This window comes from Pararhizobium sp. A13 (assembly GCF_040126305.1).
GTDB lineage: Bacteria > Pseudomonadota > Alphaproteobacteria > Rhizobiales > Rhizobiaceae > Pararhizobium.
The window spans coordinates 576,716-806,655 of sequence record NZ_CP149511.1; the positions used below are offsets into that span (position 1 = coordinate 576,716).

The following is a 229,940-nucleotide window of genomic DNA, read 5'->3' on the forward strand; positions in this document are numbered from 1 at the left end:
CGTATATTTGTTGCCCTCCAGCAGGCACATCTGCGCGGTTTCGCGGGTTTCTTCCGCCAGCCGCGACAGCAAATCCTCGGATTCGCGCATTAGATCGAACTGATCGGCATAGGCCGTGCCGAGGAAATAGAGCTTGCGACCCAAAAACACGCGGCCGTCGCCACCCTGATAGTCCAGCATGCCGTGGCGCAAGAGAAGATTGATCAGCTCGTAGACGGACGAGCGCGGCGCGCCGATCTCGACGGCGATCTCGTTCGGCCGCATCGGTTGACGCTTTGTCCGCAGGAATTCGAGAATTTCGAAGGCACGATCGAGGCCCCGCGTGCGCCGCGATACGATGTCTTCTGCGCCATCGGCCATTCGATCTGTCCTCGTCAAAAAGTTAAGAGCGCGACCTTTGCAAGCCGCGCCGGGCATTTCAAGCCCTGTCCGTCCGATAGGCGATGCAATCGACTTCCACCTTGCAATCGACCATCATCCGCGACTGCACGCAGGCGCGGGCTGGCGGGTTGGCGCCGAAATACTCGGCATAGACGCCGTTAAAGCTCCAGAAATCGCGCGGATCATCAAGCCAGACGCCGACGCGGACCACGTCCTCGATACCGTATCCTGCCTCATGCAGGATGGCGATCAGGTTCTCGATGGCCCTGCGACTTTCGGCGAGGATGCCACCGCGGATGATCTCGCCGTTTTCCATTGGAACCTGGCCGGAAACATGGAGCCAGCCATTGGCTTCCACGGCACGGGCGAAGGGCAGGGGCTGTCCACCGGCACCGGTTTCGCCGGCACCATAACGCTTGATGGTCATGAGGTTTCTCTCTTTTGTCTTCTGTTTTTTGAATGGAACGGGATGCGGGCGGAAAACCGCTTCACACTTTTAACCATCCCGTTCAGTTGAAACTGGATGTCTTGAGGAACTCCGCGAGCCGCTCGGTCTTCGGCCTGACGAACATGTCCTTGGGATCGCCTTCCTCGCAGATCACGCCCTGGTTCATGAAGATGACCCGGGAGGAGACTTCATAGGCAAAGCGCATCTCGTGGGTGACGAGCAGCATGCTCATCCCGTCGGCCGCGAGCCCCTTGATCACCTGCAGCACCTCGCCGACCAGCTCTGGATCAAGCGCCGAGGTCACCTCGTCGAACAACATCAGGCGGGGGTTCATCGCAATCGCCCGGGCGATCGCCACGCGCTGCTGCTGGCCGCCGGAAAGCTGGCCGGGATAGTGATCGGCGCGGGAAGCAAGTCCGACGCGGTCGAGCCATTTTTCGGCGACCGCACGCGCCTCGTCGCGCGGCATCTTCTTCACCTTGACGAGACCGAGCATGACGTTCTGCGCCGCAGTCATATGCGGGAAGAGATTGAACTGCTGGAAGGCCATGCCGGTCAGCGCGCGCTGACGGGCGATGTCCTTCTCGCTCTTGCGCCTGCGGATAGAGCCGGTCTGCTCATAGCCGATGTCCTCGCCCTCGAGCAGGATACGCCCGCCCTGGAATTCCTCCAGCATGTTGATGCAGCGAAGCATCGTCGTCTTGCCGGAACCAGAGGAGCCGATGATCGAGATCACCTCGCCCTCATGCATCGTGCAGTCCACGCCCTTCAGCACCTCGACGGCGCCGTACTGCTTGCGCAGACCCTGTATTTCGAGAAGTACCTTGCTCATGATGATCGAGCCCTCAGGACGGAACGGCGGTCTTGCGTTCGACATATTTGCCGAACCGCTCGATGCCGTAATTGATGACGAAGTAGAGAAGCCCGGCGAAAAAATAGAACTGCAGGCTCAGGAAATTGCGTGAGATGATTTCCTGCGTGCGCAAGAGCAACTCGGCGACGCCTATGACCGAAAGCAGCGTCGAGGCCTTGACCATCTCGGCCGCCGTGTTCACCCAGGCGGGCAGGAACTGCCGTAGTGCCTGCGGCCAGAGCACGTAGGCGAATGTCTGGCGGAAGGTCAGCCCGATCGCCTTGGCGGCTTCGGTCTGCCCCTTGGGGATCGCCTGCAATCCGCCGCGCACGATCTCGCCGACATGCGACGAGCAGAAGATCGCCAGAGCCAGAACGCCGGCCTGGAACGGCCCAAGCTCGATACCGACCGTGGAGAGCACATAATAGCTGGCGAGAACCAGCACGAGCACCGGCGTGCCGCGGATGAAGTCGGTATAGGCGCGCATCACGAGCCGCAGCACCCGGTTGCCGTAAACGAGCGACAGTCCGACGAGAACCCCGAGCAGCGATCCGGCTATGATCGAGAGAAGCGAGATCGACACGGTGACGCCAAGCCCCTTCAGGATAACGAAGCGGGCGATCCAGAGCTGATCGAAGAAGGCGGAGAAATCCGTCATGGTCATCACCTCGGAACGACAAGCCGCCGCTCGACCAGACGCATCAGCGCGGCGAGCACGGAACAGGTGGAGACGTAGAGGCCCGAAGCGACGATCCACGTTTCGATGACCCGGAAGGTCTCGACATTGATCTTGCGCGCCTCGAATGTGAGTTCCGGTACCGCGATGGCTGCTGCCAGCGACGTATCCTTGAACAGCGAAATCACGGTCGAAGACAGCGACGGGAGCACGTTGCGCAGCATCAATGGCACGATGATCGAGACGCGGATCTGCATCGGCGTCAGCCCGATGGCGAGCCCGGCTTCCGTCAGTCCCCTCGGGATGGAGATGAGCCCGGCACGAAACACTTCCGCCAGATAGGCGCCGGAATAGATCGACAGGACCGCGATGAAACTCTCGATCTTGCCCAGCCGCACCCCCATCTGCGGCAGGGCGAAATAGGCAAAGAGAACCAGAACGAGGATCGGCAGGTTGCGGATGATCGTGACATAGGTCGCGGCCGGCCGCTGCACCCAGCCGTTCTTGGCAGTGAGTGCAAAGGCCACCAGAAGGCCGATGACGGCACCGATCAGGATGGAAATGAAAGCCAGGCCCAGGCTGAGCAGCAGACCCTCGAGAAGCTGGTCGAAGCTGCGCCAGACGGCGGCGAAATTGAGCGTATAACCCATGGCGGCATCCTGCCGTAGAGGGTGGAGGAAGGACGAAGGGCCAAAACCCTTCGTCCCAACGACTTGCCGTTCGGTCTTATTTGTACTCGACTGGGAAACCGATCTGCGGCGGCGTCAGGTCCTTGCCGAACCAGGTCTTGAACGACTTGGCATAGAAGTCGAACTCGACGCCGGTCATAGCCTCATGCAGCGCGGTGTTGACGAAGTTCAGCCAATCCTGGTCGCCGCGCTTGACGCCGCAGGCATAGGTCTGCGGGTTCCAGCCATAGCCGGCATCCTTGTAGCGGCCCTGGTTCTGGGTCATGTACCAGGCAAGCGACGACTGGTCGGTCGCCGCCGCATCGGCACGGCCGGATTCGAGCGCCTGATAGATCAGGTCGACGGATTCATACTGGTCGACAGTCGCCTCGGGCAGGGCGGCATGCACCATGTCCTCGGCATAGACGTTCTGCAGAACCGAAATGGTGACCGCCGAACCGGCCGCCTTCAGCGCCGCGTAGTCGGCATACTTGCCGTCAGCTTTCATCATCAGTCCGACGCCTTCCCGGTAATAGGGAATGGTAAAGGCGATCTGCTGGGCGCGTTCACCGGTGACCGTCATGAACTGGCAGGTGAGATCCACCTTGTCGGTGGTGATGTTGGGGATGCGCGCATCCGACGACTGGTTGACGTATTCGATCTTGTCGGGATCGCCGAACAGCGCCTTGGCGACGATGCGGCCCATGTCGACATCGAAACCCTGGAGTTTGTCCTCGGCGCTCTTGAAATGCCACGGCGCGTTGGTGCTGCCGGTGCCGAGCACGAGGTGGCCGCGGGCCAGAACCTCGTCGAGCTTGCTGGTCGCCTGCTGGGCGGCTGCGGGCATTGCGGAAAGGATGAAAGCGGTTGCCAGCGAAAGCGCGCTGGTGCGGAGCGAAATGATCATGATGTTCCCCTGATGAACGGTCATTTTTTGGTGTCCAGTATTATGGACAGGTGTCTGTTTTACTGGATTGACGTATTCAGCGCCAGGATGCATAAATTGTCAAGACTTGGCCGGATAGGAATCGGCGCACCAGGCGTGCAGCATTTTCTTCCGCCTGAAATTGCATCGGAAATTTTTCTTTCGGAGATCCCATGGACAAGGCCGCAGCGACGCTCCAGACCGTGAATACACCGGCCGTCCTGGTCGATCTCGATATCGCCCGGCGCAACATCGAGCGTTTTCAGGCCTATGCCGATGCGCACGGGCTGAAGGTCCGCCCGCATATCAAAACGCACAAACTGCCGGCGGTGGCGGAAATGCAGCTCAGGGCAGGGGCCGTGGGCATCACCTGCCAGAAGGTGTCCGAGGCCGAAGCGATGGTCGCCGGCAGCCTCGAGATCCGCGACGTGCTGATCACGTACAACATCCTCGGCCGGGAAAAGCTCGAGCATCTGGCGGCGCTCGCCCGCACGGTGACGCTCAGTGTCGTCGCCGACAACGAAACGGTGATCGAGGGCCTTTCGGCGGCGTTTGCCGCCGAATCCGCGCCGTTGTGCGTTCTGGTCGAATGCAATACCGGCGCCGACCGCTGTGGCGTACCGACGCCGGAAGCCGCCGCAACGCTTGCGCAACGCATCGCCAAGGCTCCGGGCCTCGTCTTCGGCGGCTTAATGACCTATCCGCCGGCAAATGGCGCGGCTGCGGTCGAATCCTTCATGACCCGCGCCAAGGCGTTCCTCGAGGCGGCCGGCATTGCAGTCCCCGTCATCACCTCCGGCGGCACTCCGTCGATGATGCATGCGGCCGAGGCACCGGTGACGACCGAATACCGCCCCGGCACCTATGTCTACAACGACCGCTCGCTGGTCTCGCGCGGCGTCTGTGGCTGGGATGACTGCGCCTTGACCGTACTCGCGACCGTCGTCTCGGTCCCCGCCGCCAACCGCGCCATCATCGATGCCGGTTCAAAGGCGCTGACCTCCGACCTGCTCGGCCTCTCAGGCTACGGCCACGTTCTTACCCGCGACGACATCGCCATCGACCAGCTCTCGGAAGAACACGGCCGCCTCATCAGCGAAGGCCCGATCAATCTGAGGGTCGGCGACAAGCTGCGCATCGTCCCGAACCACGCTTGCGTCGTCACCAACATGGTCGATGCGGTCCATATCGTGGAACAAGGAGAGATTTCCGGCCTTTGGCCGGTTGCGGCGCGCGGGCGGATTGTTTGAGGAAGACGGTAATAGCGCCCTTGGCGCATCCGCAATCTGTGCAAATTGCAGCCATCTTCGTCTCCGACTGAAAACAAAAGGAGGCCCGCTGGGGCCTCTTTTCAAATCAGACAGCTTCGTGAAAACGTAGATTTGCGCCAAGGCAGCAGACCTCAGTCCTCTTGCTCCGCCGCCGCCTTGCAGGTGGAACGGAGTATCGTGGCTAATCCGGCGAGCGACGCTGCGATGCAGATGTCGCGCGCGATCGCTCGCGTGAAAGCGGCCCGATCTGCATCGAGCCGCGCTGGCACATTGCTGTTGAGTTTACGATACCGCAGGCATCAGTAGGATTTTTGCAGGCGGTTCGTCGTCGCAGCCTTGTTACCGTCGGACTTACAAAGTTCGCGATAATCGGCCATCGCCGACAGCCCGGCATCGCGAAGCAATGCCACATCGTGCGGGCCGGCGATAACGCGATAGCCCCGATCGATCAGCTCACCGACGGAAGCGCCGGCGTTCGGCACGGTGCCCATAATCTTGCCGGAAGCAAGGATTGCATCTTCGGCCCGGCGCACGAGTTCGCGCACATCCGGATGGCTGGTCTGCTCCAGCCGGCCGATTGATCCCGCCAGATCGTTGACGCCGATGAAGATGATGTCCGCACCTGCGACGGCGGCAATCGCCGTGGCGTTCTCGACCGCCGTATAGGACTCGATCTGTACGGCGATGAGCATGTTCTCATTGGCCTTGTGGATGTAGTCCGGCTCCAGCCCGAAGGTGGAGGCGCGCACGACGCCGGCCGCATAGCCGCGAATACCGTCCGGCGGGTACCGGCAGGCTCTCACCGCCGCAAGTGCCGCTTCCGCCGTATCGACCGAGGGGATCATGACCGATTGCACGCCAGCATCGAGCACACGCTTCAGGAAGACATGATCGTTCCAGGGGATACGCACCAGCGCTGGCGAAGGCGTCGTCTCGACCGCTCGCAGCGTGTCGATGATCTCGCGGGTTTCGCCGACCCCATGCTCATGGTCGACGAGCAGGAAGTCGAAACCCACATGACCAAGGATTTCGGCATTGGTCGGCGAGCCGCCGCCGACCCAGCATCCGAAGGCGACATGACCGGCGGCAAGATGGGCTTTCAGGCGGTTGGTTGTGTACATGAGCAGGGAGCCTCGATTTTGATTGGGAGATGAGGGCATGGAGAGAAATCACCCTCCATGCCGATGTCTATAGGTCTCAGCCTCCGGCGCGGACGCGCTGGATTGTGTCTTTGAGCGCTTTCACCAGTTCCGGGTTTGCGGAAGCGGCAAACTTGTCGGCAACCGGTTTGGTATTCTCACGGAAGCGAGCGATTTCCTCGGGCGGCAGCCTGGTCACCGTCATGCCCGAAGCAGCAAGCGCCTCGACGGCTTTTGCATCCGCATCGCGGGAGAGCTGGCGCTGGAAGGTCGCCGCCTCGCTTGCTGCTGCCTGAAGCAGATCCTTCTCGTCCTGGTCCAATTGCTCCCATAGCGACTTGGAGAACAGCAGCACCATCGGATTGTAGGTGTGACGGGTCAGGGTGATGTATTTCTGGACCTCGTTGAGCTTCGCCGTCAGGATGCTCGGCGCCGGGTTTTCCTGACCATCGACTGTTCCGGTTTCGAGCGCGGTATAGACCTCCGGGAAGGGCATGGGCACGGCGTTGGCCCCGAGCGCCTGGAACATTTCCAGATAGATCGGCGATTGCACGACGCGGATTTTCAGGCCTTCAATGTCGTCGACTTTTTCGACCGGGCGGCGGCTGTTGGTCAGGTTACGGAAACCGAGTTCCCAATAGGCAAGAACGACAAGGTTCTTTTCCGCGAGCTCACCGGCAAAAGTCTTGCCGACCTCACCGTCCATCACCGCATCGGCTTCCTTGGTGTTTTCAAACAGGAACGGCAGATCGAGCAGAGCGAAATCGGGCGCGAGGCTCGCCATCAGGCCGGCATTCATGACCGACATCTGCAGCAGACCGCCCTGCAGCGAAGCGACCGACTGAAGGTCGCCGCCGAGCATGCCGGCCGGAAACACTTTGACGTCGATCTTGCCACCGCTCTTTTCCTTGACGATCTCGGCGAACTTGCGCTGGCCGATCACTAGCGGCGAGCCTTCCGCGCCGGCGCTGGCGAAACGGATGGTCTGTTCGTGGATTTCGGCGCTTGCCGCAAGCGGCGAGACCGAAGCCAGCATGAGGCCGGCCATGAGTGTCATGAGAGTTTTACGCATATCGCTTCCTCCTTGTTACGATGCGAAATTTCTGAAAATCAACGCCCCAGCCAGGCGGCGGGTACGGTGACGAGTTCGGGAAAGGCGATCATCAGCGCCAGCACGACGAGCTGCGCGACCATGAAGGGCGTGACACCCCTGATGACGGTTTCCATATTGATTCGTGAAACGCCGGCGACGACATTGAGCACAGTGCCGACGGGCGGCGTGATCAGGCCGATGGAATTGTTGATAATGAACAGCACGCCGAAATAGATCGGGTCGATTCCGGCTGCCTGAACCACCGGCACCAGCACTGGCGCAAGGATGAGGATGGTCGGCGCCATATCCATCGCCGTGCCGACGATGACGACGATGATCATGATCATCAACATCAGCAATTTCGGACTGTCCATGAAGGGTGAGAGCAGCTCGACCACCTGTCCGGGCAGGTCGGCGATGGTGATCAGCCAGGCCGAAACGAGGGCCGCGGCAACGAGGAAGATGACGACGCTGGTCACCTTGGCGGAAGAGACGAAGACCGCATAGATCTGGCCGAGGCGTAGTTCGCGGTAAACGCAGGTGGCGACGAACAACGAATAGACGGCGGCGACCACGGCGGCCTCGGTCGGTGTGAACAGGCCGAATTTTAGGCCGAAGATGATGATGATTGGCAGGCCGAGCGCCCACAGGCTTTCCCGAAATGCGATCAGCCGCTCCGTCGCGGTGGCGCGCGGTCTCAGTTCGATCTGTTCCTTGCGCACCATGATCCACCAGGCAACGGCAAGGCCGGCACCGATCATCAGGCCCGGCGCGATGCCCGCCATGAAAAGCTTGGAGATCGACAGATTGGCGGTGACGCCGAAGAGGATGAAAGCGATGGAGGGTGGGATAATCGGCCCGATGACCGACGCTGAGGCCACAAGGCCGGCCGAGCGCGCTTTGTCATGCCCGGCCTTGACCATCATCGGTACCAAGAGCGCCCCGAGTGCCGCCGCATCAGCAACCGCGGAACCCGACAGTGCCGAAAGAACACAGGCCGCGATGATCGCCACATAGCCGAGCCCACCACGCACATGTCCAACCAGCGTCAGGGCAAGCGCCACGATCCGTTTCGACAGGCCGCCGGTATTCATCACCTCGCCCGCCAGCATGAAGAAGGGAACCGCAAGCAGCGTGAAACTATCCGTGCCGCTCACCAGGTTCTGCGCCAGGATCTGCGGATCGAACATGGCGAGCTGCACCATCAGGGCCACCCCGCAAATGAGCAGCGCATAGGCGATGGGCATACCGATTGCCATGGCGGCGAGAAGCGAGGCGATGAAAACGAGAATCGTCATTGCGGACCAACCTTTGCCGACGATGCCCGGGATCACATCCGGTCAGATCGCGGCTGCAAGCTCTGAAGAGGCACCGGTGCGGTACCAGGAAAATCGGGACGTGCCGGCTCAGCGTGGCGGCATACCGCTGCCGGAGGGCGGCAACGCGCTGATATCAAAATCCTCTTCCGACTCTCTAACCCCGATCAGTTCCTCATCGCTCATCCGTCCACTAAGCGAACGGATGAGCGAAAGGCAGAACCAGCCGGCGGCAAGCACGGTGAAGATCAGCACCGGCACGAAGAACCAGGCCTGCGACACGCCCATGACCGGCGTCGTCATGCCCAGATTGATCCCTGCCTGACGCCAGGTGCCCGAGAAGATCAGCCACGTCGTGTAGAGCATCAGCAGGTTGGAAAGTGCAAAGCAGGCGATACGCCCCTTGCGCGAGAGCCGGCGCACCAGTGTGTCGACGCCGAGATGGGCCTGTTCGAAGAGCGTCACAGCCGCGCCGAGAAACACCATCCACACGAACAGAAGCCGCGACAGCTCATCCGACACCGAAATGCCGGTGTTGAGCGCGTAGCGTAGCACGACATTGCCGAACACCAACACGAGCATGACCGCCAGGCAGGCGGCGATGACGAATTGCATCGGGTTCAGCAGAAACTTGCGGATCGCTATCAAGAGTGCCTCCTCCAGGAACGGCCGCCACATGACTATGCGTATCGTTGCCGACCGCACAGCCGCCTCCCGGCAGCCTTGCTTGATGTAAGCGCATACATAGCAGTTTCACATGCATTGTCAATCAAATGTAAAGAGGCTGGAAAACAACTGGAAAAATGGTCTGTAAGCGTATACATATCTAATCGATTGAGGAACGAGGAGAACTCATGGCGCGTGGAGCAAAAGACGGTAACGGGCATTCGGGACCGCGAGCGCTGGATGTGGCGGCGCTGGCCGGCGTTTCTACGGCCACCGTCTCACGCGCCTTCAATGCTCCGGAAAAGGTCGTCCCCGAGATTCGCGAAAAGGTTCTCCAGGCAGCGGCCGAACTCGGCTGGATGCCGCATCCGGCCGGTGCCGCACTGGCGAGCCGGCGCACGTGGCTTGCCGGCGTGCTCATCCCGACGCTCGACAACGATGTCTTCGCCTCGCAGGTCGGCGCATTGCAGACGCGGCTCTCGGCCGATGGTGTCACCGTCCTGATCGGCTGCTCCAACTACGACGCCGACCAGGCCGCCAATCAGGTGCGCACCATGCTGGCGCGCGGCGTCGAGGCGCTCGCCATCGTCGGCGAATCTCATCGGCCCGGGATGTTCGAGACCATCACGGCGCGCGGCGTGCCGTACGTGGTGACCTATTCCCATCGCCCCGGCTCCCCACATCCCTGCGTCGGATTCGACAATGCCGCCGCTTTCCGCCGCATTGCTCGACACCTGCTCGATCTCGGGCATCGTGATTTCGCCCTGATCCATCAGCCGTCGATCGATAACGACCGTGTCGTCGCCCGCCTCAAGGGCTTGCGCGAGACGCTGGCCGAAGAAGGGCTGGCACTCAGGCCGCAGCATGTGCGCGAGGGGCCTTCGAGCATCGTTTTCGGCCGGCAGAGCCTGCGGGCAATCATGGAGGCGCCCGGGCCGCGCCCGACTGCGGTGATCTGCGGCAACGACGCACTGGCAATCGGCGCGCTGATCGAAGCCCGCGTCCTGGGGCTGCGTGTACCGGACGAGCTTTCGATAACGGGTTTCGACGACGCTGCGATGGCCGAGCAAACCGATCCACCCCTGACAACCATGCGCGTCGATAACGCCGAAATCGGCAAGCAAGCGGCAGACTATCTCCTGGCCTGCCTGAGCGGCAAGATTCCTGCCCGTCCGGCACCACTTGAGAGCCGCCTGATCCCGAGAGCCTCGACGGGCCCCGCGCCGCGACTGTAACTCGGGTCTGTGGCTCAGCGCCAAGGGTTGAGCCCGCTGCGACAACGATCTGGAACTGCATAAACTGAAAGCGAAATGGGGTCGCGATCGCCGCCGGCCGCCACTTTGACGTCGAATTTTGTTTGAATATCAACATATTGCCTCCAACAGCGAGGGGCAGCCTTCGGTTCCGGTTCACAATCCTGTTCAATCCGCGGACCCACGCCACTTCGCGTTTGACCGTCAACGCCTCTGCCTACTGGATTCGCATTTCAGCGGGGACTATCCAATTCGCGCAATGTTCTCACATCCAGTATTGCCGCCAATTGACAGGGGAAAGCCGATACCGAAGATGCCGCAGCTGCGAGCACTGTATGCTCGCCAATCGAAAGGAATTGAATATGGAACGGCGTGACTTCCTGAGGGGGCTGGCCTTGCTTGCCGCCTGTCCGCTCTGCGTCAAAACCACTTTTGCAGCGGAAGGCGTCCATTGGAGTTATGAAGGTGAATCGGGTCCTGAGCATTGGGGTTCGTTGAGCAAGGACAACAGCGCTTGTGCGGCCGGTTCGCAGCAATCGCCGCTCGACATCAGGGGTGCGGTCAAGGCTGATATTCCAGACCTTGCGACCGACTGGAAGAGCGGCGGCACGATCCTCAACAACGGGCATACGATCCAGGTGAAAGCGGCGCCCGGCGGCACGCTCCGTCGCGGCGAAAAGACCTATGAACTGGTGCAATACCATTTTCACGCGCCGAGCGAACACCTGATCGAGGGAAAGTCCTTCCCGATGGAGGTGCATTTCGTCCACAAGCACGTCGAAACGGGGGCGCTTGGCGTATTGGGCGTTTTCCTTGTTCCTGGAGCCCCCAATACGACCTTTGCCAGCCTAGCGGCCGCTTTTCCGCAAAAGGCCGGTGAGGAGGTCACATTTGACGGGGTAGATCCGACCGGGTTGCTGCCGCCCTCACTCGCATATTGGGCCTACGAGGGCTCGCTGACGACACCGCCCTGCAGCGAAATCGTTGACTGGATGGTGGCGATGAACCCAATCGAGGTGGACGCTGCCGATATCAAGAAGTTCACTGCACTGTACTCGATGAATGCGCGGCCGGCGCTTACTGCCAATCGCCGCTATATCCTGAGCTCCAGCTAAGTTCTCAAAGCAGGGCGCGGGCGGTTTTCCACCCGCGCCCTGCTTCCTTCTGCACGAAGATAGAGTTGACGGACACTCGGTCGCAGTCGTTACCCGCTGACGCTTGCAGTCTGCGAATGCATCCCGCCCGGCTGGGAAATTCCTGCCAAAGCTTCTCCGGCGGCCCCGTTGGCGCCCGAAGTTGCCAGATCTCCAAGCGACAGTATGCCAACGAGACGTTTGTCTCGGTTGATCACGGGAAGACGCCGGAGTTGCTGATCGCCAAGGTTTTCCAGCACGTCGTGGGTATCGTCGTCCTCATAGCAGTATTTTACTTCGCGGGACATGACGTCGGCGATCCTAGATTGCGGCCCCATGCCTTTGGCCACCGCGCGCACGGCAATATCACGATCGGTGATCATTCCCACCAGGCGGTCGTTGTCGCGGACGGGAACAACCCCCGCGTCGATTTCCGCCATGATTGACGCTGCTTCCTGGATCGTTTGGTCGGGGCTTGCAATGCGAACATCACGCGTCATAGCTTCACTAACTCTCATCGCTTCCTCCTGTTTTGGGTGCCCTATCTCCTGCAACACGCGGCCTTCGAAATTGTTCCCGTCTTTGAGCTTGCAGGAAATAAAACTCAGAGCGTGTCTGAGGACGAAATGAAAAACGAAAGACCTATTGACCCAACTCTAAAGGTTGACCCGTGACAACGATCTGAAAACGCTGCAAAAAATGAATAGGAGTGGGGGACGTTCGGCGCCCGGCGTTACCCCACCTCTGCATTAAATTGCGTCTGAGATCGTGCTCCACCGGCGAGAGGCCAGCCGTCGGTTCTGTGGCGCAATTTGCTGATCAAGCTGTCGCGGTCAAAGTTTGGCCGAATTCACCCTTACAGTCCGGGCTCCGCCTCAACGCTTTGTGACGCCAAAGAACGATTGATGCAGCAGGCGGCAAGAAGGCATTGGGGAGCTGGCACCGTCAAGGAGAGTGGCAGACGAAGGCTGATCGCCGAGGGGTGTTTATGTCGAATACACGCGACCGGCAGTTGGATGGGCTGCGAGCCATTGCCGTCACGATGGTGCTGTACGCACATTTTTTCGCCACGGACGGGTCCCAATGGGGTCACCTCGGCGTGCGTCTGTTCTTCGTGCTCAGCGGATTTCTGATAACACGGCTGCTTTTGGATGCGCGCGGCGCCGACCGGTACCAACCAACTACTGCATTGAAATCATTCTATATACGTCGCGCACTGCGCATATTTCCTCCCTATTTCGCCATGTTGGGCTTCATCTGGATTGTCAATCTCGAAGGCGCCCGAGGTAACCTGATGTGGCACGCGCTCTACCTGTCGAACTTCTGGTATGCCCTGCAGGATGAGTGGACGCCTTGGGTTCTGTGTCACACATGGAGTCTGAGCATCGAGGAACAGTTCTATATCGTCTGGCCGCTGGTGATCCTGCTGGCGCCCCGCCACATGATTGAGCGGATTTGCATCGCCGTCATTGCATGCTCGTTGGCATACCGCTTCTTCTGGCCCGTGACCGGGACGCCGTCTCTCATGCGTGATCTGCTGCCTTCAGCGTCGATGGACGCGCTGGCATCGGGGGCGCTGCTGGCCGCTTATCGAGCCAGAAGTCCGTCCTGGCCGCAATGGATGAGGCTGAGCTGGATGCCGTTTGCCGGTGCCTTTGTCATCCTGCTGTGGCTGAAATCGACACCGATGACGCCAACGCTTGAGTGGGCAACCTGGATCGGCATCGAGGTTCTGCCCCTCGTACCACTTACAATGCTTGTGGGATGTTGTTCGGCGGGCCTTGGAGGATATCTCGGCCGGCTGGCCGAGCTCCCGCCGCTGACTGCACTGGGGCGCATCAGCTATGGCGTCTACCTTTTCCACCCGATCGTGCTCTCCCTGGTGGTCAAAGCTCAACCCTGGATTCCCGTCAATGTTTCGCAGCAGGGTCCCGGACGGTTTGTGGTCGCGGGCGCAGCCACAGTGATGCTTGCCTCGATTTCCTGGTCGGTCTTCGAAAAGCGGCTCAATCTGCTCAAACGCCACTTCCCCTACGCCGCTCCTCGAGACCGCAGCCCTGCAGCATCATTCGCGCATGCGGGCAATCCGGTTGAGGTGGTTCACGGCAGAAGGGACCATCCGTCCGTGATTCATGCACGCGCCAATCGCGGCGACGTTTTTCAAACCTCCGATCTTCAATAAACACGCGAGCTGAACCATGCCCGTTCCACTGGTCTCCGTCCTGCTGCCTGTCTACAATGGCGAACCCTATCTGGCTGCAGCGCTTGAGAGCATCCTGCGCCAGGATCATGGGCGCCTGGAGGTCATCGCAATCGACGATGGCTCGACGGACCGCTCGCTGGAGATCCTGCAGCGGTATCGAAAGGCCGACGATCGTATTTCCATTGTCTCTCGGGAGAACCGCGGCCTCATTGCGACATTGAACGAGGGCTTGGCCATCGCGAAGGGCGACCTTATCGCCCGGATGGACGCCGACGACATTGCCTATCCGAGGCGTTTTTCCCGTCAGGTTTCATTGTTTATGCAGCAGCCTGAGCTTGCGATCAGCGGCACGGGCATCGATCGCCTTCTCGGCAATCGAATGGTGCGCGGTACGCCCAATCCGATCTATCAGTCGGGAAATTGGCACATATTGTCGATGTTCTTCACCATCTTCATGCACTCGACCGTGATGTATAACCGGCGGGTCATACCGGACGAGATGCTGGTCTATGACGCCAGCTATGTGCATGCGGAAGACTTCGATCTGTTCAGGCGGATTACCGGCCGCTTTCCCGCAGCGATGATCGATGAGAGCCTGGTTGCCTATCGTATCCACGACGACAGCGTCACCAACAAGCATAAGCGGTTGATGCGTCAAACGCATCTGAAGATTGTCGCGGAGAACCTCGAGCGCGAATCTCTTATCGACGATCCCGATGCCCTGCGCGACATTGGTGTCGCGGTAACGTCCGATACCACGCGACGGGCGGCCGAATTCATTCTCTCGCTCGAAGCGAAAATCTCCGCTCGCCCCGCGGCGGCGCGGTCCAGCTATGAGGACGGCGCCCTGTGTTTCTTTTATTTCCTTTACCAGCTCATCAACGATGCGGAGCAGCCACAGCTGACGCATGAGTTTCTGACTCGGACAGGAAAATGGGGGCTCATTCGACGCCGGGAGCGATACGGCCTGCGCGCCGGTACTTACGCGCCGTGGTGCAGTCGTCTCTCACTTGCGGCAACCAGGCGGCTCGATGCGCTGTCGCGGTACTTTGAGTCCGTGCCTGCCGCCACCGTGCTGCCGCAGCATGGGCTTGGTTAGCATGGCTCCGGAACGTCGCGAAATCGTGCAAGAGCGCGCCCGGGCCATTGCCGCCGCTCCGTCATCTGCTGAGCGACGCGAACCGCTGGCGAGCTTCATTGTCTGCACGCGAAACCGCTCCGCGGCTCTGGAGGCCTGCATCAGATCGATTGAAAGAGCCTGCCGGTCTCATGCCACGGTCACGAGCGAGCTCGTGGTGGTCGACAACGGTTCAACGGACGACACGGCCGAACGGTTGATCCGTATCGCCGCGACGTCAAATCTTGCGATTACGCTTGTAACGGAGCCGCGTCCGGGCCTGGCCGCCGCCCGCAATGCAGGAATGGAACGGTCGCGCGGCCGGATACTGATCTTCATCGATGACGATTGCGAAGTCGACTGTCATTACCTGCAAGATTTGGAGCGGCATTACGCGACTGGCGAGCGGTGTATCATCCGCGGCGGTCGCGTCGAACTCGGCAGCCCGCTCGATTTCCCCTTTACAATCAAGCGGTCGCAGGCGCGCGAGCGTTTTACCCCCGATGTTCATCCTGGCGGCTTCATATTGGGCTGCAACATGACGATGCATCGTGAGATTGCACTTCAGGTCGGCCATTTCGATGAGCGGCTTGGAGCTGGCAGCGCCCTGAAGTCGGCCGAGGACACGGACTACCTGGTACGGGCTTTTCAACTCGGCATCCCGATTGAATATGTTCCCGACATGACCGTCCTTCACTATCATGGTCGAAATACCCGCGAGGCGATCGAAAGACTTCACCGAGACTACAGCCTTGGGAATGGAGCGCTTTGCCTGAAACACATTCTCAAGGCTCCCTGGCTGCTTCGTCATTTTTGCTGGTCCATGAGGTCTGCGTGGCGGGAACTTTTTGGCGGCCCCCGATTCGATCCTGAGGTTTCTCTGTCCCACTGGCCAATCGTGCTCATGAATTTGCTCGGAGCGGCCAAGTTCGCGCGCCTTGCCATAACCAGGCGGGCGCAGCCCCCGGAAGTAACCCAGATCAAACAGGCGACTCGTTCGCTGAGGTGATATCAATCATGTTGAAATTCCTCCTGCCGGGCCTTGAAGTACTACGCAGCACGCTGGGTCGACAGTGGCGCCTGCTTGCGGCTGTCGTTGTTCTGGGGCTGGGCAGCGCCGTGCTTGAAGGCACAGGCATTGGTCTCATTATCCCGATGCTCAGCATCATTGCCGGTCAAAAGGATGACGCGGGCGTAGGCGGACTATCTGCCGTCTTCGAACAGGTGGGATCGGGCTTCGACGATGGCGAACGATTGATGGTGATCTCCGTTGCCGTCCTCGCATTGATCACCCTGAAGAACATTCTGGCATTTGCGAATACCGTCCTTACCAACTTCATCTACGGCAAAGCCAGCCATGCCATACGAAGCGCGCTCGCGGATCAGCTCTTGCGGGTTGGGTACCCATTTTTCCTGCAACAAAGCCCCGGGCGATTGCTGAACATTATTTCCAACGAGTCCTGGCGTGCGTCGGATGCGATGCAGACTGTCCTTGGCGCAATCGTGAACGCATCGGCCGCCGTCATTCTGCTCGTCTTCCTGCTGCTCCTGTCATGGCAGATGACGTTGTGCGTCGCGCTCGGCCTCGTGCTCGTCCAGCTTGCGCATGCGGTCCTGTCGGCCAGCCTCAAAAATCCGAGCCGTACTGTCACATCCCTCAACAGCGAACTTGCCGCCAGAATGCTCCACCTCGTTCACGCCGGACGGCTCATCCGCGTGTTCGGGCAGGAACCGCGAGAAAAGGCCGTCTTCGATACTGCATCGGACGCAGTTCGAAAGGCAGGCTTCGTCCTCCAAACCCGGCAGGGCGCTCTGCCGCCACTGACTGAAGTGCTGCACTCGGCTCTGTTTCTGGCAGCGGTCGTGAGCGCATGGGCATTGGGAGTGACGTTTCCCGTTATTGTGGCGTTCGTCGTCCTGCTCTACCGGTTGCAGCCGCATATCCGCGCCCTGCAGTTGGCGTGGAGCCAAATACAGGGCTGGAGTGGCTCTTTGGAAGAGGTGCGATGGCTGCTCGATTCGTCAGACAAGCCGCCACCGCCGGCCGGCGACGAACCGGCTCGGGGCTTGCGCCAGCAGATCAAATTTGACCGCGTGACATTCAAGTACCCCGGCTCAGACGCACGGCCTGGCGTGCTGCGCGCCGCAACATTTGAAATCCGGAGCGGCTGCTCGACCGCCATCATCGGTCGATCGGGCGCCGGAAAGACGACGATCGTCAATCTTCTGTGCCGGTTTGTTGAGCCCGATCAGGGCCATATTCTGATTGACGGGATGCCTCTGAACAGAATCGATCCGGCCGAATGGCGAAGCCAGATTGCCCTTGCCAGCCAGGATCTTGAACTGGTGGACGGCACTATTCTGGAAAATATCACCTATGGTCAGCGTGCTTCGACAGCCGATGCGGAGCATGCCGCCCGGCTTGCCGAGGCGCACGAATTTGTCGAGAAACTACCCCAAGGCTATGAAACGATCGTCGGCTATCGTGGCGCAAGTCTGTCGGCCGGGCAGCGCCAGCGGATAGCGCTGGCAAGAGCCTTGGTGCGGGATCCCGAGATCCTCATTCTCGACGAAGCCACAAACGCCATGGACGGCCTGTCGGAAGCAGCAATCGTCGAGACCTTGAGGTCGAGGGCCGGTCGCCGCACGACCATCGTGATCAGCCACCACCGCAGCACGATTTCGTTCTGCGACGACGTCGTCATCCTCGGCGAAGGCCGCGTGACGAACCAGGCTCCGTTTGCCGACGTCGCCTCCTTGAGCATGGACCAGCTCTACGAGCACGAAATGGACGAAACACGTCTTTCTTCGCGCTAGCGGTAGACGCTCTTTCTCGGGAACCCGTGGGCGCAACAGGCCCCCGGCGGCGTTGGCAATACCGCTACGCTCCGGTTACGGTCAGGACGACGATTTCCTCTTGGTGTCCCGCTGCTTCAAACTCGACGACATCGCCGGGGCCTGCCCCCTCCAGCGCTCGCGCAAGAGGCGATGTCCAGGCAATTGCGCCGGCCGCGGGATCGGCCTCATCCTCGCCGACGATGTGAAGCTGTTTGGCCTTGCCGCCGCGTTTGATGGTGACATGGGTTCCAAACGCGACCGCCGGCGGCGTCGCGATGGGTTCGACGATCTCCATGGTGGCATGACGTGCATGCCAGTATCGAAGGCCCCGCTTGAGAGCGGCGAGCGTATCGCTGTCTCCGCCTGCTTCAACCTGTTGGCTCAGCGTTGCGATCGCGTGTTCGATCTGACGCGCGCCGTTCGGCGTTACGAGATTGCGGGCCGCGCTGATTGGACGCTCGGGCAGGGGCGGGGGAGGGGCGTCGTCGATTTCTCGCGTAAATGCTGGGTTCATGATTTTCTCCTCCCATAGGAACGCATAATACGCTTTTGCGTTCGATTTTGGCGGCTTGAAAAAGGAACGGCCACGGAATTTCCCTGAGCCTGACAACCTCAGCCGTCGAGGGGTCGCCCTTCCGACTGCAATATCCTCTTTTTCAGCTTGGTGCGGCGATCCCGAATGATGTGATCGACCTTTCCGGCAAGCACGTGATCCGGTTCACTCTCCGCCGCTTCCTTCAAGAGCAGCGTCAAACGCTTCAGTTCCGTCTCGTCGAGATGTTCTATGCCCATGAAGCGATTTTCCGCATCGCTGGTAAGGATCAGCTCGTCGAGTTTCGCTTGAACCGCCCTGCTGTCCCGGTTCTGCGAGTTTTGCAATACGAAGACCATCAGAAAGGTGATGATCGTCGTTCCCGTGTTGACGACGAGTTGCCACGTCTCTGAAAAGTCGAAAAATGGACCGGTAGCGGCCCAGACGATGATACCGGTGACGGCAATGACGAACGTGGCCGGCTTGCCGGTCAATTCGGCGACGCTTCCGGAAAATCTGGAAAAGAAGCTGGGCTTCTCGGGCATGGTTTTCCTCCCTTGGGAATAGGCATGTCAGAAATTCCCGGTGGCGGCGGAAGTTCCGGTCGTCGCCGTCCAGTCATCAAATAGAATCTGCGGCGTGGCGTTTCTCCGATGATACGAGCAGGCGTGTTGGCAAACAGTGTTCATTGGGACACCATGAAAATTCAATGTACGCGCCACATGAGCGGCTGCGCTGCCTGCGGGCCCTCGACGTGGTAGGATACACGGCTGTCGCTTGATCGACGATCGAAAGGGTGGGCAGAGATATGGAGAGGCGGCTCACCGCGATACTTGATGCCGATGTGGTCGGCTATAGCCGCCTCATGGGAGAGGATGAGGGCGGCACGCTGGCCCGACTGAAGGCCTGCCGCCGCGAGTTGGTCGATCCCGCCATAGAAGAGTTCCACGGCCGGATCATCAAGCTCATGGGTGATGGTGCGCTGGTTGAGTTCGCGAGCGTTGTTGACGCAATCCAGTGTGCCGCCGTGATCCAGCGGAAAATGGCCAGCCGCGATCAGGGCGTATCCGAGACACAGCGGATTCAGTTTCGCATCGGCGTCAATCTCGGTGACATCATTGTCGAAGGCGATGACATTTACGGCGACGGCGTCAACATAGCCGCCCGCCTGCAGGGGCTGGCCCAGCCAGGCGGCATCTGCATATCCGGCACAGCGTTCGATCACGCGGTGCACAAGGCCGATGTCGGCTTCTCAGTTCTCGGTGAGCAGCATCTGAAGAACATTGCCGACCCGGTTCGCGTCTATCGCATTCTGCTCGACCCCTCGCAGGCAGGAAAGGTCGTTGCCGCAACGCGCCTTCCCGGCCGACGGGCTATGATCCTGGCAACGGTCGCAGCGCTGCTGATCACGGCCGCCGCAATTGTCTTCGCAACGCAAGGGCCGTTTGCGCCGCAACGGCTATCCGTCGCGGTGTTGCCGTTCGTCAATTTGAGTGGCGACCCCGGCCAGGACTATTTCACCGATGGCATTACCGATAACCTGATCACCGATCTCGCCAAGCTTTCGGACCTTGACGTCATCGCCCGCAATTCGGTGTTCGCCTACAAAGGCAAGGCCCGCGTTCCGGCCGACATCGGCCGCGATCTCGGTGTCCGCTTTGTCATCGAGGGCAGCGCGCAGCGGACCGGCGATCAAATCCGCGTCAATGCGCAGCTCATCGATGCCGCAAGCGGCGACCATCTGTGGGCGAACCGATTTGACCGCGCCGCGGGAGGTGTATTCACGTTACAGGACCAAATGAGCCGGCAGATCGCCGAAGCGCTCGGCCTGGAGCTCACTCAGTCCGACACTGAGCGGATTGCCCGTCCGCCGACTGCGAATCTCGAAGCATACGACTACTACCTGCGGGCCGAGCAGGCGGCGCGCACCGGCCGGCGGTCCCGGATGCTTGAGGCACTGGCGCTCTTTGATAAGGCCGAGGCGCTCGACCCCAGTTTTGCAGATGCCTTCGCAGCCGACGCTCGGGCCACGGCTTATGTCTGGCGAAGCGCCTACGACGACGTGCTACAAAGCGCATTGGCGCGAAAAAGGGCCTACGACAAGGCGAGCCGCGCCCTGGCGCTTGATCCCGACCTGTCATCGCCTTACGCCGTTCTCGCCGTCATGCAGGTCGTGGACCGCCGCTACGAGCAGGCGATCGCTACGGCGCAGCAGGCCGTGTCGCTTGGGTCCGCCGATGCCGAAGCGCAAATGGCCGTTGCCTACGTTCAATTGTTTTCCGGTAACCATGCCGAAGCCGCAGCGGCCGTCGAGACGGCGCTGAGATACGATCCGAACCTCTCCGCCGTCGATCGGCTCACGGCAGGTCTGGTCTTTTTTCTGCTGCGCGAAAACGCGAAGTCCATCGACAATTTCGAACGCGCTCGCGATGGTTCGCCGGGCAACGGCGATTTCGCTACGCCGCTTGCTCTGGCCTATGTCCGGGCCGGTCGTCTTGATGACGCCCGCGCGGTTGTCGCCGATGGTCTGCGCCTTTTCCCCCGAAGCGATTGCCTGGCGGGCTGGCGGCTCAGCCTTGGCCATTTCCGCAACGAGCGGGATCTCGCCTCCATCCTCGATGCCCTGCGCGAGGCCGGCCTGCCCGAATGGCCGTTCGGCTTCAAGGGAGACGAGCGTAATCGGCTGCACGGTGACGAGATCGCAAGCATCGTCGTTGGCAAACTCCTGCGGGGAAAGACCGAGCCCTCGGGAAGCCCGGCACTCATGCAGATCGAACCGGACGGCAAGGCGGCATTCCGCTCGATGACGCAGATGATGACCGAGAGGGTCTTCGTCGACAGGGACATGCTCTGCGAGCAAAGTGAAAATGCATTCGGTCAGGCCGATTGCGGTCCGGTCTATAGGCGAACGAAGCCGTCCGGCGAAACCGGCTACACCTACGCCAACTCCAGCAAGGTCTTTCACTTCTCGCCGGCGAAATAGACGCGATCCAGTCGAGGTTAGTGATACTGATCCAGTTCGAGAACGGCTGCGACCTTTGGCCAGTTGCCGTCGGCCTTCGGTACTTCCGCGGCCGCGTGGGTGGCGAACCACTCCGCAGCGTCCTTGGCGTAGATCAGGTAGAGCTTGCCGTCGATGATCTTGAAGGCTTCCGGATCGATATTGATCGTGACCGACCCGAACGCAACCTCGCCCGCACAGTAGCCGCCGTATTGAGGCGCATATTTGGTTGGCTCGCTGATGAACATTTCGCGGTGTTTCGCATTGGCGAAATGCCACGGCGTTCCCAGCCATTCGTAGGAGAATGTCTCGGAGCCCTTCACCGGCTTGCCTTCGGTGAAGTAGGCGACCGCGTCGTATCCCATGATCGCCACGCCGCCGAAGTAGCCCGTGTTCACCGAGTCGTCGGCGAAAGCCGATGGTCCGCCGGCGGCCGCTGCGCCGACCAGGACGAACAGCGCCACAGAACCTCGAATGCCTCGCGCGAAACCGCTTTTGGTCATTGCATCCATTTGTGCCTCCTGCTCAATCGTGGATTTCCATGCACTTCGCGTAATCTTGCTCGCCGAGGAAGCTGGCCGGAGGGCAGGTCGCGCCATGCCGCTTGAACAGCCGGACGATGTCCGTGTTGCCCTTCCAGAATGCGCGGGTGATCGGCGTGTAGCCGTGAACCTCTGCATGGCCGACATCGGCTCCCTCAGCGAGCAGAAACGTGGCGAGAGCGACGTGGTTTTCCTCCCCGGCAACCATCAGCGGCGTGACACCCGCTTTATTGGCTGCGTCGTCGAGCGTCGCCCCGCGGCCAATAAGCAGCTTGCTGATCGGCAAGCTGCCGGAATAGGCCGCGGCATGAAGCGGCGTAAAGCCGCCCGAGTTGCGCGCCATAACGTCGGCACCTTTGCCGATCAGCAATTCGGCTATGGCGACTTGGTTTGCGAGAGCGGCGTTTATGAGGGGCGTTGCTTGGTCGCGTGTCCGGCTGTCCACAGCTGCACCCGCGGCCAGAGCCTGCTCGACGGCGGCGGTTTCTCCAGCTGCGACGGCGTCGAACAAGGGATCACCCGCGGCCGCCATTGTCGCCGCGAAAATCAATGCTACCGATGCCAGCAACCCGCGCATGACCGGACCTTCGAGGTTGCTTAAAAATAACATGGGCCCCGGATTTTGGCTAGGCAGCGTCTCAGGGGATGCTGCACCGACGACAGGCTGCGGAGTGTCGCGCAAATTCAGGGGCGGCCTCATAAACGTGATCGACCCATCTATTGACTTGGACAGACTTTCGATTTACGACTGACGAAAATCAAAATTCGTCAGTCGTAAATCGAAAGTCTGTCCAGATGGATGATATTGCCGACACCCTCGAAGCCACGCGGCAGGAAAACATCACCCGAATCCTCGATTCGGCGGAGCGGCTTTTCCGGCACTATGGGTACTCCAAGACCACCGTCGCCGATGTCGCGCGTGATCTTGGCATGTCGCCGGCCAACATCTACCGTTTCTTTGCCTCGAAAACTGAAATTCACCAGGCGGTCTGCGGCCGCATGCTCGCGGGCAGTTACCAGCAGGCCCTTGAAATCTCCCGTCTGCCGATCAGTGCCGCCGACCGTTTGCGCCGGTACCTCTATACGCAGCATCAGCTTGTTCTGACGGCCATGCTCGACCAGGAGAAGGTGCATGAAATGGTCGTCGTTGCCATCGAGCGCGACTGGCATGTCATCGAGAAGCATATCGACCGGATACAGGAACTCGTCGAAGAGATTATCCGGCAGGGCATTCAGGCTGGCGAATTTGCCGAGCAGGACGCTGCTGCCGCGTCTCGCTGCTTCGGGGCGGCGACGGTCAACCTGTGCCACCCGCAGATGGCGGCGCAATGCCTCAGCAAGCAGAACCGGGCAACGCCGGAAGAGCTCGTCGAATTTGCCATCAAAGCCTTGAGATAAACGGAAGCCCTGGCGGCGCCGTTTGAAATTGTTTGTTTTTCAGGATTACGAAAATGTCGTCGATCAGTCATAGCTGTACCCGGATGTCGTCCTTCACTTTTCTGGCTGCCGCGCTCCTTGCACTCGCCGCCTGCTCGGAGGAGAAGGCCGAGACCAGGGAGATCCTCCGCCCGGTCAAGGTGGTTGAGATCGCGCAGGCGAACGACACCCGGACGCTCGACTACTCGGGGTCGGTGCGCGCCCGCGTCGAAATGAACCTCGGCTTCCGTATCAGTGGCAAGATCAGCGGGCGCCTCGTCGATATCGGCGAGAAGGTCAAGTCCGGCGATTTGCTCGCCCGCATCGACCCCGCCGACTACGAGCTTGCCGTGCAAAGCGCGCGGGCAAGCCTCGATGCGGCCGAACGGCAGGTCGAGACCGCGGAGCTGGCCCGCAACCGCGCCGAACAGCTCTTTGTCAAGAACGTCTCGCCGAAATCGCAACTCGAACAGGCTCAGCTTAGCTATGACCAGGCGGTCGCCACCCGCGACACAGCCCGCTCGGCACTCGACCAGGCGAAGAATCAGGTCAGCTACACCGATCTGAAATCCGACCAGAACGGCATCGTCACCGCCATCAATGCCGATGTCGGCCAGGTCGTGGGTTCGGGGACGCCGGTCGTGACGGTTGCGGTCGACGGTGAAAAGGAAGTTCTGGTGGCAGTGCCGGAATCGGACATCGCCCAGTTCAAGCCGGGAAAGATCGTGGCGGCCAAATTCTGGTCCGATGCCGCCTTGACACTGCGGGGCAGGGTTCGCGAAGTCGCAGGCAGCGCCGATCAGCAGTCGCGCACCTTTGCCGTCCGCATCAGCCTGCCGAACGACCCCAAGGTCCTGCTCGGCATGACCGCCAATATCGAGGCCTCCGCCGACAGCGCACGCCAGCTTGTCTCCATTCCGTTGAGCGCTCTGACAAAGAAGGATGATCAGCCGATCGTCTGGACGGTCGACCGCGCTGCTGCGACCGTGCATTCCCGCCCGGTCAAGATCGCCGATTTCGTCGGCGACGGCGTGCGCATCGCCGAAGGGTTGAAGCCCGGCGATGTCGTCGTTTCCGCAGGAACGCAGTTCATGACGGAGGGACTGAAGGTGAAACTGGATGGCGCAGCAGGGCAGCAATCGGCCTTGGCCGACACTGCCACTCTGACGCGCTGATCCTGGTTTGATCGAGAACGGAACGAAGCCGATGAACACCTCCACCGATCAAAAGCAGTCCTTCAATCTCTCCCGCTGGGCGATCGAGCATCCGAGCATCGCGCGCTTCCTGTTCGGCCTGATCCTCATCACCGGCGTTTTGGGCCTGATGCGCATGGGCCAGAAGGAAGATCCGGATTTCACCTTCCGCGTCATGGTTGTGCAGGCGATCTGGCCGGGCGCCTCAATTGAGGAGATGGAAGACCAGGTCGTCAACAAGATCGAGCGCAAGCTGCAGGAAACGCCACATCTCGATTTCGTCCGCTCATACACCCGCCCTGGCAGTGCCATCATCACGCTGCAGGTCGAGGGCGACACCAACGCCGCGCAGGTTGCAGACGCGTTCTACCAGGTTCGCAAGAAGGTCGGGGATATCGAAAACGAGCTGCCGCAGGGCCTGCTCGGTCCCTATTTCAACGATGAGTTTGGCGATACCTTCATCACGCTGCACTCACTGAGCGGTGACGGCTACAGCTACCCCGAGCTGAAGAAGTTCGCCATCCAGGCGCGTGACATGCTGCTAACGACGCCCGGCGTCGAAAAGGCCGTCATCATCGGCGATCAGCCGGAGAAGGTCTATATTGACATCTCCTCCAAGGTTCTCGCCACGCATGGCCTGACGCTGACTGATGTCCAGAATGCCATCAAGGGCCAGAACAATGTCGATCCAGCGGGCTCCGTCGATACCGGCAGCCGCTCCGTGCGCATCGCTGTCGATGGCGGCGTGACCAAGCCAGCGGATATCCGCGAGTTGCGACTGAGGGCCGGCGACCAGGTCACTCGTCTCGGCGATATCGCCGCCGTGTCGTCCGGGCTCGAAGATCCCTATCAGCGCAAATACCGCTTTAACGGCGAGGACAGCGTCCAGCTCGGCGTCGTCATGGCCAAGGGCTTCAAGGTGACAGACGTCGGTGCTGCCGTCGAGGAAACCTACAAGCGCTTCGGATCCGCGCTGCCCTATGGCGTCAAGGTCGACCAGATTGCCAACCAGCCGGAGGTCGTGACCGACGCGGTCAGCGAATTCATGCATGCTCTCGGCGAAGCGCTGGTGATCGTGCTCGTTGTCTCCTTCCTGTCGATCGGCTGGCGCTCCGGCCTGGTGATCGCCATTGCCATCCCGCTCGTGCTCGCCGCCACCTTTGCCATCATGTACGAACTCGGCATCGACCTTCAGCGCATTTCGCTCGGAGCCCTCATCATCGCGCTCGGCCTGCTTGTCGATGACGCGATGATCGTGGTCGAGATGATGGAACGCAAACTCGAGGAGGGGCTGCACAAGGTCGATGCAGCGAGTTTCGCCTATTCCTCGACCGCCTTTCCGATGCTGACCGGCACTTTGATCACCACGGCCGGCTTCATCCCCGTCGGTTTCGCGGCCTCGACCGCCGGCGAATATGTGCGCTCGTTGTTCTACGTCGTCGGGATTGCGCTGGTCGTATCGTGGTTCGTGGCGGTCTATTTCACGCCCTGGCTTGGCTATATGATCCTCAAGCAGCGCCATCATGCCGGGGAGCATCACGACGTTTTCGATACGCGCTTCTACCGCCGCCTGCGCGCCACTGTCGGGTGGGCCGTGCGCCACCGCGTCATCGTACTTTCGCTGACGCTGGTCACCTTCGCCACCAGCCTGTGGGCCTTCCAGTTCATTCCGAAAAACTTCTTCCCGCAGTCCTCAAGGCCTGAAATCCTCGTCGATCTCTGGTTGCCGGAAGGCACCAGCATCAGGGAAGTGGAGGCACAGGCCAAGGCGCTGGAAGCGAAGATGATGGACGACGAGGACAAGAAGTTCATCGCCACCTATATCGGCGAAGGCGCGCCGCGCTTCTTCCTGCCGCTCGACCAACAGCTGCGCAATCCGAACTTCGCCCAGCTTCTCGTCATGGCCAACGATGAACCGGCCCGCGAGCGGCTGATCGTCAAGTTGCGGGGCATCCTTGCGCAGGACTTCCCGTCGATCCGCAGCAAGGTCGATCGCCTGTTCCTCGGTCCCCCAACCGGCTGGCCTGTCCAGATGCGCGTCATGGGGCCGGATCGTGCCGAGGTCCGCAGGATCGCCGACGAAGTGAAGGCGAAGTTTTCCGAAAACCCGCAGCTCGGCGCCATCCACGACGACTGGCTGGAGCCAGTTCCTGCCATGAAGCTGGTGATCGACCAGGATCGTGCCCGCGTTCTGGGTGTGACGTCGCAGCGCATTCGCCAGATGCTGCAGGCATCGATGACCGGCGCGCCGATCGATGATTTCCGCGACGGCGAGGAAACCGTATCCATCGTCGCCCGAGAACCGGAAACAAGCCGTCACCTGCTGTCGGCGGTGGATTCGGTCTACATCCCGACGGATTTCGGCAGTTTCGTACCCCTGTCACAGGTCGCCAAGGTCGTCCCGGTTCTGGAACAGGGTATCGAATGGCGCCGCAACCGCCTGCCGACGATTACGGTGCGCGGCACCTTGCCGGACGGCGTGCAGCCGAACGACGTGGCGATGAAGATGTATGCCGACCTGAAGCCACTGCGCGACGGACTTGCGCCGGGCTATACGGTCGAGATCCAGGGCGGTGCCGAAGATTCCGCCAAAAGCCAGCAGTCGATCGCCGACAAGGCGCCGGTCATGCTTGCCGTCATCGTCGTGCTCTTGATGATCCAGCTGCAGCATTTCGGCAAGGCGATGCTGGTCTTGGCGACCGGCCCGCTGGGCATTATCGGTGCGGCCGCGGCCCTCCTGATCAGCGGCGCGCCTTTCGGCTTCGTCGCCATCCTCGGCGTCATCGCTCTGCTCGGCATCATCATGCGCAACTCGATCATCCTCGTCGATCAGATCGACCAGGATATTGCTGCCGGCATGGAACGATCGGAAGCGATCATCGGTTCGGCCGTGCGCCGTTTCCGGCCGATCGTGCTGACGGCAATGACGGCTGTGCTGGCGCTGATCCCAATCTCGCGCGGCGTTTTCTGGGGCCCACTCGCCTTCGCCATGATGGGCGGCATCCTCGTCGCCACCGTGCTGACGATCCTCGTGCTTCCAGCCGGCTATGCCCTATTCTTCGGGAAAGAGCCAAAGAAAAGTGTTGCCGAACCCGAGCAAGTGAACGAGGAACCGGAGCCGGAAGCGATGTATCCGGCATCCTTGGCCGCCGAGTAACGCGCTGTGACCTGCAGAGAACACCGCTGAAAGTCGCTATTCGCTTTTAGCGGTGTTCAATCGATTTATGGTCCGGCGAGCCATCCGCTACGCGCATAGCGCATGGCTGCTCTGCAAAATTCTGCCTACGATTTAAGCGAGAATCATGTATAGTCAAATTATCGAAGCGATGCACCTCCTCCCGCAAAGCTGCGATTGCGAGTGTCCTTACTCCTCCTCCCAGAGGGCACTTGCGGAATGGCGACACTCCTCCTCCCAGTCGCCGTTCGGTTCTATTTGAAAGCCTGCCGCACCTCCTCCCGCGGCAGGCTTTTTCGTTTGTGGTCTTGGAAGACAAAAGCCGCCTGCCCTTGACTTGCCATGGCTCACAAGAGCGTCGTCAGCCGGAATGCAGGGAAACCCGCGCTCGACGAGATCGCGCCGTCGGCGCAATCAAATGGATCGCTTGCGTCCTCGCAAGCAGGCCTCCTTTCTCCCGTTACCCCGGAATTGGCAGCAAGTGCCACAAAGCGGCAAGTTCTCGAAGATTGCTTTCAATTAGTCACCCAGAAGATTTCAAATGGTCACCACGTGACTTTCAATTGGTCATAGCCGTACTTTCAAACGGTCACCAAGGAGCGAAGCTGTGGCGATTTATTCAAGACTCGTTGAGCACCGCGTCAACGACGCTCTGTCAGACACTCGTGTCGTATTGATCGTTGGCCCCCGTCAATCCGGGAAGACAACGCTTGCCAAGAAGACGGCCAAGGCGGTCACTGCCACGGCCCGCAAAAGCGCCGTCTTGTTCTACAATACCCTGCGGCACGGTATGGAATACAGCGATCCGGGAGCCTCCCACTACGAGGAGAATTACCGTCGACGCGTCCTCACCAATCTCGAGCGAAGAGCAAAGTCGTTCGGGTATACCCTACAGCCCGCGCCAACATCCGGCTGAATGTTTCTTAGGAATTGCGGGAAAGTGTTGATCCCGACCAACGGCCTGGACGTTTCCTCCTTACGGGATCGGCTAATCTTATGACGCTGCCACGGGTGGCGGACTCGCTCGCAGGGCGCATGGAGATCCCGCGTTACTGTCCTCGAAAAATTTGAAAGTCTTTCGCTTTCGCCGTCGAAATGGACGGCTAGCGATCCGGCTTGCGAAAACGCACAATCATGACGCCGTAAATGAGGCCTCCGGCATCCCTTGGCGGGACGCGGGACCCTGATCGGGCAGGAGCCCCGACAAGTCGTGACGATTTGAAGATCGGTACAAATAGGTGGTCGCCGGAGGAGAAGGCGGTCCGCCAATGATATTTGCCGGGATTGGATTATTCCGGCTAAGGGAGGAAATATGTTTGAACGGCTCTTCAAGCTGAGTGAGCACAACACGACGGTCCGCACCGAGCTGGTCGCCGGCCTGACGACATTTCTCACAATGTCGTACATCATCTTCGTCAACCCGGACATCTTGTCGACCACCGGAATGGATCGCGACGCGATCTTCGTCGCGACCTGTATCGCCGCAGCGCTCGGCTCGGCGGTTATGGCGCTCGTCGCCAACTGGCCGATCGGCATGGCACCGGGCATGGGCCTTAACGCCTTCTTCGCCTTCACGGTGGTTGCCGCACTCGGCTTCACCTGGCAGCAGGCTCTGGGCGCGGTCTTCATCTCGGGCCTGATTTTCGTCTTCCTGACGGTCACTGGCATTCGCAGTTGGCTGATCGCCGGCATCCCGCATTCACTGCGCAGCGCAATCGCCACCGGTATCGGACTTTTCCTCGGCATCATAGCGCTGAAGAATGCTGGCATCGTCGTCGACAATCCGGCAACGCTGGTCGGTCTCGGCAGCCTCAAGGCAACCGGGCCGCTGCTGGCGATCTTCGGCTTCTTCGTCATCGCCGTGCTCGACGCGCTGCGTGTCCGCGGGGCCATCCTGATCGGCATTCTGGCCGTGACCGTGCTGTCATGGATTACCGGCGTCAGCGAGTTCCGCGGCATTGTCTCGATGCCGCCGAGCATCGCGCCGACCTTCCTGCAGCTCGACATCGTCGGTGCCCTGCATGGCGGCCTGTTCCATGTCATCCTCGTCTTTGTTCTGGTCGAAGTCTTCGACGCCACTGGAACGCTGATCGGTGTCGCCAAACGCGCCAATCTCATCCAGGAAGGCAAGCGGAGCCGCCTCGGCCGGGCGCTTCTTGCGGATAGTACCGCAATCGTCGCCGGTTCGCTGATCGGCACCAGCAGCACCACCGCCTATGTCGAAAGCGCCTCTGGCGTGCAGGCCGGCGGGCGCACGGGTCTGACTGCTCTCGTCATTGCCATCCTGTTCCTCGCCTCGCTGTTCATCTCGCCTCTCGCCGGCTCGGTCCCGACCTATGCGACGGCGCCGGCGCTGCTTTACGTGGCAGGCCTGATGATGCGCGAACTGACGGAAGTCGAATGGGAAGACCTGACGGAAGCCGCACCGGCCGCGCTGACGGCGCTTGCAATGCCCTTCACCTACTCGATCGCCAACGGCCTCGCCTTCGGCTTTATCAGCTACGTCGTCCTGAAGGTGTTCACTGGCAAATGGCGTGTGCTGCATCCGGCAACGATGATTGTCGCGGCACTCTTCATCATCCGCTTCGCCTTCTTCGCGGATTGATGGATAGGGCGGGGCAGCTCGCCGCGCCCGCCGATAGTTACCCCCGACCAGGACGTTGTCCGCCCCGAAGGGGGCGGACAACCGCAGGACCACGGCGTGGTCGCGATCGGCGAGCACGAATTCCCGATCGGCCGTGTCTACAAAGTAGAAGGTGATACCTGGCTCACGCTTAAGGGTGCCGCCGCCAACCCGCCGCGCGTGGGCGACCTCGCGGCGGTCTCCGTCAACGCTGAGCGGCGACGCGAGCTGTCGCGCAGCCACACCCTGTGCCACCTCATGATGGCGGCAGGCAAGGCGTGCCTTGAGGACTTCGACAGCAAGGGTGCGGCGATCGACGAGACAGGCAGGTAGGTCAGGATCAGCTTCCGCACCACTTCGGTCTTCGACGAGATTGCGATCAACATGATGGATGCTGTCGTCAGGCACCTCATCGCCAAGGACGCGCCCGTGACCTTCGCCACAGTCAAGTCCCTTGAAGACGGGGCAAGCCGCTATTCGCGCTGGCGTGTCGACTCATCGCTCGGTCTTACCGGCAAGATCCGCGTCGTCGATATCGCCGGTATCGATGCGAACCCGTGTTCAGGTTCGCATGTGAAAAGCACTGGCGAAGTTGGCCCGTACATCTTCTCGCAAGAGGAGACGCGGGAAGGCGATCTTCATCACTTCCATGCGGAACGCACGGCGACCTGGATGTACTGGTTTGGTGAAGAATTGCTGATCGGCTTCGACTGGCAGGCGCTTCACGCACGGACGGCCTATCTTCGTCACCAACGCAACCTCTGCCGCTAGCAAGCTGCCTCTTTCCGGTTCGCATGACGGCGCTTCCAAGGGGGCGCCGTCTTGCTTTTCGCCCAGCATGGACAGGTTTGCCGTCGAAAACCCCGTGTGGGTGCCCTGCCGTCTTTGGCGCGATCAAGTTCGGTTGGCGTCCCCTAGCAGGTGCGCGCTGTCGGCAAGCGGAAGCCCGCAGGCTGTCTTCCCCCGATGGGCTTCCATCCCTGACGCCGTTCTGCTGCTTGCGCCGCGCCTGCCACAAGGGAGGCTCGGCCGCGGTCAATTTCATTTCGAATCCAATCGCTCCGGTCGCGACCTTGTGGCGGCCGGACCTGGCGGTCGGCCAGGAATTGCTCCGGCAAGGCCCATTCGGTAACGTCTGGTGCCACTTTTGGGGGGCTGCGGCCGGACGGATGCCAATCAACCATCCGCATTCAGCGCTGAAGATGGCTTCTCCTCGGGCGTTCATCAAAGCATTTTTTCAGTGGCTGACGTGTCCGGCTAAATGGGAGAGTTTCAGCGGCCAACTATTTGGAAATCCCAGGATGCACCTGAATTCGCATAAGTTCGTATCCTTTCAAGACCAGGGAGCAAGAAGCTTTGGCTCGAGATCGATCTTGAGAGTTGGCCACAGCGTGCTCGCCACTGGAATGGGCAAGCGCCGTAGGGTTGCTGGTTGAGAAAGATCAGGCGGAAAAGGAGAATTATTGCGCATGTGAGATGCGTGATAATCAGAATGTTCTCGCCGTGCTGCAGACGAAATACGTCATATATAACGAGTTATCGCAAGATATCGTTCATATTTGGAATTTAGGTAGCGAGCGCTATCTCAGTCTGATCGTTTATGAAGGCGGGTTCATACTGGCGCGCCAAGGAGCCGGAGACGCCCACCTGTCGAAGCGCCTCACGCCATTCATCAAAAATACACCGCACCGCAGCACGGACCATCCTACGAGCGTCTGCTTCGGCGATCTCGAAAAACTCGCAGGCTTCCAGCGCCAGACGGATCGATCGGTCATGCACGCCACCTTCCAGTATCGCCGTTTCGAGATGCGGATTGCGGTCAGGCGCGGGGTTCACATCGAAAACCGGAGACAATCGCCAGCGGCCGGCTCCCACATAGAGGAAGCCGTGATTCTTCAGATGGTCATCCTTGTTCGACACAAGGATGGTGAAGATCAGGCGCAGAAAAAGTTCGCGGAAATCGGCCTGCGGATCAGCGGCATTTGCCCGCATGAAGTCGATGATCTCCGTATAGGAACCGATCTCTGTCCCGGTCTTGCCAAGGGCTGTGCGGGCCGAGATGTAGGGAATACGTGCGGTCCCGCGCCGGTCGAACCGCCGAATCAGAGCGACCGGGAATGGCGTGTCGGCGAGTTCCAGCCTGACTTCCGGCGTGCGGATGCCGCAGGCCCGGGCGAGGCGGAGCGTGGCGACCTCGATGCACTCGATCGGCTGCTGGTCATGAACCGAGGTGAACTTGGCGAGCCAGAGCGCGTCGCCATCGCGGACATTGGCCTTGGGACGCGCACCGCCCGAACCGCCCGCACCGGCGAGCGCCTGCATGTCCTCGGGGGATATCTCCTTGCCTTGCTCATAGGCCCGGGCGATGGCGGTGATCGCTTGCAGATCGACTAGGCGTGGCACAGCATCGGCCGCCCCACCCCGGATAATTTGCCCTGCATCGTCGAGAAACCGCAAGGCCCCCTGCCGGCAAGTGTCATCGGACAGGGTCAGATATTCGAATTCGGAAAGGCCGTTGCCATAGGCGCGCGCGAGAAGTCTGCGGCCCCAACTATCCGGCGTGGCGTCGGCGAAGACGCCCGCCAAGGCGTCGCGCATGTTTCCGGGCTGACCAGATGTGTGAAATGGCCCAGCTTCAAGGGGAAAGGTCGGCTGCACGGCAAAGGCGCGAGGATTCTCGATCCAGGCGGGATCATAGGCGAAGGTCGAGAACTGCCGCGGCCCGGCCTGCGTGAAACGAAGCTGGCCAACCTGTGTCAGGCTCTCGCCGAGAACGACATGGGCGTTGAATTCAGGCATCAGAATGACGCACCGTCCGGATCGACGACATCCGAATCATCCTGTGCCGTCTTACCCTTGGCCTTCTGCCTGCGCAGTGTGGTCGCAAAAGATCGTCCGCGACGCGGCTGGCGTTCGGCGGTCAGCGCTAGACCCAGATCATCCTTGCGGATGTCGATCAGGTCGGCCAGCCGGTCGACAAGACCAAGCACGACCAGGATATCCGCGAGCGTGCCGATCCCGACACCGGGATCTCCCTTTTCCAAGCGCGCGACGGTGCTCGGCGACGTGCCCGCGCGCACCGCCAGATCGGCCACGGCGATGCCGCGCCGCAAACGAGCGCCGCGGACGTCGTGTCCGAGCCTTTCGAGCGCAGACTTTGATTTCGGCGATCCCATAGCAATAGTCCAGATACGACAATTAAAAATCAATATCACATCATATATGACTGATTACTGAATTCGACAAGGGCCGCCTAGCAAAACTTCGGCCGGCTACCGACTCGTTGGGAAGCCACTGGCCGCCAAGGCAATTGACCCTCCCGGTACAACCGCTGATCATACACTGCAGCCCCTTCGCTTCTATCAGCGAACAGGGTTGGGCATGATCCGATTTTGGGCACGGTTTCTGGCTGGCAGCTTTCGGGTGCAAACACGCGAAAACCCGACGTCAATGACCAGGCACCGGCGCGATCGATATCTCTGCTAGATCGGATGACCGGCATCAATCGGGGCCAGCGGACCCAATCGCCCCGTTCAATTGGGATATGGGCACCTACTATTGGAACTGAGCGCAAAGCAGATCCGCCTATGTGCACGCTATTCTACACTACAGCCATCTCCCCCTCTGAAGCCGCTTTACTTCGCCTAGGGATTTGACGCAGATTCTATCTGTGAATTCCGAGCAGGAAACTAGAGGCCGCTGGGTGCTTCTGGTTCAACGCACTGAATATAATTCCGTACTGAGGCGCTGTCGCCGTCGGTCCGCCACAGAAGCCTCATTTCCATCTGAGGCATCGGGTCGCTCACCTCGATGTAGGCCACGCCGGGGAAATTCAAAGACTTCATCGGCGACGGGACGAACGCCACTCCAAGCCCAGAGGATACGTACGTCATGAGGCTCATGATGTGGCTTGTCCTGTAGACGTGTCGAGGCGACAGGTCCGGCAGGGATGTCATCACGCCCGCGATGTTCGAGCGACCATCTGGCTCTGCATAGACGGCAAGACTTTCACCGGACACCTCGGATACCGCAGCTGCCTCGCGACCCGCCAGCCGGTGGGTGTCCGCGACAGCCAGGAGCCATGGCCACGCTCCGACATTGCTGGACGTCACGCCGTTGGGCTCTATGCCCGTCGTCGCGGCATATCCGACGTCGATCTCGTTTCTGAGAAGGGCGTCGGATACCTCGCTGCTCGGCATCTCTTTCAGCGTCACGTTAACGCTCGGCCATTCGGACCGAAAACGCCTGATGGAGGTGGAGATCAATCCCGCGATGGCGGCGTTCGCTCCGTATCCCAGGCGCAGTGTTCCGGTCGCTCCGCGCGCGAAATCCCTGACGGTGTCGATCGCCGATCCGACCAGCGCCAGCGCGGCGTAGCTCTCGCGAAGAAATTCCCGTCCCGCCTCGGTCAACTCGACGCGTCGTTTCGACCGTTCAAGCAGTTCGACACCGAACATGCGCTCGAGGGACTTGATCTGCGCGGTCAGCGCAGGCTGCACGATGTTCAGGCGGGCGGCGGCGCGTCCGAAGTGGAGTTCCTCGGCGACCGCGACGAAGTACCTGAAGTGCCGGAGTTCGATACCCGACAGACGATGGTCTGGCCTTTCCAACAGTAATCACTCCTGATGATTAATGATGATCGAAAACCTATTGGAAATGATAGGTTGGAATGTGCTTTCTGTCACTATGAAAAGGATAGAAACATGCTCCAGCAGACTCCGCCCAAAGGTCCATCGCTTGTCGTCGCACAGCCCGCCGAGGCTGCCGCCGCGAAGCCTTCCCGCGACTACACGAAACTCCTCGTCCCGCTGATGGTTGTCGCGGCGGTCTGCGTTCTCGTCGGCGTGAGCTCCCAGCGCTGGGACAGGTGGATGGCGGGGGCGGACACCCAGACGACGGACAACGCCTATGTCCGCGCCGAACTCAGCCGCCTCAGTGCGCGGGTCCCGGGGAACGTCAGCATCATCCACGTCGGCGATTTCGACCGGGTCAAGGCGGGAGAAGTGTTGGTCGAGATCGACGCGTCGGACTACTTGGCCAAGCAAGCCCAGGCGAAAGCCGCGCTAGATTCCGCGCTCGCCCAGCTTAGCAACCTCGATAACCAGAAGACCCTTCAGAAGGCGGCCATACGTCAGGCGGAGGCCCAGTCGGCAGTCGCGAAAGCCAATGCGGCCTTGGCGAAGACGGAGGCGGATCGGCAGGTCGCGTTGACGGAAAAAGGCGTGGGTACCCAGCAGAAGAACGAGCAGGCCCAAGCTGCGGTGCAGTCCACGGCCGCGACCGCCTTGGCGGCGGAGGCCTCGGTCGCCTCGCAGGAGGCTCAGCTCGAATATGTTGAAGGACAGGCGGACCAACTGACCGCAAATGTGGAGGCGGCCAGAGCTAGCCTGAAGGCCGCCGATCTCGCCGTCTCATATACGAAGATAACCGCTCCTTTTGACGGTGTCGTCAGCGAGCGGCAGGTCCACGTCGGAGACTACGTGACGGTGGGCACGAATTCGATTTCCATTGTGCCTCTGCCTGATGTTTACATCATCGCCAACTTCAAGGAGACCCAGCTCGGCCGCATGCAGGAAGGGCAGATCGCCGACGTCACCGTAGACGCGATCCCGGGAGAGACGTTCAAGGGTCACGTGAGCCGACTCTCTCCGGCGTCGGGTTCGCAGTTCGCACTGCTTCCCGCCGACAATGCCACGGGCAACTTTACCAAGGTCGTCCAACGAGTGCCCGTCAGGATCGACGTCGACGCCTCTCCTGCGTTGGAACGCCTGCGCTCCGGAATGTCGGCGGTGGTCTCGGTAACGGTCGCCTCTGAAGGTCGATAAGGCAATGGCCGAATTCTTGCGATTGGCGCTCCCGTTCCGAAGCACCGGAAGGGAAACCCATCATCCAATACTCGCCGTCTGCGCCGTACTCCTCGGACCGTTCATGGTGGGCTTCCACAGCCGCCTGTTCGGGATCGGCCTGGTCGACCTCCGCGGCGCTTTCGGTCTGAGCGTAGACGAGGGGGCTTGGCTCAGCACGCTCGCGACCGCGCCCCAGATCGTGCTCGCCCCCGCCGTAGCATGGCTTGCTGCTGCCTTCGGCATCCGACGCGTCATGGTCGTGCCGGCTCTGATCTATGCCATCGTCTCGCTTTTGATCCCGTTTACTCGGGACTTCAGTGAACTCGCGATCCTCCATGTCCTCCACGGGACGCTCCTCGGCATCTTTGTCCCGGCGACCCTGATGATCATCTTCCGGAACCTGCCCGTGAAGTGGTGGACAACGGCAATCGCAATCTATGCTTTTCGCGGCGCGTTCACGGCGAACTCGGGAACGGCGCTCCTGGACTTCTACGTGCAGCATTTCGGTTGGCAATATCTCTATTGGCAGGACGTAGCCCTGGCACCGCTCTTGGCTTTCCTCGCATACAATGGCGCGCCGCGCGAGAACGTAAACTTGGACCTCGTGCGCCGTGCGGACTGGGGCGGCATGCTTTTTCTTGGCACGGGCATGGCCCTCCTCTTCGTCGCCATCGATCAGGGAAATCGCCTGGACTGGTTCGAGAGCGGGCTTATCGTCTCGGCGTTCGTCGGCGGGCTGGTGCTGGTCGTCGCCTTCCTGGTGAACGAGATGGTGGTCGCGCATCCGTGGGCCAGCTTCGGGGCCATCGGCGCGCGCAACGTCATCCTTCTTTTGTCGATAGCGCTGCTCTACCTGATGAGCAGCCTTTCGAACTCCACGTTGATCCCGAACTACCTGACGACGGTAGCCCAGCTCCGCCCAGAGCAGATCGGTGCCACCTTGCTGAATTGGGTTTGTGTTCCCTTGATCCTGATGACACCGATCGCGGTCTGGGCGATGCACCGGACCGACGGACGGTTCGTCTTGTTCACGGGTCTCTGCTGCTTTGCGGCCGCCGCTCTCATCGGCACTGGACTGTCGCCAGACTGGAACGGTGACAGTTTCCGCACGATGTGCGCCCTCCAGGGGGCGGGCCACATCCTGACCTTCCTGCCGATCATCATCCTGACCGTGGCGAACGGAGACCCGAAAAAGGCTATTGCGGTCGCGGCTTATATTCAGGTCATCCGGCTGCTCGGCACCCAGACGGCGCAGGCGTTGATAACCACCTATCTCCGCAAGGGCGAACAGTTCCACTCGTATTTGACCGGTCTCAACCTGGAGCGCGGCTCGGAGGCGTCTGTCTCAGCGCTTTCGGCGCTCGCCCACAAGATGGCGGGTGCGGGACAGGCGATGTCCCAGAGCCGAGCGACGGCCGTACTCGCGCAGCAGGTCCAGAAGCAGGCGAACGTCCTTTCGTTCATCGACGCCTTCTGGCTGACGTTCTTCTGCGCCGTGGGCGGTCTCGTTATCCTCGCTTTCGTGACCAAAGCTCCGAAGGGGCCTCTTTCAGCATAGACCTGCCGGACGACCGCAGCGCCGTGAAAACGCTGGTGACGGACGCCGGTGCGAAATTCATCGACGGCAAGTTTGTCGATTTCCCTGATCCATGGGGCAACCGCATAGAGGTCGTGGAGTACAGGGCCCTCCAGTTTTCAAAGACCGATGAAGTGCTGAAGTCGATGGGACTGGCGCTCGACAAAAGCCCCGAAGCCGTCGAGGAGCTGCGGAAAAAGGGAATGACAAAATAGGATTGAAGAGAAAACCCGCATCTGCGGCTCAGCCGGGTTGTCACTCACACGTGTCGTCTTTCTGAACCTCGACGCTGCAGACTAGCGTGTTCCATTCTTGGAACATGACGGTAGCATCTTTCGAGTCTTGAGGTCGGGCGTTTCAAAGATAGATTCAGAGGCGAAACAAAGGTGCTGAATTCATGACCGATCATTCGATTGCGACAATCCCATCCGATCAGCCGCTACCTGCCGACGATCTGAGCCGAACTCTTGCGGTTGCCATGCCGGACGATCCGGCGGTACCGCACATCTCGCAGGCGGGGAACGTCTACACGATCTTGATCTCGGGAGAGCAGACGGAGGGGCGCTATTGCCTCATAGACATGCTGGTGCCGGACGGCGGAGGCCCGCCGCCGCACCGACACCAGTTCGAAGAAATGTTCACACTGCTCGAGGGCGAGCTGGAGTTCTCGTTTCGCGGTGAGACGCAGACCATCCGTGCGCCCGCATCCGTGAACATCCCCGCCAACGCGCCGCACCAATTCGCCAATCGGTCGGGAAAGATGGCGCATATGCTGTGCATGTGCACGCCGGCCGGACAGGAAGAATTCTTCCTTTCGGTGGCCGATCGGATTCCCGATCGCCAGTCTCCAGCGCCGAAGCCCGACGCAGCGAAGCAGGCGAAGAAAGCAGAACTTATGAAAACTCTGGCTCCCAAGTACCGAACCGAGTTCCTCCAGCACACCTGATACAGGGTCGCCCGTATACTCGGGTCACCTCTCCACACCAGCATTGCAACCTTGGCGCGACCGCGCGGTCGTGGGGTTCACAGTGCGACCAGAATAGAAAGAGCGACAGCCATGACAAACGCGATGAGGAATATAGACGGATTTGGCTCGGTGGCGGGCGTACCCAAGCTCCCAAAGGGCTTTTCCGAGGTCTTCAGCAGCTATCGGGTAGAGGCGAACGGGATCGGCTTGCACGCGGTCATCGGCGGGGAGGGACCGCCACTTCTGCTGCTTGGCGGCTGGCCGCAGAACTGGTTTGCGTGGCGGTATCTGATGTTGCCACTCAGCCGCGATTTCACGGTGATCGCAGTCGATGCGCGCGGCGTCGGTCTGTCCGACAAACCGGCCGACGGCTACGACGCCGACACCCTTGCTGCCGACATGTTCGCGCTCATGGACTCGCTTGGTCATGCCAAGTTCTCGATGGTGGGTCACGATGTCGGCCTGTGGGTCGGCTATGCGATGGCAGCTGACCGCCCGGATCGTATCGAGCGCATCGCCCTTGGCGAAGCCATCGTTCCAGGTTTGTCGCCATCCCCTCCGTTGCTCAGCGACGACCGTTGGACGAGCGACTTCCTTTGGCACTTCAATTTCAATCGCGCGTTGGGCGTCAACGAACGCTTGGTCGAGGGGCGGGAAGACCTGTACTTCGGCTACCAGTTCGACACCAAGGCCGGATCGATCGCCAACTTCCCCGCCTATGGCAAGGAGTTCTACATCGAAACCATGCGTCGCGTTCCCGGCGCGTTGAAGGCCAGCTTCGACTACTACAGGGCAATCGATGATTCGATTCCGCAATATCGACGGCGCACGGAGAACAAGATCACGATCCCCATTCTGGCGTTCTCCGGTGCCTTGGCCTGCGGAGACATGGTCGCGAACGAATTGCGTTCGGTGGCGACCAACGTCGAGTCCGCAGTGATACCCGATTGCGGTCACTATCCCGCCGAAGAGCAGCCGACCGCACTACTCGAGGCGCTGCAGAGCTTTCTTCGTCCTTCGATGCGATGATGACTGCCGAACACTCATCGCGTTGTCGCGAAGCCCGATTTTAGCGGGCCTTGTGACATTTGCTTATGGTGCTGCTTTTTTTGCATTGAAGGGTGGTCAGTGCGCTGTTCCCCCGGCCAACATGGTCAGACCCGAAGGACGAAACACAAACAAAAAGCAACTGGTCGCGACGGACCGGCCTTGAATACAGGCCAGACGGTCGATCAGCAGATCAGGAACGGCTGTTCGTAGAAATGCTCTTCGAGATTGACGCCTTCGCCGCCGCGATCCACCACGGCGAATTCGGAGATGCCGTCCAGGGGTGTCAGAATGCCGTGCCAGACATTGCGGCCGATATTGACGCCCTGGCCGGGTGCAGTCTTGAAGGCGATCGGTTCGCCGGGACCATCAGCTGTTTCCTCTGCCACGACGACGAGGAACGGATGCTCGCTTAAGGGAATGAACGCCTGGGTGCCGAGCGGATGGCGCTCGACCATGGTCAGTTCCAGCGGCAGCGGATAAGGTTCGCCGCGCAACAGGCTGATCATCGGACGGGCCTTCTCGCCCGTCGTCTCGATCTTGGCGAGGTCGTGGTAGCGCACGCATTTGCCCGCATTGATCGGGAAGCTTGGCGCACCCTCGGTTTCGAGAACCTCGCCGAACGGCGCGAAGGCCTCGCGGGTGAGCGCTCTGATATCGATCGTTTTCATATGTCCTCCTCCTCAGAAATGTTGCCGGGATTTGCGGCCGGCCGCTCAGCCAGCCAGCATGTCGGTGAGGCGAAGCAGGGCAATCCGCTCCACCTGGCGGCAGGCCGTATCAAACTCGGTCTGCCGATCATTGACGATGCGCCGCTCGAAGGCGGTGAGAATATCGTCCTTCGTGAGACCTCTGACGGCGATGATAAAGGGAAAGCCGAAGGTCTTGACGTAGCGGCTGTTGAGGTCGGTGAAACGCACGCGTTCGGCATCCGTCAGCGCATCGAGCCCGGCGGACGCCTGCTCACTGGTCGAGCTTTCAGTCAGCCGTTTCGCCTGCGCAAGCTTGCCGGCGAGATCCGGGTGCGCATTGAGCACGCCAAGACGTTTCGCGTCGCTCGCTTCGCGAAAAACCGCCGCCAGCGCGGCGTGAAGCCCGATCGCCGTATCATTGGCAGGCCCGAGTTCTTCGGCGAAGGTGCGTCGGGCGATCCAGTCAGAATGCTCGAACACGCCGCCGAAGCGCGCGACGAATTCATCCTCCGTCAGGCGCGATGGACGGCTCTCGTTGGGTTGATAGGGATGCGCTTTTGCCCAATGGTCGGCAATATCGATGCGGCGGGCAAGCCAGATCTTGTCGTGGCTCTTCAGGTAGTCGATGAACCGGGTAAGCGCCGCAGCCCGCCCCGGCCGGCCGGCGAGGCGGCAGTGCAGGCCGATGTTCATCATCTTCGGGGCGCCGGCCGCCCCTTCGGCATAAAGAACATCGAACGTATCCTTCAGATAGCTGAAGAACTGGTCGCCGCTGTTGAACCCTTGCGCGGTGGCAAAACGCATGTCGTTGGTGTCGAGCGTATAGGGAATGACGAGCTGGTGCCTGCCGTCATGCTCGTGCCAGTAGGGCAGGTCGTCGGCATAGCTGTCGGAAACATAGGCAAATCCGCCTTCCTCGGTGACGAGATCGACGGTGTTAGCCGAGCAGCGGCCGGTGTACCAGCCAAGCGGCCGCTCACCGGTCACGATCGTGTGTATTCGGATCGCCTCGGCGATTTGCTGGCGCTCCTCGCTGGAATCCATGTCCTTGCACTCGACCCATTTCAACCCGTGCGAAGCAATCTCCCAGCCCGCTTCCTGCATTGCCGCGACCTGCGCCGGCGAGCGCTTCAGCGCGGTTGCAACGCCATAGACCGTTGCCGGGACCTGTCGCTCGGTCAGCAGCCGATGCAGCCGCCAAAAACCGGCGCGGGCGCCGTATTCATAGATCGATTCCATGTTCCAGTGGCGCTGTCCGGGCCAAGCCTGGGCGCCGACGATTTCCGACAGGAAGGCCTCGGATCCGGGGTCGCCATGCAGCACGCAGTTCTCGCCGCCCTCCTCGTAGTTGACGACGAATTGCACGGCAATGCGGGCGCCACCCGGCCAGACGGCGTCCTGCGGCGTCCCGCCATATCCATGCAAGTCACGGGGGTATCTCATGAAGCCATTCCTCCTCAGCTTTCGATTGGCCGATTTTTTTACCGGAAAACGCGCGCGCTATTTCCCTCGAAAAATTTGAAAGTCTCGAAGGATAAGCCCGCTACCGCAGCGAAGTGGGTTGAAGGATAGTGGCCGAACGAATGCAGTTTTCGGAGGTGAAACGCATGCAATCTCACACTGGTCGGCTGACGACCCATGTGCTCGACACGGCGCTCGGCAAACCGGCCGAAGGCCTGCGCATCGACCTTTTCCGCGTCGAGGGCGACAAGGCCGAGCAGATCGGCTCGATCCAGACCAATAGCGATGGTCGCTGCGACGCGCCGCTTCTCTCCGGCGAGCACATGAAGGTCGGAACCTACGAGCTGCGTTTCCATGCCGGCGACTATCTCGGATGCAAGGCCGGTGAGGTCTCCTTCCTCGACATCATCCCGATCCGCTTCGGCATCGCCGACGAGACGGCGCACTACCACGTGCCGCTGCTTCTTTCGCCGTACAGCTATTCGACCTATCGCGGGAGCTGAGTGATGACCGTCGACATCCGCAACACCATCCGTTTCCTGCTCAATCACCGCCTGGTCGAGCTTTCCTCGGTCTCGCCGGTCCAGACGCTGCTCGATTTCCTCAGGCTTGACCGCAATCTGCGCGGCACCAAGGAAGGCTGCGCCGAGGGCGACTGTGGCGCCTGCACGGTACTCGTCGGCCGGCTGCTCGACGGGCGGCTGAAATATGAGACCGTCAATGCCTGCATCCGCTTCGTCGGCTCGCTCGACGGCTGTCATGTCGTCACCGTGGATTCGCTCGCCAAGCCCGGCGGGCCGCTGCATCCGGTGCAGCAGGCAATGGTCGATACGCACGCGTCGCAATGCGGCTTCTGCACGCCAGGCTTCGTCATGTCACTTTATGGCCTCTGGATGGAAAATCCGAAGCCGTCTGTCGAGGAAATCGAGAAGGCGCTGCAGGGCAATCTCTGTCGCTGCACCGGCTATGCCGCGATCATCCGTGCCGCCGAAGCGGTCCAGGGAATCGGCGATCTGAACAAGGATCCGCTCGTGCTCGAACGGGAAAAGATCAGCCAGCAGTTGGTGGGCCTCAAAGACGGCAAGCGTGTTGTGATCGGCGAGGGCGCCGCGCACTTCGTGCTGCCCGCGTCGGTGGATGATCTCGCCGAGATCTACCAGGCTGAACCGGAAGCCCGCATCGTCGCCGGCTCGACCGATGTCGGGCTGTGGGTGACGAAATTCATGCGCGACATCTCGCCGGTGGTACACCTTTCCCACCTCGATGAACTTCGCCGAATCGCCGTCGACGAGAGCGGCATCACGCTGGGAGCGGGTGTCAGCTACAGCGAATCCTATCCGGTGCTCACCGAGCACTTCCCGCAACTCACCGAACTCTGGGATCGCATCGGCGGCCAGCAGGTGCGCAACATGGGCACCATCGGCGGCAATATCGCCAACGGCTCGCCGATCGGCGACACGCCGCCGGCACTGATCGCGCTTGCAGCTTCGGTGGTCCTGCGCAAGGGCACAGAGCAGCGCACTGTGCCGCTCGAGAGCTTCTTCATCGGATATGGCAAGCAAGACCGTTTGCCTGGCGAATTCGTCGAAGCCGTGCGCATCCCCTTCCTGAACGAGAATGCGCGTTACGCCGTCTACAAGATCACCAAGCGGCTGGACGAGGACATCTCCGCCGTCTGCGGCGCCTTCCGTCTGACCTTCGATGCCAACGGCAAGGTCGGCGATGCCGTGATCGCCTATGGCGGTATGGCCGGTACGCCGAAGCGGGCGGAGAAAGCCGAAGCGGCGCTGAAAGGCGCCCATTGGAACGAAGCCACGATCGAAGCCGCCATGGACGCGCTGGGGGCGGACTACACGCCGCTGACCGACTGGCGGGCCTCGGCGGACTACCGCCTGCTGGTCGCAAAGAACCTCTTGCGTCGCTTCTATCTGGAGACGCAGGGCGCCGAGCCCGTGCGGCTCGACCGCAAGATCAAGCTGGCCGTGTGAGGAGACGAGATCATGAACGTGATGCAGCCCATCGACCGCATCCGCGGCGGCGTGCATGAAAAGGAACGCCACGAATCCGGCCACAAGCATGTGACGGGAACGGCCGAATATATCGACGACATGCCGGAGCCCGCCGGCACCCTGCATGCCTATCTCGGCCTGTCTGAGCGCGCCCATGCTCAGATCCTGTCGATCAATTTCGACGCCGTGAAAACTGCTCCCGGCGTCATCGGTATCCTGGCGGCGGCGGATATTCCCGGCGAGAACGATGTCAGCCCGGCGCACAAGCACGACGATCCGGTCTTCGCCACCGAAAAGGTGGAATTCCACGGTCAGCCGATCTTCGCCGTCATTGCAGAAACACGCGATGCAGCCCGGCGGGCTGCGGCCAGGGTCAAGATCGAATACCGCGATCTGCCGCATGTCACCGACGTCATGGAAGCAGCGGCTGCCAATTATCCGCTGGTCATCGATCCCCTGAAGCTGGAGCGTGGCGATATCGCCGCCGGTTTTGCCAAGGCGAAGAATGTTGTCGAAGGTGAAATGCGTATCGGCGGCCAGGATCACTTCTATCTCGAAGGCCATATCTCCTTCGCCATCCCCGGAGAGGATGACGAGATCACCGTCTATTCCTCGACCCAGCATCCGAGCGAAACGCAGCATATGGTCGGCCAGGTGCTTGGCGTTCCCTCCAATGCCGTGACGATCAACGTGCGGCGCATGGGCGGCGCCTTCGGGGGCAAGGAAACGCAGGCAAACCTGTTTGCCTGCGTCGCCGCGTTGGCCGCGAAAAGATATCGCTGTGCGGTGAAAATCCGTCCGGACCGCGACGACGACATGACCGCGACGGGCAAACGGCACGATTTCCACGTCGGCTACAAGGTCGGCTTCGACGACGATGGCCGTATCGAGGCGGTGGACGCCGTATTCTCGGCACGCTGCGGTTTTTCGGCCGATCTCTCCGGCCCGGTCACCGACCGCGCGCTGTTCCACGCCGACAACTGCTATTTCTACCCGAACGTCCGGTTGCGGTCGCGGCCGCTGAAGACCAATACCGTTTCCAACACGGCCTTCCGCGGCTTCGGCGGTCCACAGGGCATGGTCGGCGGGGAGCGGATGATCGAGGATGTCGCCTATGCGCTCGGCAAGGACCCGCTCGAAATCCGCAAACTGAACTTCTATGGCGGCGACGGGCGCAACCTGACGCCCTATCACCAGACCGTCGAGGACAACATCATCGGTCGCATCATCGAGGAGTTGGAAACCTCCTGCGATTACGCCGCTCGCCGCGACGAGGTTCTTGCCTTCAACCGAGGTAGCACCGTCATCAAGCGCGGCATTGCGCTTACCCCGGTGAAATTCGGGATCTCCTTCACCAAGACGGAATACAACCAGGCCGGCGCGCTGGTCCATGTCTATTCGGATGGCTCAATCCATCTGAACCACGGCGGCACGGAAATGGGGCAGGGCCTCTACACCAAGGTGGCCCAGGTCGTTGCCGACGAGTTCCAGGTCGATCTCGACCGGATCAAGGTGACAGCAACAACGACGGGCAAGGTGCCGAACACCTCGGCCACCGCCGCCTCCTCCGGATCGGACTTGAACGGCATGGCCGCCGCCAACGCCGCGCAGCAGATCAAGGCGCGGCTTGTAAAGTTCGCTGCGGAACGTTGGGGCGTCAGCGAGAACGACGTTGCTTTCGAGCCGAACACCGTTCGCGTTGGTATCGAGCGCATTGCTTTTTCCGAGTTCATCAAGCTTGCCTATGGCTCGCGCATCCAGCTTTCGGCGGCCGGTTTCTACAAGACGCCAAAAATCCACTGGAACCGTTCGGAAGGCCGTGGCCGTCCCTTCTTCTACTATGCTTATGGCGCCTCCTGCTCGCAGGTCAGCGTCGATACGCTGACCGGCGAGTATCAGGTTGATCGCACCGATGTGCTGCATGATGTCGGCAAGTCGCTGAACCCAGCGCTGGATATCGGCCAGGTGGAGGGTGCTTTCGTGCAGGGCATGGGCTGGCTGACGACGGAAGAACTCTGGTGGGATGCCAAGGGGCGTCTGCGCACCCATGCGCCGTCGACCTACAAGATCCCGCTTGCCTCAGACCGGCCGCGCATCTTCAACGTCAAACTTGCCGAATGGTCGGTGAACCGCGAGGAAACGATCCGCCGCTCCAAGGCGGTCGGCGAACCACCCTTCATGCTGCCGATCTCGGTGCTCGAAGCGATCTCGATGGCGGCGGCGAGCGTTGCAGGGTATCGTATAGCGCCGCGCATCGATGCGCCGGCGACGCCGGAGCGTGTCCTGCTCGCCGTCGAACGCTTGCGGCGGGCCGCGAAGAACGGGTGATTGGCATGGCTGCCAGACGCGAAGACATCAGGGATTTTCTGTACCGCGAACCGGACTGCGTGCTCGTCGAGGTGACCGGAGCTGCCGGTTCGACGCCGCGCGACACCGATGCCTGGATGCTGGTGGCAGCTGACAGTCTCTTCGGGACGGTCGGGGGTGGTCAGCTTGAATATATGGCGATCGATCACGCCCGGCGGGCCTTGCGGCAGGGTGTTCCTGCCGAGGCTATGAACGTCCCGCTCGGCCCGGAAATCGGTCAGTGCTGCGGCGGCCGTGTGGGCTTGTCCTTCACGGCGCTGACCCCGGATGTCGCCGCCTTCCTGATTGCAAGGAGCGACCGCGAAATGGCAGAACGCCCGCATGTCTACGTCTTCGGTGCCGGCCATGTCGGTGACGCCTTGGCTATGGCTTTGTCCCTGGCGCCGGTGCGCACCGTGCTTGTGGATACCCGCGAGGAGGAGCTGTCGGCGTCGAATGTGGAGGGTATTGAAACCTGCCTGACAGCGATGCCGGAAGCGGTCGTGCGCGATGCCCCGCCCGGCAGTTCGTTTGTCATTCTCACCCACGACCATGCGCTGGATTTCCTGATTGCCGCCGAAGCATTGCGCCGCGACGATGCCGCTTACGTCGGCATGATCGGCTCGAAGACCAAACGCGCCACCTTCAAGAACTGGCTGTCGCGCGAAATCGGGCGGCCGGAACTTTTCGGCCGGCTGATCTGCCCGATCGGCGGCACGGCGGTCAAAGACAAGCGTCCCGCGGTCATCGCAGCCCTCGCGGCCGCCGAGATCATGACGGCGGCGCTGAATTATGACGTGCAGAGGCATTCTCCAACAAAAGCCGGGCTGGGCGAGAGTTCGAAGACCACATTGCCGCACTGAGGGCAATTCGCGATTACATCCAAGGATTGAGGCAGCTCAGGCGGAGCGGTTCAAAATGCGCCGTGTTGCAGGTAACGATTTCGAGTTGATGCACGATCGCTGTCGCTGCGATCATCGCATCCGCCGAGGGCCGTTTGTCGGCCGTCGGCAGCCTGCCCGTGACGGAGGCGATTTCGAGATCGAAGGGCAGGATGCGGCCTTCGAACCCTGCGAGAACGACATCCGTCAACCAGCGCGCCAGTTCATCGGCAAATTCGGGATCATGGCTTCGTTCGCGCATGATGCCGAATCCGATCTCCATGATCGTTACGGTCGAGAGGTAAGCGGTGTCGGCATCGAAACTGGCGAGGAAATTGCGGAACTCGGCGCTCTGAGTTTCAGGCCGGCGCGCGGCCGAAACGACGTTGGTATCGAGAAGAAAGGCCATCAGAACGCGAAGTCACGTCCCGATATATAGAGCCTTTCCGGCTAAAAATCGTTGCCTGAATCCGGTGAACGGTCGGCCAGCGCGTCCAGCAGGGTCTTCGGCTTCCTCTAGTTCGTGGTGAAATCCGCATAGGTGACGAGGACATAGCTCGCCTCGCCGTGCTCCGTGATCACGAGTGGCTGCTTGTCCGCTTCCTTTTTTGCCCGGTTCGGATTCTGGTTGAACGCGGCGCTGGTCATCGAAGACAATTTCATTGCCATTCCTCACAGCCTCTATTCCAGCATCTTGCCGATCAGCCGCTGACAGCGCTCGGCCATGAAATCAATCATCAGCCGGACCTTCGGATCCTGAAAGCGCTTGTGCGGATAGATTGCTGCGAGCTGAACGCTGGCCGGCGGTGTATCCTTCAGGATCTCGACCAGTGTGCCGTCGTTCAGATAGCTTTTTACCTCGAAGAGCGGCTTGTTGATGATGCCGCGGCCTTCCAGTGCCCATTGCGTCAGGACGTCGCCGTCGTCGGAATCATAGGGGCCGCCGATCTCGAACTTGCGGATACCGTCCGGCATCTGCAGGTTCCAGTAATACTCTTTGGAACCGGGATAGCGCAGCAGCAGGCAGTCGTGCTTGTCAGCGATCAGAGCATCCGGCGTTTCCGGCGTGCCGCGCTTTTCCAGATAGCCGGGCGCGGCGCAGACGACGCGCTGACAGTTCAAAATGCCGCGCATGCGCAGGTTCGAATCCTCGAGCACGCCGAGCTTGAAGGCGACGTCGACGCCCTCGCTCAAAATATCGACATTGTGGTCGGAGAGACGCAGGCGCACCTCGATATCCGGATATTTATCGTGGAACTCCGGAATGCCCGACGCGATCAGGCGCCGGCCAATGCCGAGCGGTGCGGTGATCCGGAGCGAGCCCTTCGGATTGTGCGAGAGGTCGGCGATCGCGCTTTCGGCCTCGTTCACCGCCTCGATGATTTTCACGGCGCCCTGGTAGAAGACGCGGCCGTGTTCGGTCGGCGAGAGCTTGCGTGTCGTGCGGTTGAACAGGCGCACACCGAGATGCCGTTCCAGTTCCTTGATACGGTTGCTGGCGACGGCAGGGGTCACCCGCTGGTCGCGGCCGGCGGAGGAAAGGGTGCCGAGTTCGACGACCCGGACGAAGACGCGCACATTATCGAGATAAGACATGACGCTTTTCTACCATATTGCCAACCGAACCACAGCGGGGGTGATCTTATAGATTTTTTTGAAAGTGTTGGGGATTAACCGGCATTTCGGCGAAGATCGCGCAATGGCAAAACTCTCCCAAACAGGGGGAGAACCCATATGTATGAATATGCCATTGCCTGGGACTGGCTGACCTTCGCCGTCCGTTGGCTTCACGTCATCACCGGCATCGCGTGGATCGGTTCGTCGTTCTACTTCGTCGCGCTGGACCTCGGTCTGCGCAAGCGCCCGGATCTTCCGGCCGGCGCCCATGGCGAGGAATGGCAGGTCCATGGCGGCGGGTTTTATCACATCCAGAAATATCTGGTGGCGCCAGCCAACATGCCGGAGCACCTGATCTGGTTCAAATGGGAAAGTTACGTCACCTGGCTGTCGGGCTTCGGCATGCTGTGTCTGGTCTACTATGCCGGTGCCGACCTCTATCTGATCGATCCGAACGTGCTCGACGTCTCCAAGCCGATTGCGATCGGCATCTCGCTTGCGTCGATCGCCTTCGGTTGGATCATCTACGACCTGATCTGCAAGTCGCCCTTCGGTAACGACAATACGCGGCTGATGGTGCTGCTCTACTTCATCCTTGTCGGGATGGCCTGGGGCTATACCCAGCTCTTCACCGGCCGCGCCGCCTTCCTGCATCTCGGTGCGTTTACCGCGACCATTATGTCGGCGAACGTGTTCTTCATCATCATTCCGAACCAGAAGATCGTGGTGGCGGAGCTGATTGCTGGCCGCATACCGGATGCGAAATACGGCAAGATCGCCAAGCAGCGCTCGACGCACAACAACTATCTGACGCTTCCGGTCCTGTTCCTGATGCTGTCGAACCATTATCCACTGGCGTTCGGCACCACGTACAACTGGATCATTGCCTCGCTCGTCTTCCTGATGGGCGTTACTATCCGACACTATTTCAACACGCGCCACGCCAATGCCGGCAACCCGACCTGGACCTGGCTGGCGACAGCGCTCCTCTTCATCGCGATCATGTGGCTGTCGACCGTTCCGAAGATCCTGAGCGGCGAGCCGGAAAAGGTCTCGGCGGCGCAGCAGCCGTTCATCACGGCGGAGGCGTTTCCGAAGGTGCGCGACACGATCCTCGGACGCTGTTCCATGTGCCATGCCAAGGAGCCCGGCTGGGAGGGCATGATCGTGCCGCCCAAAGGCGTGATGCTGGAGAACGACGCCCAGATCGCCGCCCATGCCCGTGAAATCTATCTGCAGGCGGGGCGCTCGCATGCGATGCCGCCGGCCAATGTCACCGCCATTTCCGACGACGAGCGCAAGCTGCTGGTCGCCTGGTACGAAGCGGTTGTAAACGGAGGAAAAACCCAATGACCGAACTCCTGATCCGCGGACGCGTCCTCACTTTCGTCAATGAGCCGCAGGGTATCGATGATGCCGCATCCTATCGCTACGTGGAGGACGGGGCGGTGCTGATGCGCAATGGCAAGGTGGCAATGGCGGGGGAACATGCCGAAGTGAGCCGCATGGCCGCGCCTAGCGTCACTGTCGCCGACCACCGGCCGCACCTTGTGCTTCCCGGGCTGATCGACACGCATCTGCATTTCCCACAGACGCAGGCGATCGCCTCCTATGGGGCGCAACTGCTGGAATGGCTGAACACCTACATCTTCGTCGAAGAGCAGAAATTCGCGCAAGCCGAACATGCCGCCTTCATCGCCGGGCGGTTCATGGACGAGCTTCTGTCGAACGGCACGACGACGGCCGCCGCCTATTGCTCGGTTCACCCGCAAAGCGTCGACGCCTATTTCACCGCGGCCGAACAGCGCGGCATGCTGATGATCGGCGGCAAGGTGATGATGGACCGCAATGCGCCCGACGCGCTTAAGGACACGCCGCAGCAGGGCTATGACGAGACGAAGCGGCTGATCGGCAAATGGCATGGACGGGGCAGGGCGCACTATGCGATCAGCCCGCGTTTCGCCATCACCTCGACGCCGGAACAGATGGAGATGAGCCGGGCGCTGGTGGCCGAACACCGCGATTGCTACGTGCAGACGCATCTGTCGGAAAACAGGGACGAGATCGCCTTTGCCACCTCGCTCTATCCGGATGCGAAGGACTATACCGACATCTATGCCCGCTACGATCTTTTGACAAACAGGACGCTGCTCGGTCATTGCATTTATCTCAGCGACCGGGAGATTTCGGTGCTGGCCGAGACCGGCGCGGTCGGCGTCTTCTGCCCGACCTCCAATCTCTTTCTCGGTTCCGGCCTGTTCGACCGCGACCGCTTCGACAGGCTCGGCGCACGTTGGTCGGTGGCGACCGATGTCGGGGCGGGCACCAGCTTCTCGATGCTGGAGACGATGGACGAGGCCTACAAGGTGCTGCATTTGCAGGGTCAGCGGCTGTCGCCGCTCAATTCCTTCTACCGCATGACGCTTGGCAACGCCCGAGCGCTGCGTCTTCAAGACCGGATCGGCTCGCTGCATGCCGGGGCCGATGCCGATATCGTCATCCTCGACTCGCGCGGCAAGTCGGCGATGGAGCTTCGGATGAGGACGGCGCAATCGCTGGTCGAGGAATTGTTCATCCTGCAGACCATGGGGGATGATCGCTGCGTGGCTGAGGTCTATGTGGCCGGCAAGGCGATGAAGGGGCGGAAGGTGGTTGCCGCCAGGCGGGAGCTGGAGACGGCGTGAGCTTTCACCCTCCCCTTGAGGGGAGGGTCGGAGCGAAGCTCCGGGGCGGGGTCGTGGAGCGATTTAAGCCTAGCTTCCCAAGCTGACCTTCGGGCATCCCCGTTGCCGCGCCGTGACGACGATCGACTGGTAGTTTTACCAGTTGCGCAAAGCTTGTTGCGTTCATACCGATAGGTTCTTGTCATCTTGTCGCCTCGCTTCGAGACACGGCCATTGTAGCTGACCTCGCCGGAATCGAGGACGGCCGGGATGGCGCGGCTTAGACGCTGGCTCACAACTTCCCGAACGCCACGCTTCTCCAACCCCAGCCGGCCCGATGAGCCGCGTCAATTAGGGGCGTCTTTATTTCGGCAGTATTGAAGCGATATTCGTAAACCTTGCCGTAGGACAAATCTTCCTTGAAGGCGAAGGCCATGCCGAAGCTTTTTTCCCACTTTCGACCGCGAAACGTATCAGCGCTCAACGCAAGCGTTGGCATGCCGGCGCGCCATTCGACAGACCATTCCTGATCGACGGCGCGGACTTCGCAATCGGCAGCATCGAATTTCATCAACACCTTGAACACCCTTTGCAGCCCGGCTTTGGCAAAAAGTTCGTACCAGCGGGCATCAACGATCTTCCATTCCGCGACGAGATCGACGCCTTCCGGCTTGCCGTCACGAATGATGAACGGCGCAGTCTTTCTATTGATGGCGAGAAGATTATTGCGAAGCGCTGCGGTCGATTGGCGGTCCACGCCCTTCGGCGCCGGTTTATATCCTATCAGCCAGTCGAACAATTTCACGGCAGGTTTCCTCAATCAGGGGCATTGTGGGCAATCTCTACCGTGAGACACATTAAAAATTGAGATCGTGTCCATCAGGTTCAACTGTTTGCCAGACTCGCTACGAGAACAGATGAGAACAAAGTGCACGGCTTTTGCACGGTTCAGCCGTGCAATTCATGGAATGTTCCGCGCATTCATGTCGTCTCAAGCGGGTTGGCTTCTTCTGGCAAGGCGCGTTAGGAGTGTCCCGCGGACCGAAGTATCATTGATTTTATTATGTTTTCCCGCATCGCATTTTTTGATTTGGTCAGGACGCCCCTTCAGGTATGTCAGCTCTCCACATCAAAAAACGGGCACGAAGAAGCCGCCAAAGCGGGCCTTTTCGTACAGCATTTTGGGACCAAATCTAGAGGAGCGCGAGCTACGCAAGCGGAGCCGGAGGACAGTATGTAGTCGTCATCCCGGAATTGGACATCGTGATTGTTCATAGGGCAGCCAAGGTCGATCAGGGAATCTCCCATGAACGGATGGGTATGATCCTCGACCACGTTCTGAGCGCGATAATCAGAGCGCCAGCCAAGATCGTTGATCGCGACATCAAGAGCGGAACTACGGCCTTGAGAGTCGCGGCCTTTCAACGGACTGCCCGTTTTGACCAGGCTTCAGAAACTCTCCGATCCATTCATGACGATCTCCTTTGGGCGGACCGGCATGATGTGGATGTCGCGATTTTTCCTGAATGCTATCTGTAGGGACATTCAGACCAGGAAGGCATTGTGCAAAGCCGAGCGCTGTCCATTGCTGACGGTAAACTGCCGTCGCTTGTCCGAGACCTTGCTCCCCGGGCTGTATGTGTCAACCAGAATGTTTGTGGCAAGTGCTACATACCGGAATGACCTTTGCGGGATTGAGGATGGCGTTCGGATCGAGGGCCGCTTTGATGCGGCGCATGACGTTGATTTCGGCTTCGCTGCGTGAATGATCAAGGAAATCGCGTTTCAAGGTGCCAATGCCGTGTTCGGCGGAGATCGAACCCTGGTATTTTCGAACGAGGGCATAGGCGAGCGCATCGATCTCGTGCAGATCATGTTCGCTCGGCGCGTCGATCCAGACGGCCACGTGCAGGTTGCTGTCGCCGACATGGCCGAAGAAGGAAACATGGGCGGCGGGAAAACGGGCGCGTAGAGTGGTCTCGCAGTCGGCGGCGAAGTCACCGAGTTGGCCGATCGGCGTGCTCACGTCGAGATTGACGAGGCCCGGCAGCAACTGGTCCATCAGATGGCCTTCGCGTACCGACCAGAAGGCACGCGCCTCCTTCTCCGACTGGGCAATCAGCGCGTCGGTAAGCAAGCCGTCCTCGAACGCCGTGCCGAGGAAGGCTTCGAAGCGTTCCCTGTCCTCGTCGCTGCCGGTGACGTCCTGCTCGATGATGACCGTGAAGTGAGGCGTTCTTTCGAAGAAAGCGAGCTTCAGGGCCTCGGCGTTGAAGCGGAAGTAACTTTCCCACATGGCTTCGAAAGCGGAAAGGCCGGGAAGATAGCGCTGGGCGGATTTGAGCAGGGAAACGACATCGCCATAGGTTTCGAGCGCGCAGAGCGCGGTCAGACGGGCGCTAGGAAGGGGGCGCAGGCGCAGGACGGCGCGTGTAATGATGCCGAGCGTACCCTCCGAGCCAATGAAGAGCTGGCGCAGGTCATAGCCTGTGTTGTTCTTGACCATCCGGTTGAGCGAGGAGAGCACGGTGCCATCGGCGAGGACGGCTTCGAGGCCCAGAACATTGTCGCGGGTGACGCCATGGCGGATGACACGGATGCCGCCAGCATTGGTGGCGAGGTTGCCGCCGATCTGACAGCTGCCGCGGGCACCGAGATCGATGGGCAGCAGGAAGCCTCTGTCTTCAGCGGCACGCTGGGCGACTTCCAGCGGCGTGCCGGCAAGCACCGTCATGGTCGCTGCGGCGGTGTCGATTTCCTCGATGCCCGACAGGCGTTCCAGCGACAGGGCGATGTCGCCGCTGCGTGCGTTGGCACCACCGGCAAGGCCGGTGAGGCCACCTTGCGGCACGACGGGCTGGCGGTGGCGGTCACAGATTTTCAGGGCCAGCGAGACCTCATCGACGCTCGAGGGCCGAAGGACGGCCAGCGGAAGGAACCTGCCGGTGGTGCTGGCATCGCTGCGGTAGCGTTCGCCGGTGCTTTCGCCGGTGAGTACGCTGTCTGCGCCGAGTGCTGCAATGAGATCTTCGATGACGGTCATGGTTTCGGTCTCGCTTCATGCACGAAACGCGGCATGCGACGCGTCACGGCAGCCTCCATGTCGGCAACGCAGGGAAAGCGCCTGTGCAGATTGGTCATGGCGGGGGTTGCTCCTCGATTCGCTCGGACTTTAGCGCCTATGGGCGTGGGTTCGAAAGCCCTCGCTCCGCCACTCTCTTCGCAAACGGCGGGGAATGAGAGCGGCCTCTCTTCCTTTCGCGGCGAGCGGAAATGGTCGCCGCAACGGGCGCTGGGGCGGATATTGACGGAATCGATAGCACAGGGCTTCTAGGCGGAAGAATCCCAGGGCGAGGTCGGACCGCCGAGAATTCCGGAGCATCGATGCTACAAGTTGAAATCGAGGAAGAGAGACCCCTCCGTGCGCGCGACGCGTTGACGGTCGCTCGAATCGTCAGGGTGAATCATGCCGGCGAATTTGGTGCGATCCGGATTTATTCAGCGCAGATGCTGGTATCCGGATGGCTCTGGCCGGATTGCATTCCGGCTCTCGCGGAAATGCTTGACGACGAACGGCGCCATTGTGTGTTGTTTCGCGACGCTATGCCGGACCGGAAGTCACGGCCATGCCGGGTCATGCAGTTCTGGAGCTGCGGCGGCTGGTTACTCGGGTTTCTGACGGCGCTGCTCGGCCGGCAGGCCATATGGGTGTGTACGGCTGCCGTGGAGGTTGCGGTACATCGGCATCTCGATGATCAGCTGTATTTCCTGAAGGACCGCGATCCTGCATTGAGTAGCATCATCCTTTCTATTCGAGATGAGGAGATTGCCCATTTGCGTCACGCCGAAGAGCGGCTGGTCGCCCCAAACATTGCTTTTCGCATATTAGGGCAAGCAATTTCGCTCGTGACGGACAGCTTGATCTGGCTGTCAACCTGGGGAGATTCGACGCGAATGGTGCGGGCTTTGAAGGCAGATGGAAGGTAACGCTGGGTCAGCTCTAGGCTGGGCAGAGCCCCGAGGGAGTAATCAGCCATACTTTTTGAAGACGAGCGGCCAGCGTACCTTAATTCGAACAGTCCTTACCTGGGTGCATGATGAGCGCGAGAGTGACGGCGAAGGGTCAGGTGACCATTCCCAAACCAGTACGGGACTTCCTCGGCATCGTGCCGGGCACTCGGGTCGAATTTCAGCGGACTGCGGATGGCAACGTGGACGCGGGCCGACGAAAAACGGCCGGCAAGCCGCTTCAGAAAGCTGTGCGGCCATGCCGGCAAGGGACTGAGCACCGACGCCATCATGGCGCTGACGCGCGGTGACGAGTGACGCTCGTCGACACGCCTGTCCTGGTAAATCGATTGGGTGGCGATGACCGGGCAGAGCTGCCCGGTCGCTGTCGATCAGATCATCCCGGCTTCCGGTGCTACGGGCTTCTCTTTCGGCTTGTAGCCGAAAGACCGCAGCGCGACGTAGAAGACCGGTGTCAGGAACAGGCCGAGGATGGTGACGCCAAGCATGCCGGAGAAGACCGCGGTGCCGAGCGACTGGCGCATTTCCGCACCCGGGCCGGTGGCGATCATCAGCGGCACGACGCCGAGAATGAAGGCAAAGGCGGTCATCAGGATCGGCCGTAGCCGCAGCCGGCTCGCCTCGATCGCGGCATTGACGGGGTTCATTCCGTCATCCTGCGCCTGGCGGGCGAATTCGACGATCAGGATCGCGTTCTTCGCCGCAAGGCCGATCAGAACGATTAGGCCGATCTGCGTCAGGATGTTGTTGTCCAGGCCCCTGAGATGCACGCCGACCAGGGCGGCGAGGACCGCCATCGGCACGACGAGGATGATCGCCAGCGGCAGGACCCAGCTTTCATACTGGGCCGACAACGCCAGGAAGACGAAGATGACCGACAGCGCGAAAATGAAGATCGCCGTGTTGCCGGTGTTGCGCTCCTGGAAGGCGAGATCCGTCCATTCGAAGCCCGTCCCCGGCGGCAGTATTTGTGCGGCCAGCGCCTCCATCTTGTCGAGCGCGGTACCCGTCGAGACGCCGGGCGCAGGATTGCCCTGGAGGGGTACGGACACATACATATTGTAGCGTTGGACAAGTGCCGGGCCCGTCGTATCCCGAATGTCGACAAGCGTTCCAAGCGGCACGAGGGCGCCCGTGGCCGAGCGGACCTTGAGGTTGAGGATGTCCTCACGCTCCAGCCGGTACTGCTGGTCAGCCTGCGCCCGCACCTGATAGACGCGGCCGAAGGCATTGAAGTCGTTGACGTAGGAGGTGCCGAGGTTGATCGACAGCGTCTCGAAGATGTTGGGGATGGGCACGTTCAGCGCCCGCGCCTTGTCGCGGTCGACGGCCAGGAAATATTGCGGGCTGGAGGCGGAGAAGGTGGTGAAGACGCCCGTTAGCCCTTCCGTCTGGTTGGCGGCGCCCATCATCTGATAGGCAAGCCCGAGCGCGCGGCGCATGTCGGAGCTTTCGCGATCGACGATCTGCATCTTGAAGCCGCCGGAATTGCCGATGCCGCGGATCGACGGTGGCGGCACGGCAATGATGAAGGCTTCCTGGATGGCCTGCATCGTGCCGTAGAGCTGGCCGATGATCTGATTGGCGCTCTGCCCATGCTTCAGGCGTTCCTCGAAGGATGCGAAGGGGGTGAAAATGACGCCGGAATTCGAGGCATTGGTAAAGGTTGCGCCGTTGAAACCGGCGAACGAAACCGCGTCCTTGATGCCCGGCACCTTGCGGATCATCTCGGTCGCCTTCTTTACCACTGCGTCCGTGCGGGCAAGCGAGGCGCCGTCGGGCAGTTGCACGACGACGATCGCATAGCCCTGGTCCATGGTCGGCACGAAGCCGCGCGGCACGATCTGCGCCATGTACCAGGTGCCCGCCAGCAATCCGAAAAAGACGATCAGGCTGGCGCCGAGTGCAATCTTCGTCGAGACGAGATGGCGGACGACCCAGGAGTATCCGCGGGTCATCCGGTCGAAACCATTATTGAAACCGTTGGCAAGGCCCCGGCCGATGCGCGTGAACGGGTTGCGCGTTTCGTGGTGTTCCCGATGCGGACGCAGGACAAGTGCCGCAAGTGCCGGCGAAAGGGTCAGCGAGTTGAGTGCCGAGATTGCCGTTGCCACCGAGATGGTGACGGCGAACTGCAGGTAGAACTGCCCGGAAATGCCGGGGATGAAGGCCGTCGGCACAAAGACCGCGATCAGCACAAGCGAAATGGCGATGACGGCTGTGCCGACCTCATCCATCGTCACATGGGCTGCCAGTTTGGGCGTCATGCCTTTGGCCAGATTGCGCTCGACGTTTTCGACGACGACGATCGCATCGTCGACGACGATGCCGATCGCCAGCACCAGGCCGAACAGCGTCAACATGTTGAGCGAGAACCCGAACGCAAGCAGCAGCGCGAAGGTGCCGATCAGCGAGACCGGGATGGCGATGATCGGGATTAGTGCCGTGCGCCAGGACTGCAGGAAGACCAGCACCACGATGGCAACGAGAATGGCGGCCTCGAGGATGGTCTTGTAGACCTCGTTGATCGACTCCGAGATGAATTCCGTCGGGTTGTAGACGATGGTGTATTCCAGGCCCGGCGGGAAATCCTTGGACAGTTTTTCCATCGTCGCCTTGATCTGATCGGCCGCGTCGAGCGCGTTGGTGCCGGGGCGCGAGAAGATGCCCATGGCAACGGCCGCCTTGCCGTTCAGGTAGCTGTTGGTGACGTAATCCTTCGCGCCGAGTTCGATCCGGGCAACGTCCTGCAGCTGCACGAGACGGCCGCTTTCCGTTGCCTTGACGATGACATAGCGGAACTGGCGGGCGTCGCTGAAGCGGCCCTCGGTCGTCACCGTATATTGGAAAGCATTGGTCCCGGCAGTCGGCGGTCCGCCGATCGAGCCGCCGGAGACTTGGACGTTCTGGTCGCGCAGCGCCTGTACGACGTCGCCGGAGGTCATGCCGTAGGAGGCGAGCTTTTCCGGATCGAGCCAGATGCGCAGCGCAAATTCGCGCTCGCCGAATAGGATCACATCGCCGACGCCGTCGAGACGCACCAACAGGTCGCGGGCGCGGGTGCGAGCATAGTTGGAGACATAGAGCTGGTCGTAGCGGTCGTTTGGCGATAGCAGGTGCACGACCATCATCAAGTCGGGCGAGCTTTTCGCTGTGGTGACGCCGATGCGGCGAACTTCTTCCGGCAGCCTTGGTTCAGCGATCGAGACGCGGTTTTGGACCAGAACCTGCGCCTTGTCGAGGTCCGTGCCGAGCTTGAAGGTGACCGTCAGCGCCATCGAGCCGTCGGCGGTCGAATAGGAGGACATGTAGAGCATGTCCTCGACGCCGTTGATTTCCTGCTCGAGTGGGGTCGAGACCGTGTTGGCGATCGTCTCGGCATCGGCACCCGGATAGGCCGTTCGGATGACGATGGTCGGCGGTGCGATTTCCGGGTATTGGGCGACCGGAAGTTGGAAATAGGCAATACCGCCGACGATCAGAAGGACGATCGACAGAACCGACGCGAAAATCGGCCTGTCCACGAAGAAATGGGCAAATCTCATTGGCCATTCTCCGCAGCGGCAGCTTCGGGCGGCAGTGTGATCATTTTCGGATCGACAACCACGCCGGGCCTGAGCCGCGTCAGTCCGTTGACGACGATGGTCTCGTCACCGGTCATGCCTTCGCGAATGACGCGGTAACCGTAGAGCCTCGGTCCAAGCCGCACAGGTTTCGTCGAAAAGCTGCCGTCCTCGGCAACGACATAGACGACGCGCTGGTCCTGGTCGGATCCGATGGCTTCGTCGGGAATGAGGATGCCTTTGTAGGTATTGGAAGCGCTGACCTCGACGCGGCCGAAAAGACCTGGCTGCAGGACGAAATTCGGATTGTCGAAGCGGGCACGCACCCGCATGGTGCCGGTTTCCTGGTCGACGCGGTTTTCGGCGAAATCGAGTTTGCCCTTGAAGGGTTTTTCCGTGGAATCGGCGATCGTCACATAGACGTCGAGCGATCCGCCGCCCTCCTGCAGGTTGCTGCCGTGCTCGCGCGCCTGGCGGGCATAGTTAAGCAAGCGGCGTTCGTCGACGTCGAAATAGAAGTCGATGGGATCGAGCGAGACGATCGTCGTCAGTGCGGTTTGGTCGGCCTGCACGAGATTGCCGACCGAAACCAGCCGGCGGTCGATACGACCGGCCAGCGGCGCAATGATCTTGGTATATTCGAGGTCGAGTTGAGCCCTGGCGAGGCTTGCTTCCGCGCCGCGCAGATTGGCCTGCGCCGACCGGAGCTCACGACGGCGGTCGTCAAGGGTGGAGACCGGAAGCGTTCCCTTTTGCACGAGCGATTCCGTGCGTGTGAATTCCGCTTCGGCGAAGACGAGCGTGGATTTCGCAACTTCAAGGGATGAGGTGGCGACGTCGAGCGCCGTCTGAAACGGCCGCTGGTCGATGACGAACAGCTGATCGCCCTTCTTCACCATGGCGCCGTCGGTGAAATCCACCTGATCGAGATAACCGCCGATCCGCGATCGCACCGTCACTTCATCGACGGCTTCGAAGCGGCCGATGAACTCATCGACGTCGACGACATCGCGAACAACCGGCTTGGCCACCGTCACAGCGGGCTTCTGTTGTTCCTGAGCCGAAGACGGGGTTGCGGACATAGCCGTGGAGAAAAGCAGTATCGCCGGAACCAGCCAGTTTCGTAGCATGTGTAAGCCCCCTGAAGCGTATAAAGCTGATCATTTCCGTGCGGGCGCACGGATCAGTTCGTGGAGAGCGCAGGTGGTCGAGCCTTGCCAGACGTCAATTGTTATAGGAAGTCGGGACACAGGGTTGGCCAAGCTGCGATAGTCTGAAAGCTGCAATTATTTCAAATTGTTACCCGTGTCGCCAGTTGGCCTAGCCAACCAGCGACGTCTTTTGTAAGGGCAGCTTACAGCATTCGGTTATCGTGTCACCCCGAAAAAATCAGGTTCGGACGCGCTTGTTTATATAAGCTAAGTTGCTTTTCGCCGGCGCAATTGCCGGCGGTAATCTTGGCTCAGGCGTTATCGACGGGCTTCAACAGGTCAGCCAAACCGATATTGCGGAACATTTCCGCGCGGACGCGGTCGGCGACAGCGTTGACGATCTCGGCGCCATCCTGCGACGGGTCGATGTGGACGCGGAAAGGCCGGGTGCCAAAGGGCCTGTTGACGATATCGACGACGGCGGCGGCAACGGAGGCTGGGTCGGCGTCGGCGGGCTCCAGTGCGGCGAGACCTCGCAGCGCCTTCTCCGGCACGCCCTTGTAGGGGCCGTCATTGTATTCGGCGGTGCGGGCATGATCGGACGGCGAGCCCGAATGGGCGAAATGGTTAGTGCCCCTGGTAAAGGCGCCGGGCACGACAATTGAGGTCTCGATGCCCCAGCGGGAGAGTTCGGCGGCATAGGAGACGGCGAGCGAGTCCATCGCAGCCTTGGCGGCGAAATAGGGCGACAGGTAGGGCGGGGTACCGCCACGGGTCGAGGACGAGGAGATCCAGAGGACCAGGCCCTTGCCTTGGCGGCGCATATGGGGGAGTGCCGCCCGGTTGACACGCTGTGTGGACAACACGTTGATGTCGTAAAGCTCGGCGAACTGCTCCGGTGTGAAGGCCTCGGCCGGGCCAAAAGACATGTGGCCGGCATTGTGCATGATGACATCGAGGCGGCCGGCTTCGGTGATGATCCTTGCGATCCCGGCTTCGACGGAGGCATCGTTGGCGACATCGAGCTCGACGGAGCGCAGGTCGACATTGTGCTCCTTGGCAAAAGCTACGGCGTCCGCAACCGCCTTGGCGTTGCGGCCTTCAGTGGCGCGCATGCCGGCATAGACGGTGTGGCCGGCGGTTGCCAGCGCACGGGCCGTCATGGCGCCGAAGCCGCTGGAAGCACCGGTGACGACGATGATGTGCTTGGTCATTGTCCTGTTCCTTCTGAACGATTGGGGGATGAGGCTGCTGACATTCATTGATCCGTGCCGCGGCGCAGGTTGTGCGCCGCTGTGGCGATTTTTCGGTTCAGATCATGCCGCCATTGGCGCGCAGGACCTGGCCGTTGATCCAGGAGCCGTCCGGTCCGGTCAGGAAGGCAACGGCGGCGGCGATGTCTTCCGGGGTGCCGAGGCGTTCCAGCGGGTTCATCTTCGACATGCGGGCGATCAGTTCGTCCGACTTGCCGTTGAGGAAGAGGTCGGTGGCCGTCGGGCCGGGGGCGACCGCGTTGACGGTGATCGAGCGGCCGCGCAGTTCTTTCGACAGGATGGCGGTCAGCGTTTCGACGGCGGCCTTGGTAGCGGCATAGACGCCGTAGTTTTCGAGCTTCAGGCCGACGACGCTGGTCGAGAAGTTGACGATCCGGCCACCGTCACGCAGGCGCTTTGCCGCTTCCCGCAATGTGTTGAAAGTGCCCTTCAGGTTGATGTTGATCTGGCGGGCGAACAGGGCATCCGAGCTTTCGGCGAGCGATGAGAGCGTCATGATGCCGGCATTGTTGACGAGGACATCGACACCGCCGAAGGCAGCTTCAGCCGCGTCGAACATGCGGCGGACAGCGTCAGTGTCGCTGACGTCGGCTTTGGCGGTGAGCGCGCGGCCGCCCCTGTCTTCGATCTTGCGGGCCAATGCCTCGGCCGGAGCGGCATCGCCGGAGTAGTTGATGACGACGGTAAAGCCGTCCTTGGCGAGGCGTTCCGCAATGGCTGCACCGATGCCGCGGGAGGCGCCGGTGACGATAGCGACTTTGTTGTTCTCTGACATTTCCGTCTTCCTTAAGTGTTCTGCGCCGCAGCGCGGTTTCGATGAGGAGAAGATGGTCCTTTCCTTGCGGCGGATAATCAGTCATTCTTCGGCATTACTATTCGGCAGCGGCGAACAATCATCATGGACAGATTTGAGGCAATGCGGGTGTTTACCCGCGTGGTGGAGCGGCGCAGCTTCACGCTTGCCGCCGAGGACACGGGGCTTCCGCGGTCGACTGTGACCGATGCGGTAAAACAGCTGGAGGCTCGGCTCGGGGTCAGGCTTCTGCAGCGCACGACGCGGCACGTCAGCCCGACGCTCGATGGTGAAGCCTATTACCGGCGGTGCCTGACGATCCTGTCCGATATCGAGGATGCGGAGGGCGCCTTTGCCGGCGCCAAACCGAAGGGGTTGTTGCGCGTCGATGTACATGGCAGGCTGGCACGGCACTTCGTCCTGCCGGGATTGCCGGAGTTCCTCAGGGAATATCCGGGCATCCAGCTCTATATGAGCGAGGGCGACCGGCTGGTCGATCTGATCCGCGAAGGGATTGACTGCGTGCTGCGTGTCGGCGACCTGCAGGACAGCGACATGATCGCGCGCCGCGTCGGGCTGCTGGAGGAAGTCACTTGCGCCTCGCCCGAATACATCGCCCGATTCGGCATGCCAAAGACCCTCGACGATCTCGGCGGGCACCAGATGATCGGCTTCTGGTCGACGGCAATCGGCGCATTATTGCCGCTCGAGTTCACGGTGGCGGGAACGATCCGCAATATCTCCCTGCCGGCGGTCGTTTCGGTCAATGGCGCCGATACCTTGGCGGCCTCGGCGCGGTTGGGGCTCGGCATCATGCAGGCGCCGCGCTATGCGCTGGAGGAAGACTTGAGGGACGGCAGGTTGGTCGAAATCCTGCCGGACAATCCGCCGACGCCGACGCCGGTATCGCTTCTCTATCCGCGCAGCCGCCAGCTCTCGCCACGCGTGCGCGTCTTCATCGACTGGCTTTCACGCGAATTTGCCGCGCGGCAGGTAGGCCGGTAAAAAGAAATCTTGCCTCGAGGCTTGCCTTTCGAGCTGGTGTTACCCACATCCGCGCCTCCAGCCGCATCGTCCAGCTTCATGGACGCACTCGCCGCACAGATTTCGAACCGCGCCGCTCGCTTAAATCCGTTTCGGGTTGCGGGGTGGTGCGTTAGATGTGCAAATGCCCGGGATTCAGGATTATCGACATGAACGCACATGATATCAGCGAAATCTCCGCCTGGTTGACAACCCAAGGCATCAAGGGCACCGACGAGATGGATATCGTCAACGGCTTCTGCCAGCGTGCCCGCGCCGCCGGCATGCGGCTCGATCGCGCGCTGGCGCTGATCGACACGCTGCACCCCGTCTATGAGGGGCGCGCCTTCCAGTGGGACAGCCAGGAGCCAGTGAAGACGGCATTCGAATATGGGCCGACCAATGAGGGCGTTTCGGCGGAAAACTGGGAGCGCTCGGCCTTTCACTATATGCGCGAAAACAACAAGAACGAGGTCCGCCGCCGCCTCGGCTTCGGCGATCCCCTCGATTTCTTCACGCTCGACACGCTCCTGGCTGCCGGCCACAAGGACTATATCGCGATGATCCACCGGTTCGCCAAGGACAGCCATATCGGCGACATGGACTGTTTCTACTCGCATTGGACGACGATGGATGACGGCGGTTTTCGTGACGAGGACTTAGCGGCACTGCGGCAATTGGTGCCGGTGCTCGCGCTGGCGATCAAATCTGGATCGCTGACCCGTATCTCGCGCACCATCGCCGAGGTCTATCTCGGCGAGGACGCAGCAAAGCAGGTGCTGGAAGGCCGCATCTCGCGCGGCAAGGCGGAGCGGATTTCGGCGGTGCTGTGGTTCTCCGACCTGCAAAACTACACCCGCATCTCCGACAACCTGCCGCCGGACGAGATCATTCCATTCCTTAACGATTATGCCGACGCCGTCATTTCCTCGATCCACGAGGCGGGCGGTAATGTCTTGAAGCTGATCGGCGACGGCACGCTGGCGATCTTCAAGGCGGGGGAGCGGGAGGACGCCTGCGCCCGGGCCTTGCTGGCCGAGCAACTTTTGCGGGAAAAACTGAGAGGCTTGAACGAGCGCCGACGTTCGGAAAACCGGCCCGTGACGGAGGTCTATCTCGGGCTTCACATCGGTGACGTCTTTTATGGAAACATCGGCTCCAGCGATCGCCTCGATTTCACCGTCATCGGCCCGGCCGTCAACGAAGTCAGCCGCATCGCTTCGATGTGCCGCTTCGTCGATCGCAGCGTCATCATGTCCTCGCAGTTCGTGGCCGCGGCCCCGCCGCCGCGCAATGCCGAGGTGGTCTCGATCGGCCGCTATGCGCTGCGCGGCGTCAAGCGGGCGCAGGAACTGTTCACACTGATGCCGCTGGAGAAGGTTGAGGAGTAACGGCCGATCCGGTCAGACTTTCCGACCCTCCTCGTTGAAGAAATGCAGGTTTTCCACGGGCAGCCGGACGGCGACCTCCCCGTGCATGCCGAGGAAGCGGCGGTCCAGCGTGAAGGCCTTGAAGGCGACGGGGCCGAGCTTCAGGTGGACGATGATGCCGAAGCCGGTGGGTTCGACGAGATCGACGGTCGCCTTCAGCACATCCGGGCCTTCGGCGCCGAGCACCACATGCTCAGGCCGGATGCCGAGCGTGGCGCGGTTGCCGTCGGCGAGATTGGCAGTGCCGCCGAGCGGCAGGACGACGCCGCCGGTGAGGGCGAACTTTGCCATGTCGCCCGCCTGCATGTAGCGACCTTCGAAGAAGTTCATGCCCGGCGAGCCGATGAAGCCGGCGACGAACAGGTTGGCGGGATTGTCGTAGAGTTCGAGCGGGCTGCCGACCTGCTGGATAATGCCGCCATGCATGGCAACGATCCGGTCGGCGAGCGTCATCGCCTCGATCTGATCGTGGGTGACGTAGATCGAGGTCGCGCCGAGGTCCTGGTGCAGTTTCTTGATTTCGGCGCGCATCTGTTCGCGCAGGCGGGCGTCGAGGTTGGAGAGCGGCTCGTCGAACAGGAAGGCCTTTGGCTGACGCACGATGGCGCGGCCCATGGCGACGCGCTGGCGCTGGCCGCCGGAGAGCGCCTTGGGACGGCGCTCCATCAAGGGATCGAGCCCGAGTTTGTTGGCCGCGCTCGCGACGACGGAGGCGATCTTGTCCTTGGCGGTCCTCCTCAAACGCAGGCTGTAGCTCATGTTCTTCGCCACACTCATATGCGGATAGAGCGCGTAGGACTGGAACACCATGGCGATGTCGCGGTCCTTCGGCGCGAGGTCGTTGACCCGCTTGCCGGCGATGCGGATCTCGCCGTCGGTAACGGCCTCAAGACCGGCGATCATGCGAAGCAGCGTGGACTTGCCGCAGCCCGAGGGGCCGACCAGCACGACGAATTCGCCGTCCTTGATTTCCAGATCGACGCCGTGCAGCACCGGATGGATGCCGTAGGATTTCTGTACGTGGGCGATATCGATGGATGCCATGGGATCAGCCTTTCACGGCGCCGGCCGTCAGGCCCTGCACGAGGTAGCGTTGGATCAACAGGAAGAACAGGCAGGCGGGGATGAGCGCCAGCACGCCCGCCGCCATCATCTGTCCGAAGTCGACCGAGAATTTCGACACGAAGGACAGGAGCCCGACCGGAAAGGTCGCCGCGTCGTTGCCGGAGATCAGCATCAGCGAAAACAGAAGCTCGCTCCAGGCGGCGGTGAAGACGAAGCCGAGTGTCGCGGCGATGCCGGGCAGCGTCAGCGGCAGGATGATCTGGCGAAAGGCGACAAACTGGGTTGCGCCGTCGATCATGGCGGCTTCCTCCAGGTCCTTCGGGATGCCGTCGAAGAAGGACTGCATCAGGAAGGTGGCGAAGGGCACGTTGAAAGCAGTGTAGACGATGACGAGGCCGGTCAAACTGTTGGTGAGGCCAAGCGGCGAGAGGATCTTGAAGATCGGCGCGACCAGCATGACCAGCGGGAACATCTGGGTGAGCAGCATCAGCGTCACGATCCAGTATTTGCCGCGGAAATTGAAGCGCGACATGGCATAGCCGGCGAGCGAGGCAAGCACCGTGACGATGATTGCGGTCGAGCCCGAGACGATCAGGCTGTTCTTGAAGAAGACCGGGAAATCGCTGTGCTTCAGCACGAACTCGAAATGCTCGAAGCTCGTGCGCGACGGCCACATCTTGATGCCTTCGGAATAGAGCAGCTTGTTCGGTGTCACCGACACCTTCAAGAGCCAGTAGAGCGGGAAGAGCGCAAAGGCGATGTAGGCGAAGATGGCCAGACGATGCGCGACGACGGAGAGGATGCGTTTGGCAGTCATGATCTCAATCCTTGCTCAGGAGCCATTGCCGCAGGACGACGATCAGCATCGAATAGGTGATCAGGAGCACGAGCAGCACCAGCGCGATGGCCGAGGCATAGCCGAAATCGAGCCGCTTGAAGGCTTGCGTGAAGATGTAGCTTGCGACGATCTGGCTGCGGTCGGCCGGTCCGCCATTGGTCATGACGATGATCAGGTCGGCGAAGTTGGAAATCCAGACGGTGCGCAGCAGAACGGTGATGGCGATGGTCGGGGCGAGGAAGGGCAGGGTGATGGAGATGAAACGCTGGAGGGGGCCGGCGCCGTCGATGCTGGCGGCCTCGTAGAGATCGCGTGGGATCGCTTGCAGGGCGGCGAGCAGGGTGATCGCGAAAAAGGGGATGCCCCACCAGACGTTGGCGATGATCGGTCCCCACATGGAAAGCTGCGGATCGGAGAGGATATTGGCCGGCTCGCTCATCAGGCCGAGGGCATAGAACCAGTGGGGTAGGGGGCCGACGACGGGATTGAACAGCCACGACCAGTTGAGGCCGGCGAGGAAGCTCGGAACGGCCCAGGGCAGGAAGACCAGCGCCTGCACGATGGCGCGACCATGGAAGGGCTTGTCCAGTAGCAAGGCGAGGATGAGGCCGAAGACAAACTGCAGGAGGACGGACCAGCCGGTCCACCACAGCGTGTTCCGCAGCGCGCGATAGAAATTCTGGTCCTGCGACAGGGTCTTGAAATGGTCGAGCCCGATAAAGCCGCCGGAGAAGGGGTTGAGCAGCTGGATGTCGCGGAAGGCATAGGAGATGCCGAGCACCAGCGGCACCAGCATGACGGTGACGATCAGGATCAGCGCCGGCGCGCTGTAGAGATAGGGCGCGGAAGCATCGGCCAGACGCTTTTTCAGCGGCCGCTGGTCCCTGCGTGAACCGCTGCTGAGGGCTGCGAGTGAATCCATCGTCAAATATTTCCGTTTCGCGGCGTGTCTTTCGGGCAAGCCGTGTTTCCAGTCAGGAATGAAGCCGCAGGCAGCGAACGGGAGGCTGCTGCCTGCAGCTCAGGGCTTATGACTATTTGCTCGCGAGGAACTTCTGCTGAGCCTTGGTCATATATTCAGCCCATTGCTTGGCCATCTCTTCGGGCGTGATATCGCCGAGCATGGCTTCCTGGCTGGTCTTGATCGCCATCGAATCCTTGAAGAAGGCGAATTCTTCCAGATAGGTCGGCATCACGGTCGGAATGGCGTCCTTGTCGGCCAGTTCCTCGAACCAGCCCTTGAACTGCTCGCTGGCATAGAAGGGGTCCTTCTCGGCCGCTTTCAGCGCGGGAAGGGCACCGATGCGCTTGTTCCACTCGATATTGCCTTCCGGGCCCTCGAGCGTTGCGATCAGCTTCCAAGCGAGGTCCTTGTTGGCGCTTGCCGACAGCATCGACCAGCCGGCATAGCCGATGGTCGGGAAGGTCTTGCCGGACGGGCCCTTCGGCATGGTGGTGACGCCGTAGTCTGCCGCCTCCATGCGTTCGCTGATGGCGATCAAGGCGTCCGGGTCCTGGTCGAGCATGGCGCAGGTTCCGGTGTAGAAGCCCGCGACGATCTCGTTAAAGCCCCAGTTGACGCTGTCCTTCGGCGCATAGCCGTTCTTGTAGAGATCGGTCAACCAAGTGAAACCCTTGACCCAGCCTTCTTCGCTGAACTTCGAGGTGCCGTCTTCGTTGAAGTAGGTATTGTCGCCAGCCATCGTCGCGCCGAACATCATCCAGCCGTTGAGGCCGCCCGGGCCGCCGCGCATGCAATAGGCATATTTGCCCGGCAGCTTCTTGATCTTTTCGGCGGCGGCAACGAAGTCGTCCATCGTCTTCGGTGGGCCTTCGACGCCGGCCTCGGCGAAGATCTTCTTGTTGTAGAACATGGCGCGCAGATAGAAGCCGTAGGGCAGCATATAGGCCGTGTCCTTAACGTCGCGGCCAAGTTCGAGCGCCCGGTCCGTCAGGCCAGAGGTGTGCTCCCATTCCTTGAGATAGGGCTCGAGGCTTTCGAGCATGCCGTTGTTGGCATAGAGCGACAGCCAGGTGTCGGGCATTTCCATCACGTCCGGAATTTCGCCGGCCGAGACCATGGTGGCGAACTTCTGGAAGGCTTCGCCCCAGGGGAGCGAGATGACCTCGACCGTGGTGCCAGGATTCGCCGCTTCGAACTTGGCGACGATCGATTTCAGCGTCTCGGTGCGCTCGGGGCTGGTGATGACTTCCACCAGCTTCAGCTTCGTATCGGCAAGGGCGGTGCCTGCCATCAGGGAGGCGAACAACGTCGCCGCAATCAGTTTCCTCATTTTCATATCCCCTTTTTTGTTTGGGTGGTTGCTTGCAGTCGTGTCAGCCTGATGAGGCGGCAGTGATCGCCGCCTCGAGATCGCTCCAGAGGGCCTCCGTTCCCTCCAGGCCGACATGGAGCCGTACCGACCGCGGACTGATGCCGAAGGCGACCGCGGAATTGGGTTGTGCTTTTTGCGCCAGAACGACGTCGCCCGGCACGATCAGGCTTTCGTGCCCGCCCCAGCTGACGCCCAGCTTGAACAGCTTGAGGTGATCGGAAAACGTGCGGACATCGATACCGTCGCGGAAAATGAACGAGAAAAGGCCGGATGTGCCGGTGAGACCGGGCGCCAGCTGGTTGGCAAGGCCGGGATAGCAGACGGTCTCGACCGCCTCGTGGGCCTGCAGGCGCCTGGCAATGGAGAGGGCGGACTGTTCATGCGCCTTCATGCGGATCGGCAGTGTGCGCATGCCGCGGATCAAAAGCCAGGCATCGAAGGGAGAGAGCTTGCCGCCGAGATAGGGATAAGCTTCCCCGCGGATGCGGCCGATCAGTTCCTTCGAGCCGGCGACGACGCCGGCAACGACATCGCTGTGGCCGCCGAGATATTTCGAGGCCGAATGGATGACCAGATCGACGCCGAGCGAGATCGGCTGCTGGAAGATCGGGCTTGCCCAGCTGTTGTCGATCGTGGTGATGACGCCGTGGCGTTTGGCAAGCGCTGCGAGTGCGGAGACGTCATGGGTTTCCATCACCCAGCTCGTTGGGCTCTCCAGATAGAGGAGTTTGGCGCCGGGCAGGGCCTTGGCGACCTCTTCCTCGTCGCGACCGTCGACATAGGTCACCTCGATGCGCATGCGCTTAAACAGGGTGCCGAACAGGCGAAAGGCATCCGGATAGAGGTGCCTGACGGCGACGATGCGGTCGCCAGGTTCGACGAAGGAAAGAACCGTGGAGGAAATGGCGGACATGCCGCTGGCAAAGCCGATCGCGTCCTGCGCACCTTCGAGCTTGGCCAGCATTTCCTCGAACATCCGCACGGTCGGATTGAGACCGCGTGTATAGATAGGACGGACCTTTTCACCGCGATAGGAGGCGACCATGTCGTCATAATCGGTGAAGGTGAAGAGCGAGGTCTGCACGATCGGCGGTACGACCGCGTCATAGGCATTGCTCTCGTCATGGGCGACGATGAGGGAGGCATCTTCGAACGGATCGAACCCGTTGCTCATTTGGACATTTCCTTGATGTCTTCCTCTACGATGGCGAGGATTTTCAGTGTTTCGGCGCGCGCGCCCTCAGGGTCCTGCGCGGCAATGGCGTTGAAGAGTGTGCGGTGGAACGGGAATGACCGGCGGGCGAAATCCGGCCGATCGAAAGGCTTTTCCCAAAAGCGTTCGAAGGCTTCGCGCATCTGTTCGAGGAGCTGCTTGAACAGCGGATTGTGGGTGGCGTCGTAGATGGCGAGGTGGAAGGCAAGGTCTTCCGGGCCGGATGTGCCCTTGGAAAGATGCACCCGCTCCATCTCGTTCAGCTTTTCCTCGATCATCGTCACGTCTTCGACTGTGCGCATGCGGGCGGCGACCATCCCGGCCTCGGCCTCGATGCCGCGGCGGACTTCCAGGGTCTTCAACAACACGTCGCGCAGATGCGTCGTCTCCAGCGAAAGCGGCATGTGGATGGTGGCGCCGGAGATCGGTTTCAGGAGATAGGTGCCACTGCCCTTGCGCGCCTCGACCACGCCGAGAGCCTGAAAATGGCGGATGACTTCGCGGATGGTCGAACGGCCGACGGCAAGCGCCGCCATCAGCTCGCGCTCGGCCGGGAGCCGGTCGCCGGGGACGAGATTGGAGCGCTGAATATAGTCGGCGAGAGCGGCCGTCACCTGCCGGGCCCGATCGACCGGGGGCAGGGGGGCAAGCGCCGCTCTGGCATCCTTGTGCTTCATCGTCTGCCTTTCGCCGAAACCAAAATTGGTCTGACATCTGAGCAATAATGCAAATCGGACGGGGTGCGTCAAGGGTGTAAAGATGATTCATGCGGGGGACGTTGCGCGCGAGGTCCGGCGTCCGGCAGGGCACCATTGGATTGCCGTTCAAACCGGGTCCGACGCAGGAATAACTGATCGCCATGGCGGGCCGGCTGCTTGCAAAAATGGCGATGTCCCGGCGGACGATGTATGCTGGATAGACGCAGTCCCCTCAAGGACGATCGTCATGTCTTCAAACGGACAGGTGCGAGATGTCATTCGCAAACCGCCAGGACGCAGGCCTTAGACTTGCTGCAGCACTCGCCGGCTATCGCGAGAAAAGCCCGGTCATCATCGCCTTGCCGCGCGGCGGCGTTATTGTCGCTGCCGAAGTTGCCCGTGCCCTCGATGCCCCCCTGGATCTTCTCTTCGTTCAGAAGATCGGTGTACCGTTCCAGCCCGAGTTGGCCATGGGGGCGATCGTCGACGGGCCACAGCCAACGATCGTTCGCAATGAAAGCGTGATCCGGCACGCCGGAATTCGCGAGAAGGAATTTTCCGCGGTCTGCGAGAGGGAGCAGAGGGAAATCGAGCGGCGGCGGCAGTGCTATCTCGGCGATCGCGACACCATTCCTCTCGGTGGGTGCGTGGTCATCGTCGTTGATGACGGAGTTGCAACCGGCTCAACCGTCAAGGCGGCGCTAAGGGCGATCCGAAGGCAGGGGCCGCGGGAACTGGTGTTGGCCGTTCCGGTTGGGCCGACGGAATCGCTCGAAGCGTTGCGCAGTGACGTCGACAACCTTATTTGCCTTGAAGTGCCGTTTCTATTTCTCTCCGTCGGGCATTTTTATCGTGAATTTCAGCAAGTGAGCGACGCGGAAGTCATTGCCGTGCTGGAGGAAGCGGCTCGGCGCGGGTCCACGTAGCGCAATCTGGTCCAAGAACACTGCCAACATTCACGGGGTGAATGCGGCAGTCAGATTGTCTCGGGCGTCACGCTTGCGAGCCCCCGCGGATAGGTCCGCTCGGAAAGCGGCACCGCCTCGATCGCAGCGAGCAGGCGATCGACCAGCAGCGTCTCGGCCCGATTGCCGCGTGCGAAACGTCGGGTGACGATATAGACGTCGGCGGCGGGCGGATTCTGATAAGGCGGCAATTGCCAGAGCTGGCGCGCTTCGATGTCGACCGCGACCACGTGAATCGGCAGCGGGCCGAAGCCAAAACCGACCTTGATCAGCCGTTTGACTTCTTCGAGATTGGTGAAGAGGCCGAGCACCGGGCCGTTGAAATTCTCCCGCTGCCTCAGCCGGGCGACCGGTGCCAGCGCGCCGTTTAGGTGATCTGTCTTGAACGAGACGTAGTCCAGACCGGCAAGTTCGGTGATATCGACGCCGCGCTTGCCGAACAGCGGATGGCCGGGCGCGCAGAAGAAGCCGAAATGCTCGCGGTAAAGCACCGCATAATCGAGCTCCGGGTGTTTTTCCTGCGCCAGGCAGATGCCGAGGCCCGCTTCGCTGGTAAGAACTGCGTCGATCACGGCCTGGCTGGCCAAGACCGTTGTCGAAAAGGTGACGCGCGGGAAGGCCTTGTGGAAATCCGCCAGGAAACGATCGAGAAACGGACACTCGATATGGCTGGCGAAGGCCATCTCGACATGGCCGCTGACCAGATCGGGATCGTCCTCGATTAGGTCGGGAAGGCCGGTGACGATACGGAACATGGTCCGGCATTCAGCGTAGAGTCGCTCGCCCGCTGGTGTCATACGGAAATGATTGGAGGAGCGATCGATCAGGCGGCAGGCCATGTGATCTTCGAGACGGCGAAGCGCGTTGCTAATGGTCGGCTGTTTCAACAGCAGCCTATTGCCTGCCGCCGTCAGGCTCTTCTCCTCGACGATCACCGTGAAGGTACGCAGCAGGTTCCAGTCGATCTCCCAGACGAAGCGGCGTCTCGGCCGGAGCATGGCTACCTCATTCATTTCGTGAATGTTACACCTTCGCCTAATGTATTTGTCCACTGAAGTCCATTGTGGTTTGATCGTCTCGATCGGCAGACCCAACGCGGCGTTGACGTGACGGACAGAGGCCAGCCGTTTCGTAACTTCGGAAAGGTTCGCCACAGCAACGGCATGCTCGTCAATTTCAACCGCGGCATGGGCGAGGTTTTCAGCGCCGGAACCCGCGAATGGATGGCAAGGCTGCTGCGCTCCGATCCGTCGAGCGCCTCATTGCCAACGCCCTCAACCATAACTCAAGCGACGGAACCAGAGCGAAGCAATCCATGAACATCCAAGCCAGCGAACGGTCCGCATCCCATCTTTTCTACATGACGCGGCTGCGTCGGCCGCTGGTCGAGCGGGCCGAGGGCATCTATTTCTGGACGAAGGACGGCCGCCGGTTCATCGATGGATCGAGCGGGCCGATGGTCAGCAATATCGGCCATGGCAACCGTCACGTCATCGAGGCGATGAAGCGGCAGATGGAAAAGACAACCTTCGCCTATCGCCTGCATTTCGAGAACGAGCCGGCGGAAGAACTGGCCCGGCGGCTGGCGGCAAAGATGCCGGGTGACCTCGACCGCATCTTCTTTGTTTCCGGCGGCTCGGAGGCGGTGGAATCGGCGATCAAGCTGGCGCGGCAATGGGCGGTCGCGACCGGCCAACCTAGCCGCTGGAAGGTGATCTGCCGCTTTCCCTCCTATCACGGAGGCACGATGGGCGCGCTCGGCGTGACGGGCGACCTGGCGCTGACGGAAACATTCGCACCGCAGATCCAGCCAATGCCGGCGATTACCGCGCCAACCGCCTATCGCGATCGTGACAATCTCACGATGGAACAGCGGGGCTTACGCTATGCCGACATGCTCGAGGAGAAAATCCTTGGCGAAGGCCCCGAAAGCGTCGTCGCCTTCATCATGGAGCCGATCGGTGGAGCGGCGACGGCGGCCCTTGTGCCGCCAGACAGCTATTTCCTGCGCATCCGCGAGATCTGCGACAAGTACGGCATCCTGCTCATCCATGACGAGGTAATGAGCGGGGCTGCCCGCACCGGGCGTTATCTCGGCGGCGATCACTGGAACTGCAAGCCGGATATCATCACGCTGTCGAAAGGCATCGGCTCTGGCTATGCCGCGCTTGGCGCGATGGCAGCCTCCGCCAAACTGGTGAAGCCGGTGCTCGACATGGGTGGCTTCCAACATGGCCATACTTATGCCGGCAACCCGCTCGCCTGTGCGGCCGGGCTTGCGGTGCTCGAGGAAATGGAAAAGCTCGGCTGCGAGGCAAACGCGACCGCGATGGGCGATCTCCTGAAGTCCGAGCTTGAAGGGCTTTCGAAGCGCTTTCCCTTTGTCGCCGGGGTGCGCGGCAAAGGACTGCTGATCGGCGCCGATTTGGTTGCCGATCCCCTGACATTCAAGCCCCTGCCTAAAGCAAAGGCAGCGAACCAGCGCCTGCTCGACATCGCCTATGACAAGGGCCTCATCCTCTATTCCCGGCGCATTCGCGGCGACGGCGCCGAACTCGACAACATCATCCTTGCGCCGCCACTGATCATTACGGCGAAACAGATCGGCGATATGGTGTCGATCCTCAGCGACAGCTTCGAGATTTTGGCGCGCGATCTCGAACTCCCGGTTAACGGCTGAGGACGCGGCATGGCAACGAAGAAAGTCATCATCACCTGCGCTGTGACCGGGTCGGTGCACACGCCATCGATGAGCCGATATCTGCCGGTGACGCCGGATGAGATCGCCGAACAGGCGATTGCCGCGGCGGAAGCGGGCGCCTCGATCCTGCATCTGCATGCGCGCAATCCCTCCGACGGACGGCCGACCGCAGATCCCACGGTTTTCATGCAATTCCTGCCGCTCATCAAGCAGACGACGGACGCCGTCATCAATATTTCGACCGGCGGTAGTTCGCTGATGTTGCTCGACGACCGGTTGGCGGCGGCGCTGAAGGCAGAGCCGGAAATGTGTTCGCTCAACATGGGATCGATGAATTTCGGCATCTTTCCGCTCGCCAAGCCCGGAATGGAATGGCAGCACGACTGGGAGCCGCACCTCCTGGAGGCGACGCGCGGCACAATCTTCAAGAACACCTTTGCCGATATCGAGGACATCCTCAAACGGCTGGGCGAGGGGTGTGGCACGCGATTCGAGTTCGAATGCTACGATGTCGGCCACCTCTATTCGCTGAAGCATTTTTACGATCGCGGACTGGTCAGGGGACCGCTGTTCATCCAGTTCGTCCTCGGCATTCTCGGCGGCATCGGCGCTGATCCGGACAATATCAGCCACATGAAGCGGATCGCCGACAAGCTGTTCGGCGACGACTACCGCTTCTCGGTGTTGGCCGCCGGGCGCCAGCAGATGCCGCTGATTACCATGGGCGCGGCGATGGGCGGCAATGTCCGGGTCGGGCTGGAAGACAACCTCTATCTGGGGCGCGGCGAACTTGCGAAATCCAATGCCGAGCAGGTGAGCCGCATCCGGACGATCCTCGAAGCCCTCTCGCTGGAGATCGCCACACCGGACGATGCACGGGCGATGCTTTCGCTCAAGGGCGGCGATCGGGTGGCGTTCTGATGGTGGAGCTTTCAACCCCGTTACCGAACGTCCGCCTGGCCGTGGCCGAGGACGCGAAGCTGATCCATACCGGTTTGCTGACAATCGCCAAGCATCTTGGTTCGGAAGAAAGGGTAACGTCGACGCCGGACGATATCCGCAGGCACGGATTTGGTGCGCAACCGGCCTTCACCGGACTGATTGCGGAAATCGACGGAGCCTTCGCGGGCATGTGCCTCTTCTTCCAGAGTTTTTCTACATGGCGCGGGCAGAAGGGTGCCTATATTCAGGATATCGTCGTCGAGGAGCAATTTCGCGGTGCAGGCATCGGGGTAGCGCTTCTACGCCATACGGCAGCGCATGTCCGCGCGAGCGGCGGCGCCTATCTGCGGCTGTCCGTCGACGCAAGAAACGTTTCGGCGCGGCATTTCTACGAGCGGATGGGGCTTGCCTGGTCAGAAGAAGAGCGCATTCATGCCGTCTATGGCGATGCCTTCGAAACGCTTGCCGGGCTGCATGAGAGCGGGGTTTGAGAGAAAAACATGAAGACCTTCTATGCGAACGAACAGAAGCAGCATGATCCGAAGATGTTCCTGTCCAGCGGCGCAGCGCAGCCCAATCCGGAAAAGCCGGAGCGCGTCGAGCGACTGCTTGCCGGCGCTAGGGCGGCCGGCTGCGAGATCGTCCGGCCCCGTGATCACGGCGTAAAGCCGATCGCCGCCATCCATACGCCCGAATATATCGAGTTCCTGCAAAACATCTTCCTGCGCTGGCAGCGGATCGAGGGCGCTTCGGAAGAGGTGATCCCGAACATCCATCCGCTGGCCCGCACCGACCGCTATCCCGCCTCCGCTGTCGGTCAGGCCGGCTATCATATGGCCGATACCGCCTGCCCGATTTCCGCCGATACCTGGGGCAGCGCTTGCTGGAGCGCTTGGAGTGCGGTCGAGGCGGCGGAAGTCGTGCTTGCCGGCGAGCGCTCGGCCTATGCGCTTTGCCGCCCACCGGGCCACCACGCCTTTGCCGATGTCGCCGGCGGCTTCTGTTTCCTCAACAATTCCGCGATCGCCGCACAGCACCTGTTAAGGTCGTCAAAACGCGTCGCCATTCTCGATGTCGACCTGCATCACGGCAACGGCACGCAGGGAATCTTTTACGCCCGCAACGACGTGCTGACGGTCTCACTGCATGCCGATCCCGTCCGCTTCTATCCCTTTTACTGGGGCAATGCCGACGAACGCGGCGAGGGCCCCGGTCTCGGTTATAATTTCAACCTGCCGCTGCCGCGTAAGACGTCCGATGTGGGATTTTTGGACGCGCTTGATGTCGCCAACCGCCGCATCGAAGCCTATGGACCGGACGCGTTGGTCGTGGCACTCGGCCTCGATGCCTTCGAAGGCGACCCTTTCGGCGGGCTGTCCGTTTCGACGCCAGGCTTTGCACGGATCGCCGAGGCGATCAGCGGGCTCGGCTTGCCGACGGTTATCGTTCAGGAAGGCGGTTATCTCTGCGACGCGTTGAGCGCCAATCTCACGTCGTTCCTGACGGGATTTGTCCATTGACACCGTGGCCTCACGCCGTTGATTTATGGCCACGTCAACCCTTATGGCCGCTTCGATCTCGATTCGAACAACCGCATCGCTTTCGAAAGGGCCGCCACGTAAGACGGGAGGGTGCGAAAGGTTGTTGCAATAATCTGTCGTCCAAGCCTAACTTTAATTGGGGGGCATGCATTGCTGGCGCTTTGCGACTTGGCAGAAGGAGCTGAAGACAGCCCCAATACGGCGGTACGAAATTCCGCAAAGCCGTCAGGCATTGCCAGACCACAGCGAAACCTGCATATTTCCATCATTCTTGGCCCAAGAGGAGATTGAAATGAAAACGATCATGTCCAGCCTCAAAACCATTCGTGTACAACAGGACATGACCGTTGATGCATTCCAATCATCTCAACAGGGAGAAGCGCGCGCAAAAACGCCGTAGAAGCTTTTTCCCCCGCCTCTTCTCTTCCCGCGGTGGCTCGGCGGAGCGTCAAAAAGCTCGCGTTCGTGCGCAGTGCTTTATCTCCTACTATAGGCCACATCTACCGCTTCTGTTTGCAGACTTGTTGTGCGCGGTCCTGGTAGCCGCCACGGCAGTGGCCATGCCGCTTATCGCCAACCACATCGTTAGCCGCCTGCCGGACCTGGCCGAAGCGCCAGATGCCCTTCATCAGATTCTGGCCTTGGGCGGCGTCATGCTCGGCGTTTTCCTTGTGCAGGCCTTCGCAACCTACTTCGTGGACTATCAGGGCCATGTAATGGGAGCCAAGATCGAGGCGCAGGTTCGCAAGGAATTGTTCGAGCACTGCCAAAAGCTGTCTTTCAGCTTCTATGACCGGCAGCGCACCGGGCAACTGATGAGCCGCATAAGCAATGACTCGCTCTGGCTGGGCGAGCTTTTCCACCACGGCCCCGAGGACATTGCCATCAGCATCCTTAAATTCGGGGGAGCAATGGCAGTACTCGCCCTGATTGATCCCGTTATTGCTTTGCTGATTGCGCTTCTGATCCCGTTCGCAGTTGCTTACGCGATGCATTTCAACGGCCATATGAATGTCGCCCTTCGCACAAGCAAGGAGAGGATCGGTGACATCAATGAACGGGTGGAGGACGCGCTAGGCGGTATCCGCGTAGTGCAATCCTTCGCCAATGAAGGCGACGAACTGCGCCGCTTCCAAGTGGAAAACCAGCGGTTTCTCGACAGCCGCAAAGCGGGCTACCGCAGCGAAGCGTTGCTCTGGGTCGGCATGGATGGATTCTCCCAGGTCGTCACCATTGTGGTGATCGTGTTCGGAGCCATCCGCATTCTCACCGCCGACCTTTCCGCTGCCGATATGCTGACACTGCTGCTTTGCGTCGGCGTGCTGGTCGATCCGGTGCGGCGGCTCGACAATTTCATCCGGCTTTGGCAGGAAGGCTACACGGGCTTCGTCCGAGCCATGGAATTGCTTGAAGAAGAGCCCGACATTGCGGACCGCCCCGCCGCCAAGCCACTTGGCCAGGTTATCGGCGCCATCGGCTTCAACTCTGTCAGCTTCGGCTACGAGGAAGAAGGCCCACTTGTGCTCCACGAGGTGTCATTCGCCGTCGAGCCGGGAGAGTTTGTGGCGTTGGTCGGGCCATCAGGGGTAGGCAAAAGCACGCTCTGCAGCCTCGTCCCGCGCTTCTACGACGTGCAGTCCGGCAGCGTGACCATTGACGGGCAGGATGTCCGCGATGTCAGCCTGGCCTCTTTGCGGCTCAATGTCGGTGTGGTCCAGCAGGATGTGTATCTGTTCAGTGGCACCGTGATCGACAATCTGCGCTACGGCCGCCCCGAGGCGACGGACGAGGACATCATCGCGGCGGCGAAGGCGGCCAATGCGCATGATTTCATCGTGGCACTGCCGCAAGGTTATAACACCGACATCGGGCAGCGCGGGGTGAAGCTCTCGGGCGGTCAGAAGCAGAGGCTGACCATCGCCCGTGCTTTCCTCAAGAACCCGCCGGTATTGATCTTTGACGAAGCCACCAGCGCACTCGACAATGAGAGCGAGCGGACGGTGCAGGAGGCGTTGCTGGGATTGGTCAGGGGCCGCACGACCATAGTCATCGCCCATCGCCTTTCCACCGTCCGGCATGCGGATAGAATTCTTGTACTTACGCGAGATGGCATTGTCGAGGAAGGCACACATCAGGCGCTGATCGCGGCCGGCGGCGTGTATGCTGGATTGCACGAAATGCATGCCAGTATTTAAAACGTCAATCCTTTCGGCGCGGGCTGACACCAGAAGATATCGTGTGTTCCGGCATGCAATTTTGGATGCCGAATGACAGATAATGTGAGCAATCGGCCGGTCTCGGGCTGCACAGGACCAATGTGCGATCGGCCCAGCCAGTCGTCAGTTAGATGAGGAGATCCCGGTCCGAGCACCGCGGTGGCGGTGCGTGCGGACGCTTGGCTTCCTGGCTGCGAGACTTTCGCTTGTCGCAGACGCCCTGATTTTTGATGCAGCGTCTATCGATACTCAGTTTGTAGACTCTCGCGGCCGCCCAGCTATTTCTCGCACAGCCGTCGATCGCCACGATAAGGTTGGTAGGTGCAGTCTGAGGCGCGGAAGGAACGATAACTGCGCGAGCATGCCCTGACATTGCAGGATGGAGCGGGTTTTTCGCTTGTCACCATCCCCGTGTCCGGATCGTTATGCGGACCAGGCTCGGCCCTTGCGGCCTCCATGAATTTCCGCCAGATGCGAGCCGGAAGCGCGCCACCCGTGATGCCTTTCATCGGTGTGTTATCGTCGTTGCCAACCCAGACGCCGGCGACCAAGGGTTCCGTAAAGCCGACGAACCAGGCGTCACGATTGTCCTGACTGGTGCCTGTCTTGCCGGCCGCAAACGTGCCGGGATCAGCCTGACGACCAGTCCCACGCTCGACAACCAGCTGTAGCAAGGTTAGGAGATCCGGCTGATACGGCGAGAGGTCAACCGACGTCGCTACCTGCGGCCCCACTCGGAAGCCTTTGGGCTGGTCCGAGGCTTGAAAATCTATAATCCCCCATGGCTCGACGGGCGCCTTTCCAAGGCGAACCGACGCGTAGGCGCCCGTCAAGTCGAGCAGACTAACCTCGGATGCACCAAGTGCCAACGCAGGCGTCGTCGTCAGGGCCGCGTTAATGCCCAGTTCCTTCGCTGCAGCGGCGACATTTTCCAATCCGACCTCCTGCGCCAGCGCAGCGGTGGCTGCATTCAGCGAGCGAGCAAAAGCCTCAGCCAGCGTAACCCAACCGCGATAGCTACCGCTGGAATTTTGAGGGGACCATCCGTCGATTTCGATCGGGGCATCGAGGACTTGATCCGACAGGCTCAGCCCTTTCTTCAACGCTGCGTAATATACGAACAACTTGAATGTGGAGCCCGGCTGACGCATCGCCGTGACGGCTCGGTTGAACTGACTGGTCTTATAGTCATATCCGCCTACCATTGCGACAACTGCACCATCGGGCGTGATGGCGACCAGCGCCGCCTGTGAAGCCCCGAGAGCCTTTCCCTCTTCATCAAGGGCCTGCTTGACGACTTCTTCGGCAATTCGCTGCAGGCGCGGCACCAAGGTCGTGCGCACTGTCGTCGACCCCGGAGAAGAGCCAGCAATCTCGCCCGCTTGTGCCGACACCCAATCGGCGAACCAACTGCCCGAGCGCGATGTTGGTGTCGTCGGGTGCAGTTCAGCGAATTCACCCTTGGCGACACCCGCTTCTTCCGGCGTAAGCTTGCCATTGGCGACCATGGCGTCGAGCACGGTTGACGTGCGTTGCCGAGCGCCCTCGAAATTGTCGATCGGGTTCAATTGGCTAGGGGCCTTCAGCAGGCCTGCCAGCATCGCCGATTCTGGGATGTCGAGCGCACCGACATCCTTATTGAAATAGATACGTGCCGCTGCCGGCATGCCCGTCGCGCCGGAACCAAGGTAGACCGCGTTGAGGTATCGCGTCAGGATCTCCTGCTTCCCGAGCTTCCATTCCAGCCAGAACGCGATCACCACCTCCTGGATCTTGCGCTTCAGCGTCCTGTCGCTTTCGAGATATTGCAGCTTGATCAATTGCTGCGTGATGGTGCTTCCACCCTGGACGACCGATCCTGCCTCGAAGTTCCGGAGCAGCGCGCGTGTAATCCCTTTCAGGTCGACGCCGTAGTGATTCACGAATCTGCGGTCCTCGATTGAAAGCACGGCGTCGGTGAGGTGCGGAGGGAACTGTTCGTACCCCGCATAGGGTTCTTGATACGGCCCTTGCCGGACAAGGGGGCCGCCGTCCGCAGTTTCCAGCACGATAATCGGCTTCAATGAGCCGTCGGCGATCTCCTGCCACGGCACATCCTTCAAGGCCCAAGTCAGAACACCGGCTACGACCAGGAAGCAGCAGAACGGGACCAGCGCGAACAGGACTTTCCACGATCGCAGTTTCAGTGGATTGACCTGCTTTCTGCCCACCATTTTTGTGCGAATGGTCGTCATGCCAGACAGTGCACTACGCGAAATCGAAGCAAAACTAGCGGGTATCCCCCGAAGCCTCTCGTTTAATATTTTGCCGCGAGCCTTTGCGTGTCTTTCCTGAACAATTCGGATGCCATTTCGGATCTGGAACACACCGCGTCGCAAGAACGCCCGGACATCATGACGGAGGGCGCACATCAGTTCCCGGATGGCTCGCCTTGTCCGTCCAAAAGCGGAGGCCGGGCTCTCGGTCACGTCAGCCGCCTGGTCTTGCGGTGATAATGATCCTTCACGAAGCCCGCTTGCTGCTTCCGTACCCTCGGGGCGTCCGTTGATCTGCGTCGTCGGACCGGATCCGGTAGTTTGTTTTGAGATTTTTGCGGAGCTTGCCATTCTTTACCGGCTGATTGTTCTGCTGAAGTCATTAACATGCAATGAGGCAGAGGAAAGGCGGTCGCGGAGGCGACGCTTCAGAAGTGTCAAAACCATAATGACACGTCCAAGACCGTGAGAAGCTGGATCATTCCACCAATGCGTTCTCCCTTACAACACGATATTAAAAATGATTTCGGATGTGTGCGTTGAAGAAACGTCCCTTCGAAAACGCGCGGCGAAAAGCGGCCGGCACATCCTGATAGTCGTGTCGGTTCTCGCTGGTTACAAGCCAGACGGACAAAGTCCGCGATTGGACGTAATCAACGCGGCGGATCAAACCGGATGGCACCGCTCCACTCCATTCTCTGCAATGCTGCCCGGTTCATCGATTGCAGAACGACACCACCTCATAGGACACGAACGCATTGCCGCTCGGGTTGTTCCCATGTGCAAGGGCGTTGGTGCATGGATCGGGATTTGAGAGGAGGGATCTTTGAAACGGCTGGCTATGGCGTGGCTGCCCTTTTCGCCAGCCTCGACGGGATCTGGCGCCATGCTTCTCCTCCAGCCACTGGTCCGCGCCGTAATCCTGAAGACCAGTGCTGTTACCAGAACATGCACCGGTCCGGTTGCCAGACCCTGGTGATCACGCCGGTTCGTTGGGCGATTGCCATGTCCGCGCCTGGCGGCTCAGGTGGTGTGATGGGGGACAGCAAGCGCTAAGCCCATCAATTGCAGCACCGATTCCAACGAGCCTTCTGCCTGGCGAAGCCGCAGGCCAAACACCAGGCCCAGCGTCAAGGTGGTCTCGATTGCCAGATCTGAATAACGGTGCTGGTCGCCGCGGGTCTTGCGTCTTGGAGCATACCATTGGGACAGGGCCTCCGGTGTCAGCCACAAGGTCAGGCTGTCACGCCGACGAAGTCCTGCTTCATACTCCGGCCAGTTCGTCACCCTGAACTTCGTCTTCTCAATATGATGACGACGGCTGGCATTGTGTTTGAAAGGCATGGCGGCACTACAACGCTTGCGGGAGCCTCCCGCTTAACTCAGACCGCTGAACGATCCATGCGCCAACGCCCTCGAAGATCGGTTGTGCAGCAGGGCACGCCCTCGATGGCATTGCAGCGTTGAGCGCTAGCACCATCTTGCGGTGGCGCTCCATTTCCTCCCGGCACTACCGGTTTCTGTCGATGCGCGCGCTTCCTGCGGCGAGGAAGGGCGCGAAGGCTTTGCGGACTTCCTCAAGAAAGATGCCGCTGAATTTGCCGCGCGGCTTTTGCCGGCTGTCGAAGTGATATGATCTTTCGAGGATATCGTAATTGCACTCGCTGACTGTGATCCAGCCGCGCTTGAAGGTCGAGAGTTTCGCCCTCTGCAATTCCAACGCTGGAATTTCGAGGGCGGTCTGTCCCTCATAGGGTGGCGTTGACGAGATCGGCAGCAACAGGACGTGGGTGTTATCCTTGTCGGCGCGCATGGCGAGGATCAGGCAGACCGGGCGATCCTTCTCGCCATCCTCGCGGCCCTGCTTGTCCTGCGAGCGCCACAGATAGGGATAGCCGACGATATCGCCCTTGCCGAAACGATCAGTCATCCTTCGAAGCCTGATGGTCGGCGGAATCCTGCTCTAGCTGCGCCAGGAACATGTCTGCCAGTTCGCGCGGCATTTCGCCTGCGCCATAGGCGCGGCGGGGGTCGTCGCTGGACATCATGCGCTCGTAGACATCGACGGGCACCACCACCACGGATGCGCGGCCATGCTTGGTGAGGGTGATAGGCTCACGCATGGCCTCGTCGTGATAGCGCCCGAAATGCCGTACAAACTCGACGGATGATATGGTTTTGTTGGTCATCTACCTTTACCTTTCTGGAAATTCTGTAATATACAGAAAATCGGAAAAAGGCCAGCTTTTCAGGTTTTACGCCCTTAGAATATCAGGCCGCTGCGCTCCCAAATATGGTCGGTTCGTTCTTCGTGAGCGTCCGATTGAACCGCCTTGTTGGAGCCGGTGAATTCGTGACTGACTGTCGTTGGCCTACTGGCGACAGCTAGACGCCTTTTGGGGCCATAGTTGCTGCTGGTGGCGTTTCTTTCTGGAGCCACCGAAGGCGACCTGTGGCGGCCATCCACCGGGGCAGCGATTTGCTAGCTGTCCGCAGTCAACGGAGCTTCTGCCTTGGATGGTGTTGGAGGCTGACGCTCTTTGCGCTTGCTTTTCACTCCTTCCGCAGTCTCCCAGTCTCCGGACCTCGTTACGTCCACAGCGTTCGGCTCCACATCGCCGAAGCGGCGCATGCGCTCGTTACTCGAAGATATCGTGTGTTCCGGCGTGCAATTTTGGATACCGATTGACAGATAATGTCAGCAATCGGCCGGTCTCGGGCTGCACAGGACCAATGTGCGATCGGCCCAGTCGTCAGTGAGCCGGACGACACACGATTGGGAGTCCCTCGAGATGCTTGTCGATTGTCTCGACGACTTTCCGATCCACCGGCAGGTGCGATTTTTCCTTTGCCCACAGTTCCATGAAGACGGAGACCGTCTCTTTCGCGGTATCGGTCACGAGTTTGCGGGGCAGGGTGGCCTTGGCGGCGAGGTGTTCCAGTTCATCAATCGTGTAGCCCGCGAAATCTTTTGTCCGGCTGAATGTCAGAGCGGATCTGTCATTCGGAATGTACGGGATTGTTGAGACAAAATCATAGGCTGGCGACAGCCGCGCATGCCGCCGATCGGGATAGATCAGCGACCAGTTCTTGAGGTGCATGTCTCCATTGCCAATCAGGACGTTGAATGTCAGCCGCCGGATGAATTCCGCAATGTCATCGTGATCCGATTCCGTGGCGATGACCGAAGCCAGATTCCGCAAGCTCGCCTTTTTGTATTTGTCTTCCGGATAAACGTCAAAGACCTGTGCGAAATCCTCGATATGTACGACACCTTCACCGTTTCTGTCGAAGCGTTCGATGACAAATGCGTTCTGGCCAAGCTGTTCGACACCGTCCGGAAGGTTGCCGATCGAATGGACATCGACCAGATCGATCGCGGGCACATTGATGCCGACCATCCTGGCAAGCGTCATCATCGAAAACTCGTTTTCCGGCACATTCGCAAATTCCCGCGAAGGAAGTTTCACGATCCAGTCGCCACCCACGCCGCCCGCCGGAATTGTCAGTCCGGCGCTGGCATCGTTGACCGCCGAGAATTTGAGCTGCACGCCCGCTAGAGAGAAGCGCAAGGCATCTTCCGCTGCCGTTTTCGCAATGTCCGGCTCTTCGTAGGCTTCATCCGGCCATGCTTCGCCATCCGCTGGAGTCACTGTGACCGCACCTGCCAAGTCTTGTCCCAGTACCCATAACAGGAAGAATTCACGATCAGCATGAATGCCTGCCTTCTCGGCAAGGTATTTACGCAAATGCCCTTCTGGCAGAAGGTTGGAGAAGAACGGCATCAGCCTTATCTTGTAGGGTCGGAAATCAGTCAGTAGCTCGCCAAACTGATCCCGGAAACGTAGACCAAGGGTTGGTCGTTCCCGATTTTCGAGATAGGCCTCACTGAATGTAAATAACGTTCTTTCTCCGCCAACGTAGGTGATGGTGCCAATTTCCTGATGGTAGAGGTGGACGGTGAGAACGGAAACGTTAGGCATCGTCATCCTCGTCTAAAGTATATGCAGGTCTTGGTGCATCGCGGCTTTCCGATTTTGGCAGCGCATGCACTATCTGATTGCGCAGCAACTGCATATTGCGCGCCGCTTCCGTCACCGCTTTCCAGTGTTCTTGAGAAGCCTTGGCTTGTTCGATTGTTGCTCGAATGTCGCGCAGGCTGTCGAGGTAGCGGGTATCTATTCTGAGAGATTGGATAGCGGCATACGTCTTTCGCAGTTCCTCCAGATGGGGAGCCTTGGGAGCCTCGACTTGCATCGAGCGAATAGCCTCTTGGAGACGTTGCAATTCTTTTCCGACCGCGGCTGATTGGAGCGGCGCTTGTTTGGTCGTCTGACGGGTAATTGACCGGATTGCGGGCATGGCCTTGCGTGGTGCAAGCGTTACTTCCATATCGAGCGCGTGCGCAATGGCTACGAGGCTGGATAGCCGAAGGTCGACGGTGTTTGCTTCGATTCTTGAGATCTGGGCCTGCGGCACTCCGGCGAGTTTACTAAGTTCGGTTTGGCTCATGCCTTTGGCAAGGCGCGTTTCGCGCAGGCTCTCTGTAATTTGCTGTGCCGCGTATTTCATGGCTATGTCGTTTTGTGCATGGGAGTAAATCTATTATATAGAATAGTGCATAGGTCAATTGTAATCAAGGGGCTATGCAGAGTGCCACATAATGAGGCATTCGATATGTATCTTGATGCATAATGCGATGCTTTGGCATCCACTGCAGAATAAAGAGTGCCGCTGCATCGAGCGGGGACCACCCCATCTCGGTCAATAGCTTGCGAGACGGATTCGAATTTCGGGCGATCAAGAATCGGCTGGCCGACAGGGCTTCGTGAAGCGCGATTTGCTCATCTGGAGAGTTCAGTGCCACGGATTGCCCGAAAACGTCGAGTGCCTCGATTATTTGATACTGCTCAGGTGTCTGTCGTCGGAGAAGTCGTAAAACAGTGGCCTTAATGCTCATGCGATATGCAGCTCCAACGACATTGTACTCCCTCGGTGTTTCAATCAGGGAGAGCGCAACGTCAGCGGCGCGATGTCAATATCGGATGCAACCATAATTCCCTGGGGCCGATATACCGATGCGATGCGTCGTCGTGGCGATCATCGAGGGGACAGCAGCATGAGGTGTGCTATGGATTTCGAACTTTGAGACGAGGATCGATATGAGCGACGACAACATTATCAAGTTTCAGCGGCCGAAGCCTAAAAAGGTGCCGAGGACCATCACGAGCGGAACCCGGAAGGCTCTAATTTGGCTGGCGGTCATCGGCGCTGTGGCGTTGGTATGGGCATACTTTCAGTATGTTTCGCCGCCGAGCTGACATGAGACTAGGCCTTGTGGTCCTGGGCCTCCTCCCTTCGGATCGAGATGTCACATCGAACAGTCGAACATCGTGTTGAACGCTTGAAAACTGCAATGGGTGCTCGTAGCCTCATGCATCTCGTAGCGCTTTCGATTGCGGCTGGCCTGAAAGGGCAGACCACCAAGGGCTGGAAGGCGACGAAAGACTGGAACTTGTGGGCCACGATATGGCCGACAAAAAGTCGAAAGAGTATTGATTTTTTAAAACAATTGCCTTACATAGAACTTGCAGGGAAATCTCTGCATGGTGACTTTTCCGGCCGCGTGCTTGGTAAGCGCCGCGGTTACCCGGGGTTAAAAGCTCCGGTTGCCGACCACACGATTTCCCCGAGTGTTATGAGGGCTGTCTGCAAAGACAGCCCTTTCGCTTTTATGAGCTTTTTATCCCGAAGCGCTCATGGATGAGGGCTGCGCTCATTTGCTCATCAAGGAGCCACTTTCGCGAGTACGCGACGAGGTCTGCCAATTGAAGCATGCGGGACGCAGCCGAATCAATCTTCGCCACACCGTTAACCCCTTTGAACCAACCGCTGTCGTTTTTTGCCTTACGCGGCATGGACTTCGTTTGCATTGGGTTCAAGTTGGTCACTAAAGCATTTATCGATGCGGCCAGTGTCGCGGGACATCATAATGGCATCCCCCAAATAGAAATCCCCTGTGCCTGTTGTGCCATACTCATCGATGAAGCAGAGGATTTTTTTGTTTAATGCACCCGCCATGGTGGTCGGCTAGCCTTTTACGTCAAGCATCCGTGCGAGGTTCTACCGTAAAGTGTTTCACCAATTCTAAAGAAAGTTCAATTTTTCCAATTGCTTCCCGCTGCGGTGATGGACATCTCGGCGGGTTAAAAACCGCCGTCGCGATGCTTTCGTGCGAACCACGACCTCAAAGAGCGTTGCCTGCGCGAAAAAGGCTGGTCTCCTAGAGGAATGTTTCGTTCAAAGGCGTCTCCCAATTCGGCATGGACATATATGATGTTCGGTTCGAGAATGAGGAGATGGAATTGCTCAGGTCGGCCGTCTAGGCATTATTTCGAGAGATGTCGAAATAGCTCTTGACGGCTTTCTTCACCGACGGTAGCATATTTCCATGATTATCGAAAAAGCAGCATCCCAGCTTGAAGCTCTCGGCAATGTCACCCGCCTCCGGATTTTCCGGGCGCTGGTCCGCGCTGGTGACGAAGGCTTGCCGGTCGGCCAGTTGCAGGAAAAGTTGGACATCCCGGGATCAACACTGTCGCACCACCTGAAGAAGCTCGTGGATACCGGGCTCGTTGTCCAGGAGCGGCAGGCGACAACACTTATCTGCACGACGAACTACCGCGATATGGATGCTCTGGTTGGTTACCTCGTGAACGAATGCTGCGCGGATGCAAAGTGCGGGACAAAGTCGAAAGAGGTCGCCGCCTGATCCCTTTTTTTTGACCTTATATTTCGAATATTCTGGAAATACAGAAGGAGACAAGCATGACTGCCATGAATGAACTCCCAGTTGCCGTAATAGGCGCGGGACCTGTCGGACTTGCCGCTGCCGCTCACCTTGTCGCCCGTAACATTCATCCACTCGTTTTCGAACGTGGCGATACGGTAGGCGCGGCGCTGCTCGATTGGGGACATGTCAGGGTCTTTTCGCCCTGGAAATACAATATCGATGACGCGGCACGCGTCCTTCTGGACCGGCACGCATGGGAAGCCCCTCATCCGGATGATCTGCCGAACGGCCGCGAGATCGTCGAAGAGTACCTTACCCCACTGGCATCCGTGCCGGAGATCGCGTCCGGCCTAAAATTGGGTGCACTAGTGACGGCGATCACCCGTCATGGGCTCGACAAGGTTTCATCTGGCAATCGTGACAATGCTCCGTTTGTTGTTCGATATACCGACGAGACCGGCGAGTATGACGTGCTCGTCAGAGCCGTGATCGACGCCTCGGGAACATGGACCCAACCCAATCCCATGGGAATCAACGGCATCAGCGTCCCGGGAGAAATCGCGTCGTTCAGCCGGATTTCCTATGGCATTCCTGATGTTCTCGGCACTCGCCGCAACGAGTTCCTTGGCAAACGCACGCTGGTGATCGGCAGCGGCCATTCGGCCATCAATGTCGCCATCGCGCTCATGGACCTGCAAGATATCGACCCGAAGACCCAAATCCTCTGGGCACTGCGGCACCACGGCGTCGAGCGCCTGCTCGGTGGCGGCCTGAACGATCAGTTACCGGAACGCGGAGCGCTGGGTCTCGCGGCGAAGAAGGCCATGGATGAGGGTCGCCTGCAGATGCTGACTTCGTTCTCTGCCGAAAAGGTCCGCGTGCAAGAGGGCAGGGTGCATCTGACGGCGAGGGTTGGGACACAGCAGTCAGAATTGGATATCGACCGGATCGTCGTCACCACCGGATTTCGTCCAGATTTCTCCTTCCTGAGCGAACTCAGGGTCGAGGTGGACCCAGCCGTTGAAGCTCCGCCAGCGTTGGCCCCACTCATTGACCCCAATTTCCATTCCTGCGGAACCGTGCCACCTCACGGCATCGAGGAATTGAAACATCCGGAGAAGGATTTCTACATCGTCGGTTCGAAGTCTTACGGCCGTGCGCCGACATTTCTGATGAAGACGGGTTACGAGCAGGTGCGTTCGGTCGTCGCCGAAATTGCAGGCGATCATGTCGCCGCCCGCATTGTCCAGTTGGTTCTCCCCGAAACCGGCGTCTGCAGCGTCGACCTCGGCAGCAAAAAGGCGGCTTCGTGCTGCGGTGGACCGGCTCCGGTTGAAGTTGATGCCTGTTGTGTTGTCGATGCCACAGCAAAGTCGGAAGGCAAATCTGGCTGCGGCTGCGGACCAAGGTCTGAAGATACCAAACGTCTGACTGAGAGCGCCTGAGCAATGGATGATCAAAAACTGCCAGTTTCAGCTCTATACGGACTCGGCTTTACCCAGATCATCGGGTACGGCACCCTCTATTATGCTTTCAGCATCCTGGTGCCGGACATTGCCCGGCAACTTGGATGGAGTGAACAATGGGTTTTCGGCGCGTTCTCGGGTTCGCTTCTGGCCGGAAGTTTGATTGCCCCGACAGCCGGGCATTGGGCGGACCGCATCGGTGCTGGACGGTTGATGGCGGTTGGATCGGTTGGTGCCGCAATCGCCCTTCTTCTCACGGCAGCCGCACCAGGACCGATCACCTTCTGTCTGGCTCTCGCCCTGACGCAGGTTGTCTCTGCAACCGTGCTTTACAGCACCGCCTTCGTGGCCATCGTTCAAATCGGCGGACGAAAAGCGCAGAAGTCGTGTGTTCATCTGACCCTGATCGCTGGCTTTGCCTCCACATTGTTCTGGTCGCTGACATCCTGGCTTCATGACTGGATGTCATGGCGGCAGGTCTATCTCCTATTTGCCCTGCTCAATATTGGCGTATGTTTCCCGATCCACCTTTGGCTTGCCAGGCTATCGTCCTCGAAGGGTGCAGGCGAACAGCCCACGCACTCCTTTGCATCCGCTGTGTCGCCGACTACCCCGCCGCAAAAGGGGCAATTGATATTCATCCTGATGCTGATCGGCTTCGCAATCGAAGGCTATGCCCTGTCGGCAGTCCTGGTTCATATGGTTCCTTTGACGCAGGCACTGGGCCTTGGCGCATTCGGAATCTACATTGCCTCGCTTTTTGGACCGTCACAGGTCGCAAGCCGTTTCGTCAACTTACTGTTCGGCGGCGGGCTGACCCAAACCTGGCTCGCGGTAATCGCGACGCTCTTTCTTCCCCTCGGCCTCGCGATCCTGCTCCCCACATCGCCTTGGATTGTCGGGGCGGTGGCCTTCGCCATCTGCGTGGGGCTCGGTTCAGGTCTAACGAGCATTGTCGGCGGGACACTGCCTTTGGAGCTGTTTGGCCGCGAAGGTTACGGCAAACGTCTCGGCTGGTGCACCTCGGCGAAACAATTCACGTCGGCAATTGCCCCGGTTTCCATGTCGGCATCGCTGTCCGCAGTAGGTGTCGTTCCCTCTTTGTGGATCGTCGCTTTGATCGGTATGGTTGGGGCAATTGCATTCCTGGCGATTCCATTGATCGTGAGGCAAGGGATGATTACGTCGCCACTGAACGCCTGAAATTCCCGGCCCACGGAGGTAGCGTGCGCTTGTTACCGGAAACGCCAAACGGCCTTCACGTCTTCGCTGATGGTTGTTATGAACCCAATTCCGGACAAGGAGGATGGGCATTCGTCGCCTACCGGGATGTCGTGGAAATTGCAGCCGACTTCGGTGGCGTCCAGGATTCAGCGAACAATTCAATGGAATTGATCGCCCTGCTTAAGGCAGCAATGTGGGTTAATACCAATGCTTTAGGTGAACCTGCGATCATCTGGTCCGATTCACTCTACGCAGTTAAAGGCTGCAGTAGCTGGCGACATATCTGGAAGAACAACGGCTGGAAGAAAATTGTCCCGAATGCGATTGCCCGAAGTCGAATTATAGCCAATCAGGAACTTTGGAAGGCAATCGATCTTCAGCTATCTCGCAACCCGTTGATATCCATTGCCTGGTGCAAAGGCCATTTCGGCATTGAGGGCAACGAACGCGCGGACGAACTTGCGGAAAACGGACGCCTTTCGCTCCAGGGTGGCGAACGTGCTTGATTTGCGAATGGCGGTTTCTGGGCCCTTAGCGGGCGCTACCCCTCCAGGCGTTGAGATGGCGGATTGGCTAATGCGGTGCGCCTGAAGTCGGTTTTCAGCATTGGGCCACGCTCAGTTCCGTTTTGGGCCACGACGGCCAGTTTGGGCCATCCTTGGTTCGTTTTTACAAACAAGAAGACCCGACGCAGAGTAGTTAAGTTCCATAACCCATCTTATCCAATTTGGATGTGTAGCGGCTATTTAGTAATGCGACAGTTGGGCCAGTTAGAGATGCGACAGTCTCGCCTCTCGACGCACTGGTCAAAGCCAACGTTGGGAGCAAGGATGACGACCTTCAGCCTGGTCGAGACCATGAGCGGTCGGAGTCGTCATGTCCTTTATGATCACCATGTCGCAGAAAGAATTGCATCGCCTCGATGTCATCCAGAAGATCCGTGACCTACGCCTGAGCGTTGCCCAGGCTGCCGAACTGCTCGGGCTCAGTCGAAGTCAGGTCCATCGGCTGCTGCAGGCCTATGACCGGGATGGTCCAGCCGGCCTCGTTTCCAAGAAGCGATTGCAGCCGAGCAACCGGCGCCACAGCGAGGAGTTTCGCAATGCAGCGCTGGATCTGATCCGCGAGCACTATCTGGATTTCGGTCCGACGCTGGCGCGCGAGAAGCTGATCGAGTTGCACCGGATCTCTGTTGCCAAGGAGACGCTGCGGCAATGGATGACCGAGGCCGGCATCTGGATCTCGCGCCGGGAACGCAAGAAGCGGGTTTTCCAGCCACGCGGCCGGCGCGACTGCTTTGGCGAACTGGTGCAGATCGACGGGTCGCATCATTGGTGGCTCGAGAACCGCGGGCCCAAATGCGCCCTGCTCGTTTATATCGACGATGCCACCGGAAAGCTTCTGCATCTGCGCTTTGCCGGATCGGAGAACACGTTCGACTATCTGCATGCGACGAAGGCCTATCTGCAGCAATGGGGCAAGCCGCTGGCTTTCTATAGCGACAAGCATGGTGTTTTTCGTTCGACCCATGCGTCCGAGAAGGACCGGACGAGCGGCCTGACACAGTTCGGGCGGGCGCTCTATGAGCTGAACATCGACATCATCTGCGCCAACACCCCGCAGGCCAAGGGCCGTGTGGAACGTGCGAACCAGACGCTGCAGGATCGGCTGGTCAAGGAGATGCGGCTTCGCGGCATCGACACGATCGAAGCTGCCAATGCCTATGCGCCTGAGTTCATTGCGGATTTCAACGCGCGTTTCGGCAAGCCGCCACGCAATCCGAAGGACATGCACCGACCGCTGGCCGATCATGAGAACCTCGATGGCGCCATGTGCCGCAAGGAAGTGCGCACCCTGTCGCAATCCCTGACGCTACGCTACGACAAGGTGCTGTTCATCCTCGATCCGACGGAGCAGGCCAAGGCGCTGGCAGGCAAGAAGGTCATCGTCTGCGACTATCCGGACGGACGGCTCGAGATCATGCACGAGAGTTTTGCCCTGCCCTATAGAACCTTCGACACATTGCGGTCGGTGCATCGTGCCGAGGTTGTCGATAACAAGCGGCTGGACGACATGCTGTCAATTGTTGCCGAGATGCAGGCCGGACGCCAACAGCAGCGCAGCAAGAGCGGCCCTCGTCGTACCGGCCAGACGGATCATATGTTTGGCATTCCGGATGGCAGCCAGCGCAATGGCTACCAGAAGCGCGGCCGCAAGCCGGGACGGAGCACGGATTTCATGAATGATCCTGCGGTGATTGCGCGGCGAGAGAAAGCGTTATTGAGGCAGCCAGCGGCGGAATAAAGATCGTCAATGCACGCCGATGTCGCTTTGCGTATCCGATTCCAATTGCAGGCAAGCTGCCCAAAGTGGCGTCTTGTGGAAGGATCCGTCTTGGAGAAGAGTGAGCCCCTCTCGTGCCTCATAGAGCAAGCCGAGCCAGCACAAACGTTGGAAGACGCCATACTGAAGATCGGATTTCAACTCCCAGGCTTCTATGGTCATTTCGGTGTCCGACAGAGGCGCCAGGTCTGGATAGAGGATCTTCACAACGTCCATTGGCGTGCAACCTTCTCTGGCCTTGATATTGAGAAGATTGAGGAACATGCGCCACCAGCGTAACCGCGCTCGGACCTCCTCTTCCCGCTCGGTGGCGTGGACATACGAATAGAGATAATCCGTGGCGACCAGATCGAAGAAGGCTTGCGGGTCCACCAGAAACTCCAGGCCGCGTCTGGTTGGCAGCAGCACATCCTTTTTCCGGCGAAGAAGTTTTAGATGACGGGCCATGTCTCGCACGACCCAGAGCGGCGGCACGTCGCTCTCATTGAGCACCTTGTTCATGCTGTAGAGGTCTTCGGCTGTGAAGCCTGGCCAAAGGAAGTGTACAGCGGCCCAATGCACGAACTTGCGATTCATGGCGCCGGTTGCCGTCAATCCTATGCCACCCTCACCGTCAGCATAGGCAACAGAAAGAAGCATGCCGCGAAGAAGGGGTGACAGCGCGGCGACGTCGACGTCACCCTGCAACTTGATTTCCGGAAGCATCGTACGGCTTTGATCCCTCGCCTGCGCCATGCAGGTGCCGAGTATCGAGCGGCAAAAGAACAATTGCTAGTGAGAAGGCTAAAGCCGAAGGGGAATGTTATCACCCGCCCCCGCTCCTCCCTTGCAACCCGGCCCAGCCGGTCGGATCGGGGGCTGACCGGCGGAGCCACTGTCGCGTTTCTAAATTGGTTACTTTGTCCCATCTTTAAATAGCTGTGACAGGATGTGTGCAAAGTTGAAGTGTCCTGTTTCTGCAAAGTAAGAATGTCACTCTCCCCGGGTTTTGATGACCTGGGAGATTGCAGGTTCCCAGGCCGGATCGGCGGTGGTCATGCCTATCTCCTTCTACTTCGCGAGGTCAGGAAACAGGACGTTTGGCCAGCAGCAGTCCGCATCCAAGCAATATCATCGCGCCACCCGATCCCTCTCGAAGACGGCGGATGACATTCGGGCGCGAAGCCGCGCCGTCGCGGAGTCTCCCGGCTCCGAACGCAACGACGATGTCCGCGAGCGTGTTGAGGGATACGGAAATTGCTCCGAGGATCACGAACTGCAGCGCGACATGATCCGAAGTCGTGTCGACAAACTGCGGAATGAAAGCCAGGAAAAACGCAGCCGTCTTTGGGTTCATCACTTCCACCAGAACGCCATCCCGAAAGGCCCTCTTCCCGCCGACGGGCGGCTCGGCGTTACCCAGGGAGCGATAGTCGAGCCTCGCATGGCGAATGGTCCGATAGCCCATCCAGATCAAGTAGAGCGCGCCGACTACCTTGAGCGCAGTGAACAGCTCGGCACTGGCCAGCACGATCGCCGAGACGCCCAGACTACCGGCCGCGACGTGAAATAGTCCACCAAGACCATTTCCAACACTCGAAGCAATTCCCTCCGAGCGGCCGCCCGAGAGGGTTCGGGCAGCGACGTAGAAAATTCCCGGACCTGGAGTGACCGCCAGAAGGAATGCCGTGAATAGGTAAACGGTGAAGGCGTTGGAAATCAGCATCGATTCGTCCTAGTGAAACCTGTTTGCCCCAGTTGAATGGGAGGGGCGGAATTAATTGGAAAAGCCATCGTTGAGGCGGTCGAGAGCGGCGACGACGCGCTGTCGCACCTCATCACTCAATGGAAGAACGGGACGTGGCGGATCAACGTCACAGAGGTTCAGAACCTTGGCGATTACGTACATAACCCTGAAGCTGCCGAACTCCTTGAACAGCGCCCATAGCGGTCCGAAGCCCGCGTCCAGTCGCTCGACGGCCACGGTGTCCCCAGCTTGCGCCGCTCGGGTCAGGGCCAAGGCCTGCGAAGGCAGAAGTCCTGCGATGACGGAATACCAGGTGTCGCCCCCGGCCAGCAACGACGGTGCGCCGCCCCAGTCACCGCTGTAGCCGATCTTGAATGCCGAGCCGGTGATAGACCGGAGAGAGGCGAGTTCGGAACCGAAGTCCCCACCCGACAGCAGAGGCATTTTTACCGCCACGATGTTCGCGACCTTCGACAGCCGGGAAATGAGGGCCGGGCTGAAGGTGAACTTGGTGGTACTGGGGTTATTGTAGATGCACAGCGGCAGTTGGCCCGCATTGGCGACGGCGGCGAAGTGTTCGAAAACCTCGTCGTCGAATAGGGGCGTATAGGAAACCGGAGCGAGGAGCAGACCGTCGGCACCCGCAGCCTTCGCGTCTCGAGCGAGGGCCACCGCATCGTTAGTCCGGATCGCACCGACGCCGACGATGACAGGGATTTTGCCGCCGACGGTGTCCATCGCCGTTTCGATCGCGCGCCGACGCTCTTCTCGCGTGAGGAAAGCGTAGGCTCCGGTGCTGCCGAGCAGACCGATGGAGTCCGCCCCGGCCTCCGCGATGCGCATGAGAAGACGCGCGAGGACTGTGGTGTCGATCCTGCCGGAAGCGTCGGCAGGCGTGATCGGGAATGCTGAGAGGCCTTGAAAGATAGACATGACAGGAAGACCTTCAGATGTGGGTCAGGAGAAGCTTCAGTCCAGCGAACCCGAAGAATACGGCCAACGTACCTTCGATCCAGCGGCGCGCTCGCCTATACAGGCGGATCATGGGAGCTGTCGAAAAGACGATGGCGTAGCCGCAGAAAATCGTCACACTCAGGATTGCACAGCCCAGGAGGATCACGACGACCGTGTGAGGCGACGACCCAGGACCGAGCCCGAGCGTCATCAACGCGATCCATGCCAGGATCGACTTCGGATTGGTCAGGTGCATTAGCAGTCCGCGCTTGTAGAGCGTGGCTGCTGTCGCCTTGCGTTCGTCGGACGGCCGAAGCTGGTCCTTGTCCGAAGACAGTGCGGCTTTGCCTGCTCTGAAGGCGAGAAAGAGGAGATACAATCCTCCAAGGACCTGCAGGACGACAAGAGCTTCCGCGTATCGACTGAGAACCGCCGATACTCCTGTCGCCGCCATCAGGCCCCAGAAGATCGAGCCGCTTACCACGCCCGACGCGATTGCCAGCGCGGCCTTGCGGCCGTCGTTCATGGCGACGCCCATGATCCGCATATTGCTCGGGCCGGGACTGCCGGCGGCAATGATATAGGCGGTGAAGACGATAGTGAGTTGGTGGATGTCGGCTAGCATTGTTTTACTTCTTTGGGACGGCGTCGTGCAAACTGGCACCCTCAATACCTGCTCAACTGGCCCTGACATAGAACCACTTTTACCTCAAAAAATCTGGTCCAGTTTCTATTAAATCCTTGGCGGACGAGTCTTCTCGGTCTATCTGGATCAACGAAACCTCTCTACGTAGGGAGTAGTGATGGTCCGGTTGTCCACCCGTCAGCAGAATTCGTCACCGGGGCTGGGGGCGCGCGGCATCTACGAGAGCCTGCGGGAGCAGATCGTGGCGGGCGTGTACGGCCACGCCAGCGTCCTTCCATCGGCCCGCGCCCTGGCAGTCGAACTTGGCGTCTCGCGCACAACCGTGACGTCCTCATACGAACAACTAGCCGCCGAGGGGTTCGTGGTCATTCGACATGGAGCTCGACCGCGGGTCGCCATCAAGATCGCAGACGGCAAGACCGGAGTAGCCCTTCACGAAGCCGGAGAGCCGCATAGCCTCTCCGCTTTCGGAGAAAGGCTTCGGTCCCGGGCGATCCCGATGCGTGTCCCATCCAAGAGGTTGGTCGCGGACTTCCGCTACGGCGACATGTCGGCTTCTGACTTCCCGACCCTCGCCTGGCGGAAAGCCATGAACGACGCGGCGCTCCGCCGGCCGCCCAAGCTATTCTACGACAATCCCCGCGGCGCTATCCGCTTGCGCGCCGCCCTGCAGGGGTATCTCTGGCGAGCTCGGAGCATCAGATGCGAGGTTGATGAGATCGTCATCGTCAATGGCTCCCAGCAGGGTCTGGACCTGTGCGCGCGTCTCTTGCTCGACGAGGGCGACAGATTTGTCATCGAGGACCCGTGCTATCCGATGGCGCGAAGCATCTTCGAGATGACGGGAGCCATGGCGGCCCCGGTGGACGTAGACATCGAAGGCGTCAGGGCGGACCTGCTGGCGGATGTAGACGCCCGGCTGGCCTACGTGACGCCCTCACATCAGTTTCCCATGGGAAGCGTGATGTCCATCGGACGACGCCAGCAGTTGCTGAAGTGGGCGGAGGAGAAGAGCGCCTACATCGTCGAAGACGACTACGACAGCGAGTATCGGTTCGACATTAATCCCGTGCCACCGCTACGCGCGCTCGGAGGCGCGTCGAACGTCATCTATGTCGGAACGGTCTCAAAGACGCTGTCACCGACGCTCCGGATTGGCTACGTCGTCGTGCCGCGGGAATTGCAGGAAGTGTTCGCGCACGCAAAGCGCCTGACGGACAGGCATGCCCCCATCCTGGAACAGGAAGCGCTGGCGACCCTGCTGGAGTCTGGCGTCTACGAAAGTCACGTGCGTAAGGCCCGTCGTCACAACGCCCGCAGACGCGCAGCGCTCCTCGACGCGCTGCAAGTCGAATTCCAGGATGCGGTCAGGATCGAAGGCGCGGAAGCCGGGCTGCACGTCGTCGTCTGGTTCCTCGACCTGTCCCCTTCCATGGCGACGTCATTCATCGAGAGGTCCTCCCAGCTTGGAGTTGGCATCTACTCCATCGCACCTCACTACTTTGGCCAGGGACTGGATTTGAAATGCCTCGGCCTTGTGATGGGGTATGCAAGTCTCACCGAGCAACAAATCGATAGGGGCGTAAAGCTCCTGCGCAATGCTTACGATGGTGTACTTTGACGCGGCGCTATGTCTAGCCGTCGTTCGTACGGACTAGATTATCAAGAGACCAGCCCACAACGCTTCGATGCTGCGGCAACCCGCCGCCAGAGCGCCGAGTTCTCCAATGGGGTCGTAGTCATTGATGTCTCCGCTAGGTTTGTAACAGCGGAGGCTGGATATTATGCCGAGCTTACCATCCGGATTCAGCGGAAATCGCGGGCTTTGAGGAACGGACTCGGCATAGCATCCGGCTCGGGATAAGTTCCCTTATGCCGAGTTCGGCATAAGGGAACGAAGATGTCCCTTGGTTGCGGCACGGGCTTCGGACGATCTCGTGAGTCCGCGCTTCCGGGTGAGCCGTGTGCGAACTCGTCACCCCTGCCCGTCGCCAGCTTGAACTCCATGTCGCGGTCAGCAAGGCAGGACAGATCATCTGAAAGATCGAAGACCTGCTGGGCGACGAGGTGGACGACATCCCCTTCCCGCTGGATCCTGCCGTTGATCGCCATCATTGACGATCCCAGCACAACCCGCCGCCGTTTCTCGAACAGGCTCGGCCAGACGACGATGTTTGCAGGCCCGGTCTCGTCCTCGATGGTCACGAACATGACCCCTTTGCCGACCCTGGCATCTGCCTCACCAGGACAAGTCCCGCCGCCATCAGCCAGCGGCCGTCCCGCGCGTTCATCGCGTCCGCGCAGGTCACGATGTTCCGCTTCTGCAGATCCTTGCGCAGGAACGCGATCGGATGCTCCCGGAGTGTCAGCCCGGTATGGCTGCGTCGTCCTTATCCCACTCGATGATCTGGCGATCCTTCATGGTCGCTGGCTCGATGGGGACGAGATCGTCCAGCCTGTCATGCGTCAGCACGAACCTGCCTGGATGCTGACCCAGATGACGCGGCGCACCCATCAATTGCTGGGCCAACATCCACGTCAGCGCCAGACGGCGGTCCTCGGGGTTCAGTCCCAGTTCGCGGATATTGCGGTCAGGCACCTCCTCCGACCATGACCACATGCCCGACGAAAGTGCCTTGATCACGTCCTCGGGTAGGCCGAGCGCCTTGCCGACATCACGGATGGCGCCCTTGGCCCGATATCGGGTGACCGTCGCACAGAGAGCGGCCTTCTCGCGGGTGTAGGTCTTGTAGATCCATTGGATGACCTCTTCCCTTCGCTCGTGCTCGAAGTCGACATCGATGTCCGGCGGCTCGTCCCGTTCCTGCGAAACGAAGCGTTCGAAGAGCAGATCGTTCGTGGACGGGTCGATGCTCGTGATGCCGAGGATGTAGCAGACGGCCGAATTCGCCGCCGAACCGCGGCCTTGGCACAAGATCCCCTGGCTCCGCGCGTATTTGACGACGCTAAAGACGGAGAGTCGGCGATGAAGGTGGCGATGGTCTGCGCGGGCTTCACAGGCGGTGAAGCCGATCAACTGCGCAAATCGATGGCGACATTCAAGTTCACCGGTGGCGTCTCGAAATTCAAGGACAAGCTGGTCTCTGGCATGGTCAAGAATGGTTACTCGCCTGAATTTGCCGAGAAGACTTTTTCGCAGCTCGAAGGCATTGGATCCTACGGTTTCCCGGCTTGTCACGCGGCTTCCTTTGCCCTGATCGCTTACGCCTCCAGCTATGTGAAATGCCATTTCCCCGATGCCTTCTGCGCCACATTTCTGAATTCGCAGCCCATGGGGTTTTATGCGGCCGCCCAGATCGTCGGCGACGCGCGCCAGTTCAAATCCGTTCAGGGCGGTGCTTATCCGCGGTGGCTGTATCGGCTCGGAAATATATAAGGCCGCGGACATGGCTGCCATTTCGACATTCAGAAATTGCTCGAGCGCTGTGATGCTTGTCACTACCGCATCAAACGCGGGCGGTGTTCCGAAAATCATGCCGGACATTCGTGTGTAGTCGACTGCGAGCTTTCTGCTCATTTCGCCGGTTGGCACCAGCCACCAGATCCATGTTTGCCTGGGCGGCGACCTCCTTGATCGCGGCCAGCGCGACGATAAGGTGGGGAGCATCGGAAATTCGCAGGCCCGAGCGGGAAGTTCTCCACGGCGCGCGACGTGGCCACGCCATCGTAGGCCTCGGTGCAAACTGAACGATCGCCAATCAGGTCATGTTCCGTACGGGAGCTGGTGGAAGGCATCGAGTTAAGCTCGAGGGCGCAGGGCCGTGAAGCCCTGCGTTAACGTCAGCGCAAACGTTGCGGCATGGCATCTGCCGGAATCAGTGGCACATAGCTCTCGCCGCCCAACTGTTGGTGATGCTCTGTCTTCGCGGCCGCGACCACCGCCGGCTCAGTCATCGCTCGCACGGCCGAAGCGGCCAGAACCTTGCCGGCTTGTAGCATTCCCTTGTGGGCATAGCCCGACTTCCCCTGCGTGACGATCTGCCAAGTGTGTGGGGGGGTTCCGTAGGCCTCGGTAGCGACATAGACCTGCCCGGTTGGAACCAGCCAGCTCACGTCTCCCACGTCGGTCGAGCCATGCAGGAACGTCGGCTCTTCCTCGAATGGGTTCAGGTCTTCAGACAGGATTTTGCCGCGCTTGGTTACCCGCGTCTGCACCTCCGCCGAGAAGGTTTTCTGGATGCTCCCGGCGAAGTCCTTTTCACTGTTGGAGAAGCCGGCGACACCGAACTTTTCGAACTCCTGATGCATCATCCGCGCGAGCGTGACATTGGGGACCAAGTCCGCCGAGGCGGCGTCGAAGGTGATCTCTAGTTCTGTTCCGGTCATCAGCGCTGCGCCGCGGGCAACGTCTTTCACCCGCTCGGTGATGTCACGAACCTGATCCATCCGCGGTGCGCGTACCTTATAAAGCACCTGCGCTTGAGACTGCACCACATTCGGTGCACGGCCCCCCGTATCGGTGATGGCGTAATGGATGCGGCCGTCCTGAATGATGTGCTCACGCAGATAGTTGGAGCCGACATTGGTCAGCTCGACCGCGTCCAGTGCGGAACGGCCCAGATGAGGCTCGAACCCGGCGTGGGCGCTGGTGCCCCGAAAGGTGAAGTAGAGCTGGTTCGTCGCCAGCATCCGCGCGTTAAAGGCAAGGTTCTCGTCCCAGGGGTGCCATGTGAAAGCCACGTCGACATCAGCGAACAGGCCCTCCCGCGCCATGTATGCCTTGCCTCCCCCACCTTCCTCGGCCGGGCAGCCGTAATAGCGGATCGTGCCTTCGAGGCCTAACTCGTCTTTGCAAGCCTTGATCGCGAGAATGGCCGCAAGTGCACCGGTGCCCAGAAGATTGTGACCGCAGCCATGGCCATTTCCACCTTCGGTAATGGGGTCGTGGCGTGTGATACCGTCTTTCTGACTCAGGCCGGTCAATGCATCGAACTCGCCGAGGATCGCGACGACCGGATGGCCCTCGCCATAGCTAGCGACGAAGGCCGTTTCGATATTGCCGGCGTTGCGAGCAACCGCAAAGCCCGCCTTCTCAAGCTCGTCCGCCAAAAGGGCCGCGGATTTCGTCTCCTCGTAGCGGATCTCGGCGAAGGACCAGATGGCGTCCGACACAGTTCTCAGATTGTCCGCATGCGCGGCGACCGTGCGCTCGATGATGTCGATATACTTCATGTTCTTCCTCAAGCCGTCTGTTCGACGGATTTTTTGGCGTGAATGGCGGGGAAGGTTGTGGCGATGGCGCAGACGATTACGGCGCAGCCGACGATGACTGAAAATGCAATGCCGTAGTTCTGGTTGGTTGCCGATAGGACCGCCCCGATCAGCATGGGCGAGGCAAACGAGCCAAGTTGCGCCAGCGAGTTGATGAGACCCGTGGCCGTCCCGATAGAGTTTTGCGGGAAATGCTTCATGATGCTCACAAACACACTGATCGAGATCGCGTTCAGAAAGACGTTCGATACTGACAGATAGGCAAAGGCCAGTGGGATCGTTTCAGCATTCGCCATCAGGTAGATGAATACTGCCGAAACAGCCGAGCCGATGCAGATGAGATATTTCTCTTTCTGGTGGAAGAAACGGTCAAGCAGCCAGCCGCAGGTGAGGAAGGAGACAAATCCCAACGTCGGCGGGATCATCGAGTAGGCCCCCATTTCCATCATGCTCATGCCCTTGACCTTCACCCAGTAGGACGGCAACCAGGACTGCAGGCCCCAGAAGACGATGTTGGTGAAGAAATAGACCGACGCGATCTTCCAGGTCAGAGTGTTTTTCAGCAATGCGCCGATGCGCTGCTTTTCCGAGACCTTCAGGCCAGTGTCCTTAGCGATCAGGGTTTCGGAGCGCGGCTTCATGATCCAGTAGAGGCCGATTGAAAGAATGAGTCCGACGGCACCCAGCACAAAGAACATCACCCGCCAGCTATAAAACGCGATCAGCGAGGTAATGACGATCGAGCCGAGAGCGAAACCCACGGAAGCCCCGGATTGCAGCACCGATTTGGCGCGAGCCATCTGGGTTTTCTCGAAATTCTCGGTGATGGCGACAGATCCGCCTGCGGGAAAGATTGCTTCCCCCGCACCGGTGACGGCACGCGCTGCAGCCAACCCCACCGCGCCGGCAACGGCGCCCGATGCCAGCGTGCCCAAAGACCAGACGGCGACAGCCGAGCTCAGCACCCGGCGCGAGCCCAGGCGGTCCACAAGATAACCCCCTATCAGCTGCGTCATCGAATACGCTAGGAAAAAGGCACTAATGATCATGCCTTGATGTTCTGGTGCCAGGCCAAATTCTTCGCTGATCGGAATGATCGCGATGTTGATGGCGGTCTTGTCCAGAAAGCCGACGACCCAGCACACGAACAGCATCCCGATGATGACGTGGCGACGTTTTATCTTTGAGATCATTTTAGCAGTTCCCTTTTGATTTTTGTCTTTTGTGTCACCGTCAGGAAAAATTCATATGTTGATCCACACATGAGAAAATGTAATTTGATGGGTGTTTTCACATGGAGCGTCATTCGTGGAGATCGATCTGCTCTCACACCCACTCCTGAAAGAACTGGCGCAGACGCACGCGTTGCAACTAAATGACATCAATGTCGAACCGAGGGATGGCAGTGCCTCAATCCTCCATTCCATTGAAAAGGTAGGAGATGCCTTTCGTCTTGTAGTCGACCACTCCCATTTCACAGCCAAGCGGACAGAGTTTGCGCTTAACGCCAAGGACAGCAACAAGACGGCAGCGCGGATTGTTCAGGCAGTGCAGGATGTCGTCATCGGGCTTCAGACCAGGACCTTCGAAATGCTTGCCTCGGTAAACGGAGCGGTGCTCAACTCGCTGGACGAAAACGAGATTGTTCACAATGTCCTGCGCGAAGTGATGCATGTGCTCCCGCATTGCGATGCCGGGGTCTTTCGCTTGTTCGATGAAGCGAGCGGTTTTCTTGTGCCGGTCTCGCATGTGGGATTGCCTGAGGACTACAGTCATTACCGCGTGCAGCCGAATGAATCCGTCTCGGGCGAGGTATTTGCAACCGGCCGGCCGGCCATTCACAATGGTAGGCAGAACATCATTGATGCTCATCGCGTTATGCGTCCTGAGAGTCAGTCCTTCATGGAGCGCTCCGAGATAGCCAACGCCCTGCTTTGTGTTCCCGTCATGGCCGAAGGGAAACGTCTGGGCACGCTGACGACGCTTTGCTTTTCCGGCGATGGCGCTTTTTCGATCTTCGATCGAACCGTTCTTGAATTTTTGGCGGCGCAGATCGCAGTCGCCTTTCAGCGGTCGCAGATCTACAAGAACGCCGTCGCCACCTCACAACGGCTCGAGCAGATGCGCAGCGATCTTTCCCGCAAGAATGCCGAGTTGGACCGCGCAGTTGAGCTGCATGAGGCGCTGCTGCGCATCTTTTCCACGAGCACCGGGCTGACAGAACAGCTTCGCGCCGTGGCCGAGCTGTTTCGTGTCGATTTCCGGTTCGAGAACGTGCTGGGTCTGGACTACCGATCTGCGGGATGGACAGACAACGAGCAATTCGTGATTCAGACCGTTGAGGTCGCGGAAGCACCGGTAGGGCAATTTCATTTCCCGACTTCCGGGGATGCGGGTTTCTACCGGGTGCTATTTGGCACGTTAGCGACATTCGTGGCGCTCGACTTCGTGCGGGACATGTCTCGGATGGATGTTCTTAACGCGCGCCGTAAAGCGCATTTCGAAGCCCTGGTTGCGGGGCTGGGTTCGGACGGACGTCATAGCCACCATGGGTTTCGGCTCGACCGCTACAGTCAGCTATTTGTGGCGCGGGCACCCCGACGCGAGGCTTCTGACAACACCCGTCTTTCCCTTCACAAATCCCAATCGGACCTGCAAAAGGGGATGACATTGTCCAACTCGCTGATCTTTCACAGTGAGGACAAAATCGTGGTACTGGTCTCCGCGTCGAGCACAGCGGCACTGGAACGCAATCTCGGGGCGATCTCTGATGCCGCGACGAAATTCAGTATCTGCGTTGGAGCAAGCGAGATCTATGGAGAAAGCGAGCGCCATCTCGCATCGCGCGACCTAGCTGCACAGGCGGCAGAAGCGCTCTCACGCCGTGGACGCTTTGGGCTTCTGCGGCATCGAGACATGGGGGTGGAACTGTTGCTGGAAGGGCGCGCGAGGCAGGATATCCTCGAATTTACACGCAACATCCTTATGCCGCTGGTTCAAGATCCAAGGCATCACGTCCTGCATGAAACCCTCTCGCGCTACGTTGACGAGGGGAAGTCTGTCACCCGCGCAGCGCAAGCGCTGAACATTCACCCCAACACGCTCTACCAGCGCTTGCAACGGGTCGAGTCACTAACGGGCCGCAAGATTTCCGACGCGGCTGATTTCACGCTGCTCAGTCTCGCTTGCCAACTTCACGCGGAATACGCTGGGGCAGCGACAAGTTAAAACCTGGTTCTGATCATAGAGTTGCAGGGTCCGAAACTCATTGCGGACCGGCCCGCAAGGCTTAGAAGGCCGTCTTCGGGCGCGGCGATAACCAGCGTTGGAGAAAGGATTTCCCCGAACCTGTCCAAATCGCTTTTCGTTCCTGTAGGATCTGGCGCAAGAATACGATCATCGCCTAGATCGACGCTCATCTGACGCAAACGATCGACCATCGCGACATTGTTGGCGTTTCCGGGCGAGCGACTGCGCAATCATCGTCAGACTCAATTCTGCGACATGGGAAATACGCAGTTGCGAGCCATCTGTTCGGGCGTATTCTATCCAACGTTGATGCCCTACTGACAGGGCTTCATCGCGATGAAGTCGCCAGAATGGTGCTGAAATCGTTCTCACCGCGTCATAAGCACAATTCATATTTTGCGTGATCGTTTCGGCATCTTGCCGGTCGTGACCCGTCAAGCCGTCGGAACTGTGCCGCCGTCGATGGTGTATTCTGTCCCCGTGATCGAGCCAGCCCGAGGAGACACGAGAAATGTAATAAGGTCGGCGACTTCCTGAGGTTTGGCGGGCCGTCCCAACGGAATGCCCCCGAGCGCCTTCATGATGATGTGCTTACCGCCCTCATAATCGGTTCCGGCGTCAGCTGCCAGGCGCTCCGCTAAAGCGACGGCAGCGTCAGTTTCGATCCAGCCCGGCGAGACACGGACCACACGAATGCCTTTGGGGGTCACTTCCTTGGAGAGGCTCTTGCTGTAGGTCGAAAGCGCTGCCTTGGCGGCAGCGTAACCCGTCGTGGATTCAGGCAACGGCAATTCGTGCTGGATCGACGTGATGTGAATGATGACGCCGGAGCCTTGCTCGATCATCGACGGCAGCAGGGCGCGGTCGAGGCGGACCGCCGGCATGAGGTTGAGGTTCAACTCCTTGAGCCACGCATCGTCGCTCAGAGCGGCGAACCCGCCTGGAGGCGCTGACGAGCCGCCCAGCACGTTGACGATGATATCGGCACCGCCCAGATGGTCGAGGACGCCCTTGGCAACGGTGGCGCAACCGTCAGCGGTCGTGATGTCGGCGGCGATGTAGTGAACGCCTTCCGGGGAACTCTCGGGAACGGTTCGCGTCGTGGCAACGACCTTCACCCCCGCCTCGGTCAAGGCCTTGACCACGGCGGCGCCGACGCCCTTGGTGCCGGCGGTGACAAGCGCGCGACGACCGGCAAGCTCGAGATTGAAGCTCATAGGGTGATCTCCAGCCCGGCGATCTTATCGCCCTCGAGAACGAAAAAGTAGCGGAGGTCCACCGAGCGGCCAGGGAAGTTGCCCGTAAGGTGGCTCGTGACGAGCGTCCTGTCGCCTTCGGTCGCGATCGCAAAAGGTTCGACAACGTAGGTGTACTTAGCCGTGCTATCGGTCTTCCAGCGTCGGATCGCCTCGCGCCCGCTATAGGTATGCCCCTCGTCTTTCACGACAGCAGTTTCCGTAAAACACTGAACAACGGCATCGCCATCGCGCGTGTCAGCCTCGAAGTAGGCAGATATCGGTGTGGGCAGATCGACCATTGTTCGCGTCCTTTGTTTCGCGGCCGCTGTGAATTCGACCGTCGGATTGTGTGAATCCGAAAATGGCTGTAGGCTCTCCAAATGACAAGAACGCACGAAAAAGTAAGGTACTCACCTGAAAGTAAGGTGCATGCCTACACGCAAGAGTCGGCGGCGGAAGGCGTCGAGCAGGCCCTGAAGCTGCTCGAGGGTCGATGGAAACTGGTTATCCTGTTTCATCTGTTCGGAGGCCGGATCATGCGCTTCTCGGATCTCGAACGCGCAATCCCGTTGATTTCGCAAAAGATGCTCATCCAGCAGCTCCGACAGATGGAGAAGGATGGGATCGTTCTCCGCATCGTCCACCATCAGGTTCCGCCGAAGGTGGAATATCGGCTAACGGATTGGGGGCAAGCATTGTGTCCCGCACTCGACGCCCTTTTGACGTGGGCGGCGGGGCGTCCGGAATCCGACAGCTTGGCGGGGACGGACAAACCATCGTAATAAGCTCGCGGACGATGTGGTGGCGACCGATCACAAGATTGGGAAGGCAGAGTAAGCGCAGTGGATGTGTTTAGCTGCCATGCATATCGGTGGTGTGATTGACGTCACTCGCCGCAGCAAAGCGATGAGACGGATCCCGCCGAGGACGTGGATGGCGAGAAAGCGACACCGAAAGACGTACAGCCAGAGACGGTGCAGGATGTTGGGCGCGCGGGGATACGGATCGATCTTTCCCGCATTGGTGGCCGGCAATAGCGTTGAGTTCATCTTGCATTCGCGGGGCATGTTCCGGCCAAGCCAAAATTTAGCGCGACTCCAAAGCACGAAATTAATGTGCTTCCGACGCATGAAATTAGTGTGAGCCTGATGCATGGTGTGTGGTTGTTGCGTTGGCGAGCCAGTACAAAACCGCATACTGACGGGTTTCAGCTATGGAGTTGCCCGATAAAAAACCGGCAGGATCTGATTTCTGTTCGCTGAGCGATGAACTCGCGTGGTTGCGACCAAACCACTCATTTGTCCAGCCTCGCAGCCGCAACCGCGTGCGGCATCAGGAATGTGGCAATCTCCGCGATGACGTCTGTCAGATCGCCAGGATTGTGTGCAACGCCTTCAACGAAAGTGCGCCATTGCCGCTGCTTTTGCTGGTCCTTGGCAAAGGCGTCCGTTAGGGCGTCGGGTCGGTCGATGGGGATCGGTGTCTCGCGGCGCTCAAAGGTAGCGGCTATTGCGCGCGCCAGCCGATCATCGCTGAAGTCGAAAGACCTGCTGAGGATCCAGATGTCGTAGAAATCCTTCATGCGGCTGTTTACTCGCCCCAGCATCACCATTGCCTGGAACTTCTCGGCAATGACCGTTTCTCGCGCATAGGCCCGGAGCCGCGGCATCGGAAAATCGAGCATAGAAGGATAATCCAGGACTTCCACCCCCGGCTCAAGCGCATCGCCAAACCCGATGTCGATCGTCAGGTTGATCCGGGCTCCGCTGATCGAAGCGATCACCCGCAGCCTGAGCCCACCATAATCCAGTGTCTCGCGAATGCGATCCACATGCAGCGTATCGGAGTCGAACGTGACGCCATCGTCGGCCTCTTGCGCCAGAATTTCCCGAAATGTCTTAAGCATCGGGTCCGGACTCGGATCACCGAAACCCAAAAGATCGAGGTCGCGCGTGCCTCGGTGCGGATCGTCGAACCAACTCAACATCAACATCGCCCCTTTTAGAACGAAGCGACCGGCGTGGGGCGACTGGCTGAGCCGGAACAATAACCGTTCAAGAGCGAAACGCGTCAGGACCAGATCGAAGCTTTGCCCGCTTGCCTTGGCGAGTTGCAACAGGCGCGCGCGCACGGAGGCGCCGACGTTTCTGATTTCTTTAGCCATTGGCGGTTAGCGCCTCGAGATATGGCCGGATCACCGTTCCGACGCCACCGCGTTCGGCCTGGTTGGCGATTTCGCCAGGAGTAGCCCTTCGTTGCCGCAGTGCCTCCTGCAGCCCCTCCATCGCTATCGAAAGGCCGATCTTGTTGCGATAGCGAAAGCAATCGGCAATTGTCTTGGCTATTCCAAAGACCTTCACGGGAACGCCTTCAATGACATGGGTTTCGACGCTTTCGTTGAGAAGGCTTTCCGTGAAACGTACGATGCGCATAGCGGGGCCGTCCGGTTTCGGGGCCCAGTCCTTACGGCCTATGGCAAGCCAGATTTGTCTCGGAAGCTGATCCGTCAGGCCGTGGAATGCCAAGGCCGAAACGAGGCAGATAACGGCTTTCGGGACGCGTTTGGCAACCTCTGCCATACTGTGGTTGACATCAAGCTCCGCATCGGGAAGTTGGTAGAGACCGCGGGCAAGCCGCAGCACCTCGCCATCCCTTTCCATTCGGCTCATGGTGGCCCCCGTCACACCTGCATTACGCAGTTCCGTCAAACGTGCTATTCCGCGCTCAGTTAGCACGGCCCGGGCGATTTGGCGTTGAGTGACGGAACTGGGCATTGATATAAAAGCTCGGAGAATGGGACTTATTGTCCGAGGATTTGTATCACAACCCCTAAAGTCGAGAAAGCCCTCGCTTCGTGAATTCTTCACCACGAATAGTTGCCTCGATTTTGGGACATCTGCGCGTTGTCATGCGTTTTACCGAGACTACCTGAATGGCGACGACCCAGGTCACTGGGCGAGATGGGCGCGCACAATGCGAACGTGACCGTGCTTGTCGTCGCGGACGAACCGCTTTTGCGCATGGCGCTCGCCGATACGCTTGACGATGCCGGGTTCAAGGTCTTGGAAGCGACCAACGCCGACGATGCAATCGTAATCCTCGATCGCGATCGCGCGATCCAACTCGTGTTCACCGACATCGCCATGTCCGGCTCCATGGATGGGTTGAAACTGGCAGCCGCTATCTGAACGATGCCGCCCTTGAGTTGGCGGGCCGCTTTTTCAGCAAGCCCTATCATCCGAACGTCATCGTCCAGACAAATCAAGGAGATGGTTTTGGGCAGCCCATGATGTCCGCTGAGAAGGGCGCAGCTTCAAATTCCTGCTAGCGCAGGGAGTTAACATATCGCCTTTCCTTTTACTGGGACGAAGCGCATCCTGCAGCCAATAAAAGGTGGAACTGGGGGGCTAGGGCAAACCTTAAACACGCGAAGGAGCAACGATCGATGCTCGCAGACACAACGCCTCATGAATACTACTGGATGCCAATGTATTTCTCGCCTGACCACGACTTTGTTGGCTACGAAGGTCAACGAATGATCGGCAGAGTGACACTCGAGGGGCGCATGGAAACCGAGGGCGCATGGAGATGGTCGAATATCGGCGGGACGGAGACCAGCCAGTTAGGTGTCCAACAGGGTTATGCATCATCCAAGGAACTTGCCGTAACGGCGGTCGAAACTTGTGATCGCGAAATGATGGCCGGCCGTCACGGCGGATGAGACGCCTGTCCGGTGGCCACGACCGCTGCGGTCATGGTTCGCCCAGGTGACCGCGCGTCCTTTAGCCGAGGTCCGATGTGCGCAGATTTTTTTTGGAATGACCGCCCATCTACTTTTGACATCTAGCATTCGAGATGAAGCTCCGTTGCCGCGGGCTCGCGGTTCCTCCCGACGCAATTCCATTCGACTTGAGTGCCAGATCGGAAATGTCATTCCGACCGTCAGAGCAAAACGTCACCCCAAAGCGGTGCAATCAAGGAGGAACGGGCATGCCTAACAGCTTCGATGAGATCCGCGACCAGCAGCGCGACACATGGGACCGCTTTTCCGCGGGCTGGAAGAAATGGGACGAACTGGTGCTTGGATGGCTCGCCCCGTTTGGCGACGCGATGCTCCGCCACGCCAATCTGGGAGACAGCTCGCAGGTTCTTGACGTCGCTGCCGGTACTGGCGAGCCGGGCCTCACCGCTGCCGCCATGGTGCCGGACGGGAAAGTCACCGTGACCGATCTTTCCGAGCGCATGCTGGCGGTCGCCGCGGAGAATGCAGAGCGCCGCGGCTTGTCGAATTTCGAGACCAGGGTCGCCGATGCGGGAGCCCTTCCCTTTGCTGACGGTACATTCGACGCTGTCCTCTGCCGCTTCGGATTCATGTTCTTTCCGGACATCGATCTCTCGGCACGCGAATTCGCTCGCGTCGCAAAGCCTGGCTCGAGGATCGTCACTGCCGTATGGAGCAGGCCCGACAAGAACCCCTGGGCGACGACCATCATGTCGGCGATCGGACGTCATGTTCAGATGCCCCCGCCTCCGCCAGGCTCGCCAGGTCTCTTTCGATGCGCTCAACCAGCACTGATGCGCAACGCCTTCGAACAAGCAGGCCTGAAGAACATCAAAGAAGAGGAGGTCTCCTCGTTGATGACACACGCGACGCCCGAACAATACTGGGACTTCATGACGGATATAGCAGCGCCGGTGGTCGCCGGGCTTTCGAAGGCGGACACGACGATACGTGCGAAGATCCGCGATGAGGTGTTGGCCGCCGCGCGAGAGGCTATGCAGGAAGGTCAAATTCGCCTGCTATCGACCGCGACCATGACCTTCGGGACGCGCTAGCCAGCCGTGTGTCGCGCCCGTCCTGGAACGCCTCGCGCGCCGCGGCCCAGATCATGTTCGGATATGCCCACTTACCGCTATAGAACCGATACCCAGAAACCACTTCGCGTCGTCGCACAACCTGTCCCAAAAGCCCTCGATGGGCGAGAGAGATGGTTCAACACGCCAACCCGATATTCTGGTCCAAATGTCAGCGGTTCCGCATCTTCAGAATATAGCAGCCAGCTGCCCGGATATCCTCGACCACCGCAGATGGTTCGGGCGCGACACTGTTCTCGTCGCCGGAGCGATATTTCCCGGTCCGAACGAGAATGCCTTTTCCGACACCCGCAGAAAGCGCACCGGCGACGTCGCTCTCCGCATCGTCGCCAACCATGGCTACATCGGCCGAATCGCAACCAGTGCTCGCCACCGCCGCGAGGAAGAATTCCGACGACGGCTTGCCGAAAAGCCTCGCCTTCGTGCCACTGGCATATTCGAGCGCCTCGACGAAGGGCCCCGCGTCCAGACTGAGACGCCCGTCAAGATCGCGGAACACGCGGTTGCGGGCAAGTGCTAGAAATGGTGCACCGTTCTGCAGATTGCGGAAGGCCGCGTTCATATTGTCATAGGTAAAACGCTGAGCCGCATCGCCGAGGACGATAGCAATTGGTCCATCAGCGCGGCAATCGGCGAAGTCTTCCTCAAGGTCGGGATGGACCAGCAAATGCGGCACGTAACCGTTCTCAACTAGCCAGGCACGGGCCGCCGCAACGGGTGTGAACACCTCGTCCGGAGCCGCGTTGATGCCGAAGCTCTGGAGTTGATGAATAAGCTGACGTTTGGATTGTCGCGTTGTGTTTGTTAGGAACCTGATGGGGATTTCGGCAGCGCGCAGGAGCGACACCGACTCGACGGCCCCAGGCATCGCTGCGTAGCCATCACAAAGCACGCCGGAGATATCCAACAGGACGCCTTTGATCATGAGAGAATACTGTATGAGCGCGAAGGGTCGGTCAATGACTTTGAATGCTACTCGATCGGTCCGATAGGGAAGAGGCAAGGCACCATGATTTCCACAGGCCACGATTCCATCACCAGTCTCGCCTCGCCGTCACTATCCGAAATTCCGTTCGGGACGACTTCTACCGTGCTTCGTCGCTGCAGCTTCTGACTGCGATAATCGCCGATGTCTGCCTGTCGGGAGACACGGAAACGGAGAACCAGAACCTGCGTCAGGTTCGTGCCAATCTGTCGGAGCCAGAGCCCAAACTCAGAGCTCGACTTCAGGATATCTACAACGAGTCGAAATCGACGCCTATTGTCAATCACGTCTCTTCGTTAAGTTGCTTTGACAGGATGCGTAGCCGGGTACATTCACTTTCCAAGCGCGACATGCTTGTAAAAACAATGGCTTCGCCTTGGAGATATATGCATGCCCCGTTGCTATTCGCAGCTCACCTTGCCTGACCGCAGACGGCTTTTTCACCTCAGAGAAGGCAAGGTTTCCGTGGCGGAGATTGCCCGCCAACTCCGTCGTTATCGCTCGACGATCTATCGCGGGCTTAAACGGAATACGTTCCACGATCGCGAGTTTCCGGAATATAGCGGCAATTGCAGCGGTATCGCCAGCGACATGAGCAAGGAGCGCCGACGACGGCTGTGCAAACTCAGACGCCATCCGCAGTTGCGCGACCTCGTCATCGACCGACTGAAGGCGTTTTGGTCACCCGAGCAGATCGCCGGCCGGCTTCTCGCCGATGGCGTCAGCCCTGTGCGCATTTGCCCGGAAACGATTTATCGTTTCATCTATTGAAGATTGTCCGCTCGGGCTATATCCGCACCTGCCGGAACGCCGTCGCAGGCGTCGGCGCCGCGGCGCACGCAAGCCGCGCGACGGCTTAATCCTTCTTGACTACAAAATCTCCCAACGGACTGATTTTATTGATGATCGATCACAGTTCTGGCATTGAGAGGGCGATCTCCTGATCTTCCGGCGTGAACTCGGAGAGACCAACGTCACCTCTCTCGTCGAGCACAAGAGCCGCTATACGGTAATGGTCAAGAACCGCAGCCGTCACTCGCGACCGATCATGGACAAGATCATCCATGCCTTCTCACCATTGCCGTCTTTTGCACGCCGAAGCTTCACCTTTGATCGCGGCACAGAGTTCTCCGCTTTCAGGGCTTTGGAAGATGGGATCGGCGCCAGAAGCTGGTTCTGCGATCCCGGCGATATGATCTGTCCAACGTCGCTCAGCAGCAACTTGTCGACCTCGCCCATCACCTGAATTCGCAGCCAAGAAAGTGCTTGGGCTACAAAACACCGGCCGAGGTCTTCATGGCGCATTTGCTTGAATGCGGCTGATCCCCTACCCTGCACACGCCCATGTTGTACTTGGTGCAGATTCTGCGAATGGTGGCCAGCCGTTCTGCCCCAAGTGCGGTAACACAGAACCATACGGCATTCGCCGACGGCGTTTCCGCTGTTCGGAGGGCGAATGCATGCGAGAGTTCTCAGTCACGTCAGGCACCGTTTTCCACTCCCGCAAGCTCCCGTTCAAGAAACTCATCATGGCCATCTGGGAGGACGTCACGGCGGTGAAAGGGATGGCTGCCTTGCACCTCACACGCAAGCTCGGCGTCGAGTACAAGACCGCCTGGGTACTGCTGGCAAAGATCAGAGAGGCGATCGGCAAGCGCCGGGCGAAGATGAAGCTCTGGGGTATCCGTCCAGATCGACGGCAAGTACAGCGGCGGCCACATCAAGGCCGAGAACAAGAAGGAGGACCGTATCGACCGTCGCCGCAAGGAGAACCAGAACGGCAAGCGGATGTGCGTTCTGTCGATCCGCGAACACAATCCCGACGCACCGAACCGCACGATCACGCGCGTGGTCTCCGACGAGAACCCCAAGGCCGCCCGGGCGGCCGTTCGCGATCATGTCCAGCCGAAATCGTTGCTGACCGCCGACGAACACGGCTCCTATGACGACCTTGTCGGATTGGCGATCCTCCGACGGGTAAACCATGGCAGGGCCTATTAGACCGAGGACGGGGTCGACACAAACCTGATCGAAAGCTTCTTCTCCCGCGCGGAGCGCTCGGATGTAGGCATTCACCACCGTTTTTCGGTGAAGTACCTGGACTGGTACATGGCCATGGTCGCCTGGAAGGAGGACACTCGCTACATGGGGTTGCGTTGGCAGCTCGCCGACGTGCTGCGCACCGTCACCCACCGCACGACGTCGAAGAACCTCTGCGGCTACTGGCAGGGCGCGGCAGAGCGCATCGAGGACCAAGTCTGGACCGAGAAGTCCAACGCGTACTGACAGTTCCACCAGGGCGCTATTGACGATTCCACCAGAATGCTATTGACACTTTCACCAGAATACTATTGAAACTTTCACCAGATTTCTATTGACACTTTTACCGATACGCTATTACAACTTTCGCCATATCGGTTTACTGAGAAAAAGAAGTGTCATGGACGAGAGCCTTCTCCCGCGTCATCTGCAGCCCCAACTTAGAGCCGCACTTACATCAGCGCGCGTGGTAAGCATTATTGGACCGCGTCAGGTCGGGAAGACGACACTGGTACGTGATCTATTGACCGTTGGAAAATTTATCACCTTAGATGACGAAGGTGTGCTTGCTGCTATTGAGGCCGATCCAAAAGGACAACTGGATGCCCTTTTGGCTGAGACGAAAGCAGGCCCCCTCATTATCGACGAAGCCCAACGATCAACGAAATTAGCTTTGGCGTTGAAGAGAATCGTGGACGAAAACCGAGCAATGGGTCAGTTCGTCCTGACAGGCTCATCCAACGTTTTCATTTCCGCGCACGTGGCGGACTCGTTGGCGGGTCGGGTTCATACAATGACGATGCTTCCAATGAGTGTCGCCGAAACAAAGCGCATGGGGCCAGCGAAAATTCTCGACTGGGCATCGACGAAGGACCGTCCCGATCCGCTAGACCTGCCTAAACCAGAAACGTTGTCCAGGGTACAATACATCGACTTGATAGTCGCAGGCGGTTTCCCCGAGATACGAACTCTGGAAGAGCGCTGGAGGCAAAATCGATACACAGACTACGTTGACAGTGTCGTGGAGCGCGACGTTGCGTACATCTTAAAAATAAGAAAATCAGACGCCATGAGGCGAATGATCGATCAACTAGCGACGCGTGTCGGAAACGAGCTGAATATAGACGAACTATGTTCAAACATCAGCTTACAAAGGAATACCACCGAGACCTACCTTGATATTCTAACCAAGCTCTCTCTATTGCGACGATTGCCCGCGTGGACCTCCGGAGAGTCCAAGCGCGACATACGCCAACCAAAAATCCATCTTGTGGATACTGGGATCGTCGCGGCTTTGAGGAGTATGAACGCCCAGAGCTTCAATATTGGCGCGAATCCCACAGCACTCGGCGGCCTGTTCGAAAATTTCGTTTTCAATGAAACGTGGAAATCCCTCCCTCATCAGATGCGTCAGTGGCGGCTTTATCATTGGAGGCAAAGGGCGCGCGAGATAGACATCCTTGCTGAGTCAGACAGAACGATTATCGGCTTCGAAATGAAGACATCGACTACGGTTGAAGCAAAGGACTTTCAACATCTGCGGTGGTTTCGAGACGAAGGCCCAGGTATGAACCGTCCCTTCGTCGGCATCGTTATCTATATGGGGGAGCGCGTGCTCAGTTTCGGCGAAAACATATTCGCGCTCCCTCTGTCGATATTTTGGTCATTCAATGACAGTTAGCCGAGTGGGGGTCCCACTTTAACCCTCGGACGCTTACCTGGCGATCTCCCACAATCTACGACGACCATCGGAAGCACCTGACGAGCGAACCAGCCCTGTCTGCTCCATTCGTTCGAGCAGGCCGGAGAACCGACCGGCAAGGTTCGGACTAAGCCCGCCGATCTCGGACCCAAAGCCTTCTCGTTCAGCAAACTGTTTCGACAGATCGCCTGCAAGTATCGGCTCTTCCGCATCTCGGAGGATTTCAAGCACACCGCGGCGGACATCACGGCCTCTGAGAAGGTCAGTCACACGGCGACCAGGTGTAGATCGATCCTTCCTCTTGGGCTGCTGAGGAGCCGCAGATGCCGCGCTGGGATCAAAGACCTTTATCACGGTCACGAACGCCGCCTTCTGCGATTCCAAGGCGAGCGCTTCGGCCTTTATCTCCTCAAGCCTGGCATCCAGCTCGGCCAGCTTGCCCTTCAATTCCTCGACGATCGACACCATACAATCCAACTCCATCGGAAGAGCTAGAGGTAACAATTTCAGTGTCTGGAATCTTGTGGCATTTGCTACCTAGTGCCCCTCTACTCACACACCGTCGGAAGGTCCTCATCGGCGTCGAACTCACCGTGGGGCCAGGGGCATTCGGGATGAAAATGGCGGCGGAAGCGAAAGTTTCGGGTGAATATCTGATCAGACGTTGTCTGCTGCCGTCTTTGACCTTGCAAACGGACGCTCGACCGCAAACGTGATGCCGAAGAAGGCGAGCGCGCTGATCACGCCGACTGCAGCGACCAGCCACAGCGACGCGACGACCCCCATCCCGGACATCGCGGTCGACATGCCGACCGGCGCGAGGGCTGCCGTCAACTGCTTGGCGGATGTGCACCAGCCAATTCGGCGGCCATATCCTTCCCGTCCGAACAGCTCCAGTGACAGAGTGCCGTTGCCGATGCTCGTAAGACCGGAACCCAGACCGACACAGATGGCGAACAGGACGGCTCCCGCTATCCATGGCGCTGTGGCAAGGAGGATCGCTAGGCCAATCGGCAGCAGCACTGCTGCGATCACGGAAAGCCAAGTCTGGGACAGATCGCTTCCAAAAACCAGGTTGACGAGGCGGCGGCCAGTCCGAGCGCACCCCGCTCGGGCAACTGGTTGTTCATGCCACCGCAGAGCAGGCGATCGACACCGTGGTGGCGGAGCGCGCCCCGAAGACCTCGGTCCGGGGATCGGTCTCCTGCAGTTCCATTAGGGCCAGCGCGACGTTGATGGCGGAATGATTGCTCCCGACCACGAGTGTCCGCGTTGAACTGTGCGGCGGCGGTGCGTAAACGACCGACCTCGGCAGGCAAGTCGTCGACGGTGAGGTGAATGCGATTCCAGCCGCCGGACCGCGGTTGCTCGCCATCGGGCATCGGTCGGCCCGCCGAGCTGGTCGGCCCGCTGAGCAAGAGCCGCAACGAACCGCACTTGATGTCAGCAAAAGCGGGTGCGTGGCTGGAGAGAAGCGAAATGCCAAGGTGTCTGGCGTACCATTCGACGGCCGCTTCGTCGTCACGGGACCAGGCGGATCGCAAATTCTGTTGGTCGACCCTTCCGGAAGTCTCGTTGAGCTGGCCAGCCCGCTCGCCGCTGACTTCTGATTCATTTCCAAGATGCTCATGGCGCGGACGGACCTTAGCCGCATTGCGCGCAACGGTCCGGAACGAGGCCCATCGCTGACCTATAGTATCAAACTTCCAGCGAGTCGCTCTGCTCACCGACCTTTTCGAACGTGCTGAACTGGAGTTTCTGTATCGATCCCCACGGGGTTGTGTGTTGATGCCGCCGTGTCGTGGCCAGCTTGAACTGTTCCCCGAGAACAGCTTGCAGGCCTTCCGCATCATAGCGGGCAACGGGCAGGCCGCTGCATGTCTCCGGCCCGTCCAATGCAAAGGTGCCGATCACGGCTTTGCCTCCGTCTTTGAGAGCCGTTCCCAGCACGCGAACATATGCCTGTTGATCCGCGACTGTCGTGAGGAAATGAAAAGCGGCGCGGTCGTGCCAAAAATCATACTGCCGGTCGGGCGTCCATGCGGTCACATCCAATACGATCCATTGTGTCCGAGCAGCGCCCGCCAGTCGGGATTTCGCGGTCTCGAGGGCTGCTGCAGAGAGATCAAGGACGCTGACGTGGGCCTGACCGGATTCCACTAGGGCATCGACCAACCGCGACGCACCACCACCAATGTCGATGACCGACATTTCCGGTGTCAGACCCGCTTCACGCAGCAGTGTCAGCGATAGTTCGGGGCTGTCCTCATACCAACTGACTTCGGTATCTGCCTTTGTTGTGTAGACACCTTCCCAATGAGCTTGTCGGTCGGTCGCTGCCATCGAAAGCCTCCTTTTTAAGAAGCCAAGTTTACCTTGAATCTAAACAAATGAGGCCTTCTTAATTCTTGGAACGGTAGGTGAGAAGGCGCACCGCGTTTGCCGTGACGACAACGGTCGCGCCCGTGTCGGCGAGATCGTCAACACCCGTCCCTTTCGCGTTTCCCGTAATTCGGTATTTGTCGGACAGGTTCTGCTGTTCGTCGGCCTGCCTCGTGGCGTTCCCCACCATCGTGCAACTGCTGATTACGGTCGCCTTGCTTGTCGCCGCCCGTCTTCAGATCCGCATCGAAGAGCGCGTGCTTGCTGGCGAGATAGGAGACGGCCCACCAGAGGCAAGTCCGCCGCGGAGACTCCTGCTAGGTCCTACCCGCAACAGCCGTGCTGCTGTTGGACCGGCGGGCACTTCACGGAACCGAACGAGCAAAACACACAGCAGTCCCCAGGACTGGGGCGCAGCAGCGTCTTGCAGTTGAGACACGCGTAGAAGAACTGGCAGGCGTCCGTGGGCATGGTTTCCAGCTTTGCGAAGCCGCAACGAGGGCAGGTCAGAACGGATACGAGAACGACAGCACTCATTGCGGTATCATATCACTTTCTGGGCGTCGCACGCCGGGAAGGAATTTTCTGAGCCCTTAATATCACGCGTCAGCCGATGCGGGCGAGCATCGGCACATTCTCCAGGAGCCTGAAGGAGAAGGCCGAGAAGCCAACGACGAAACAAGGCTGAGCAGAAGCGTCGCCAGGCGGCCGGCACCCGCATCATCCTTTCGCCGTGCGAACTGCCAGACCGTGACCAGGCCGATGTTGGAGATCGCCGACATGCCTAGCTCCTGCGTGCCGAACTCCTGGTAGCAGGCCAGGCAGTTCTCGATGCAGGTCTTCATATCCGGTGATTGATGGTGATGCATGGTCTTCGTCCAGGGGAACGTCGTTGTGCAGTGCCACATATTCGACGCGAATCATCTGATAGATGAAGCTCGCAATTGACAACTTCCGGGCTGATGGTAGTCCTCGGGCATGGGTATGTATCGAATCACATTGGCAAAAATGCTGGTTCTGTTTCGGTTGGTGATCATCGCATCACTGGCTGGATACTCATTGCCCGCTGCTTCGGCAGCGATGCATGGGCCGATAGCGACATCGTCGACCGTCCAATCTGACGACCACCACGAGATGACAAGCGGCGACCACGTCCATGAAGACGAAAGCGCCTCTCCGGACGACATGCAGAAAATTGCGAAGCAGGAGTGCTGCAAGGACTTCTGCGTGAGTTTTGCGATTATCGCGACGGCCGATCTGGTCGGCGGCCCCGTCGTGACTTCCATCCGCGAATTCATCAACGACAATCGTGTCGTCGGCGAACTCGTGCCGCTGCATCGCCCCCCGAATATCTGAATAGGACACGCCCGTCCTTGCGGGTCTGAACGTGCGTAGGTGGGTGCTATTACCCGCTGCGCCGCTGCCTTCTCCTATTCGGATTACACCATGAAACCTATATTTCTGGTGGTTGCCTTGCCGCTCCTTGCGAGTGGTTGCGCTGCCACGTTGCCCCCTGAAGTTATTGCTTCGGGCGACCTTGCCGACCTGCCGGTCGACGTTCGCCCGGTCCGCTACCAAAACCCCGTTTCGGGCTACACACACCGCGTCCCGGTCGATCCCAAACCGTGGCGAAACCAGAACGACGCGCAGGTTCCAGACGGAGGCGCGTCATGAACGTGACAAAACTCAAGCTCGCGGCGACCGTCGCGCTCCCGCTTATTCTCGGTGGATGCGTCTCGGCGGCTGAGTATTCCCAGAAGAACTCCGGATTCTCGTCCGTATCCAACAAAACCGCAGAAGCGACCGGAAAAGACACGGTCTGGATTCAGAACCGCCACGATGCCCAGACCGTCTCGGGTCGGGTGAAGACGTTTCTGGCGAAGAAAAACGTCGATGTCGAGACAGCGGTGCAGGTCGCCCTCCTCAACAACAAGGGTCTCCAGGCAGCCTACGCCGATCTCGGCGACTCGGCTGCCGACGCCTGGCAGTCGACCATGCTTGTGAACCCGACAGTCGAGGTGGGGTTGATTGGGATCGGCGCGCCGGGGCTTGAAGCATTCAAGACAGTCGAAGGCGTGATCGCCACCAACATCCTGGCTCTCGCCACCCACAAGCGGAACGTGGAGATTGCCGATACCGAGTTCCGCCAGGCCCAGCTCAATGCAGCCTTGCAGACCTTGCAGCTCGCCGCCGATACCCGGCGGGCGTGGATCAACGCCGTTGCCTCCTGGGAAACGGTCGCCCAGCTCAATCAGGCACAGGCGACGGCGGACGCGGCCTCGGAGCTTGCGCAAAAACTCGGCGAAACGGGTGCGATGACCAAGGGCGGCCAAGCCCGTGAGCACGTCTTCTACGCGGAACTCGCAGGGCAGACCGCAAAGGCCCGGCTTGAGGCCCGTCTCGCGAAAGAACAACTGACACGGCTGATGGGACTTTGGGGATCGGATACCGACTACCAGATTCCCAATCGCCTGGCGCAGCTTCCGAAGGGTCTGATCAGGCGAGACCTGATCGAGGCGGAAGCCCTGCAACGTCGCGTCGATCTGCAGATGGCCAAGCTCGATCTCGAAGCTACGGCCAAGTCCTACAACCTAACGGAAGCGACACGCTACGTCACCGATCTCGAAATATTGACCGGGTTCGAGACCGAACGGGAACTGGAGGACGGTGAGAAGAAAGTCGACACGACCGGCAACGTCGCGCTGGAGTTCGTCATCCCGATCTTCGACAGCGGCAGGGCCCGAATGCGAAAATCGGAGCTGGCCTACATGCGGGCTGCGAACCTGCTTGCGGAAAAGGCAGTCAACGTCCGTTCCGAGGCGCGGTCCGCCTACCAGGCCTATCGCTCCAACTACGACATCGCCCGACACTACCGCAACAGCGTCGTGCCGCTCAGGACCAAGATCGAGGAAGAGTCCCTCCTCACTTACAACGGCATGATCACCAACACGTTCGAACTGCTCGCCGACAGCCGGGAGAAGGTCAACTCGATACTCCTCGCCGTCAACGCAAAACGCGATTTCTGGCTGGCCGAAGCCAATCTTGCGCCTGCCATTTATGGCGGCGGGGCGGGTGCAGCCGGTGGCGAAACGGAAGTCCCAGCGGCTGCCGAAAGCGGCGGCGGCGGTCACTAGGAAAGGACACAGACATGTTCAACAGAAGACAGATGCTCGGCGCAGGCGCAGCCCTGGTTTCGACCGCCGCCTGGGCGAAGACCTCGAATATGGGTCTGCCTGAGGCGACCATCATGGAAACCGCCGACACTCAGACGCCCGTCCGGCCCTCATCGGGACCGAATTACACCCCCGTCGTAACCCTGAACGGCTGGACCCTGCCCCATCGGATGAACAACGGCGTCAAGGAATTCCACCTTGTCGCGGAGCCTGTCGAGCGCGAAATGGCCGAAGGCATGACCGCGCATCTCTGGGGCTACAACGGCCAGTCGCCAGGCCCGACCATCGAGGCGGTCGAAGGCGACCGCGTTCGCATCTTCGTGACCAACAAGCTACCGGAACATACCACCATCCACTGGCACGGCATGATCCTTCCGTCCGGAATGGATGGGGTCGGCGGGCTGTCGCAACCGCACATCCCAGTCGGTAAGACCTTCGTCTACGAGTTCGACCTCGTGAAATCGGGCACCTTCATGTACCACCCGCATTCCGACGAGATGGTCCAAATGGCCATGGGGATGATGGGGATGTTCATCATCCATCCCAAGGATGAGAAGTTCATGCCTGTCGACAGGGACTTCGTGTTCCTGCTCAGCGCCTATGACATTGACCCCGGCACCTACGTTCCGCGCATCATGGAAATGACGGACTTCAACCTCTGGGCCTGGAACAGCCGCATCTTCCCAGACATCAGCCCGCTTGTGGTCTCCAAGGATGACAGGGTCAGGGTAAGGGTGGGCAACCTGACCATGACCAACCATCCGATCCACATGCACGGATACGACTTCGAGGTCACCTGCACGGACGGCGGCTGGGTGCGGCCGGAAGCCCGCTGGCCGGAAGTCAGCATCGACATCCCGGTCGGCGCAATGCGGGCCTACGAGTTCGACGCCAAATACGTCGGTGACTGGGCAATCCATTGCCACAAGTCGCACCATACGATGAACGCCATGGGGCATGACATCCCGACATTCATCGGCGTCGACAAGAAAGAAGTCACCGAGAAGATCAGGAAACTCCGCCCCGAATACATGCCGATGGGGACCGCTGGCATGGCCGACATGGGCGAAATGGAAATGGAAATTCCGGAGAACACCGTTCCGATGATGTCCGGTTGGGGTCCGCATGGCCCCATCGAGATGGGCGGCATGTTCTCCGTCGTCAAGGTCCGCGAGGGGATCGCGGCCGACGATTACACCGATCCCGGCTGGTACGAAAACCCACCCGGTACGCAGGCCTGGGAGTGGACGGGTGAGCTTCCCGACACGACCAAGGCGAAAGACGCAAAGACGCAGATCACCCCGAAACCCATGAAGCACGGTTGATCGTGAAATCTATCCCATCAAACAACCAAAGGACTGAATCATGAAGACTGCAATTATCGCATTGTTCCTCGCGGCGCTCGCGTCTCCGGCCTTTGCCTCCGGTTCACACGCTGGTGGTCACGGTGAAGCCATGGCTGTCGGTGAGCCCGGCAAGAAGGCACAAGCCACCCAGACGATCCGCGTTTCCATGAAGGAGACTGACGACGGCAAGATGATCTTCACGCCGAACACCTTCAAGGTCCGCAAAGGTCAGACCATCGTCTTCTCCATCAAGAACGCAGGCGAGTTGGACCACGAGTTCGTCCTCGACCAGAAAGACAAGATCATGGAGCACAAGGCCGTGATGGAGAAGTTTCCGGAAATGGAACACGACGATCCGAACGCGATCCGACTGGCCGCCGGAAAGTCCGGCGAGATCATCTGGAAGTTCACCAACGACGGCACCTTCAAGATCGCCTGCCTCGTTCCCGGTCACTACGACGCCGGGATGCATGGCGACGTGACCGTAGCCAAGAAGTGATTCCACCCAAGGAGAGATGACAATGAAATCCATCATTAAGTTCGCAGCGGCGGCCACCCTCGCAGTCGCCCTCGCCTCCGGAACGTTTGCTGCCGAATTCACCAAGGGCACGGTCAAGAAAGTCGACGCCAAGGCGAAGAAGGTCACGCTGATCCACGAGGAGCTCAAGGCCCTCGAGATGCCTGCCATGACGATGGTGTTCCGCGTCAAGGACGACGCCCTGCTCGAGAAGCTCAAGGAGGGCGCGAGCATCGAGTTCGTCGCCGAGCGCGTCGAGGGCAAGCTGACCGTCACCGAAGTCAAGTAAGCCGATATCATCAGGGACGCGGCCGTTTAAATGGCCGTGTCCCACACACCTTCACGGTGACCGAGACAAGCGGGCTCGGCCGACAGGTAACTCTTCGAAACCCACCCGCCTCAAGCGACAACCATGACGTCTTCACTTAGCGCCCATTGGGACACCGCTCGGGAAATCCGTTCAATCCTCTTGCGGTTCGTCGCCTTCGCCATCCTTCTCGCCAACTTGTTGCTGGGCGGCAGCGACGGTGCCGAAAGGACCCATTTCGTCGTCGTCGTCAGCTATCTGGTCATCAGCATCGCTTCCGTGGCGACCGCGCGGTTCCTGCCAGGTGTCTCCTGGCTCAAGACGCTCTTTGTCGTTCTTGACGCGCTGCTGGTCGCGCTCATTCTGTACGCGCACATTCTTGGCGGACCGGTCACTGAAAACCACAACCTGACAACGACCAGCCTGGTGGTTGCGTTCATCCTGCTCAACCATGTCGGCCTGAAGCTCGATCGTCGGCTCGTCCTTGTCTTCGCCGGCATCGTCCTCGTTTCTTGGGTCGCCATGCTGGCTATCACCGCGGCCAGACATCATACGACTGATGCGGTCTCGGTGATCACGTCGTTCTTCAACCAGGATCTGGGCCTCACTGTCAGCTTCGGTTTTACCGCCTTCGCAATCTATCTGCTTGCGAAGGATCACGATCGCACACGGAAGGAAGCCCTGAGAGCCGACAAGCGGCGTCTCAACCTGTCGCGCTTCTTCTCGCCGCTCGTCGTCGCGGACCTCGAGGAAGGAAGCCCCGCGCTTGATCTTGAACGCCGTAACGCAGCGATCATGTTCGTCGACCTGCGGGACTTCACACGTTTCGCCGAGACAGCGCCTGCGCGCGAACTGGCCCTGGTACTGGCGGAATACCGTCACCTTGTTTCCGGAACCATCTTCGAACATGGCGGAACCGTCGACAAGTTCATCGGGGACGGGGTCATGGCGGTGTTCGGCCAGCCCAAGGCCGCAGAAGACGACGTAGACCGGGCCTTGGCGTGCGCTCTCGACCTCGTCGATGCCCTCAACGACTGGAAGAACCACAGCACGCTGAACGGCTACCCTGCGCTGAAGGCGGGAATCGGCCTGCACTACGGTACGGTCGTCGGCGGCGTTCTGGATAGCGGATGCCACAGCGAGTTGACAGTCATCGGCGACGCAGTCAACGTCGCGCAACGTTTGGAGTCCGTGGCCAAATCACTCGATGCGCCGCTTGTCGTATCGGCCGCCCTGATGGCCCGGCTGCAAAGGCCAGTTCCGTCCGCCCAATGGATACCGCAGAGTTCGGTTGCACTGCCGGGACGGCGGCTTCCTATCGATATCTGGCACTTGCGCCGCGAAGCTGGGTTTACTCAAGCCGAGGAACATTCAGACTACGAAACTGGACTTTCGCAGACCGCCCTCCAGAGATCGTCCTTCCAGTCATCACCTGCCGCACCCGACATGCGTACGGGATAGTCGATCCCCCTGACTGCGACGGTTTCCGGTGAATTGCATCTGACAAATGCCCGATGTTTTCCGGGGTCGCTGTAGAGCGCTTCGCCCAGCCCGTTCGTCTCTGAGAGCGAGATGAGCACGTCATAGTCGTACCCCACTTGTTCCGCGGCTTGATTGGCAACAAGACTGAGGTTCACAACCGTGTTGTCGCCGAAATGCGCTGTATGAAAGACAATAGGTTCCGTTGCTGCCGGGCTGGCCAAGAGCAAAACTTCAAGCGCAAGGACTGACGCAACGCTACGCATTCACCCCTCCCTTCATGCGAAGGAGAGATCATATCATAGCCATGAGCGAGCGTGTCGGTGAATCTCGCAGTCGAACCCGGAGCGAAGTTTAGCCGATCCGGACGACTGCGTCGGAAATGAAGGCAAAGCTCGGTATGGCGAGGTTCTCTGGTGCTGGCCCCTTGCGAATGCGTCCTGCGGTATCATAGTGCGATCCATGACACGGGCAGAACCAGCCTCCGAAATCGCCAGCCTGCCCGAGAGGAACGCAACCCAGATGGGTGCAGACGCCGATCATCACGATCCAGTTCTCCCGCCCGTCACCGGCACAGCGGGCAAGATCGGTCGCAGGTTGATCGTCGGATAGATTGGCATTGCGCGCCACAGGGTCTTTGAGTTCCTCAATTGCAACGGCATTCGCCGCTTCGATCTCCTTCGGGGTGCGGTTGCGAATGAAAACCGGGCGGCCGCGCCATTTGACGGTGAGTGACGTACCTTCGCCGAGCGAAGATATGTCCACCTCGATGGAGGCAAGCGCAAGCGTCGAGCGTCGGGGCGCTGGTCGATGAACGGCCAGGTTGAGGCAGCAGCGCCGACCACGCCTGCCGTGCCTGTGACAAGATAGAGAAAACCACGCCGGGTCGGTTCGCGTGCCTCGTTCCTAGTCTAGCCATGGGACTGCTGCTCTTGCTGCACGCAACTGGTCATCTGCACCATTTGCTCTCCCATACGTTCAGGGCCCCTGCGGTTTTCATGGCAACCGATGAGGAGGGTGCGCCACGGGCGCAGCAGATAAAGATCCGAGTTTGCTCGCGGCATTTTACCCCGCAATGCAGCTTATTGAAATCTCCTCGATCACAGGCGGATGCCGTAGGTCCATATCTCAAGATTGGCGCTGCGCAGTGAATGCCTTCAGGGCTTCCAACGTTTCCGGGCTGACGTGATGCTCGATGCCCTCCGCATCGATCCGCGCCGTCTCGACGCTGACGCCGATCGAGCAGAGAAACGATTCCACGATCTGGTGCCTCTCGCGGCTTGCGACCGCCAGCTTCTTGCCGACATCGGTCAGGAAGACTCCCCGGTAAGGGCGCTGCTGGATATAGCCCTCGGCAATCAGCCGCTTCAGCATTTTGGCGACCGTCGGCTGCGCAACACCTAGGCGCTGAGCGATGTCCACCTGTCGCGCCTCGCCCCCGTCGGCAAGGAGGTCAGCGATGAGTTCGACGTAATCCTCCACGAGTTCGCTGCGGCGGTTATGCCTCGCCTGCTTGAAACTCTCCATTTGGGCATCAGGGGCAATAAGCGAACTCTCGATTTCGATCGACTGGCTATTCTTCTCGTTCAATTCAATTCCGCCCACTCATAAATTCAGCCACCGATCATAATAACATAGCAACGGCTATACCACCAATCCCCACTTGAACCGGATGCGGATGGCCGGCCCTTGCCCTTTCCAGTGGTAGGCGTTAATATAGCCGTTGCTATAATCATGTTATGATGCTCTATTTCATTGAAAATGCTAATTGGAGAATCGGCCAAAATGCTGAAGTGGGCACAGACCGCCTTGAGTAGACGAAGCCTGTTGGGTGGTGGGGTTGCCGCGCTCGGAGCCACGAGCATATGCACCAGCACGACGGTGGCCCAGGAAGCCCATTCCGGCCATCACGGAGCTGCCGCATCCGATGTGAAGAGCGGGGATGGCGCTCCCGCCCACAGATCAGCGCACGGCGCGATGATCACCGTCGGAAACGTCGACAACGGCCGCAACGGCTTCGATCCGACGAGCATCCTCACCGACTGGTATACGGGCGAGTTGAGCGACCTGCCGGACGGACGCAAACTGCGCAGCTTCGAAATCACCGTCGAGGAAAAGGAAATCGAGATCGCGCCCGGCGTCATGTTTCCCGCCTGGACCTACAACGGCCGCGTCCCCGGCCCCGCCCTTCGCGCGACCGAAGGCGAGCGCCTGCAAATCAAGCTGATAAACAACGGCTCCCACCCTCATTCTCTCCACTTCCACGGCATTCACGCAGCCAGGATGGACGGCGTGCCAGGCGCTGGCGTCATCGGCCCCGGCGAGGAGTTCGTCTATGAGATCGACGCCAAGCCCTTCGGCTGCCATCTCTACCACTGCCATGCCCTGCCGCTGGCACGCCACATCCACAAGGGCATGTACGGCCTGTTCGTGATCGATCCCGACCCGGCACGTCACCCCGACCATCTCGAAGTCGCCAAGTCGCGGCTCCTCGGATCTCCGGAAAATGCGCGATGGCAGGAACTGGCGATGGTCATGAACGCCTTCGACACGAACTTCGACGGCGAGAACGAATTCTATGCCTGCAACACCGTCGCCCACTGCTACGCGAAGGAACCGATCAAAATCGTCAAGGGCCGGCCGGTCCGCATCTATCTCATGAACATCGTCGAGTTCGACCCGATCAACTCGTTCCACCTGCATGCCAATTTCTTCGACTATTACGATCAAGGAACCACCCTTACGCCGACGCTGAAGACGGTCGATCTCATCACCCAGTGTCAGGCGCAGCGCGGAATTCTCGAATTCACCTTCGAGGAACACGAGCCTGGGCTTTACATGTTCCACGCGCATCAATCGGAATTCACCGAACTTGGCTGGATGGGCATGTTCGACGTTCAGGAGACGCTGTCATGATCCACGAAAAGATGTTCACTGCGGCCCCAGCCTCTGGCTTGTCTCGCTATCTGTGGCTGCTGTTGCCCGTTGCGGTTCTGGCCGTGGCCATCGTCTGGCTGTTCCAGACAAACCCGTTGCAAGACTTCAACAACGGCGCGCCCCCCGTCGAAAACATGACGATCGAGCGCACGATCCTCGATCACGACGGCCTGCGGTTGCTTGTTCGCGCTGGTGGATCGGACCCGATGAGGGTCGCACAGGTCCAGGTCGATGCCGCCTACTGGGAATTCAGCCAAGAGCCGCAGGGGCCGATCGCCCGCGGCGACACGGCCTGGATCAGCCTCCCCTTCCCCTGGGTTCTTGGGGAAACCCACAATGTCACCTTCGTCACCAATACCGGTGCCACGTTCGATCACGAAATCGCCGTCGCGGTGCCCACACCCGTTGCCACCTCAGGCAGCCTCTTGTCGCAGACCATTCTCGGGGCCTTTGTCGGCATCCTGCCAGTCGCGATCGGGCTGATGTGCTATCCAGCTCTGCGTGGCGCGGGTCAGGGAACGATGACGTTCCTCCTTGCTCTGACCGTGGGTCTGCTTGCGTTCCTGTTTGTCGATACTGTTGTCGAGGCGTTGGAATTCGCCAACACGTCAGCGCCTATCTTCCAGGGGAATGTCATGGTCGTTCTGACGGCGGCGGCCAGCTTCCTCGTCCTGATGGCGTTCGGCCGCCGCCGCGGCACGCCGACGGGACTGGCGCTCGCCACGTTCATCGCGCTTGGCATCGGGTTGCACAATTTCGGCGAGGGCCTGGCCATCGGCGCGGCGTTTGCGGCCGGTAGTGCGGGCCTGGGTACGTTCCTTGTCCTCGGCTTCACCCTGCACAACATCACCGAGGGCATCGGGATCGCCGCCCCCATCCTCAAGGTGAAGCCGAGCCTGCTGGCATTTGTCGGACTGGCTCTGCTCGCGGGCGGTCCGGCCGTTATCGGCATCTGGACCGGAAGCCTGGCCTACGCGCCGCAGTGGACGGCGATCGCACTTGCCGTCGGTGCCGGCGCGATCGCGCAGGTGATCGTGGAAGTCTGCGGCCTCATGAGTCATTCGAAAGGCCAGGGCATCAAGGCTCTGCTCGCACCAGCGTCCTTCGGCGGCTTGGCGGCAGGCGTCGCATTCATGTATGCGACCGCCATGCTCGTCAAGATCTGACAACCTTGGCTTGGAAGGTCGGGCTGCGATTTGAAAATGCGGCGATGGTCGCCGCAAATAAGCAAAGCAGAAAACCGATGCCGCTTGACGCGAAAAGACGCCACTTGCTCCTGGAGCTGCTTCCTGACGGATTGCCCGTCACGAAGGCTTGGCTGATGCGGCAAGATCCAGCGATTGATCGCCATGCGATCGACAACCTGCTCAATAGCAGGTAGCTCACACCGCTGGCGGCCGGCGTCTATATGCGTCCGGGCACGGCATAACATGGGAAGGTGCCGTCACTTCCTTGCAGAGCGTCTTTCGGAGCGACCTGACACCGGGCGGCCTGACCGCACTCGAACTGCACGGCTTTGCACACTATCTGCCGCTATCGCCGAAGCGTGTCGTTCATCTGTACGGAAAAGACCCGCTATCACTGAACGCAACGCCACGCAAATGCCTCGGCTATAAAGATGCGACAGCGTCGATCGATTTGCTCTTTGGTCAACACGAACTGAGGGAAGGAAGGTTGGCGCTTTCATCCACCCGATCAAGCGAGCGCTCGCGAACGTTCGACACAATGCCCGGATGCTTCCGCCTGGGCGCGAGCTATCCTCGGCAGTTCCGTTCTTGACTTGATCAGATCGAGGCTCGCTCTGTTGATCGTGCGATTTGTCATCGCGCGTTCTTTCGGCATGAAAAACCCGGCTGTTAGGCCGGGTTCTCGATAAAGCGGCGGTTGGGCCCGCTAGTGCGTGGTGCTAGCTATAAGTGCGTCGATGAGTTTGATCTGCGAGCGATTGCCGCGCTTGTACTCATTGATCAATATCTTCGCTTCTGCAGTCGCTTCCTTGCGCGGAATGCGATGCTGTGTGCACCAAGCGTCAAGAACCGTCTGGAGCATATCAAGGTCTTTTGGCGGTATTGCAATATCGGATGTTTGCATCATTTTCCTCCCGGGGATTGACATCTTTTTTTGTGGGAAGCCGCCTCCTCGCGGCCTCCAGCAGATGGAACCTTAGTTCAAAGTAGTATGGGTACAAGATGAAAATGTGGCATTTCACGTGAGGTACGTACCCGTTTTTCTATCGGCGATGATCGCTTCTCACGAACCCGTATTGTGGGCGAGATAAGCCGTGTTGCTCTTGTCGAAAGACCCACCGTATTTCAAGGCCGTTACCAGGCAGGATCCGCCGACGTTGCTTCGGCGGGAACATCGTTGTCCAACGCCACATAATCGGCGCATATGATCGATGAACGGCCAGGCCGAGCCAGCAACGCCTACCGACCCCGCCATGCCCGTCACAAGACGGAGAAAATCACGCCGGGTCGGTTCGCGTATCTCGTTCGTAGCCATAAGACTGCTGCCCTAGACGCAATATTGTCCTGGCGATCCGCACATTCGCGCAGTCTAGTGAACGGAGGGCCTCTCCATTGGCTTCTGCGACTTCGACCGCACCCCGTCGACCCATTTCATTGTCGGCGTGACCGCGACCCCGTGCACCATGATTGACGTCAGGATTATCACGAGCGCAGTTGCCCAGACGATGTTTGCGCCTTCAAAATCGGCCTGCCCTGTGGCGTAGGAGAGATAGTAGATCGTGCCCAACCCCCGAATGCCGAACACCGAGATCACCAGTTTTTCTCCGGCCGGATAGCCTGAGCCTGCGAGACAAATCCACCCGGAGAGCGGCCTGACGAAGACGAGCGTGACGGCGGCGACGAGAATGACACGCCAGTCAACAGCGGCCAGTAGCGGCCCGGTAGCCACGATCGAGCCGAGGCACACGAGTAGCACCATCATCAGCAGCCTCTCGATCTGCTCGGCGAAATCGTGCAACTGCTCGTGAAACTCGTGCTCGCGCTCCGCCGCCCGGAACGCAACCGCCGCAACGAATACCGCGACAAAGCCGTATCCCTGGATCATCTGCGTCATACCGTAGATGGAGAAGGTCATTCCGAGTGCGACGAAACCGTCTTTTGTTTTCGCGAGGCCGCGACCACGCAGCCTGAAGGAAAGCATCCCGAACAGCTTCCCCGCCGCCCATCCTGCCGCAATGCCGGATGCAAGACGCCAGATCACGTCGACAAACGCCCACTCCTGGAACAGCGCCGTCCCGTCTTTGACAGAAACCGCGATTGCGATTGCGAGGTAGACAAAGGGGAAGGCGAGGCCGTCGTTCAGGCCTGCTTCAGAAGTCAGCGCAAAGCGGACCTCGTCCTCCTCGCCAGTTTTCGGCGGCCCGACCTGGATGTCGCTTGCCAGCACTGGATCGGTCGGCGCGAGTGCCGCTCCCAGCAACAGAGCTGACGCTGCCCCGAGGTTGAGAACATGAGTCCCAAGCACCGCAATGGCTCCGATCGTCAGCGGCATCGCGATACCGAGGAGCCGCCAGGTCGCCCCCCATCGGCGCAAACCGATGCGTCTGTCTATTTTGAGGCCTGCCCCCATCAGCGATATGATGACGACGATTTCCGTCATGCGTTCCGTAAAGGCCCGGTTCTCCAGCGGGTTGAATCGCGGAAGGAGGGGATAAGGCGACAAGGCGAGGAGGACACCAATCAGCAGACAGATGATCGGCAGGGACAGCGGCAGCCGTTTCAGGACCATAGGGAGCCATGCCGTCAGGAGGATAACCACGCCAAGAATGGACAGCGTGATGATGAAAGGGTCCATGGTTCCTCCGCCCTACAAGGTAACGATGAAAGAGGCCCGCGTCACGAAAAAGATGCAGAGCGTCCGCGTGTCGCCGCTTGATGCAGAACCGGAGCGAGCAGCGGACTCGACAACCTACCCGTGAGACCGATATTCAGCGGCAGGTCAACGAAATAGGATTTCACATGGCAACCGGACTGCTCGCACTGCTGGACGACGTCGCCGCCATCGCCAAGCTCGCCGCCGCGTCGCTGGACGATGTCGCCGCGCAGACGGCAAAGGCGGGGGCGAAGGCGGCCGGGGTCGTGATAGACGATGCGGCGGTGACGCCGAGGTATGTCGTTGGCCTTTCCCCGGCTCGGGAACTGCCAATCATCTGGAAGATCGCGCTAGGATCGCTCAAGAACAAGCTGCTCTACCTTCTGCCCGCCGGCATATTCCTCGGCTATTTCGCGTCCTGGGCGATCACGCCTCTGCTGATGCTCGGAGGCATCTATCTTTGCTACGAAGGTGCCGAGAAACTGTATGAGGCCTTCATGCCCCATCAGGCGCACGAACATGAGGCCGCCGTGTCCGGAACATCCGATCCGGTCGCGTTGGAAGACCAGAAGGTGGCGGGCGCGATAAGGACGGACTTCATCCTCTCCGCAGAAATCATGGCATTGACGCTCGCCAACGTCGCGGCGTCCAACATCTATACACAGGCGGCGGTGCTGGCAGCGGTCGGCGTGTTGATCACCATGGCGGTCTACGGCGTCGTCGCACTTATCGTGAAGGCGGACGACGCCGGCTTGTTGATGGCGGTGGCGTCCATCGGCCTGATAAGGGCCTTCGGGCGTGGCCTCGTTATCGGCGTCCCCGTGTTTCTGAGGTTTCTCGCCGCGATCGGCACGGCCGCGATGCTCTGGGTCGGCGGAAGCATCCTCGTCCACGGGTTTGCAGAAATGGGCTACCACGGCCCGGAGCACTTAATCGAAGAAATGGCCACGGGCATTAGCGCTGCGTCGGTCATGTTTGCCGAAATCCTGCACTGGATGACGACATCTACAATCCAGGCGGCGCTCGCCGTGTTGATCGGCGGCGTAACTATAGTGCTCGTCCACGCCGCGGCTCCCGTCGTGAGGCGGTTACGGCCCGTGGCCCACTGAGATCGCGTGCCCAGGAAGACCACTTTCGCCGCGGCGATGAAAGCGCTTGGCGACTTCAAGGGTCGCACGTTCGGGATCGGGCCGCAGATCGGCTTCAACTTCGATGCGAACGGCGTGCCGATCTAAACGAACCTCCGCGCCTACTATGAGTTTGGCGTTGAAAAGCGGACCAAGGGCGGCGGCGTGTTTCTCACAGTGAGTATTCCGATATCCGCGCTGGCGAAGGGAAGCGGGAAGTGACTTTCGCGTCGTGAGGAAGCAGACTATCCGAGGTTGGACCGATTTGTTCCTAGGAGAAAGCCAACATGAAACTCGTCAAACTTACGCTTGTTGGAGACCATGACATCCCTGTTTACATCAACCCTGAGCAAGTGGTTTCCGTCCAAGGATTCGACAGGTACACAGCGATCAACACAACTGCGCAAAATCCAAACGGCGGCGCCTACCATTGCAATGTGAAAGAGCCCGTTAGCGACGTGGTCGGTCGACTAACCGTGTGACCGCGGATGCCTGGAGACTTTTGTTTCGGCCCTCTTGGGTGGACATAGTGAAGCCGCCGTGGGTGGGTCGACAACTAAAACTGCGCCCATTCCACGCGATCGAAAGACAGCAACGAGAATGCGCCGTTGTGGATCGCCCTTCTGCGCATCCTTTCCCCCCTCACTCGCTACGTCGGTGCGCACCCTAATAGCGATCTAACAAACTGCTCACAACCCGCCTAGAGTCTGGCGCCTACGCCACGGGATGGAGGGAGCTATGTCCAAAGAAGCAGAAGACAACGGCGACGCAAGCCACGAAATTGCCGATGGTGCGAGCCGCTATCTTGGACGGCCTGTTGAGCTGCTAACCGATCGGGAACGCGCAGTGTTTCGACGCCACATTGCCCGGCGCGCGATAACGCGGGACTCGAACCGCTCATTTGACGAGAAGCTGACATCCGGGCAGCGCCTGGCGGACAAGGTGGCCGAGTTCGGCGGCTCGTGGACCTTCATCATGATTTTTGCGCTGGTGCTCGCACTCTGGGTGGGATCGAACCTCCTTGCGACAGCGCGTGCGTTCGACCCTTATCCCTTCATTTTTCTCAATCTTATTCTCTCGATGCTCGCAGCCGTTCAGGCACCCGTGATCATGATGAGTCAAAACAGACACTCGGTCAAAGACAGGGTCGATGCGGCGCACGACTACGAGGTCAATCTGAAGGCGGAGATTGAAATCATGGCGCTACACGACAAGCTGGATCAGATGCGCACCATTGAACTGAAGTCTCTCGTTGAAAAACAGCAGCAACAAATTGACTTGCTGACTGCACTTCTCGCCGACCGGAGCAAATAGGCGGACCGGCACCCATAGTCGTTTTCCGGCGGTTGAGAACCCTCTGGACTTCTCAGCATCGTGAGGAGGCTGCATAATCCGGAAGGCTATGGTGCAGGGCGCGCCGCTGATGAAATGAAGATACGCCAACCTCAATCCTCTGGACTGGCTTCGAAGTGCCCGGCCGCGACGGAAGGCGACGCGGATTGCTTGCGCTCTTCGAGTTCCGCTGCGACCCACTCCAGGAAGAGGTTGTAGGCAACCGCCAACAAGGTGGGCCCCAGGAAAAGCCCTATCAGACCGAAGGCCAGGACGCCGCCAATGAGCCCAAACAGGCCCAGCAGCACAGGCAGGTTGCTGTTTTGGTTCAGCAGATACGGTCGAAGGAAGTTGTCAATGCTGCTGACGAGAAGCAGGCCCCAGATCGCGATGAAGATGCCCCATCCTACAGATCCTTGCATGAGCAACCAAAGCGCAACCGGCCCCCACACGAACGGTGGTCCGCCCGGCACGAACGACAGCGCGAAGGTCAGGCAACCGAGCAACAACGATTGAGACACACCGGCGATCCAGAAGCCGATGCCGGCCAGCAGGCCTTGTGCAAGGGCCGTTCCGATCATTCCGTAGACGACACCTTTCACCGTCATGCCGATGACCGTAAACAACCTCCTCGCGCGAGGACCTGCGACGCGCTCACCGATCTGGCGCATGAAACTGCTCATGCGCCGACCGTGCAGGAACAAAAAGAAGGTAATGAATATGCTGAGCGCGAGTTCGAGGAGGCCGATACCGAACGCTGCCCCGCCAGCGAGCGCAATATCAGTGACAGGACCGGTCAGCTTTTTGAGCTCGACGATAAATGCGGGAGCGTCATGAGTAAGGTTCTCCCAGTAAGAGGCCAAGCTTTCGCCAACAATCGGCAGGCCTTTCACCCAGTTTGGTGGCGCCGAAGGACCCTGCTCCAGGACGCGCGTTATTCCCTCGGCCAGATTTGTTATGTCGTCGGCAAGCGCGGTCACGAGCAAAGCAAGCGGTGCGGCCACAAGAAAGACCATCAGGAGCGTCATAGCTGCGGCCGCCGCGGCCCGGTTGCCTCCGACAACACGTTCGCATCGGCGGTAGATAGGCCACGTCGAGAAACAAATCACCGCAGCCCACAATATTGCCGACAGGAAGGGCCAGAGGACCAAAGCGCAACCGATCGCCAGCAGCACCAGCGCGCCGATGCCCAGGACATGTTCGATCCGTCGCCTAAGTGGCTCCATGATCAGTTCGCCTGTTTCCTTGCTACGCCCTTCCATCGACAAGCTTCCATTTTCGCAGCGCACCGGTGGTTGGATCTCCCACACGGCCCCATTCTTGACGACCGGCGCAATCTCGATCCGGGCGTATCAACCGAAAGCCCAACATGAAATTCGCGATACTGCCGTAGCCCCAGAGACGACCAGTGGATGCGCAAGGTGCGGCATTCAAGGAGCAAGAAGGCACCTAAGCATCTCCGTCAAATCCTTCTCCATGAACGGCTTTTTCAAAACAGGCCGGTGGCGGTGCCCATCCCTCATGTCGTGACCGCTATAGCCTGTCGAGAAGACAAACGGCACGTCTCGCGCAGCGAGAGCGTCAGCCACCACATAGCTGTTGTCGCCATTCAGATTCATATCCAACATGGCAACATCGAAGATTTCAGCTTCAATCAAGGCGACGGCCTGACTGACTGTAGCGGCGGCAGTCACGGACTCACATCCGAGGTCTACCAGCATGTCTTCGATCATGATGAGGATCAGCATTTCATCCTCGACAACAAGAACCCGCCGACCGGAAAGCAATTTATCCATCACGAGCATCCCTCGGTGCAGGAAAGTTGATCGTGCAGACGACGCCGTCCCTCGGATAGTCGAGATCAACCGTGCCCTCCAGCTCATGCGCTAGACCGCGCTCGATCACCCGCGAGCCGAACCCTTTCCGGGACGGGGGTGCCACCGGCGGACCGTGCTTCTCCTCCCACCGCAGGAGAAGCCGATGGCCCTCCGGCGACGGCTCAATCGTCCATGTGATCAGGACCGAGCCTGCCTTGCTGGAAAACGCGCCATATTTCACGGCATTGGTCGCGAGTTCATGGAACGCGATGCCAAGCGCAAGGGCAACTTTCGGTGAAACCCGAATATTCGTGCCCGTGATGACGAAGTGCTCCGACCGTCCATTTGCAACCCCGAATGGCTGTAATGCCGCTTTGATCAGATCGAGCAGCCCCGCACCTTCCCAATTCTTGCTGGTCAACAGGTCGTGCGACCTGGAGAAGGCGAAGAGGCGAGACTCGATGGATTCCCGGATCACTTCGGGATCGGGGCTATTCCGCAAAGCCTGCCACACAATCGACTGCACCGTCGCGAGGGTATTTTTCACGCGGTGGTTCAGTTCGTCGATGAGCATCCTGGACTGGGCTTGCTCCTGCTTGTGATCGGTAAGGTCGACGAAGGAGGCGAAATGCTGCACGACATCATCGCTCTCGTCCCGAACCGGGCTGATGAGGATTGCAGACCAGAACTCGCTGCCATCCTTGCGCCGATAGCAAATTTCCGAACCACCCTTCGAAGCGCCTGCGAATGCTGCATCAATTCGTGCGAGCGAATCGGGATCGGTGCCGCGTGCCATCAAGAAGTTGAAACTCTGGCCGAGTACCTCTTCCCGAGAGTAGCCTGTCAAACCGAGAAAGGCATCATTGGCAAAAATTATGGGATTGCCGGATTGTTTTGGGTCGGTAAACAGCATCGCCATGCGCGTGTTTTCAGCGGCAACGACAAACGGGCCAAGATCCTTCCGAAAGATCTCGACGCCCGCTTCGGCCGCTTGTTGTCCTTCGGATTTAACTAAGATTTCAGGCATGTCCTGCGTTGTCCTGTTGTTTGGACGGCCCGCAGCCAGCCAATAACTTTATACACCGCTCCGAATCCTCCACCACTGGAGCATCCATGACGTGTACGGTGTTGCTCAATACCAACGTCCTCGGCCGAACCAACCGCCGCCCAGCAGGAGAAGAATAAGAACGATGATGAGAAGTGTGGTGAGGTCCATGTAGGTCTCCTCGGAATACCTGAGCATCTCCATCGCGCTTACCTGCGCGGTGCGTTGCTCGTGATTGCACTCCAGCTTAACTCAACGTCCAGAACCCTGTTTGGTTCCGCTCGCCGGTACCCGTCGCGGTGATAAAGGCGAATATCCGGCGTCTCGACAAAGATGATCCGCTACTACGAGCAGATCAAGCCGACCACGCGAGGACATCCAAGCGTGAACCAGACCCCTCCGTGACAACCATGGTGAATTGACCCATATTCCCTGCATGAGCGCCGGCCTTCGCAGCCCCTCGGCTGTCGATGCACTTGTGGGACGGTCAACGCCCCCCTGGCGATTTCTGCCGAGGAGCTGGCGCAGGCGCTTGCTTCCGGCAACCTTCGGAACTGGCTAGAGTGCACGTAACCACCTATTTCACCGACGTTCGGCCAAGGCTCGTTATCGAGTGCGCCGAGGCTCACGGTATCCCTTATGTGGAGCTGGAGAGCGTGTACGCGACAGTGAAGCGGACGACGGGCGAGCGGAATCCCGATCTGGAGGCCGCGCTTGTCGCACTGGCACACGCTGCTTGATCGAGCCATACGTGGTCTGGAATTGCACCTGCCGCGCCGACCGCCATAGCTCCTTGAATGGCTTTAAAGAATTAGATCGATCTGCTCATGCTCTGATGGAGGGAATTATTGACGTGGGCTCCTACAGCGGCCGTGCCGTCGGCGTCACGTACTTTGTCTCGATTGCCCCCTGCACCGAGAAAATCAGAAACGCGGTTTCCTGCCCGATCCGATCGCCGTCCATCAGGCGCAGGACGTCGTCCACACCAGCTACAGGGCTGCCGTTGATAGCCAGAACGAGGTCGCCTTCCTGCAGGCCGCCCTTTTCTGCCGGGCTGCCTGGCTCTACCCGCCGCAATCGGACGGACGTTATCTGTGTCACACCTGCCTGCAGCGCCACACGGCGGTGGAGCTCGATGGTGTCGGCGGCAATGCCGATGAGCGCCCGGCGGACCTTGCCGAAACGCAGGAGTTCCGAGACCACATACTGCGCGGTGTTCGAGGCGACGGCGAACGCGATGCCCTGGGCACCCTGGATGACGGCGGTGTTGACGCCGACCACCTCGCCGCTCGACGACACGAGAGGCCCGCCCGAATTGCCAGGATTGAGTGCCGCGTCCGTCTGGATGACGTCATCGATGAGACGCCCGTTGGCCGCGCGCATCGAGCGGCCAAGCGCGGAAATGATCCCCGCGGTGACTGTCCACTCGAAGCCCAGAGGATTGCCGATCGCAATCGCGATATGGCCTCGCTTCAATCGTTTGGAATCCCCGAGTGTTGCCCATGCACCGACGCTGGTATTGGCCCTGATCAGCGCGACGTCCGTATCGGGATCCCGGCCGAGCACCCTGCCCTCGGTCACGAAGCCGTCGGGGGTGGTGATCCGCACGGATCGCGCGTCTTCGACGACGTGGTTGTTGGTAACGATCAAACCGTCGGGAGAGATCGCGAAACCCGACCCGTGCCCGCCTCGTCCGCCGATCCGTTCGATGCGGCTGACAGTCGGACCGACAAGATCGACCGCGCTGGCGACCGTACTCGAATACGCATCGAGCAGACCGCCGTCTTCTGCGGGCACGATGTTCTGATCAATGAATCCCATATGAAGTTGCCCTCCGGCGTCCGCGGACGCGTTCTGTAGAGGACCGGCAGCGGCCTGTGACAAAGGATGCTGTCAGTGCGCCATTGTTGAGTTGATATATAGGTGAGGCCGGGGATCATGGGTTTCAAGCGAGAGGGGTAATCTGACAGTCAATTCCGGGACGTCCCTGCGCGTGCCCGAAGATGCGGAGTTGCGCATAAAGATCAGCTATGGCGCGAGGCTCGGCTTCTTGGGTTGCGTCAGACGATCGCAGGAGACACGGTAGTGTCAACTTTCGTTGGCACTGCCCAACCAAGTCCTTCGCGCCCGAGGCATCAGCACGATGTCGGAACGCGCTGTAGGAGCCGAACTGACCTGCCGCACCTTTCTACGAGATCCTATGAAGTTGCTGTTGAACTTTGTCGGACAAGGCAACGCTGCCAAGCTGCGCAAACTCGCCCGGTTCTCGCACCTGCGGCAATCGGTTATCGAGAGGATCATGCATGGCTGGTCGCCGCAGCAGATTGCCGGTTGGCTGCGGCTGGAGCGGCATCCGATCTGCGTCAGCCATGAGACGATCGACACGTTCGCCTAGTCAGCGGATGGTCACGCGATCAGGCTGTGGCGACATCTGCCGGAACATTGCGCCAGGCGCCGGCGGCGGCACGCCCGACGTCGCCATGGCCCAAGTTTGCGATCAACGTCGGTTTTGCCATAGCTCAGCCCATGCGCTCGGACGCATAGGAGCCCGGGCTTGCCGGGAAGACGACGGTGCGGTTGCCGTTGATGAAGGTCCGGTGGTGGATGTGGGCGTGCACGGCCCGCGCCAGCACCTGGCTTTCGACGTCGCGGCCGATCGAGACGTAGTCCTCGGCCGACTGCGCATGGGTGATGCGGGCGATATCCTGCTCGATGATCGGGCCTTCATCGAGGTCGGCGGTGACGTAGTGCGCCGTCGCGCCGATCAGCTTGACGCCGCGCTCATAGGCCTGCTTGTACGGGTTGGCACCCTTGAACGACGGCAGGAAGGAGTGGTGGATGTTGATGATCTGGCCCGACATCTTCTGGCACATGGAATCCGACAGAATCTGCATGTAGCGGGCCAGCACGATCAGCTCGGTGCCGGTCTGCTCGACCACGTCCATGATGCGGGCTTCGGCCTGCGCCTTGTTGGCCTTGGTCACCGGGATGTGGTGGAAGGGGATGTCGTGGTTGACGACCACCTTCTGGTAATCAAAGTGGTTGGAGACGACGCCGACGATGTCGATCGGCAGCGCGCCGATCTTCCAGCGATAGAGCAGGTCGTTGAGGCAGTGGCCGAAGCGCGACACCATCAAAAGCACCTTCATGCGGTGCCTGCTGTCGTGGAACTGCGCTTTCATCGTGAAGCGCTCGGTGACGGCGGCGAAGCCCTTTTCCAGTTCCTCTTGCGTGATGCCTTCCTGGCTGGCGAAACTGAGGCGCATGAAGAACAGGCCCGTTTCGAGGTCGTCGAACTGCGAACTGTCGACGATGTTGCAACCCTTCTCGGCGAGATAGCCGGTGATCGCGGCGACGATGCCGCGGGTCGATTTGCAGGAAACGGTAAGCACATAGGAGGTCATGACAATCCTCAGTCGAGACCGCAACCGCGCGGGCTATTCAGGTTGATATTGACAAGGTGAAAGGATCAGGCGGCGAGCAGTTGTTTCAGCTTGATCTCGGGTGCGGCGAGCGCGGCGGGATCGGGATGGCGGCCGGCGGCGATCAGCATCTCGGCGAGCCGGATATCGCGCGCGATCGCATTGCCCGGTCCGATGCCGCTTGCGGCAAGCAGGCGGCCATCGCCGGCCAGGTGAAAGAGGATGAATGCCTCGGCAGAAAGATCACGTCGTACCGTCGTCACAGCACCCTCGGCAAGCCCCGCGACCTGCAAAGTAAAATCATACTGATCCGACCAGAACCACGGCACGGTGGCGCTGGTTTCCTTAGCACCCATCATGTTGGCAGCGGCAAGAAGCCCTTGCTCCTGGGCGCTGCGCCAGGACTCAAGCCGGATGCGGCGACCGCCATAATGATCAATCGGGAAGGAACAACAGTCACCGGCGGCATAAATGTCCGGGTCACTTGTTTGCAGATGGTCATCGACAGCAATGCCGTTGTCGACTACCAATCCTGCTTCGGCGGCAAGTTCGGTGTTCGGGATCGACCCAATGCCGACAACCAGAAGATCCGCTTGGATTGCAGGACCATCCTCCAGAAAAACGTGCACAAGGTCCCCAGTTTGTTCGATCTTGGTAATGCGCGCGCTGCAGAAGATGTCGACGCCTTCGGCTTGGTGGCGTGAGGCTACGGCTTCCGCGATCTCCAAGGGGACGCCGCGCGAAAGAATGCGGGGCAGGCCCTCGATCAGCGACACCGAGGTGCCAAGCTTCCGCGCGCTCGCCGCAAGTTCAAGGCCGATGAATCCGCCGCCAATGATCGCCACGTGCCGGCCTGATCCTAGGCAAGAGCGTATCGCCATCGCGTCTGCGTGGCTGCGCAGGGTTCGGACGCGCTCGCTCGGGGCGAGGACCATGGGCAGACCACGCGGCCGAGCGCCAGTGGCCAGAAGCAGCTTGTCATAAAAAACGGACGTTCCGTCGGAGAGAGCAACAGACCTGTGGCGCCGGTCGAGGCTGGTTGCAGATACGCCGAGCCGTAAATCTATGGCAAGCGAAGCGAAACGGTCTGCTTCCGCAATGAACTTTGGCTCGGTTGGGAGAAGGATCGCGTCTTTGGACAATGGCGGCCGCTCATAGGGAGCCAAGTTTTCGCGGCCGATCAGCGTTATCGAACCTTCAAACCCTCTTTCCCGAATGGAGATTGCAGCCCGGCCACCGCATTCGCCGGCGCCGATGATGACGATTTGTTCTGCCATAAATGTAGCCTCCCGAGCATAGGCAGACCATACGCCATGTCCTTCGAAGGGCCAATATGCTGATGATATTAAGTATCAAAACATATCAAAATGATCGAAAATGAGTTGAAACATCTCAGAGGGCAAGATTGCCGTCAGATGTTCTCTCGCGTATAGATCTCGAACGGGAGGACACTGGTGAAGTTGCCACCACCACCTTTCGCCTTCACTGAACGAACCATGCCTGTCAAGGCTTCGTCAGCGAGGCGGCCGAGCGGATGAGAGATGACAAATGTCATTGTCCCATCGAGCAAAGCCTGTTTTGTAACTTCCATCAGTTCGTAGCCGACCAGCATGACTTTTCCGGCATTGCCGGTCGCCCTCAATGCTTCCAGAGCGCCGGAGATACCCCCGCCAGCAACATACAAGCCCCTGAGATCTGGGTGCTCCTTCAGCAAATTCTCCGTCATTTCCTCAGCGACGGCTTTTGACTCAAACGTCGAACGTGGTTCGAGAATGGTGAAATCGGACGCAAATTCCCGAAAATAGGATCGAAATCCGCTCTCATTCATCTCCTGGCATTGGTATCGCGGATTGCCGACGAGAATTCCAAGTTTGCCTGGCTGATCGCAGACGTGCTCGAACATCCAGGCGGCCGTGCGCCCGACCTTCCAATTATCGAGACCGATGAAGTGGACCTGGCCGGTTGGCGCGATCTGTGAAATCAGCGCAAAGACCGGCTTGCCCTGATGCTGCAAAGTCTCAACCGCTTCAAGCACGAGAGGATGAACCGCTGCAACGACGCCAACAGCGTCACAGGTCTCGGAAAGCAAAAGCATCCTTGACGCGGTATTCTGCGGCGACAAGTCGTCGAGAAGCTCGATGCGCAATTCGATCGAGCAATCGGTTATTCGTTCGGATGCCAATCGTAGTGCCTGCGCGAGGTTGAGGTAAAATGGCCGGGATGGCTGATGCAATAGGAAACCGAAACGGTACCTTGCTCGTGCAGCGGCGACCCGACTGTCGATCGTGCCCAGACCGTAGAATCCGATTTCCTGCGCCGCGTCTTTTACGCGCTGCATTGTCGATTGCTTCACGTTGCCGCTACCTCCGATCACTCGGTTTGCAGTGGCCATGGATACGCCTGCAGCATTCGCTAGATCTCGTATCGTCGGACGTGTCATCGCCGCTCCTCGTATCATTTCGTATCAATTTGGCAGGCTGTTGATATAGATGATACGTTTGTATCTAACCATATCAATAATCACTTGCATTGATCAACATCAAGTCCTTTAGTTTATGCAGACAAACGGCTTCGGGAAGCCCAGCCGTTAAGGGAGGTAGCAGCGACATCAATGAAGACTGCCAGGCGGGCTCGGCTGGGCGCCGAGCGTCTCTGGCTGTCTGCAGCGCGGCTCTCCCTGAAACATCAAAGCTGCTGTCGAGCAACGCACGTTGCTCACCGGAGGATTGAAATGGACGATCTGAAGTTTGGCACACGAAACAAGCGGGGTGATTGGTCGCCCAATGGACGCATCGAGGTCGCGCCCTTCTGGGCTTGGCCACCGAAAGTCCTCAAAGTGCTGCATTGGCTTCCGGAATACCTCTGGCCGTGGAACGCATTCCATATGGCGACCGCCCTCGCCTATTGGTATCTGGTCGTTCCCGATGTCGAGACGATCAAGACATTGAGCTGGGGCTGGCCGCTTTATCTGTATGCGGTCAACGCGGCCGCGATCTTTGTCATGTATGGCTCTATCGAGCTTTTCTACTATGTGAAGCGTGTTCAGGGAAATCGCTTCAAATACAACGTCAAATTTCCATCTGAGCAGCCGTCTGACGTCTTCTGGTTCAAGAGCCAGAACATCGACAACTTCATGCGCAGTTTCTTCGTCTCGATCCCGCTTTGGACTGTCGTCGAAGTGCTGATGCTCTGGTCCTTCGCGAACGGCTCCGCTTCCTGGGTCAATTGGGACGAGCATCCCTACTACCTGGCCGCACTCGTCTTCATCGCGCCGGTCATTCACGAGGTGCATTTCTTTATTATCCACCGGCTGATCCACACGCCGCTGCTCTACAAGTGGATCCATTCCGTCCACCACAATTCGGTCAATCCCTCTCCCTGGTCATCGCTGTCCATGCATCCGGTGGAAGGATTTCTCTATCACGCCGTGGCCCTCTGGCATCTCGTCATCCCGTCCAATCCGATCGTGGCGCTCTTTCAGTTGCACATTGCCGGCTTTGGCGCGGTCAATGGTCACATTGGCTTCGAAAAGCTCGAGATCACCGACGAAACCGCGGTCGATAGCCACGCCTATGCTCACTACCTGCACCATAAATACTTCGAGGTGAACTACGGCGGCGACGGACTGATCCCGCTCGATAAGTGGCTTGGCACCTGGCACGACGGCACCAAGGAAGGTGACGCCCAGATGCAGGCCCGGTTCCAGGAAAAGAAAGCGCGGCTCAATGCCAAAAGTGCCGAGACTCTGACCCAAAGGTGAGTCTCGGGAGGCGACGAAGACAGAAATCCGGTTGAGGAGTGCCGGGTCTCTGTGGGTTGGACATCAATCGCCAACCACCTTGCCCATTCAGCATTTATTGAAACCGTCAGGTGACGGCAATTAGGAGGAGGAAGACATGAACAAACTGAAGCGCCTTTTGACGGTCGCGGTCGCTGCAACCATGATGGCGACAAGCGCCACCGTGGTTCTGGCGGAGACCAAGGGAGCAAAAATCTTTGTCATTGGTGGCAAGGCCGATGACCCGTTCTGGTCCAAGGTCAAGAAGGGGGCCGATGACGCCGCCAAGGTCGTGGAACTGACGGGCGGCACGGTGACCTGGCTGGGTCCGCAGAACTACGACAATTTGGGTCCTGACGCTGCCGATCTTATCCGCACGGCGCTCAGCCAGAATCCCAGCGCCATCGTCGGTCCGGACTGGGTACCGGAAGCCATGGACGAGGCCTTCAAGGCAGTCGTCGATGCGAAGGTTCCGCTGATGATCTACAATGCTGGCGGCATGGATGCGGCCAACAATCTGGGCGCCATGAACTATATCGGCAGCGATGAGCGTGTGGCCGGCGTCGCCGGCGGCCAGTATTTCGGCCAGGAAGGCGGCAAGAACGTCCTCTGTGTCAACACGCTGCCAGGTGCAGCCAACACCGAGGCACGTTGCGGTGGCATTGAAGAAGGTGTCGGTGCGAATGGGGGCAAGGCAGCCCAACTGCCGCTGCCGTCCACCAGCTTCGGCAATCCGACCGCAGTGGCCGAAGCCATTAAGGCGGCCCTGCTGAAGGACCCGACCATCGACGGCGTGATCACGATCAGTGCCGGCGACGGTAACAGTGCCGCCAATGCCATCATGCAGGCCGGCGTTGCTGACAAGGTTAAACTCGGCACGTTCGACATGGACGAAACGGCCTTGCAGCGCATCAAGGACGGCACGCAGCTCTTCGCGATCGACCAGCAGCCCTACCTGCAGGGCTATCTCGCTGTGTCGCTGCTCAACAGCTACGTCAATTTCGGGCTCGATCTGCCGACGAAGCCGATCTTGACCGGTCCGGGCATCATCGATTCCTCGAATATCGACGCAACGCTGAACGGTGTGGCGGCAGGCGCTCGCTGACGTCTCGACTATGAATGTCCGGCCCGGCGGGAATCACCAAGGGCCGGACAACTTCGCGGGTGTCGTCCGCGACAGGCGCGACGACGCCCCAACGAACATAGAGTTTACAGCCCCAGAGGGTCTAACCATGAAATCTCAAACGCTTGCTCAACCCATCGATGGAGCGGTCGCGCCGGTCTCGAGCGCTTCGAAGCCCTCGTTCGGCAGCCTCGTGCGCCGACCGGAAACAGGCTCGCTCATCGGGCTTATTGCGGTCTTCACCTTCTTCTCGATCTTCGGCGGCGCTAACTTCCTGACTGCCGGTGGCGCCGCAAGCTGGCTCAACGTCGCTGCCGAACTGGGGATCATCGCGCTTCCCGTCGGGCTGCTGATGATCGCCGGGCATCTCGATCTCTCGGTTGGATCGGTCATCCCCGCAAGTTCCATGACGATCGCCATCGTGTCGGGCTATTATCAGTTGCCGATTGCGGTCGGCATCGTCGCTGCGCTCTGTCTCGGCGTGGCCGTGGGCTATCTCAACGGCGTGCTGGTGATCCGGACCAAGGTCCCGTCCTTCGTTGTGACGCTCGCAACTCTGTTCGCAGTGGCCGGTCTCACGCTCGGCCTGTCGGTAATCCTCGCCGGAAGCACCAGCGTCGCGCTCAAAAGCGGGCCGGTCGCCAAGTTTCTGCTCGGCCACTTCGTGGCCGGAAAATTTCAGGTCACGATTTTCTGGTGGATCGCCTTTGTCCTGATGATCGGTTTCATTCTCAGCTTCTCGCGCTACGGCAACTGGATCCTCGCTTTGGGCGGCGATCAGGTGAGCGCCCGCAATGCCGGCATCCCGACGGAGCGCCTGACGATCTCGCTCTTCGTCGGCAGCGGTCTTTGCGCCGCTTTTGTTGGGCTTTGCCAGGCGATTCTCTATAACAGCGCGCAGGTCGCGGCGGGACAGTCGTTCATCTTCAATTCGATCATCGCGGTCGTTATCGGCGGCGTGCTGCTGACCGGCGGCTATGGTTCGGTCGTCGGCATCGTGCTCGGCACGCTCACCTTCTCGGTCGTCAACCAGGGCATTTTCTATACGGGCTTCGATGCCAACTGGGCGAGCCTGATCATCGGCGTCCTGCTGCTTGCGGCCGTGCTCATGAACAACACCTTCCGCACCATGGCGCTCAACTACGCGCCGCGCTCCAAGAAAGGGACCCGCTGATGGCAACGCCCCTGCTCAAGCTGACCGGCATCAACAAGTCATTTGGCCCGATCGATGTGCTTCACGACATCTCGCTCGAGGTGAATGCTGGCGAAGTCCTCTGCCTGCTCGGCGACAACGGTGCCGGCAAGTCCACGCTGATCAAGATTCTCTCAGGTGTCCACAAGCCGACATCCGGCAGCATGGAAATCAATGGCAACGCCGTCACGTTCGACGGCCCCCGCGACGCCAGCAATGATGGGATTGCGACCGTCCACCAGTTCGGGGGTACGTTCCCGCTGATGAGCATCGGCCGATCATTCTTCGTCGGTGCCGAACCGACGAAGCGCGTCGGACCTTTTACGGTTTTCGACCGCAAGCATGCCAACGAGGTCGCCGTGAGAGAAATGCGCGAACTCGGAATCACACGTATCGACGATGGAGATCGCCTCGTCGGTGGCCTCTCGGGCGGCGAGCGTCAGGCTTTGGCGATCGCCCGAGCTGTTCACTTCGGGGCAAAACTCCTGATCCTTGATGAGCCCACAGCTGCGCTTGGGGTGAAGGAAGCAGCCCACGTCCTGCGCATCGTCCTTCAAGCACGCCAGAAGGGCATTGCCGTGGTCTTCATTACCCACAATGTCATCCATGCCCTGACTGTTGGCGACCACTTCGCCGTCCTCATCCGAGGCTCCAAGGCTGCGGACTTCCGCAAGGGCGAAAAGAGCCGGGAAGAGATCACCGATCTCATGGCCGGCGGTGAGCAGATGGCCGAACTGGAGGCGGAGATCGAAAGCTATATGGTCACAAGCCCAGATCATCCAAAAGCGGCAACGCATGCGCCGTGAGGCGGCATGAACACCGCAGCGGGCATGCCATCCGCAGGGCCCGTGCTCAGTGAGTTCTCCCAGTCCGCACACCTCCACGTGCGGACCTCCCCGGCGGCCCGGATACAGCTGGTCCGGGCCGCTGGCCCCCTAATCGACAACAGACAAGAAAGTATTCGTGCCATGCCTCAATGGGTGGAAGCCTGTGGAACCGACGATGTGGAGCAGGAAGAAGTTATCCGGTTCGATCATCAGGGTCGAACATTCTGCATTTTTCGGAGCCCGGAAGACGACTTTTACTGCACGGACGGCCTTTGCACGCACGAGAAGGTGCATCTGGCCGACGGGCTGGTAATGGACCATTCGATCGAATGTCCGAAGCATAACGGCGTGTTTGACTATCGCACGGGTGAAGCGATGCGGATGCCGGTTTGCATCAACCTGAAAACATTTGCGGTCAGAGTCGAAAACGACCGCGTATTTATCGAGATTTAAACATGACAACAGGATTATTCGCACTTGCCGCCTGCGCCGAGATGCTGTGGCGCGATCGCCCGATAGAGTGGCGCGCCAGCCGGCTGAAAGACTTGGGCTTTGGAGTTGGCCTTTGGAATTGGCCGGATCATGATCTGGCAAAACTGGAAGCGACGGGTGCCACCTTTACCATCATGAATGGTTACCTGCGTGGCCGGCTGACGGATGATGAGGGCGCGGCGGAACTCTTGAGGACCGCGCGGGAAACGGCGCAGGTCGGCAAGCGCCTTGGTGTGCAGCGCCTCAATCTACACGGAACGGGTCTGGGGGATGGCGGCCTGCCCGTTCAGCCAATTGACGTCGTTACTGGCACGATGTGGTTGAAAGCGCGCGACACGCTTTGCCGAATTGTGGACCTGGCCGAAGACGAGGGCGTGACATTCACTCTGGAAAACCTGAATCTGCCAGTCGATCATCCGGGCGTGCCATTCGGCCGCGCAGAAGACACCTTGGCTCTCGTTTCGGCTGTGAACCATCCGCGTCTGCGGCTCAATCTTGATCTCTATCACGCACAGATTGGCGAAGGGAATCTGATCGAGTTGTGCCGTAAGTCTCTGCCGTGGATTGGCGAAATTCAGGTCGCCGACGTCCCCGGACGGTGCGAACCCGGAACAGGTGAAGTGAACTGGCATGGCATCGCGAAAGCATTGAAGACGATGGGCTATTCCGGTCCGGTCGGCATGGAAGCCTTCGCCGCCGGCGACGCGGACGCCGCGCTCGAGGCCTTCCGCAACGCATTCACAGTTTGAAAGGTAAGCCAATGGGCCTCTATCACACCCGTCCGACTGTCGCTGACATCCGTGCCATGAAGGCGCGGGGCCAGAAGATCTCCATGCTCTATGTCACGACGCTCGAAGAAGCCAAGGCGGCCGCCGCCGCCGGCATCGACATGCTTTCGATCGAAGGGCGTTTCTTCAGCGCAGAAATGCGTGAGGCTGCCGGAAATTGCTTCGTCCAGGTGGGGCTGCCCTTCGGACCGTTCGGTAACCTCGCCACCGCCGAAGACTATCTGCGCGAGGCATTCCGCTTCATGGCGGTCGGCGCAGATTGTGTCTATTGCGCCGCCTCGCTCGATATCCAGAAAGCGCTTTGCGACAACGCCGTTCCGGTGATCGCGCATGTCGGCTTGATCCCCTCGCAAGCCACCTGGACGGGCGGCTTCAAGGCGGTCGGCAAAACTGCCGAGAGCGCCAAGGCGGTATGGGATCACGTGAAGCGGCTAGAAGCGATCGGCTGCTTCGGCGCGGAACTGGAAGTCGTTCCTGATCGCGTCGGTGAGGTGATCTCGAAGAGCACGCCGATGATCATGCTCGGTATGGGCGCGGGAGCCGGAGCCGACGCACAATACCTCTTCGCTGAGGACGTGCTCGGCCATACGACCGGCCACAAACCAAGGCACGCAAAGACCTATCGCAACTTCGCAGCCGAATTCGAGCGGCTGCAGCAGGAACGGGTGGCCGCCTTCAAGGAGTTCATCTCGGACGTCGAGACAGGCGCCTATCCAGCTCCGCGGCATGCCGTGCCTATAACAGACGCTGAGTTCACGCGCTTCCGGGCCAGCATCGAGGCTTAACGGCCACCAACATTATCGAAATCAGGAAGAACAAGCGGCCTTCGACCGCTCATTGAAAGGAATTGAAATGCTCAAAGTTGGCCTCCTTGGCGCCGGCCGCATCGGCAACGTGCACGCAAAGGCAATCTCCTCGCATCCCGGCAGCAAGTTGGTTGCAGTCTCGGATGTCAACATGGACGCGGCGCGAAAGCTCGCAGGTCAATATGGGGCCGAGGCGAAAGCCACGGACGACATCATCAACGACCCGTCGATCGACGCTGTGCTCGTTGCCACGTCCACCGATACCCATTCTGACCTGATCGAAGCTGCGACAGCCGCCGGTAAGGCTGTGCTCTGCGAAAAGCCGGTCGACCTGAGCCTCGAGCGGGCACGCGCCTGCCAAAAGGTGGCAGCGAAAAACGGGCGTCCGGTCATGATCGGCTTCAACCGTCGCTTCGATCCTAATTTCGCGGCGCTCAAGGCTGCTGTCGATCGCGGCGAGATCGGAAAGACCGAGTTGTTGTCTGTGACGTCGTTCGATCCCGCGCCGCCGCCGGTTTCCTACGTCAAGGTGTCGGGCGGCTTGTTCCGCGACATGATGATCCACGACTTCGACATGGCGTGCTGGCTGATGGGCGGTTTGCCGGAGACGGTAACGGCAGTTGGAAGCTCGATTGTTGATCCAGAGATCGGTGCGGCCGGCGACGTGGATACCGCGGTGGTGACGCTGCATTTTGCGGACGGTCGGATCGCGGTCATCAAGAACAGCCGTCGCGCGGTCTATGGCTATGACCAGCGCGTTGAGCTGCTTGGCTCGGAGGGGCTTCTCTCGGCGGGCAACGTCCTTGAAAACACAGTTTCGAAGGCGACGAAGGACGGTGTCGCTTCCGCAAAGCCAGAGTTCTTTTTCCTGGAACGCTACATGCGCGCCTACTCTGCAGAGTGGGCAGCATTTGTGGACGCTGTCAACGCGGGATCGGCGCTGCCCGTCACGCTCGACGATGGCGTCAACGCGCTCGCCGTCGCGGAAGCTGCTACACGCTCGGCCAAGTCTGGTCAGAGTGTGAGTTTGGCAAGCATTTAAAGCGCTGAGATTGGTTGATCGCGGATCATCAATCGCAAACGGAAGTGGCTCTTGGCAGAGGAGACATACAATGGCGTTCACGCCTGGCACCTTACCGCCGAAGTCGATTCCGGAGCTCAAATCCTTGATCGTTTCCGGGAAGATCATACTTCCCGGAAAACCGGCTGTTCTGGCGAAGGCGATGCTGGAGCGGCCGGACTGCGCCGCTTTCGAAAGCGCCGGCTCTGTTGCGAGTAGATGTGGTGTGTCTCAGTCAACCGCGTACAGGTTGACGCGTCTATTAGGGTTTCGATCGTTCCGGGACCTACGGGCCTTGTTTCAAGACGAACTGCGTCGCCGGGCCATTGTTCCTCACACTTAAAAAGTGGGAGATCATGTCCGCCGATTTATGGGACCACGACATCTTCACCGGTTGGGCGAGGATTTCCAGCGCTACTTACCGTATCACCGGCTCGCCATGAAAGCGGCGCTTGGATGGTTTCGACACGCCGAGGCCGACTTCCATCATTAGGCGCGGTGTTTGCTTTGCCAATGTTCCCATGTGGAAGCCGAAAGGGTCCTCAACGAAACCGGAGCCGGCCTTTCCGGTCAGAGTGACGGCGCTGTCTTCGCCATAGAACCCGAGCACTTCTTTCGCTGGGTGGCCGACGAGCAGCGTCAGCTGATGCTTCATAAGCCTGCGGTTGTGGCTGCCGCGCACATAGACATGCGGACCGGCATCTCCATCGACGTCGGACAGATAGAAGAAGAATTTCAGCATCCGCCAATCGTCGAGGTCGAAATGGAACTTGAACGAGACTCCCTTAAAATACGTAGCGGAATGCATCAATTTCTCGCTGTGAAAGCTTCTCGACGATCTGGCGTTCCTCAACGCCATAGAAATCCCTATACGTCAGTGATCGTCCCCGTTTCGCATGTGGGAAAGCGTTCTCGTTAAAGGGGATATTGATCGCGTTGCATATCTGCCTCATGTCCTCCAGGAGGTTTTCGAATCTCCCGACGTAATCGACAGAAAGCTGGCCGTCGATCGAATACATTTCGAACGCATCCGCAATGAGATTGTCATCTTGCGTGAGATGCCAAAGAAAATCCTTGAAACCTCGTGGAGCCTTCCCCGCCTTTTCTCGGTTGCCCTCGTGCCACCTCCAGTATGAAACCATCCTGGAGAACGGATTGCGAACGAAGCAGAACTTAAAATGCTGCTCCCATGCCCCAGGATCGAAGGCCTTTATGCGTGTTGCGCCAGCGTGAGCCGGCTGCACTCCGAGAGTAGCTCTGTATTTCTTTTTTTGCGAAAAGCTGAGCGCCTCTATCCGGTCGGAAGCTCTTGTAAGGGACGACAGGGTTGAAACGATGCGGGATGGTCCAAACACATCTCTGTAAAATCGGCTGTTCGGTCTGATCCCTGCATCCACGCATTCCTGCCAAGTGCCAATTTGTAGATCATTCTGACCCAGATACGGGGCTAGAAATAAAGCTACCGAACTGCCTCCGGTTTTTGGTACGTGGACAAATGTAAATTTTTTCGAGTAGTTTATTATCAATCTACGCCGTCCATAAGTATGCATCTGTGTTGATAATTTGTGTAATATCATCAGATATTGTCTTGTGTTTTTCGTGGTGTTGCTTTCATGTTTCCAATTGTGATGATTTGTAACTTATGAAACGCTGAAATGTCGAATATTCGAGAAAATGCAAATGCCGATAGCCGGGTATTTTCGGTTGAGCACCAGCTCGACCGTGATCGGCGCCCTTGCGTCGCATCCGGAGAAGCGCAGCCTCTGTTTTGTGCGCTGGACACGTGCAACCCATCAAAGGGCCAGCCACCAGCGTGGCGAGCCTTCCAACACTCTCGATCTCGCTGCGAGCCCAAACCGGAGTAAACGTCTTGCGCCGCGTTAAGGAGGAGAGCACGGTCGGCCATTGCGATCAGTTGGGCGGACTTTGATGTGGACGGTTGGATGGTTGCGACGCCAAGGCTGGCAGAAACACTCGTTGGACAGCCGGAAAGGTCCCCGAGTTCTGTGTCGGCTAGCCGTGCGAATTCGTTCGGCGACCGTGCTGCTGTTATTCAAATCATCCCAGATAAATTCTCAATTTCTAGGCGACTTTCCATAAAGGCCCGTATCTCAGCGGCCAAGCAAGCTGCATTTTTCCCCATGGTACGAAGGTGAAGCTCGGGATGTTCTGGCGCTTCATATGGCGAGTCTATGCCAGTGAAATTGCGAATTTGGCCAGCCTTGGCTTTCCGGTAGAGACCCTTGGTATCACGGCGGGCGCATTCTTCGATTGGTGTATCGACGAAGACTTCTATGAATTCGCCTGGCTCCATCATTTCGCGTGCCAATTGCCGTTCAGCGCGGAATGGCGAAATTAGGGAAACAAGCACAATCAAGCCAGCATCCACCATCAAATTGGCTACCTCCGCCACGCGGCGGATATTTTCTACTCTATCCTCGGACGTAAATCCGAGGTCCTTATTTAATCCGTGGCGCAGATTGTCCCCATCCAGTAGGTAGCTGTGCTTGCCATCGGTGTGCAGCATCTTTTCCAAGCAGTTGGCGATGGTCGATTTTCCCGAACCCGAAAGGCCCGTGAACCAAATTATTGCAGGGCGCTGATGCTTGAGATCGGCTCGTGCTGCTCGGTTTACCCCCAGTGCTTGCCGATGGATATTTTGTGCATGACGGAGTGGATGATCAATCACACCTGCTCCAAGTATCGTGAGGAAAGCGTCCAATGAGCGCGGATTTTCCATCACCGACGGCCCCGCAGGTGAGGCACCGCGCCAAGGGCATGTCTGCTGGTCCGTGCGAGGTTCGGATGTCTTCTGAAGGTTGCTCGTGGTTGGGTCGGTCACGAAAGTATCCCTTGTTATCCATTCCTTATGACTTACTCATCCTTGTCGATTATTCGCGCTGGCCCCACGAGGGCAGCCATTTGCGACCGGGCCTGGTACTCGATCTTGAGCCGGCGGCGGAAGATCGCCTCCGACGCGATCACCACGCTTGAGGTTATTGTGGCTATGGCTAGGCTTAGAGCTTGAGCCTTCTCAGCCTGCACAATGAACCGGTCGACGAGACTCTCGGCGGAAAATGGCGGCTGCGTGGCGTCATCCGGTGTTTGAGGCGGCCCGTCGGGTTCTGTACGTCGCTCCCGGCGTTCACGGCCGACCTGCGGGTGATCGAATAAATCAATCAGTGCCGTCATATAGGCCTGCCATGCGCCGAACTGCTCGGTTCCCGCCCACTTGTCACGATGATCCTGCCGAATTGGCAAATCGCTTTCCTTCCCAGGCCCGGCGATACGCAATGACGTTCCATCGCCATTCTTGCCTTCGTCGGTCACCGTCGCCTCGTGCTGTGACATGGTTGCGTCGAGGGCGCGCGCGAAGGATGCGTTGGCCATCGGTGTCAGCGTGCTCGTCGACAGAAGCCCCATGATCATGAGGATGGGTCTCATCGAAATACCTTCCATGGCGCTTGACGCTCATGTTTAGGTAGAGGACGCTCTTGTCTCGGGTTCGTCTGTTCGAAGCGTTGCATTTCTAGAAAGAAAGCAAATTGTAAGCGAATGTTTCTAATCGCCGGATGGCAACGTTTCGTTGCAACATCCCGCCGCCCCGGTGGCGTGAGACCCATTCCATCTTCGATCAAAGGGCGGCGGCCCGTCCTGCTGGAGGAGATGCTGCCACGGCGCCGTGGAAAGCTTTCTCGGCCACCGTCTTTCAACCCGTCAACGTGATGAGCCCGTCATTTGTCATTTCATTGGCGTGTCCGTCCTGGCGCCCAGGAGATGAATGAGTTCCATCGGGAAGGGGAATATGATCGTTGAGGTCTTTTCTCCGGCAATGACGTTCAACGCGCTTAAGTAGCGTAACTGCATGGCTAGGGGTTGCCGGGCCAGGATTTCGGCCGCTTCCACCAGCTTCGCCGCGGCTTGCTGCTCGCCCTCGGCATTTATGATTTTCGCGCGCCGCTCGCGTTCGGCCTCCGCCTGGCGGGCGATCGCACGGATCATGGACTCGTTGATGTCGACATGTTTGATCTCGACGTTGGCGACTTTGATACCCCACGCGTCAGTTTGGATGTCGAGCATTTTCTGTATGTCTTCGTTGAGCCGGTCACGTTCCGCGAGCATCTCGTCGAGATCGTGCTTGCCGAGCACCGAGCGCAACGTCGTTTGGGCAAGCTGGCTCGTGGCAGCCATGAAGTCCTCAACCTGAATCGTCGACTTTTCGGGATCTATCACCCTGAAATAGATCACCGCGCTGACCCGAACCGAGACATTGTCATGAGAAATGACGTCCTGGCTGGGTACATCGAGAACGCGCGTCCGCAAATCGACCCGCACCATTTGCTGCACGTAGGGAACGAGCAGGATCAATCCGGGTCCCTTCACACCGGTGAACCGGCCAAGTGTGAAAACAACTGCGCGCTCATACTCGCGCAGGATCTTGATCGCGCTCGCGATGACAACCAGCAATAGGATGATCGCGGCGAAGTAGAAGACAAAATCTCCAACCATGGTCATGTGCTTTTCTCCCTGCCTTCCAGCGACAGCTGATCTCTGCGCGGTTTGCGGGCAACCTCAAGCGTTAGTCCCTCTCGAGCGATGACCGTGACATCCTCTCCGGCTGTGAGCCGTTCGGCGGAGACGGCGCTCCAGCGCTCTCCATGGGCGACGATGTAGCCGGAGGTGTCCGTCCAATCGGAAACTTTGCCGGAAATGCCGATCATCTGCTCCGCACCCGTCACGACGGTGTGTCGGCGCGCAGTGAACGCGAGGCGAGCGACAATGAGGCTGAAAGCGAGACCGGAAATGCCGATGCCGACCAGGACTCGCCAACTCACTTCCAAATCCGGCACATCCGTATCGAAGAGAATTGTTGCGCCGAGAACGAGCGCGATCGCACCACCGACGCCCAGGACGCCGAACGTCGGCGAATGCGCTTCCGAAACGAAAAGAGCAACCGCAAGGATGATGAGGCCGACACCTGCGTAGCTTACGGGCAGCATGGCCAAAGCGTAAAGACCGAGTAAAAGACTGATGCCTCCAACTGTTCCGGGGATCACGGCCCCGGGCGTAAGAAACTCGAAGATCAGGCCGTAGATACCAATGATCATCAGGATGAGTGCGACGTTCGGATCGGCAATGACCGAGAGCAGGCGGGTCCTCCAGTCAGGCTCGATGCTTTGGACGGTGAGCCCGGTTGTATCGAGCCGTATGTCCGTCTCTCGGACGCGTACAGTACGGCCATTGGCTTGCGCCAATAGATCATCAACAGTGGTTGCGGTGAAATCGATGACCTTTTCACGTTCGGCGGCGATCGATGAAAGGCTTGCAGCATCGCGCACGGCTCGTTCTGCCCAGTCGGCATTGCGATTGCGAAGCTCAGCCAGCCCCCGAAGGTAAGCAGCTGCGTCGTTCACTGCCTTGGCTTCCGTGGCGTTGCGCGGCGGTTGTTCCTTGTTGTCGCGGTTGTCGTGATCGTCGAACCCGCTCCCACCGAGGGCAATGGGCGTTGCCGCACCCAAATTGGTGCCTGGCGCCATGGCAGCTATATGGCTGGCATATAAAATGTAAGTCCCGGCGCTGGCCGCGCGGGCACCACTCGGGGCCACGAAACTCGCGACAGGCACGGACGAGGCAAGGATTGCGCGAATGATTTCCCGCATTGACGTGTCGAGGCCGCCGGGTGTGTCCATTTGCAAAACGACCAGTGTCACTTGGCGTTCGTTGGCAAGCTCAAGGCCGCGTTTCACATAGTCGGCTGACGCCGGGCTGACGGCGCCATTCAATCGCAGTAGCAGCGCGACGCGCTCCGACCCCGCTGTCGGCGCGACGGAAAACAGGAATGCCGAACTAAAGATGAGTGCGAGAGCGAAGATTCGGATTGCTTGTTGGCAAAACCTCCGGGGTCGCACCGTCACCCGATAATTATTCATAGTTTCAAATATACGCCAGAATCGCCAAAAGATAAGGCAAGAAGCTTCTTCGCCGGGCTTGTCACGTTGTTTGAGATGGATAGAAAGACAGTGGCAGCACTCCGCCATGGCGGTGATATCCGATGGAAAGCGATGGTTCCTGTGGCTGACGGAGGGTGTGTTCATGCCAGAGCGGCTAAGCAAAGAAACAACGTGACAAGGCCCAGGCGGGTACATCCATGGTGTCAGAGCTAAAGATTGAATACGCAAACCATCCCGTCAGGTTGAAATGGCATCGGCTTCGCCGGCAGCTTTCCGATCCGCTGTTTTCCATCGACGTGATGCGGACCGGGTTCGCCCTCGGCGCGTCGATGGAACTCGACCTTCGGGTGCGCGGCGATGGCGGTTTCGTTGTGCTGCATGACGAAGAACTGGAAGGTGAAACCACAGGGCAAGGCCGGATATCCGCGAAAAGCCTCAACGAGCTGCGCGATGCCCGCATGCGCGATGGCGGCACGGCTTTGACCTTCAGCGAGGATCTTGCCTCCATGCTGCAATCGGCACATCCCGATGCGCTGCTGCAATTCGACATGAAGGACGATTTCGAAGCGATCGGCGGGAAAGGTATCGCGCATCTGGCGGCGCATTTTCAGAACATGAGGGCGTCAGTGATCGTCAGTGGTTCCTGTCTTGATCTCATCATAGCCGTCAAGGAAAAGCTGCCGCATCTGCTACGCGGTATCGATCCGACCGACAAGCTCGTTGATATCTACCAGCAGGAGGGATTGAAGGCGGTCGAGAAGAGCCTGCTTGCCGATCTCGGCGGCCCGACGGAGCCGGATACAATCTATCTGCAATGGTCGCTGCTGCTGCAGGCTGCGCGCGACGGCCTCGACATGGTTTCTCTCTGCCAAAGCGAAGGCAAGCGTGTCGATGCCTGGACCTTTACGCTGACGAGCCCGGCAGGCGGTTTCAGCGATGCGGAGTGGCACGATTTTTCGGCTTTGATGGCCCTGAAACCCGACCAGATCACCACCGACGAAGCGCCTGCGATGGCGCGCGCCTGGTCGAAGCGCATGGCCGGCTAACGGCTGGGGGTATCCGCAGGCGTAACGCCTTCCAGGTCGAGAAGGAAGCCGAATTCGCGTTCCATGCCGGCCGAATAGGCGATCACCGGACCGCCGTGATCAAGAAGGTCCGAAAGGCGTGGCATCGCCACCTTCGCCCCGGCCTCTTGCGCGATCAGCGCTCCGGCAAGCATGTCCCAGGCATTGAGATGGCGTTCGTAATAGAGATCGGCCACGCCTTCGGCCACACGGATCAGGCCGATCGCCGCGGCCCCCATGCGGCGATAGTCCATGCCGCGCTCGTAGAGACGCCTGGCGATGGCGAGATAATCATCAAAACTTGTGCGGCGCGAATGGCCGAGAATGATCATCGCCTTTGAGGCATCGCTGGTCGCGGCGGCGTGTATCTTCTCGCCGTCCTTGAAGGCGCCGCCGTCGCGAATGGCGTGAAAAACCTTGTCTTGCGCTGCATCGTAAATGACGCCGATCTCAATCCTGCCGTCGGCGATGAAAGCGATCGACACGCCCCAGTGGCGAAAGCCGCGAATGTAGTTCGTCGTCCCGTCGATCGGATCGGCGACCCATGTTCCGGCTGCTCCCAACTGTCCGCCGCTTTCTTCTCCCATGAACATATCGGCGGGAAATTGCGCCAGCAACCCATCGCGGATCGCTTGCTCCGCCTGCCTGTCGGCAATCGTCACGAAATCCTGCAGTCCCTTGTTCTCGACGTGCAACGTACCGGCCTTCGCCTCCTGGCGGAACCGGGCGGCTTCGCGCCCGACCTTTCGTGCGACAACGATTGCCGTGGCGGCGCGCGCTTCAATGGCGGAGGGATCGAATATGGAGGGCATCACGCAGTCCTTCTTTTGATCAGCGACACCGGCGTGAATTCGACGCGCGCCGTCATGTCGGGCTCTGCCATCCGGCTTATCAGCAGATCGATGGTCTGATCTGCCTGAAGATCGCAAGGCTGGCGGATGGTCGTCAGCGCATAGGCGGCCCAGCTTGCCTGCGGAATGTCGTCATGGCCGATGATCCGGATCGGCGGTGCGTCCTGACGGCCCAGATCGCGCATCAGCCTGTCGATGACGCCGCAAGCCATGTAATCGTTGGCGCAGAAGACACCGTCTACGCCCAGTGCCTCCAGATCGCCGGTGGCGCTATAACCGTTCTGATAATCATTGACCTGCAGCGGGATCAGCCTTGCTTCCAATCCCAGCTGTCTGCAGCGGTTGAAGAAGGCCTCGCTGCGGCGCCGCGCGGTGTAGGAGACGGCCGGTGCCGCCATCACGGCTAGAGACCGCATGCCGCTTTCAATCAGGTGATCGGCGGCGAGATGCCCGGCCATGCGGTCGTCCGAGACGATCCTGTCGACGTAGGGAATGTCCTCCCCCTTGTTGATGAGCACGATCGGGACGCCTTCGGCAGCACATTGCTCGCAGATCTCCGTTGGCGGCGCGTCCGAGGTGACGATGACGCCGGACACTGCATAGTGCAGCAACTGTCCGATGACGGCGGACGTGTCGCTTTCCTTCGATGTCGGCAAAAGGATCGGACGGAAGTTGCGGGCCAGCAACGCCCTTGCAAGATGCTCGATCTGCAGCGTGCGGAACGGATTGTCGAGACCGGCGGCGACAAGGCCGACGAGATCAGAGCGCCTGTTGGTGAGGCTTCGTGCAAGATAGTTTACCCGATAGCCGAGCTCCTTCGCTGCCTGATAGACCTTTTCCCGGGTCTTCGGCGAGACGCTCGCATCCGGCGTGAAAGCGCGAGAAACGGCGGCGCGCGAGACACCCGCCACACGCGCCACGTCGAACGACGTCACCTTGCGCGGCCCATTGTCCTTGTCAGCCAAGTCTTTCTTCCCCACCCACTAGAGGCCGCATCAGATCCGGCAGATCCGTGCAAATGCCGAGCACCGGCAGCCGCATGATATCCTGGAGAACGGCTGGCCTCTCCTCGTGCCAGAGCACGATTTCTCTTCCCTCATCGAAGGCTTTCTCAGTCAGGTCCGGCGTCACCAGATCCTGTGGGCGCTCCCCTGCCCTTTCCCAGCAAAGATGCAGGATATCGGCGCCGGCCTCGTCGCCAAGCGCGTGCGGGTCATGGCCGGTGCGCACCAGAACCGAAAGGGGAAAGTCGCATCCGGTGTCGCGCAGTTGACGCACCTGCGCGGTATCGAACGAACCCAAACAGGCGAAACGCTGGTTCCTTTGCCGCAAATGTTCCCAGCAGAGTGGCCCGGTGCCAGTTGCCTTGAGTTCTATGTACAGGCCTGCCCTGAGTTCACAGGCGAGCGCTGCCACTGCCTCGAAGGTTGGTACGTTGACGCCGTCGAGCGCTGCGAGTTCGGCAGCGGACATCCGCGAGATATGGCGGTCGATACCGAAGACACGCAGAAGGTGGTCATCATGCGACACCACGACGATGCCGTCCCCCGTTAGTTGCGTATCCAGCTCCCACATGTCTGCGCCGAGATCCGAGGCCAGCCGAAACGCCTCAATGGTGTTTTCGCGCATATGACCGCTCGCGCCGCGATGACCGATGCAGAAGGGCAGCCTTCCCGTGCCGGATGGCCAACCGTAACGCTCGAAGAATGCGGAAAAATCGCGAAACATTAGAGCCTCCGTCCCGCATCGTCAAAAACCAGCACACCTTTGCTATCGATCGCCCAGGTGACGGCATCGCCGATGCTGACGTCATGGCGAACAGGTTGGATCGAGCGAAGCAGGGGTCCGCCATCGAGCGAGACATCGTAGAGGTTCTCGCGCCCCTGCGTCTCGGCAAAGGTGACCTTGCCGGGAACGGCGATATCGCCGCTCGGGGTGAAGTGCTCTGGGCGGACACCTAACATTAGCTTCGCGCCTTCAGGCGCAGCAACGGAGACCGGCAGGGGAATGCGGATTTCGCTTTCGGGTATTGCAAAGGCCCCCTTGTCCACCACGCCGCGCAGGAACGTGATGGGTGGATTACCGAGGAAGCCGGCAACGAAGGCGGTGCGCGGATCGGTGTACATTTCGGCCGGCGTGGCGATCTGAACAATCGCGCCTTCCTTCATGATGGCAATGCGATCGCACATGCTCATCGCCTCGACCTGATCATGCGTCACCAGGATCGCGGTGATGCCTGTTTCGCGCTGGATCCGCCTGATTTCCGAGCGCATTTCGAGACGCAGCTTGGCGTCGAGATTGGCGAGCGGTTCATCGAGAAGCAGCACGTCCGGCCGGCGCACCAGGGCACGCGCCAGCGCGACCCGCTGCTGCTGGCCGCCCGAAAGCTCGCCGGGGCGCCGCGCGAGCAGGTTGCCGATATGGACGAGCGCGGAAATACGGTCCACTTCCCTGCGGATGTCCTCGGTGGCCATGCCCTTGACCTTCAGTGGAAAGCCGATGTTTTCGGCGACCGTCATATGCGGATAGAGCGCATAGGACTGGAAGACGACGCCGATATTGCGCGCCTGGCTCGGCAGATCCGTAACGTCGCGGTCGCCGAACAGGATGCGCCCGCCAGTTGGCCGGTGAATGCCGCAGATCGCAAACAGCGTCGTCGACTTGCCGCAGCCGGAAGGACCGAGGAGCGCCAGCATCTCGCCATGGCCGACCTCGAGCATCATGTTTTCGATGACCTTGGTGGCACCGAAGCTTTTGGAAAAATTGTCGAGAAGGATGCGCATCAGCCTTTGCTCCCGCCGCCGTAGATATTCATCAGGTACTTGTGGAACAGCGCGTAAACGATCAGCACCGGGATGATGTAGAAGACGCCGACGGCCTTGAAGGTGCCGAAATCGAAATTGTTGTCGTCAAAGATCAGTGCCGAAAGATAGACCGACAGCACCTGCACATTGCTGCCGGGGGCCAGCACCTGTGGCAGGATGAACTCGCTCCAGCCGGACAGGAAGGAGAACAGTCCGAGCGCCATGATCGCCGGCCGGACCTGCGGCAGCACCAGGCTGCGCCAGACGCGGAAGCGCGATGCGCCATCGACGACGCCGGCCATTTCGATCTCCCAGGGCACGGTGTCGTAAAAGCCCTTCATCAGCCAGATACCGAGCGGCAGATCGATGGCGGCCTTCACCAGGATGACGCCGATCAGCGAATTATAGAGCCCGATCATCTGCAGCACGATGAAGATGGCGATGATCAGCGTCACCGAAGGGAACGCGTGCAACACCATGACGCCAGCGAGAAAAAAGCCGCGCGCAGGCACGTTGAGACGCGATAGCACGTAGCCGGCCATCGACGAAACCAGCAGGATGACCGTGGTCGTGCTCGCCGTGAAGATCAGCGTATTGAGTGTGACCAGCCAGATGTTCGGCTTGCCCGCCGGCGTTTCCCAGAGAAAGCGCCAGTGTCGCAGGGTGAAACTGTCCGGGATGAGTGTTCCGACGGCCTTGTCGGTAATCGTGTCGATGAACAGATAGGCATACATCAGCACCAGCGGCGCACTGACGATCGATAGGGCCAGGATGACAGGCCAGATGCTATAGTTCGCCGAGAGTTGCGATTTCTCCGCCATGGTCAGTCCTCGATCAGCGGCCGGGAAACCAGCGTGCCGTAGTTGAAGATGCGCAGATAGCCGAGCGAAAGGACAATGCCGATGACAACCAAGACAAGCGCCATAGCAGCACCGAGGCCGTATTCAAGGTTGCCGGCATAGTTGTTGAGCGCCGTGTGATAGGCGGCGAGCGACCAGACCTCCGTCGCCTTGCCAGGGCCACCGCGCGTCGACAAAAGGATTTCGTTGAAGGAGGCGAGCAGCGAAAGCGTCTGATAGCAGGTGACGAAGAGGATCGGCCAGCGCATTTGCGGCAGGATGATGTAACGGATCTGCTGCCAGCGGCTGGCACCATCGACTTCGCTGGCGAAGAACTGGCTTTTTGGGATCGCCTTCAGTGCTGAAGAAAACACCAGCATGCCCATCGAGGCACCGATGAACCCATTGATCAGCACGACGAACAACCAGGCATTATAGGCATTGTCGAGCATGTAATTCTTCGGCTGATACCCGAATTTGCCCATCAGCACCGAGATGAAGCCCGTATCCCAGGCCAGCCATTTCCACATCAGCACGTAGATGACCACTGGTGTAATGCGCGGCAGAAGCCAGATCGAGCGGAAGATCGTCGCCGGCGCGGACGGCATATAGTGTGTCCAGATCGCGAGCAGCATCGCATAGGTCGTGTTGAAGAGAACGAGCACCAGCGCGACATAGAGAAGCGTGTTGAAGAGCACGCGGGCCATGTCCGGCGAAGAGACGATGCGCGAGAAATTCTCGGTCGTCCAGTTCCAGCCGGTATAGGTCACATCAGCGACGCTATCCTTCTCAACGTCCGTCAGCTTGAAGCCGAGCGTGTCCAGCGCCGAAAACAGTTCTTCCTTGCTGGCAAAGCGGGCATTGACGACCGAGCGGTTGAGCTGCTCCGAAATCTTCTTGACGTCCGGGGTCGAGGGTCGCTGGTCGAGCCCCTTGATCAAGCGCTCCACCTCGCGGCGGGACTGAAAAACCTCGCCCATGTGCTTTGCGCGCAATTCTTTAGCGATGCCCGCGTCGAGCCCCAGCCCTTCGACCGCCGTCAGCCCTGCCGCGTCGATCGTGTAGCGCGGCTGCGACATCTGCTCGGCAATGTCGGGCATGGTCGATTTCAGGTCACTCAGCGAATGCGGTGCGATCTGGTAGGCGCCGCCGGAAATGCCTGTCGCGGTCGTCATGTTCGTCATCGAGAACACGCCGGTGAGCACGACCGGCATGAGAAAGAACAAAAGGATCATGATCGCAGCCGGCGCGATCATCACCAGACCAAGCGTCCTCGATGTTTTCATGGAAGGTCTCCCCGGCGTTTCCGGGCGGCGAACCGCCCGGAAGTCGCGCCGATCTCAGCGAATGACGATCTTGTCGCCGAGCGTGCTCTTCAGCTCGTTCTCGACATCGCCGATGGAGGCATCGACGGTCTTCGCGCCGGTCCAGGCCGCTTCGAGGCCCTTCCACATGATGGTCCAATAGGTGCCAAAATCAGCATTGTTGGGCATCGCGTTGGCAAAAGGCAGCAGACGTTCCGTCGCTTCGCGCGCCCAGCGGTCGGACGAGTAAAGGTCGATTTCGCTTTCGGCTTTCGAGATGCCGAGATGCGCCGATTTCACCGCGTGGAGAACGTTGATGCGCGGCTCGGAAGCGATCTTGACCAGCTGGGCGGCGATTTCCGTTTCGTCCTTCTCGTGACCGGAGGTCAGGAGGTAGACGAGCGGATGCGTCAGGGTGTTCGCCTTGCCGCCTTCGCCGCCAGGGATCAGTGTGAACACGACATTGTCGAAGAAATTCGTCAAGCCTTCCTGGTTGACCAGGCGGGCATAGTGCCATGTGCCGCCATGCCAGATGCCGGCCTTGCCGGTGGCAACTTCCTTCCACCACTGGTCGCCGGGCATGCCGATATGGTTCTTCTTGGTGACGCCATCCTTCACCGCATCGGCGAAGAACTGGTAGGCGCGCGTCATCGCGGCCTTGTCGAAAACGAGCTTCCCGTCTTCTTCCATGGTGCCGCCGAAGCTGGTGTAGAACTGCCAGTAGTCCGGGCCGTTGCTGGTGCGTGGATAGAAGCCGTAACCGGGCTGAACAAGACCCTTGTCCTGCATCTTCTTGGCGTCTTCCAGCACGTTTGCCATCGTGTAGCCGCCGTCCTGAACCTTCTGCGGCAAGGCGTCGAGGTCTGCATCGCTGTAGCCGATCGCCTTCATGTGCGGCTTCCAGAAGAACATCGGCCGGGACTCGGCATCCTGAGGGATACCGTAGACAACGCCGTTGAACGAGGCGATCTCCATCAGGTTTTCATAGACGTCATTAAGCGGCCAGGAATCCAGATCGACATAGTCCTCGATCGGAACGATGAGGCCGGCCTGCGACCAGGGTCCGATATCCTCATGTCCAGTGGCAACGATATTCGGGGCCTTCTTGGCTTCGGCGGCCAGGGTCAGAGCCTGCTTGAAGCTTTCCCAGTCGGAATAGGGCGCTTTTTCAATCGTGATCTTCAGGTCTTCGCCGCGGATGGCCGCTTCGCGCTCGAGTTGTTGGGCAGCGATCTCGATGGCGTCGAGGCGATACGTGTCGTTCGGGCCAGTTCCGCCGGACCAGACACTGATGGTGATATCCTTGGCAAAAGCCAGAACCGTGGTCGAGGCCAGAATGGCAACAGCGACCGTCACGCATTTCAAACTTGGCAGAATGGTCATTTCGTCGTCTCCCGAGAAGAGCAATGTGAGGCCTCCAGACGGGCAGTGCTTGTATGACTACCTTTTCGAAACCCCACGAGAACGTGGCGTGTCCTGCTCTATGGGGCGAACGTAACGACCAAGTGACAAATTTGAGCACGTGTGCAAAAATCTGTTCGTCACCGAATGATTTGAGACAGATCGGCTCTCATCCAAGGGCTCAGAGGCAGGCGAGCCGGTTTTGGGGGATGGCTTCACCAGCCGAGTCGCAAAGCATCGACGAACTGACCCCGCCCACGTGCACATGGTGGCAGTGTCGAACGACACTGGCCAAGCAAAAGCCGCTGGGTGTATCGCAAGCTGCGCACCTTCCGCGCCGGCATCGAGGCGGATATCTCATGCCAAAACCTCAGACACCGCGCTTGTTGCCCCACAGCAGCACGTGCAGTTGCGGCAGCACGCGTGCCTCGAACCACCGGTCCTGCGTCACCTTGTCGACCAGCCAGAGCATCCGGTCCATGATGCCGTCGATGTCGACCCTTGCGTCGTCGTCATCGGGCGGCGGCGGCGTGTGATTGCCTGGCTGTAGATAAACCGGAAGATCGGGATGGCGCGCTGCGGCGGCCCGGGCATAGAGGTAATCGCGATCGTCGAAGACAACCACCTTCAGCGCGATCTGCGGCTTTTCTCCCGCCATACGCAGACAGGTATCGAATGCCTCCCAATCCGTTTCCATGCCGCTTGACGGTGGTTTTGGGCTCAGCACGAGAACATCGAGATCGGCAAACCAATCCTTTGCAACGCTGCCCTGCGTTTCGAGTGCGAAACGATAACCGTCTCGATGTCCGCGCTCGATGAGCGAACCGAGCGGCTGGATCGCCGGGTTGCCCCCGGAGAGAGAAACCGTGAGCGGTCTATTGCCGGAAAGCCGGCTGACTTCCTGCCAGATCTCGTCGGCCGACATCGGACGCCATTGGTCGCGATAATCGCTGTCGACCGCGTGCAGCGTGTCGCACCACGAACAGCGATAGTCGCAGCCGCCGGTCCTGACAAAGACGGTCGGCAGGCCGATCAAGACGCCTTCCCCTTGGATCGTCGGACCGAAGATTTCGCTGACGCGGATCTGCGTCTCGCGGGCGGCAGTCATGGCCGGTATTCCGCCCAGGTCTTCGGCGTTTCGCTGACACGCACGGCCGAGGTTTCCGGCAGGCGCGCCTTGCACCAGTCATAGAAATGTTTCGCCAGACATTCCGACGTGACCCGGTCATGGCCGAGAACGTCGTTCAGATGCCGATGGTCGAAACTGTCATCGATGTAGCGCTTGAGCGGTGCAAGCTCATGATAGTCCCGAACGAAGCCGTTTTCATCGAGTTCGCCCGCCGACAGCTCCACCTCGACGATATAATTATGTCCGTGCAGCCGGGCGCATTGATGATCGGCGGGAAGACGCGTCAGTTGATGCGAGGCGGAGAAATGAAATTCCTTGGTGATGCGGAACATCATTTCACCTCTTCGGCACAGAAGCCGGCAGTAGCGGACAACCAGAAATCGGGATCCTCGTACTCGGTCGGATCGTCGACCCCGGCAAGATGAAAAGCCTCGCGCCGTTCGACGCAGGTTCCGCAACGGCCACAATGGCGCGATCCACCCTTGTAGCATGACCAGGTCTCTTGAAACGGCGTGCCGTTCTTTGCGCCATCGACCACGATGTCTGCTTTGGAGATGGTGACGTAGGGCGCATAGAGCGAAACGCTGGCATAACCATCGAGCGCCTGGTTCTGCATCGCCTGAAACGCATCGATGAAGCCCGGCCGGCAGTCGGGATAGATGAAATGGTCGCCGCCATGCACGGCGACAGCGACCGCGTCGGCTTTCTGTGCGGCGGCAAGACCGAAGGCGATGGCAAGCATGATGGCATTGCGGTTTGGAACGACCGTGGCCTTCATCGTTTCCTCGGCATAGTGGCCGTCCGGAACGTCGATATCGTCGGTCAGCGCCGATCCGGTGAGATGGCTGCCGATATTTCTGATGTCGATGATCTGATGGGCGACGCCAAGCCGCTTGGCGCAGGAGGCGGCGAAGTCCAGTTCCTTGCGATGTCGTTGTCCGTAGTCGAAGGAGAGAAGGCCGATAAGCTGTTGTTCCGCGGCGACCTTGTAGGCAAGCGAAACGGAGTCCAATCCGCCGGAGCAGATGACGATAGTTTTCATAACGTGAGATCCCTTGTTTTGACCGGGTGGGCTGCGACCGGATTTCGGAAGGCTTCTAACGCAAACACATCCCGTTGTGAAGGGTGCGCTGCTGCTGCTGCTGCGTTGTGTGCCATTGTGGGAACAACCGTAGATCAAACACACCATGGCATATCTGCGGGAGATGTAATAAAGTCATTCGCGAATAACGCGAGGCGAGAAGAACATTGTCGCGTCTGATCGGGGGATGACTGGGTATCTGACGGCGACCAAACATACCCGGCTTTTCACACATACAGCCTGCGGGTTTCTCCGTGTTCTCAATGCACATGACAGCTCAATTTCCACGATGAGATTTTTGCCAGTTGGCAAAGGCGATCAGGAGGGTGTTATGCCAGACGAGACCAATAATGACTTCGCGGCCACGGCCGGTATCACCGTGTGGGAGGATGATCCTGCCAGCGGTACGCTGACCACAGCCCCTTTGCCGGACATAACCAAGCCGCCTTTCGTCTATGAGTTCGATGTGGCTGAACCGCCCCGAAGCGATCAAACCGGCACAGCGGAATTCCGGTACTGGAATGCCGCCGAGGTCCTGCGAAGGAGCGTTGATTTCTGGGAGCCGAAACTTGGAAATCGCTGGCAATGCGGCGATATCCTTGGAGTAAACCTCGATAGGTGGGAGGAATTGAACGCCGACTACAATCGAACGTCGCTGAATTTCTACCACAGGACCCTGCCCGACCAGACGGTGGTTTACACCGGAGCAAGCCCCGATACGCTCAGCCACGAGCTGGGACATGCGATCCTGGACACGATGAAACCGGATCTTTGGGACAGAGGCGTCCCGGAGATCGCGGCCTTTCACGAATCATTCGGCGACATGAATGCCATCCTGTCGGCCTTGCAACTGCCGTCGCTGCGCACCTCCATCGTGGCCGAAACCCAAGGGCGGCTTTACTGCAATTCGCGGCTTACGCGGCTGGCGGAGCAATTCGGAATAACGCTTCATGGCGAGGATGCTCACCTCGCCGATGCCAATTGTCTGCGCAACGCCTGGAACGGCTTCAACTACTGCGACCCGTTCAGCCTTGACCCGGAAGAGCTCACATCGTCTCTTTCCTCCAACCCGCATTCCTTTTCGCGGATCTTTACCGGAGCGTTGTTCGAGGCGCTTTGTACCTTTCTCGATTACCACGCCGCCGACAGCAACGCACCCACGCCGGACGAACTGCTCCATGTCAGCGTGCAGATGCGGGATTTCATCGCCGCGGGCGTCAGCCGATCCACCGCCGTGACGTATTACTTTGCCGAGGTCGCCCGCCGGATGGTTGAGGAAAGCGCGCCGATAGATGCGCAGTGTTCGGCAATCCTGCTGGACATCTTCGTTCGCCGTTTAATTCTTTCCGGCGAAACCGCCGCCGCCATTCGGTCGCGGCAATCGGCATCGGGCATCACCGCCGTCAATCCTGAGGAGCCCTCCCCGCTCTCCGAACTGGTTGCAGTGTCCATTCCGGCGTTGCAGGCCGGTCTTGGCGAGCCGCTGCTTGTCGATGCGGGAGCCCGAACATCATCTTTCATTGCGCGCAGCGCCGGGCCGGACGGCAGATCGCTGGAGCCCGCCAGCCCGGAAGCGGCGGCAGCCGCCTTCGTCTCGGAACTCTTTGCCAATGATCAGATCGACCCCTCGATATACAGCAGCCGGGACACTATTCTCCCCGACAAGCAAGATAGCAGAACCCACATGATCGTTCGGGAGGAGAATGGACTGCGCTTGCGGCGAAGGCTGTTTCATTGCGGAACCTGTGACAGGCGGACATAGACCGTCCAGTGTTCGTCTGACAACCGCAGACGCCTAGGCAGGCGAGTTGTCATCACTGAAACATTCCTATATCCTAATATAGAAGGCGGGACCGTTGGGAACGGGATCGTTGCGGAGGCGAAATTCCGAAACGTACATTGGAAATGGCAAGTCATCGTCCTCTGGACTCATGGCCATCAAGATTTTTTAGTCTGAATATCCGCGGTTCATTGAAGAAAGCATTGCGGAAGAGATGGAGCGACAGCCGGCTTTATTGACCGGATGCTGCACTGGATCTGTGCGCATCTACTGCATTCCAGAAATTTTCAGCTCTGACGAGTGTTCGCGCGGTCAGCGCTGCTGTGCAATTCAGCAACGACAGGAGGACAGCATGACATCCATCAACCAGAACCATGCAAGTCGCGCTTTGCCGCACAAGACATTGCTGGGATTTTTCTTTTTCCTCGCTTTTACGGCTGCGGCCGCTGCGCAGTCAACGACACCGGGGTCGGCAACACTGGAGCCGAAGTGCATGCCCCCCATCTACTCCGTCTCTCCGGTAACGAACCCTGCTCCGGCCGACAGGCAACTGATCATGGACCTCCTTCATCGCTACTTCTGGGCGCTGGACGAAGGGAAACCCCTCGGCCTCGACACTCTGCTTCTTGACGGCGTTATCTACGAGCTGTGCGACGGCAGAGAATTTCAGCTCAAAATTACAAAGAACAAGCAAGATCTGATAGTCTATCTCAAGGAGATCCAAGCCGAAAGAGACAAAGTCGTATACAAAACTAGACACATGGAAAGTAATACGCTTCTCCATTCCGTGGACATCGACACCGTGCAGGGAAAAACGGCCCTATTGGTTACGGTGCAGTTCGCAGCACTCCCCATGCCCGTCCTTGACTATACCGCAACCCTACATACGACGTTCCGCAGGGATGGCAGTCTCTGGAAGTTCTCGAAGATGATGCTCGTTGTCGATGGGGCAGTCGTGAAAGCAAGCGCACGCTGATCGGCCGGACCGACATCGCCCCGTAAAGCTCGGAGATGGCTTTTGAGGAATAGCTGCTTCCTTTTGCTCCCGATGTCGGCGGCGGTGTTGTCGATCGGTTTGAGCTGGCCCCAGCCGGAGCGGACCGGCACGGATACGATCCGGCGGCTGGGCTCACGCACGGCCGCCGAGGCGCTGAGCGCCGGCGGCGGACCGGCATGTTACGGCAACGGCCGCTGCGACAGAGCGACCGGCTGCATCGCTCCGGCCCGTCCGTTCGGACCGCTCCTCGAGGCTTATCCGCAGGACGAGGCGCATCGCCTCCATGTCCGCGACCTGCAAGCCTTCCAGCTCTGCCGGCAAATGGCGCTGTCGGAAGCGTTTCGTAAAAAGACGGATTTTACGCTCGTCAGCGCTGACGGGCCTGCGCCTGAGCAAAGCTCATTTGCGGCACTCGCGCAGCGCTGGAACGGAGATGTCCTCTGGGCTCCGGCATCTGCCAGCAACGATATCATCACCCGGTTCGGCGACGAAGCGCGTGCCGTGTTCGGCCCGATCCCGGATGGCGACTGCACCGGCGGCGACGCGAAGTCCATCCCGCTCGAAGTCGAAGGCAATATCGTCGACCTGAAGCCCAATCCCGGCAAGGTCGGCAAACCGCTTGAATTCGAACATCGCGGCGCAGACGGCAAGATCGTCAAATGGACCGAGAGCATTGCGCAGTGCGACAAGCCATCGCTTGCGGGAAACGCCACCTATTGCGGCATGAATTCGCGGCTGAACCGCATCGTCAAGGGCAGCGTCGAGTGGCTGGTTTTCTGCCGCAAATCCACGCCGCATCTAGGCATCGAACCCGAACCCTACTGGCAGAAATCGAACCCGAAATTCGCGCGGCTCGGGATGATCGGTTTCAACAATCTATCGGGTGAGATCGTATTCTTCGACGGGCGCAAGGACCGGGCCGAATTCGACTGGACACAGGCCTTCGTACCTCCGGGCGGCCGTTCCTATGCGGATCACGAAGGCCGGGCTCAGGCGGAAGCGCTTTACGATCCGACGTTCCAGATCGAATGCTCGGCCTGCCATGACAACAAGAACCCCTATGTCGTCAATCCCCATATCGGGCAGGCACGGGTCGGCTATCGCGCCGGAGCGCAGGGCCGGGAAGCGTCCGCCTTCAGTCTGGGAGATTACCTTCCCAAAACGCCCCGCAACGAGCAAAGGCCGTTCCGGGTTGTCGGTTCAGGCTATACCAGCACATACGTCACCTCGCTTCGGCAGGCCAAGACCGTGCGCGATCCCACGGGAAACTGCACCGAATGCCATACGTTGACGACGCAGATCACGGGGCGGCGCTTCGCATCGGACGCCACCGCGCGCGAGCCGTTCATTGCGGACCCGAGCTGGGCCCAGCTTCTGGAAATGCGGGCGGAGCGGCTGGAGTTGACCTCTGTCAACGCTCACCGGACGGACTGGGCGCTGCGTTCAGGGCCGGGAAAGATCCATCCGTGGATGCTTCCCGCCGAGGGCAACGATCTCTCAGCAGCTGCACCGGAAATCAGTTCCGCCGACTGGCAGAAACTCAGCAATTGCCTGTGGGACGCAGGTGGCACTGAGTGCTATTATCGCCCCCTCTACACCCCTTGTCCTCCGCCTGGCTCACCATTGCAGGGAGACGGTTCCGAACCCGTGAACGTGTCCGTCGCGGAGCTTCCACTGCCTGCAGGCAAGATCGATGCCGATCGCCTGCTCCGCCTGCGCTGGCACTACAACAACAGCTACGGCAATGTTCCGCAAAGAGACGATGTCCGCTTCAATATAGCCGTAAAGACGGTCGCCATCCCGTCATCAGGAAGGGCGCCGCTGGCAAGTGACTACCCAGATCTGGATGAAGCAAAAGGCGAGAATTTCACTGCCATCGACGGCGAAGTTGGCACCTCCGGCAGCGCTTTGCTCATCCGGAATACCTCCTATTTCGGGCACGCAAAGTTTACCGAGCCCACACCCTCGACTGGTTTGCGCCAGTTCAGGATAGACCTGCCGGCGCAATGCGGTAGACGATACCTGGTCCGTCTTCTTCCCAAGAGGCTGTGCTTCGATCAAAGCGACACGGCATATGCGGAAAAAGGGCAGCTCTTGTACGCCGACATGCGGTGCGATTGAATTTCGGTGTCTCTTCATGCCCTGAGAAGCCTATGAACGGCTTCGCTAACGATGGCTTGGCATGTTATCGTTCGCTAAAAGAAACCCGAAAGCAGAGTGATCGAGGGCATATCTGTTCCACTGGGGGTCTCGATGGACGACGTCAGAAAATGGCTGGGTCAACTGAGGCTCGACCACCTCGCCGATATATTCGCGGAATGCCAGATTGACTTCGACAGCCTCCGTCTCCTGTCGGACCAGGATCTGCAGGAAATGCGGATCCCCCTAGGGCCACGCAGGAAAATTCTCGCTGGCATCAAGCTGCTCAAGCAAGAGGATGGCAGCAGATTGCCCCCGACAGCAATCGAGCGCCGTCAGTTGACGATCCTGTTTTGCGATCTAGTCGGTTCAACCGAATATGCGGTTCGGATGGATCCGGAAGACTTCAGCAAATTGACGCGCACCTATCTGGCACGGTGCGCCAGCGCTGTGAAAAGCCACAACGGCATTGCCACAAACTATATCGGCGATGCTCTCCAGGCCCTGTTCGGTTACCCGATAGCGGAGGAGGATGACGCGGAACGGGCGCTTGAACTCGCATTCGACATTCTCAACCTCGTGCCTCGCATACCGGTGCCGGACGGGCCGCCCTTGCAGGTTCGCATCGGAGTGGCCAGCGGCTTGGTCGTTGTCGGAGATTTTCTCGGCGCGCCAGCCGGCGTGTCCACGGTCGCGTTGGGGTCCATTCCCAACCTGGCACAGCGGCTTCAGACACTGGCCGATCCGCAAACGATACTAACGGACCAAAAGACCTACGAGACCGCGGCCGGCGCATTCGTCTTTACCGATCTCGGCCCGCAATCGCTGAAGGGTTTTTCCGATCAGGTGCGGGTTTGGCGGGTCGAAAAACCGCGCGTCCTCGAGAACCGGTTTGCAAAGCGGACACGCTTGACCGAACTGGTCGGCCGTCGCGGGGAAATGACCCGTTTGCTCGAACTTTGGCACAGGGTGGCTGCCGACCATCGCGGCGAGACCGTCTTGATCTCCGGCGAACCCGGGATCGGAAAGTCTCGTTTGATATTCGAAGTCCAGCGCCGCATCCCGCGATGCACCAGTTTGACGCTCCAGTGCTCGAGCGCCTATTCCAACACCGCCCTGTTCCCTTTCCTATCGCTTCTCAAGCGCTATGCCGGCATGCACGCCAACGATCCGGCCCACGTAAGCCTGGAAAAACTGGAAGGGGTTCTCGCACTGAGCGATGTTCCCCTGTCCGATTCCATGCCGATATTTGCAGGATTGCTGTCCATCGATCAGACGCGCTACCTGACCTCTGAGCTGACATCCACACGGCAGCGGGATGTTTCACACAGAATCCTGATCGACTGGCTACATTCTGTCACGCGGATCAATCCGGTCCTGTTTTCCATCGAGGACGAACAATGGATCGATCCCTCGTCGGGCGCGGTTCTCGAAACGCTCATCGGGGAAGCGACCTCCTTTCCGATGCTCATCCTGGTCACCACGCGCGAAAAATCACTACGGACACACCCCGAGTCGGGAAACCTGCATGACATAAAGTTGGAGCGGCTGAACGACGCGGAGGCCCAGACGCTGGTTAGCAGCATTACCAAAGGTAAAAACCTGCCCGACGAAACCAGCATCTCGGTTCTAAGCCGGGCTGAAGGTGTGCCGCTCTATGTCGAGGAACTGGCGCGCGCCGCTTTGGAGACGGGGCTTTCCTTCGACCGTGTCGAGCCAGGTTCACAAAGGCCTGCAATCGGAGTTCCCAGTTCGCTGCAATCCTCGCTGCTTTCGCGGCTGGACAAACTCGGTTCCGGCAAGACCATTGCCCAAATTGCCTCCGTGATCGGACGCGAATTCGATGTTAGTACGCTTGCCCACCTTTGCGACCTTTCGGCCACCGCTCTCAAGTCGACGCTAAGGCATCTTACATCGTCCGGACTGATTTCACCGCAATTGGCGACGAGCGGACAATATTACACGTTCACGCACGCACTGTTGCAGGAGGCCGCACACGATACGCTGCTGCACGAAAGATGCCGGGAACTCCACAGGAAAGTCGCAGGCGCCCTCGAAACTATCCATCCCCGGTTGGCGGCGGAGCACCCTGAAGTGCTCGCTCAGCACTTCGCTGCGGCCGAGTTGTTCGAACAAGCGGCCGACTGCTGGCTGACCGCCGGGCTCAATATGGGCAAGACCTGGGCCAAGGTGGAGGCAGCAAACATGTTTGCAAATGGGCTGGCATGCCTTGCCAAGCTGCCCGCTTCAGTCGAGCGCGACCGGAAGGAATTGCAGCTCGAACTGGAACGCGGCGATGTTCTCTACGCCACCTTCGGCTATGTCACGCAGGAAGGCAGCGCCGCCTATCGAAACGTCATGCGGCTCAGCGAAAAGTTGGGGGATACCGAAGCGCCGATCCGCGCTCTTGATGGGCTTTTCGGAACGGCTTTCAACTCCGCTCACTTCTCAGACGCGGAATGGGCGAGCGATCAATTACTCGATATCGGCAGAAGCCGCACCAATCTCAAGGCACTGGTGCTGGGGCTGCAATTCAAGGGCATGAGTCTCTTCGCCCAGGGGCATATCGGGCAGGCCCGCGACTACCTCGAACAATCTCTTCAATACGAGGCGCGATCAGGCGAGATCGGCAGCGATTTCCCGAGCATGGCAATGCTTTATCTCTCGTGGACACTGCAACTGGCCGGCTCCGATGAGGCCGCACTGCAGTTGTATCGCGCCGCCGAGGTCAACGCGCGCCAGCATTCCGCCTATAGGCTCGCAGCTTGCCTCGGCAATGGCTGCATTCTCATGGCCCTTCGTAACGACGTCGGCCCACTTCGGGAGATGATCGACGAATTGATCCCGCTTGCGGAAGAGAATGGATTTCGCATGTGGCTGAATATGGCTTCGTTCTTCCAGGGCTTGAGCATGGTCCGAACGGATGGCGATTTGCGTGGTTTGGAGAAGATGCGCAAGACTTGTGACAATCTCGGCGAGCAAGAAATCGATAAATCCTGCTATCTTGGACTGCTTGCCGACTGCTATCTCGCAACAGGCGATATCGAGAACGCTGCCGCCACACTCAACCAGGCGCTCGATCTGGTCAGCCATACGGGCGAACACTATTTTACCGCCGAGCTGTTGAGGCTCAAGGCTGAAGTGCAGCGGCGCACCAATCCGTCGGCAGACGATATCGAAGGTACGCTGCAGGAGGCCATCGCGTTTGCGCGCAACCAGGGCGCTGCAAACTGGGAGCGCAAGACAATGGCAAGCCTTGCCAAACTGTCCCAGCTTTCAACGTGAGCTTGTCGTCTCGAAATGGCTGCAGGAGCCCGTCAACGGCGTGAGGGGCGGCGCTACATCGACTTGTCCAAACAGATTTCGGTCACTGGGTTCAAGCGCCGGACTGGCGCGCGAACGGCAAGAATTAATGCCGATTCCACAAAAGCGCCCCATGAGGGGGATCAAAAACCACATCGAAGCCATTTTCCTGATGGAGCAGGTGGCCGAAATGGGGATCCAATGGCCAGCTTCGCCCCATCATTTTCTGGTACGCTTAGAATGAGCGCCAAGGCGCGCTATACCTTAGACGCAAGACCATGCTGGAGACTTCGCCGATGCCACATCAAAAGACCGGTAAAAACAACGGAGGGGCAGATATCGACGACGAGCAGTCGTTTCGCAATCAATTGCGAATGATGCAGCGGGCGTTCATCGCATCGCCTGTCCGCAATGTGATTACATGGCTCGCCGTTGGAATCGCCGCCCTCATCGTGGCGACGGCTTTCGGTCAAATTCTGCTCAACAGATGGTACAAGCCGTTCTATGACACTCTGGAGCGGCGCGATCTCTCGGCTTTCCTGCTGGAGCTGATCGTCTTTGCCGAGATTGCCGGCGGGCTTCTGATCCTCAACGTGCTGCAAACCTGGCTCAACCAGTGGATCAGGATCAAGCTGAGGGAAGGCCTGACGCTCGACCTGATCAACGAGTGGATGAGACCTGCGCGCGCCTTTCGTCTCGCCAATGCCGGCGCCATCGGTATCAATCCTGACCAGCGGGTACACGAGGATGCGCGTCATCTCGCCGACCTGACGGCAGGCCTCTCCATCGGCCTGTTTCAGTCGGGCATTCTCCTCGGAAGCTTCGTCGGTGTCTTGTGGTCGCTTTCGGCCGGCTTCATCTTTCATATCGCCGGTTACGACATCAATATTCCGGGCTACATGGTTTGGGCTGCCTTCCTCTATGCCGGCACGGCAGCGACTTTGAGCTGGTTCGTCGGGCGCCCTTTGGTCAAGCTCAACGGCGAACATTACGCTCGCGAAGCGGTCCTGCGCTTCTCGTTGATGCGGGTCAACGAGCATATTGAGGCAGTTTCGCTTTCGGCCGGCGAGGCGAACGAGAAACGCCGGCTCCAGCGCGACCTTTCGTCGGTTCTCGAGATCAGCCACAGTCTGATGCTCGCGCTGACCCGGCTCACATGGGTAACGGCCGGCTATGGCTGGGTCACCGTGATCGCGCCGATCGTCATCGCGGCTCCGGTCTATTTCGCCGGCGACCTCAGTTTCGGTGGATTGATGATGGCCGTTGGCGCCTTCAACCAGGTGCATGTGTCGCTCCGGTGGTTCGTCGACAATATCGACACGATCGCCGATTGGCGGGCGACCTTGCTCAGAGTCGCCGCTTTCCGTTCCGCGATATTGATGACCGACGAGCGTCATGAGAACGACAAACGCATCGATTTTACCAAGGCAGACAACCGGTTGACAATCGATGACCTCGAAATTGCAGTGCCTACCGGATGCACCAGGCTAACAGAGCCGCATGTGGAAATCCGTCCGGGCGATCGTGTTCTCGTCACCGGCGCCCCGGACGTGGAAAAGGCGCCGTTTTTCCGTGCCATCGCAGGCCTGTGGCCTTGGGGAGACGGACGCATCTCGCTTCCCGAAGGAGACGATATGGCCTTCGTGCCCCGAACACCCTATTTCCCGCCGGGCACATTGGAGGAGGTTCTCTCCTATCCGAGAAACCCGGGCAGTTTCCGCAAAACGGAGCTCGCGGCGGTTCTCTCCAAAGTCGGCCTCTCCAAGTTGAGCGACCGCCTCGACCAGGACATGCGGACAAAACTGAAACTCAACGAGCTGGAGCTGCGGCTTCTTGCCATCGCCCGCCTTGGCCTGCACAAGCCGCGCTGGATCATCATAGACGAGGCGCTCGACACGTTGGAAACCGGTGCATACCACACGGTCTTGACCTTCCTGGAGCAGCACCTTGGCAATGCGGCTGTCGTGAATATCGGTCGGATGGAGCCGGGCAATCGCTACTTCACACGCGTGCTGCACCTCCAAAGCGATCCGACTGGCCGATCGTTGCGGCTTCTCCAACCGAAAAGCCTGCGCACACATGACCCTCAGATGGGGTGATGGAGCCCGAGGGGAATTTGATTTAGCCGCGATGGGCCACGAAACAGGCGCTAGGAGATGCATTGATGAGATCAACTTCAAGCGCCGTCATTTCTCAAAAAGAAGATCGACGCAACGATGTCTTGGTCTAAACGCCGAAACACTTGCCGAAAATATTCAGGCCAGCGGGGTTTTCGGCCGTTTCGTCAATGCCGATGCGGAAGCGGATGGAGTGGTGATCGGCAACACCAAGGGTCTTGATGGTCTGATCCAAGACTTTCCGATCCTCGCCCCGAGGGGCCGCAGTCGTCGATCGACCGGGTTTTCAGCTTGGCGTATACGGAACCGCTGAGCTTCCCCCCGTTTGTCGAATACATGCCGCGCCGGTCGCCGATGCCGCCGGGCGACGTCCTGCTGCCAGTCTTGATGTCGTTTTGACCCCAGATCGAATATCGGACGGCCAGTCAGCGGCCTGCCTGATCAATGAACACCGTCTGGAAATCAAATAATCAGTTCATTTTGCATTTACGACAATTGTATATATCAAACTATCTGATATGAATCATCTAAATTGCCTCATTTAGGGTCGCCATGAGCAGAAACTTCCTCGTCATCGAGCCTGAAGAAGGACTGGCAGTTCTCAAGGGCCTCGCCTCCTCCGTACGCGTCCAGCTGCTCAAGCTGCTGCATGAAAAGGGCCCGATGAATGTCAACGACATCGCCAACATCCTGTCGCTACCGCAATCAACGGTCTCCACCAACGTCCAGGTGCTGGAAGATTGCGGATTGATCCGCACTGAAAACCAGAAGGCCAGGAAAGGCAGCCAGAAGATTTGCTACCCCGCCGCTGAGGAAGTGCTGGTCGTCTTCAAGAGCGACTATCGCGAGATGCGAAAGGACACGATCGAGGTGTCCATGCCGATTGGCCTCTACACTGGTTTCGAGGTGACTGCGCCATGCGGTCTCTGCTCTCCCGAGGGTATTATTGGTCTGCTCGATGTACCCAATTCCTTCCTCGATCCAGACCGGATGAAGGCCGGTTTGCTGTGGTTCACCCGTGGCTTCGTCGAATATCAGTTCCCCAACAACGCCAAGCTTTCCAACATCGAAATCCAGGAAATCGAGGTTGTCATGGAACTGAGCTCGGAGGTGCCCGGCACCAGCGCCGACTGGCCTTCCGACATCACCCTGTCGATCAACGGCAAGGATGTCGGCGTGTGGATGTCACCGGGCGACTTCGGTGACAAGCGCGGCGTCTTTACCCCTGCTTGGTGGAAACTCAAGGGCTCGCAGTACGGCAAGCTGAAGAACTGGCGCATCGCCAGGGACGGCACGTATGTCGACGGCGTCAGGATATCCGATGTGACGATCACAGAACTCGATCTCGTCAACCACCATTCGATTCGGCTGCGCATCGGCGTCCACGAGAATGCGGCCCATCCGGGCGGCATCAACATTTTCGGCAAGGGTTTTGGCAACTATGATCAGGACATCGTGTTGCGGCTGAAAACAGCTTGATATCCGACTTTTTGATATTAAAAATAAATGAACAAACACAGCATTCTAGGTGAATAGTTAGAGCTTTTCGTCCTAATTTATCATACTTTTGCATGGCAACGACTTGACCTCGGCCCAATTCTTATCATTTAATATCAGCTAAGGTGATGTAAATCACCATTCGTGATATGAATTGGGAGGTATACAATGAAGGTCGCCGTTACGGCACATCCGCGCTATATCGTGTCGGAAATCGACCCGAGGCTCTATGGATCCTTTATCGAGCATCTGGGGCGCGCAGTTTACACCGGCATCTATGAGCCCGGTCACCCGACGGCGGACACCAATGGTATGCGCCAGGACGTCATCGACCTCGTCAAGGAACTCAACGTTCCGATCGTCCGCTATCCCGGCGGCAACTTCGTCTCGGCCTACAACTGGGAGGACGGCGTCGGCCCTAAGGAAGAACGTCCGGTGCGCCTCGATCTGGCTTGGCACACATCGGAAAGCAACGAAGTCGGGCTGCACGAATTTGCCGACTGGTGCGCGTCCGCCAACACCGAGATGATGCTCGCCGTCAATCTCGGCTCGCGCGGCCTCGACGAAGCCCGCAACTTCCTCGAATACACCAATCATCCCGGCGGCAGCGAGTGGAGCGACAAGCGCATCGCCAACGGCCGCAAGGAACCCTACAATGTCAAGCTCTGGTGCCTCGGCAACGAGATGGACGGGCCCTGGCAGATCGGCCATAAGACGGCTGATGAATATGGCCGCCTCGCCCATGAGACCGCGAAAGCCATGCGCGCCTTTGACAAGTCGCTCGAACTCGTCGTTTGCGGCTCCTCCAACGCCAAGATGCCGACCTATCCCGAATGGGAAGCGACCGTTCTCGACCATACCTACAACGAGGTCGACTATATCTCGCTGCACATGTATTTCGACAACGAGGCCAACGACACGCCGAACTATCTCGCCATGAGCGAGAAGCTCGATGCTTATATCGTCTCGGTCGCGGGCGTCATCGACTACATCAAGGCCAAGAAGCGCTCCAACAAGCGGGTCTATATCTCGTTTGACGAATGGAATGTATGGTATCATTCCAAGGAGCAGGACAAGAAGATCCTTGGCGGCAATGACGGCTGGCCCTTCGCCCCGCCGCTGCTCGAAGACATCTACAATTTCGAGGATGTGCTGCAGGTCGGCCTGATCCTCAACACCTTCATCCGTCGTGCCGATGTCGTCAAGATCGCCTGCCTCGCGCAGCTGGTCAATGTCATCGCCCCGATCATGACGGTTCCAAACGGCCCGGCATGGCGCCAGACGACCTTCTACCCCTATTTTTATGCCTCGATCTATGGCCGCGGCAATGCGCTGGACCTCAAGGTCGAAAGCCCGACCTACAACTCCACCGTTGCAGGTGACGTTGCCTATGTCGACGTCACTGGGGTGCATGACACAGAAACCAGCCATGTGACCTTCTTTGCCATCAACCGGCATGCGAATGACGCAATTGAAACAGTGATCGACCTGACCGGCTTCGGCGCGGCTGATATCGTTGACCATCAGGTGATGACGCATGCGGATCTAAAAGCCGTCAATTCGTCCGAAAATCCTTTCAAGGTCGGCCCCAAAAAGGGTGTGGACGCCAAGGTGACTGACGGCAAGCTCAGCCTGTCGCTGCCGGCCTATTCCTATCAGATGATCCGCCTGAAGCTCTGATTTCAGGCGAACCATCGAGACGGTGTATGCGCTGAGGAGGAGCGTCGACGTGACCGCAAATATCGAAATCAGGAATGTGAGCAAGCAGTTCGGTGCCATGACGGTGCTGGATGACCTGTCGCTCTCCATCAAGGCGCGCGAATTCATCGTGTTTCTTGGACCGTCGGGTTGTGGGAAATCGACCCTTCTCCGGATGATTGCCGGGCTTGAAACCGTTGATGGGGGCGAGATCGCGATTAACGGTGAGCGCATCGACCACCTGCCTCCCGGCAAGCGCGGCATTGCCATGGTGTTCCAGTCCTATGCGCTCTATCCGCACATGACGGTGCGCGACAACATGGCCTTCGGCCTCGACAACATCGGCGTGGCGCGCGACGTGATCGACGCGCGCATTGCCGAGGCGGCTCGTATCCTGGAAATGCTGCACCTGCTCGAGCGCAAACCCGGACAGCTCTCCGGCGGCCAGCGCCAACGGGTCGCCATCGGCCGCGCCATCGTCAAGGAGCCGAAAGCCTTCCTGTTCGACGAGCCGCTTTCCAATCTCGATGCCGCCCTGCGCACCCGCACGCGCATAGAACTCGCCCAGCTTCACCAGCGCCTGCAATCGACGATGATCTTCGTCACCCACGATCAGGTGGAGGCGATGACGCTCGCCGACCGTATCGTCGTTATGAACAATCGCAAGATTGAGCAGATCGGTTCGCCGATGGAGATTTATGAGCGCCCAGCGACGAAGTTCGTTGCAGGCTTCGTCGGCGCACCGGCGATGAATTTCGTCGATGTTACGATCGGTAGACCCGGCGCCGTCGTTACCGTGACATTCGCCGACAGCACAGCTATCGCCACCGATATTGCCTCAAACCAGGTCGTCGATGGCGCTTATACATTTGGTGTCCGCTCGGAAGATGTGCGCATCGCGCCAACCGGTCAGGGCAATGTCAACGGCAAGGTCGATGTGCTGGAGCGTCTTGGCGAACGCACGCTGGTCTATGCCCGCCTCAGCGATGGCCAGATCATCGTCGCCTCCGACGTCGGCAACAGCCGCGTTGCCGTTGGCGACACGGTCGGCCTCGCCTTCGATGGCAGGAAATCGCATCTCTTCAATGAAACCGGGCGCGCCTGGCATGCGAGGGGGGCCTGATATGGCTGACCAGCTGACGATCCGAGAGACCGCAGCGCCGGCCGCCGGCGTCAGGGTCCCAAGCGCCAATATCTACGCGCCGCAATGGCGAAACTTCGTTTTCGTCGCACCGTTCCTGTTCTTCTTCACGACACTGCTCATCTTTCCGCTTTTCTGGGGCATGTGGCTGAGCTTCCACAAGGCGGACACCTTCTCGACCGGCAGGTTTGTCGGCCTCGACAACTATGTCAGGCTCTTTCACGACAAGGTCTTCGTGCAATCGGTCTGGAACACCTTCTACTTCGTGCTGCTAACGGTGCCGACGCTGGCGCTGATCGGCCTCTTTCTCGCGCTTTGCCTCAACCGCCGCACGCGCACCGCCGCTGTGCTGCGGGCTCTGTTTTTCTCCTCCTCAGTGCTGTCGGTCACCATCGTCACACTGATCTGGCGGATCGTCTACATTCCGAATGTCGGCCTGCTGTCGACGATCTACGGATGGTTCGGCGCAACCGCACCGGCGTTCATCTCCGATCCCAGCCTCGCGATGATCGGCATTGCCATCGCCACGATCTGGTGGTGCATCGGCCTGCCGATGATGCTGTTTCTCTCGGCCCTTCAGCAGATCCCGCAGGATATCTATGAGGCTGCGGCGCTCGACAACGCTAACCGCTGGCAGACGCTGCGGTCGATAACCCTGCCCTCGATCAAACGCACGTTTATCTTGGTGATCATCATCCAGATCGTGCTGCAATTCCAGCTGTTCGGCCAGGCCTGGCTGATGACGCGCGGTGGTCCGAACAATCTCACCAAGCCAATCGTGCTCTACATCTATGACACGGCGTTCCGTCGCTGGGATCTCGGCATGGGTGCCGCGGCCTCGGAAATCCTCTTCGTCCTCATCCTTATTGCGGCCATGGCCCAGTACCTCGTCACGCGCAACAAGGGAGACCAGGCATGAGCGCTCCAGCCACTTCCATCAAGGGACGGGCATTCGGCGACCGGGTCCTGCTGGCCCTCGTCATCCTGCTGTCGATCATCATGATCGCGCCGGTTCTCTGGGTCATCGGCTTGTCACTCAAGGAAAACGCCGAGCTGATGGCCAATCCGAATTCGGTGTTCCATGCGCCTTATACGTTGAAGAACTACATCAATACCATCGGCACATCGTCGGTGTTCCGCTGGGTGCTCAACAGCATCATCGTCTCGGGCGGCCTGACACTCGGCACGTTAATCCTGTCGTCGCTCGCCGGCTACGGCTTTGCGCGGCTGAACTTCCCCGGTCGCAACATCCTCTTCGTCATCGTGCTCTTCGGCCTGGCAGTTCCGGAACAGGCCGTACTGGTCGCCCGCCATCAGATCTTCAGCATGCTGAAGTTCCACAACACCTATCACGGCCTCATTCTCCCCGGCCTGTCGGCTTCGTTCGGCGTTTTCCTGATGACCCAGTATTTCAGGGCCATCCCGAGGGAGTTGGACGAAGCCGCCATGCTGGACAATGCCAGCCGCTTCAGGATTTTCTGGAAGGTGCTTCTACCACTCACCGTGCCGGCGCAGGCAACCCTTGGCATCTTCACCTTCCTCAGCGCATGGAACGATTACTTCTGGCCGCTGATCTCGGCGACCAAGAAGGACATGTTCACGCTGACGGTCGGCATGGCTTCGACACAGACAAATTTCGCCCAGTCGGAGGGCATCGGCTTCCTGATGGCTCAGGCAGTGTTCGCCGGCGCGCCGATCCTGATCATCTACCTCTTTTTCCAGAAATACATCGTCACAGCCGTCTCTGGTGCTGCGGTGCGATAGCGAAAGTTGCCTGTCGGTCGAAGAGGAACGGCCGCGGCAACGAAGAATGAAGCCAATCCGGGGTGGAGTGGCGGAAACTCAGTAGGAGGAACTGATATGAGAATGAAAACAATACTGCTTGCCGCAGTCTCTGCGGGCGTAATGGTGCTCGCAAGCCCAAGCTTTGCAGCGACGGAACTGACCGTACAGCGCTTTTTCGGTGCCTGTGACGCCGATTTCGGCACCAACACCGATGTCGCCAAGGCCGTTGGCGAATGTGGGATCATCACCTCGATGATCAACAAGTTCAATGCCGACAATCCGGACGTGCATGTGTCCGTCACCACTGTGGAGTGGCCGGGTTATGATCAGTTGACCGCCCAGTTCGCGTCGGGCGACGCACCTGATATCGTCACCATCCATGAATCCGTGCTGTCGGACTACCAGTCCAAGGGTCTGCTCCTGCCGCTCGACGACGTGCTGAAGTCGGTCGGCGTCACGCCCGACAGTTTCACGGATGCAGCTCGCAACGGCGTCACCAGGGATGACGGCAAGATCTACGGCCTGCCGATCGACACATGGAGCCTGCTGTTCCACATCAATATGGACCTTTTCAAGAAAGCGGAACTCGTCAATGCCGACGGCACTCCAAAACTGCCGACGAGCGTGGACGAGCTTCTGGCCGAAGCCAAGCAGTTCAAGGAAAAGACAGGCAAGCCGTATTTCGTCCAACCGACGGCGAACGAGACCGCCAATTTGGCCTGGAATCTCTATAGCTATCTCTTCCAGCAGAACTCCGATTTCTTGGCTGATCCGACGCATGTCAAGCTGAACACGCCGGAAGCCAAGACCGTGGTGAATATGTTCCGGACGCTCTATGCGGATGGCAATATTACCCCGAACCTCGACTACGGAACAGGCATCAATGCGTTTCTGGCCGGTGAGGGTGGCGTGCATTTGAACGGCACCTGGGTCATTGGTGACTATACCGCTGCCTCCGAAAAGGCAGGCACGGCGCTGAATGCAGGCGGTTATGCCGTCTACCCATTCCCGCAACTTTTTGCGGGCGACAAGGCGCAATATGCTGACGGCCACACCTGGGCCGTCTCGCAGAAGGACCGCAGCCCGGAACAGCTTGCCGCGATCGGCAAGTTTCTGAAGTTCTTCGCCGACAATGATTTCGAATGGTCGCGCACCGGCCATCTGCCTGCTTACAAGGCGGTCCTCGCATCTGACGCCTTCAAGGCACTGCCGCACCGCGATACACTGGCGCCGCTTGCTGCTCTGGGCCGTCCTCTGCCGTCGGCCGTGCAGCGCCGGTTCGCAATCCAGGACATCGTCGGCGAGGAAATGAACGCCGCAGAAACCGGCCAAAAGGACACCGACGCGGCCCTTGCCGATGCCGAAACCCGCATCAACGAGCTGCTCGCCAATCTCTAGGCTCCCTGACGCGTCGGCTCTCCGGAGCCGCCGCGAAAACGAGCGCCCGTGTCCGTTTGCGCGGGCGCTCGTTTAGCACGAGTTTATGGATTGAACGACTTAGGATGCAGGAATTGTGATCCGCGTCCCATAGTCGTGCCATTCAGAACTGGAATTTTCAGTGGAGCAGAGCTTTGCCGCCGCTCTGCATGGCAGCGGTTCAGGCGTCGTGATTTCACTAACGCGCGCCTCTTCCGTGAGGATCGGATCCTCCGCAAACTGCCCACCTTGATAGAAAGCTGCTGCAGTTCCCATCAGCCCGGCGGTAGTCTTGCTGCGGCCCATTTTGCGGCGGCCATCCGGATTGATGATCTACCCTGCACTCACGGCGTCGACCAAACAGAATGACGAGGGACGGCCTTGCAGCCTCCAATTCGTTTCTCAATAATTTGAGTTCGCGCTCACGACCTAAAAATTCCATTGGTCCGCAATAAGGTAATTTAAATTACCGTAATTACGATTACCTTAATCTATATTACCTTAATCCAACCTACCTGCGCTAGCAGGGTGGGCACCAGGGACCACCGCCATGCATTCATGCCCCAGTTCGATAATCTGACGGTAAAGACGTAACCGGTCGGGACCGGCCTCGTAGCAGAACCGCGGGGGGCGGGCCACGCTCACCCCGCGAACATACATGGTCTAATCTGGCATCCAGTTCACCCAGCTTGCCCTTCAATTCCACGACGACCGACGTCATACACCCGAACTCCATCGACGCAATCGGGAGTAACAATTTTGGCAGCCGAAATCTTGTGGCACCTGCTATTTCCGGGAAACAGCATTGACCGGGCCAGTGGACTCCCGAAGTATCAGTTCAACCGGCCAGAGCTCGTGGATTTCCGTCGGCGGCTTGCCTGCCAGGAGTTCCAGTACAAGTTCCGCCGACCGCTTGCCGGCAGCACGTATCGATGACCGCGTCGTTGAAAGGGACGGAGCCATGTTGTCCGCGTTCAGATAGGGGAGGACATCGTCGTGGGCGATAACCGAAATATCCTTGCCGACAGCAAGATCGAGCGATCGGGCGGCACGGTAGACGCCGAGCGCCGTCATCATCGAGCCAGCGACGAAGGCGGTCGGGCGCGGTGACTGTTCGAGGAAGGACCGTGCGAACCGGAAACCGACTTCGTCGGTGAAACTCCCGTGGGCGACCAGACGCGGATCGAATTGCAGGCCGCGCTCGACAAGAGCGTCACGATATCCCTTGTCGCGATGCATGGAAAACGTCACGCCCGGGCGGCCATTGATCATGGCGATCCGCCTGTGGCCAAGATCGAGCAACTGAGCGGTGGCGCGCTTGATCGCGCCTTCGTTGTCGATGTCAAGCCAGGCATAGGGGACGTCCGTTTCGGACCGGCCGTGAACCAGAAACGGCATTCGGAGTTTATGAAGCAAGGCGATGCGTTCGTCATTGGGTCTCGGCGCATTGACGATAAAGGCGTCGACGCGCCCGCTTTCCACCAGCCGGCTAAAGAGTTGCATCTCCTCTTTGGCATCGTGTTCGGCTATCGGGCTGACGAGAATATCGATGTCCTCTCCCCCCAGACGCTCGCCCATTCCGCTCAGGAATTCAGCGAAATTAACTTCCCGCCCCCTCTCCATCAGTATGCCGATGGCGCCAACGCGTCCGGTCACCAGGCGCACGGCGTTGATGTTCGGCCGGTAGCCCAGGCGTATCGCCGCGTCGGCAACGCGCTTGCGGGTGCTTTCGCGCACTTCCGGATAACCGCTCAGGGCTCGGCTTACCGTGGTCGGCGAGAGATCGAGATGCTTGGCAAATTCTTTGAGTTTCATGTGGTCCGACGCGGCTTCGCATATTGATTATTAGCTATAGCTCGACCACTCCGCTGTCAGCAATCCATCTCACCGCAAGATCCGGGTGCTCTCGCTGTGGCCAAACTAAAACGTTTTCAAATTAGCCTCCACGTTACAATGTCTCCACTAAGATCAGGAAACTCACCGCAACCGCCAGGTCTTATTTATCATACTGATTATATTGGCGTTTCTCATTAATCTTCTTAGTGTTTACACGCAGCTGCTTGTTGCGGCTTGACTCAATTTCCCGTTTCTGACAGTTTTTCCAAACCAAAGCGCTTTCGATTTTGCTGATCCAGTTTCAGCCGGCGCTTGGAGGCCTGGGAGGAGCCGATGACCATGAAACTTTTTGCGACAGCCGTAATTCTGGGCGCGATCACAAGCGGCGGTGCTTTCGCCGCCGAACTCTCGATGGCGGCAAACGCGACCGGCAAGGCTGCCGAATTCCTCCGCGCGCGCCTTGCCGAGTTCGAGGCGAAAACGGGCAACAAGGTCAATCTCGTGACGATGCCCGCGTCGAGCAGTGAGCAGTTCGGGCAGTACCGCCTGTGGCTCGCGGCCGGAAATACTGATGTCGATATCTACCAGACCGATGTCATCTGGGCGCCTCAGCTTGCCGACCAGTTTGTCGACCTGACGGAAGCGACGAAGGATGTGATGGGCGAGTTTTTCCCATCGGTCATCCAATCGCAGACAGTCAACGGGAAGCTTGTCGCCTTGCCGATGTTCACCGACGCGCCCGCCATGTATTACCGAAAGGATCTTCTCGAAAAATACGGCAAGCAGCCACCCAAGACATGGGACGAGCTGGAGGCCACGGCAAAGGAAATCCAGGAAAAGGAACGCGCCGCCGGACAGTCGGATTTCTGGGGCTTCGTGTTTCAGGCCAATGCCTATGAGGGCCTGACCTGCAATGCGCTCGAATGGATCAAATCCTCGGGCGGCGGACAGATTGTCGAGCCGGACGGTACGATTTCGGTCAACAACGAAAAAGCAGCGTCCGCCATCGACCGTGCCAAGGGCTGGATCGGCACCATCGCACCGGAAGGCGTGCTCGCCTACCAGGAGGAAGAGGCTCGCGGCGTCTGGCAAACCGGTAAGGCGGCGTTCATGCGCAACTGGCCCTATGCCTATGCGCTCGGCAACGGCGACGACAGCGCTATCAAGGGCAAGTTCGATGTCATGCCGCTACCCGTCGCCGCCGCGGGCGACCAGCCGTCGTCCTCTCTCGGCGGCTGGAACGCAGCCGTCTCGAAATATTCGGACGAGCAGGAGGCCGCGATCGAACTGGTGAGGTTCCTTGCATCGAGCGAGGTGCAGAAAAAGCGCGCGGTTGAGCTTTCCAACCTGCCGACCCTGCCGGCTCTCTACGATGACGCCGACATTGCCGCCAGCCAGCCTTTCATGGCGAGCTGGAAGCCGATCTTCCAGAATGCCGTGCCGCGTCCGTCGGCGGTGACAAAGGTCAAATACAATGAAGTCTCGTCGGATTTCTGGGGCGCGGTGCACAACACGCTTTCCGGAAACGGTTCGGCTGCCGAGAACCTCGAACTGCTCGAAGTCGAGCTGACGGAGCTCAAGGGCGACGCCTGGTAATTGCATTCAGCCGCGGACGGCAGCCGGCGGCGGCTGTTGTCCGCATGTTTGATGCTTCCGGCCCTCGCCGGATGACAACCGGTGGGCAATCATCATGACCGAACTTTCCCTTGAAACGTCGCCGGCGGTGCACGCGGCACGCAGCCGGATCGGTTCCGACCTGCAGGCGCAGCGCATCCGCTCGGCGTGGATATTTCTGGCGCCGACCCTGTTCGTGCTGGCCATCGTCGCGGGCTGGCCGCTCGTCAGAACCATCTATTTCAGCTTCACCAACGCGTCGCTGACCAATTTGTCGGGCGCGGAGTTCGTCGGCCTCAAGAACTACCTGTCGTGGATCACGCTGAAGAGCGGCCGCACCATCTTTAGTGGCCTCCTCGCCGATCCGGCCTGGTGGGGCGCTGTCTGGAATACGCTGAAATTCACGCTAGTCTCGGTCAGCATCGAAACCGCGCTCGGGCTGATCGTGGCACTCGTGCTGAACGCGGAGTTTCCGGGACGCGGCCTTGTCCGCGCCGCCATTCTCATCCCCTGGGCCATTCCCACCATCGTTTCGGCCAAGATGTGGGCCTGGATGCTGAATGACCAGTTCGGGATCTTGAACGATATTTTCCTCAGCCTCGGCCTGATCAGCCAGAAGATCGCCTGGACCGCCAGTCCGGACACGGCGATGATTGCGGTGCTGGTTGTCGATGTCTGGAAAACCACGCCGTTCATGGCACTCCTGATCCTCGCCGGCCTGCAGATGGTTCCCGGCGATATCTATGAGGCTGCACGGATCGACGGCATCCATCCGGTACGGGTCTTCTGGCGCCTGACCTTGCCGCTGATCCGTCCGGCGCTGATGGTCGCCGTCATCTTCCGCATGCTCGACTCGCTGCGTATCTTCGATCTCATCTATGTGCTGACGCCCAACAACGCGCAGACCCGGACCATGTCGGTGCTTGCCCGCGAAAACCTCTTCGAGTTCGACAAATTTGCCTATGGAGCGGCAGCTTCGACCATGCTGTTCCTGATCATCGCGACGATCACGGTCCTTTACATGTGGTTCGGCCGCGTCAACCTCGACGGAGGAGACCGATGATGGTTGCCACGCTTGCAAAGCGTACCGCGTTTTATGCGCTCGTCGCCGCCATCATCATCGTCGCGGTGTTCCCCTTCTATTACGCGATCCTGACAAGCTTCAAATCCGGCACGGCATTGTTCCGGGTGGACTACTGGCCGACATCGCTTTCGCTGGAAAACTATACCGGGGTCCTGTCCGGCGGCAGCTTCATGAGGAATCTCGGCAACTCGCTGCTGGTCGCCGGTCTGGTGGTGGCTCTTTCGCTGCTGCTCGCAGTCACGGCATCCTTTGCGCTGGCGCGTGTGCGGTTTCGCGGGCGGTCTCTGCTGCTGCTGACCATCCTCGCCGTCTCGATGTTTCCACATATTGCGGTGCTCGCCGGGTTGTTCGAGCTTATCCGCTGGATCGGCATCTTCAACACGCCGTTCGCGCTTATCTTTTCCTACATGATCTTCACGTTGCCGTTCACGGTCTGGGTACTGACCACCTTCATGCGAGACCTGCCGATCGAAATCGAGGAAGCAGCCATTGTCGACGGTGCCTCACCCTGGGTGATCATCACGCGCGTCTTCATGCCGCTGATGTGGCCGGCACTCGTCACCACCGGCCTGCTTGCCTTCATCGCCGCCTGGAACGAGTTCCTGTTTGCCTTGACGTTCACGTCATCGGACACCCAGCGCACGGTCCCCGTGGCAATCGCCATGCTCTCGGGAGGCAGTCAGTTTGAAATACCCTGGGGCAGCATCATGGCCGCTTCCGTGATCGTAACAGTTCCCCTGGTGATCCTCGTGCTGATCTTTCAACGGCGGATCATATCCGGCCTCACCGCCGGCGGCGTCAAAGGATAGGAGAAAAAAATGGCAGAGATTCAACTGCGGGATATCCGCAAGTCCTTCGGCGCCTACGAGGTCATCAAGGGCGTCAGTATGGACATCAGGTCGGGCGAGTTCATGGTATTCGTTGGACCTTCCGGCTGCGGCAAGTCCACCCTGCTTCGGCTCATCTCGGGCCTTGAAGAAATCAGCTCGGGCACTCTTTTATTCGACGGACAGGTCGTCAACCAGCTCACGCCTCCCAAGCGCGGCATCGCCATGGTGTTCCAGTCCTATGCGCTCTACCCGCATATGACGGTCTACGAGAACATGGCCTTCGGCATGCAGCTCGCCGGTCGGGACAAGGCGCAATGCAAGCATCGCGTGGAGGCAGCCGCAGAAATGCTGCAGCTCACGCCCTATCTGCAGCGCCTGCCGCGGCAGCTTTCGGGCGGCCAGCGCCAGCGCGTGGCGATCGGCCGGGCCATCGTGCGCGATCCGAAAGTCTTCCTCTTCGACGAACCGCTGTCGAACCTCGACGCGGCGCTGCGCGTGGCAACGCGCCTCGAGATCGCCAAGCTCCATCGCAGCATGCACAAGACGACGATGATCTACGTGACCCACGACCAGGTCGAGGCCATGACACTTGCGGATCGGATCTGCGTGCTGCGCGACGGGCTGGTCGAGCAGATCGGCACGCCTCTGGAGCTCTACGAGAGCCCGAATTCGCTTTTCGTCGCCGGCTTCATCGGGTCGCCGAAGATGAACTTCCTCTCCGGCGATTTCTCGCGGCCCTACGACGCCCACACGATCGGGATCCGCGCCGAGCATATCGAAATCACCCCTCACCAGGGGCAGTGGGCCGGAACCGTCGTTCATTCGGAAATCCTCGGCTCGGATAGCTATGTCTATCTCGATGTCGGATCGGCCGAGCCGGTGATCGTTCGCGAAAATGGCGTCTCGGGGCATCAACCCGGTCAAAGACTGCAAATCACGCCGATTGAAGGGCGCGTTCACCGCTTCGACGCAGCGGGCCGCGCCATGACCACGGCAAAAATGCGTGGTGCCGCCTAGGGAACTGACCACCTGAACGAGCCTGCGTCCCCGCAAGCAGAACATCGCTGGTCAACATGTGCCCCGATGGGGTGTTGAGAGGTCTATCAATGAGGCATGGAAACGCTTCCTATCACTCATAATCTCGGCAAGATATGAGTGATAGGAAGGATGTCTATAACTCACGCGCTGGAACTCTCGATATTCCTGAAACTAGGCGGTTCGAAGCATGACGGGCTCGAATACACCTCGGCTATTCTGCTTTGCAGTCATCCCGGCATCAGCCCGTGTCGCGCAAGCGTGACCTTTGACAGCAACACTTATGGCACGGCGATGCCGGGATCGGAGACCGTCCACCTCAAGCCACGGGTATGCTACGGCTCACGAAGAGGAGCTCACTCGACGATCGTCCGCTGCGCCTCGATGCGTGCCGTTCGCCAGGAGGACCAGGCAAAGGCGGCGACGAACATCGCGGTCATTAGGAGCACGATCGTCGGTGCCGGCGCGCTGTCGATGAAGAACGAGACGTAGACGCCGGAGAAGGAGGCCACCGTCGCAACCAGCACAGCAACGATCAGCATGCTGCCCATGGTGCGGGTGATCAGGAAGGCGATGGCGCCGGGGGCGATCAGCATCGCGATGGCGAGGATCAGTCCGACGGCCTTGAGCGCCCCGACAATCGTCAGCGACAGAATGGCAAGCAGCCCGTAGTGCAGCCAGTTGACGCGCAGTCCGACGGCCTTTGCCTGAGCAGGATCGAAGGCATGCAGCAGGAAATCGCGCCATTTGACGGCAAGGATGCCAGCCGCCACCAGGGCAATCAGGCCGGTTTCGACGATGTCAGCCCAACCGATACCGAGCATGTCGCCGAAAAGGATGTGATCGAGGTGCACGTCACTCTGGATCTTGGTGTAAAGCACCAGTCCGAAGCCGAACATGCCGGAGAAGACCACACCCATCACCGTATCCTGCTTGATGCGGCTGTTTTCCTTGAGGTAGCCCGTCAAGAGCGCGCAGGACATGCCGGCGGCAAAGGCACCGACGGCGAGCGGCAGGCCGACGATGTAGGAGATGACGATACCGGGAAAGACCGCATGCGAGATTGCGTCGCCCATCAGCGACCAGCCCTTCAGGACGAGGAAGCAGGAGAGCATCGCCGTCGGGATCGCCACCAGCACGGAGATCAGAAGCGCGTTGCGCATGAACCCGAACTCGAAGACGGCGAGCAGCATGTCGAGTGAGATCATCGGGCGACCTCCAGTGCTTCTGCGCTGCGCCTGCGGGCGGCAAGAAGGCCGTGCTTCGGGGCAAAGATGAAGGCGAACAGGAAGATCAGCGTTTGCAGCACGATGATGATGCCGCCGGTGGCGCCGTCGAGGAAATAGCTGAAATAGGCGCCGAAGAAGCTTGTCAGCGCGCCGATCGCCACGCTGATCATGATCAGCCGGGGAAACCGGTCGGTGAGCAGATAGGCGGTCGCGCCCGGGGTGACGACCATGGCAATGACGAGAAAGGCGCCGACGGTCTGGAGCGCCGCGACGGTGCAGGCCGAAAGCAGGGTGAAGAACAGCACCTTCAGAAAGGACGTCGGGATCCCGATCGAGCGCGCGTGGCTCTCATCGAAGAACGTCACCATCAGATCCTTCCATTTGGCCGTGAGGATGACGAGCGACACGATGCCGATGATTGCCAGTTGCAGCGTGTCGGCGGGCGTGATGGCGAGAATATTGCCAAGCACGATCGTCTGGATATTCACCGAGGTCGGCGACAGCGACACCATGAAGAGGCCGAGCCCGAAGAAGGAGGTGAAGATCAGTCCGATGATGGCGTCCTCTTTCAGCCGGGTGCGCTGGTTGAGGAACAGCATCGCGCCGGCCGCGAGCGTGCCGGAGAAGAACGCGCCGAGCGAAAAGGGAAGGCCGAGCATATAGGCGCCGGCGACGCCCGGAACGATCGAGTGGGAAAGCGCGTCGCCTATCAGTGACCAGCCTTTCAGCATCAGATAGGACGACAGGAAGGCGCAGACCGCGCCGACCAGAGCGCTCACCCACATGGCGTTGAGCATATAGCCGTAGGTAAAGGGTTCTGAGAGTGCGGCGATCATTTGCCGTCCGCCTCTGGATCGGTCTCAGGTTTGGCCGGCTGCGATACCATGTGGCCCTTGGCGCCGTACATGACCAGCGGCCGCTCGTCGTCGCTGATGACGGAAAGCTGACGCGGATCGGCATCATCGTGCAGGTTTTCGCCACCGAGCACGAAATGGCGAAGCACGCCGCCGAAGGCGAGTTCGAGGTTTTCCCGGGTGAAGGTGGTGTCGGTCGGGCCGTAGGCGAGCACGGTATTTTTCAGAAGCACGGTGCGATCGCAGAATTCCGGCACGCTGCCGAGATTGTGGGTGGAGACCAGCATGACCCGGCCTTCGTCACGCAGCCCGGTCAACAGGCGAATGATGGCATCCTCGGTCTTGACGTCGACGCCGGTAAAGGGTTCGTCAAGCAGGATGACGCGGCCGTCCTGCGCAAGTGCGCGGGCGAGGAAGACGCGCTTCTTCTGACCGCCGGACAACTCGCCGATCTGCCGCTTGCGGAAATCACTCATGCCGACCCGGGCAAGTGCGGCCTCGACTGCCTCATGATCGGTCTTCTTGGGGATACGCAGCATGTTCATGTGGCCGTAGCGGCCCATCATCACCACGTCCTCGACTAGGACCGGGAAGTTCCAGTCGACCTCTTCGGCCTGCGGCACATAGGCAACCAGGTTTTTTTTCAGTGCTTCTGGCACCGAAAGGCCGAGGATGGAGATTTCTCCGCGCGCCAGCCTGGCGAACCCCATGATCGCCTTGAACAGGGTCGACTTGCCGCTGCCGTTGACACCGACCAGTGCCGTGATGGTCCCGGTCGGGATCTCGAACGAGGCGTCGCGCAGCGCGCGATGGCCGTTGCGATAGGTGACCGTGACGCCTGAGGCACGGATACCGCTACCCGCTTCACCCGACGCCGGCGCTTCGCTGGGCTGGGTTTTCACCTGAAGGTTCATTGCGACAGGCCTTTCGCGATGGTTTCGGACGTGACGCGCAAGAGGTCGACATAGGTCGGAACCGGACCGTCCGCTTCGCTGAGTGAATCAACATACAGCACGCCGCCGTATTTTGCCCCTGTCTCGCGCGCGACCTGCTGGGCAGGGTCCGGAGAAATCGTGCTTTCCGAGAAGACAACCGGAATGTTGTTGGCGCGGACCGCGTCAATCACCTTGCGCACCTGCTGTGGCGTACCCTGCTGGTCAGCGTTGATCGGCCAGAGGTAGAGTTCCTTCAGGCCGAAGTCGCGGGTCAGATAGCTGAAGGCACCTTCGCTCGAGACCAGCCAGCGCTTCTCCTCTGGGATCTTGGCGATCTCGGCCCGGATGGGATCGATCGTCGCTGCGATCTTCTTCTTGTAGGCCTCCGCATTGGCCTTGTAGGTCTCGGCATTGGCCGGGTCGTATTTCACGAAGGCGTCGCGGATATTGTCGACATAAATCAACGCGGCCGAGGGCGACATCCAGGCATGGGGGTTCGGCTTGCCGGTATACGGACCTTCGGCGATGCCCATCGGCTCGACGCCCTCGGACACGACGGCCCCCGGGATGTCGTCAAAGTTCTGGAAGAACTTCTCAAACCAGAGCTCGAGGTTGAGGCCGTTCCACAGGATCAGCTTGGCATCGTGCGCCTTCAGGATATCGCGCGGAGTCGGCTGATAGTTGTGGATCTCGGCTCCGGGTTTGGTGATCGATTCAACGATGGCGGCGTCACCCGCAACGTTCTTTGCCATGTCTGCAATCACCGTGAAGGTGGTGACTGCCTTGAATTTCTCCTGCGCCCATGCGGCACCCGGAGCGATCGCGAAAACTGCCAGTGCTGTTGCCGCCGCCAGGATCGCGCGCCTCGTCTGATCGATCATTCCATACTCCCTGCTTGTGGTCGCTGACAGGACTAGGTGAATGGTTTGCATAAGTCAATGCAAATGAGAAGCATTCGCAACTAGCTATTTTCAAACTTGTAACCCTTGGCTAGTGTTGAGCCATGAAACAGAACAAGAATCGCGTTGAGGAACTGGAAGGCGTCCTGCGGGACGGCGGCGTGCGCGTGACGCGCCAGCGGGCAGCGATCCTGAAGATCCTTGCCATCGCCGAAGACCACCCGGATGCAAGCGAATTGCACCGCCGGGCGAAAGAAATCGATGCAACCGTCTCGCTCTCAACAGTCTACAGAACGCTTTCAGCGCTTGAGCAACAGGGCGTCGTGCATCGCCATGCTTTCGAAAGCGCCACTGCCCGCTTCGAAACCGCCGATGCGCCACATCACGATCACCTGATCGATATCGATACGGGTGCGGTCATCGAATTCCGCTCCGACAAGATCGAGCAATTGCAGGCGGAAATCGCCGCAGAACTTGGCTACGATCTTGTGCGTCACCGGCTGGAGCTCTACTGCCGCAAGCGCAAGGACTGACTGGCGTCGGTCCGAACATTGAGACAACCGCGAAGAAAATGGCGGCTAACCGTGCGATTGGCCTTGAGGCCCCCGAGCTGGGCAAGATCGATGGTGTCTGGATTCACCGCTGAGACCAGCTGATCAATGCGGGCTTTTCGGCAGCCACAAACCGCTCCACCGTGCAGGATGGCTATTCCGGTGCTGCTGCCTATGCGCGTCCAGAAGGACCGACAAGAATATTGGACGTGTCCACAAGCTGCTCGTTGACGGTTGTCTGCGGTCGATTGTTGGCGACCGGAACGGCATGGCGAAGATGTTGCAAGGAGGCCCTATTCCCGCATCAGCCGAGCGATTATTCCGGCGTTCTGGGGGAAAAGTGCCGAAAGTGTCTGGCGGTTTGTTTCGATCATGTCTTCAAGCTCCCAGCCTGGGGACACGACTTCGCTGACGAGCCCATAATCTCCGGATTCCAGCTCCAGCGCCTTCCATGTACCGCCTGCGACGGCAAGTTGCAGGCGTTGACCGTTTTCGATATCCGGGCCTAGCACGATCTTTTCATAGGCCCCATCGGGATGGATCAGATGATAGGTGACGGGATCGCCTTTCAAGTGGAACTGGATGCCATCCGAATGCTTGCTGTGAAACGCCACCGGCGGCGAGGCATCATCCAGCATGAAATAGATCGCGGTCATGGCGAGGCGTTCGCCGCGTGCGGTGACAATTTTCGTGGCGGCATCAGGCCGGAATGTTTCGGCGAAATAACCGCCTTCGAAATGCGGTGTGAGGCCGAGCGTGCGGATGACGTCTTGTTTTTTCATGATGAATCCTGCTCGTCAGCCGCCGGCACGGCAGCAAGCGTCCCACTCGGTGAGAAATCCCATGATTTCGAGCGAATCGGCGAGCCGAGGCGAAGGCCTGGGGGCTTGTTTGAGCCCGTCGCGGAGGGCGGCCTCTGTGGTCAATACCTGGTGCTGAAAGGCGTCAAGCCCGGTTGAGACGATTTGATCAGGCGCTTTGCCGTAGATTTCCACCTCGATGATATTGTCGCCGGCGACGGGAAGCCAAGGGTTGGTCTTGAAGCGAGCAACGCCCTTGTCGCCGTAGATGGCAAAATTCCACGCCATGCCGAAACTGTCGGTCGATTGCAGCGTGGCGAGCACACCGTTCGAGAACCAGGCGGATACCGCCGCATCGCTGATATTGCCGTCCGTCTCAGACATATTGCCGTGGCCCGCAATTTTCCGGAGACCGAACGCGTCATCGCCGAAAGCTGTCTGCATGACATAATGCAGGAGCGATGCCGGATAGCAACCGAGGTTGAAAAGCGTGCCGCCGCCTGCGGGATTGACGAATTTCGCGATATCGGCCGCATAGAGGCCGTTGATCGACCTGAGTTGTCCAAGGCGGCCTGATCGCAGGATCGCACCCAATTCGGCGATCACGGGATGATTGAGATACATCAGCCCTTCCATGAAGAACACGCCGGAGGTCCGAACGGCATCGGCGAGGGTGTGAGCGTCAGCCATGGTCACGGTCAGCGATTTTTCCGAAACGATCGCCTTGCCGCGCTTGGCCGCGGCGATCACCGCGCTGTGGTGAACATTGTTCGGCAGTCCGACGTAGACGATATCGATATTGTCATCACCGAGCAGAGTGCCGATATCACCATAACCCTTTGCGATTCCGTGACGGCTTCCGAACGCTTCGAGCCGGCCGGGATCACGGCCCATCACCGCTTCGAGGCTTGAGTTTTCGCTGGACGCGATGGCTTCAGCCATGGTGTCTGAAATGAAGCTTGTTCCGAGAATTCCCCAACGCAACATTTGGTATTTTCCCTTAGCGATTGAGATCGAGATAGGCAGAAGCGACGTGCGCATCGATGTCGGCCGGCACCGGAACCACACAGGAGGTATGATCGAGCTTGCCGCCCGCGACCCGTTCGAGACAGCGCGCCTGCAGGGCAAAGCCCAGATCCATCGATTCGATCGAGTTTCCAAGCGGACGGGGGCCGGCGAGATTGGCCATATGCCCATCGCCGAGGATGTGGATTTTCCGGCCATCATCCAAATGCAGGGTTTCTATGCCATCGACAGCATAGGTATCGACCGCGTTGACCCTCGCCACGGCTTTGATGCCATTGACATCGATTTCAGTCGGGAAGTGCCCGCCATTGATGAGAATGACACCATCCTTGAACAGCGGCAGGTCGGCAGCCGTGACGATATTGGCAAAGCCGGTGACGGTGACGATCACATCGGCGGAGGCGATGGCCTGGTTTCTGAGCGGCGTCGAAAAGCCATCGAGATGGGCCTCAAGAGCAGTGACAGGATCGACATCGACCACGCTGACATTGCTATAGGCACTGCGGAAACAGGCGGCAGTTCCCTTGCCACATGCGCCATAGCCGAAAACGGTCACACGCTTGCCATTGGTCGAGCGATTGGTGAAGCGCATATAGCTCTCAAACAGCGACTGGCCGACGGCGTGGCGGTTTTCGGCAAACTGCTTGATCGGGCTGTCATTGATGACAAGGATCGGCAGTCCGATCGCCTCGCGCATCGGCGCGAGACGCCGGCGTCCGGATGTCGTTTCCTCAGTGCCGCCCAGCAAGTTCTTATAGGGACACTCGGCGACGCGGGCGAAAAGATCGCCGCCATTGTCGAGCAGTAAGTCTGGCCGGCGGTCGAGCAGAGTGTCGATGAAACCGCGATGCGCCGTCGTATCTGTGGTCTGCTCGCCGATGACGTCGATCTGGTGCTGTTTAAGGTATTCCACGGTCGCAGGCTGAGTGCTGTTGAGATTGCCGGTCACGACGAGATTGGCTCCGCCGGCCCGCAATGTCATCAGAAGGGCGACGGTCTTGGGTTCCAGGTGAATGGCGGTGCCGATTGTCAGGCCCTGGAAAGGCTTTGTGCGGGAGAATTCCTCGCCGATTGCCGTCAACAGCCGGCAACTGTCCGCCACCCATTCGATCCGCGAAAGCTGGTGTTGTCGGGTCATGGCTTTTGTCTCCGCTGGGCCCAGGCGCGCTGCCGGTATTTCTGCGGATGTTCCCTAACGTGCGAAGCCGGTGGTCAAAAGGGACATAAAACTGCGGTAGCGGGTAGATTTCCTGTTCACGCGGGATCGTCCGCGTGGCCTTCCCGACGCAGCCAACTCGCCAGAAGAGCTATCGCCTTGCTCTTGCGATCGGCGTCGCGGCAGCACAGCCTGTAGCCGACCGGGCGGGATGCAAAGCCGAAAGGCGCTGTCAGCGCCCCGCTGGCGAGTTCCAGCTCGATGGAGGCACGCGGTGCTATTGTTACGCCAAGGCCCGCCTTCGCCGCGCCGATTGCCAGCGTCAGGTCATCGATCTCGATCCGCTTCACAAAGCGCGACGGGCGCGTGCCGCTTTCGCGGAACCAGTCATCCCAGAGGTAAGGCACATCGCGCGCCACCAGCGCTGTGGCATTTTCGAGCCAATTGGCAAGATCGGCATCAGGCGGGGCGAGGCATGAGGAGCTTGAGACGGGGCCGAATGCATCGACCATGAAGGCGGTCGCTGCGATGTCGGGCAAAGGACGGTATTCGCCGCCGGCAATCATGGCGTCGAGGTCGGGCGCGTCGGCGAGCGTGCGGGTGACGGCGATCGGCACGACATCGATTTCCAGATCGCGAAGATCAGCATGGATGCGCGGCAGTCGCGGCATCAGCCAGGAAAGGGCCATAGGCATGGGTACCCCAAGCCGAAGGCGTGTCTTGCGATCTCGTTGCTGGACCTCCTCTGCCGCGCGGGAAACGATCGCGAAGGCAATTCCAACTGCATCGGCAAAACGAAGTCCGGCGGCGTTGAGCGTCACACGGCCACCCTTACGGATGAAGAGAGCCGCGCCGAAATACTCCTCAAGGCCTTGAAGCTGCTGCCTTACCGCTCCCGGCACCACACCGAGATCCTGGGCCGCGGCACGCAGGCTGCCGCAGCGGGCAAGTGCATCGAAGGCACGAAGTGCGTTGAGCGGTGGCAACGGATGCTTCAGGTTCAAAGAGGGCTCTCTGCAGGGCGGCGGCGCGTCTAGCCGTATTTCTTGTCCGGAAACGCTGGAAAGGAAAGGCAAATATTTGAACCGCCGGACACCTGTGACATAGCCAGCTAGAATGAGCAGGGCGCTCGACCCGTGCGGGGAGCGCCCTGTCAGACCCTGACAACCGCGCGCGACAGACAAGCTGCGCGGCAAGCGATTATCAAAACGGGACCCGGGCGAGCTCGAAGAAATAAATCCGATCGTCAGCGTTGATCGTCATCGCCCCCATGATCCTGCGCTCATCGATCCTGCGAAAATGATCGACGATAGGTTGGTCGTCATAGACCATCGCGGCACTCGCCTCGCCCTGAAACGACATGGTTTTCAAGGAAGCCACCGGGCCTTTCGCTCGAAGTCCATGCTGAAGATACGAAAACAGGTTTCGCGTGGCACGCATCCTGCCGACCATATGGAAACGGAGGACCAGGCGAAGCGGTATTCTCGCCGGGTCGATCGCAATCAGCTTCCGCTCGTCGAAGCGAAACAGCAGCGCATCGGCGCGCATGTCCGGCGTGAACCGCTTGCCGAACCAGCCGAGGTTTTCCAGCACGCCGTCAAAAGGGTGGCCTGACGGAATGCCCCTACCGGTCCATAGCCCGATCATCTCGCGCGGCTCGATAGGTGGCAAGCTTTGAAATTCCTCAAGCGCTTTCTGCATCTGCGGGCTGCTCAATCCGGACGCTCCTCTCACAACGACATGACCTACGCGGTGTCGCCCTGCTGTTCTTCGCTGCGCTGCTTGGCGCGCCACTTTGATCTGGCAGTTTGCCGTGCGGTCCGCAATTCCTCCCGGGTCGGTAGCCACCAGCCCCGGTCGAGCTCTTCTGGTCCCGGAGGTGTTCGCGCAGGCCAGGTCGTCACCAGTTCTTCCAGCGAACCGGCTCGCCACGACGCCCAAACATGCTCCTCGTTTTGCCCTACGGGAAAATAGAACGTGCTGACAGTCACAGGATCTGCCAACTCGCCATCCGAGCCGGTGAAGAAAACGACACCAGCATGCGTGCTGATCGCGCGCTCGAACGGCGGGAGATCGTCAGCGGGCACAGGATAGCGTTTTCGCCGGCGCTCCCTCAATCTCACCTTCGAGGCCTCCTCTTCATCCGTACCCTTGATTGCCTCACGGCGCGCTTTCCTCACCTCGGGTTCATTGCGCTCGGCCGCCGCCTCGATCGCCGGCCACCGTCGGCGCAGTTCGTCGTATGATCGGTAAGGCACAGTCCAAAGTCGGCGATCGGGATCCCATCGCGCAAAGGGAATTTCTCTGATCTCGTTCACAATGGTCCGCGAGTAGGGTGTGCGGATGTGGAAGGCTGAAGGGGCTGCTTCGAGATAGCGGCTTTCGATCGGTTCGAATGCGAACGCATCCCTACCCTTATCGTCAGCGAAAGCGTCGGCCTCGGCTTCCATCTCAGCCAGCCAGCGACTGATGCGCCTCTCGGCAGTGCGGCCAGGCACGAACCAGGCGTGCAGACTGTCGCTCCAGCGTGCGCGTGGGAAAGACTTGCGAAAACGCTGCACGGTCATGCGATCGTGCGGCAAGTCGGTCGTTGCGCCGACACGCGGTTCAGCTTGGACTTTGTCGTTCGGTTCCTTTTCCATGGTGCCTTCCCGCAGCAATGCGGCCTTTGTTTTGGCCGTATTTTGCTCGAACGCTCATGCTGCCTGCCTGGATTTCCCGCGACGCATGATCGCCTGTTCCAGCGGCCGCTGACCATCGCAGTAATCCTGCCACGCGGAGCTTTTTACAAGAAGCACAGGGACAGTGCGGACCGTGAACTGCTTGGGGTCGAGGTCAGACTTTACCTGCGTCCATGTCAACGGCATCGACACGGTGGCGTCCGGCCGCGCCCGGGGCGAAAGCGGAGCGACAGCCGTCGCCATACGATCGTTGCGCAGATAGTCCAGGAAGATACGACCCTCACGCTGGTTCTTTGCCATCTTGATCAGATAGGGATCCGGATTGTCACGTGCCATCTGCTTGCAGACGTCATGAGCAAAGCCCTTCGCTCTGTCCCAGCTGAGTTTCTTGCTTTTCCCGACGGTAAGCGGCGTCACAATATGCAGTCCCCTGCCACCCGTCGTCTTGCAGAAGCTCACCAGGCCCAGTTCCTCCAGCCGGTCGCGGATTTCGCGAGCGGCTTCGACGACGGTGGAGAACTCGACGTCAGGTCCAGGATCGAGGTCGAACACCAGACGGCCGGGCACTTCCGGCTGACCAGGCTCACAGTTCCAGGGATGAAGCTCGACGCCGCCGATCTGGGCGATAGCCGCAAGACCTTCGACGCGTGCCCGCTTGGCGCTCCCCGGCGGCAAGACCCGTGTGCTGTCTCACACCGCATCCGCCTCGACGTCGCCATTCTGCATTATGAATGGCTTCGGCTTCCTGCCTTTTCCGGATGCGATAGCCTCCATCGTCCTGCCGGAAGCCACCGACGTATCGTTTTCCTCGAGCACGGCCGCTCCGTTCTCCTCGACCGAGAAGTCGTCATGATGCTTGATCAGCAGCCAGTTCGTGCGTTTGCCGCCATCGCGGTCATGGCGCATGCGCACGAGGACGAAGCTGCCATGGAGCCGCTTGCCTTCCAGCGTAAACTTGAAATCACCTTTGGCGAGCGCCTCCTCCGGCGTCTTCATTCCTTCCGGCTCCCAGTAGCCGCGATCCCACAGCATCACTGTGCCGCCGCCATACTGGCCCTTCGGGATGGTGCCTTCGAAATCCCCGTAGTCAAGTGGGTGATCTTCCACCTCCACGGCCAACCGCTTGTCCTGCGGATCGAGCGACGGGCCTTTGGTGACGGCCCAGGATTTAAAGACCCCGTCGAGTTCGAGCCGAAGGTCATAATGGAGGCGGGTAGCATCGTGCTTCTGGATGACAAACCGTCGGCGGTTCGACGGCTTGACCTCAGCCTCGCCACTCGGTTCGCCTGTCTTCTTGAAATCGCGCTTGGCGCGGTACTTCGACAGATTATCGGTCATGAACTCCCGGTTCCTCCCAATCTGGCAAAAAGAGCGGAGCCGGCTTGTCCCATCGGCTCCCACCATGGACCTAGCGACCCCGCTACGCGGATCGCGCCGGCGTCACCGAAACTACGTTGAACGGCGGCGATCTGACTGGCTGCGATATCCGCCGAGACCTCAATGTCGCCTTCGAGGGCTGCGTCTTCTCGGTCGCCCTCTTCATGGGAAGCGTCGCCGCCTGATGGCGCCAAGCCGGCGATATTTCGATCGGTTGTAGATTGAACGAAGATGTCGGGCCTCGATATGCCGTGCTGTTGAACCAGGTGTTCGACCGCAAGGTCGGCGGCCTGACGTGTCTCGAAAATCGCCCCGATCGTGGTGGTGCTGTCGTCCGCAATTGGACTGTCTCCTGCTTGTTGATGGTCACAGGATCAGAACGCCTTAGCGAGCCAGTAGTTTCACCGCATTCAGGGCCGGGTAAATGGGATTGTTGATATCGCCGCGAAGACGGCTATGTTCTCTCTTTGTTTCGGTGTAAACCTTCAAAGGAGACGCCGAGTCCGCAGCCTTTTTTGCTGAAGCCGCCATGAACGATATGAGCATCATTCCAGTCCGGAAAATCGTCCACGTGGACATGGATGCCTTTTACGCGTCGGTCGAACAGCGCGACAACCCGGAACTCCGTGGCAAGCCGCTTGCCGTCGGCGGATCTGCCGCACGCGGCGTGGTGGCGGCCGCAAGCTATGAGGCGCGCGCCTTTGGTGTCCATTCAGCTATGCCGTCGGTCACCGCGAAGCGCAAATGCCCGGAGCTGATTTTTGTGCCGCCGCGCTTTGACGTCTACAAGGCGGTTTCCCAGCAAATCCGCGAAATCTTCGCCGAATATACGCCGCTGATCGAGCCGCTATCGCTCGACGAGGCCTATCTCGATGTGACGGAAAACCTCAAGGGCATGGAAATCGCCACCGAAATTGCCCAGGAGATCCGCGCCAAGATCAAGCAGGTCACCGGGCTCAACGCTTCGGCCGGGATCTCCTACAACAAGTTTCTCGCCAAAATGGCCAGCGACCTCAACAAGCCCAACGGCCAGGCTGTCATCACGCCGAAGAACGGCCCAGGCTTTGTCGAAACCTTGCCCGTCAAGAAATTCCACGGGGTGGGGCCGGCGACCGCCGAGCGCATGCGCAAATACGGGATCGAGACTGGGCTTGATCTGAAATCGAAGTCACTCATCTTCCTGCAGGAGCATTTCGGGAAGTCCGGTCCTTATTTCTATGGCATCGCCCGTGGCATTGACGAGCGCCAGGTCAAACCCGACCGCATCCGCAAATCTGTGGGAGCGGAAGACACATTCGTGGAGGATATCGATGAGCTCGAACGCGCCACGGCTGAATTGAAGCCGCTTGCCGAGAAGGTCTGGCGTTACTGCGAGGCGCAGGGCATCAGCGGCAAGACTGTGACCGTGAAAATCAAATACTCGGACTTCACGCAGGCGACTCGCAGCCGGACCAGCATCATTCCTTATGCGGGAGTTACCGATGTGCTTGACGCCGCATCCGGACTTCTGGCGACCGTCTATCCGTTCAAACGATCCGTGCGCCTTTTGGGTGTGACGCTGTCATCCCTGACAAACGATCGAAGCGACGATCTGCAAGATCGGCAGCAACTCGATCTTAATTTGTGACCATGAAGGTCCGAAACGACAGACAGAGTCCAGAACATGCGCAGTTCCCGCATTCGCGTCATCGATCTCGAAACCGCAGGCAACGGGCCGAACGATGTCTGTGAAATCGGCTGGCAGGATGTTATCCTTGGACCGGATGAGCGTTGGCACGTGGACGATGAACGCGGCGCGTTGCTGATCAATCCCGGCCGCCCGATCTCGCCTGAGACGATGGCAATCCACCACATTATGGACTTCCAGGTCGCATCGGCACCCTATTGGAAGGATGTCGCATCGAGCGTTCTTCGCCCTGACGAAGGCGTGACTGCCTTGGCTGCGCATCGAGCGGCCTTTGAACAGCGGTACTGCACTTCCCGGCTTTCGGGCGGAGCACCATGGATCTGCACCTGGAAATGCGCCCTGCGCGTATGGCCACATCTTCCACGGTTTTCCAATCAAATGCTTCGCTATCAGCGCATGCCGGAAGGACTGGAACACGAAATCGGATTGCCGGCCCATTGAGCCATGCCGGATGCCTACGTCACAGCGCATCACCTACGCGACCTCCTGAACGAGGCTTCGCTCGAGCGGCTTCTGGCGTGGAGCAGTGAACCGGGTCTCTTGCCGCGGGTGCCGTCTGGACCAAGCCGAGGCAAAGGCTGGGATCGGCTCAGCTTGGACACGTTGCATGAATTTTCACGGGACCGGGACGTCGATATTCGTTTCAGCGCTCAGACCGAAATGGCCCGCCGCGGCGAAGATCAAAAACCCGTTCCGCCAGAGTCAGCGCAGCGAACGCTGCTCTAGGGCGTGTTGAGATTCACCGTGAGTTTTGGGAGCGGGAATGACGAAGAGCCAGGCGGCCGACCGCGAGACGACTTCATGACCCTCCCGTGCTCGCGCCCAGGGTCACGAGAAGCTCGTCCAGCTGTTCGAACTGCTCGGGCATCCCATCCTCCATCCCGGCTATGGCTTCGTCGAGAGCTTCCTTCGAGGGATAGAGTTCGTGCAGGATCAGCAGCGTCTTGTCGCCTTTTTCCTCGAAGGTCACCGTGGTCACTGCTGCGTCATCACTTTCCTCATTCGTCCAGACGAGGCGCGCGTTCGGTATCACTTCGATGTACTTACCAAAGAATACCATAGGCTCTGAGGCGTCTTGGCCAAACGCAACACGGTAGCCGCCTCCGACACGAACATCCATCTCGCAGGAAAGCAGAGGCACGCCCGTCGACTTCGGTGCCCACCACCGCATGAACAGCTCGGGCTTGGTCCACGCCTCGTACACGATGCGCGCCGGGCCGTTGAAGATTCGCGCAACGACCAGCTCACGCTCGGACTTCCGTTCGATCGTCGTGCGGTTATTCATGGGAGTGGATTCACTATCTTTTTTTTGGTCCATCGACTTTCTCCTTCCGGTTCAATTCCTCGACAACCTTGTCCAACTCATCGAAGCGTGCGTCCCAGAGTTGGCGGTACCTCTCGATCCATGCCGCCTCTTCCTCCAGTCGGCGTAGGCCGAGCTTGCAGGTCCGCACGCGCCCGATTTTCTCCGTAGTGACGAGTCCCGCCTGCTCCAAGACGCCGACGTGCTTTTTCATGCCCGTGAGGGTCATGTGGAACTTCTCGGCAAGCTCCGTGATCGAAGCATCTGCACGTCCGAGCTGCTCGAGAACGCCGCGTCGTGTGACGTCTGAGAGCGCGGCGAACGAGGCATCGAGACGGGGTCGAATATACTGAACCATGTGGTTCAGTATATAACTCACGGATTGGCGGGATGCAAGGGGAGACCGAACGCGCTGCGCGCCGGTCGCCACGGCATGCGCCATTCGATCGGCAAATAGCCGTTCAGGCCTTAAGGCCCATCACTAAGGGGCACGGATATGCGGTAGAAAGATCAAACCATGAACTTCGACCTGCTTCCGGTCCCCTATTGGGGCCACAGTCGAAGGTCGTTGAAGGGTGGTGGCAACCGGACATGGAAAGCCGAGAAAACAGCACGCAGAATGCGGAAGCCTTCCCTCATGCAGGTTCATATTCTTGGTAGTTGACTCGCTCGACTCTTTCCTGTACCAATCGGTAAACTGTTTACCAGTTGGTACACCGCGCTGTAGAAAAGGAGAAAGATCATGCCTGAACAACGCCCGCCGCTGCCGCCATTCACCCGCGAAACCGCCATCCAGAAGGTTCGGGGTGCAGAAGATGGCTGGAACAGTTGCAATCCCGAACGCGTATCACTTGCCTATACGGTTGACAGCTACTGGCGTAACCGCTCGACATTCGTACAGGGGCGTGAGGCCATTGTCGCCTTCCTGGCTGGCAAGTGGCGCCGGGAACTCGACTATCGGCTGATCAAGGAGCTTTGGGCCTTCACCGACAACCGTATCGCCGTCCGTTTCGCCTATGAATATCATGATGACTCTGGTAACTGGTTCCGAGCCTATGGCAATGAAAACTGGGAATTCGACGAGAACGGCCTGATGCAAAAGCGCTTTGCCTGCATCAATGATTTGCCCATCCAAGAATCCGAAAGGAAGTTCTTTTGGGACCGCTCCGGGCCACGCCCGGCCGATCATCCGGGCCTGTCGGATTTGGGATTGTAATCTATGGCAAAAACCGTTGCCGAACGCTCGGACGCCATTCCGGTCCTTGCCGAGATCTTCCGCGAACATGGCTTCGAGGGAGCGAGCCTGTCGATCATCGGCGAAAAGACCGGGCTTGGCAAAGGCAGCCTCTATCACTTCTTTCCCGGGGGGAAGGAAGAGATGGCGGCAGCCGTCCTGAACGAAATCGACACATGGTTCGAGAATCACATCTATCGTCCGTTGCGCGAGGCCGAAGACTCGCGCACGGCGATCAGCGCGATGTGCCGCACGGTGGCGGATTATTTCGATTCCGGCCGGCGCGTCTGCCTGGTCGGCGCCTTTGCCCTCGACAATGTCCGCGATCGCTTTACCGACCAGATCAGGGTCTATTTTGCCGACTGGAAAGCCGCTCTTGCAGCGGCGTTGCAAAGGGCTGGCCACGATGAAGCCAAGGCTTCCGAACTTGCCGAAGAGGCCGTAATCAGCATTCAGGGCGGGCTCGTAGTCGCCCGCGCGCTTGGCGATCCATCATTGTTTGAACGGGCGATGACGAAGGCCGAGGAGCGGCTCTTGGCATAGAGGCTGATCGGACCATTGGGGTGGTCAGCTTGGTTCATCCCGCGATCCGTGGCTGTCTCTGATAAGATTGGGACACGCCCAGGGACGTGTTGGTGCAACCTTAGCTTTCTTTTCTTCGATCGAAATGGACAGATTGAGATCGATAAAATTAACCTAAAGTTTTCGTAAATTCTGACAGCGCAAGCATGTCCTCGTTCGCCGCTCAGTTTGAGAGCACGTCAACCTCACCGGCTTCTCTTCCTGGGACACCGAGCAGCAGATGCCGGAAGACATCAAACCCCTGCGGCTAATGCGTGCGCATCGTCAAACAGACGGCTGGCAGGTCTGTCGCATACAAGCTGCCGATCGCCCCCGCATGACACGCGACCAATGATGCCTGTTTCACCGGATTGTCGTCGGGGACCATAGATGGTGTGCGGGAATCGTCGTAATCTACGCGAGCCCCGGCATCCTATAGCCAACCTCCCGTGAAGCCGGCCCGACGCAGCCCAGTCACGATCGGCTGGCACCGGCGCACGATGTTCCAGAGCAGGCCAGTCCGATAGTTTTCGATCATCAGCACGACGGGGCCTTGATCTATGCCGAAATGATAGGGGCTGACCCACCATCCCGTCTCGCTGTCTTCCATCGCGTATGTTTGATTGAATGATGGCTTGAACCCGTAAAGACGCGTCATTCCCAAATTCATTTGCGCAAAGGTCCTGACGGTCGGAATGACGATTTCCGGAGCGAAAGGCAATGAAGCCACGACCACCCATGGCGAGACGGTGCCATCGTCCGGTCCGAAGGGCGCGCCGCGGGCGATATAGTCGAAGTACTCCATTTCCACGCCATCGATCTTCGTCTTCATCCAGCCAGGTCCGTCGCTTGCGGTGAAACCCCAGCAGTGCTCACCATAGCCGATAAAGTTCATTGGATTGCGAATGGCATACTCCTGCTGCACGTAGGTCGCATGGCGGCTGTTCTGGAAGTAGTCGCTGTCGTGGTCTCGCATGAATTCGTCGCGGATGCCGCGGAAATCGATCCACATATGCGAGAGTTGGTGGGTGAAGAGCGGTCCCGAGTAGAGCAGTTCGCGCCCGTAGATGTTTCTCCATTCGTAGCTTTCGGTATAGGCGGAATACGCCTCGGGCGGCAGTGGATGGGCCGGCGACCCCAGCCCTAGGATGTAAAGCAGCAGGCCCTCGTCGTATCCGCGCCAGCGATAGGGAATGAACCCGCTTTCCGGTCGCCATCCGTGGGTCAGAGTTAGTCCGTGATCACAAGCCCAATTCCAGTCCGCCCGTTCGTAGAGCGCATTGGCAAGCTGTCGAATTTCGACCTCATCGGCAGTCTCGCCGTCAAAGTAGGTAGCTACGGTCAATGCTCCGGCGAACAGGAATGCTGAATCGATGGTGGACAATTCACACTGCCAAACCCGGCGGCCCGTCTCCACATCGAGGAAATGATAGAAGAAGCCCTTGTACCCCGACGTGTCAGGTTCCGGCCCCTGGGGGCATCCCAGCAGAAATGCCAGTCGCTTTCGGGCGATCTTGGCTGCAAACTTCCGGATTATGATGCCGCGCTCCACGACGACCGGAATCGTTGCCAGTGCCATCCCGATTGCGGCGATACTTGCCGGAGCATCGGGCTGGGTCTTATCGCGAACAAGCCCATTGTCGGGATTGGTGCAATGAAGATAGTACAGCAGCGTCGTGAACTGCAGCCGGCCGAGGTCCTGTTCGGTCGGCGTCCGACGCAGCTCAGGGTCTGTCGAGAGCATTTGGGACATATGCTTATCCAAGGATTACGCGCACATCGTGCAAACGATCGTCACTGGCAAGCTGCACCTTGTGATCGGTCAGCGGTTGGCCATCCAGCAAAAGCGAACGTACCCCTCCGCAAACTCCCGCCTTGTTGTCTACGTGGATGCGGTATGTGGCCGACCCATACCTGTAGTTCAGCTCATACTCCGGCCAATATGTCGGAACGCATGGTTCAATCGAGAGAACCTGGTCTTGCTTCCGAAAACCAAGGATGGCCTCTAGCGCCACGCGATACAGCCAGGCGGCCGATCCCGTATACCACGTCCAGCCACCGCGTCCGGTATGTGGCGGCGCGCCATAGACGTCGGCACTGACGACGTAAGGCTCGACCATGTAATGCTGCGCGTCCTGCATCGTCGAAGCATGATTGATCGGATTGATCAGGTTCCAAAGCTCCACGGCCCGATCGCCGTCACCTTGAAGCGCGGTAGCCAGCACAACCCAGGCTGCCGCATGGGTATATTGACCGCCATTTTCCCGTATGCCAGGAACATAGCCCTTGATGTAGCCGGGCTGCAGCGACCCCTTGTCGAACGGCGGGTCGAACAACTGGATCAGCTTGTCCTGCCGGCGCACAAGCCTTTCATGGACCGCGCTCATCGCCTTCGACGCACGCACCTTGTCGGCCTCGCCGGAGATGACGGCCCAGGCCTGAGGGAGGGCATCAATCTGGCATTCGTCGTTCGAGGATGACCCGAGAGGCGCGCCATCGTCAAAATAGGCTCGGCGATACCAGGCGCCGTCCCAGGCGTGCGCTTCCAATGCAGCGCGCAGTCCTTCAGCTCTTTCGAGGCACCACGTTGCGCGTGTTTGGTCTCCACGCGAAGACGCGATCGCCACGAATGATTTCAGTACAGTGAGGAAGAACCAGCCGTTCCAGACGCTTTCCCCTCTGCCGTGGGCCCCGACCTTGTTCATACCATCATTCCAGTCGCCCGTTCCCATGAGCGGCAAGCTGTGCCGGCCAAGCCGGAAACCATGTTCCAGCGCACGGATGCAGTGTTCGTAGATGGTACCGGTCTGTTCGCTGAATTCCGGTTTGCCGAAGTCCTCGTCCTGTCCCTCTTTCAGGATCGGCGATGTGATGAAAGGTACGTGCTCTTCCAGCAGGCCGGTATCGCCAGTGGTCGAAACATAGTGGTGAACCACGAAAGGCAGGAAATACAGGTCGTCGGTCATGCGCGTGCGCACCCCGGCACCCGACGGAGGGTGCCACCAGTGCTGTACGTCTCCCTCCGTGAATTGGCGCGCTGCTGCTCGCAGAATATGCGCGCGTGTTTCGTTCGGCGCACTGTGGACCAATGCCATCACATCCTGCAGCTGGTCCCTGAAGCCGAACGCGCCACCGGACTGATAGAAGGCAGAGCGCGCCCAGACGCGACAAGACAGAACCTGATACAGCAGCCAGCGATTCATCATCAGATCGAAGGCGCGGTCCGGTGTCTTGACCTCGATTGCATTGAGGATACCGTCCCACTGGCGAGAAACGATGGCAAGGCTGTCTCGCGCGTGTCCTGGCTCGGCATATTCCCGCACGAGGGTGCGAACCTCGTTAAGGCTATCGGCCTGCCCGAGAACGAAAACGACCTCCGCGCTTTCGCCCGGCGCCATGGGAATGTCCACCATCAGCGCGGCGCAAGGATCAACCAGCGAGCCAAAGCGCCCTGCGAAGTCGGATTTTCCCATTCCAGCAGGCTGCGATACGGAACCGTACGTTCCCAGAAACTCGCAGCGATCACAAGTTGCCGAGCGCACGATCCGGTTTGTCGCGGCAAATGCCAGTTTTCCGGCAAAGTCCCCCGCCCAGGCGTGCTTGGCAACGACCGCTCCCGATTGGAGATCGCGTTCACAGACGACCTGCATCGTCGCGTCTTCACGCTGCATCCCGAGAACCCATTCGGCGAAGTACGTCGCCGTCAAATGGCGCGCTCGCGCTCCGTCATTGCGAAGAGCAAGGCGCATGATCTTGACTGGATCCTTCGAGGAAACATGCACCGTCAATTCCTGATGCAGGAATCGGCTGGCGCTTTCGTATCGGCTGTAGCCCTGCCCATGTCGAACGGTTACGACAGCCCCCTGCCCCAGTGGCAAGGGGGTGGGCGTCCAAAGCTCTCCGGTTTCCTCATCCCGCAAGTAGACGATCTCGCCGGGTGGATCCGAAACTGGATCGTTCGACCAGGGCGTCAGTCTGTTTAGCTGGCTGTTGCCGGCCCAGGTATAGCCAAGGCCGTTGTCGCTCGTCAGGCAGCCGAATTCAGGATTGGCCATGACGTTACACCAGGGGGTCGGCGTCTGCGATTCCACGCCATCCACCACGATGACATATTCGTGTCCGTCCGTGCCAAATCCACCAAAACCGTTCCAATACAGCAAATCCGCGTCAGTCCCGGCGGAGCGCTTCGTGGCCGTTTCGCAAGAAGGAATCGCCGATATTCGAGAGGGAGATGATGCGTCATCTTGTCGTCTGTTAAGCTGGTTCGCCAGCGAGCCTCGACTGTTCGAAAGAACGGTGCGTGCCGCAAAGGTGATCGCGTCTTTGCGATCGTCTGGAACCTCGGCTGCCGACATGAGATGGATTCCCCCCGGCTTGCCCACCAACGCGGCTTGCGGGCCCACGTTCAGTTTCTTTGCCAACCGCTTGGCATCGTTAGCGTTTCGCTCGTCGAGCAGGACGAGGTCGAAACGCAAGCCTCGGTGGGAGATGAACTCGTGCGCGCGTATCACGTCGCGAATGAGCGACTTGTCCCCGCTTGCTTCGATGCGCGCCAGCACAATCGGAAGGTCGCCGGAAATTCCGTGAAACCAAAGAGCGTCTCTGCTGAGAGGTTTTTTTCCGAGGGCGGATGCGTCCCGATACCCCGGATCAACAAACACGATGCTTCCGGCCAATCGGTTGAACAGTGCAACGTCCTCCGGGGTCAGTTTCGAATCCGCAAGTTCTTTGCGATAGCTTTCCGCGGCGTCGGAAAAGGCCTTGTCGGCCACGTCGAGGCTCGAGTATCGCTTGGCGATCGTCTGTGCCATCGCTTCGCTGTCAGTCGCGCCCGTCGCAAATGCGATCCGTTCCATTGCACCGGGATGAAGATGAATGGCGGTTCGCAGGCAGAAGATGGGGTCGAGAACGGGGCCAGCCGTCCCGGAGAGGCCCGCTGCACTGCCCAATGCCAAAGGGTTTATGATCGTGCGACCCCGGCCGAGGAACTTGAGCCGATCGGTCTCATACTCGACCAAGTGACGACCCGGCGCGCTCGACGAGGAAACATGAACTGCCCAGACAGGCCATTCTTCGGCACTGCGCGGTCGGCGTCTTGCAAACAAGGCACCTGTCCGGTGATCAAACTGCGTTTCCACAAAAAGGTTGGCAAAGGCCGGGTGGGCTCTGTCCGCGCGGCGGTCGTTCAGACAGACTTCGGCATAGCTGGTCAGCTGTAGGCTTCGTTCGGTGGTGCCATGATTGGAGATCTTGAGCATCCGCACTTCGGCGTCGATATCGGGTGCGACACATGCTGCCCAGGACACCTCTATGCCGTCGGCCAGACAGCGGAATTCGGCACGATCTCCGTAAAAGGCATTCTCGTAGACATTATCAGGCTGATAGAGGGGTTGCTTGCCGATGGACCAAATCTTGTTCTGCGTCCGGTCTTCGATGTAACAGAACTGCCCCCAGCAATCGCGCGTAGAATCCTGCCTCCAGCGCGTAACGTCCAACTCTCTCCATGACCCATAACCGGCCCCGGCCGCGGTGAGCAGCACATTGTAGCGACCATTGGATAGCAAGGCTACGGCAGGGCCTGGAGCCATTCCGTCCGCAGGGCGACAGCTTTGCGCGGTGTCATGCGCGCCATAATCACTGACAGAACCCACCATCACGCGCTTCTCTTTCGGCGATGCGCTGGCCCTTGACTACGGCGATTGCTTGCAGTCTAGCTTAGCCTCAATCGCCGACATGAAAAATTGGACCGCGCGATGTTCCTTCCAACTCCTGTTTTGTTTCCCTCTTAGATATTGTCCCCTTCGGTAGACGTTTTCCGGGCCACGTCTGCAGTGGCTTTTAGACCCCACTTCCACCCGATTATCTCAGGCATATCATCGCCGTACTTCTCGATGTACTTCCGATGCTCGATCAGCTTCGAATGAATTGCCTGCTTGAAGTAGGCGGCGCGGGCGCCGAGTTGTGGCAACCGGTCAATGACATCTTCGACGAGATGGAACCGGTCAAGCTCGTTAAGGACCACCATGTCGAAGGGCGTGGTTGTCGTGCCTTCCTCTTTATAGCCGCGAACATGAAGGTTACCGTGGTTCGCCCGGCGATATGTGAGCCGATGGATCAGCCATGGATAACCATGGAAGGCAAAGATGATCGGCTTTTCCCTGGTGAACAGAGCATCGAAATCGAGGTCTGACAGTCCGTGGGGATGCTCTTCCGCAGGCTGGAGCTTCATCAGGTTCACGATGTTGATGACCCGTACCTTCAGCTCGGGCAAGTGTTCGCGGATCAACTGAACCGCAGCCAGCGTCTCCACAGTCGGAACATCACCGCAACATGCCATGACGACATCGGGTTCGCTGCCCTTGTCATTGCTTGCCCATTCCCAGATGCCGAGACCTTCGCTGCAGTGCTTGACGGCATCGTCCATGGTGAGCCATTGCGGCGCGGGCTGCTTGCCTGCGATGACCACGTTGACGTAATTGCGGCTGCGCAGGCAGTGGTCCGTGACGGACAAAAGGGTGTTGGCATCCGGCGGCAAGTATATCCGGATCACGTCCGCCTTTTTGTTGACAACGTGGTCGATGAAGCCGGGGTCCTGATGGCTGAAGCCATTGTGATCCTGCCGCCAGACGTGAGAGCTGAGGAAGTAGTTCAGCGAGGCGACGGGTCTCCGCCACGGGATTTCGTTGCATATTTTCAACCATTTGGCATGCTGGTTGAACATCGAGTCGATGATGTGGATGAAGGCTTCGTAGCAGGAGAAGAAGCCATGGCGGCCCGTCAGGAGGTAGCCTTCCAGCCATCCCTGACATTGGTGCTCGCTGAGAACCTCCATGATGCGGCCGTCCGGCGAGAGATGGTCGTCATCCGGATAAATTTCCGCCATGTAGCAGCGATCGGTCACCTCCAGGACATCTTGCCAGCGGTTGGAGTTGTTCTCGTCCGGGCTGAACAGCCGGAAGTTCTTGTTCTCCAGATTCGACTTCATCACATCGCGCAGGAATTTGCCCATCACCCGCGCAGACTCGGCCGTTGTCACTCCAGGGCTGGGGACCGAAACAGCATATTGCTCGAAATCCGGCAGCTTCAGTTCACGCAACAAAAGTCCGCCGTTGGCGTGGGGATTGTCGCTCATACGGCGACGGCCTGCCGGAGCCAACGCTGCCAATTCGGGCTTGAACCGGCCTCGCTCGTCGAACAGTTCCTCGGGCCGGTAGCTTTTCATCCATTGCTCAAGAATGCGGATGTGTTCCAGCTTGTCCATCTCGCCCATCGGCACCTGATGCGAACGCCAGTAGTCTTCGCATTTCTTGCCGTCAATCACCTTCGGGCAGGTCCACCCCTTTGGCGTTCGAAAGACGATCATTGGCCATGCGGGGCGTTTCATGTTGCCGTTCGTGCGTGCATCGGACCAGATTTTCCGGATTTCGCCTACGACAGTGTCGAGCGTGCCAGCAAGCTTCTGATGCACATCCTGCGGGTCATGCCCTTCTACGAAATAGGGCTTGTAGCCCATGCCCTCGAAAAACTTTCGCAATTCGTCCTCGGGAATGCGGGCGAGGAAGCATGGATTGGCGATTTTGTAGCCATTGAGGTGGAGGATCGGTAGCACGCAGCCGTCGCGGGCAGGGTTCAGGAATTTGTTGCCGTGCCAGCCGGTCGCGAGCGGCCCGGTCTCAGCCTCTCCGTCGCCGACGACGCAGGCGACGATAAGGTCCGGGTTGTCGAAGGCCGCCCCATAGGCGTGGCTCAAGGCATATCCGAGCTCGCCGCCCTCATGGATGCTGCCCGGTGTTTCTGGGGCAACATGGCTCGGGATGCCGCCAGGAAAGCTGAACTGCTTGAAGAGCCTTTTCATGCCCTCCGTGTCCTGGCTGATATTCGGATAGAACTCGCTGTAGGTGCCTTCCAGATAAGCGTGAGCAACCAGCGAAGGCCCACCGTGGCCGGGACCGATCACATAGACCATATTGAGATCGTCCCGCTTGATAACCCGATTTAGATGAGCATAGAGCATGTTCAGGCCAGGCGACGTTCCCCAGTGCCCCAGCAGACGCGGCTTTATATGCTCACGTTTGAGCGGTTCTATCAGGAGCGGATTGTCGAGCAGGTATATCTGGCCAACCGAGAGATAGTTGGAAGCCCGCCAGTAAGCATCGATCAGGCGGAATTCGTCCGCCGACAGGGGGCTTGCTGATCGTGTCTCCTCTGCCGAACGTTGTTGGACCTTTGCCGTTTCAAGCGAAGCCATCGCAGCCTCCTAGTGAAGTCGGTGTTACATCAACTGATCCAAAGCCGGAGATTTCGGCCGTATCTTATTGCAATCTCATAACAATTCGACCGTCAATCTTCCCTTCCTCCATCCGGTGAAAGATATCATTGACGTTTTCCAGCTCGTCCCAGGAGAAATGAGGAACAACCTTGCCTTCTGCCGCAAACTGCACAGATTCCTCGAGGTCCTGACGCGTTCCCACGATTGAGCCGCGTACGGTGATGCGTTTCAGCACAGTCTCGAAAACAGGCAGCGATATTTTTCCGGGCGGAAGGCCGACGAGAGCCATCGTTCCCTTCGAACGCATGAACCCGAAGGCTTGCTCCATCGCCGTCGGGGAAACCGCCGTGACAAGTGCCCCATGTACCCCGCCCGTGGCCCTGTGGACCTGCTCGATCGCATCCTTTTCCTTGCCGTTGACGGTGATGTCGGCGCCAAGTTTTTTCGCTAACGCCAGCTTGTCTTCGAATATGTCTGCGGCGACCACGTGCATACCCATCGCCTTGGCGTACTGAATGGCCATGTGACCTAGACCGCCCACCCCGGAAACGGCAACCCACTCGCCAGGGCGAACCTCGGTTTCTTTCAACCCTTTATAGACAGTGACGCCAGCGCATAGCACCGGAGCCGCCGGTCCGAAGTCAAGGCTGTCTGGCAAGCGGGCGACGAAATCAGGATCAGCAAGACCGAACTGCGCGAAGGTCCCATTTACGGAGTAGCCGGTGTTTGACTGTGATGCGCACAACGTTTCCCAACCGGTTCGGCAATAGGGGCAGTAACCACAAGCGCTGTGCAGCCAGGGCACGCCAACGCGATCACCTTCCTTTACCCTTTTTACGCCTGCTCCCACTGCAGAGACGAACCCGACCCCCTCATGTCCTGGTACGAAGGGCGGAGTGGGCTTCACCGGCCAGTCTCCGCTCGCCGCATGAAGATCCGTATGACAGACGCCGGTCGCCTCATACTTCACGACGATCTGTCCGTCCTTCGGACTTGGAACCGCCAAGTCCTCTATGACGAGTGGTGCCCGGAAGGCTCGGACAACAGCCGCTTTCATTCTTTGTGCCATGAGTTGGCTCCCTCCGTTCGTGCAAAGTAATGCACTGCGTGCGCGAAACCGCCCCGAGCCGGGAAATGGTGCTCAGTTACCTGTTCCGCCTTCCGGACAAGATTGCGAAAAGTGCTCGACAACACCTCTGACGCCGCGAACGCTTTCTGCGACGACGCGCGCGGCCCTCCTGCATTCTGCAGTCTCGACATTGCCCCACAGATGCACGGTGCCGTCAGCAACGGTCACTTTCACGTCGAGGCCTTCCAGACCGGTGTTCTCTCCGAGCCGGGTCGCGATGCTGCGCTGAATGCCCTCATCGCCTGCCGCCGTTTCATCCTGTTTGGCCGCTAGAATTGCCTGGAGCAGGTCCGCCCGGCCAACGATGCCGATCAGTTCACCGGCTCTCATGACGGGAACGCGCTTTATGCCGTGCTCCTGCATGAGTTGCGCAACGCGTGTAAGTGACGTTTCCTCATCGATTGTCACGGGATCACGAGACATTGTGTCGCCGACCTTCCATGAGCTGCGTTTCACATAGGCGTCGGCTCTCGCTTCGGCAGGCATCGCGGTCTCGGTGGGCGCGAACACTCCGCCGCCTAGTTCCGTTCTGCGGATCAGATCTCCTTCACTGATGATACCGAGGAGATGTCCGTCGTCGTCAACGACCGGAATGCCGCTGACGTGATTGTCCAGCATGATCTTGCATGCCTGCCTGACACTGTTGTTGGGTGATACTTTGACAATCTTCGTTGTCATTACATCTTTTGCGAGCATCTCGGTTCCAACTCCTCTATGGATTTCAGCACCGACCTCTGCCCTGCGACATTAAACCTGTTGTGACAATTCGACAACCAACTGACGACCGCGGGCGTCCTTATTTGCCCGGGGCAAAGTCCAGCTGCATAGTCCGTATACGGCGACCATTGGTGGCGGTCGTCGATGTTCTGGGCGTTTACGCTTGCAATACAAACGCACTGGGAGCAGTCTTGGACGCGCTTTCGTAAGATCGTGGGAGAGATGCGACGCAAACCTCCATCACAAGAAGGTCCCTCATCCATTGCGCGGGTACCGTGGCTCTCGTTTCTACGACCGCCAGCCTTACGCGGGACCACATATCGCGGGCGTTGGACGGCGTCGCTTCGATGCGGGACCTAATCAGGATCTGATTGCAAGCGGTATGCAACTCTTCCGGGTGCTTTGGGGCATGTCGGCGTCTCACGCTTGAGCATGCGTTCATGTCCAGGCACCTCGCCGTTGCGACAAAGCAGATCGCGGCGAACGATGCGCAAGCACGTCGGCCCGTCGAAGGGACGTTTCAATCAAAAGGAGTCTTAGATCAATGGTCTATCTATCTATTCTCCGAATAACGTCAAATATTTCTGCGAAAATGTATCTTGCGATATCTGTAACAATTGTTTTTCTGCTTCAGTTTAGTGCCATTTCGGAAACCTATGCAAGCGAGCCATTGGAGGATTTCCCATTTCTGATAAGCTGTGAATATAAGGGCATGCACCATGCGTTTTATTTTTCGAAACTGGATTCGGATGGCGTGGCTACCTACATCAACCCAAGCAGGCTTGCGGGAACGATATCTGTAGGCGGGACTGCTAAAACATTGGGCGAACCAATCGGGGGAAGTTGTTTGGGTAAAACACTTGAGCAACTACGGGCGTCGGGGCAAGCCCACGATCTGAGGCGCTAGTCATTTGCACTCCACCAGTTTTTGGCTCAAGCCATGATGGCGGTGTGCTCGATGCATCGGGGACGTTGAACGGTGCCGCCGCCGGGCAGTTCCAGCACGTGGCAGAGCTTTTCGATCCTGGGAACGGAGATGTGGGCGACGAAGCGGTGCCCATACCTGCCCGCCCCGTCACCCGCACACGGTGCGCATCCCGATCAAGACCCGCAGGAGTTTTCCATTGTCTGACGCGACCCCGACGACGCCCGAACCGACAAAATACGACCGCCTGATTGCGGCTGCGCAAAAGGTCCCTTGCGCAGTCACCATCGTCGCCCATCCTTGCGATGAAACCTCGCTGCGCGGTGTGCTCGAAGCAGCCGAGAACGGTCTGATCGTTCCTGTTCTGGTTGGACCCGAGGCAAAAATCCGCAACGTAGCTGCGGAAAACAGCCTTGATCTCAAAGCGCACGAGATCGTCGACGCGCCGCATAGCCACGCTGCCGCGGCAAAGGCAGTCGCTCTGGTCCGAGAGGGAAAGGGCGAACTTCTGATGAAGGGCAGTCTGCATACGGACGAATTGATGCGCGAGGTCACGGCCTCGACCACAGGCCTTCGCACTGAACGCCGCATCAGCCATGTCTTCGTCATGGACGTGCCCGGTCATCCGGAAACCTTGTTTATCACCGATGCGGCGATCAACATCTTTCCCGACTTGGATGTCAAACGCGACATCGTGCAGAACGCGATCGATCTCTGGGTCTCGGTCGGTCTCGGCGAACCGCGCGTGGCGATTGTCTCGGCGGTCGAGACGGTGACGACCAAGATACCATCGACCATTGAAGCGGCAGCTCTGTGCAAGATGGCGGAGCGTGGCCAGATCACCGGTGGCTTGCTCGACGGACCGCTTGCCTTCGACAATGCGATAAGCCCGGAGGCTGCCCGCATCAAAGGTCTCACCTCGCCGGTGGCGGGCCGCGCACAGATCCTGGTCGTGCCTGATCTCGAGGCCGGCAACATGCTCGCCAAGAACCTGACTTTCCTCTCCCATGCCGATGCCGCAGGTATCGTGCTCGGCGCGCGCGTTCCGATCGTCCTCACTTCGCGGGCGGATTCCGTTCGAAGCCGCCTGGCTTCCTGCGCTGTCGCCACGCTCTATGCCACCGCCCGACGGCAAGCAATTCCGGTGGTGGCCTAAGTCAATGGATGCGATCCTCGTCGTCAATGCCGGCTCGTCCAGCCTGAAGTTCCAGTTCTTCGAGATCGTCGGGGCGGGTATTGAGCGCCGCATTCGCGGCCAGATCGACGGCATCGGGACCCGTCCACGACTGCGCGCAACCGCTGTCGACGGAGCAGTCCTTGTCGATCGCAGCTATGAACCGCAAGTCGTGGGCGACCTGCCGGCCGCTATTGCTGAAACACGCGCCTGGGTTCAGACCCTCGAAGGCTTCGTGCTCAAGGCCATCGGCCACCGTGTTGTCCACGGCGGTCCGGACTATACCAAGCCAGTCCTGATCGGTCCCGGGGTACTGGACAGGCTGTCCACCTTTCAGGACCTTGCGCCCCTGCACCAGCCCAACAACCTCGCGCCGATCCGCCTTGCCATGGAGATCAATCCGGACGTACCGCAGGTCGCCTGTTTCGATACCGCCTTCCACCGCGGCCACGCCGCGCACGCGGACTGCTACGCCCTGCCACAGTCCTTCTACGACGAGGGCGTGCGACGTTACGGTTTTCATGGCCTGTCCTACGAATATATTGCCGAGCGGCTGGTCGAGACGGCGCCGGATGTCGCGCGTGGCCGTGTCATCGTCGCCCATCTCGGCAGTGGTGCTTCGATGTGCGCCCTGCACGACGGCCGCAGCGTCGAAACCACGATGGGCTTCACCGCGCTCGACGGCCTGCCGATGGGCACACGGCCGGGACAGATGGATCCCGGTGTCGTGCTGTACCTCATCGACCAGAAGGGCATGAGCTCTGGCGAGGTGACGGACCTTCTGTACAGGAGTTCCGGTCTCAAAGGGCTTTCCGGCATTTCCGGCGACATGCGCGACCTTCTTGCCAGCGACGATCCGCGCGCGGCCCTCGCCATCGATCACTTCGTCCATCGCTGCGCGCTCAACGCGGGCATGCTTGCGGCAGCACTCGGCGGTCTTGATGCATTCGTGTTCACGGCCGGGGTCGGAGAGAATTCAGCGCCCATCCGTGCCCGCATCGCCGAGCGGCTTGTTTGGCTGGGGGTTGAATGCGACCCCGCGGTCAATGAAGCGGGCGCGATGACGATCTCTACGGCGACGAGCCGTGTGTCGCTTCATATCCTGCCTACTGATGAGGAACTGATGATCGCGCGCCACACCCTGGCGCTCATCGGAACTCTTTAAGGCCGACTTCAAAGGAGATGCATCCCGTGTCCACTCCCCTCGTCGATGCAAAGCTTCTGCGGCTGGTTCGGCTTCCCTTCATCCAGGCGTACAAAGGGACTTGATCGCAGACTGTCGCAGCCCTCAGGATGTTGCTGTATTCTCGCCTGAACGGAAAGCGCGACCGGACAAGCGTAATGTCCGCGTCGTCAGCGCCAGAAGCGCCTAGCTTCAACGAACACATCGTGCGCCTTTGCGGCGCGCCGCAAAAGTTTCGACTTGTCCGCAGCACCAAAGAGAGCCTCCGTCCCTGTGGCCCCGGTAAGACCGAATTTCGCCAGCACGACGGGGGTCGTAACCAGATCATTGAGGAGGCCGAGCTGTTCCTGCAGTTCCTCCATCGCGGCAATGAAACGCCGATGGCGTTTAGCCTCAGTATCGCCGTGAAAGAGCGGTGCGAAGAACTCCGCAGCGTAACGGAGTTTTTTCGCGGTCTTTCGCAGCTCGTGTCGGGCCTCGTCGTCGGCGCCGATAAGATTGTCACCGCGCCTTGTGACCTTCTTGCGAAGCCTGCCAAGCGCACCGGACGCAAAGTCCTTCGTCGCTTGCTGGCGAACGCCTTCACCCGGTGGATCGCTCCGCCAGTCTCTGACCGAAATCCATTCGGCGACATCGAGCATCAATGCGCGGGCGCGCGCCGACGAGAGCGCCGTCTCTGCGGCACCATAGGCATGATCGCGCGCCTCCTGCAGGCGACTGGAAAGCGTCTCAACCTTTGCCCGACCGAGCATGACATCGATGCTGCGCGCGTCGCCAAGTTCCGACGCCAGCCATCGCAGCTCGTCCCTCAGATGCTCGAAACGCCTGTCCTGGAACATGGATCTGCAAATCGAAAAAAGCGACCGGAGGCGCCGCAGAGATACGCGGGCCTGATGCAGGGCTTCCGCATGTCGGGCGGTACGCAATATCATCTCATTGACGCGGAACTGTTTTAGGCATGCGGCCGCTATGTGCGCAAAGGCCGTACCGGCATCCATGTCGGGCTTGAGCGGAAGGATGCTCGCCTTCACCGCGTCCTGCACGGGGCCAAGCAGCCGATATCCCCGTTCCGCGTTGCTCAACACGCCAATGTGGGCAGGCGTCGTCAGGTCGACTTTCCGACCGAGCGCGAACAGCGCACCTGGGGGACCCGCCTTGTGCTCGAACTCAATCTCGCAGACCGCCGTATCTCGATCGCCTGCGACGATCTTGCCCATGTCCAGAGCGACTTCGATCGCAGCATCGCCTTCCGTCACGTTCCAAAGATGCCGCTTGATGTCGACCTCGAACAAAGCCTCGAGCTTGTGATCAGTCCGGTCGAGCAAGGATCGGATCGGTGTCTCGTCGAGAACCGGCAGACTGCTTGCGACCGGCCGCTCCCATTCGTTGCGGGTGAATGAGCCGGCGGAAACCCCATCCGTGGCCTTGATGGTCTGCATCCTTTCATTTCCCGATTGACGGATGCGCAATGAATAGCCGTGCTTGGCCAGATCCCATTCAGCCGTATCGAAATACATGGACCTCTGGTGAAGAACCGTAGGAGGCGATTCAAACGGACCTCGCTTCAGGATCGACGTCGCGCCTGAATGCGAAAGCTCGAGTTTCAGTTCCACCTCTTGGACCATGTCGTCAATTGCTCCTTCCCGACGTGTGCGTCCGGAGGAAGTTGCCGCACTCGGGCCGACAGCTCTTCCGGGCGCAAAGCCTACGCCTGCGTCTGATGTCGGCGACTAAAGGCGCCCGGGTCTTGGGATCATCGTCGTCATCGTGGTCGAGATCGTCGATGTTCACTTTCCTTCAGTCCGGTGTCATCGATGTCATCCGCGCAATTGTCCAAAGCCGTTTTCCCGCGGCTGGACCCAGCGATGCTTCAAGCTAATCCGTTGCCACAGTCCACTTGTCGTCCGGGTCGAAGCGGTCGATGAAGGGCACGATCGCCTCGGTGCTCGGGCCGAGGTCCCGTTCGTAGACGATACCCTGCTGATTGACGACGAATGTCTTGACACCAGTCTCGGCATATTTGACCGGCCAGGCGATCAGCGCGAATCCGGCGATCATGTTGCCGTTGATGACATAGTCGTATCTGCCCCCGGCAATGTTGTCGCCCTGCGAGGTCAGTATGCGGTATCGGTAACCGAAATAGCCCTCGCCGGCCTTGGCCTCCTCCAGGGCGGCCTCGCTGATCGAGTCGCCGACCGGGCTCTCGCCGTCGCCCTGATCCGCCGGCCAGTAGAGGCCGTCGGTCTGAGCCGGGCTGCTGATCAGCTTTTGCGCAAACTCGAAGACGCCGTCCGCGTCTCGATCCGTGGCGGCATAGTCCTTCTGTGCCTCGACATAGGCGCGCGCCGTCTCAATCGCCTCGAGCTCATTCTCGCCGACACGGCGATTGACGATCTCTTCCAGCCCTACATAGGTGTCGAACGCCCATTTGCCGTCCTCGCCCTTGGTGAGCGGAAACGGCAGGGGCCAGAGGCGGTCGCCGATCTCGATGATCTTGCTCTCGTCGAGATCGCGCACGATGACGTTGCGGGAAGCCCCTTCGCGAATGAGCGCGAAGGTTTCCATCGCCCCCTCGCCTGCCTTGAGCTTCATGGCGTCCAGGCCCAAAAGCCGTGCCAGACCGTCGAAGTCATTGGCGGCAAGCGCCGACTTGAAGGCCTCCACCGCCTTCGAGGGATCGTCGAACGCCGGAGAGTCTTCCGCCGCGGCATAGGCATCGATGCTCGCCGGACCCGGTGCCTGTGCATGAGCGCCAGGAAGCGGTGCAACGGCGAGTGTGAGCGAGATCGCCGATCCCATGAGAAGAGTGTGAATGAGTTTGGTCATCATTGTGCTCCCGTCGCTCAACGCCTGCCGCCGCCACGGCCCCCACCGCCACGCCCTCCGCCGCCGCGGGCCATCGGCCGCCCGCCGCCGCCGCGGCTTACATGGCTGCGCCCGCCGCCGCGATGGCCGCCGCCCATGCTGTGGCCACCACGTCTCGACGACGCCACTTCCCGCCGCCCGGAGTTGACGTTGCCGAGGCCGGACGGTTTTCTAGAGCGGTTCTGCGCCTTGGCTGCCATCTTCTGCTTGCCGGCTGGTCGATTGACGTTGGGCTTCTTGCCCTTGGAACGGTTGACATTGGACTTCGACACATTGGGTTTCGCTTTCGCCACCGTTCTCCCATCGCTGGCGCGGGCGGCTGGCCGAGGCTGGGCCTTCAGTCCTTCGAGCGTGCTCTTGCGTACGTCCTTGATCTGGCCGCCACCGCCGCCGGCGCGCGCCTGCGGCCGATCGCGATTGATCGCGGCAGCGCGGTTGCGGATATTGTTGTCGCCCCTCGCCTTGATGCTATCCTTGATGTTCGTGCGGTCGAACTTCTGCAACTGGTCGCGGTCGAACTTGAGCTTGCTACGGTCGACATTCTTCCAATCGATGTCGTTCCACTTGATCTTGCCGTCGAAGTCGATGTTGTTGAAGCACTTGTCGCAGTCTACATCGATGTCGCCGTCCCAGTCGCCACCCCAGATACCCCAGTCGTCCCAGTCGACAATGGCGCCGAAGATCGCGCCGCTGACCGCGCCGGCGAAGAAGGCCGCTCCGGGGTAATAATAGGCGGGATAGGGCTCATCGTAATAATCGATCGGCGCTGGCACATAATCCGGTTCGTAGAGCATCTCCGGCGGATACTGAGGAACATAGATCGTTTCAGGGTTCGCCGGCTGGATGATGATGTTGTCACCCTCTTCGACCACCTTCATCTTGTCATCCGACTTGATGATGTTCTTGGCGACCGCCTCGTCGCGCAATTGCTGGATTTCGATCAGCACGTCCTTTTGCTGATTGGCGATTGCTTGGCCAAAGCTCTGCGTCCAATCGAGATCCTCGCTCATCATCTTGACGATTTCCGGGTAGTTCAACAGCGAGATCACGCTGCCATCCCAGCTTTCCTTGGGCTTGAGATCAGTTTTTTTCGAGCGCGCCTTGAGAAACCGCTCCGCCTCGACGATTTGCAAGGGATAGAGCGAGGCGGCCGAGACCAGCGCCACCAGTTCGTCCGGATAAAGCGCGATGCGGGAAACTAGAACCTCCAACTCGTCCTCGGTGAGCGGTTCGGGGGTAGCACGCTCCTGCGTGAGCGGGACAGAAGCTTCCTTTTCCTGCGCTAGCGCGACACCGCTTGTTGCAAGCATGGCTAGAGTGATCACCGCGGCGCGGCAGAGCACAACGATCCGCTCTATCAACATTTTCTTTCCCCTAAGGTGAAGCACTTCGGCCAAGACAAGCTCTCAGGGCCACAATTCCCCATACTCGAGTAGGGTGGGCGACGGCCGCCGGCCCATTGCCCTGCCTCAGACCACGGTTTGCGCTTGTTGGCCTGTGTGGGCACGGACTTCGTCACGGTCCCTGTAGCGCCGGGATCCGGTCTTGCCGCAGCTCTGCGTTTGAGGAGGCAGGTGTCAATGGGCTGGCGCTCTCCATCAATGGGGCGCCGGTTGATGTCGCTGCGTTCAAAATAGTCATCTGCGGGCACTGGTGTTGCCGACGCCACAGAGAAAGCAGTGATCGCCGCCTGATTTTTTGGAACCTGACCCATTATTCGATCCTTCCCGCGTGTCGGCAACTTCCCGTTCTAGTACGCAATCGGCACCAGCCCGAGGTGGCCTCGAGCACTCAAGCTTCGTCTGGGGCCCAGTTCAGGAAGAACCCCACGTCACCTGGCACGCCACCAGGGAAGTTGATGATCATCGCCTTCATCTTGTAGCCTTGAGGCTTACCGAATGTCTGGTAACGCTCGAAGAACTCCTTAGCCTTGCCCTGAAGTGTCTGGGGCCAGTCCTTGTCGCTGCTGTTGATGGCTCTACCGCTGTCGGTGCAAAGATCTGAAGGAAAACTGTAGACCATGGCTTCGAACTTGCCGTCCTTCACCGCATTGGCAACAAGCCTGCGGACAACCGCAATTTCCTCTTCACTCACATGCTTCTCCAGAAAGTCCCCAGCAAAATCAGCGTGTTTCTTCTCATCTAATGCCTTGAGCTTTCGCTCTTTCTCCATTTCCTCCATTTCCCGCTGGAGAAGCTGCATTCGCAAGTCTTTGGCACTTGGAGGCGCTGCATTCGGATCTATGTCTTTTTTTTCCGGCATCTCGTTGCTCCACTTCAAGTCAAGAAGACCAAGAAATATGTGATCGCGTCCGCGGTTTGTGTAATTTCGGTATTGCACGAGTGGATCGCCGCGGAGGGCGATACCCATCCCTCCCGTTCAACGCATCTTGCTCGCAATCAGATCCTGACTAGGTCCCGCATCGAAGCGACGCCGTCCCGCACTCTCGAAATGTGGCGACGTGTATTGTAAATGTGCTTACACAACCGAAGGTCATCGCGATACCGAACTTCGTGCACATGGTGATGGGCACACGCAACCTTTGGAAGAACGCTTGCAGTCGTAGAGGTGAAAGCCACCGCGCCCGCACGGTGGACAAGGGACCTTCTTGTGCTGGAGGTTTGCATCGCACGTCCTCCCACGATCATACGAAAGCGGGTTGAAGCATGCTCCCAAGGCGTTTCTATTGCAAGAATAAACGCCCAACTCGACGACTGGGGCGCAGCATCAAGATCCCCAAGCATCGTGACCGATTCAAGCAATCAGACTGATAAGTGTCTGGGGGGAGCGAGGTATGACACTGAGGGTGTTACTAGCACCCTCCCCGCTAGAAAGTCGTTGAATTCGCGAAAGCTTCAGTGGATACGATCCGCTCGACGCCTGGCAAGCCATGGCGAAGCAGCCGACCGCGAGAGGCTCGCGGCAGCGATCTGCAGGTCAACAATCGTCTGCCGCCGAACCCGGAGGAAGCCAGCGCCATGGCCAGACCGCACGCGATATCGACGAAGCAACACACTGTTATCGCACCTCGCGTGGCGAGATGCCAAATGGCGCGACCAGCATGCTGTACGCGCATAGTGGCCCAGCTCTGAGCTGAGATGCTTTCAACATTGCCAAAGTGCTTTTAACCCAGCCGCTGATGGTTGTCATCCGCGACAAAGTGGGCGCATTCGAGCCTGTCGTTGAAGCGATTGGATGTCCTTCCGCGCCATTGGTTCCTATGTCCCGTACCGCCGGCTGCCATTCACGTCTTTCCCGACGATTTCCCTGATAATCGTCAATGTTTCCCTGGCCGCGTCCTTGGGCGGCAAGGCCGTGTCTGCAACATTGCTCACAAGCTTGGTAATGTCGTGATCGATCTTCTTCTCAGACCATCCCTTGCCCTTGGCAACAGTGATGTAGACCGAATAGGCGTGGTGCATTGTTCCAGGCCGCTCACCTATGACGTGGAGAATCCCTCGGAAACTATTGGGCTCTGCTTTCTCGAAGAGCACCTCGCCGATCCGATAGCCGACCCGGACCCTTCCGCTGGTGACCAGGATGTTCTTGTCGCTCATTGGGACGCCGGCGTCGGCAAGCAAGCTGCGTATTTCCTCCAGGTAGGGCGCAAGATGTCCGTCGTCCATGATGGCCTTGGCGTTCAGGCCATCGGATATGACGATCTGGCCCTGGGGCAGGTCGTCCCCCCATGAGTCCCTTATTCTTTCAATTTCGGCAATCGCCTCCGGGCTCAGTGTTTCACCTGTGCTTGGATGGGCGATGTAGTCGTTGCGGTCCTTCGATAAGGTACGGACCGGCACGACATCAGGGATGGCGGCGACGAACTCGGGCGTGAGCTCGGCCCAGAGAGACTGCTTGGCATCATCGTATAAACCCTTGACCTTGGCTGCGAGCTTTGGATTCGGATCCCAGATGTTCTCGCCGTGCCCGGTAGCCAGGTCGACGCCTCTCTCTTCAACTTCCTTCATCTTCTGCCGGCCTTCCGCGTAGACGGCGTCCTTGGAACGCTTTTCCCCCTTGGCAAGGCGGTACTGGTAGTACACCCAGAGCGGATCGCCATAGTTCTTGGTGTAATGGTTGTTCTCATCAACGATGCCGATCCGTTTGTAGAAATTCCACATCACATCATTGACTTTGAAGCCGAATTTTTCTCTCAGCCGGACGTGATCCTGGAACGACGTCGTAAGATAGCTCAACATCGGATCGCTTTTGGTGGGCAGCGCTATCAGGTAAACAGGATTGGCCGGCATGATCTGGTCCTGGCACCAATCCAGATCTTCCAGGCTGACCGTCATGTGCAGGGTGGTGCAGATATCCAGACCGATGGTCAGCCCATGGAGTTTGCCCATGGCAATATCTTCGAGGCAGCACCTCACCAGTTGTTCGCGGCTCTTGAAGACCTCCGGCCCAATGAATCCGGCAACATCGTTGACATGAAGCCACGCCCCCATGGGCTGCACTTTTGCGAGTTCTATGCCCACCGCCCTGCTGAAGCCATACTTTCGGGACTCGAGTACCATCATATCGACGCCGTTTGCTGCGCCATTTGTAAATTCGGAGCCCTGCCCCGTTTCGAAGTAGAGGCCATATCTTTCCCCCTTCTTCGCGCTTGCATACTTCAGGATTTTCTCAATTGTAATATCAAAGATCTTGTTGCAGTCATCTGTTCCAGCAAGGCTCTGAAACATCGTGGCAACCGTTCCCGGATAGCTTTCGCTCACCTCTGCCTGGACATCGATATGGGCCAGCACACACCAGGGAATCGCCTCGTTCAACTTGAAGGTATCGACGATGTCCTTGAGCGCCCGTTCAACCTCGGCGACGCTTTTGACCGTGCTGTCCACGGGATTGGTCCCGATGACGATGTCGCCCGTTGCATAGGAAAGCGCATCGAAAACCTGCCAAACCACGTCCTCGGGATGATCTGTTGGAGAATTGGGCTGGATTCGAGCGCCCATGTATCCCTTTGCCCCCATCTTGGTACCCGGCAGCACATTGAAGATTTTCTGACCAAGGGCGATGAGCTCTTCGTTGCTCATCAGTTTTGGGATACAGCCGATCGTGTCGCTGGTAAGGCCGTTCATGATGCCTTTGATCCTGGCCTCTGACTCAGCCAAGAGAAATTCCTTCAACTGGCCCATGGTCCAGTCTTTGACCTTTGCGTACTGGGCCTGGTCCGTGGTCTGCCAGATCAACTGTTGGAGGCCGTCCTCAAGCAGCGGGTGCTGGTAGAGATCTTTGATCTTCGTGTTTGTCAGAAGGGCGCGGGCATTTTTCCGTGTTGCCTCATCCACAGCCCCTACTCCGATGGCCCGATCTCCCTCCTTGAAGTCATTCGCAGCGCCGACCACCTGCCGGTAAACTGTTTGATCAAAATCCCCTTTGATTCTGCGGATATACGCAAAGACGTCCTCGCCCGGCCCGACCTCCCCGACCGCAATGGTGCTTTGGTCGGCCGCCTTGGCAGCATCGCTATAGCTTGCAAGGGTGCCAGCGGCAGTTCCCACCATTACGAGGAGCTCTCGTCTGGAGAGCCCTCCCTGTCCCTTCGACGACAAGCCCTTAATCATGGCGATTTCCTTTTTGCAGAAGATCCGTCGTGCCACTTGCCTGTCGGCACACACGCGATTTGAACGTTGACTATGCCCGCGCCGCGATCTCGCTTGGAGTCACTCCATAATCCTCTTGCAAGTCGATTGGTCTTGCCGTTGCAACGACTAAGGGTACCAAGCCCAGGTCACGCTGGGCGGGGTTTGCAGCCTATTGGACGGGTCAACGCCTCGCATCCCGGCCGCGTACTCAGCAATGATGCGGTCGCTGGAGAAT

At 59.4% G+C, this 229,940-nt stretch carries 202 protein-coding genes and 17 pseudogenes (1 of these 219 cut by a window edge); 102 read left to right on the top strand and 117 right to left on the bottom strand.

Annotation, left to right across the window (positions count from 1 at the left end; translation table 11 throughout):
* From WI754_RS24280 to WI754_RS24305, 6 genes are all read right to left on the bottom strand, one after another.
* Positions 1 to 360, bottom strand: partial view of an IclR family transcriptional regulator gene (locus tag WI754_RS24280; protein ID WP_341487833.1) — the 5' end (the start) only. It extends 441 nt beyond the left edge of the window; the window shows 360 of its 801 coding nt (coding positions 1-360); the start codon lies at positions 358 to 360; the stop codon falls past the left edge of the window.
* Between the two features lie 58 nt (positions 361 to 418).
* The gene (locus tag WI754_RS24285) at positions 419 to 808 is read right to left on the bottom strand and encodes a RidA family protein (protein ID WP_341487834.1); all 390 of its coding nucleotides are present in this window, start codon (positions 806 to 808) and stop codon (positions 419 to 421) included.
* A gap of 82 nt (positions 809 to 890) precedes the next feature.
* A complete protein-coding gene (locus WI754_RS24290) occupies positions 891 to 1,661 on the bottom strand; it encodes an amino acid ABC transporter ATP-binding protein (RefSeq protein WP_341487835.1) in 771 nt (256 codons plus the stop codon).
* 13 nt (positions 1,662 to 1,674) lie between these two features.
* Entirely contained in the window at positions 1,675 to 2,346 is a 672-nt protein-coding gene (locus WI754_RS24295) for an amino acid ABC transporter permease (RefSeq protein WP_341487836.1), read from the bottom strand.
* Entirely contained in the window at positions 2,346 to 3,008 is a 663-nt protein-coding gene (locus WI754_RS24300; protein ID WP_341487837.1) for an amino acid ABC transporter permease, read from the bottom strand. The genes WI754_RS24295 and WI754_RS24300 overlap by 1 nt, the downstream gene beginning before the upstream one ends.
* Before the next feature lie 76 nt (positions 3,009 to 3,084).
* Entirely contained in the window at positions 3,085 to 3,933 is an 849-nt protein-coding gene (locus WI754_RS24305; protein WP_341487988.1) for a transporter substrate-binding domain-containing protein, read from the bottom strand.
* A 191-nt stretch (positions 3,934 to 4,124) separates the two neighbouring features.
* Between WI754_RS24305 and WI754_RS24310 the strand changes: the two genes are divergently transcribed.
* Positions 4,125 to 5,201, top strand: coding sequence for a D-TA family PLP-dependent enzyme (locus tag WI754_RS24310; protein WP_341487838.1), 1,077 nt, complete (start codon positions 4,125 to 4,127; stop codon positions 5,199 to 5,201).
* A 320-nt stretch (positions 5,202 to 5,521) separates the two neighbouring features.
* On the opposite strand, the gene WI754_RS24315 is transcribed toward WI754_RS24310, so the two are convergent.
* The 4 genes from WI754_RS24315 to WI754_RS24330 all read right to left on the bottom strand — a co-directional run bounded on the left by WI754_RS24315 (position 5,522) and on the right by WI754_RS24330 (position 9,418).
* Positions 5,522 to 6,343, bottom strand: coding sequence for an aldolase/citrate lyase family protein (locus WI754_RS24315; RefSeq protein WP_341487839.1), 822 nt, complete (start codon positions 6,341 to 6,343; stop codon positions 5,522 to 5,524).
* A gap of 76 nt (positions 6,344 to 6,419) precedes the next feature.
* Positions 6,420 to 7,433 carry a TRAP transporter substrate-binding protein gene (locus WI754_RS24320; protein WP_341487840.1) on the bottom strand — a complete coding sequence of 338 codons (1,014 nt, stop codon included), beginning with the start codon at positions 7,431 to 7,433 and terminating at the stop codon, positions 6,420 to 6,422.
* Positions 7,434 to 7,471: 38 nt separating this feature from the next.
* Entirely contained in the window at positions 7,472 to 8,752 is a 1,281-nt protein-coding gene (locus WI754_RS24325; RefSeq protein ID WP_341487841.1) for a TRAP transporter large permease subunit, read from the bottom strand.
* Between the two features lie 108 nt (positions 8,753 to 8,860).
* On the bottom strand, positions 8,861 to 9,418 hold the full coding sequence (locus WI754_RS24330; protein ID WP_341487989.1) for a TRAP transporter small permease: 558 nt from the start codon (positions 9,416 to 9,418) through the stop codon (positions 8,861 to 8,863).
* Positions 9,419 to 9,624: 206 nt separating this feature from the next.
* On the opposite strand from WI754_RS24330, the gene WI754_RS24335 reads away from it, so the two are divergent.
* Both WI754_RS24335 and WI754_RS24340 read left to right on the top strand, forming a co-directional pair.
* Complete coding sequence (locus tag WI754_RS24335) at positions 9,625 to 10,671, top strand: substrate-binding domain-containing protein (protein WP_341487842.1); 1,047 nt, start codon at positions 9,625 to 9,627, stop codon at positions 10,669 to 10,671.
* 380 nt (positions 10,672 to 11,051) lie between these two features.
* On the top strand, positions 11,052 to 11,804 hold the full coding sequence (locus tag WI754_RS24340) for a carbonic anhydrase (protein WP_341487843.1): 753 nt from the start codon (positions 11,052 to 11,054) through the stop codon (positions 11,802 to 11,804).
* An 89-nt stretch (positions 11,805 to 11,893) separates the two neighbouring features.
* Here WI754_RS24340 and WI754_RS24345 read toward each other — a convergent pair whose 3' ends face one another.
* Positions 11,894 to 12,340, bottom strand: coding sequence for a CBS domain-containing protein (locus WI754_RS24345; protein ID WP_341487844.1), 447 nt, complete (start codon positions 12,338 to 12,340; stop codon positions 11,894 to 11,896).
* 470 nt (positions 12,341 to 12,810) lie between these two features.
* Between WI754_RS24345 and WI754_RS24350 the strand changes: the two genes are divergently transcribed.
* The 4 genes from WI754_RS24350 to WI754_RS24365 are packed head-to-tail and all read left to right on the top strand — an operon-like array spanning position 12,811 to position 17,959.
* Positions 12,811 to 14,004, top strand: coding sequence for an acyltransferase (locus WI754_RS24350; RefSeq protein WP_341487845.1), 1,194 nt, complete (start codon positions 12,811 to 12,813; stop codon positions 14,002 to 14,004).
* A gap of 16 nt (positions 14,005 to 14,020) precedes the next feature.
* Complete coding sequence (locus tag WI754_RS24355; RefSeq protein ID WP_341487846.1) at positions 14,021 to 15,124, top strand: glycosyltransferase family 2 protein; 1,104 nt, start codon at positions 14,021 to 14,023, stop codon at positions 15,122 to 15,124.
* A gap of 1 nt (position 15,125) precedes the next feature.
* Positions 15,126 to 16,151, top strand: a complete 1,026-nt coding sequence (locus tag WI754_RS24360; RefSeq protein ID WP_341487990.1) for a glycosyltransferase family 2 protein — start codon at positions 15,126 to 15,128, stop codon at positions 16,149 to 16,151.
* A gap of 8 nt (positions 16,152 to 16,159) precedes the next feature.
* Positions 16,160 to 17,959 (top strand): ABC transporter ATP-binding protein, encoded by a 1,800-nt coding sequence (locus tag WI754_RS24365; RefSeq protein ID WP_341487847.1) that lies wholly within the window; start codon positions 16,160 to 16,162, stop codon positions 17,957 to 17,959.
* Positions 17,960 to 18,023: 64 nt separating this feature from the next.
* Here WI754_RS24365 and WI754_RS24370 read toward each other — a convergent pair whose 3' ends face one another.
* Both WI754_RS24370 and WI754_RS24375 read right to left on the bottom strand, forming a co-directional pair.
* Positions 18,024 to 18,494 carry a GreA/GreB family elongation factor gene (locus tag WI754_RS24370; protein ID WP_341487848.1) on the bottom strand — a complete coding sequence of 157 codons (471 nt, stop codon included), beginning with the start codon at positions 18,492 to 18,494 and terminating at the stop codon, positions 18,024 to 18,026.
* A 98-nt stretch (positions 18,495 to 18,592) separates the two neighbouring features.
* Entirely contained in the window at positions 18,593 to 19,057 is a 465-nt protein-coding gene (locus WI754_RS24375) for a low affinity iron permease family protein (RefSeq protein WP_341487849.1), read from the bottom strand.
* Positions 19,058 to 19,320: 263 nt separating this feature from the next.
* Here WI754_RS24375 and WI754_RS24380 point away from each other — a divergent pair, with 263 nt between their 5' ends.
* Complete coding sequence (locus WI754_RS24380; RefSeq protein ID WP_341487850.1) at positions 19,321 to 21,495, top strand: adenylate/guanylate cyclase domain-containing protein; 2,175 nt, start codon at positions 19,321 to 19,323, stop codon at positions 21,493 to 21,495.
* Between the two features lie 17 nt (positions 21,496 to 21,512).
* Here WI754_RS24380 and WI754_RS24385 read toward each other — a convergent pair whose 3' ends face one another.
* Entirely contained in the window at positions 21,513 to 22,025 is a 513-nt protein-coding gene (locus tag WI754_RS24385; RefSeq protein WP_341487851.1) for a YHS domain-containing (seleno)protein, read from the bottom strand.
* A gap of 13 nt (positions 22,026 to 22,038) precedes the next feature.
* Positions 22,039 to 22,632 (bottom strand): ankyrin repeat domain-containing protein, encoded by a 594-nt coding sequence (locus WI754_RS24390; protein ID WP_341487852.1) that lies wholly within the window; start codon positions 22,630 to 22,632, stop codon positions 22,039 to 22,041.
* Between the two features lie 218 nt (positions 22,633 to 22,850).
* Here WI754_RS24390 and WI754_RS24395 point away from each other — a divergent pair, with 218 nt between their 5' ends.
* From WI754_RS24395 to WI754_RS24425, 7 genes are all read left to right on the top strand, one after another.
* Positions 22,851 to 23,453, top strand: coding sequence for a TetR family transcriptional regulator (locus tag WI754_RS24395; RefSeq protein WP_341487853.1), 603 nt, complete (start codon positions 22,851 to 22,853; stop codon positions 23,451 to 23,453).
* Between the two features lie 83 nt (positions 23,454 to 23,536).
* Entirely contained in the window at positions 23,537 to 24,646 is a 1,110-nt protein-coding gene (locus tag WI754_RS24400) for an efflux RND transporter periplasmic adaptor subunit (RefSeq protein WP_341487991.1), read from the top strand.
* Between the two features lie 31 nt (positions 24,647 to 24,677).
* Positions 24,678 to 27,821 carry an efflux RND transporter permease subunit gene (locus tag WI754_RS24405; RefSeq protein ID WP_341487854.1) on the top strand — a complete coding sequence of 1,048 codons (3,144 nt, stop codon included), beginning with the start codon at positions 24,678 to 24,680 and terminating at the stop codon, positions 27,819 to 27,821.
* Between the two features lie 625 nt (positions 27,822 to 28,446).
* Positions 28,447 to 28,755 carry an AAA family ATPase gene (locus WI754_RS24410; RefSeq protein WP_341487855.1) on the top strand — a complete coding sequence of 103 codons (309 nt, stop codon included), beginning with the start codon at positions 28,447 to 28,449 and terminating at the stop codon, positions 28,753 to 28,755.
* A gap of 396 nt (positions 28,756 to 29,151) precedes the next feature.
* A complete protein-coding gene (locus WI754_RS24415) occupies positions 29,152 to 30,444 on the top strand; it encodes an NCS2 family permease (RefSeq protein ID WP_341487856.1) in 1,293 nt (430 codons plus the stop codon).
* A gap of 96 nt (positions 30,445 to 30,540) precedes the next feature.
* Positions 30,541 to 30,795: a hypothetical protein gene (locus tag WI754_RS24420; RefSeq protein WP_341487857.1), complete on the top strand. Its 255-nt coding sequence runs from the start codon at positions 30,541 to 30,543 to the stop codon at positions 30,793 to 30,795.
* 51 nt (positions 30,796 to 30,846) lie between these two features.
* On the top strand, positions 30,847 to 31,233 hold the full coding sequence (locus WI754_RS24425; protein ID WP_341487858.1) for a hypothetical protein: 387 nt from the start codon (positions 30,847 to 30,849) through the stop codon (positions 31,231 to 31,233).
* Between the two features lie 795 nt (positions 31,234 to 32,028).
* On the opposite strand, the gene WI754_RS24430 is transcribed toward WI754_RS24425, so the two are convergent.
* From WI754_RS24430 to WI754_RS24440, 3 genes are all read right to left on the bottom strand, one after another.
* Complete coding sequence (locus tag WI754_RS24430) at positions 32,029 to 33,261, bottom strand: type II toxin-antitoxin system HipA family toxin (protein WP_341487859.1); 1,233 nt, start codon at positions 33,259 to 33,261, stop codon at positions 32,029 to 32,031.
* Entirely contained in the window at positions 33,261 to 33,638 is a 378-nt protein-coding gene (locus tag WI754_RS24435; protein ID WP_341487860.1) for a helix-turn-helix transcriptional regulator, read from the bottom strand. The genes WI754_RS24430 and WI754_RS24435 overlap by 1 nt, the downstream gene beginning before the upstream one ends.
* Positions 33,639 to 34,151: 513 nt before the next feature.
* Complete coding sequence (locus tag WI754_RS24440) at positions 34,152 to 35,072, bottom strand: LysR substrate-binding domain-containing protein (RefSeq protein ID WP_341487861.1); 921 nt, start codon at positions 35,070 to 35,072, stop codon at positions 34,152 to 34,154.
* Positions 35,073 to 35,165: 93 nt separating this feature from the next.
* Between WI754_RS24440 and WI754_RS24445 the strand changes: the two genes are divergently transcribed.
* The 5 genes from WI754_RS24445 to WI754_RS24465 all read left to right on the top strand — a co-directional run bounded on the left by WI754_RS24445 (position 35,166) and on the right by WI754_RS24465 (position 39,880).
* Positions 35,166 to 36,287, top strand: coding sequence for an HlyD family secretion protein (locus WI754_RS24445; RefSeq protein WP_341487862.1), 1,122 nt, complete (start codon positions 35,166 to 35,168; stop codon positions 36,285 to 36,287).
* A 4-nt stretch (positions 36,288 to 36,291) separates the two neighbouring features.
* Positions 36,292 to 37,866, top strand: coding sequence for an MFS transporter (locus WI754_RS24450; RefSeq protein ID WP_341487863.1), 1,575 nt, complete (start codon positions 36,292 to 36,294; stop codon positions 37,864 to 37,866).
* 23 nt (positions 37,867 to 37,889) lie between these two features.
* On the top strand, positions 37,890 to 38,099 hold the full coding sequence (locus WI754_RS24455; protein WP_349438059.1) for a hypothetical protein: 210 nt from the start codon (positions 37,890 to 37,892) through the stop codon (positions 38,097 to 38,099).
* Between the two features lie 182 nt (positions 38,100 to 38,281).
* On the top strand, positions 38,282 to 38,830 hold the full coding sequence (locus tag WI754_RS24460; RefSeq protein WP_341487865.1) for a cupin domain-containing protein: 549 nt from the start codon (positions 38,282 to 38,284) through the stop codon (positions 38,828 to 38,830).
* Between the two features lie 111 nt (positions 38,831 to 38,941).
* Positions 38,942 to 39,880: an alpha/beta hydrolase gene (locus tag WI754_RS24465; protein ID WP_341487866.1), complete on the top strand. Its 939-nt coding sequence runs from the start codon at positions 38,942 to 38,944 to the stop codon at positions 39,878 to 39,880.
* A gap of 203 nt (positions 39,881 to 40,083) precedes the next feature.
* On the opposite strand, the gene WI754_RS24470 is transcribed toward WI754_RS24465, so the two are convergent.
* Both WI754_RS24470 and puuE read right to left on the bottom strand, forming a co-directional pair.
* A complete protein-coding gene (locus tag WI754_RS24470) occupies positions 40,084 to 40,569 on the bottom strand; it encodes an ureidoglycolate lyase (RefSeq protein ID WP_341487867.1) in 486 nt (161 codons plus the stop codon).
* 45 nt (positions 40,570 to 40,614) lie between these two features.
* Positions 40,615 to 42,033 (bottom strand): allantoinase PuuE, encoded by a 1,419-nt coding sequence (puuE, locus tag WI754_RS24475; RefSeq protein WP_341487868.1) that lies wholly within the window; start codon positions 42,031 to 42,033, stop codon positions 40,615 to 40,617.
* Between the two features lie 164 nt (positions 42,034 to 42,197).
* Here puuE and uraH point away from each other — a divergent pair, with 164 nt between their 5' ends.
* From uraH to xdhC, 4 genes are read left to right on the top strand one after another with little or no spacing between them, the layout of a single operon-like run.
* A complete protein-coding gene (gene uraH / locus WI754_RS24480; protein WP_341487869.1) occupies positions 42,198 to 42,554 on the top strand; it encodes a hydroxyisourate hydrolase in 357 nt (118 codons plus the stop codon).
* Positions 42,555 to 42,557: 3 nt separating this feature from the next.
* Positions 42,558 to 44,039, top strand: coding sequence for a xanthine dehydrogenase small subunit (gene xdhA, locus WI754_RS24485; protein WP_341487870.1), 1,482 nt, complete (start codon positions 42,558 to 42,560; stop codon positions 44,037 to 44,039).
* A gap of 12 nt (positions 44,040 to 44,051) precedes the next feature.
* Positions 44,052 to 46,388, top strand: a complete 2,337-nt coding sequence (gene xdhB, locus WI754_RS24490) for a xanthine dehydrogenase molybdopterin binding subunit (RefSeq protein WP_341487871.1) — start codon at positions 44,052 to 44,054, stop codon at positions 46,386 to 46,388.
* A 5-nt stretch (positions 46,389 to 46,393) separates the two neighbouring features.
* Positions 46,394 to 47,269 (top strand): xanthine dehydrogenase accessory protein XdhC, encoded by an 876-nt coding sequence (gene xdhC / locus WI754_RS24495; RefSeq protein ID WP_341487872.1) that lies wholly within the window; start codon positions 46,394 to 46,396, stop codon positions 47,267 to 47,269.
* A gap of 13 nt (positions 47,270 to 47,282) precedes the next feature.
* Here the strand turns inward: xdhC and WI754_RS24500 are convergent, their stop codons facing one another.
* The 3 genes from WI754_RS24500 to WI754_RS24510 form a co-directional block, all read right to left on the bottom strand.
* Complete coding sequence (locus tag WI754_RS24500; protein WP_341487873.1) at positions 47,283 to 47,696, bottom strand: type II toxin-antitoxin system VapC family toxin; 414 nt, start codon at positions 47,694 to 47,696, stop codon at positions 47,283 to 47,285.
* Between the two features lie 107 nt (positions 47,697 to 47,803).
* Entirely contained in the window at positions 47,804 to 47,950 is a 147-nt protein-coding gene (locus WI754_RS24505) for a hypothetical protein (protein ID WP_341487874.1), read from the bottom strand.
* 18 nt (positions 47,951 to 47,968) lie between these two features.
* The gene (locus WI754_RS24510) at positions 47,969 to 48,883 is read right to left on the bottom strand and encodes a LysR family transcriptional regulator (protein ID WP_341487875.1); all 915 of its coding nucleotides are present in this window, start codon (positions 48,881 to 48,883) and stop codon (positions 47,969 to 47,971) included.
* A gap of 138 nt (positions 48,884 to 49,021) precedes the next feature.
* Between WI754_RS24510 and WI754_RS24515 the strand changes: the two genes are divergently transcribed.
* Both WI754_RS24515 and guaD read left to right on the top strand, forming a co-directional pair.
* The gene (locus tag WI754_RS24515) at positions 49,022 to 50,257 is read left to right on the top strand and encodes a urate hydroxylase PuuD (protein ID WP_341487876.1); all 1,236 of its coding nucleotides are present in this window, start codon (positions 49,022 to 49,024) and stop codon (positions 50,255 to 50,257) included.
* Entirely contained in the window at positions 50,254 to 51,588 is a 1,335-nt protein-coding gene (guaD, locus tag WI754_RS24520; protein WP_341487877.1) for a guanine deaminase, read from the top strand. The genes WI754_RS24515 and guaD overlap by 4 nt, the downstream gene beginning before the upstream one ends.
* 271 nt (positions 51,589 to 51,859) lie before the next feature.
* On the opposite strand, the gene WI754_RS24525 is transcribed toward guaD, so the two are convergent.
* Both WI754_RS24525 and WI754_RS24530 read right to left on the bottom strand, forming a co-directional pair.
* Complete coding sequence (locus WI754_RS24525; protein WP_341487878.1) at positions 51,860 to 52,372, bottom strand: hypothetical protein; 513 nt, start codon at positions 52,370 to 52,372, stop codon at positions 51,860 to 51,862.
* A gap of 837 nt (positions 52,373 to 53,209) precedes the next feature.
* Positions 53,210 to 54,610 (bottom strand): FAD-binding oxidoreductase, encoded by a 1,401-nt coding sequence (locus tag WI754_RS24530; RefSeq protein WP_341487879.1) that lies wholly within the window; start codon positions 54,608 to 54,610, stop codon positions 53,210 to 53,212.
* A 341-nt stretch (positions 54,611 to 54,951) separates the two neighbouring features.
* On the opposite strand from WI754_RS24530, the gene WI754_RS24535 reads away from it, so the two are divergent.
* Together WI754_RS24535 and WI754_RS24540 are read left to right on the top strand one after the other, a co-directional pair.
* Positions 54,952 to 55,554, top strand: coding sequence for a demethoxyubiquinone hydroxylase family protein (locus WI754_RS24535; protein WP_341487880.1), 603 nt, complete (start codon positions 54,952 to 54,954; stop codon positions 55,552 to 55,554).
* 110 nt (positions 55,555 to 55,664) lie between these two features.
* Positions 55,665 to 55,893: pseudogene (locus WI754_RS24540) on the top strand (AbrB/MazE/SpoVT family DNA-binding domain-containing protein).
* A gap of 74 nt (positions 55,894 to 55,967) precedes the next feature.
* Here the strand turns inward: WI754_RS24540 and WI754_RS24545 are convergent.
* The 4 genes from WI754_RS24545 to WI754_RS24560 all read right to left on the bottom strand — a co-directional run bounded on the left by WI754_RS24545 (position 55,968) and on the right by WI754_RS24560 (position 62,359).
* On the bottom strand, positions 55,968 to 59,141 hold the full coding sequence (locus WI754_RS24545; protein WP_341487881.1) for a multidrug efflux RND transporter permease subunit: 3,174 nt from the start codon (positions 59,139 to 59,141) through the stop codon (positions 55,968 to 55,970).
* Positions 59,138 to 60,289 carry an efflux RND transporter periplasmic adaptor subunit gene (locus WI754_RS24550; protein ID WP_341487882.1) on the bottom strand — a complete coding sequence of 384 codons (1,152 nt, stop codon included), beginning with the start codon at positions 60,287 to 60,289 and terminating at the stop codon, positions 59,138 to 59,140. The genes WI754_RS24545 and WI754_RS24550 overlap by 4 nt, the downstream gene beginning before the upstream one ends.
* Before the next feature lie 332 nt (positions 60,290 to 60,621).
* Positions 60,622 to 61,524 carry an SDR family oxidoreductase gene (locus WI754_RS24555; protein WP_341487883.1) on the bottom strand — a complete coding sequence of 301 codons (903 nt, stop codon included), beginning with the start codon at positions 61,522 to 61,524 and terminating at the stop codon, positions 60,622 to 60,624.
* 97 nt (positions 61,525 to 61,621) lie between these two features.
* Positions 61,622 to 62,359 carry an SDR family oxidoreductase gene (locus WI754_RS24560; protein WP_341487884.1) on the bottom strand — a complete coding sequence of 246 codons (738 nt, stop codon included), beginning with the start codon at positions 62,357 to 62,359 and terminating at the stop codon, positions 61,622 to 61,624.
* Between the two features lie 123 nt (positions 62,360 to 62,482).
* Here WI754_RS24560 and WI754_RS24565 point away from each other — a divergent pair, with 123 nt between their 5' ends.
* The gene (locus tag WI754_RS24565) at positions 62,483 to 63,382 is read left to right on the top strand and encodes a LysR family transcriptional regulator (RefSeq protein ID WP_341487885.1); all 900 of its coding nucleotides are present in this window, start codon (positions 62,483 to 62,485) and stop codon (positions 63,380 to 63,382) included.
* A gap of 188 nt (positions 63,383 to 63,570) precedes the next feature.
* Positions 63,571 to 64,791 (top strand): adenylate/guanylate cyclase domain-containing protein, encoded by a 1,221-nt coding sequence (locus WI754_RS24570; protein ID WP_341487886.1) that lies wholly within the window; start codon positions 63,571 to 63,573, stop codon positions 64,789 to 64,791.
* 12 nt (positions 64,792 to 64,803) lie between these two features.
* Here WI754_RS24570 and ugpC (WI754_RS24575) read toward each other — a convergent pair whose 3' ends face one another.
* From ugpC (WI754_RS24575) to WI754_RS24600, 6 genes are all read right to left on the bottom strand, one after another.
* Positions 64,804 to 65,874, bottom strand: a complete 1,071-nt coding sequence (gene ugpC / locus WI754_RS24575; protein ID WP_341487887.1) for a sn-glycerol-3-phosphate ABC transporter ATP-binding protein UgpC — start codon at positions 65,872 to 65,874, stop codon at positions 64,804 to 64,806.
* A gap of 4 nt (positions 65,875 to 65,878) precedes the next feature.
* Positions 65,879 to 66,712, bottom strand: coding sequence for a carbohydrate ABC transporter permease (locus WI754_RS24580; RefSeq protein WP_341487888.1), 834 nt, complete (start codon positions 66,710 to 66,712; stop codon positions 65,879 to 65,881).
* A gap of 4 nt (positions 66,713 to 66,716) precedes the next feature.
* The gene (locus WI754_RS24585; protein ID WP_341487889.1) at positions 66,717 to 67,655 is read right to left on the bottom strand and encodes a sugar ABC transporter permease; all 939 of its coding nucleotides are present in this window, start codon (positions 67,653 to 67,655) and stop codon (positions 66,717 to 66,719) included.
* A 112-nt stretch (positions 67,656 to 67,767) separates the two neighbouring features.
* A complete protein-coding gene (locus WI754_RS24590) occupies positions 67,768 to 69,027 on the bottom strand; it encodes a sugar ABC transporter substrate-binding protein (protein WP_341487890.1) in 1,260 nt (419 codons plus the stop codon).
* A gap of 43 nt (positions 69,028 to 69,070) precedes the next feature.
* Positions 69,071 to 70,243 (bottom strand): PLP-dependent transferase, encoded by a 1,173-nt coding sequence (locus WI754_RS24595; RefSeq protein ID WP_341487891.1) that lies wholly within the window; start codon positions 70,241 to 70,243, stop codon positions 69,071 to 69,073.
* Positions 70,240 to 70,959 (bottom strand): FadR/GntR family transcriptional regulator, encoded by a 720-nt coding sequence (locus tag WI754_RS24600; RefSeq protein ID WP_341487892.1) that lies wholly within the window; start codon positions 70,957 to 70,959, stop codon positions 70,240 to 70,242. The genes WI754_RS24595 and WI754_RS24600 overlap by 4 nt, the downstream gene beginning before the upstream one ends.
* A gap of 293 nt (positions 70,960 to 71,252) precedes the next feature.
* On the opposite strand from WI754_RS24600, the gene WI754_RS24605 reads away from it, so the two are divergent.
* Complete coding sequence (locus WI754_RS24605) at positions 71,253 to 71,906, top strand: phosphoribosyltransferase family protein (protein WP_341487893.1); 654 nt, start codon at positions 71,253 to 71,255, stop codon at positions 71,904 to 71,906.
* Between the two features lie 50 nt (positions 71,907 to 71,956).
* Here the strand turns inward: WI754_RS24605 and WI754_RS24610 are convergent, their stop codons facing one another.
* Positions 71,957 to 72,943 (bottom strand): LysR family transcriptional regulator, encoded by a 987-nt coding sequence (locus tag WI754_RS24610; protein WP_341487894.1) that lies wholly within the window; start codon positions 72,941 to 72,943, stop codon positions 71,957 to 71,959.
* Between the two features lie 317 nt (positions 72,944 to 73,260).
* Here WI754_RS24610 and WI754_RS24615 point away from each other — a divergent pair, with 317 nt between their 5' ends.
* The 5 genes from WI754_RS24615 (at position 73,261) to WI754_RS24635 (ending at position 79,324) form a co-directional block, all read left to right on the top strand.
* Positions 73,261 to 74,625 (top strand): aspartate aminotransferase family protein, encoded by a 1,365-nt coding sequence (locus WI754_RS24615; RefSeq protein ID WP_341487992.1) that lies wholly within the window; start codon positions 73,261 to 73,263, stop codon positions 74,623 to 74,625.
* 9 nt (positions 74,626 to 74,634) lie between these two features.
* On the top strand, positions 74,635 to 75,567 hold the full coding sequence (locus WI754_RS24620) for a 3-keto-5-aminohexanoate cleavage protein (protein ID WP_341487895.1): 933 nt from the start codon (positions 74,635 to 74,637) through the stop codon (positions 75,565 to 75,567).
* Positions 75,567 to 76,079 (top strand): GNAT family N-acetyltransferase, encoded by a 513-nt coding sequence (locus tag WI754_RS24625; RefSeq protein WP_341487896.1) that lies wholly within the window; start codon positions 75,567 to 75,569, stop codon positions 76,077 to 76,079. Before WI754_RS24620 ends, WI754_RS24625 begins: the two co-directional genes overlap by 1 nt.
* Positions 76,080 to 76,088: 9 nt before the next feature.
* A complete protein-coding gene (locus WI754_RS24630; RefSeq protein ID WP_341487897.1) occupies positions 76,089 to 77,108 on the top strand; it encodes a histone deacetylase family protein in 1,020 nt (339 codons plus the stop codon).
* A 371-nt stretch (positions 77,109 to 77,479) separates the two neighbouring features.
* Positions 77,480 to 79,324, top strand: coding sequence for an ABC transporter ATP-binding protein (locus WI754_RS24635; protein WP_341487898.1), 1,845 nt, complete (start codon positions 77,480 to 77,482; stop codon positions 79,322 to 79,324).
* 299 nt (positions 79,325 to 79,623) lie between these two features.
* On the opposite strand, the gene WI754_RS24640 is transcribed toward WI754_RS24635, so the two are convergent.
* The 7 genes and pseudogenes from WI754_RS24640 to WI754_RS24670 form a co-directional block, all read right to left on the bottom strand.
* Entirely contained in the window at positions 79,624 to 81,756 is a 2,133-nt protein-coding gene (locus tag WI754_RS24640) for a PBP1A family penicillin-binding protein (RefSeq protein WP_341487993.1), read from the bottom strand.
* Positions 81,757 to 82,114: 358 nt separating this feature from the next.
* On the bottom strand, positions 82,115 to 82,282 hold the full coding sequence (locus WI754_RS24645) for a KTSC domain-containing protein (protein ID WP_341487899.1): 168 nt from the start codon (positions 82,280 to 82,282) through the stop codon (positions 82,115 to 82,117).
* Between the two features lie 174 nt (positions 82,283 to 82,456).
* Positions 82,457 to 82,944, bottom strand: a pseudogene (locus tag WI754_RS24650) (transposase); the annotation flags it as partial.
* Between the two features lie 166 nt (positions 82,945 to 83,110).
* Positions 83,111 to 83,530, bottom strand: coding sequence for a hypothetical protein (locus WI754_RS24655; protein ID WP_341487900.1), 420 nt, complete (start codon positions 83,528 to 83,530; stop codon positions 83,111 to 83,113).
* On the bottom strand, positions 83,523 to 83,789 hold the full coding sequence (locus WI754_RS24660; RefSeq protein ID WP_341487901.1) for a type II toxin-antitoxin system prevent-host-death family antitoxin: 267 nt from the start codon (positions 83,787 to 83,789) through the stop codon (positions 83,523 to 83,525). Before WI754_RS24660 ends, WI754_RS24655 begins: the two co-directional genes overlap by 8 nt.
* A 564-nt stretch (positions 83,790 to 84,353) precedes the next feature.
* Positions 84,354 to 85,583: a type II toxin-antitoxin system HipA family toxin gene (locus WI754_RS24665; RefSeq protein WP_341487902.1), complete on the bottom strand. Its 1,230-nt coding sequence runs from the start codon at positions 85,581 to 85,583 to the stop codon at positions 84,354 to 84,356.
* The gene (locus tag WI754_RS24670; protein ID WP_341487903.1) at positions 85,576 to 86,172 is read right to left on the bottom strand and encodes a helix-turn-helix transcriptional regulator; all 597 of its coding nucleotides are present in this window, start codon (positions 86,170 to 86,172) and stop codon (positions 85,576 to 85,578) included. The genes WI754_RS24665 and WI754_RS24670 overlap by 8 nt, the downstream gene beginning before the upstream one ends.
* 844 nt (positions 86,173 to 87,016) lie before the next feature.
* Here WI754_RS24670 and WI754_RS24675 point away from each other — a divergent pair.
* The 6 genes from WI754_RS24675 (at position 87,017) to WI754_RS24700 (ending at position 93,387) form a co-directional block, all read left to right on the top strand.
* The gene (locus WI754_RS24675; RefSeq protein WP_341487904.1) at positions 87,017 to 87,367 is read left to right on the top strand and encodes a hypothetical protein; all 351 of its coding nucleotides are present in this window, start codon (positions 87,017 to 87,019) and stop codon (positions 87,365 to 87,367) included.
* A 684-nt stretch (positions 87,368 to 88,051) separates the two neighbouring features.
* Positions 88,052 to 88,372, top strand: a complete 321-nt coding sequence (locus tag WI754_RS24680) for a metalloregulator ArsR/SmtB family transcription factor (RefSeq protein WP_264267892.1) — start codon at positions 88,052 to 88,054, stop codon at positions 88,370 to 88,372.
* Between the two features lie 65 nt (positions 88,373 to 88,437).
* Complete coding sequence (locus WI754_RS24685) at positions 88,438 to 89,838, top strand: NAD(P)-binding domain-containing protein (protein WP_349438066.1); 1,401 nt, start codon at positions 88,438 to 88,440, stop codon at positions 89,836 to 89,838.
* Positions 89,839 to 89,841: 3 nt separating this feature from the next.
* The gene (arsK, locus tag WI754_RS24690; RefSeq protein ID WP_341487906.1) at positions 89,842 to 91,062 is read left to right on the top strand and encodes an arsenite efflux MFS transporter ArsK; all 1,221 of its coding nucleotides are present in this window, start codon (positions 89,842 to 89,844) and stop codon (positions 91,060 to 91,062) included.
* 23 nt (positions 91,063 to 91,085) lie between these two features.
* Positions 91,086 to 91,589, top strand: a complete 504-nt coding sequence (locus WI754_RS24695; RefSeq protein ID WP_349438060.1) for a ribonuclease H — start codon at positions 91,086 to 91,088, stop codon at positions 91,587 to 91,589.
* Positions 91,590 to 91,959: 370 nt separating this feature from the next.
* A complete protein-coding gene (locus WI754_RS24700) occupies positions 91,960 to 93,387 on the top strand; it encodes an ISNCY family transposase (protein ID WP_341487908.1) in 1,428 nt (475 codons plus the stop codon).
* A 6-nt stretch (positions 93,388 to 93,393) separates the two neighbouring features.
* Here the strand turns inward: WI754_RS24700 and WI754_RS24705 are convergent, their stop codons facing one another.
* The 4 genes from WI754_RS24705 to WI754_RS24720 all read right to left on the bottom strand — a co-directional run bounded on the left by WI754_RS24705 (position 93,394) and on the right by WI754_RS24720 (position 96,731).
* Positions 93,394 to 94,131 (bottom strand): hypothetical protein, encoded by a 738-nt coding sequence (locus tag WI754_RS24705; protein WP_341487994.1) that lies wholly within the window; start codon positions 94,129 to 94,131, stop codon positions 93,394 to 93,396.
* 358 nt (positions 94,132 to 94,489) lie between these two features.
* On the bottom strand, positions 94,490 to 95,131 hold the full coding sequence (locus tag WI754_RS24710) for a LysE family translocator (RefSeq protein ID WP_341487909.1): 642 nt from the start codon (positions 95,129 to 95,131) through the stop codon (positions 94,490 to 94,492).
* Between the two features lie 51 nt (positions 95,132 to 95,182).
* Positions 95,183 to 96,085: a dihydrodipicolinate synthase family protein gene (locus WI754_RS24715; protein ID WP_341487910.1), complete on the bottom strand. Its 903-nt coding sequence runs from the start codon at positions 96,083 to 96,085 to the stop codon at positions 95,183 to 95,185.
* Between the two features lie 13 nt (positions 96,086 to 96,098).
* On the bottom strand, positions 96,099 to 96,731 hold the full coding sequence (locus WI754_RS24720) for a LysE family translocator (RefSeq protein ID WP_341487911.1): 633 nt from the start codon (positions 96,729 to 96,731) through the stop codon (positions 96,099 to 96,101).
* 178 nt (positions 96,732 to 96,909) lie between these two features.
* Between WI754_RS24720 and WI754_RS24725 the strand changes: the two genes are divergently transcribed.
* The gene (locus tag WI754_RS24725; protein WP_341487912.1) at positions 96,910 to 98,373 is read left to right on the top strand and encodes a PLP-dependent aminotransferase family protein; all 1,464 of its coding nucleotides are present in this window, start codon (positions 96,910 to 96,912) and stop codon (positions 98,371 to 98,373) included.
* Positions 98,374 to 98,558: 185 nt separating this feature from the next.
* On the opposite strand, the pseudogene WI754_RS24730 reads toward WI754_RS24725, so the two are convergent.
* Positions 98,559 to 99,732, bottom strand: a pseudogene (locus WI754_RS24730) (OB-fold nucleic acid binding domain-containing protein); the annotation flags it as partial.
* Between WI754_RS24730 and dnaE2 the strand changes: the two are divergent.
* Positions 99,730 to 100,086: pseudogene (gene dnaE2, locus WI754_RS24735) on the top strand (error-prone DNA polymerase); the annotation flags it as partial. The pseudogenes WI754_RS24730 and dnaE2 sit on opposite strands and share 3 nt — an antisense overlap.
* Positions 100,087 to 100,553: 467 nt before the next feature.
* Here the strand turns inward: dnaE2 and WI754_RS24740 are convergent.
* Positions 100,554 to 101,945, bottom strand: a complete 1,392-nt coding sequence (locus WI754_RS24740) for an amidohydrolase (RefSeq protein ID WP_341487913.1) — start codon at positions 101,943 to 101,945, stop codon at positions 100,554 to 100,556.
* A gap of 8 nt (positions 101,946 to 101,953) precedes the next feature.
* Positions 101,954 to 103,177, bottom strand: coding sequence for an MFS transporter (locus WI754_RS24745; protein ID WP_341487914.1), 1,224 nt, complete (start codon positions 103,175 to 103,177; stop codon positions 101,954 to 101,956).
* A 115-nt stretch (positions 103,178 to 103,292) separates the two neighbouring features.
* Between WI754_RS24745 and WI754_RS24750 the strand changes: the two genes are divergently transcribed.
* Positions 103,293 to 105,212 carry a helix-turn-helix domain-containing protein gene (locus WI754_RS24750; RefSeq protein WP_341487915.1) on the top strand — a complete coding sequence of 640 codons (1,920 nt, stop codon included), beginning with the start codon at positions 103,293 to 103,295 and terminating at the stop codon, positions 105,210 to 105,212.
* 455 nt (positions 105,213 to 105,667) lie between these two features.
* Here WI754_RS24750 and WI754_RS24755 read toward each other — a convergent pair whose 3' ends face one another.
* Both WI754_RS24755 and WI754_RS24760 read right to left on the bottom strand, forming a co-directional pair.
* Entirely contained in the window at positions 105,668 to 106,450 is a 783-nt protein-coding gene (locus WI754_RS24755; RefSeq protein WP_341487916.1) for an SDR family oxidoreductase, read from the bottom strand.
* A complete protein-coding gene (locus WI754_RS24760; RefSeq protein ID WP_341487917.1) occupies positions 106,447 to 106,770 on the bottom strand; it encodes a nuclear transport factor 2 family protein in 324 nt (107 codons plus the stop codon). Before WI754_RS24760 ends, WI754_RS24755 begins: the two co-directional genes overlap by 4 nt.
* Positions 106,771 to 106,851: 81 nt before the next feature.
* On the opposite strand from WI754_RS24760, the gene WI754_RS24765 reads away from it, so the two are divergent.
* Positions 106,852 to 107,253, top strand: coding sequence for a helix-turn-helix domain-containing protein (locus tag WI754_RS24765; protein WP_341487918.1), 402 nt, complete (start codon positions 106,852 to 106,854; stop codon positions 107,251 to 107,253).
* Positions 107,254 to 107,765: 512 nt separating this feature from the next.
* Here WI754_RS24765 and WI754_RS24770 read toward each other — a convergent pair.
* Positions 107,766 to 108,635, bottom strand: a complete 870-nt coding sequence (locus WI754_RS24770; RefSeq protein WP_341487919.1) for a nucleotidyl transferase AbiEii/AbiGii toxin family protein — start codon at positions 108,633 to 108,635, stop codon at positions 107,766 to 107,768.
* Positions 108,628 to 109,245, bottom strand: a complete 618-nt coding sequence (locus WI754_RS24775; RefSeq protein WP_341487920.1) for a type IV toxin-antitoxin system AbiEi family antitoxin domain-containing protein — start codon at positions 109,243 to 109,245, stop codon at positions 108,628 to 108,630. The genes WI754_RS24770 and WI754_RS24775 overlap by 8 nt, the downstream gene beginning before the upstream one ends.
* Positions 109,246 to 109,431: 186 nt before the next feature.
* On the opposite strand from WI754_RS24775, the gene WI754_RS24780 reads away from it, so the two are divergent.
* The 3 genes from WI754_RS24780 to WI754_RS24790 all read left to right on the top strand — a co-directional run bounded on the left by WI754_RS24780 (position 109,432) and on the right by WI754_RS24790 (position 111,307).
* A complete protein-coding gene (locus tag WI754_RS24780) occupies positions 109,432 to 109,659 on the top strand; it encodes a response regulator (protein ID WP_341487921.1) in 228 nt (75 codons plus the stop codon).
* A 257-nt stretch (positions 109,660 to 109,916) separates the two neighbouring features.
* Positions 109,917 to 110,192, top strand: coding sequence for a hypothetical protein (locus WI754_RS24785; protein ID WP_341487922.1), 276 nt, complete (start codon positions 109,917 to 109,919; stop codon positions 110,190 to 110,192).
* A 269-nt stretch (positions 110,193 to 110,461) separates the two neighbouring features.
* Positions 110,462 to 111,307, top strand: a complete 846-nt coding sequence (locus WI754_RS24790) for a methyltransferase domain-containing protein (protein ID WP_341487923.1) — start codon at positions 110,462 to 110,464, stop codon at positions 111,305 to 111,307.
* 190 nt (positions 111,308 to 111,497) lie between these two features.
* On the opposite strand, the gene WI754_RS24795 is transcribed toward WI754_RS24790, so the two are convergent.
* Entirely contained in the window at positions 111,498 to 112,271 is a 774-nt protein-coding gene (locus WI754_RS24795; RefSeq protein WP_341487924.1) for a TIGR01458 family HAD-type hydrolase, read from the bottom strand.
* Between the two features lie 146 nt (positions 112,272 to 112,417).
* On the opposite strand from WI754_RS24795, the pseudogene WI754_RS24800 reads away from it, so the two are divergent.
* The 5 genes and pseudogenes from WI754_RS24800 to WI754_RS24820 all read left to right on the top strand — a co-directional run.
* A pseudogene (locus WI754_RS24800) lies at positions 112,418 to 112,627 on the top strand (type IV secretory system conjugative DNA transfer family protein); the annotation flags it as partial.
* A gap of 94 nt (positions 112,628 to 112,721) precedes the next feature.
* A pseudogene (locus WI754_RS24805) lies at positions 112,722 to 113,654 on the top strand (IS30 family transposase).
* A 396-nt stretch (positions 113,655 to 114,050) separates the two neighbouring features.
* A pseudogene (locus WI754_RS24810) lies at positions 114,051 to 114,407 on the top strand (transposase); the annotation flags it as partial.
* A 33-nt stretch (positions 114,408 to 114,440) separates the two neighbouring features.
* Entirely contained in the window at positions 114,441 to 114,617 is a 177-nt protein-coding gene (locus WI754_RS24815) for a hypothetical protein (protein WP_341487995.1), read from the top strand.
* Between the two features lie 154 nt (positions 114,618 to 114,771).
* Positions 114,772 to 116,052: an ATP-binding protein gene (locus tag WI754_RS24820; RefSeq protein ID WP_341487925.1), complete on the top strand. Its 1,281-nt coding sequence runs from the start codon at positions 114,772 to 114,774 to the stop codon at positions 116,050 to 116,052.
* Between the two features lie 33 nt (positions 116,053 to 116,085).
* On the opposite strand, the gene WI754_RS24825 is transcribed toward WI754_RS24820, so the two are convergent.
* From WI754_RS24825 to WI754_RS24855, 7 genes and pseudogenes are all read right to left on the bottom strand, one after another.
* Positions 116,086 to 116,541 carry a hypothetical protein gene (locus WI754_RS24825; protein ID WP_341487926.1) on the bottom strand — a complete coding sequence of 152 codons (456 nt, stop codon included), beginning with the start codon at positions 116,539 to 116,541 and terminating at the stop codon, positions 116,086 to 116,088.
* 189 nt (positions 116,542 to 116,730) lie between these two features.
* Positions 116,731 to 117,108, bottom strand: coding sequence for a hypothetical protein (locus WI754_RS24830; protein WP_349438061.1), 378 nt, complete (start codon positions 117,106 to 117,108; stop codon positions 116,731 to 116,733).
* A gap of 239 nt (positions 117,109 to 117,347) precedes the next feature.
* Positions 117,348 to 117,617: pseudogene (locus WI754_RS24835) on the bottom strand (VOC family protein); the annotation flags it as partial.
* Between the two features lie 154 nt (positions 117,618 to 117,771).
* On the bottom strand, positions 117,772 to 118,416 hold the full coding sequence (locus WI754_RS24840) for a class I SAM-dependent methyltransferase (protein ID WP_341487928.1): 645 nt from the start codon (positions 118,414 to 118,416) through the stop codon (positions 117,772 to 117,774).
* Positions 118,417 to 118,474: 58 nt separating this feature from the next.
* Complete coding sequence (locus tag WI754_RS24845; RefSeq protein ID WP_341487929.1) at positions 118,475 to 118,645, bottom strand: hypothetical protein; 171 nt, start codon at positions 118,643 to 118,645, stop codon at positions 118,475 to 118,477.
* Between the two features lie 134 nt (positions 118,646 to 118,779).
* A complete protein-coding gene (locus WI754_RS24850) occupies positions 118,780 to 118,992 on the bottom strand; it encodes a GDCCVxC domain-containing (seleno)protein (RefSeq protein WP_341487930.1) in 213 nt (70 codons plus the stop codon).
* A gap of 62 nt (positions 118,993 to 119,054) precedes the next feature.
* Positions 119,055 to 119,324, bottom strand: a complete 270-nt coding sequence (locus tag WI754_RS24855) for a hypothetical protein (protein ID WP_341487931.1) — start codon at positions 119,322 to 119,324, stop codon at positions 119,055 to 119,057.
* A 109-nt stretch (positions 119,325 to 119,433) separates the two neighbouring features.
* On the opposite strand from WI754_RS24855, the gene WI754_RS24860 reads away from it, so the two are divergent.
* The 7 genes from WI754_RS24860 (at position 119,434) to WI754_RS24890 (ending at position 125,259) form a co-directional block, all read left to right on the top strand.
* Entirely contained in the window at positions 119,434 to 119,811 is a 378-nt protein-coding gene (locus WI754_RS24860; protein ID WP_341487932.1) for a hypothetical protein, read from the top strand.
* Positions 119,812 to 119,901: 90 nt separating this feature from the next.
* Positions 119,902 to 120,129: a hypothetical protein gene (locus tag WI754_RS24865; protein WP_341487933.1), complete on the top strand. Its 228-nt coding sequence runs from the start codon at positions 119,902 to 119,904 to the stop codon at positions 120,127 to 120,129.
* Positions 120,126 to 121,589 (top strand): TolC family protein, encoded by a 1,464-nt coding sequence (locus tag WI754_RS24870; protein WP_341487934.1) that lies wholly within the window; start codon positions 120,126 to 120,128, stop codon positions 121,587 to 121,589. Before WI754_RS24865 ends, WI754_RS24870 begins: the two co-directional genes overlap by 4 nt.
* Before the next feature lie 14 nt (positions 121,590 to 121,603).
* On the top strand, positions 121,604 to 122,953 hold the full coding sequence (locus WI754_RS24875) for a copper oxidase (RefSeq protein WP_341487935.1): 1,350 nt from the start codon (positions 121,604 to 121,606) through the stop codon (positions 122,951 to 122,953).
* A gap of 40 nt (positions 122,954 to 122,993) precedes the next feature.
* Positions 122,994 to 123,473: a plastocyanin/azurin family copper-binding protein gene (locus WI754_RS24880; RefSeq protein WP_341487936.1), complete on the top strand. Its 480-nt coding sequence runs from the start codon at positions 122,994 to 122,996 to the stop codon at positions 123,471 to 123,473.
* Positions 123,474 to 123,495: 22 nt separating this feature from the next.
* Positions 123,496 to 123,780 (top strand): copper-binding protein, encoded by a 285-nt coding sequence (locus WI754_RS24885; RefSeq protein WP_341487937.1) that lies wholly within the window; start codon positions 123,496 to 123,498, stop codon positions 123,778 to 123,780.
* Positions 123,781 to 123,903: 123 nt separating this feature from the next.
* Complete coding sequence (locus WI754_RS24890; RefSeq protein ID WP_341487938.1) at positions 123,904 to 125,259, top strand: adenylate/guanylate cyclase domain-containing protein; 1,356 nt, start codon at positions 123,904 to 123,906, stop codon at positions 125,257 to 125,259.
* A 372-nt stretch (positions 125,260 to 125,631) separates the two neighbouring features.
* On the opposite strand, the pseudogene petA reads toward WI754_RS24890, so the two are convergent.
* Positions 125,632 to 126,170: pseudogene (petA, locus tag WI754_RS24895) on the bottom strand (ubiquinol-cytochrome c reductase iron-sulfur subunit); the annotation flags it as partial.
* 235 nt (positions 126,171 to 126,405) lie between these two features.
* Positions 126,406 to 126,867 (bottom strand): manganese-binding transcriptional regulator MntR, encoded by a 462-nt coding sequence (gene mntR, locus WI754_RS24900; protein WP_341487939.1) that lies wholly within the window; start codon positions 126,865 to 126,867, stop codon positions 126,406 to 126,408.
* A gap of 195 nt (positions 126,868 to 127,062) precedes the next feature.
* Here mntR and WI754_RS24905 point away from each other — a divergent pair, with 195 nt between their 5' ends.
* The 3 genes from WI754_RS24905 (at position 127,063) to WI754_RS24915 (ending at position 129,993) form a co-directional block, all read left to right on the top strand.
* Complete coding sequence (locus tag WI754_RS24905) at positions 127,063 to 128,193, top strand: multicopper oxidase domain-containing protein (protein ID WP_341487940.1); 1,131 nt, start codon at positions 127,063 to 127,065, stop codon at positions 128,191 to 128,193.
* Complete coding sequence (locus tag WI754_RS24910) at positions 128,190 to 129,380, top strand: metal transporter (RefSeq protein ID WP_341487941.1); 1,191 nt, start codon at positions 128,190 to 128,192, stop codon at positions 129,378 to 129,380. The genes WI754_RS24905 and WI754_RS24910 overlap by 4 nt, the downstream gene beginning before the upstream one ends.
* 286 nt (positions 129,381 to 129,666) lie before the next feature.
* Entirely contained in the window at positions 129,667 to 129,993 is a 327-nt protein-coding gene (locus WI754_RS24915; RefSeq protein WP_341487942.1) for a hypothetical protein, read from the top strand.
* 114 nt (positions 129,994 to 130,107) lie between these two features.
* Here the strand turns inward: WI754_RS24915 and WI754_RS24920 are convergent, their stop codons facing one another.
* The 3 genes and pseudogenes from WI754_RS24920 to WI754_RS24930 all read right to left on the bottom strand — a co-directional run bounded on the left by WI754_RS24920 (position 130,108) and on the right by WI754_RS24930 (position 132,036).
* Positions 130,108 to 130,305, bottom strand: a complete 198-nt coding sequence (locus WI754_RS24920; RefSeq protein ID WP_341487943.1) for a hypothetical protein — start codon at positions 130,303 to 130,305, stop codon at positions 130,108 to 130,110.
* Between the two features lie 294 nt (positions 130,306 to 130,599).
* Positions 130,600 to 130,716: pseudogene (locus WI754_RS24925) on the bottom strand (ubiquinol-cytochrome c reductase iron-sulfur subunit N-terminal domain-containing protein); the annotation flags it as partial.
* 54 nt (positions 130,717 to 130,770) lie between these two features.
* Positions 130,771 to 132,036: a cation:proton antiporter gene (locus tag WI754_RS24930; RefSeq protein ID WP_341487944.1), complete on the bottom strand. Its 1,266-nt coding sequence runs from the start codon at positions 132,034 to 132,036 to the stop codon at positions 130,771 to 130,773.
* Between the two features lie 164 nt (positions 132,037 to 132,200).
* On the opposite strand from WI754_RS24930, the gene WI754_RS24935 reads away from it, so the two are divergent.
* The 3 genes from WI754_RS24935 (at position 132,201) to WI754_RS24945 (ending at position 134,495) form a co-directional block, all read left to right on the top strand.
* Positions 132,201 to 133,163 (top strand): DUF808 domain-containing protein, encoded by a 963-nt coding sequence (locus WI754_RS24935; RefSeq protein ID WP_341487945.1) that lies wholly within the window; start codon positions 132,201 to 132,203, stop codon positions 133,161 to 133,163.
* Between the two features lie 305 nt (positions 133,164 to 133,468).
* Entirely contained in the window at positions 133,469 to 133,663 is a 195-nt protein-coding gene (locus WI754_RS24940) for a hypothetical protein (protein ID WP_341487946.1), read from the top strand.
* A gap of 256 nt (positions 133,664 to 133,919) precedes the next feature.
* Positions 133,920 to 134,495, top strand: a complete 576-nt coding sequence (locus tag WI754_RS24945) for a DUF1003 domain-containing protein (protein WP_341487947.1) — start codon at positions 133,920 to 133,922, stop codon at positions 134,493 to 134,495.
* 131 nt (positions 134,496 to 134,626) lie between these two features.
* Here WI754_RS24945 and WI754_RS24950 read toward each other — a convergent pair whose 3' ends face one another.
* The 3 genes from WI754_RS24950 to WI754_RS24960 all read right to left on the bottom strand — a co-directional run bounded on the left by WI754_RS24950 (position 134,627) and on the right by WI754_RS24960 (position 137,357).
* Positions 134,627 to 135,739, bottom strand: coding sequence for an AI-2E family transporter (locus WI754_RS24950; RefSeq protein WP_341487996.1), 1,113 nt, complete (start codon positions 135,737 to 135,739; stop codon positions 134,627 to 134,629).
* Between the two features lie 204 nt (positions 135,740 to 135,943).
* The gene (locus tag WI754_RS24955) at positions 135,944 to 136,309 is read right to left on the bottom strand and encodes a response regulator (RefSeq protein WP_341487948.1); all 366 of its coding nucleotides are present in this window, start codon (positions 136,307 to 136,309) and stop codon (positions 135,944 to 135,946) included.
* Positions 136,302 to 137,357, bottom strand: a complete 1,056-nt coding sequence (locus tag WI754_RS24960) for an HWE histidine kinase domain-containing protein (RefSeq protein ID WP_341487949.1) — start codon at positions 137,355 to 137,357, stop codon at positions 136,302 to 136,304. The genes WI754_RS24955 and WI754_RS24960 overlap by 8 nt, the downstream gene beginning before the upstream one ends.
* A 581-nt stretch (positions 137,358 to 137,938) precedes the next feature.
* On the opposite strand from WI754_RS24960, the gene WI754_RS24965 reads away from it, so the two are divergent.
* On the top strand, positions 137,939 to 138,115 hold the full coding sequence (locus tag WI754_RS24965; RefSeq protein WP_341487950.1) for a hypothetical protein: 177 nt from the start codon (positions 137,939 to 137,941) through the stop codon (positions 138,113 to 138,115).
* Positions 138,116 to 138,236: 121 nt separating this feature from the next.
* On the opposite strand, the gene WI754_RS24970 is transcribed toward WI754_RS24965, so the two are convergent.
* A complete protein-coding gene (locus tag WI754_RS24970) occupies positions 138,237 to 139,196 on the bottom strand; it encodes a trypsin-like peptidase domain-containing protein (RefSeq protein WP_341487951.1) in 960 nt (319 codons plus the stop codon).
* A 484-nt stretch (positions 139,197 to 139,680) separates the two neighbouring features.
* Between WI754_RS24970 and WI754_RS24975 the strand changes: the two are divergent.
* A pseudogene (locus tag WI754_RS24975) lies at positions 139,681 to 139,860 on the top strand (IS30 family transposase); the annotation flags it as partial.
* Between the two features lie 34 nt (positions 139,861 to 139,894).
* Here WI754_RS24975 and purU read toward each other — a convergent pair.
* The 4 genes and pseudogenes from purU to WI754_RS24995 form a co-directional block, all read right to left on the bottom strand.
* Complete coding sequence (purU, locus tag WI754_RS24980) at positions 139,895 to 140,779, bottom strand: formyltetrahydrofolate deformylase (RefSeq protein ID WP_341487952.1); 885 nt, start codon at positions 140,777 to 140,779, stop codon at positions 139,895 to 139,897.
* A gap of 65 nt (positions 140,780 to 140,844) precedes the next feature.
* The gene (locus WI754_RS24985; protein ID WP_341487953.1) at positions 140,845 to 142,074 is read right to left on the bottom strand and encodes an FAD-dependent oxidoreductase; all 1,230 of its coding nucleotides are present in this window, start codon (positions 142,072 to 142,074) and stop codon (positions 140,845 to 140,847) included.
* 134 nt (positions 142,075 to 142,208) lie between these two features.
* Positions 142,209 to 142,943: a substrate-binding domain-containing protein gene (locus WI754_RS24990; protein WP_349438067.1), complete on the bottom strand. Its 735-nt coding sequence runs from the start codon at positions 142,941 to 142,943 to the stop codon at positions 142,209 to 142,211.
* 213 nt (positions 142,944 to 143,156) lie between these two features.
* Positions 143,157 to 143,255, bottom strand: a pseudogene (locus WI754_RS24995) (hypothetical protein); the annotation flags it as partial.
* 273 nt (positions 143,256 to 143,528) lie between these two features.
* On the opposite strand from WI754_RS24995, the gene WI754_RS25000 reads away from it, so the two are divergent.
* The 9 genes from WI754_RS25000 (at position 143,529) to WI754_RS25040 (ending at position 151,206) form a co-directional block, all read left to right on the top strand.
* On the top strand, positions 143,529 to 144,557 hold the full coding sequence (locus WI754_RS25000; RefSeq protein ID WP_341487955.1) for a sterol desaturase family protein: 1,029 nt from the start codon (positions 143,529 to 143,531) through the stop codon (positions 144,555 to 144,557).
* 136 nt (positions 144,558 to 144,693) lie between these two features.
* Complete coding sequence (locus WI754_RS25005) at positions 144,694 to 145,680, top strand: sugar ABC transporter substrate-binding protein (protein WP_341487956.1); 987 nt, start codon at positions 144,694 to 144,696, stop codon at positions 145,678 to 145,680.
* A gap of 127 nt (positions 145,681 to 145,807) precedes the next feature.
* A complete protein-coding gene (locus WI754_RS25010) occupies positions 145,808 to 146,872 on the top strand; it encodes an ABC transporter permease (RefSeq protein ID WP_341487957.1) in 1,065 nt (354 codons plus the stop codon).
* Positions 146,872 to 147,696: an ATP-binding cassette domain-containing protein gene (locus WI754_RS25015; protein ID WP_341487958.1), complete on the top strand. Its 825-nt coding sequence runs from the start codon at positions 146,872 to 146,874 to the stop codon at positions 147,694 to 147,696. Before WI754_RS25010 ends, WI754_RS25015 begins: the two co-directional genes overlap by 1 nt.
* Positions 147,697 to 147,858: 162 nt before the next feature.
* On the top strand, positions 147,859 to 148,170 hold the full coding sequence (locus WI754_RS25020) for a MocE family 2Fe-2S type ferredoxin (RefSeq protein ID WP_341487997.1): 312 nt from the start codon (positions 147,859 to 147,861) through the stop codon (positions 148,168 to 148,170).
* A 2-nt stretch (positions 148,171 to 148,172) separates the two neighbouring features.
* Positions 148,173 to 148,958 carry a TIM barrel protein gene (locus tag WI754_RS25025; RefSeq protein WP_341487959.1) on the top strand — a complete coding sequence of 262 codons (786 nt, stop codon included), beginning with the start codon at positions 148,173 to 148,175 and terminating at the stop codon, positions 148,956 to 148,958.
* An 11-nt stretch (positions 148,959 to 148,969) separates the two neighbouring features.
* Positions 148,970 to 149,782, top strand: a complete 813-nt coding sequence (locus tag WI754_RS25030; RefSeq protein ID WP_341487960.1) for a 3-methyl-2-oxobutanoate hydroxymethyltransferase — start codon at positions 148,970 to 148,972, stop codon at positions 149,780 to 149,782.
* 67 nt (positions 149,783 to 149,849) lie between these two features.
* Positions 149,850 to 150,845, top strand: a complete 996-nt coding sequence (gene iolG / locus WI754_RS25035) for an inositol 2-dehydrogenase (protein WP_341487961.1) — start codon at positions 149,850 to 149,852, stop codon at positions 150,843 to 150,845.
* A 181-nt stretch (positions 150,846 to 151,026) separates the two neighbouring features.
* A complete protein-coding gene (locus WI754_RS25040; RefSeq protein WP_341487998.1) occupies positions 151,027 to 151,206 on the top strand; it encodes a hypothetical protein in 180 nt (59 codons plus the stop codon).
* A 75-nt stretch (positions 151,207 to 151,281) separates the two neighbouring features.
* On the opposite strand, the pseudogene WI754_RS25045 reads toward WI754_RS25040, so the two are convergent.
* The 6 genes and pseudogenes from WI754_RS25045 to WI754_RS25070 all read right to left on the bottom strand — a co-directional run.
* Positions 151,282 to 151,641: pseudogene (locus tag WI754_RS25045) on the bottom strand (hypothetical protein); the annotation flags it as partial.
* Positions 151,642 to 151,648: 7 nt separating this feature from the next.
* Positions 151,649 to 152,440, bottom strand: a complete 792-nt coding sequence (locus WI754_RS25050) for a sulfotransferase family 2 domain-containing protein (protein WP_349438062.1) — start codon at positions 152,438 to 152,440, stop codon at positions 151,649 to 151,651.
* A 476-nt stretch (positions 152,441 to 152,916) separates the two neighbouring features.
* Positions 152,917 to 153,564: pseudogene (cysC, locus tag WI754_RS25055) on the bottom strand (adenylyl-sulfate kinase); the annotation flags it as partial.
* Positions 153,565 to 153,737: 173 nt separating this feature from the next.
* Complete coding sequence (locus WI754_RS25060) at positions 153,738 to 154,307, bottom strand: hypothetical protein (RefSeq protein WP_341487963.1); 570 nt, start codon at positions 154,305 to 154,307, stop codon at positions 153,738 to 153,740.
* Between the two features lie 297 nt (positions 154,308 to 154,604).
* The gene (locus WI754_RS25065) at positions 154,605 to 155,378 is read right to left on the bottom strand and encodes a slipin family protein (RefSeq protein ID WP_341487964.1); all 774 of its coding nucleotides are present in this window, start codon (positions 155,376 to 155,378) and stop codon (positions 154,605 to 154,607) included.
* Positions 155,375 to 156,793, bottom strand: coding sequence for a nodulation protein NfeD (locus WI754_RS25070; RefSeq protein ID WP_341487965.1), 1,419 nt, complete (start codon positions 156,791 to 156,793; stop codon positions 155,375 to 155,377). The genes WI754_RS25065 and WI754_RS25070 overlap by 4 nt, the downstream gene beginning before the upstream one ends.
* Positions 156,794 to 157,011: 218 nt before the next feature.
* Here WI754_RS25070 and WI754_RS25075 point away from each other — a divergent pair, with 218 nt between their 5' ends.
* Positions 157,012 to 157,860 carry a glycerophosphodiester phosphodiesterase family protein gene (locus WI754_RS25075; protein ID WP_341487966.1) on the top strand — a complete coding sequence of 283 codons (849 nt, stop codon included), beginning with the start codon at positions 157,012 to 157,014 and terminating at the stop codon, positions 157,858 to 157,860.
* On the opposite strand, the gene WI754_RS25080 is transcribed toward WI754_RS25075, so the two are convergent.
* The 10 genes from WI754_RS25080 to queC all read right to left on the bottom strand — a co-directional run bounded on the left by WI754_RS25080 (position 157,857) and on the right by queC (position 167,248).
* Complete coding sequence (locus WI754_RS25080; protein WP_341487967.1) at positions 157,857 to 158,690, bottom strand: inositol monophosphatase family protein; 834 nt, start codon at positions 158,688 to 158,690, stop codon at positions 157,857 to 157,859. The two genes, WI754_RS25075 and WI754_RS25080, sit on opposite strands and share 4 nt — an antisense overlap.
* Positions 158,690 to 159,694: a LacI family DNA-binding transcriptional regulator gene (locus WI754_RS25085; RefSeq protein WP_341487968.1), complete on the bottom strand. Its 1,005-nt coding sequence runs from the start codon at positions 159,692 to 159,694 to the stop codon at positions 158,690 to 158,692. Before WI754_RS25085 ends, WI754_RS25080 begins: the two co-directional genes overlap by 1 nt.
* Complete coding sequence (locus tag WI754_RS25090; RefSeq protein WP_341487969.1) at positions 159,687 to 160,457, bottom strand: glycerophosphodiester phosphodiesterase; 771 nt, start codon at positions 160,455 to 160,457, stop codon at positions 159,687 to 159,689. The genes WI754_RS25085 and WI754_RS25090 overlap by 8 nt, the downstream gene beginning before the upstream one ends.
* Positions 160,457 to 161,512: an ABC transporter ATP-binding protein gene (locus tag WI754_RS25095; RefSeq protein WP_341487970.1), complete on the bottom strand. Its 1,056-nt coding sequence runs from the start codon at positions 161,510 to 161,512 to the stop codon at positions 160,457 to 160,459. The genes WI754_RS25090 and WI754_RS25095 overlap by 1 nt, the downstream gene beginning before the upstream one ends.
* The gene (locus WI754_RS25100) at positions 161,512 to 162,354 is read right to left on the bottom strand and encodes a carbohydrate ABC transporter permease (RefSeq protein WP_341487971.1); all 843 of its coding nucleotides are present in this window, start codon (positions 162,352 to 162,354) and stop codon (positions 161,512 to 161,514) included. The genes WI754_RS25095 and WI754_RS25100 overlap by 1 nt, the downstream gene beginning before the upstream one ends.
* 2 nt (positions 162,355 to 162,356) lie before the next feature.
* On the bottom strand, positions 162,357 to 163,658 hold the full coding sequence (locus tag WI754_RS25105; protein ID WP_341487972.1) for a sugar ABC transporter permease: 1,302 nt from the start codon (positions 163,656 to 163,658) through the stop codon (positions 162,357 to 162,359).
* A gap of 54 nt (positions 163,659 to 163,712) precedes the next feature.
* Positions 163,713 to 165,059 carry an extracellular solute-binding protein gene (locus WI754_RS25110; protein ID WP_341487973.1) on the bottom strand — a complete coding sequence of 449 codons (1,347 nt, stop codon included), beginning with the start codon at positions 165,057 to 165,059 and terminating at the stop codon, positions 163,713 to 163,715.
* A gap of 388 nt (positions 165,060 to 165,447) precedes the next feature.
* A complete protein-coding gene (queE, locus tag WI754_RS25115) occupies positions 165,448 to 166,185 on the bottom strand; it encodes a 7-carboxy-7-deazaguanine synthase QueE (protein WP_341487974.1) in 738 nt (245 codons plus the stop codon).
* Positions 166,182 to 166,538, bottom strand: coding sequence for a 6-carboxytetrahydropterin synthase QueD (queD, locus tag WI754_RS25120; RefSeq protein WP_037130815.1), 357 nt, complete (start codon positions 166,536 to 166,538; stop codon positions 166,182 to 166,184). Before queD ends, queE begins: the two co-directional genes overlap by 4 nt.
* Positions 166,538 to 167,248, bottom strand: a complete 711-nt coding sequence (gene queC / locus WI754_RS25125) for a 7-cyano-7-deazaguanine synthase QueC (protein WP_341487975.1) — start codon at positions 167,246 to 167,248, stop codon at positions 166,538 to 166,540. Before queC ends, queD begins: the two co-directional genes overlap by 1 nt.
* Before the next feature lie 370 nt (positions 167,249 to 167,618).
* On the opposite strand from queC, the gene WI754_RS25130 reads away from it, so the two are divergent.
* The 5 genes from WI754_RS25130 (at position 167,619) to WI754_RS25150 (ending at position 177,605) form a co-directional block, all read left to right on the top strand.
* Positions 167,619 to 169,049, top strand: coding sequence for a hypothetical protein (locus WI754_RS25130; RefSeq protein WP_341487976.1), 1,431 nt, complete (start codon positions 167,619 to 167,621; stop codon positions 169,047 to 169,049).
* 370 nt (positions 169,050 to 169,419) lie between these two features.
* Positions 169,420 to 170,043, top strand: a complete 624-nt coding sequence (locus WI754_RS25135; protein ID WP_341487977.1) for a nuclear transport factor 2 family protein — start codon at positions 169,420 to 169,422, stop codon at positions 170,041 to 170,043.
* 87 nt (positions 170,044 to 170,130) lie between these two features.
* Positions 170,131 to 172,185 (top strand): hypothetical protein, encoded by a 2,055-nt coding sequence (locus tag WI754_RS25140; protein ID WP_349438063.1) that lies wholly within the window; start codon positions 170,131 to 170,133, stop codon positions 172,183 to 172,185.
* Positions 172,186 to 172,317: 132 nt separating this feature from the next.
* A complete protein-coding gene (locus WI754_RS25145; protein ID WP_341487979.1) occupies positions 172,318 to 175,488 on the top strand; it encodes an adenylate/guanylate cyclase domain-containing protein in 3,171 nt (1,056 codons plus the stop codon).
* A gap of 314 nt (positions 175,489 to 175,802) precedes the next feature.
* Positions 175,803 to 177,605 (top strand): ABC transporter ATP-binding protein/permease, encoded by a 1,803-nt coding sequence (locus WI754_RS25150; RefSeq protein WP_341487980.1) that lies wholly within the window; start codon positions 175,803 to 175,805, stop codon positions 177,603 to 177,605.
* A 127-nt stretch (positions 177,606 to 177,732) separates the two neighbouring features.
* On the opposite strand, the gene WI754_RS25155 is transcribed toward WI754_RS25150, so the two are convergent.
* The gene (locus WI754_RS25155; RefSeq protein WP_341486744.1) at positions 177,733 to 177,858 is read right to left on the bottom strand and encodes a hypothetical protein; all 126 of its coding nucleotides are present in this window, start codon (positions 177,856 to 177,858) and stop codon (positions 177,733 to 177,735) included.
* Between the two features lie 317 nt (positions 177,859 to 178,175).
* Between WI754_RS25155 and WI754_RS25160 the strand changes: the two genes are divergently transcribed.
* The 6 genes from WI754_RS25160 to WI754_RS25185 all read left to right on the top strand — a co-directional run bounded on the left by WI754_RS25160 (position 178,176) and on the right by WI754_RS25185 (position 185,142).
* A complete protein-coding gene (locus WI754_RS25160) occupies positions 178,176 to 179,102 on the top strand; it encodes a helix-turn-helix domain-containing protein (RefSeq protein ID WP_341486745.1) in 927 nt (308 codons plus the stop codon).
* A gap of 186 nt (positions 179,103 to 179,288) precedes the next feature.
* Positions 179,289 to 180,800 carry an alpha-N-arabinofuranosidase gene (locus WI754_RS25165; protein WP_341486746.1) on the top strand — a complete coding sequence of 504 codons (1,512 nt, stop codon included), beginning with the start codon at positions 179,289 to 179,291 and terminating at the stop codon, positions 180,798 to 180,800.
* A 49-nt stretch (positions 180,801 to 180,849) separates the two neighbouring features.
* Complete coding sequence (gene ugpC, locus WI754_RS25170) at positions 180,850 to 181,941, top strand: sn-glycerol-3-phosphate ABC transporter ATP-binding protein UgpC (RefSeq protein WP_341486747.1); 1,092 nt, start codon at positions 180,850 to 180,852, stop codon at positions 181,939 to 181,941.
* A gap of 1 nt (position 181,942) precedes the next feature.
* Positions 181,943 to 182,878, top strand: a complete 936-nt coding sequence (locus tag WI754_RS25175; protein WP_341486748.1) for a sugar ABC transporter permease — start codon at positions 181,943 to 181,945, stop codon at positions 182,876 to 182,878.
* Positions 182,875 to 183,723 (top strand): carbohydrate ABC transporter permease, encoded by an 849-nt coding sequence (locus WI754_RS25180; protein ID WP_341486749.1) that lies wholly within the window; start codon positions 182,875 to 182,877, stop codon positions 183,721 to 183,723. The genes WI754_RS25175 and WI754_RS25180 overlap by 4 nt, the downstream gene beginning before the upstream one ends.
* A 102-nt stretch (positions 183,724 to 183,825) precedes the next feature.
* On the top strand, positions 183,826 to 185,142 hold the full coding sequence (locus WI754_RS25185; protein WP_341487999.1) for an extracellular solute-binding protein: 1,317 nt from the start codon (positions 183,826 to 183,828) through the stop codon (positions 185,140 to 185,142).
* Positions 185,143 to 185,946: 804 nt separating this feature from the next.
* On the opposite strand, the gene WI754_RS25190 is transcribed toward WI754_RS25185, so the two are convergent.
* Positions 185,947 to 186,975, bottom strand: a complete 1,029-nt coding sequence (locus WI754_RS25190; RefSeq protein WP_341486750.1) for a LacI family DNA-binding transcriptional regulator — start codon at positions 186,973 to 186,975, stop codon at positions 185,947 to 185,949.
* Between the two features lie 360 nt (positions 186,976 to 187,335).
* Between WI754_RS25190 and WI754_RS25195 the strand changes: the two genes are divergently transcribed.
* From WI754_RS25195 to WI754_RS25210, 4 genes are all read left to right on the top strand, one after another.
* Positions 187,336 to 188,592: an ABC transporter substrate-binding protein gene (locus WI754_RS25195; RefSeq protein ID WP_341488000.1), complete on the top strand. Its 1,257-nt coding sequence runs from the start codon at positions 187,336 to 187,338 to the stop codon at positions 188,590 to 188,592.
* 94 nt (positions 188,593 to 188,686) lie between these two features.
* A complete protein-coding gene (locus tag WI754_RS25200) occupies positions 188,687 to 189,673 on the top strand; it encodes a sugar ABC transporter permease (RefSeq protein ID WP_341486751.1) in 987 nt (328 codons plus the stop codon).
* On the top strand, positions 189,673 to 190,503 hold the full coding sequence (locus WI754_RS25205; protein ID WP_341488001.1) for a carbohydrate ABC transporter permease: 831 nt from the start codon (positions 189,673 to 189,675) through the stop codon (positions 190,501 to 190,503). The genes WI754_RS25200 and WI754_RS25205 overlap by 1 nt, the downstream gene beginning before the upstream one ends.
* A gap of 9 nt (positions 190,504 to 190,512) precedes the next feature.
* Positions 190,513 to 191,541: an ABC transporter ATP-binding protein gene (locus WI754_RS25210; protein WP_341486752.1), complete on the top strand. Its 1,029-nt coding sequence runs from the start codon at positions 190,513 to 190,515 to the stop codon at positions 191,539 to 191,541.
* Between the two features lie 374 nt (positions 191,542 to 191,915).
* Here the strand turns inward: WI754_RS25210 and WI754_RS25215 are convergent, their stop codons facing one another.
* Genes WI754_RS25215 through WI754_RS25230 form a run of 4 tightly spaced genes read right to left on the bottom strand, consistent with a single transcriptional unit; the run spans position 191,916 to position 195,458 of the window.
* The gene (locus WI754_RS25215; RefSeq protein WP_341486753.1) at positions 191,916 to 192,767 is read right to left on the bottom strand and encodes a metal ABC transporter permease; all 852 of its coding nucleotides are present in this window, start codon (positions 192,765 to 192,767) and stop codon (positions 191,916 to 191,918) included.
* Positions 192,764 to 193,624 (bottom strand): metal ABC transporter permease, encoded by an 861-nt coding sequence (locus tag WI754_RS25220; RefSeq protein WP_037124952.1) that lies wholly within the window; start codon positions 193,622 to 193,624, stop codon positions 192,764 to 192,766. Before WI754_RS25220 ends, WI754_RS25215 begins: the two co-directional genes overlap by 4 nt.
* Positions 193,621 to 194,556, bottom strand: coding sequence for a manganese/iron ABC transporter ATP-binding protein (locus WI754_RS25225; RefSeq protein ID WP_341486754.1), 936 nt, complete (start codon positions 194,554 to 194,556; stop codon positions 193,621 to 193,623). Before WI754_RS25225 ends, WI754_RS25220 begins: the two co-directional genes overlap by 4 nt.
* The gene (locus WI754_RS25230) at positions 194,553 to 195,458 is read right to left on the bottom strand and encodes a metal ABC transporter substrate-binding protein (RefSeq protein WP_341486755.1); all 906 of its coding nucleotides are present in this window, start codon (positions 195,456 to 195,458) and stop codon (positions 194,553 to 194,555) included. The genes WI754_RS25225 and WI754_RS25230 overlap by 4 nt, the downstream gene beginning before the upstream one ends.
* Before the next feature lie 122 nt (positions 195,459 to 195,580).
* Here WI754_RS25230 and WI754_RS25235 point away from each other — a divergent pair, with 122 nt between their 5' ends.
* Complete coding sequence (locus tag WI754_RS25235; RefSeq protein ID WP_341486756.1) at positions 195,581 to 196,009, top strand: Fur family transcriptional regulator; 429 nt, start codon at positions 195,581 to 195,583, stop codon at positions 196,007 to 196,009.
* 311 nt (positions 196,010 to 196,320) lie between these two features.
* On the opposite strand, the gene WI754_RS25240 is transcribed toward WI754_RS25235, so the two are convergent.
* The 8 genes and pseudogenes from WI754_RS25240 to WI754_RS25275 all read right to left on the bottom strand — a co-directional run.
* On the bottom strand, positions 196,321 to 196,809 hold the full coding sequence (locus tag WI754_RS25240; protein WP_341486757.1) for a cupin domain-containing protein: 489 nt from the start codon (positions 196,807 to 196,809) through the stop codon (positions 196,321 to 196,323).
* Between the two features lie 15 nt (positions 196,810 to 196,824).
* A complete protein-coding gene (locus tag WI754_RS25245) occupies positions 196,825 to 197,814 on the bottom strand; it encodes a Gfo/Idh/MocA family oxidoreductase (protein ID WP_341486758.1) in 990 nt (329 codons plus the stop codon).
* 13 nt (positions 197,815 to 197,827) lie between these two features.
* Positions 197,828 to 198,991 carry an adenosylhomocysteinase gene (locus WI754_RS25250; RefSeq protein ID WP_341486759.1) on the bottom strand — a complete coding sequence of 388 codons (1,164 nt, stop codon included), beginning with the start codon at positions 198,989 to 198,991 and terminating at the stop codon, positions 197,828 to 197,830.
* 116 nt (positions 198,992 to 199,107) lie between these two features.
* On the bottom strand, positions 199,108 to 200,013 hold the full coding sequence (locus tag WI754_RS25255) for a LysR family transcriptional regulator (protein WP_341486760.1): 906 nt from the start codon (positions 200,011 to 200,013) through the stop codon (positions 199,108 to 199,110).
* Positions 200,014 to 200,212: 199 nt separating this feature from the next.
* The gene (locus WI754_RS25260) at positions 200,213 to 200,710 is read right to left on the bottom strand and encodes a DUF4334 domain-containing protein (RefSeq protein WP_341488002.1); all 498 of its coding nucleotides are present in this window, start codon (positions 200,708 to 200,710) and stop codon (positions 200,213 to 200,215) included.
* 44 nt (positions 200,711 to 200,754) lie between these two features.
* Entirely contained in the window at positions 200,755 to 201,651 is an 897-nt protein-coding gene (locus WI754_RS25265; protein ID WP_341486761.1) for a hypothetical protein, read from the bottom strand.
* A gap of 54 nt (positions 201,652 to 201,705) precedes the next feature.
* Positions 201,706 to 203,028: pseudogene (locus WI754_RS25270) on the bottom strand (DNA polymerase ligase N-terminal domain-containing protein).
* Between the two features lie 80 nt (positions 203,029 to 203,108).
* Positions 203,109 to 203,408, bottom strand: a pseudogene (locus WI754_RS25275) (hypothetical protein); the annotation flags it as partial.
* A 188-nt stretch (positions 203,409 to 203,596) separates the two neighbouring features.
* Between WI754_RS25275 and dinB the strand changes: the two are divergent.
* Entirely contained in the window at positions 203,597 to 204,694 is a 1,098-nt protein-coding gene (gene dinB, locus WI754_RS25280; protein ID WP_341486762.1) for a DNA polymerase IV, read from the top strand.
* Between the two features lie 36 nt (positions 204,695 to 204,730).
* Positions 204,731 to 205,480: pseudogene (locus WI754_RS25285) on the top strand (DNA polymerase III subunit epsilon).
* A gap of 73 nt (positions 205,481 to 205,553) precedes the next feature.
* Here WI754_RS25285 and WI754_RS25290 read toward each other — a convergent pair.
* Positions 205,554 to 206,072 (bottom strand): SRPBCC family protein, encoded by a 519-nt coding sequence (locus WI754_RS25290; protein WP_341486763.1) that lies wholly within the window; start codon positions 206,070 to 206,072, stop codon positions 205,554 to 205,556.
* Positions 206,053 to 206,415 (bottom strand): helix-turn-helix domain-containing protein, encoded by a 363-nt coding sequence (locus tag WI754_RS25295; protein ID WP_341488003.1) that lies wholly within the window; start codon positions 206,413 to 206,415, stop codon positions 206,053 to 206,055. The genes WI754_RS25290 and WI754_RS25295 overlap by 20 nt, the downstream gene beginning before the upstream one ends.
* A gap of 384 nt (positions 206,416 to 206,799) precedes the next feature.
* Here WI754_RS25295 and WI754_RS25300 point away from each other — a divergent pair, with 384 nt between their 5' ends.
* On the top strand, positions 206,800 to 207,273 hold the full coding sequence (locus tag WI754_RS25300; RefSeq protein WP_037125011.1) for a nuclear transport factor 2 family protein: 474 nt from the start codon (positions 206,800 to 206,802) through the stop codon (positions 207,271 to 207,273).
* A gap of 3 nt (positions 207,274 to 207,276) precedes the next feature.
* Entirely contained in the window at positions 207,277 to 207,834 is a 558-nt protein-coding gene (locus WI754_RS25305; RefSeq protein ID WP_341486764.1) for a TetR/AcrR family transcriptional regulator, read from the top strand.
* Between the two features lie 451 nt (positions 207,835 to 208,285).
* Here WI754_RS25305 and WI754_RS25310 read toward each other — a convergent pair whose 3' ends face one another.
* The 5 genes from WI754_RS25310 to WI754_RS25330 all read right to left on the bottom strand — a co-directional run bounded on the left by WI754_RS25310 (position 208,286) and on the right by WI754_RS25330 (position 217,946).
* A complete protein-coding gene (locus tag WI754_RS25310) occupies positions 208,286 to 209,605 on the bottom strand; it encodes a glucoamylase family protein (RefSeq protein ID WP_341486765.1) in 1,320 nt (439 codons plus the stop codon).
* 4 nt (positions 209,606 to 209,609) lie between these two features.
* Positions 209,610 to 213,440 carry a glycosyl transferase gene (locus WI754_RS25315; RefSeq protein ID WP_341488004.1) on the bottom strand — a complete coding sequence of 1,277 codons (3,831 nt, stop codon included), beginning with the start codon at positions 213,438 to 213,440 and terminating at the stop codon, positions 209,610 to 209,612.
* Positions 213,441 to 213,637: 197 nt separating this feature from the next.
* The gene (locus WI754_RS25320) at positions 213,638 to 216,100 is read right to left on the bottom strand and encodes a phosphoketolase family protein (protein WP_341486766.1); all 2,463 of its coding nucleotides are present in this window, start codon (positions 216,098 to 216,100) and stop codon (positions 213,638 to 213,640) included.
* 64 nt (positions 216,101 to 216,164) lie between these two features.
* Complete coding sequence (gene adhP / locus WI754_RS25325) at positions 216,165 to 217,190, bottom strand: alcohol dehydrogenase AdhP (protein WP_341486767.1); 1,026 nt, start codon at positions 217,188 to 217,190, stop codon at positions 216,165 to 216,167.
* 72 nt (positions 217,191 to 217,262) lie between these two features.
* The gene (locus WI754_RS25330) at positions 217,263 to 217,946 is read right to left on the bottom strand and encodes a CBS domain-containing protein (protein WP_341486768.1); all 684 of its coding nucleotides are present in this window, start codon (positions 217,944 to 217,946) and stop codon (positions 217,263 to 217,265) included.
* 565 nt (positions 217,947 to 218,511) lie between these two features.
* On the opposite strand from WI754_RS25330, the gene WI754_RS25335 reads away from it, so the two are divergent.
* The 3 genes from WI754_RS25335 (at position 218,512) to WI754_RS25345 (ending at position 221,231) form a co-directional block, all read left to right on the top strand.
* Positions 218,512 to 218,874 (top strand): hypothetical protein, encoded by a 363-nt coding sequence (locus WI754_RS25335; protein ID WP_341486769.1) that lies wholly within the window; start codon positions 218,512 to 218,514, stop codon positions 218,872 to 218,874.
* Between the two features lie 217 nt (positions 218,875 to 219,091).
* Positions 219,092 to 220,048: a phosphate acetyltransferase gene (locus tag WI754_RS25340; RefSeq protein WP_341486770.1), complete on the top strand. Its 957-nt coding sequence runs from the start codon at positions 219,092 to 219,094 to the stop codon at positions 220,046 to 220,048.
* A gap of 4 nt (positions 220,049 to 220,052) precedes the next feature.
* Entirely contained in the window at positions 220,053 to 221,231 is a 1,179-nt protein-coding gene (locus WI754_RS25345) for an acetate/propionate family kinase (RefSeq protein ID WP_341486771.1), read from the top strand.
* Positions 221,232 to 221,419: 188 nt separating this feature from the next.
* On the opposite strand, the gene WI754_RS25350 is transcribed toward WI754_RS25345, so the two are convergent.
* The 5 genes from WI754_RS25350 to WI754_RS25370 form a co-directional block, all read right to left on the bottom strand.
* On the bottom strand, positions 221,420 to 222,874 hold the full coding sequence (locus tag WI754_RS25350) for an inorganic triphosphatase (protein WP_341486772.1): 1,455 nt from the start codon (positions 222,872 to 222,874) through the stop codon (positions 221,420 to 221,422).
* Between the two features lie 250 nt (positions 222,875 to 223,124).
* Entirely contained in the window at positions 223,125 to 224,075 is a 951-nt protein-coding gene (locus tag WI754_RS25355; RefSeq protein ID WP_341486773.1) for a DUF2950 domain-containing protein, read from the bottom strand.
* 17 nt (positions 224,076 to 224,092) lie between these two features.
* Complete coding sequence (locus WI754_RS25360) at positions 224,093 to 225,478, bottom strand: DUF3300 domain-containing protein (RefSeq protein ID WP_341486774.1); 1,386 nt, start codon at positions 225,476 to 225,478, stop codon at positions 224,093 to 224,095.
* Positions 225,479 to 225,905: 427 nt separating this feature from the next.
* Complete coding sequence (locus WI754_RS25365) at positions 225,906 to 226,376, bottom strand: histidine kinase (RefSeq protein ID WP_341486775.1); 471 nt, start codon at positions 226,374 to 226,376, stop codon at positions 225,906 to 225,908.
* Positions 226,377 to 227,332: 956 nt separating this feature from the next.
* Positions 227,333 to 229,684, bottom strand: coding sequence for an ethanolamine ammonia-lyase (locus tag WI754_RS25370; RefSeq protein ID WP_341486776.1), 2,352 nt, complete (start codon positions 229,682 to 229,684; stop codon positions 227,333 to 227,335).
* Between the last annotated feature and the right edge of the window lie 256 nt (positions 229,685 to 229,940).

Excerpts from the sequence above, each read along its gene's own strand:
- WI754_RS24285 (WP_341487834.1), bottom strand. The coding sequence starts at position 808 with ATGACCATCAAGCGTTATGGTGCCGGCGAAACCGGTGCCGGTGGACAG.
- WI754_RS24290 (WP_341487835.1), bottom strand. The coding sequence starts at position 1,661 with ATGAGCAAGGTACTTCTCGAAATACAGGGTCTGCGCAAGCAGTACGGC.
- WI754_RS24295 (WP_341487836.1), bottom strand. The coding sequence starts at position 2,346 with ATGACCATGACGGATTTCTCCGCCTTCTTCGATCAGCTCTGGATCGCC.
- WI754_RS24300 (WP_341487837.1), bottom strand. The coding sequence starts at position 3,008 with ATGGGTTATACGCTCAATTTCGCCGCCGTCTGGCGCAGCTTCGACCAG.
- WI754_RS24305 (WP_341487988.1), bottom strand. The coding sequence starts at position 3,933 with ATGATCATTTCGCTCCGCACCAGCGCGCTTTCGCTGGCAACCGCTTTC.
- WI754_RS24310 (WP_341487838.1), top strand. The coding sequence starts at position 4,125 with ATGGACAAGGCCGCAGCGACGCTCCAGACCGTGAATACACCGGCCGTC.
- WI754_RS24315 (WP_341487839.1), bottom strand. The coding sequence starts at position 6,343 with ATGTACACAACCAACCGCCTGAAAGCCCATCTTGCCGCCGGTCATGTC.
- WI754_RS24320 (WP_341487840.1), bottom strand. The coding sequence starts at position 7,433 with ATGCGTAAAACTCTCATGACACTCATGGCCGGCCTCATGCTGGCTTCG.
- WI754_RS24325 (WP_341487841.1), bottom strand. The coding sequence starts at position 8,752 with ATGACGATTCTCGTTTTCATCGCCTCGCTTCTCGCCGCCATGGCAATC.
- WI754_RS24335 (WP_341487842.1), top strand. The coding sequence starts at position 9,625 with ATGGCGCGTGGAGCAAAAGACGGTAACGGGCATTCGGGACCGCGAGCG.
- WI754_RS24340 (WP_341487843.1), top strand. The coding sequence starts at position 11,052 with ATGGAACGGCGTGACTTCCTGAGGGGGCTGGCCTTGCTTGCCGCCTGT.
- WI754_RS24345 (WP_341487844.1), bottom strand. The coding sequence starts at position 12,340 with ATGAGAGTTAGTGAAGCTATGACGCGTGATGTTCGCATTGCAAGCCCC.
- WI754_RS24350 (WP_341487845.1), top strand. The coding sequence starts at position 12,811 with ATGTCGAATACACGCGACCGGCAGTTGGATGGGCTGCGAGCCATTGCC.
- WI754_RS24355 (WP_341487846.1), top strand. The coding sequence starts at position 14,021 with ATGCCCGTTCCACTGGTCTCCGTCCTGCTGCCTGTCTACAATGGCGAA.
- WI754_RS24360 (WP_341487990.1), top strand. The coding sequence starts at position 15,126 with ATGGCTCCGGAACGTCGCGAAATCGTGCAAGAGCGCGCCCGGGCCATT.
- WI754_RS24365 (WP_341487847.1), top strand. The coding sequence starts at position 16,160 with ATGTTGAAATTCCTCCTGCCGGGCCTTGAAGTACTACGCAGCACGCTG.
- WI754_RS24370 (WP_341487848.1), bottom strand. The coding sequence starts at position 18,494 with ATGAACCCAGCATTTACGCGAGAAATCGACGACGCCCCTCCCCCGCCC.
- WI754_RS24375 (WP_341487849.1), bottom strand. The coding sequence starts at position 19,057 with ATGCCCGAGAAGCCCAGCTTCTTTTCCAGATTTTCCGGAAGCGTCGCC.
- WI754_RS24380 (WP_341487850.1), top strand. The coding sequence starts at position 19,321 with ATGGAGAGGCGGCTCACCGCGATACTTGATGCCGATGTGGTCGGCTAT.
- WI754_RS24385 (WP_341487851.1), bottom strand. The coding sequence starts at position 22,025 with ATGGATGCAATGACCAAAAGCGGTTTCGCGCGAGGCATTCGAGGTTCT.
- WI754_RS24390 (WP_341487852.1), bottom strand. The coding sequence starts at position 22,632 with ATGCGCGGGTTGCTGGCATCGGTAGCATTGATTTTCGCGGCGACAATG.
- WI754_RS24395 (WP_341487853.1), top strand. The coding sequence starts at position 22,851 with ATGGATGATATTGCCGACACCCTCGAAGCCACGCGGCAGGAAAACATC.
- WI754_RS24400 (WP_341487991.1), top strand. The coding sequence starts at position 23,537 with ATGTCGTCCTTCACTTTTCTGGCTGCCGCGCTCCTTGCACTCGCCGCC.
- WI754_RS24405 (WP_341487854.1), top strand. The coding sequence starts at position 24,678 with ATGAACACCTCCACCGATCAAAAGCAGTCCTTCAATCTCTCCCGCTGG.
- WI754_RS24415 (WP_341487856.1), top strand. The coding sequence starts at position 29,152 with ATGTTTGAACGGCTCTTCAAGCTGAGTGAGCACAACACGACGGTCCGC.
- WI754_RS24425 (WP_341487858.1), top strand. The coding sequence starts at position 30,847 with ATGATGGATGCTGTCGTCAGGCACCTCATCGCCAAGGACGCGCCCGTG.
- WI754_RS24430 (WP_341487859.1), bottom strand. The coding sequence starts at position 33,261 with ATGCCTGAATTCAACGCCCATGTCGTTCTCGGCGAGAGCCTGACACAG.
- WI754_RS24435 (WP_341487860.1), bottom strand. The coding sequence starts at position 33,638 with ATGGGATCGCCGAAATCAAAGTCTGCGCTCGAAAGGCTCGGACACGAC.
- WI754_RS24445 (WP_341487862.1), top strand. The coding sequence starts at position 35,166 with ATGCTCCAGCAGACTCCGCCCAAAGGTCCATCGCTTGTCGTCGCACAG.
- WI754_RS24450 (WP_341487863.1), top strand. The coding sequence starts at position 36,292 with ATGGCCGAATTCTTGCGATTGGCGCTCCCGTTCCGAAGCACCGGAAGG.
- WI754_RS24460 (WP_341487865.1), top strand. The coding sequence starts at position 38,282 with ATGACCGATCATTCGATTGCGACAATCCCATCCGATCAGCCGCTACCT.
- WI754_RS24465 (WP_341487866.1), top strand. The coding sequence starts at position 38,942 with ATGACAAACGCGATGAGGAATATAGACGGATTTGGCTCGGTGGCGGGC.
- WI754_RS24470 (WP_341487867.1), bottom strand. The coding sequence starts at position 40,569 with ATGAAAACGATCGATATCAGAGCGCTCACCCGCGAGGCCTTCGCGCCG.
- puuE (WP_341487868.1), bottom strand. The coding sequence starts at position 42,033 with ATGAGATACCCCCGTGACTTGCATGGATATGGCGGGACGCCGCAGGAC.
- uraH (WP_341487869.1), top strand. The coding sequence starts at position 42,198 with ATGCAATCTCACACTGGTCGGCTGACGACCCATGTGCTCGACACGGCG.
- xdhA (WP_341487870.1), top strand. The coding sequence starts at position 42,558 with ATGACCGTCGACATCCGCAACACCATCCGTTTCCTGCTCAATCACCGC.
- xdhB (WP_341487871.1), top strand. The coding sequence starts at position 44,052 with ATGAACGTGATGCAGCCCATCGACCGCATCCGCGGCGGCGTGCATGAA.
- xdhC (WP_341487872.1), top strand. The coding sequence starts at position 46,394 with ATGGCTGCCAGACGCGAAGACATCAGGGATTTTCTGTACCGCGAACCG.
- WI754_RS24500 (WP_341487873.1), bottom strand. The coding sequence starts at position 47,696 with ATGGCCTTTCTTCTCGATACCAACGTCGTTTCGGCCGCGCGCCGGCCT.
- WI754_RS24505 (WP_341487874.1), bottom strand. The coding sequence starts at position 47,950 with ATGAAATTGTCTTCGATGACCAGCGCCGCGTTCAACCAGAATCCGAAC.
- WI754_RS24510 (WP_341487875.1), bottom strand. The coding sequence starts at position 48,883 with ATGTCTTATCTCGATAATGTGCGCGTCTTCGTCCGGGTCGTCGAACTC.
- WI754_RS24515 (WP_341487876.1), top strand. The coding sequence starts at position 49,022 with ATGTATGAATATGCCATTGCCTGGGACTGGCTGACCTTCGCCGTCCGT.
- guaD (WP_341487877.1), top strand. The coding sequence starts at position 50,254 with ATGACCGAACTCCTGATCCGCGGACGCGTCCTCACTTTCGTCAATGAG.
- WI754_RS24530 (WP_341487879.1), bottom strand. The coding sequence starts at position 54,610 with ATGACCGTCATCGAAGATCTCATTGCAGCACTCGGCGCAGACAGCGTA.
- WI754_RS24535 (WP_341487880.1), top strand. The coding sequence starts at position 54,952 with ATGCTACAAGTTGAAATCGAGGAAGAGAGACCCCTCCGTGCGCGCGAC.
- WI754_RS24545 (WP_341487881.1), bottom strand. The coding sequence starts at position 59,141 with ATGAGATTTGCCCATTTCTTCGTGGACAGGCCGATTTTCGCGTCGGTT.
- WI754_RS24550 (WP_341487882.1), bottom strand. The coding sequence starts at position 60,289 with ATGCTACGAAACTGGCTGGTTCCGGCGATACTGCTTTTCTCCACGGCT.
- WI754_RS24555 (WP_341487883.1), bottom strand. The coding sequence starts at position 61,524 with ATGACCAAGCACATCATCGTCGTCACCGGTGCTTCCAGCGGCTTCGGC.
- WI754_RS24560 (WP_341487884.1), bottom strand. The coding sequence starts at position 62,359 with ATGTCAGAGAACAACAAAGTCGCTATCGTCACCGGCGCCTCCCGCGGC.
- WI754_RS24565 (WP_341487885.1), top strand. The coding sequence starts at position 62,483 with ATGGACAGATTTGAGGCAATGCGGGTGTTTACCCGCGTGGTGGAGCGG.
- WI754_RS24570 (WP_341487886.1), top strand. The coding sequence starts at position 63,571 with ATGAACGCACATGATATCAGCGAAATCTCCGCCTGGTTGACAACCCAA.
- ugpC (WP_341487887.1), bottom strand. The coding sequence starts at position 65,874 with ATGGCATCCATCGATATCGCCCACGTACAGAAATCCTACGGCATCCAT.
- WI754_RS24580 (WP_341487888.1), bottom strand. The coding sequence starts at position 66,712 with ATGACTGCCAAACGCATCCTCTCCGTCGTCGCGCATCGTCTGGCCATC.
- WI754_RS24585 (WP_341487889.1), bottom strand. The coding sequence starts at position 67,655 with ATGGATTCACTCGCAGCCCTCAGCAGCGGTTCACGCAGGGACCAGCGG.
- WI754_RS24590 (WP_341487890.1), bottom strand. The coding sequence starts at position 69,027 with ATGAGGAAACTGATTGCGGCGACGTTGTTCGCCTCCCTGATGGCAGGC.
- WI754_RS24595 (WP_341487891.1), bottom strand. The coding sequence starts at position 70,243 with ATGAGCAACGGGTTCGATCCGTTCGAAGATGCCTCCCTCATCGTCGCC.
- WI754_RS24600 (WP_341487892.1), bottom strand. The coding sequence starts at position 70,959 with ATGAAGCACAAGGATGCCAGAGCGGCGCTTGCCCCCCTGCCCCCGGTC.
- WI754_RS24605 (WP_341487893.1), top strand. The coding sequence starts at position 71,253 with ATGTCATTCGCAAACCGCCAGGACGCAGGCCTTAGACTTGCTGCAGCA.
- WI754_RS24610 (WP_341487894.1), bottom strand. The coding sequence starts at position 72,943 with ATGCTCCGGCCGAGACGCCGCTTCGTCTGGGAGATCGACTGGAACCTG.
- WI754_RS24615 (WP_341487992.1), top strand. The coding sequence starts at position 73,261 with ATGAACATCCAAGCCAGCGAACGGTCCGCATCCCATCTTTTCTACATG.
- WI754_RS24620 (WP_341487895.1), top strand. The coding sequence starts at position 74,635 with ATGGCAACGAAGAAAGTCATCATCACCTGCGCTGTGACCGGGTCGGTG.
- WI754_RS24625 (WP_341487896.1), top strand. The coding sequence starts at position 75,567 with ATGGTGGAGCTTTCAACCCCGTTACCGAACGTCCGCCTGGCCGTGGCC.
- WI754_RS24630 (WP_341487897.1), top strand. The coding sequence starts at position 76,089 with ATGAAGACCTTCTATGCGAACGAACAGAAGCAGCATGATCCGAAGATG.
- WI754_RS24635 (WP_341487898.1), top strand. The coding sequence starts at position 77,480 with ATGCATTCCAATCATCTCAACAGGGAGAAGCGCGCGCAAAAACGCCGT.
- WI754_RS24640 (WP_341487993.1), bottom strand. The coding sequence starts at position 81,756 with ATGTGCGCCCTCCGTCATGATGTCCGGGCGTTCTTGCGACGCGGTGTG.
- WI754_RS24655 (WP_341487900.1), bottom strand. The coding sequence starts at position 83,530 with ATGACTGATCGTTTCGGCAAGGGCGATATCGTCGGCTATCCCTATCTG.
- WI754_RS24660 (WP_341487901.1), bottom strand. The coding sequence starts at position 83,789 with ATGACCAACAAAACCATATCATCCGTCGAGTTTGTACGGCATTTCGGG.
- WI754_RS24665 (WP_341487902.1), bottom strand. The coding sequence starts at position 85,583 with ATGCCTAACGTTTCCGTTCTCACCGTCCACCTCTACCATCAGGAAATT.
- WI754_RS24670 (WP_341487903.1), bottom strand. The coding sequence starts at position 86,172 with ATGAAATACGCGGCACAGCAAATTACAGAGAGCCTGCGCGAAACGCGC.
- WI754_RS24675 (WP_341487904.1), top strand. The coding sequence starts at position 87,017 with ATGGGTGCTCGTAGCCTCATGCATCTCGTAGCGCTTTCGATTGCGGCT.
- WI754_RS24680 (WP_264267892.1), top strand. The coding sequence starts at position 88,052 with ATGATTATCGAAAAAGCAGCATCCCAGCTTGAAGCTCTCGGCAATGTC.
- WI754_RS24685 (WP_349438066.1), top strand. The coding sequence starts at position 88,438 with ATGAATGAACTCCCAGTTGCCGTAATAGGCGCGGGACCTGTCGGACTT.
- arsK (WP_341487906.1), top strand. The coding sequence starts at position 89,842 with ATGGATGATCAAAAACTGCCAGTTTCAGCTCTATACGGACTCGGCTTT.
- WI754_RS24700 (WP_341487908.1), top strand. The coding sequence starts at position 91,960 with ATGTCCTTTATGATCACCATGTCGCAGAAAGAATTGCATCGCCTCGAT.
- WI754_RS24705 (WP_341487994.1), bottom strand. The coding sequence starts at position 94,131 with ATGCTTCCGGAAATCAAGTTGCAGGGTGACGTCGACGTCGCCGCGCTG.
- WI754_RS24710 (WP_341487909.1), bottom strand. The coding sequence starts at position 95,131 with ATGCTGATTTCCAACGCCTTCACCGTTTACCTATTCACGGCATTCCTT.
- WI754_RS24715 (WP_341487910.1), bottom strand. The coding sequence starts at position 96,085 with ATGTCTATCTTTCAAGGCCTCTCAGCATTCCCGATCACGCCTGCCGAC.
- WI754_RS24720 (WP_341487911.1), bottom strand. The coding sequence starts at position 96,731 with ATGCTAGCCGACATCCACCAACTCACTATCGTCTTCACCGCCTATATC.
- WI754_RS24725 (WP_341487912.1), top strand. The coding sequence starts at position 96,910 with ATGGTCCGGTTGTCCACCCGTCAGCAGAATTCGTCACCGGGGCTGGGG.
- WI754_RS24740 (WP_341487913.1), bottom strand. The coding sequence starts at position 101,945 with ATGAAGTATATCGACATCATCGAGCGCACGGTCGCCGCGCATGCGGAC.
- WI754_RS24745 (WP_341487914.1), bottom strand. The coding sequence starts at position 103,177 with ATGATCTCAAAGATAAAACGTCGCCACGTCATCATCGGGATGCTGTTC.
- WI754_RS24755 (WP_341487916.1), bottom strand. The coding sequence starts at position 106,450 with ATGAGCTTCAATCTCGAGCTTGCCGGTCGTCGCGCGCTTGTCACCGCC.
- WI754_RS24760 (WP_341487917.1), bottom strand. The coding sequence starts at position 106,770 with ATGGTCGATCTGCCCACACCGATATCTGCCTACTTCGAGGCTGACACG.
- WI754_RS24765 (WP_341487918.1), top strand. The coding sequence starts at position 106,852 with ATGACAAGAACGCACGAAAAAGTAAGGTACTCACCTGAAAGTAAGGTG.
- WI754_RS24770 (WP_341487919.1), bottom strand. The coding sequence starts at position 108,635 with ATGGCTAAAGAAATCAGAAACGTCGGCGCCTCCGTGCGCGCGCGCCTG.
- WI754_RS24775 (WP_341487920.1), bottom strand. The coding sequence starts at position 109,245 with ATGCCCAGTTCCGTCACTCAACGCCAAATCGCCCGGGCCGTGCTAACT.
- WI754_RS24780 (WP_341487921.1), top strand. The coding sequence starts at position 109,432 with ATGGGCGCGCACAATGCGAACGTGACCGTGCTTGTCGTCGCGGACGAA.
- WI754_RS24785 (WP_341487922.1), top strand. The coding sequence starts at position 109,917 with ATGCTCGCAGACACAACGCCTCATGAATACTACTGGATGCCAATGTAT.
- WI754_RS24790 (WP_341487923.1), top strand. The coding sequence starts at position 110,462 with ATGCCTAACAGCTTCGATGAGATCCGCGACCAGCAGCGCGACACATGG.
- WI754_RS24795 (WP_341487924.1), bottom strand. The coding sequence starts at position 112,271 with ATGATCAAAGGCGTCCTGTTGGATATCTCCGGCGTGCTTTGTGATGGC.
- WI754_RS24815 (WP_341487995.1), top strand. The coding sequence starts at position 114,441 with ATGGCCATGGTCGCCTGGAAGGAGGACACTCGCTACATGGGGTTGCGT.
- WI754_RS24820 (WP_341487925.1), top strand. The coding sequence starts at position 114,772 with ATGGACGAGAGCCTTCTCCCGCGTCATCTGCAGCCCCAACTTAGAGCC.
- WI754_RS24825 (WP_341487926.1), bottom strand. The coding sequence starts at position 116,541 with ATGGTGTCGATCGTCGAGGAATTGAAGGGCAAGCTGGCCGAGCTGGAT.
- WI754_RS24840 (WP_341487928.1), bottom strand. The coding sequence starts at position 118,416 with ATGGCAGCGACCGACCGACAAGCTCATTGGGAAGGTGTCTACACAACA.
- WI754_RS24845 (WP_341487929.1), bottom strand. The coding sequence starts at position 118,645 with ATGGTGGGGAACGCCACGAGGCAGGCCGACGAACAGCAGAACCTGTCC.
- WI754_RS24850 (WP_341487930.1), bottom strand. The coding sequence starts at position 118,992 with ATGAGTGCTGTCGTTCTCGTATCCGTTCTGACCTGCCCTCGTTGCGGC.
- WI754_RS24855 (WP_341487931.1), bottom strand. The coding sequence starts at position 119,324 with ATGCATCACCATCAATCACCGGATATGAAGACCTGCATCGAGAACTGC.
- WI754_RS24860 (WP_341487932.1), top strand. The coding sequence starts at position 119,434 with ATGGGTATGTATCGAATCACATTGGCAAAAATGCTGGTTCTGTTTCGG.
- WI754_RS24865 (WP_341487933.1), top strand. The coding sequence starts at position 119,902 with ATGAAACCTATATTTCTGGTGGTTGCCTTGCCGCTCCTTGCGAGTGGT.
- WI754_RS24870 (WP_341487934.1), top strand. The coding sequence starts at position 120,126 with ATGAACGTGACAAAACTCAAGCTCGCGGCGACCGTCGCGCTCCCGCTT.
- WI754_RS24875 (WP_341487935.1), top strand. The coding sequence starts at position 121,604 with ATGTTCAACAGAAGACAGATGCTCGGCGCAGGCGCAGCCCTGGTTTCG.
- WI754_RS24880 (WP_341487936.1), top strand. The coding sequence starts at position 122,994 with ATGAAGACTGCAATTATCGCATTGTTCCTCGCGGCGCTCGCGTCTCCG.
- WI754_RS24885 (WP_341487937.1), top strand. The coding sequence starts at position 123,496 with ATGAAATCCATCATTAAGTTCGCAGCGGCGGCCACCCTCGCAGTCGCC.
- WI754_RS24890 (WP_341487938.1), top strand. The coding sequence starts at position 123,904 with ATGACGTCTTCACTTAGCGCCCATTGGGACACCGCTCGGGAAATCCGT.
- WI754_RS24905 (WP_341487940.1), top strand. The coding sequence starts at position 127,063 with ATGCTGAAGTGGGCACAGACCGCCTTGAGTAGACGAAGCCTGTTGGGT.
- WI754_RS24910 (WP_341487941.1), top strand. The coding sequence starts at position 128,190 with ATGATCCACGAAAAGATGTTCACTGCGGCCCCAGCCTCTGGCTTGTCT.
- WI754_RS24920 (WP_341487943.1), bottom strand. The coding sequence starts at position 130,305 with ATGCAAACATCCGATATTGCAATACCGCCAAAAGACCTTGATATGCTC.
- WI754_RS24930 (WP_341487944.1), bottom strand. The coding sequence starts at position 132,036 with ATGGACCCTTTCATCATCACGCTGTCCATTCTTGGCGTGGTTATCCTC.
- WI754_RS24935 (WP_341487945.1), top strand. The coding sequence starts at position 132,201 with ATGGCAACCGGACTGCTCGCACTGCTGGACGACGTCGCCGCCATCGCC.
- WI754_RS24940 (WP_341487946.1), top strand. The coding sequence starts at position 133,469 with ATGAAACTCGTCAAACTTACGCTTGTTGGAGACCATGACATCCCTGTT.
- WI754_RS24945 (WP_341487947.1), top strand. The coding sequence starts at position 133,920 with ATGTCCAAAGAAGCAGAAGACAACGGCGACGCAAGCCACGAAATTGCC.
- WI754_RS24950 (WP_341487996.1), bottom strand. The coding sequence starts at position 135,739 with ATGGAGCCACTTAGGCGACGGATCGAACATGTCCTGGGCATCGGCGCG.
- WI754_RS24955 (WP_341487948.1), bottom strand. The coding sequence starts at position 136,309 with ATGGATAAATTGCTTTCCGGTCGGCGGGTTCTTGTTGTCGAGGATGAA.
- WI754_RS24960 (WP_341487949.1), bottom strand. The coding sequence starts at position 137,357 with ATGCCTGAAATCTTAGTTAAATCCGAAGGACAACAAGCGGCCGAAGCG.
- WI754_RS24970 (WP_341487951.1), bottom strand. The coding sequence starts at position 139,196 with ATGGGATTCATTGATCAGAACATCGTGCCCGCAGAAGACGGCGGTCTG.
- purU (WP_341487952.1), bottom strand. The coding sequence starts at position 140,779 with ATGACCTCCTATGTGCTTACCGTTTCCTGCAAATCGACCCGCGGCATC.
- WI754_RS24985 (WP_341487953.1), bottom strand. The coding sequence starts at position 142,074 with ATGGCAGAACAAATCGTCATCATCGGCGCCGGCGAATGCGGTGGCCGG.
- WI754_RS25000 (WP_341487955.1), top strand. The coding sequence starts at position 143,529 with ATGGACGATCTGAAGTTTGGCACACGAAACAAGCGGGGTGATTGGTCG.
- WI754_RS25005 (WP_341487956.1), top strand. The coding sequence starts at position 144,694 with ATGAACAAACTGAAGCGCCTTTTGACGGTCGCGGTCGCTGCAACCATG.
- WI754_RS25010 (WP_341487957.1), top strand. The coding sequence starts at position 145,808 with ATGAAATCTCAAACGCTTGCTCAACCCATCGATGGAGCGGTCGCGCCG.
- WI754_RS25015 (WP_341487958.1), top strand. The coding sequence starts at position 146,872 with ATGGCAACGCCCCTGCTCAAGCTGACCGGCATCAACAAGTCATTTGGC.
- WI754_RS25020 (WP_341487997.1), top strand. The coding sequence starts at position 147,859 with ATGCCTCAATGGGTGGAAGCCTGTGGAACCGACGATGTGGAGCAGGAA.
- WI754_RS25025 (WP_341487959.1), top strand. The coding sequence starts at position 148,173 with ATGACAACAGGATTATTCGCACTTGCCGCCTGCGCCGAGATGCTGTGG.
- WI754_RS25030 (WP_341487960.1), top strand. The coding sequence starts at position 148,970 with ATGGGCCTCTATCACACCCGTCCGACTGTCGCTGACATCCGTGCCATG.
- iolG (WP_341487961.1), top strand. The coding sequence starts at position 149,850 with ATGCTCAAAGTTGGCCTCCTTGGCGCCGGCCGCATCGGCAACGTGCAC.
- WI754_RS25040 (WP_341487998.1), top strand. The coding sequence starts at position 151,027 with ATGCTGGAGCGGCCGGACTGCGCCGCTTTCGAAAGCGCCGGCTCTGTT.
- WI754_RS25050 (WP_349438062.1), bottom strand. The coding sequence starts at position 152,440 with ATGATATTACACAAATTATCAACACAGATGCATACTTATGGACGGCGT.
- WI754_RS25060 (WP_341487963.1), bottom strand. The coding sequence starts at position 154,307 with ATGAGACCCATCCTCATGATCATGGGGCTTCTGTCGACGAGCACGCTG.
- WI754_RS25065 (WP_341487964.1), bottom strand. The coding sequence starts at position 155,378 with ATGACCATGGTTGGAGATTTTGTCTTCTACTTCGCCGCGATCATCCTA.
- WI754_RS25070 (WP_341487965.1), bottom strand. The coding sequence starts at position 156,793 with ATGAATAATTATCGGGTGACGGTGCGACCCCGGAGGTTTTGCCAACAA.
- WI754_RS25075 (WP_341487966.1), top strand. The coding sequence starts at position 157,012 with ATGGTGTCAGAGCTAAAGATTGAATACGCAAACCATCCCGTCAGGTTG.
- WI754_RS25080 (WP_341487967.1), bottom strand. The coding sequence starts at position 158,690 with ATGCCCTCCATATTCGATCCCTCCGCCATTGAAGCGCGCGCCGCCACG.
- WI754_RS25090 (WP_341487969.1), bottom strand. The coding sequence starts at position 160,457 with ATGTTTCGCGATTTTTCCGCATTCTTCGAGCGTTACGGTTGGCCATCC.
- WI754_RS25095 (WP_341487970.1), bottom strand. The coding sequence starts at position 161,512 with ATGCGCATCCTTCTCGACAATTTTTCCAAAAGCTTCGGTGCCACCAAG.
- WI754_RS25100 (WP_341487971.1), bottom strand. The coding sequence starts at position 162,354 with ATGGCGGAGAAATCGCAACTCTCGGCGAACTATAGCATCTGGCCTGTC.
- WI754_RS25105 (WP_341487972.1), bottom strand. The coding sequence starts at position 163,658 with ATGAAAACATCGAGGACGCTTGGTCTGGTGATGATCGCGCCGGCTGCG.
- WI754_RS25110 (WP_341487973.1), bottom strand. The coding sequence starts at position 165,059 with ATGACCATTCTGCCAAGTTTGAAATGCGTGACGGTCGCTGTTGCCATT.
- queE (WP_341487974.1), bottom strand. The coding sequence starts at position 166,185 with ATGACTGCCGCCCGCGAGACGCAGATCCGCGTCAGCGAAATCTTCGGT.
- queD (WP_037130815.1), bottom strand. The coding sequence starts at position 166,538 with ATGTTCCGCATCACCAAGGAATTTCATTTCTCCGCCTCGCATCAACTG.
- queC (WP_341487975.1), bottom strand. The coding sequence starts at position 167,248 with ATGAAAACTATCGTCATCTGCTCCGGCGGATTGGACTCCGTTTCGCTT.
- WI754_RS25130 (WP_341487976.1), top strand. The coding sequence starts at position 167,619 with ATGCCAGACGAGACCAATAATGACTTCGCGGCCACGGCCGGTATCACC.
- WI754_RS25135 (WP_341487977.1), top strand. The coding sequence starts at position 169,420 with ATGACATCCATCAACCAGAACCATGCAAGTCGCGCTTTGCCGCACAAG.
- WI754_RS25145 (WP_341487979.1), top strand. The coding sequence starts at position 172,318 with ATGGACGACGTCAGAAAATGGCTGGGTCAACTGAGGCTCGACCACCTC.
- WI754_RS25150 (WP_341487980.1), top strand. The coding sequence starts at position 175,803 with ATGCCACATCAAAAGACCGGTAAAAACAACGGAGGGGCAGATATCGAC.
- WI754_RS25160 (WP_341486745.1), top strand. The coding sequence starts at position 178,176 with ATGAGCAGAAACTTCCTCGTCATCGAGCCTGAAGAAGGACTGGCAGTT.
- WI754_RS25165 (WP_341486746.1), top strand. The coding sequence starts at position 179,289 with ATGAAGGTCGCCGTTACGGCACATCCGCGCTATATCGTGTCGGAAATC.
- WI754_RS25175 (WP_341486748.1), top strand. The coding sequence starts at position 181,943 with ATGGCTGACCAGCTGACGATCCGAGAGACCGCAGCGCCGGCCGCCGGC.
- WI754_RS25180 (WP_341486749.1), top strand. The coding sequence starts at position 182,875 with ATGAGCGCTCCAGCCACTTCCATCAAGGGACGGGCATTCGGCGACCGG.
- WI754_RS25185 (WP_341487999.1), top strand. The coding sequence starts at position 183,826 with ATGAAAACAATACTGCTTGCCGCAGTCTCTGCGGGCGTAATGGTGCTC.
- WI754_RS25190 (WP_341486750.1), bottom strand. The coding sequence starts at position 186,975 with ATGAAACTCAAAGAATTTGCCAAGCATCTCGATCTCTCGCCGACCACG.
- WI754_RS25195 (WP_341488000.1), top strand. The coding sequence starts at position 187,336 with ATGAAACTTTTTGCGACAGCCGTAATTCTGGGCGCGATCACAAGCGGC.
- WI754_RS25200 (WP_341486751.1), top strand. The coding sequence starts at position 188,687 with ATGACCGAACTTTCCCTTGAAACGTCGCCGGCGGTGCACGCGGCACGC.
- WI754_RS25205 (WP_341488001.1), top strand. The coding sequence starts at position 189,673 with ATGGTTGCCACGCTTGCAAAGCGTACCGCGTTTTATGCGCTCGTCGCC.
- WI754_RS25210 (WP_341486752.1), top strand. The coding sequence starts at position 190,513 with ATGGCAGAGATTCAACTGCGGGATATCCGCAAGTCCTTCGGCGCCTAC.
- WI754_RS25215 (WP_341486753.1), bottom strand. The coding sequence starts at position 192,767 with ATGATCTCACTCGACATGCTGCTCGCCGTCTTCGAGTTCGGGTTCATG.
- WI754_RS25220 (WP_037124952.1), bottom strand. The coding sequence starts at position 193,624 with ATGATCGCCGCACTCTCAGAACCCTTTACCTACGGCTATATGCTCAAC.
- WI754_RS25225 (WP_341486754.1), bottom strand. The coding sequence starts at position 194,556 with ATGAACCTTCAGGTGAAAACCCAGCCCAGCGAAGCGCCGGCGTCGGGT.
- WI754_RS25230 (WP_341486755.1), bottom strand. The coding sequence starts at position 195,458 with ATGATCGATCAGACGAGGCGCGCGATCCTGGCGGCGGCAACAGCACTG.
- WI754_RS25235 (WP_341486756.1), top strand. The coding sequence starts at position 195,581 with ATGAAACAGAACAAGAATCGCGTTGAGGAACTGGAAGGCGTCCTGCGG.
- WI754_RS25240 (WP_341486757.1), bottom strand. The coding sequence starts at position 196,809 with ATGAAAAAACAAGACGTCATCCGCACGCTCGGCCTCACACCGCATTTC.
- WI754_RS25245 (WP_341486758.1), bottom strand. The coding sequence starts at position 197,814 with ATGTTGCGTTGGGGAATTCTCGGAACAAGCTTCATTTCAGACACCATG.
- WI754_RS25250 (WP_341486759.1), bottom strand. The coding sequence starts at position 198,991 with ATGACCCGACAACACCAGCTTTCGCGGATCGAATGGGTGGCGGACAGT.
- WI754_RS25260 (WP_341488002.1), bottom strand. The coding sequence starts at position 200,710 with ATGCAGAAAGCGCTTGAGGAATTTCAAAGCTTGCCACCTATCGAGCCG.
- WI754_RS25265 (WP_341486761.1), bottom strand. The coding sequence starts at position 201,651 with ATGGAAAAGGAACCGAACGACAAAGTCCAAGCTGAACCGCGTGTCGGC.
- dinB (WP_341486762.1), top strand. The coding sequence starts at position 203,597 with ATGAACGATATGAGCATCATTCCAGTCCGGAAAATCGTCCACGTGGAC.
- WI754_RS25290 (WP_341486763.1), bottom strand. The coding sequence starts at position 206,072 with ATGGACCAAAAAAAAGATAGTGAATCCACTCCCATGAATAACCGCACG.
- WI754_RS25295 (WP_341488003.1), bottom strand. The coding sequence starts at position 206,415 with ATGGTTCAGTATATTCGACCCCGTCTCGATGCCTCGTTCGCCGCGCTC.
- WI754_RS25300 (WP_037125011.1), top strand. The coding sequence starts at position 206,800 with ATGCCTGAACAACGCCCGCCGCTGCCGCCATTCACCCGCGAAACCGCC.
- WI754_RS25305 (WP_341486764.1), top strand. The coding sequence starts at position 207,277 with ATGGCAAAAACCGTTGCCGAACGCTCGGACGCCATTCCGGTCCTTGCC.
- WI754_RS25310 (WP_341486765.1), bottom strand. The coding sequence starts at position 209,605 with ATGTCCCAAATGCTCTCGACAGACCCTGAGCTGCGTCGGACGCCGACC.
- WI754_RS25315 (WP_341488004.1), bottom strand. The coding sequence starts at position 213,440 with ATGGCTCCAGGCCCTGCCGTAGCCTTGCTATCCAATGGTCGCTACAAT.
- WI754_RS25320 (WP_341486766.1), bottom strand. The coding sequence starts at position 216,100 with ATGGCTTCGCTTGAAACGGCAAAGGTCCAACAACGTTCGGCAGAGGAG.
- adhP (WP_341486767.1), bottom strand. The coding sequence starts at position 217,190 with ATGGCACAAAGAATGAAAGCGGCTGTTGTCCGAGCCTTCCGGGCACCA.
- WI754_RS25330 (WP_341486768.1), bottom strand. The coding sequence starts at position 217,946 with ATGCTCGCAAAAGATGTAATGACAACGAAGATTGTCAAAGTATCACCC.
- WI754_RS25335 (WP_341486769.1), top strand. The coding sequence starts at position 218,512 with ATGGTCTATCTATCTATTCTCCGAATAACGTCAAATATTTCTGCGAAA.
- WI754_RS25345 (WP_341486771.1), top strand. The coding sequence starts at position 220,053 with ATGGATGCGATCCTCGTCGTCAATGCCGGCTCGTCCAGCCTGAAGTTC.
- WI754_RS25350 (WP_341486772.1), bottom strand. The coding sequence starts at position 222,874 with ATGGTCCAAGAGGTGGAACTGAAACTCGAGCTTTCGCATTCAGGCGCG.
- WI754_RS25355 (WP_341486773.1), bottom strand. The coding sequence starts at position 224,075 with ATGACCAAACTCATTCACACTCTTCTCATGGGATCGGCGATCTCGCTC.
- WI754_RS25360 (WP_341486774.1), bottom strand. The coding sequence starts at position 225,478 with ATGTTGATAGAGCGGATCGTTGTGCTCTGCCGCGCCGCGGTGATCACT.
- WI754_RS25365 (WP_341486775.1), bottom strand. The coding sequence starts at position 226,376 with ATGCCGGAAAAAAAAGACATAGATCCGAATGCAGCGCCTCCAAGTGCC.
- WI754_RS25370 (WP_341486776.1), bottom strand. The coding sequence starts at position 229,684 with ATGATTAAGGGCTTGTCGTCGAAGGGACAGGGAGGGCTCTCCAGACGA.